We start from the raw sequence: 230686 nt of genomic DNA on the forward strand, positions 1-230686 counted from the left end.
TATCCTTATTGCTCTCTTTCTCATTGGTCTAGCCGTCCCATCCTATAGTTGGACTAGGAAAAATGTCAAGGAAATAGAGACTTTCTATAATTCAAAATTGTCTCCCATTATCATGATTCCAGGGAGCTCTGCTACGGAAAATAGATTTGATGGCCTAGTCCGTAAGCTTAATCAAGACCGTCGTGGTACCAAGCATAGCCTCCTCAAGGTTAAGGTTTGGAATAATGGGCGTATCACCTTTGAGGGTAAAATCAGGAAAAATGACAGTGAACCTATTATTGTTATCGGATTTGAAAATAATAAGGATGGCTATAGCAATATTAAGAAACAATCCAAGATGATGAATCAGGCCTTTGAAGCCTTGCAGAATAAATACAATTTCAATAATTTTAAAGGGTTGGCACATTCAAATGGTGGCTTGATTTATACGGCTTTTATTGAAAATTATCTTAGCGACTACGATGTCAAGATAAATTCTTTGATGACTATCGGAACGCCCTATAATTTCACTGAAACCAATATTAAAAATAAATCGGTCATGCTAGCAGACTTTATAGCTGCTAAAGAGAATATTCCGTCTACCCTGCATGTCTATTCGGTAGCGGGAACCATTACCTATGATTCGGACGAGCTGGTTCCTGATGCTAGTGTGTCCGCTGGGAAATATATCTATCAGAATCAGGCAAAAAGTTACACTGAAATCACTGTTACAGGTGAAGATGCCCAACACTCGGATTTACCAACCAATGATGAGGTAGTGGACCTGATCAAACAACATATCGAAGGACAAGGTCTTCGCAAGAAGCAAAAGACCAAGTTAGAGCCTCAATAGACTATAATACTATGTATTATTAGTCTAGTTACTTATTTTCAAATACAAAAGGATAGAGTTTATGATGGCTCTATTTTTTTAGTGTAAGAGGAACTCTTTCAGTTGTTGTAACTCCTTGTTTTACAACGTTGGTTTTGTTATAATTGATTGAAAAGAAAAAGATTAACGAGAGGTTCTTGATATGCAAATTCCAAGTCGCTTTACCATTGCTGTCCATATTTTGACCCTCATAGCACAAAATAAGGGAAATGAAACTAAGCTAACCAGTGATTTAATGGCGAGTAGTGTGGGTGTCAATCCAGTTATTATCCGCAAAACCTTGTCACAACTGAAGAAAGCAGACTTGATTTTTGTTCAAAGGGGAAGTGGAGGATCGACATTAGCCATGGCACCAGAGGAGATTAACCTTTTACAGGTTTATCGTGCGGTGGATAGCATCGGTCCAAGTGGGCAACTCTTTAGTTTTCATGACAATCCTAATCCAGCGTGTCCAGTAGGACGTAATATTCATGGTATTTTGGATCAGAGCCTAGAAGATGTTCAAATGGCAATGGAAAAAGAACTCGAAAAGAAAACTTTAGCTGGTATTTTAAAGGATGCTAAGGCTAACTGGAAAGAAACTGGAGCTTGATTTTTAGATCTTAAATGATAAGAAATCGAAAATTATTCGGTTTCTTTTTTGATTCTAGGTTGTAATAATTGACATTACAATAAAACCAAGTGTAATAATGTCATATAAATGATTACAACACAGGAGAAAATCATATGACATATGACTACAATAGTAAGATTTACCTCGCAGAGGCGGTACTCAATGTAAAGGACTTAGCTGGTCAGACGGAGACGGCCTTTTACACACAGATTGTTGGACTTGGAATCCTAACCAAAACGGAAAGGGAAGTTGTTTTAGGAGCTGGAAACAAGCCTTTGGTCCATCTGATTCAGACCAATCGTGAGGAAGCGGTCAAGTCCAGTTATGGTATCTACCATATGGCGATTTTGTTACCGTCTCGCGAAGATTTAGCAGATGTTTTCAAACATATTGCTGATCTGGATTATCCATTTGTCGGTGCAGCTGACCATGGTTATAGTGAAGCCCTTTATTTGGAAGACCTTGAAGGCAATGGTATTGAGCTTTATAGAGACAAGCCGGTTGCTGAATGGGATATTCGTGAGGATGGTCGCATCGTTGGTGTCACAGAAGAGTTATCAGCTCAAGAAATTTACGATATGGGACGGAAGGTTGAGCCTTTTGTGATAGCTAAGGATACTCGCATGGGGCATATTCATTTATCAGTCAAAGATAGTCAGCTAGCAAGCACTTTCTATCAGGATGTTTTAGAGCTAGCGGATAAGTTTACCATTCCAAGCGCTAGTTGGATTGCTTCAGGTGATTACCACCGTCACCTTGCGGTCAACGAGTGGGGCGGAAAAAACTTGTCCAAACGTGACAAAGATATGCCTGGTCTTGCTTACTACGTCATTGAAGTGACAAACAAGGACGACTTGGTTGGCATAGCAGAACGTGCTAACAATCGTGGAGGCAAGGTCAAATGGTCATCTTCTAATGAGTTAACAGTTGAGGATAAGGATGGTATTTTGACACGCGTAAGAAAGAAATATTAATAATTAGTGATTTTTTAAGTCGTAACTATTGACGTTACATTTTAAACGGCTATAATGGTTATTTTAATCAAAGTTATTACAAAATAGCTTAACAATTTTAACAATTAACATTTATCATAAAGGAAGAGGGAATACCTATGACCTACTTTACAGACTTACAAATAAAACGCCGTTCAATCTATGCTTTGGGAAAAGACCTTGAGCTCTCTAACCAAGAATTGATTGAAACCATTCAAGGAGCTGTCCTTAACACACCAACAGCCTTCAACTCACAAACATCACGTGTGGTGATCTTGCTGAATGAAGAATCAGATGCTTTCTGGAATGAAATCGCTTATTCAGAGCTTGAAAAAGTAACGCCAGCAGAAGCTTTTGAGGCAACAAAAGAACGTTTGGCAGGTTTTGCTCAAGCTAAGGGAACAATCCTCTTCTATGAAGATCAAGATGTAGTGAAAGGCCTTCAAGAGCAATTCCCACTTTACGCTGAAAACTTCCCAATTTGGTCAGAGCAAGGTCATGGAATCGCCCTTTATGCGACATGGTTGGCTTTGGCTGAGAAGAATATCGGTGTGAACGTACAACACTACAATCCACTTGTTGATGCTCAATTGGCTGAAAAATACGACATCCCAGCTAACTGGAAACTCCGTGCCCAAGCACCATTTGGTCAAATCGTTGCACCAGCAGGAGATAAAGACGTCCAAACAGAAGGTCGTTTCAAAGTTTTTGGCGACAAATAATCACTTTAACTTAGTCAGTCAGCTTGGCAGTAGGCTACATACTGACTGAACAAAATCATAATGATAAGACAAAAGACTAGCAGGATTGAGAAATCTTGTTATTTTTTTGTATCCTAAGACCAGTTAGTAGATTAATTATAAATGAAAGCTATAACTTGAGATTTAAAACCTTTTTCAGTTTCATAGTGTTTTCTAATTTAAATGATCCCAATTTACTAAAACTGCAGAATAATGGACAACTAAAGCAAAGTTTTGAGCAGTCGGTTTTTGATAGATATAGGGCACACGTTAGAAAATACTTGTTACGAAATCTTAATCTTGATATGCTTTTTATTAATAGAGGTATAAAAACACAGAAATAGCTCTATTTTTGTCTTGCAGTATGGTATAATAGTGCGGTATTTCTCAGAAAATGGAGTATAAAAATGAGTATTTTTCGTAAAAAGGATGTTGGTTTGTCTCAAACCGAGATGAAACGGCATCTGACCCTTAGGGATGTAGTCCTTCTGGGAATCGGTGCCATGGTTGGGACAGGAATCTTTACGATTACTGGTACCGCGGCATCAACCTTGGCAGGTCCAGCCCTGATTATTTCGGTTTTGATTTCAGCCGTTTGTGTGGGTATGTCGGCGATTTTCTTTGCTGAGTTTGCCTCACGCTATCCATCCGCTGGTGGCGTTTATGGTTATCTCTATGCTTCTTGGGGTGAGTACCCTGCTTGGATGGGCGGATGGCTTACAATGATCGTTTTCATGAACGCCGTGTCTAGTGTCGCCTCTGGTTGGGGAGCCTACCTCAAGGGGCTCTTGGCAAGCTTTGGTCTACAGCTCCCCAAGGCTATCAGTGGCCCTTTTAATCCGAGTCAGGGGACCTATATTGACCTATTGCCAGTCTTGGTTTTGGTGCTTGTGACGGCTCTTCTCCTCATGGATTCCAAACAAGTCCTTCGTTTGAACTCACTCCTAGTAGTGCTTAAGTTCTCTGCCTTGGCGGTTTTCATCCTAGTTGGTCTTTTCCATCTGAATCCGGACAACTGGGCTAACTTTGCACCATTTGGCTTCGGCCAAATTTATGGTGGGAAGACGGGGATTATGGCAGGTGCTTCTCTCATGTTCTTTGGTTTTCTTGGATTTGAATCCATTTCTATGACAGTAGATGAGATTAAGGAACCACAAAAGAATGTTCCTCGAGGTATAGTTCTCGCTTTGATTATCGTCGCTTCACTTTATGCAGTGGTTTCATTAGTCTTGACGGGAGTTGTCCACTATACCAAGTTAAATGTCGACGATGCCGTAGCTTATGCCCTTCGTTATATTGGTGTGTCTTGGGCAGCCAATTATGTATCGGTAGTTGCCATTATGACCTTGATTACCGTATGTATTTCCATGGCCTATGCCCTTAGTCGCATGGTTTATAGCTTGGCGCGTGATGGATTTCTTCCACAAACTTTTCAAAAGGTTTCAAAGACCCATAAGGTTCCACATTATGCGACACTTTTGACTGGAATCCTTTCTGCCATCTCATCAGGCATCTTTTCTTTGGCTAATATGGCATCCTTGGTTAATATTTCGACTTTGGCTTATTTGGTCCTCTTGGCTATTGCTCTTATCATTCTTCGTAAAGACAAGGGCTTGCCACAGAAGGATGAGTTTAAGGTCCCATTTGTTCCTGTCTTACCAATCCTTTCCATCATCGTCTGTCTCTCATTTATGAGTCAGTACAGTTGGCAAACCTGGTCAGCCTTTGGCATAGCAGTGCTAATTGGTTCGGCTATTTATGCCTTTTACGGTTACAAACATTCTAAGTATTAAGATGAGAATGGTAGAGCCCTTTTGGCCTACCATTTTTGATATTTGAAGTAGAGACAGACTAGCTCACAATTTGGTTTTGATGGGACAAAAGACAGTAATTAGCTCACCTTTCGACTTGTTTGCAGTTAGCTAGGCCCCATTGCCCAAGTAAAATGCCGTTTGTATTATTGAAACAACTAAAATTGTGGTTCTTCTTTTTAAACAAGTTAGCGTTGACCATACAAAGAAGGTGAAGGAGATTGAAGCCTAGCTTACTGGCAAAAGATTCATGAGGACCTCTTTAGCAAATGGTTGCATGAGGCCGGATTGAATTTTAGTTAGAAAAGCCAAGTTGTTTTGGAAAAATTTAGACTGGTCTATCCTAGAGATTGAAAGTTCTCAATATTTTGGGGACTTTTTTACTTTAAGTAAAGATTAACGTTTCTTTAGGCCTTGTTCTAGTTTTCTAGTGTTTAATAGAGTCATCGCAAAAGTAAGTAGAAGGTTTAATAGATGACATACAAACATACCAAACAAACACAAGAACGTTATGCCATTAAGAAATCATCAAAACGGGAAAAAAGTTGGGGCAGTCCTAGTCGCTAGCTTAATTTTGGGTAGCTCAGTTGTACAAACTAATCTTGTTCAAAAATAAAATAAAAGCTCTAAGGCTAACCAGTCTGCTAAAAGTTCACAAAGTAGCCAAGTAAATAAATCAACTTTACCAGATACTGGTGATGTGAGTAGCTTGGGATTAGGTGCATTAGGAGCTGTACTTATGAAACATCATTTGCACTTAAAGGAAGCAAGCGTTCTCGTAAGTAATTTCAGTTTAGAAAAAAATAAAAAAGAAGTTCTCTTGCCAAATGGCTTGAAAACTTCTTTTTTGTCTTATTTTTTAAAGCTATTTTTAAGGACTTCAACCGCATCATCAACGCCTTCTTTAACATATTTGATACCGTCTTTTGCTTTTTCTACAACTTTTTCAACCGCACCTTCGATTTCAGTCTTTTTATCGCCAGTCAGTTTACCAGCACCCTCTTTAAGAGCTCCTTTAGCTTGATTCAATTTATCTTCGATACCCATGATAGTACCTCCTTTTTTATGATGAGACCATTGTAGAAAATCTTAGACCGTAATGCAAGTGATTTGTCTAATAAGTCACGACATTAATGTTTCCTTTATCATATTCAGTGATGAAGATATCTAAAATGTTGTCATATCCCATTTTTGACGAAGATTTTGGATGCCAATGATTGGCTTTCAGTTCAGGTCCACCCAGATGATGCTTATGGACTTGAACATGAAGGTGAGCTTGGTAAAATAGAGTGTTGGTATATCATTCCCGCTGAACCAGGTGCAGAAATCATTTATGGTCACAATGCTAAATCAAAAGAAGAATTGCGCCAGCAAATTGAAAGTAAGGATTGGGAAAATTTCTTGACCAAGGTTCCAGTTAAAGCAGGAGATTTCTTCTATGTACCAAGTGGTACCATGCATGCTATTGGTGCAGGTATCATGGTTCTTGAAACACAACAATCTAGTGATACGACTTTATCGTGTTTATGATTTTGACCGTAAGGATGACCAAGGCAATTTGCGTGATCTCCATCTAGAAAAATCTATCGACGCGCTTACTATCGGTGAACCTGCCAACAGTCGCCCAGTTACAACAAAAGTAGATGATCTCAAATCAACGCTCTTAGTGGCAAGTGATTTCTTTGCTGTTTACAAATGGGAAATTTCAGGTAAGGCTGATTTTGAAAAGACTGCTGATTACAGTTTGTTTAGTGTGCTTGATGGTCAAGGAAGCCTTAACGTAGACGGGCAAGATTACGACATTGCCAAAGGAGGTTATTTCATTCTACCAAGCGATGTTCAAGCTTGGGAAATCGAGGGAAATCTTGAACTAATTGTTAGTCACCCATAATTTAAGTCGTTAAACGAGACGAGATAGGAATCTTGTCTAGTTTTTTCATCCAATCAGGCAGAATATTTGAAATTTTAAAAACCTTTGTGGATAAGTTTCAATAGCTTGAAATTCCAAATTAATCATGTCATACTAATTAAGTTAACTAAAAGTATTAATGAACAAGCCGTTTCCTTTTGAAACGTCATGTTTTGTTTTAGATTGGAGTAACTTATGTTAAAAAAAGGAGGCCTTACAGCCCTTTTGCTGTTTGGTATGTTCTTCGGAGCGGGAAACCTAACTTTCCCACCTCAGCTAGGCTTTGAATCTGGAGGTCATTTCTGGCTAGCTATTGCCGGTTTTGTTCTATCTGGTGTCGGAATTGCAATTCTAACACTTATTATTGGGACTCTGAATCCGAAGGGATATATTCATGAGATTTCTCAAAAAATCTCACCTAAGTTTGCCTTGCTATACTTGTCGGTGCTTTACTTGTCTATTGGACCATTCTTTGCCATTCCAAGGACAGCAGCAACAGCTTTTTCAATTGGTATTGAACCAATGCTTGGTAATAGTCATACTAGTCTATGGTTACTTGCCTTCACAGCCGTTTATTTTGCCTTGGCTTTATGGATTGCAATGAATCCTTCTAAGATTTTAGATAGTATTGGTCGAATCCTGACTCCTATTTTTGCCCTATTAATCGTTATTTTGATTGTAGTTGGTGCCTTTAAATATGGTGGTCATAGCACACATACTGCAACAGAAGCTTATAAAGCCTCAGCTTTTGGTAATGGTTTCTTGGAAGGGTACAATACTTTAGATGCCTTGGCTTCGGTAGCCTTTAGTGTGGTGGCAGTAGTAACCCTCAATCAATTAGGCTTTAAATCTAAAAAAGAGTACATCTCAACCATTTGGATTGTAGGTATTCTGGTTGGATTGATGTTCTCAGGTTTATACTTAGGTCTAGCATTCTTGGGTAACCATTTCCCACTTGATACATCAACTTTGGGAGAAGGTGCTAACCTTGGAGCAGCAGTTCTATCGAGTGCAACACAGGCTATCTTTGGTCCGATTTCACAGATTTTCCTAGCAGTTATGGTAACAGTGACGTGCTTTACGACAACAGCAGGCTTGATTGTGGCGACCGGTGAGTTCTTTAATAAGGCCTTCCCACAAGTCTCATACAAAACCTATGCTATTGTCTTTACTCTTATTGGATTTGCGATTGCCAATTTGGGACTTAATAATATCATTGCTTTCTCAGTACCAGTACTTTTGATTCTTTACCCAATTACAATCACAATTGTTATGATTGTAATTGCTAATAAGTTTGTAGCCTTGTCTAAACCTGGTATGCAAATTACAGTTACTGTAGTGACACTTATCGCTTTGCTTAGTGTAATTGGCAGTCAGTTCAAACTTGCAGGACTTAATGCCATCATTAACTTCCTTCCATTATCGGGAGCATCACTGCCATGGTTGATTCCAGCTATCTTGTTCATTCTCCTCTCCCTTGTTTTACCAGATAAGATTAAGAGCGAAAGCTTCGAAATGGAATAAAATGGAATAAAAATGAATCCTATCACAATTGTGATGGATTTTTTTTGTGTGGGTGATAGATTTTATTTATGGGTAGATAGGTTTTAGTAATGTCATCTCTCATTTTTCTTTTTATAAGAGTATTTAGAAATGTATAAAACCATTATTCTATAAGGAAATATAGATAGATTAAAAATTTGCAATAAATATTTTTTATAGCTAGCCATAATTTATGACAATTATGCAAGTTTAGAATGCAATGTTATGATATGTACTATGAAATTTTCGAGAGAGGTAACCCGATGACTGATACTTTTTATAGTAAATTAGCTAAAGTGAGACACTATATTCATGAACATCCAGAGATTTCTGAGCAAGAATATGAAACAACAAAATATATAAAAAACTATTTATCTGAGCTTGAAATCAAACCTTTGGATTATCCATTGGAGACAGGTGTGATTGCTGAGATTGGATCTGGGTTACCAATTATAGCTTTACGTGCTGATATTGATGCACTTCCAATTGTTGAGAGGACGAATCTTGACTATGCTAGTTCAAATGGTGCTATGCATGCGTGTGGTCATGATTTTCACCAAACAAGTTTGCTTGGTGCAGCAGAAATACTGAAAGAGCGTGAAGCTGAATTAAATGGGACAGTTAGGTTGATATTCCAACCAGCTGAGGAGAACTTTCAAGGTGGTTATAAGGTTATTGAAGCTGGTGGACTTGAAAATGTTTCAGCTATTATTGGTTACCATAATAACCCGCATCTAAAACCAGGTCAAATTGGATTACGCTCAGGTGCAATTATGGCAGGGGTTGAACAGTTTAAAGTAATAGTAAATGGAGTGAGTGCTCACGCAGCTCGTCCAGACCTTGGTGTTGATACTGTTTTGGTTATTACGACAATCATTAATAATTTGCAAAATATCGTGTCTCGTACGGTATCACCTTTTGAATCAGCTGTTTTATCAGTTACTCATATTGATGTAGGTACAACTTGGAATGTCCTTCCAGCAAATGGTTATTTTGAAGGAACCATTCGTTCCTTTGATCCAGAGGTAAGACTTTCTGTAATTGAAAGATTTGAGAAAGTCGTAAAAGCTGTTTCGCAACAATTTGATGCAAGAGTTGAGATCAATTGGGGAAATGCTCCAAATGTAACATTTAACGATAGAGACTTGACACCAATCATTTTTGAAAATAGCAAAAAGTTTGCTGAAGTGATTGAAACACTTCCTTCAACAGGAGGAGAGGATTTTGCTGCTTATCAGGAAAAGATTCCTGGGGTCTTTGCTTTTGTAGGTTCAAATGGTGAAGAGAATGCTCCTGATTGGCACCATGATGATTTTATTGTTAGAGATGAAGCTTTACCAGTTGCAGTGAATTATTTCGTTGAAAGTGCATTTGCGCTACTGAATCATTTTAAAAAGGAGTAACGATGGTAAAACGCATTATTAGAATGAGACTATCAGAATATATAAATAAGGCCGGTATTTTGAATCAACTCCCATCTTTATTGAAGGATAGAGGAATTGATCGATCTATTATTCTGACAGACGAGATAGTACTGGAAGTTATCAAACCATTTCTCCCAGAAAGCTTTTTAGTTGAAAATCTATAATATTGTTCACGGGATATTGCACATTCCAAGAAGTTGAAAGAATAGAAAAAATTATCACTGATGCGGATGCTTTAATTGCTTTTGGTGATGGTCAGTTGGTAGACACAGCAAAACTTGTAACTGATAACTTATCGATAAAATCAGTTATCGTCCAAACAGTTCCTTCAAACTGTGCCGCCCTTATAACAAAGAGTATTGTCTATTCTGAGGCTCACGAAAAAATAGCTAATGTGAGACATAAAAAAGCGGTGGATTTAGTCTTGTTGGAACCAGATATTCTAAAGACAGCACCACGAAAATATCTTTTATGGGGCATTGGGGATACACTTGCTAAATTTTATGAAATAAGACGACAAATTACCAAGGAAAATGAGAACCTTGTCTCTGCACAAATAGGAAAAGAGTATATTACAATCTGTAGGCGTGAAGTGTTGAAGGTGACTGACATTGAAGCCCTAGACGATTTAGCATTGACCAATTTATTTGATACGATTTTCTTAGTTGCTGCATCTGTAGATGGGATATTGGATCAAGATGGTAGAAGTGTTATAGCTCATGCATTTTATAATGGCTATGTCAAAGTAAAACCGGATTATATAAAAACACACGGAGAAGCTGTTGCTTTAGGAAGTCTTCTACAGACAATCATTGAAAGGGAGCCTTCGGCAGTTTATCGTAAGGAGATTGAGGACTACCACGCTAAGATTGGTTTACCTTTGACATTAAAAGAACTGGGCTTGGATACAGACGAAGAGCTTGATGAATTATCTAACTATATATCTAAATCAAATGATAGCCGAGTTCAATCAGTATTCCCAGGTTTGGAAGCACACATTGTCAGGGAAGCTTTAGAAGAAATTAGAGGATAGATATGGAAATAATAGCGCCCTATCGAGTGTCTCAGAGACAGAATCATTTTACATCTCATCAACAGGGAGAAATAAAAAAATTAAACAAAGAGGGAAAAAGGGTCATTAACTTAGGACGAGGTAATCCTGATCAACCGACCTTTCAACCCATCGTTGAAGAATTTTTAAAGGCTTCAGTTAAGGTGAAAAATCAGGGCTATCCTCCATATGGAGGTAAGGACAGTTTAAAAGAAGCAATTATTTCTTTTTATAAATCTGAGTATGATGTTGAACTTAGTAATGACGAAGTGATGATATTTAGTGGTTTGCTTGTGGCATTAACTGCTTTACCAATGGTTCTGGCGAATCCTGAAGATATCGTTTTAACACCGAATCCAGCATTTTTTGGATATGATGCGGGAATTAAGATGGCTGGAGCCGTTAATTATCCTCTCCCTTTAACTATTGAAAATAATTTTCTACCTCAATATTCATCTATTCCTAAAGAAATCCTAGAGAAATCAAAATTACTTTTTTTAAATTATCCCAATAACCCAACTGGTGCTGGAGCAAATGACGAATTCTTTAAGGAAACTGTAGCCTTTGCTAAAGAGAATAATCTTGTTGTTTCTCATGATTTTGCTTATTCGGATATTAGCTTTTCAGGAAAATCTCCTAGTTTTCTGCAGGCTCCCGGAGCTAAAGAAGTAGGAATAGAAATCTATACACTTTCTAAGACCTTTAACATGGCGGGCTTTGGGATTGCTTTTGCAGTCGGAAACAAAGAGGTTATTTCTCTTCTAAAAGGCTATATTAGGGCTTCTGTTGGAGGAACGTTTGGATCGGTTCAGGATGCTTCGACATATGCACTTTTATATTCAGAGAAGGAACGTGGGCAACTTCAAAAGTTGTATAAGGAAAGACGAGATCTTGTTTTAAGTCTGTTGGAAGAACATAATATTGATGTTATAAAATCAGAAGGAACTTTTTTCATTTGGATTAAACTACCTAAAACAATAGATGATATTACTTTTGTGGAAGAGTTTCTTACAAAGGAACAAGTAGCTTTGATTCCGGGTTCTACTTTTGGAGAATTTGGTAAGGGATACATCCGATTAAGTTTAGTATCAGATTTAAAAACGATTCAATTAGGAATTGAGAAGCTAATTGCTTTTCTAGAAAAGAAGAGAGTTATATGACAGTAACTGAAGATTTAGTTTTTCATCTCTTGAAAAGATATAAACCTTCCACTCATAATCAAAAACAACTTGAGATAGCCTACCTAGCATTTATTGATTATCTTGCTTGTTTATCAAAGGGCTTGGAAACTACAAAGAACCAAGCGTTTATTAAATCATTCGGTTTGCTAGGAGAGAAAAAAATCTGGTTTTCATCGTATTCAACGACTCCTGAGAGATTAGCTCTATTACAAGGTTATCTAGCACATTACGAAGACTTAGATGATGTTTTAGTAACTTATAGAGGACATCCAAGTGCAGTCATTTTCTCAGCTTTGCTTGCAGTTTCTGAGAATGATGTTCAGCTAAAAGATTTTCTCTGGTCCTATGTTCAAGGAGTTGAATTAGCTGGTAGACTGGGGCAACAATTTCAACCACAACATGTCAAAGATGGTTGGCATGCGACAGCAACAATTGGGACTTTGGCAGCAACAGCAGCAATCGGAAGCTTAAAACAGTTATCGAGCGATTGTTTTTCGCAATTATTATCATTGGCCACAAGTCAAGCATCTGGTTTTCTATATCAAGAAGGAACTGATGGTAAACCATTGAATGCGGGTTTTGCAGCGAGAAATGCAGTGGTTGCTTATCAAATAATAAGGTCAGGCTTAAGTGCGTATGCGGATCCTTTTTCGTCTAAAAGAGGATGGAGTCAAACTATAATTGGTAAGGCATTAGATAGTAAGCAACTTCTAGAGAATTGGTTGCAACCTAGCCAGTTAGAAAAAGTGGGTCTTTGGTTTAAGAATTATCCTATCTGCTCAGCAGCAACAGCAGGTTTAGAAGCGGCTCAGAAAGCTTTTGAACTAAACCTATCTCTATCAGAAATTGAAAGTCTTGTTATTCATTTTACCGAGGATGGTGACAGAGCTTTAACACATCGTACTCCTCAAAATGGTATCGAGGGAAAATTTTCAATCGAGTATATTACTTGGTTGGGTTTGATAAAAGGTAAGGTTGACTATTCTGATTTCTCTGAAAACACTGTTGACCAAGCATTTCATCAGTTTCGAAATCTGATTACACGAAAAAATGATTTAAAAGCAAGCTCAGAAAAAAGGACTATTTGTTTAGAAATCATTACTAAAGAGGAGACTTACTCATTCTTAGTTGAGGATCCTAAAGGTTCACCAGCTAATCCTTTATTAGAAGATGACATTTTTGAGAAGGCTTCTCAGCTAAGTCATGGAAAATTAGATGTTCTATTTAAGATAAAAGAAAGAGAAACTTTAACACTGGGTGAAATCAAGAAATTACTTTCAGAAAGGTAAGATATGGAGAAAGTTAGTATAAAAGAGATTGAACAGCTCACAGAACTCTTTCACACAGCATATAGTAATAATGAAAAGCTAGGAATTCATTTCAAAGCTGCTACCATTAGTTCTGAGGAAGTTGAAGACCATTGGCTAGGGCAACCCATGTTTACTGAAAAGGCCGATGGAAAGATAGTGACAACAGCATCTCTAAGATTACCATGGTCTAAAAATCCTTCTCCCTTTGCTTTACCTCATCTTGGTTGGGTTGCGACCCATCCTGATTATCAAGGGAGGTCTTTGGCTAGGATGCTTATAGAAGAAGTAATTGACGAATTTGTTATTAAGAAATTGAGAGCACCTGCTATAACTTTGGGAACTGCACTTGAACACCCATGGCTTATCAAAGCTTATGAGAAGTTGGGCTTTGTTTACTTATCGGAAAAACAACTTTTTTCGGATCATAAGACTATATATATGATTAAGATATTGGATAAAAAAGCTCTTTTGAATGTTAATGATAAAGAATTACAAGATCTAATAAAGGAGAATGTTAATGAATTTTAGTTGGGAATATTTTTTTGAATTATTTGTAAAGTTACCAGCCTATATTCCAGTAACTATTTTTATAGCTCTTATTTCTATGATTTTAGCTATTCTAATTGGACTATTTATTACATGGTTGCAATTGTCTAAAAATAAGGTTTTGATATTTATCTCACAAGTTTATATTTCTCTCTTTAGGGGAATGCCAACGCTTGTTCAATTGTTCCTTATTTTTTATGGTTTGCCTCAACTATTTCCTGCTTTCAAAGGGATGTCGGCATTAACTGCTGCTTTAATTGGACTTGGGTTAAAAGAGGCTGCTTACTTGTCAGAAATATTTAGGGCGGCAATTAACTCTATTGATAAGGGACAAATCGAAGCTGGGGAAGCATTGAACATTCCTGCCTGGAAGGTGTTTCTCCATGTCATTCTTCCCCAAGCTACCCTAAATGCTCTTCCTGCAACAGGAAATACCTTTATTAGTTTGTTGAAAGAAACATCTTTGGCTTTTACATTAGGGATAACAGAGCTTTTTGGTAATGCTAAGATGATTGCTGGCGAATCATTTCGTTATTTTGAAACCTATTTAGCAGTTGGTCTACTATATTGGATAATGATTGTAGTGTATACATGGGTTCAAAAACAATTTGAAAAAGAATTAGAAATTCCGTATAGGAGGGATTTACATGACTCTTATTAGTTTGAAAAATCTAGATGTAACAATTGGTAACAAACAAATTTTGAAAAATATTGACTTGGAAGTTGAAAAAGGTTCAGTTACTGTTTTTATCGGACCGAGTGGTTCTGGTAAAACAACCCTACTAAGAACTATTAATTTACTTCAAAAGCCCAGTCAAGGTATATTACGGATTTCTAATACAGAAGTTGATACTTCAAAATTGTCTAAGAATGCTATTCGAGAGATAAGACAATACTCAACAATGATCTTTCAGAGTTTTAACTTATTTAAAAATTTTACCGTACTAGAAAATGTGTATCGTCCTCTTATTCTAAACGGAAAATATAGTAAGTCAGAAGCTAAAGAAATTGCGCTACAAGCTTTAAAAGACGTTGGTCTTGAGAAATTTGCTTCACAATACCCTGCTACCCTATCTGGGGGTCAGCAGCAACGGGTGGCAATTGCGCGTGCGGTTGCTTTTCATCCAGAAGTTATTCTATTTGATGAACCTACGTCTTCACTAGATCCTGAGATGATTGAAAGTGTTCTTCAAGTTATTGTAAATCTTGCGAAGAAGAATATTACAATGATCTTGGTAACACATGAAATGGAGTTTGCAAGAAAAATTGCAGATAAGGCTGTCTTTATAGAAGATGGTGAAATCCTAACTCAAGGAGATGCTAAGATTTTACTATCTAATGAGGGTAGTCATGATAGGGTACGTTCTTTTGTAAACTCACTGTACAGAGGCACACCAGAAAGTGCAGAATTGTAAGGAGATTCTATGACGAGTGTTTTAGATTCCATATTATTGCAAAATAATTTTTCAACTCCAGCTATACGTTCTATATGGAGTGATGATAATAAAATTTCAAAACAATTGGCTGTTGAAGCTGCTTTAGCGAAGATTGAAGGTGATTTAGGCATCATTCCAAAATCAGCAGCTGATAAAATTGTGGAAAAAGCCAAGGTAGATAACTTTGATTTTCTTTCTCTACAAAAAGAAAGTGCTGAGAAACGTCATTCATTGATTGCTCTCATTCATGCTTTGCAAGAAGAGGTTGGAGGAAAAGAAGGTGAGTTTGTTCATTATGGTGTCACTACCCAAGATATAGTGGATACTGGTATAATGTTGCAAACTAAAGAAGCCTATAATATCATTTTGGATCATACAAAAGACCTTATTTCTACTCTAGCAAAATTAACCAAAGAACATCGTTCGACACTTATGATAGGTCGGACACATGGTATACATGCTATTCCAATCACTTTTGGCTTCAAATTGTCAATCTGGTTGGATGAACTCTTACGAAGTCAACGAAGGTTGAAGCAATTGCTTGAGAATGATGTTTTCGTAGGTAGTATCAGTGGTGCGGTTGGTTCTTATGCCTCATTTTTCGGTAGAGGAAGAGAAGTTGAGAAGGCAGTCTTAAAAGAGTTAGGCTTAGCTGTTCCTAACATCTCTTGGCAACCTTCTCGAGATCGTTTTTCTGAATTTGCAAGTGTTTTAGGTATTTTCTCAGGTACACTTGGGAAAATCGGTCGTGAGCTTTTTACATTGATGAAAACAGAAATTGATGAGGTACATGAGCCTTTTAAAAAAGGTGAAGTAGGATCATCAACCATGCCTCAAAAACGTAATCCTGCTCTTATTGAAGGGTTAGCGAGCCTGACACAACCGGTCTTTAAAGATGTTGATTTGATGTTTCAATCGCTTCTAATTGATGGTGAGCGGGATGCTATTCATTGGCGTAATGAATGGGTAGCTTTACCAGAAATTACAAGCTATCTTGATGCTCAAATCGTCAACGCAACTTATATTTTATCTGGATTGAAAGTTAATAAAGATAAGATGCTTGATAATTTAAATAAACAAGGAGCTCTCCCATATTCTGAGCGTATCATGTTTGAAGTGGGACTAAAACTCGGCAAACAGACTGCCCACGAAATTGTCTATCAGGCAGCAATGACTGCACTTGAAGAAAACAAAGACTTCATTGACTTGGTTTACTCAGATGAGAGGGTAAGGTTAAACTTCACAAAAGAAGATATATTATCTTGGGTAGATCCTAAAAATAATATTGGTGAATGTCTAGAAAAAGTGGATGAAGTTTTATCACAAGTAACTATTTAATTTATAAAGGAGATTATTATGAAAAAGAAATCAATTTTTGCTATTGTAGGTATTATTTTTATTGCTGTAATTGCATATTTTGGCTATCAAACTGCATCAGGTTCGAAAACGACCCAAACAGTCTCAAAATCTAGTTCAAATGAAAAGGTTCTACGTGTTGCCACAACAGGTGTAAGTTTCCCTGGTTCTTATAAAGATTCGAATGGTGATTTGACAGGTTTTGATGTAGAAATTGCTAGAGCAGTTGGCAAGAAAATCGGCTATAAAGTGGAGTTTATAACAACAAGTTTTGATGGACTGTTTGGTCTTTTGCAAAGTGGTAAAGTTGATGCGGTCGCAAGTAGTATCGCAATTACGGATGAACGCCAAAAATCTTACGATTTCACAACACCGTATGCAACCTTCCAATATGGTGTTGTCGTTAAAAAAGATTCTTCACTAACAAATATTAATGAGCTTGGGGGTCATACATTAGCAGCAACCGTTGGTTCAAACCAAATTAAAGTTGTTAATGCTTATGATCCATCTATTCAAATTCAAACCTTCGATGACCGTGAAGCAGCTTTGACAGGGGTAACGAATGGTCAAGTTGATGGTTACTCAAACTCTAAGACAATCTTATCAGCTATTATTAAACAAAAAAATCTAGATCTGAAGATTTTGGATGGTGAATTAGGACAAGAAAACATTGCCATTGCTTTCAATAAAGGAAAAAATAAAGACTTACGAGAAAAAGCGGATAAATCTGTGGAAGAGTTAATTAAAGATGGAACAGTCTCAAAACTTTCTAAAAAATACTTCTCAGGTATTGATGCCACTTATAAAAAATAACCCTCATCAAACAACGACCCAATGTCGTTGTTTTTTTCTCTCCAAGTCACTATAATTGCGAAATCTCCCAAAAAGAGTTACACTTAAAGCGTGGAGATGCAAGTATCTAGTGAAGGGAGTGCTAAAAATGTCAAATCCAAATAATCATGTGATCTATCTTGCTGGTGGCTGTTTCTGGGGTGTGGAAGAGTACTTCTCTCGTGTGCCTGGTGTGTTAGATGCGGTTTCGGGTTATGCTAATGGTAGTAGTGAGACGACTCGTTATGAGCTCATCAGTCAGACGGGACATGCTGAGACTGTTCAGGTGACCTATGATGCTGGCAAGGTGACATTGCGAGAGATTCTGCTACATTTTTTCCGTATCATCAATCCTCTAAGCAAAAACAAACAGGGGAATGATGTGGGAACCCAGTACCGTACGGGTGTTTACTATACTGATGTAAATGACCTTCCAATCATCGAGAAAGTTTTCCAAGAAATGTCTGAGCAATACGGTCAGCCTTTGGCGGTTGAGTTGTTGCCACTTCAGCACTTTATTCCTGCTGAGGAATACCATCAGGACTATCTCAAGAAGAATCCTAATGGCTATTGCCATATTAATGTTAATCAAGCCGTTAACCCTGTTATTGATTCAAGTTCTTATCACAAGCCAAGTCAGGAGGAACTTAAAGTAAGTCTGAGTCCAGAAGCCTATGCTGTGACCCAAGAAAATAGAACAGAACGAGCCTTTACAAGCCCACTTTGGAATCATTTTGAACCAGGGATTTATGTTGATGTAGTGACCGGTGAGCCTCTCTTTTCATCTAGGGACAAGTTTTATTCAGCCTGTGGCTGGCCAAGTTTCTCTCGTCCTATTAGTCCCGAGGTTGCCAACTACAAAGAAGACCATTCTCACAATATGGATCGTATTGAGGTTCGTAGTCGTGTAGGAGATTCTCATCTTGGGCATGTCTTTCCAGATGGGCCAAGTGACAAGGGGGGGTTACGCTACTGTATCAATGGTGTAGCAACGCGATTTGTGCCTAAAGCTGATATGGAAAAAGAAGGCTATGCCTACTTACTTGACCAAGTAGATTGACTAGTCACGAGTTTTAAGAGATGTTTTTAGCAGAATCATGTCATAACTAAAGAGGTTGGAGTCCCTTGCTACCAACCTCTTTTGCATGTAAAAGAAATTAAGGAAAGCCTTTTAAATCTAACATAAAATATCACCTAACCTTTCAGGACAAAAATTGACCTTTTTCAATATTAAACATCTATGCTTTCATTAATGGATCCAGTTTGGCAATAAGCAGGAAAATCTGAATATAACTAATCACTCATAAAAGAAACTTTCTGTACATTGACAACAGTTTATTTGTTTTCAATATGAAGGAGGCTTTTTCTTTATTATCAAGTTTTGAGCAGAGAAAAAGCAGTCTAACTAGACTGTTTAAGGTATATTAATGATGTGATTCGTAGCGTTTGACGATTCTATTTAGGCGCCATTGGTAACAAAGACCACTGACGATAAGACTGGCAATCAGGCCAATCCAGTAACTATATGGACCCAGTCCAGCAACTTTTTCAAGAAGATAACCAACAGGAAAGGTCAAGCCCCAGTAGGACAAGACACCGAGATAGAAAGGGACCTTGGTGTCCTTATAGCCACGCAGAATTCCTTGAAGTGGAGCCGCAAAGGCATCCGATACTTGAAAGAAGAGGCTATAGGTCATGAAAACGGTTGTCATTCTCAAAAACTCAGGTTCATGTCCATAGAGTTCAGCTAAATCATATCTCAAGAAATAGAGAAAGAACAAGGTAAAGCCAGCAAAAACTAAGGCAGTTAGACGTCCTAGTTTGCTATAGCTCTTAACCGCATCCATGCGTTTAGCTCCAAATTCATAAGAAATAATGATAGCCATTGCACTGGAAACACTGAGAGGAAAGGCATACGTGAGGTTTGAGAAATTCATGGCCGCCTGATGACTGGCAATGACTAGGGATGGATACTTAGCCATAACTAGACCAACGCCTGAGAAGATGGAGACCTCCGCAAAGACCGTTCCACCAATGGGGAGGCCTAGTTTCAGTGCATCAAGCAGAGCCGTCTTATCAAGGGGTTGGATTTTTTCAATCTGGTAGGGTTTAACTTTCTTATGCTTTCTGATAACTGCGATGGAAATAAGGAAAAGAGCCCAGTAAGCCAATGAAGTTCCCAGACCTGCTCCGGATCCCCCCAACTCTGGTAGACCAGCGATGCCATAGATGAGGAGAAAATTGAAGAAACCATTTAGTGGTAGAAGCAAAAGCATGAGGTACATGGAAAGGCGCGTGAGGCCAAGCGCATCAAGAAAGGAGCGAACCACGCTAAAGAGCAGAAGGGGAATAATTCCAAGGCTCAAAAAGCGTAGGTAACCAAGGGCTACCTTTCTGACCACAGGTTCCAAACCTAAGTGTCCCAGAACTAAGGGTGCCCCCAGAAAAACGAGGGCAAAGAGGATCAGTGATAGACCTAAAGCCATATAGAGAAATTGATAGAAATCTGGAGCTACTCGATCCTTGCGACCTGCCCCTAGATGGTGCCCGATAATCGGAACCAAGGCAGAGACGATACCTGTTAAGAAGGTAAAAAAAGGACTCCATAAACTCGTTGCCATGGCTACACCCGCCAAGTGTAGGGCATCGTATTGACCAGTCATGGTAGTGTCCACAAAGGCTGCCGAGAAGTTGGCGAACTGATAGATTAGTATGGGCACAAAAATCTTGAAGAAAACAAGAAATCGCTCACGGAGAGAATGTGTTTCGTGCATTCTATTCTCCTTTCTAAATTAATTTTTCAAACATTTATATTTTCATTGTACTATAGATATGACTTGGATTCAATATGTTTTATTGCATGATAAAACACCTAAGTAAAGCGACTCAGGTGTTCTTGTGTTATTTTTCTTTTTTATTATGGTTCAAAATGGCATTGAGGACGATGGCAAGTAAGCTTGCGACCACGATACCGTTTGAAAAGAACATTTGGAAAGCTGTTGGTAAACTGTTGAAGAGGTTGCTATTGTTAAGACCAACCCCTGCAGCGATTGATACCGCAGCAATCAAGAAGTTGTGTTCGTTGTTAGCAAAATCAACACGTGCCAAGATTTGCATCCCTTGAATAGAAACAAAACCGAACATGACTAGCATAGCACCACCAAGTACTGGGCTTGGGATGATTTGAGCCAAGGCACCAAACTTAGGAAGGAGTCCGAGAAGAACAAGGAAGCCAGCTGTGTAGTAGATTGGCAAGCGTTTCTTAATGCCTGATAACTTCACAAGACCAACGTTTTGAGAGAAACCTGTGTATGGGAAGGTATTGAAGAGTCCACCAAGGAGAACAGCCATACCCTCAGCTCGGTAGCCGTTACGGAGGAGAGTGCTATCAATTGGGTCTTTGGTAATGTCAGAAAGCGCCAAGTAAACCCCGGTTGATTCAACCATTGACACAGTAGCGATGATACACATCATGATGATTGATGACAACTCAAATTTAGGCATTCCGAAGTAGAATGGTGTTGGCACATGGACAACAGGTGCCGCAGCTACCGGTGAGAAGTCAACTAAGCCCATGCTTGCTGCGATAACAGTACCTATAACCAAATCAATTAAGATTGAGATTGATTAGATAAATCCTTTGGTAAAAATATTAACCAAAAGGATGATAAGAATCGTGATAGCTGCAAGGAAGAGGCTTTGACCAGTTGGTTTGTCAACGTTGTTCCCCATATTTCCGATAGCGACAGGGATAAGGGTCAAACCAATAGTTGTGATGACCGATCCCGTAACGATGGAAGGGAAGAGGTTGGCAAATTTTGAAAAGACACCAGAAACAAAGATAACATAAATCCCTGAAATGATAAGGGCACCAAACATGGCACCGCTACCATGACTCTTACCAATCATAATGAGTGGAGCCACTGATTGGAAGGCAACTCCAAGCATAACTGGAAGACCAATACCGAAGTGTTTATTGAGTTGAAGTTGGAGGAAAGTTGCCACACCACACATGAAGATGTCAGTTGAAATCAAGTAGGTTAATTGATGAGCTGAGTAGCCCAAAGCTCCAGCAATCATGATTGGAACCAGATTGAGCCTGAGTATATGGCGAGTAAGTGTTGCAGTCCTAAGATTGCCACTTGTGAGTGTTTCTCTTTATTTTGCATTAGATGTCTGCCTCCTTAAATACGACCTGACCATTTTCGAAACGCTCCAAACGAGCAAGTGAAACAACTGGGTAGCTGGCTTCTTCCAAAAGAGCACGACCATCTTGGAAGGATTTCTCGATAACGATTCCGACAGCTTCGACGTGTGCGCCAGCCTCTTCAATGATTTGAATCAAGCCTTTGGCAGCTTGGCCGTTAGCTAGGAAATCATCAATGATGAGAACCTTATCTTCAGGAGTGAGAAACTTGCTTGCGATAGAGACAGTACTAGTCACCTGTTTAGTGAAAGAGTAAACCTCAGCAGTGAGGATACCCTCATTCATGGTGATATTTTTAGCCTTCTTAGCAAAAATCATAGGGACATCTAAGGCTTCAGTTGCATAGAGGGCTGGTGCAATACCAGATGCTTCGATAGTCACCACCTTGGTGATGCCAGTATCCTTGAACTTTTCAGCAAATACCTTTCCAATTTCACGCATGAGCTCAAAGTCAACTTGGTGAGTTAAAAAGAGTCAACTTTGAGGATATTTTCCCCAAGAACATTCCCATCATTGAGAATGCGGTCTTCCAGTAATTTCATATTACCTCCTATAAATTGAATAACAATGCTGTGCTTTGATTTATTTCAGAATCTATTGAGACTCTGACAAAAACCAAAACAATCGAATAATATAAAAAAGGCCTGCAAAGCAAGCCTTTAAAATCACAAAAAGACAGTGAAATCTTTCTATGACTAAATTAGCTTACTTATTGTTAGGTGTTACGGCACCTTGTAGAAACGTCACGCCCATTCGTGACATAAATAAGTAATGTTCTCATTGTTTGATGAAGCTTTCGAAGGTTGATGATAAACCAACATCAACACTATTATAATACTATATTTTCTTTGAAGACTAAAATAATTTTTCCATAAAAATGCACTCTTTAAAAAGTTGCAAAATTCAATCTAACATTATTGTAAGATTTGCTGAGAAAGGGCGATTCTTAGGTCATTTTTGTTATAATAGTGAGAAATGAAAGAGGTTGAGTTATGCATAAGATTTTATTAGTTGAGGACGACGAGGTTATCCGTCAACAAGTCAAGAAAATACTAGAACAGTGGGAGTACGAAGTTGTTCTTGTTGAAGATTTCATGGAAGTATTATCTCTTTTTGTAAAAGAAGAACCCCACTTGGTTCTTATGGATATTGGTTTACCTCTATTCAACGGTTATCACTGGTGTCAGGAAATTCGGAAGGTCTCCAAGGTGCCTATTATGTTCTTGTCTTCCAGAGATCAGGCCATGGATATCGTTATGGCAATCAATATGGGTGGGGACGACTTTGTGACTAAACCCTTTGACCAAAATGTTCTCTTGGCAAAAATTCAAGGGCTTTTGCGCCGATCTTATGAGTTTGGAAAGGATCAGAGTCTTTTGGAATATATGGGTGTGATTCTGAACCTTAAGGCCATGGATCTGGTTTATCAGGGAGAAGTCGTTTCTTTGACTAAGAATGAATTTCAGATTTTACAAGTTCTCTTTGAGCGTTCTGGTAATATCGTTAGTCGTGAAGACCTCATGAAGGAGCTTTGGAATAGTGACTTCTTTATTGATGATAACACTCTCTCTGTAAATGTGGCACGTTTACGTAAGAAGTTAGAGGCAGTTGGTTTGAAGGACTTTATTGAAACCAAGAAAGGTGTCGGTTACGGGTTGCGTCATGATGGATAAGCGTCAATTTATCACATATCAGATTAGGTCTCGTCTACCTTTCTATCTTTTGCTTATTTTTAATGGAATCATCTTGGTTTTGTTTGCTTTTTTATTTGAAGAGGCAGCAGATATTCTTCATTATGCCTTGACCATACTGACATTTGTGGCTATCATCATAGTTATTTGGGACTTGGTTAGCTCTTATCAGTCTTATAACTTAGCCTATCTCTATGAGAAAATGACACCATCAAGTCCTTTAGAGTTTTATCTAGCTCAGGCCTTGGAAAATGCTAAGGAGAGTCAAATGGTTCAGACTGAGGAGGAGCGCAAGCGCTATACAGATTTGATGGACTACTATACCCTTTGGGTGCATCAAATCAAGACGCCAATAGCAGCCAGTCAATTATTGTTAGGGGATGTTACAGATAGTAAAACGAGGGCTCTCTTGGAGCAAGAGGTCTTCAAGATTGATGCCTACACCAATCTGGTCTTGCAGTATTTACGTTTGGAAAACTTTCATTATGATTTGCAGTTGAGGCAGGTTGCATTAGACCCCTTGGTTAAAGAAGTTATTCGAAAGCATAGTCTTTTCTTTATTCAAAAAGGGTTGACTATTAACCTAGATGACCTGGATGTTAAGGTTATTTCAGATGAAAAATGGCTCTTAGTCATCATTGAGCAGGTCTTGTCAAATAGTTTGAAGTACACAAAGAGTGGTGGCATTGACATTTACTTTAAAGATAATACGCTTTATCTTAAAGATTCTGGGATTGGTATCAAGGATAGTGATATTTTACGGGTTTTTGAGCGTGGTTTTTCAGGTTACAATGGCCGCTTAACTCAGCAGTCGTCTGGACTGGGTCTCTATCTTTCAAAGAAAATAGCTGATCAGCTTGGACATGATATTAGTATTAGCTCCCAAGTAGGTCAAGGAACCACAGTTTCCATTCATTTTCAAAAGCAGAAGTTGGCTATTGATTAATAACTTACAAAAGTGTAAGAAATAAGGCTAGAAATGAAAGCAAGGGTTATGGTTGAGACCTTGCTTTTTCTATAAAATGGTATCAGAAGTTAAGTAAGAGGTTCCTAGAATCTCTTCTAAATCTATAAAATAAAGGAGCTTATTATGACATTACTAGATGTTCAACATGTTAAAAAAATTTATAAAACGCGTTTCAAAGGAAATCAAGTTGAAGCCCTTAAAGATATCCATTTTACGGTTGATAAAGGTGACTATGTTGCAATCATGGGTGAGTCCGGGTCAGGAAAATCAACCTTGCTTAATATCCTTGCCATGCTTGATAAACCAACAGCAGGGCGTGTCTATCTGAATGGTATGGACACAGCAAGAATTAAAAATAAGGATGCTTCCAGTTTCCGTCGTGAAAGATTAGGATTTGTTTTCCAGGATTTCAATCTTTTAGATACCCTATCTGTTAAAGATAATATCTTGCTACCTTTGGTCCTTTCTCGATGCTCAGTTAAGCAAATGATGACACAAGTTGAAGCTATCAGTCGTCAACTGGGAATTCACTCTTTGCTAGAGAAGTACCCTTATGAAATTTCAGGTGGCCAAAAACAAAGGGTTGCAGTTGCGCGTGCGATCATCACTAAACCAGAAATCCTCTTAGCAGATGAGCCAACAGGCGCCTTGGATTCCAAATCTTCAGCGGCACTCTTGGATGTCTTTGATACTATTAATGCCAGCGGTCAGACCATTCTTATGGTAACTCACTCAACATCGGCCGCCAGTCGAGCGCAGCGTGTTTTGTTTATCAAGGATGGTATTCTTTATAATCAAATCTTCAAAGGGGATAAGTCTGAACATCAAATGTTCCAAGAAATTTCCGATACACTTACAGTAATGGCAAGTGAGGTGAACTAATATGTTTCGTCTAACCAATAGACTGGCTTTGTCCAATCTCATAAAAAATCGTAAGCTTTATTATCCGTATACATTGGCAACTATTCTGGTTATTGCTATTACCTATATTTTTACATCTTTAACGCTTAATTCGCATCTGGATGACTTAACTGGGGCAGATGCTATCAAGATGGTTTTGGGGTTGGGACTTGGAATTGTCGCCCTATCCTCTGGGATTATTGTTCTTTATGCTAACAGCTTTGTTATGAAAAATCGTTCAAAGGAGCTTGGTCTCTATAGTGTGCTAGGCTTAGAGAAACGTCACCTCTTTAGCATGATTTTAAAAGAAACGATGATTATGGGTTTTGTGACTTTGCTTCTAGGTATAGGTGTAGGGGCGCTATTCGATAAACTCATTTATGCTTTTCTTCAAAGGATTATCGGTGAAGGTACTGGTTTGGTTTCGACCTTTCAAGTAATGACGATCCCTATTGTTCTTGTCATCTTTGCTTGTATTTTTAGTTTGTTGGTTTTGGTAAATGGTTTCCGATTACTACGGCTTAATCCTTTACAATTAACTAAAGATGGCCTTAAGGGTGAGAAAAAAGGACGTTTCCTAGTTATTCAAACCCTTTTAGGACTTGGGACTATGGGATATGGTTACTATCTTGCTCTCTCTGTTCAGAATCCAGTAACGGCTATTATCAGTTTTTTCCTAGCTGTTTTACTGGTCATTTTAGGGACTTATCTTCTCTTCAACGCTGGGACAACAGTAGTTCTGCAACTCTTGAAAAAGAAGAAAAGCTACTATTACAAGCCTAATAATATGATTTCCATTTCCAACCTTGTCTTTCGGATGAAGAAAAATGCAGTTGGGCTTGCAACCATTGCTATCCTCTCAAGTATGGTTCTCGTGACGCTTGTAGGTGCTGCAAGTATCTATGCTGGAAAAAAAGACTATCTGGCGAGTGCTGCTCCACATGATTACACAGTTACCGGAACGAATGTAGATGTAACAAGTACACAAAAGGTTATGGATGATTTCTTATCACAGTCGGGAAATCAGGTCAATAGAAAAACAGAAGTAACTTACCTCTACTTTGGTATCAAAGAACAAGAAAAAAACAAGCTAACCATCTTTTCTGAGAATGAAAGAAAAGTTCTACCAAAGTCAGTTTTTCTTGTCTTCTCACAAGCAACTTATAAGCAATTAACAGGTAAAGACCTCAATCTGACTTCAAATCAAGTTAGCTTATTTACTAAAAATAAAATATTGAAAGATCAAAAGAGTGTCTCTATTAATGGTCAAAACTACCAGATTCAGGAAAGCCTTAATGACTTTATTAAAGGTAAAGTACCTAATATCTTTACAACCATAGTTTCTGATTATAGCTACCTTGTCGTTCCTGATATGGATATTTTTAAAGAAAGTATCAAAGGAACAGCAACCACTCAATCTACTTATGTTGGTGTTAACGTCAAAGACCCTACACATGAAGCCAAGAAAGATTCAGATTTGTTAGACAAACTCACGGATAAAGAAATGCAACAGTTAGCTGGACAAACTACTGGTGTCCCTGGGCCTAACCTCACTGCTAATAGCCGATATGATGTAGAAGGGATGCTAAATGGCTTTGTTGGCGGAACCTTATTTATCGGTATTTTCTTATCCATTATCTTTATGCTTGGCACAGTTCTCGTGATTTACTATAAACAGATTTCTGAAGGTTATGAGGATCGTGAGCGCTTTGTTATTCTTCAAAAGATTGGGTTGGACGACCTTCAAGTCAAGCAAACCATTCGTAAGCAAGTTCTTACCGTCTTCTTCCTCCCTTTGATTTTTGCCTTTATTCACTTGGCCTTTGCTTATCATATGATCAGTTTGATTGTGCGTATCATTGGAGTTCTCAATCCAGATCTTATGTTAGTGGTTACAATTATTGTTTGTGGCGTTTTCTTCTTAGCTTATGTCTTGGTTTTCGTCCTAACGTCGCGTTCTTATCGTAGAATCGTATCAATGTAACTGACATAGAGTCTAGTTCAAGCTAGGCTCTATTTCTTTTATGCTATAATAGATGAAAGAATTATAAATCATCGGAGAAAACACATGTCACAGACTATTGATGTCAAACGTTATGAGGAATTGGCACGTCAAAAGCAGGGGGAGCACCGTAAGTTTCTAGCACAACTTAAGAAGAAGGCTCCTAAAAATTTAGATAAGATTGTTCAGGAGGTGCACAATGAAGTCTTTCAGGAGATTGATTGTACCCAGTGTGCTAATTGTTGTAAGACGCTTGGTCCCGACTTCACAGAGCAGGACATTACTCGCATTGCCAAGCATTTTCGAATGAAATTACCTGCCTTCGAAGAGATGTACCTGCAGGTAGATGAGGATGGCGACAAGGTCTTCAAGTCTATGCCTTGTCCTTTTTTAGGGCCTGATAATCTCTGTGATATTTATGATGTCCGTCCTAAGGCTTGTGCAGCCTTTCCTCACACGGATCGTAAGAAAATCTATCAGATCAATCATCTGACTATAAAAAATACGCTTTTCTGTCCAGCAGCCTACCTTTTTGTGGAAAAACTCAAGGACAGGATTTTAGGGAGGACTTGTTATGAAACGCTTTAATTCAGGTGTTATTACCTTACTTATCATTGCAGCCTATTTTATCGCAACAGCTTTTATTCCAGATTTGTATTTGGCTTTTAATTATAAGTTGATTTTAGCCTTGCTTTTTGTGCTTTTGAGCTGGCAATCTAAGGGAAAATTTCTCTTTTTCTTGGGGATGGCCTTTCTATCAACCTACATACATGACCTTTTTCGCTTGGACTATTCGGAATGGACTCTCTTTGTAGGGATTCTTATCTTGGGGATTGCAGTGGACCGTTTGAGCAAGCCAAGTTATAAGAAAAAATTCTCTTACAAGGTGTCTAAAGAACATGAGCGAGAAATTTTTGCTAAGACTCTTTTTTCAGAGTCTGTGCAAGTGGTGACTTCTCAGAATCTTGAAACTGTCTATGCCAATGCTGATTTTGGGCGTTTGACCTTGGATTTGCGTCAGGCTCAGTTTATGACGGACCGACCTCAGATTGTGGTTCAGGCAAATTTTTCTCAGGTTATCATTCGAGTGCCCAAGGATTGGCAAGTGGATACACATGGGCTTCATACAAGCCTAGCAGGAGTGAAAGGCTACGATAGTCTAGGAGAGCGAGAGTTATCAAGCACTACAGTTTCTCTAACAGGCTCAGTATCCTTTGGACAAATAACTGTCAAACATTGAAAATGATGAAAGAGCGAAAGCTCTTTTTTTCTTGCAAATCCTTTTAATATAACATTGAATACGTTTACAAATAGTGCTATACTGATAGTGAAAATAATTGGAAAATTGCAATCATTTCTTTAGAAAGGAGTTTTCTTATGGAACGATTTAATCTTCGGTCCTTCTTGTTGCTTTTACTAGCAGCTTGTTTTATCGCTAGTGCCTTTATTCCAGATTTTTGGATCATGGTCAACTATAATCTGGTCTTCTTCTTGGCCTTCTTTTGTTTTGGTATCTTGAATAGGCGACCTCTCCTTATTTTTCTTGGTTTGGCCTTCTTATCACCCTATGTTCATGACTTGTTAAACCTTGACTTTGCACAGTGGAATCTCTTTAGCGGTATCTTTCTAATAGGTTTGGCTTTAGAGTTGCTATATGGCCGTAGTCAAAAGAAAGATCTCACTAAAGACTATAAGGTCAATAAGAACGACCAAGAAGGACCACATATTTCTGTTAAGACATATATGGCTGAGGATAGGTATCGCATCTATTCTCAAGAAGTCGAAACGGTTGATATGAATATGGCTTTCGGTGAGCTGTGGCTGGATTTGAGTCAAGCCAGCTTTGCATCAAGTCAGGTAGCAGTTCATCTTGATGCTAAGTTTGGTGAAGTTCATATTCGACTTCCTCATGGTTGTGTCATGGACACCACTGGAATCTCACATCCCCTATCATCTGTAAAGGTGGATCGTTTTGAATCTGATTTAGAACAAGTTGAAACGAGACTTCATCTGAGCGGAAGTCTCTTCTGCACTGAGCTAGAAGTGGAGTATTAAGGGAGTCCAATGATATCAGCTCTTTTGTCAATTAGGATGGTTCCTATACAAAAGAAAGGAAATCACAGGTATGAGTGAAACGGTTATTCAAGTCACGTCTCTTGGAAAAAGAATCAAGGGGAAGACAATTTTAGAGGATATTAGTTTTGAGATTAAACAGGGAGATTGTGTCGCCTTGATTGGACCTAATGGGGCGGGTAAGACTGTCTTGATGTCCTGTATTCTTGGCGATAAAAAACACAGTAGTGGGCAAGTCCTCATCGAAGGCAAGTGGAATTCTGTCAATATTTTGGACACATTTTGGGAGAATTCTAAGATATTTGGTAGAAGACAAAGGATATAAGAATGGAATCAATTTATGTAAGTCAAAAAGACATGTTGGAAATCTGTCAAGATGGGGATAAGTATTTCTTGCGTTATCCAACTTTTAATATTACCTGCCCAGAAGTGATTAGAGAAATTCCCAAAGAAGCTGCTGACAGCTATATGTCGGGAGAACATACTGGTAAAGAGTTGATGAATTATGCGCAATATGGTTTTTGGAAATCTAAAAAAGAGTATACACAAGATGAATCCGATAAGCTCTTCATCGAAGATCATCCTTCCTTTATTTTGAAAAATCCTGAAAATAGCCGTTGTCTTTTTACAGCAGAGGAATTTAGACAAATTGTCACCCAAGCCATCTCTTCAGAACTTAAGCCAACTGAACTTGACGCTATTGGTACAGTTGATAATCATTTGGAACTTCTTCTGGTGGATTCAGTCGACTGGGAGGAAGAAATAGAAGCCGTCCATCTTGAAATTCTGCAAGAAAAAATTAACAATTATATTCACTTCCTCGAAAGCAAGCAGTATGTGGAGCGATATGGCGATAGCTTTGACAAAAAAGTCATCCATATTACATTCCAGTACTCTCCGTCTGATAATGGTTTAGCTTTTTTAGCTGCTGTTCAGAAGGTATTGCAACCAACGGATATGAGTTTGAAGCTAGAATTGCCGGAGTGATAAAGAGAGCGAAAGACGCTTTCTTTTTAAAATAAAACAGAGTGGGAATTCTATGTATGTTTCAAGTATCGAAATGTCAAAAAAATAAATTTTCTTCCTATGCACATAAAAAATAGCTTTCTAATCAAACAATTTGATAATGTTCCAAAAAAAATATAATGGCTTATTATTTGAGAAAATTGGATTATTAGTTACAGAACGGTATTCAATAATTATAAAAGGGATTATCATCTATTTGGATAAAAATTATTATAACGGACAAATTGACTATGAAATTGAAATAGAGTTTACAACAAATACTCTACCATATGCTATAGATGTAATAGACACTTTACAATTAAAAGATAAAAAGTCTAATTATGGAAAGAAAAAACGATTATTAAGAAGTATCAATTACAGAACAAGAGAAAGGAAAGAAAATTAATGGAAAATAAATTAATAGCACATAGTTTGATAATGTTTAAAAATAAATATCTTGTAATAAAACGTAGTGATATTAAACGAGGAGAAAAAAATTATTATCCCTCTTATTGGGATATTCCAGGTGGGAGTGTAGAAGATGGGGAGCTTCCTAGACAAGCTGCAATCAGAGAGTGTCAAGAGGAAGTTGGCCTAGTTATTTCATTAGAAAACATTATTCATGAAGATAGTAATATAGATAATAATAAGATATTTACAAGACTTGTCTATAGTGCCAACTTACTTCAAAATGAAAATATCAATATTAAATTAGATCCAGAAGAACATGTGGAGTATAAGTGGATAAAAAAATTTAGCTGATTTAGACGGGGAAAGTATAGTACCATACTTATATGATATTATGAAATAGTCATTTAGAAACGAAAAAAATTGAAAGTAATTAAAGCAATGAATAAATGGTATGATCACTAATAATAGACTTTTTAGGAATGATAATAATATTTTGTGAGATGGAGTTTGCTAAGGAGGAATAATGACATGGATTCTAATGAATTATTAAAATTAGGTGAATTCTATAAAGAGTTGAGAATTGCTAGAAAAGTTAAACAAAAGGATGTTGCAAAAAATAAATTATCAGTTTCTCAATTATCAAAATTTGAATCTGGCCAAACTATGCTTTCTGCTGATAAGATGTTAGAAGTAATTGAAGGTATTAATTTAACATTTTCAGAATTTGGATTTGCTCTTAGAGATTATAAACCTACTCAACATCAGTTACTTATGAATAAAATTTCGAAGCTATCAGCAGAAAACGATAAACAATCATTGCTTAAGCTACTTGACAAATACAAAGAAAGTCAATTGTTATATGATAAATTAAATACTTTGGTGATAAAAAATGCTATTCATCTAATTGATAGAGATTTCACTTTATCTCTAGATGATAGCAAATTTTTATCGAATTATTTATTTGATATTGAAGATTGGACTGCTTATGAAATCCATCTTTTTGGGAATACTATGCCTTTCCTATCTGACACAGATTTGTTATTTTTAGGAAAAGAACTGGTATCACGCTCAGAAATTTATAGTCCCTTGTTAGATTTTAGAAAGGCTTTAAAGTATACATATTTAAATTTAATTTCTGAGTTAGTAGAACGGAGATTAACAACTCATTTCAACTTTTTTGTCAATCAGTTAAGAATGATTCTTGATGTATTTGATACGTTTGAAATAATTTTATTAAATTTTTTAGTCCTAGTATACTCCTACTTAATAGAAAATAGTGTTAATCTTGAAGAAGTTGAGCAATATATTTTAAAAGTTTCTGAAATAGAACAATTAGGTCTCTCTAAGATATTAGAACAGAGACTATCCCAATATCTAAGAACTAACCAAAAGGGGGAAAGATAATAATATCTATTACCACAACAGTTTGTATAAAGAGAAAAATGGCTATTACTTTTTTCATGCTGTATCCTCCTAATCAATAGTTTGACTGTTATACTAACATAAAATTTATCAATTCAGCAAAATTGAAGATATGAAATAAATTTATTAAAAAATTTCATATCTTCAATTTTTTAATTTTGTGACATAAATAAGTTATAATTGGGATATCATAACGAAAGGAGAACAGGCATATGTTTATCGAAGATATCGAAGTAGAAGAACAAGTATGTAATGGCGGTTGCTTTATTGCTTGTTAATCTAAGAACAAGAAAAAGTGGTATATAGCTATCACCACTTTTTCTTAATTTTTGCATATGTGTTCAGTAGATTTAAAATGAAATATATACTAAAATCCGGAAGAGGTTTTGTCAAGAGAGAAAAAGATATAATTATGTATCCTGCATGTAAAGGGGGAGAGAAAGTGATTCATTCTCCTTGTATAAAAGAACTGTGGGAGGAAATGAAATATTTAGATAAAAATTTTTCATATAATAACATTGATATATATAACCTTCTGAAAGAAAATTCTCTTGTTTTTGAAATTAATGAAGATGAATGGGATGATTATCAACGATTATCTAGGAATATACAATTTTTATCATTACATAACGATATTGAACCTAATTTACAGTATAAATCTATAATTGATAAGAAAATATTAATAATTGGTCTTGGAACTGTCGGGGCACCTCTTGTTTATGAATTAGATAAATTTGGTTTTAAAAATATTGTAGTTATTGATGGCGATAGTGTTGAATTAAAAAATATTACTGCACAACTAGGGTATTCTATATCTGATGTTGGACAATTAAAAACTAAGACACTTCGAGAAAAAATCAGTAGTATAAAAGAAACGATCGATGATTATCTTTCGGTTGATAATATTGAAAAGAATCTGTATGATATAAAACCAGATATTATATTTTGTTGTGCTGATGATTCAACTGGGTAGTGTAAAATAAGTTGTGTAAACACAAAAAGGAATAAATCCGTTATAGTAGAGTTGCAAAACATTACTAGAAAGAGATTTATTCCTATGACTCAGTTTACCACAGAACTACTTAACTTCCTAGCCCAAAAGCAAGATATTGATGAATTTTTCCGTACTTCTCTTGAAACAGCAATGAATGATCTGCTTCAAGCAGAGTTATCAGCCTTTTTAGGGTATGAACCTTACGATAAATTAGGCTATAATTCTGGGAATAGTCGTAACGGAAGCTATGCACGGAAATTCGAAACCAAATATGGGACTGTTCAGTTGAGTATTCCTAGAGATCGTAATGGGAACTTTAGTCCAGCTTTGCTTCCCGCTTATGGACGTCGAGATGACCACTTGGAAGAGATGGTTATCAAACTCTATCAAACCGGTGTAACGACTCGAGAAATTAGTGATATCATCGAGCGAATGTATGGTCATCACTATAGTCCTGCCACAATTTCTAATATCTCAAAAGCAACTCAGGAGAATGTCGCTACTTTTCATGAGCGAAGCTTAGAAGCCAATTACTCTGTTTTATTTCTTGACGGAACCTATCTCCCCTTAAGACGTGGAACCGTTAGTAAAGAATGTATTCATATCGCACTTGGCATTACACCAGAAGGACAGAAGGCTGTTCTTGGATATGAAATCGCCCCAAATGAAAACAATGCTTCTTGGTCCACCCTGTTAGACAAGCTTCAAAACCAAGGAATCCAACAGGTTTCTCTTGTAGTGACCGATGGCTTCAAGGGGCTTGAACAGATTATCAATCAGGCTTACCCATTAGCTAAACAACAACGTTGCTTAATTCATATTAGTCGAAATCTAGCTAGTAAAGTGAAACGAGCAGATAGAGCGGTTATTCTGGAGCAATTTAAAACGATTTATCGTGCTGAAAATTTAGAAATGGCAGTGCAAATTTTAGAGAACTTTATCGCCGAATGGAAACCAAAGTATAGGAAAGTCATGGAAAGTCTGGAGAATACGGATAATCTTTTAACTTTTTATCAGTTTCCCTACCAGATTTGGCATAGCATTTATTCGACAAACCTCATTGAGTCTCTTAACAAAGAAATCAAACGTCAAACGAAAAAGAAGGTTCTTTTTCCTAACGAGGAGGCTCTGGAACGTTATTTAGTTACCCTGTTTGAAGATTATAATTTCAAGCAAAATCAACGCATCCATAAAGGGTTTGGCCAATGTGCTGACACACTTGAAAGCTTATTTGATTAACATTCTTCAACTCTACTTGAGTGTTTACACATAATTATTGACAGTATCTTCAACTGGTAATTTAATAAAATTATTAATCTCTAAAATGTCTAAATATAATTATACTCTGTTTTTGACAGGATATTCTCAAGAAGAATTAATTGTATATCATATGACTAAAGAGAATCAACAAGTCTTTTTGAATTATTTTAATGAACAACCTTATCTCTTGAAAACACAGTTTATATCCCATAATACAGGAACGATAGCAAAAGGGCTCATGAGTGCATCTTTAGCCTTTAATACCCTCATTAAAAGTTTTTATCTTAAAGTTGATGACATATTATTTTTTAATTTTAGATTGAACACTATCTATACTCAAAATTTGAGATATTTAAATCTTAATGAATTTGAAAAAAGATATATATTTAGGAATATAGAACAAGAAATATTGAAGATAGAGTATATTTTACAGCATACAACAGATTTCGATAAAGAAGAAATAATAAAAAAAGTCTTCGAGTTTAATTACTATACATATCTGACTTTCTGTACAGATATTACTAATCAAAATTATAAATATCTCAATAACCATCTAGATTTTCTTTTTAATAGAATTTATGGAGATTCTATTGAAGACCACTTTAGATCGGAAATTTTGCAACTAGAAACATTAAAGGCTGATTACTATAAGAAAAATGGGATTCCAATTGTAAATTACTCTAAGTTTAGACGTAATATCCCTATATTCGATGATATTTTATTGGATTATAAAAATTTTGTCTTCTCTCCTAAATTCAAAGATGTATATAACAGTCTCTTAAATAAGAGAAAAAAATTTATAGAAAATATATCACGGCAATTAAAAACACGATATGGCTTCGACTTTATTGAGTTGATTTCTAAAAATCTTAGAGTTTCTATTAATACTAAGAATCTTGATAAATATGATTTTTTGGAATTTGAATTTTTAGAATCGGAAAAGATAGTAGCTACTGATGCTTTCGAGATGATTTTAAGAGCTATAGACGATAAAGAATTTTTCAATTTTGTTGAAAATTATCGTAACAATGGATTTATCGATTGTGAAAAAAGAGCAGGTAAAACTCATAAGAATTTTACTCTCTATAACCCATATACAAAGACATCGAAAATAATAATGACATATCAAGAAAATTTTATGGGGGTAATGAGATTATCCCATGAGCTGATGCATGCATATTCTTATGATCTGTTTAAGGAACGATTACATTTAAATGAATTATATAAAATTCCTAAAAGCTTTTGGGAAATTTTTGCAAAATTAGGTGAGTTATTTGTTGCCGATAGTCAGGAAAAATTATCTGTATTTTTTAGAAAATCTTTTTACCAATATGTATTTTGTCAAATTGATTATAATGTTTTGAATTTAAGTAAAAATTCTTCTATAGAGGATATTTTGAAGATTAAGTCAGAGTTTTTTAACTCAATTGGTTTACTTCCAGAATTACTAGAATACACACAGTACAACTTCATTGACTATAGCATGCTGTATTCAAAGCATTTTTATGCTTATGATGCAGTGTTTTCAGATATTATTGCTTTAGGTATTTATAAATATTCTAAAAAACTTAATTATTCATTTGGAGAAATAATTTCTATTATAGCGTCCATTTCAACATTTACTATTGACTCAATAAAAAACGAATTTAATATAGAAATTGAGAGTTTAATAGAATCCTATGTATCTGAAATAAATAATTTTTTAAATAATTTTTTTTTGGAGGAAATGAAAGATGAATATTTTAAGGGAAAATAAATCTTTTAGAGCTTTAGCTATATCTGCATTTTTTAATAAATTGGGTTCATCTATGTATAATCTAGTTTTTGTATCTTTTGCTGCTACTATGCCTAATAACAAATTAGCTGTAGGTATTGCTAATATTATTGTCTTAATTCCTGTATTTTTTACATTATATATAGGAATAAAGGCTGATGAGACAAAATTAAAAAGGAGGTGGTTGATTTTACTGGGATTCGTTCAATCTATTTTGTTCATATTAGTTGGATTATTGACTCAGACTACAACTTGGTTGGCATTTTCTATAATATGTTTAATTAATATAGTCTCAGATATTATTAGTGACTATAGAGGTGGGCTAGAGCTCCCTATTTTTCAACATACAGTTAAACAAGAAAATCTAATAGAAGCACATTCTGTAAATCAATTTATTTCATATGTTTGTAATTTTTCTGGTCAAGCCTTAGGCGTATATGTGTTGACAATTTCAAATGATAATTTTGGCCTTGTCGCAGTTTTTAATGCTTTATCGTTCTTTGCATCGTCATTTATACTAATTAAATACAAAAAGTTTTTATTGCATACTAATGTGGAGATATATCAAAAATCATTTGTTTTAAAAATTAAAGAAACTTATTTAGGTTTAAAAGAAGTTTTTCAAAAGTCTGAAAAGACAAATTTCACATTAATGTTACTATCTATTTTACTTATTAATGCTTTAGGTAGTGGTTTTTCAGCTATATATAATATATCTTTTTTAAAAGTACCTCTTTTTGGATTAACATTTAGTCAGTCAGTATTTATATTGCAGATTATAATGATACTTTTTAGTATTATAGGAACCATAAGTCCTCATGATTATTTTTCAAAATTACGTCTCATTTCAATAATATTTTTAGATTCAATTATCATTTTTGCTATATCTCTGAATAATAGTCTTGGTGGGCCCCAAGTTTTATCTATGTTTGGACTAGCGTTTTTATTTTACTTGAGCGGTAAAATTAATCCCAAAATAAATAGTCTCTTGATGTCTTCACTTCCTAGCGAGCTTTTAGCAAGAAGTGGTGCATTGTTATCTTTGCTTTTCATGTTGGCTATGCCAATTGGAAATATCATTTTTACTATTTTTAGTTTGTTTGCTATTCAATCAGCTTGGCTTTTATACTCAATCTGCGCTTTTATAGTTTTATTATTAACACTTAAATTGACCAATGAGAAAGAATAGATTTACTCCTTACCATTTTGATATTTGGGCTCCATTTCCAAGTAGTAGATATTACCAGAAGATTGGACTGCCTTTGCTCTAGCTGTTGCACTTATTCTTGCAATTTATCATGTTAAAATCTCCCATCATGATTGAAGGATGAAAGATTCGACTTGCGGCCGACATTATTTGTGGTAGAAAGCAGATTGCCGATTTTCATAACAATGATTATGAAAAGTGGAGAAAAGATTATGAGCTTGTTCGTTCTAATTTAAACCTTCATTTTTTGTAGCCTAAACACAAGGCGCCAACGATTAATACTTATCGCTACACTAAATATTTAGATAGGATTGATTATCTACTTTTTGTCTTAACCAAGATGGGTTATTATAGCGAGGATCGGTCTAAGGTTGTTGGCGTCATCATTGGAAAGAGAATTACCAAAGCACCAAGAACAAGGGCTAATCATTTCCTAGTCGTTAAGGTTGGTGACACTAAACGTAACTTTTTCGTCAGCCAATCTAACTTTAATATTCTTGAAAAGGGTGATAGCCTTTGGCTACGGAAAGTCAGAGTGCATTATAAAGGACGTGTCGTCCGCACTTTTTACGAACTCGCTGATCGATATTAGACAGTAAGAAGCTGACCTTGGGTCGGCTTTTTTTACGTCACATGACAAATGTCATATCATGTCATGACATTTGGTGCTAAAAAGAGAGTGACCAAAAAGATATACTTTAGTCATAACTTAGAAATAATAAAAACGAAAGAGGTCATCTCATGAAAATCAAAACATCTTACCTTGTCTACGCTGTTATCGCAACTGTCTTTGCTGGACTTAGCATGTTTACTGATATCTTTGAAAAAGGCAACTTTGAAGCTATTTTCTCAAATCTTGGCATGATTATTGGCTTGTCTATCTCAGCCTACATTCTCATCACTATGGCTAAAAGTTTTATCGACCTTGTCATTAATGAATTGAAAAACTAGGAGATCTAGCATGAAACTATTGAAACTACTGAGCATCATACTCCTAGCTACAATTTGGATCACCCTCTTTGTCTATGTCGTACTTCATGGTAGTAGTGGTATTCTCTACAGTGTTATGGGTGTCTCAGTTGCAGCTTGTTATGTCTTTTTAGCCTTCTACCAAAAGAAAGGAAATCACAAACATGAGTGAAGCAGTCCTTCAAGTCACAAATCTTGTCAAAAAGATCAAAGGGAAAACGATTTTAGACCATATTAGCTTTGAGGTGGGGCAAGGCGACTGTCTTGCTTTAATTGGGCCAAATGGTGCTGGTAAAACGACCTTGATGTCCTGTATTCTTGGTGATAAGAAAGCCAGTAGCGGTCAAGTCTTTATCAAGGGTAAAAAGGGAAAAGCTCAAGATCAAATTGCGGTCCTTCTCCAAGAAAATACCATTCCCTCGCAATTGAAAGTCAAGGAACTGATTGCTTTTTTCCAAGATATTTCTGATAATGGATTATCTAAAGTAGAGATTCAAGCACTCTTACAATTCAAAGACGACCAGTATCAGCAGTTTGCGGACAAACTTTCAGGGGGACAAAAACGTCTTCTTGCTTTTGTTCTATGTCTAATTGGCAAGCCTGACATTCTCTTTTTAGATGAGCCGACAGCAGGGATGGACACTACGACACGCCAACGTTTCTGGGAAATCATTAATGACCTGAAAAAGTCAGGTGTAACCATTCTTTATTCATCCCACTACATCGAAGAAGTCGAACACACAGCTGACCGTATCTTGGTCCTTCATCAAGGGAAACTCATCAGGGATACTACGCCACATGCCATGCGTAGCGAGGAAAAGGAAAAACAAGTCACTTTAGCAAGTCGCTTTGCACCAAGTCTTGACAAACTGGCAGCCATTTATGATGTGACTGAAAAACGTGATGTTGTAACCTTTATGACTAAAGATATTGAAAGTGTATGGAGTAGTTTACAAGCTCACGGCTGTCGCATTTCTGACATTGAAATTCAAAACAAAACACTTTTAGATAGCTTATTTGATAGCACAAGGGAGGACAAGTCATGAAAGCACTACTTAAAATCGAATGGATAAAAACATGGCGCAGTTGGCCCGTCTTTATCATGTCTATCGGAATGCCCGTCGGATTTTTCCTCTTGTATTCAGGTATGGAAATGAGTCCTGACCCAGAGTCACAAAAAGCCTTTATTTTGTCCTATATGCTGACCATGACAGGATTCTCTATGTCCAGCTTTGGTTTCTTTACCTTTCCCTACATGCTTAGAGAGGATCAAACGGAGCATTGGCTAACCTATATCGAACATTCAAAAATCAGTATTCAGGCCTACTACCTCTCTAAAATCTTCCGAGTTCTTATGAACTTTATGGTTGCTATCATCGTAACTTTCTGTGTAGGAGCTTTTGTGCGTGATGTTAAGATGCCATTATCACATTGGCTTGGTTCAGGGGCTCTTTTACTCTTGTCAAGCCTAGTCTTCCTATCCTTTGGCTTGCTCCTAGCCCAAATTAAGTCTCAACAAATCATGGCTATTGTCGGAAATATCGTCTTTCTTGGACTTGCTATTATCGGTGGTTCTTGGATGCCAGTTACCATGTTTCCAAAATGGGTTCAGCACATTTCGGAGTGGACACCCATCTATCATATTAATCAGTTGGTAGTCAATTTTGCGAAAAAAGGGGAATTTTCATGGAAATCACTCATTTTTATCCTGGTCTATGCTACAATAGCTACAGGCTTAGCCCTTTTTATTAAATCTTACAGAGAAAGTGACCATGTTTAGAACTTACCAGAAAAATGATTTCGCTTATTTTGTTAGTCTGATTTTCCTTGTCTTTCCAGTATTGGGAGTCTTTGGTGGGTATTTTCCAGTTTGGACCCTAGTTTTGACTGGACTGTTTACCATCGCTTATCTCCTGATGGTGTATTTGAAAAAAGCTTATAGTAAGTGGATTCCCTTTCTGTGGTTTTACACTCTAGCTTACATTATCTTTATGACCCTGACCTTCCAGGGGGGGATGATGTGGTTTATTTTTTTCAACGTCAATCTTCTCGTTTGGCGCTTTGAGGATAGCATATCATCTTATCGCTTCTTATCCTTTCTAGCGACACTCTTGATTTTGACGTCATCATCCTTCCTATTGACAGACGATTTGAGTACCCACCTGCTGTCTATGGTTATTCCCCTCTTTTCTTTGGGAATGTACTATTTTCAAAACCGTATGCGTCAGGAGAGAAAGATGGAAGAAGCCAACCGTACCATCAATATCCTATCAGCTGAAAATGAACGTAATCGTATTGGTCGTGACTTGCACGATACCTTGGGACACACCTTTGCCATGATGAGTCTCAAAACCGAGTTGGCTCTAAAACAGATGGACAAGGAGCAGTATGAAGCTGCTAGAAAGAATCTGGAAGAATTGAATCAGATAAGTCGTGACTCCATGTATGAGGTGCGTGAGATTGTCAATAAGCTTAAGTACCGAACGGTGGCAGAGGAGTTACTGGAACTTGAGCGACTCTTTGACCTATCTGATATCGTCCTGACCGTGGATAGTAGCCTTGACTTAGACAGCCTGTCACCAGTTACTCAGTCTACCTTATCTATGGTACTTCGTGAACTGGCCAATAATGTCATCAAACATAGCCAGGCTGATAGCTGTCAGATTCGTCTAAGACGTGATCAAGGTATTATCCTTGAGTTTGAGGATGATGGTTGTGGCTTTGAGGAAGTCACTGGACAAGAACTACACAGTATCAGAGAGCGCCTCAGTTTGGTAGATGGAGACTTGGAAATTCTGTCTCAATCGCATCCAACCATGATTCGTGTGCATTTGAAAGAGGGAGGAAAAGCATGAAATTATTAGTCGCCGAAGACCAGTCAATGTTGAGGGATGCCCTCTGCCAACTCCTCATGTTGGAAGACGATGTCGAAGATGTCCATGCGGCCAGTGATGGTCAAGAAGCCATTGCTCTCTTGAAAAAAGAAGAGGTCGACGTAGCAATTTTAGACATTGAAATGCCAGTTAAGACAGGTCTTGATGTCCTAGAGTGGATCCGTGCCAACCAAAGAGAAACGAAGGTCGTTATTGTGACCACCTTCAAACGTAAAGGCTATTTTAAACGAGCCCTTGCAGCCCAGGTGGATGCTTATGTGCTCAAAGAGCGTTCCATCAGTGACCTTATGGCGACCATCCATACCGTCCTAGCAGGTCAAAAGGAGTACTCGCCAGAGCTAGTTGAAGGTGTCGCCTTTGACAATAATCCACTTAGCCAACGTGAACAAGAAGTCTTGGTCATGGTTGCCGAAGGTTCAACTAACCAAGAAATCGCAGAAAGCCTCTTCCTCTCAAATGGAACAGTTCGAAATTACATGACAGCCATCCTGACCAAACTCGATGCAGGCAATCGAACAGACGCCGTCCGCATTGCCAAAGAAAAAGACTGGTTGGGATGAGGAGAAGTAGGTAAATTTTCTATCATTATGATTAAATTAAAAATTGAAATTAGATTAATTAGTAAGAGTGAAGTATTTTTAAGTGAAACTTCCTTGGAAGAGTTCCAAAGCCAACTCTAATACTGACTTGTTGGCTAAAAGATTTGTTTTATATACCAATCCTTCAGTGCCATATACCGCCAAGGATGTTTTCCTATAAATGCTTTATATCCTACATTCTGAGTCTGTCTTTTTAGACAGACTTTTTTGTTTTTTCAAGTATCAAAACTATTTTCTCTTTTGTGAGAATAATACTTGGTTTCCTTCTTAACTGCTTTATAATAGAGTCACACTGAGGCCTTCTCTGTGAAAAAGAAGGCAGATTTTAGGAGATGAGGAATCGGCCTTTTGTGTTTAGATGACACGAAATGATAGAAGTGAAACATCTTCAGAAAAATTTTGTTAAGACTGTTAAGGAACCGGGCCTGAAGGGGGCTTTGCGTTCCTTTATTCATCCTAAAAAGCAGACTCTTTGAAGAGGTCAAGGAATTTGACCTTTTAGGTGCCAAAGGGGCAGATTCTAGGTTTTATCGGGGCAAATGGTGCTAGGAAGTCGACCACCATTAAAATGCTGACAGGAATTTTGAAACCCACATCTGGTTTTTGTCGGATTAATGGCAAGATTCCGCAGGACAATTGTCAAGATTATGTCAAGGACATTGGAGTTGTTTTTGGGAAACGAACCCAATTATGGTGGGATTTGGCATTGCAAGAGACTTACACGGTTTTGAAGAAGATTTACTATGTGCCAGACTAGCTCTTCCATAAGCGAATGGACTTTTTGAGTGAAGTCTTGGATTTGAGGGAATTTATCAAGGATCCTGTTCGGACTCTTTCACTGGGTCAACGGATGCGGGCGGATATTGCAGCTTCCTTGCTTCACACTCCCAAGGTGCTCTTTTTAGATGAGCCGACCATTGGTTTGGACGTTTCGGTCTAGGATAACATTCGTCCGGGCTATTACCCAGATCAATCAGGAGGAAAAAACAACCATTCTCTTGGCCACTCATGACCTGAGTGATATTGAGCAACTCTGTGATCGGATTTTTATGATTGACAAGGGTCAGGAGATTTTTGATGGAACGGTGAGCCAACTCAAGGAAACTTTTGGCAAGATGAAGACTCTCTCACTATGAAGGCCTGCCTGAAATCATTATGGATAGACAGGGGAATAGCCTCAACATTGAATTCGATAGTTAACGCTACCAGTCATCCGATATTATCAAGCAAGCCCTGTCTGATTTTGAAATCCTCGATTTGAGTATGGTAGATACGGATATCGAGGATATTATCCGCCACTTCTATCGAAAGGAGCTCTAAGATGATCAAATTGTGGCAACGTTATAAACCCTTTATTAATGCAGGTGTTCAGGAATTAATCACCTACCGAGTCAATTTTATTCTTTATCGGATTGGGTATGTCATGGGAGCCTTTGTGGCCTTTTATCTCTGGGAGGCAGTCTTTGATTCTTCCCATGAGCCTTTGATTCAGGGCTTCAGTATGGAAGATATTACCCTCTACATCATCATGAGTTTTGTGACCAATCTGTTGACCAGGTCTGACAGCTCCTTTATGATTGGGGAGGGGGTAAAGGATGGTTCCATTATCATGCGCTTATTAAGACCAGTGCATTTTTCTGCCTCTTATCTTTTTACCGAGCTTGGTTCCAAATGGTTGATTTTTATCTCTGTTGGCCTGCCATTTTTGAATGTGATTATTTTGATGAAAATCTTGTCTGGACAAGGCATTGTAGAAGTGCTGGGATTGACGATTCTTTATCTCTTTAGCTTAACGCTCGCCTATCTGATTAACTTTTTCTTTAATATCTGCTTTGGTTTTACAGCCTTTGTGTTTAAAAATCTTTGGGGTTCAATCTACTCAAGACTTCCATAGTGGCCTTTATGTCAGGAAGTCTGATTCCCTTGGCTTTCTTTCCAAAGGTTGTTTCAGCTATTCTGCCACTCTTGCCTTTTTCATCCTTGATTTACACTCCGGTAATGATTATTGTTGGGAAATACGATGCCAGTCAGATGCTTCAGGCGCTTTTTCTCCAGTTTTTTTGGCTCTTAGTGATGGTGGGGCTTGTCTCAGTTGATTTGGAAACGAGTCCAGTCATTTATCACCATTTAAGGAGGTTAGTATGAAAAAATATCAACGCATGCATCTGATTTTTATCAGACAATACATCATGCAAATCATGGAGTACAAGGTCGATTTTGTGGTTGGTGTCTTAGAAGTCTTTCTGACTCAAGGCTTGAACCTCTTATTTCTTAATGTCATCTTTCAACACATTCCATCCCTAGAAGGATGGACTTTTCAAGAAATTGCTTTTATCTATGGATTTTCCTTGATTCCCAAGGGACTGGATCATCTCTTTTTTGACAATCTATGGGCACTAGGACAATGTTTAGTGCGAAAAGGGGAGTTTGACAAGTATCTGACTCGTCCTATCAATCCTCTCTTCCACATCCTAGTTGAAACCTTTCAGATTGATGCCTTGGGTGAACTCTTGGTCGGTGGTGTTTTACTAGCGACAACATTATCAAGCATTGCTTGGACTCTTCCAAAATTCCTGATTTTCCTAGTCTGTATTCCCTTTGCGACCTTGATTTATACTTCCTTGAAAATTGCAACAGCCAGCATTGCTTTTTGGACCAAGCAGTCAGGTGCCATGATTTATATTTTTTATATGTTCAATGATTTTGCCAAGTACCCGATATCAATTTGCAATTCGCTCCTTCGTTGGTTGATCAGTTTTATCGTGCCTTTCGCCTTTACGGATTATTATCCAGCTAGATATTTCTTGCAAGATAAGAATGGGCTCTTTAACATCGGTGGTTTGATTTTGATTTCCCTTGTTTTCTTTTTTATTTCCTTGAAACTCTGGGATAGGGATTGGATGCCTATAAAAGTGCTGGTTCGTAAGAGGTAAAGATGAATTGACCATCACAGAATCTACACTGGCCAAGAAAACAAAAAGGTCTGTCTCGCTCTTTATGAAATAATCATTGCGCACAAAAGAAATGATTATTTCGAAGGGTTAAGCAATGACTTAAAGTACCATCAGTTGGAAGTTATCTACTACCAATCCTTGAATGTCACTCTTAAAGGAGATGTACATAAAGCAAGTGAGCCCTTTCGCAAGTTAGTCTTAGAAGATGACAGGCTTGTTCAGTATCAAAATAAAGATGTTTTCTATAGGGTGGAAGCCTACTATAAACAAGGAGAACCCACTATAAAATTACGTCTTCAAAGCCTTTTTCTGACTTTGGTTGGCCTTATATTTATCAATTTCATGATTCTAGTTGCCTCTCTATCCTTTCATGACTCTGATCCTAACGATCTAAGCTTACCCGTTTCTAAATATCCGCTTTTAACAGCGGATGTCTATTTAGTCTATTTCTTAATATGGATTTCCATCATACTGGTTGTCAAATGTATTAAACGAGCCTATTTACTGCCTTTTAAAGTGTTTACTTATAACGTTTTCAACCTTGGTGGAGGGAGTATAATTCTTAGGAATGTGAATTGTAATGAATCTGATAATGATGGATTTTCTTATTTTTATGGAATTTCCATGCCTACTGCAAATGGAAATATCCTGAAGAATACTGTGACTGGGAGGGCGAGTCAGTAGAAGACTGGTATGGTAAGAAGTATTTGAAGAAGCATAAGGGGATGTATAAGTGAAAAAGTTGAAATAATAAAATAAAGAAGCATCTGAGTCTGACTTCAGATGCTTCTTTGATGGTTATTGTATTTAGAATGAATCAAATTAAAGATGTTACTGATATTTTTTCTATTATATGTGATAAATTGCAAGAATAAGTGCAACGTTTACTCTGACTCATCCTCTAGATCTTCACAAGCAGTTCTGAAGGCTAAACATTTTCATGGTCGGTGATTGATATCGTATAAAGCCCTGTTAAAAGCCTCATCAGGGATAGCGGTCACAAATCCATTCAGGCGACCAGGAGGATTTTAAACCGTTCTCAATCTCTATTTTCAACTTTGATATCGAACGAGACTTCCGACTTTTTACTTAGCTATGTGGTCGTGCAGTTCCTGTGCTAAGGCTGCGGAATAATCATTTTGTCATCATCTTAACTCTCTTGAAATAGTAGACTTATGGACACTAAGTTTATTTGCAATTTAGCAAGGTTTCAAACCTATTATGGATTGTAACTTTTCTTATTAATATCGTATCTTTAACTTTAAGCCCTCTTTTTACTTTTGGACGTTATTATTAACTGAAGAGTATCATTTAATTGATGATCTCAGAATGAAAGCAAACATCTTAATAGTAGATGTTTGCCTTTTATAGTTTTGAATTCGTAATTTATGGACGTTGACTGATTCTCAACCAAAGATTTCTTTTGCTAGTGCTTTTCCTTTTGGAGTTGCTGCTAAGCCACCTTCGGCAGTTTCACGAAAGGCAGTTGGCATAGCTGAACCGACCTGATACATAGCGTCAACAACTTGGTCTACTGGAATGGCAGATGTGATACCTGCCAAAGCCATGTCGGCAGCTACTAGGGCAAAGCTTGCTCCCATAGCATTACGTTTGACACAAGGGACTTCGACTAATCCAGCTACAGGGTCGCAAATGAGTCCCAACATATTTTTTAGTACGAAGCAAATGGCTTGGCTAGCTTGAAAAGGTGTTCCACCAGCAGCCATTGTAATAGCCGCTGCAGCCATAGCAGAGGCAGACCCAACTTCGGCTTGACATCCTCCCTCTGCTCCAGAAATTGAGGCCTTATTGGCGATGACTAGACCAAATGCTCCAGCAGTGAAGAGAAAATCCAGTTGCTGTGATTCGTTCAAGCCTAATTTTTCGATAGCAACAGTTAGAACAGCAGGCAAACAACCTGCTGAACCAGCCGTTGGAGTAGCACAAACTAATCCCATTTTGGCGTTAGATTCATTGACGGCCATAGCATTTCTTGCAGCCCCTAAGACAGCAGAGTCAGCCAAAGTCTTCCCTCTTTTGATGTAGGCATCCAGTTTGGCAGCGTCCCCCCCAGTTAAGCCTGTCGGTGATTTCTCTGGGGACAAACCAGTCTGAACAGAATCTTTCATCACTTCGAGATTTCGTGTCATGAGCTCTAAGATTTCAGAACGGTCACGTCCAGATAGCTCTGTTTCTGTGGCAATCATGAGTTCAGCAATATTACCTTGGTAATCACGGTCAGCTTGTTGAACCAATTCTTCAATAGTGTAAAACATGGAAATCTCCTCTTAACTGAAAAAATTCACATTATGCAAATTTGGAATTCTTGCGATATCAGCGACAGCTTCATCACACTGGTGAGAGTCAACTTCTATAATCATGATGGCCTTCTCACCAGCATTTTCTCGAGTGACAGTCATCTGAGCAATATTGATACCATAACGAGATAAAATATCAGTCACAAGAGCAACCATTCCTGGAACATCTTGGTGAACAATGATAAGTGTAGGTGTATTCATTTTGAGGTTGACCGCAAAACCATTGAGTTCAGTCACTTGGATATTCCCTCCACCGATGGAAATACCAGTGGCAGAGATAGTTTTTGTAGCATTTTTTAGTGTAATACGAGTGGTGTTAGGATGCGGTGCCTTGCTGTCTTTGTTGATCTTCCAGTAGACCTTAATACCTTTTTCGTGTGCAATATCAAGCGCATGCGGAATATCAGGATTATCAGTTTCCATACCTAAAATACCAGCCACAAGAGCCACATCTGTCCCATGACCTCGATAGGTTTTTGCAAAGGAATTAAAAAGTTGAAATTCTACTTCAGTGGGTGCATCACCAAAGATTGCCGAAACAATTTTTCCGATACGAACAGCTCCTGCAGTATGGCTTGAGGAAGGCCCTACCATGACAGGACCGATGATGTCAAAAACGGATTGAAATTTTAAATTTTTCATAACACGCCTCGTCTGATTAATCTTGTATTCCCAGTATACCATGAATTAGTGATATTAGCTGCTTAAGCAAAATTGTATTTTAAAATAAAAAACATCCTATTTTAATGTTTCTTTAAGCTTTAACAGATATAATGGTAGTCTATTAAGTAAGCAATACTTATTTTTCATAAATCAGAGAGGATGGCCTATGGGTCGTCCTTTTGTGTTGCTTTGTTTGTATAGAGCTAGATTATGGTATAATAAACATTGATGTTTTAACTGTCAGAAAGGATCTGTTATGACCTACACCCATTTACTTTTTGACCTCGACCACACTCTCCTAGATTTTGACCGTGCTGAAGATTTGGCCTTAACTTTCCTACTAGAAGAGGCTGGTGTGGCTTCCCAAGAAATCAAGGTTTATAAAGACCACTATATTCCCATGAATCGTGCCATGTGGGAGGGCCTCAACCATGGTTTGATTACAAAACCTGAATTACTTCGTACGCGCTTTTCACGTCTCTTTGAGCACTTTGGAAAAGAAGTAGATGGTAGTTTCTTAGCTGGCCGTTATCAACATTTTTTGAGTCAACAGGGGCAGGAACTTCCTCAGGCTCATGCTTTTTTAGCGGATGTCAAAGACCGTGGTCACAAGATTTATGCAGCAACTAATGGTGTTAGTTTTATCCAACGTGGTCGCCTGCAGGCTTCAAGTATTTTACCTTTCTTCGACGATGTCTTCATCTCTGATGAGGTGGGTGCCCACAAACCGTCTACAGACTTTTTTGATAAAATTGCCAATCAGGTCCATGATTTTCACCCAAGCTCAGCTCTCATGATTGGTGATAGTCTAACTGCTGATATCCAGGGTGGTAATAATGCGGGTATTGATAGTGTCTGGTTTAATCCAAGTAACATAGTCAATGAGACTCCAGCTGTTCCAACCTATCAAGTCAAAAGTTATGAGGAAATCCTGAAGATTTTGTCCAAGTAAAGCTATGATAGCCATGATTCCGAAGAGCTTTTTAGCTCTTTTTTTGCTAAAATGAAAGCATGAATGGTCTGATTAAACATAAGTTGGAACTGCTCCCAAGCAACCCAGGGTGTTATCTCCACAAGGACAAATTCGGCAATATTATTTATGTCGGTAAGGCTAAAAATCTAAAAAATCGTGTGCGTAGCTATTTTCGTGGAAGCCATGATACCAAGACGGAGCTTTTGGTATCTGAGATTGCAGACTTTGAATTTATCGTAACCGAGTCTAATATCGAGGCCCTGCTTTTGGAAATTAACCTCATTCAAGAGAATATGCCCAAATTTAACATTCGCCTCAAGGATGGCAAGTCTTATCCATTTATCAAGATTACTAAGGAACTCTATCCAAGGCTCTTGATTACCCGCCAGGTTAAGAAGGATGGTGGTCTCTATTTTGGTCCTTACCCAGACTCTGGTGCAGCCAATGAAATCAAGAAGCTGTTGGACCGTATTTTCCCCTTTAAGAAATGTAAAAATCCTGCTAACAAGGTCTGTTTCTATTACCATATTGGCCAATGTAATGCCCACACCATCTGTCACACCACTGAGGACTATTGGCAAGGTTTGGTTGAGGATGTCAAGAATTTTCTAAACGGTCATGATGATAAAATCGTTAACCAGCTTAAGGCCAAGATGAAGGACATGTCTGATCAGATGGCGTTTGAGCGGGCAGCAGAATATCGAGATCTGATTGAGGCAGTGTCGACGCTCAGGACCAAACAAAGGGTTATCCGTCAAGATATGCAGGACCGCGATATTTTTGGCTACTACGTGGACAAGGGCTGGATGTGTGTTCAAGTTTTCTTTGTTCGCCAAGGAAAACTCATCCAGCGTGATGTCAATATGTTCCCTTACTATAATGATGCTGAGGAAGATTTTCTAACCTATATGGGTCAATTTTACTTGGATAGCCGTCATCTCAAGCCTAAGGAGATTTTCATTCCAGGGGACATTGATCAAGAGTCTGTCGAAGCTCTGGTCGGAGATGAAGTCAAGGTTTTTAAACCGAAAAGAGGCGAGAAAAAGCAGTTGGTTAATCTGGCAACGAAAAATGCCCGTGTCAGCCTGACTCAAAAATTTGATCTTCTTGAAAAAGATATAGCCAAGACCCAAGGAGCCATTGAAAATCTAGGCAAACTCATGGGAATTCCGACACCGGTTCGCATCGAGTCCTTCGATAACTCTAACATCATGGGAACGAGCCCTGTATCTGCCATGGTCGTTTTTGAGAACGGCAAACCTAATAAAAAAGAGTACCGCAAATACAAGATTAAGACGGTTGAAGGTCCTGACGATTATGCCAGCATGCGTGAGGTCATTCGTCGCCGTTATAGTCGTGTCAAACGTGATGGTCTAACCCCACCAGACCTCATTATCATGGATGGTGGTCAAGGTCAGGTCAATGTCGCTAAGGACGTGCTTCGTAATGAGCTGAATCTATCTATCCCGGTTGCAGGTCTTCAGAAAAATGACAAGCACCAAACCAATGAATTGCTCTTTGGAGATCCTTTGCGAGTCATTGATTTGCCACGTCAATCCGAGGAGTTTTTCCTCCTTCACCGTATTCAGGATGAAGTACACCGCTTTGCCATCACCTTCCATCGACAAGTCCGTAGTAAGAATAGTTTCAGTTCCAAACTTGATGGCGTGGAGGGGTTGGGACCTAAACGCAAACAAAAACTCCTCAAAAACTTCAAATCAATGACAGCTATCCAACAAGCCAGTGTCGAAGACATCCAAGCTCTTGGAATTCCTAAAAAAGTAGCTCAAGCTTTATTAGATAAGTTGAGCCAAGATAGTCATTAAAGAAAATTTAAATTAATTAAGTCATTTTTTGTTATAATAAGATGATTTAAAAAGGGAAAGGAGTCATGCTATCAAAAACGAAGCTAAAATTGAACGTCTTTATGATAAGAGTCGTCGAGGCTTTCTTCGTGGAATATTTAGTCGTGCTACGATTATCTTCTTAATCATTATACTGCAGCTTGTTGTTGTGGCCATGTCTTACCTCTGGTTGTATCAATATAGGATACACCTGCAAGTAACAGAAGTAGTCCTTTGTATTCTGGCCATTATCTATCTCTTCCAAAGTGATATGGAACCAACAGCCATCAACACTTGGCTCCTGATTGTATTGCCTTTTCCAATTATCGGAGCCCTGCTCTTGGCTTACACGAAACTTGATATAGGTTACACAGGGATGAAGCGTGCTATTCAGAGCAATATTGACCGCAGTTCTGGTATTCTGAAACAGGATAATCAGGCCCTCGAAGAGCTTAAGCAGTGTCACACGAGCAACTATAACTTGGTCCAATATCTTGAAAATGTGAATGGTTCTTTTCCAGTTTATCGTCACACGAAGACGACCTATTTCCCAAGTGGTGAAGACAAGTTTGAAGAAATGAAGAAACAGCTCCTTAAAGCAGAGAAGTATATTTTCTTAGAATATTTCATCATTAGTGAAGGTGAGATGTGGGGTGAAATCCTAGCAATCTTGAAACAGAAGGTTCAAGAAGGGGTGGAAGTTCGAGTACTGTATGATGGCATGAATGAATTCTCAACCTTAAGTTTCGACTATAAGAAACGTTTGCAAAATATAGGCATTCAGTCTCGTGTTTTTGCATCAGTGACGCCATTCTTGTCGACCTATTATAATTACCGTGACCATAGAAAAATTTTGCTGATTGATGGTAAGGTTGCTTTCACAGGTGGGGTTAATTTAGCTGACGAGTATATTAACAAGATTGAGCGTTTTGGTTATTGGAAAGATACTGCCCTTATGCTGGAGGGGCCAGCGGTTGATACTTTCATAGTCCTATTTCTGCAGATGTGGACCTACTCTCATGAACTGCTAGATGTGACACCGTATATGGTTGAACATGAGTGCTTTGACACTCTTGGCTTTGTTGTTCCTTATGGAGATATTCCATTAGACAAGGATAAAGTTGGTAAGAATGTCTATATTGATATTCTTAACCATGCCCGTGATTTTGTTCATATCATGACACCTTATCTTATTTTAGATGGTGAGTTATTACATGCATTGAAATTTGCGGCTGAGCGTGGGGTAGACGTTATTATCATCATGCCTGGCATTCCTGATAAAAAGTCAGCTTACTACCTAGCTAAGACCTACTACCCAACACTGCTGGCCTCTGGCGTTAAAATCTATGAGTACACCCCTGGATTTATTCATGCTAAGGTCTTTGTAAGTGATAATAGTAGGGCTGTTGTAGGAACGATTAATTTAGATTACCGAAGTCTATATCATCATTTTGAGTGTGCGACCTATCTTTATGGGACTTCTTCGGTTCTTGATATTGAGGAAGATTTCCAAGCGACAAAAGACCAGTGTCACCGAGTCAGCACGACTGATGTTAAAAATCTTCCATTCTATCAAAAGACCCTAGGTTTATTGGCCAGACTAGTTGCGCCATTGATGTAATGTCAATTTTTGTAAGAAGAGGGTTGAGCCCTCTTTTTTTAAAAGTTTAAAAGGCTCCTTGTCAACTGTAGTGGGTGACGAAAATCTAACATCTAGAGAGGACCGGATAGGTTTTCTCTTTTTGTATGTTCAGAGTGATGAAGACACGCTTCCTAAAGTTGATGAAGTTTCTAAAACCAAAGCCCAACCGTTTGATGTCTTTAATCAACTTGTTAGTCGCTTCGAGTTTTGCGTTTGAATAGTCTGTTTCTAGCACATTCTTGATGGATTTCTTGTGTCTAAGAAAAGTCCTAAAGACCGTTTGAAAGTAGTGGTTGACCTTGCTTATGTTCTCCTCTATTAACTCAAAGAACTAATCTACTCTCTTCTCCTGAAAGTGAAAAAGTAAAAGCTGATAAAGTTTGTAGGCATTAGCGATCTCTTCTGAAAATACCAATGTCTTCTCAATGATTTCATGTGGTACTAAAGTTTGTCTGAAGGTCTTTGAATAGAAGGAGTTGAGAGATAGCTTACGACTGTCCTTTTGAAAAAGTCGCCAGTGATTTTTTAAATCTCAATAAGGTAGTAAATTCTTATTAAACTGGTTCATAATGGCAATTCTTGTCTTTAAAAAGGCACGTCCAAGGTGCTGGATAATGTGAAATCGATCAGGAACGATTTTGGTGTTAGGAAAGAGTTTGCGAGCCAGTGGAATATAAGCTCCAGACATATCCATCGTGATAAATTGTACCTGTTGTCGGATTTCCAATGGATACTTCAAAAAGTAGTTTCGTATACAGGATAATCCAGTTTTGCTTGAACCTCGATATGAGTATCCGTTTCAAAAACAAGAGAAATAATGATGTTAGGGTCTTTAATTCCGATCAATTCTGTGGTATTCTTAATAAGTCTCATAAGTTCTTCCTAATGATGGTTTTGTCGCTCTTCATTATAGTTCTTATGGGACTTTTTGTGTACACTCAAAAAGATCTATAATCCCTACAGTAGTTTTACCCACTACAGAAATTATAGAGCCGTTTAAAATAAAGATAATGAAGTCCGAAGGAGAAATTGATGATAACCATTCGTCCAGCCAACTTGGCTGATGCACAAGCTATTCAGGCCATATATGCACCCTATGTTGAGAAGACGGCGATTACCTTTGAATATGAGGTTCCTAGTGTTCAAGAGTTTGAAAAACGCATCAGCAATACGATTGAAAGATACCCCTATCTAGTAGCAGAAGAGGATGGACAAGTTCTCGGTTATGCTTATGCCTCACCCTACTATGCTCGAACAGCCTATGATTGGACGACAGAATTGTCTATCTATCTGAATGAAGATGCGCGTGGTCGGGGTTTGGGGAGCCAGCTCTATGGTGCTCTCGAAGAGGAACTTGAAAAACGAGGCTTTTTGCGATTCTTAGCCTGTATTGCTGTTCCGAACGAGGCTAGTATTGCCATGCATGAAAAACGCGGTTATATCCAAGTGGCTCATTTTCCAAAAGTTGGTTACAAGTTTGAACAATGGCATGATATCGTCTGGATGCAAAAGACCATAGATGGTCCTGTCAGAAAAATACGGTAGAAGTCTGGAAATCTCTAGTCAAAGTTGACAAATTAATTATGCAATCTGACAATGATAGATTGATACTAATATTTGAGAAACTGTAGAAAAAGCTCTAAACTGTGAACCAATTTCTTTGTAGTAAAGGAGCCTATACGTCCCAAACAACAAGTGCCCGACTATTGCCTCAGAAACCTTCTAAATGGGTAAAAATCCTTTTAAAACTGTAAGAGGACCAAGTTGACTCAGCTAAAGTACACACATGGAAGCCTATATGAAAAATAAATTCAGGTTTCTTGGCGTTCAAAAAAACAATTCTCAGAAAGATTGAAAGAGAGTTTTTTAAGCCTTTTATTAAGGATCCAATTGACTGGACTTTTATGGAAGAGTGTTGGCAGCACCCCTACCGTGAGTTTCAATATATTGCTATGGGTTATCTGGACAAAAAGAAGAAGGAGTTTAGACATGAAGATTTTTCAAAGCTAAAGGAATTAGCTCAAACCAAATCATGGTGGGATAGTATAGATCAATTAGACCGTATTATCGGGGAGATTACTTTTCACTATCCAGAAACCAAGGACTTCATGCGCCAATGGAGTCTGGATGAGGATTTTTGGTTGAGACGTATTGCCATTGACCACCAGCTTATACGTAAAGAATTGACAGATACAGACCTTTTAGCTGAGGTTATTTGTAATAACTTTGGACAGACTGAGTTTTTCATTAACAAGGCTTTCGGTTGGAGATTGCGCAATTATTCAAAGGTAAATCCTGATTGGGTCCGTGATTTATTGATCACCATGCTAGTCAAATGACATCTCTTAGTATTAGGGAAGCAAGAAAGTATTTGTAGAACTCAACCGCTTGACTCTGTTACCTATTATGTTAGAATAGGAGTATGCGATGAGTCGATTGGCTCTTTAGAGCCTTTTGCGCTGAGGAGGTCAACATTAAATTGTAACGCAGGAGCGGACCTTGAGTAGTTGTGTGAACCTGCTACTCTCATCGAAAGATGCCTCTTATCCCTTGCCGTTTGGTAGGGGATTTTTCTGTTATTCTTGCTCTTTTAACCCTTTTCAACTGGGCTTAAACATAGTATAATAGATTTATTAAACTAAATTGATAGAAAATTCCAAAAGAGGTTTTACTATGGGATACACAGTTGCTGTTGTCGGTGCTACAGGTGCCGTTGGTGCTCAAATGATCAAAATGTTGGAAGAATCACCACTTCCAATCGATAAAATTCGCTACCTTGCGTCTGCTCGTTCTGCAGGAAAAGTCTTGCAGTTTAAAGGTCAAGACGTGACCATCGAAGAAACGACGGAAGACGCATTTGAAGGTGTAGACATTGCACTTTTCTCAGCTGGTGGATCTACCTCTGCTAAATATGCACCATACGCTGTTAAAGCCGGTGCAGTAGTCGTTGATAACACATCTTACTTCCGTCAAAATCCAGATGTGCCATTGGTTGTACCTGAGGTCAATGCACATGCGCTTGATGCTCACAACGGTATTATCGCTTGTCCTAACTGTTCAACTATCCAAATGATGGTGGCACTTGAGCCAGTTCGTCAAAAATGGGGCTTGGACCGTATCATCGTGTCAACTTATCAAGCTGTATCAGGTGCTGGTATGGGAGCAATCCTTGAAACACAACGTGAGTTGAAAGAAGTTTTGAATGACGGCGTTAACCCACGTGATGTTAAAGCTGAAATCTTGCCATGTGGTGGCGATAAGAAGCATTACCCAATCGCCTTTAACGCCTTGGCTCAAATAGATGTCTTCACTGAAAATGACTATACTTACGAAGAAATGAAGATGACAAACGAAACTAAGAAAATCATGGAAGACGATAGCATTGCCGTATCAGCAACATGTGTACGTATTCCAGTCTTGTCAGCTCACTCAGAGTCTGTCTACATTGAAACAAAAGAAGTGGCACCAATTGATGAAGTGAAAGCCGCTATTGCAGCATTCCCAGGTGCGGTCCTTGAAGATGACGTTGCAAACCAAGTCTACCCACAAGCCGTTAATGCTGTTGGATCACGTGATACCTTTGTCGGACGTATCCGTAAAGACTTGGATGCTGAAAAAGGTATACACATGTGGGTTGTTTCAGATAACCTCCTCAAAGGTGCTGCTTGGAACTCAGTCCAAATTGCAGAAACTCTACACGAACGTGGACTTGTACGCCCAACATCAGAATTAAAATTTGAATTGAAATAGGGAGCGAAACAGAAATCAGTAACTCGAAGAGTTTGATTTCGTAGTTTCGCCCCCGAACAGTTGATTAGGAAGTACGAATGTTGTAAACATGAATGTTTCCAATTAACCACTGCGCCATGGCTTAGGGACTAGTAAGGTTTTAGTGTTGTATGTTAATACTAACTTAAAGCTGATTGCAATGAAACAGGTAGACATATCTCTCTATTTTTTTGTGTAAATCACCAAAAATTGGAAACAATGTGACATCACGTTTTCAGAAAATTGTCAACTTATCTGTCTGTCTGGTCAAAATTATGGTAAAATGGAAAGGATTAGAAAACGGTTGAAGGAGAATAATATGTCAATTGATCAATTAAGAGATGTCAAACTGATCACAGCCCTAATTACACCTTTCCATGAGGATGGATCTATCAACTATGATGCTCTTCCAGACTTGATTGAGCATCTATTGGCTCACCATACGGAAGCTCTTCTTTTGGCAGGAACAACTGCTGAAAGCCCAACGCTTACTCATGATGAGGAGTTGGAACTCTTTGCGGCTGTTCAAAAGATTGTCAATGGTCGTGTGCCACTGATTGCTGGTGTCGGTACCAACGATACGCGTGACTCTATCGAGTTTGCTAAAGAAGTTGCTAAATTTGGTGGTTTCGCAGCAGGTCTTGCTATCGTGCCTTACTACAACAAGCCATCACAAGAAGGTATGTACCAACATTTCAAAGCTATTGCAGATGCTTCTGATTTGCCAATTATCATCTACAACATTCCTGGTCGTGTAGTTGTTGAAATGACTCCAGATACCATGCTTCGTTTGGCTGAACATCCAAATATCATTGGTGTTAAAGAATGTACCAGTCTTGCCAACATGGCCTACCTTATTGAGCACAAACCTGAAGATTTCTTAGTTTATACTGGTGAAGATGGAGATGCCTTCCACGCAATGAACCTTGGAGCTAATGGTGTTATCTCAGTAGCCTCTCATACAAATGGTGATGAGATGCATGCCATGCTTAAAGCTATTGAAAATAGTGACCTCAAGACGGCAGCAGCTATCCAACGTAAATTCATTCCTAAAGTTAACGCTCTCTTCTCAGTACCAAGTCCTGCACCTGTCAAGGCTGTTCTCAACCATCTTGGTTTGGAAGTTGGACCACTTCGTTTGCCATTGGTTGCATGTACTTCAGAAGAAGCTAAACGTATCATCAAGGTTGTCCTTGAAGAAGATGTCGAAGCAACACGTGAAACCGTTACAGGTGTTGTTCGTCCAGATTATTAAGAAAATGAAGTTGAGCATTGCTTAGCTTTTTTTAGTGCAATTGGTTACCTCTCACTAAATCCGCAGATATAGCTACTAAAAGCAGTTTTTCATCATGAAAATCTGCTTTTTTTGATATAATTATAGTTAGTGTGTTTAAAAAGAAAGGATGTTTTATGAATCAACTTGAACAAAAACTTGAACAGGACTTTGGTATTGTTTTTAGCCAAAAGGACCTTTTAGAAACTGCATTTACACATACCTCATATGCCAATGAGCACCGCCTCCTAAACATTTCACATAATGAACGTTTGGAATTTTTAGGAGACGCGGCTCTGCAATTAGTCATTTCTGTTTACCTTTACAATCGTTACCCTAACAAACCGGAGGGGGAAATGTCTAAGATGCGTAGTACTATCGTTCGTGAAGAGAGCTTAGCCGGATTTACAAAGGCTTGCGGATTTGAGCAGTATATTCGTCTTGGTAAAGGTGAAGAAAAATCTGGTGGTCGTGAGCGTGCCACCATTCTCGGTGATCTCTGGGAAGCCTTCCTTGGAGCTCTCTATCTGGATCAAGGTTTGCCTGCTGTTGAGAAATTTTTGAATCAGGTCATGATTCCTCAGGTTGAAAAGGGGAACTTTGACCGAGTAATAGACTATAAGACGGCGCTTCAAGAGCGTCTCCAGGTCAATGGTAAGGTTGATATTACTTATACTGTTATCGATGAGTCTGGACCTGCTCATGCTAAGGAATTTACTATGCAGGTAGCTGTTGATGGTAAGGAACTCAGCACTGGTTTCGGAAAATCAAAGAAATTAGCTGAACAGGCAGCAGCGAAGTCTGCCCTTGAACAACTAGGTAATTAAGCATGTACTTGAAATCAATTGAAATGCAGGGCTTTAAGTCCTTTGCGGATAAGACGAAGGTCGTATTTGACAAAGGAGTAACAGCGGTTGTAGGTCCAAATGGATCGGGAAAATCAAATATTACAGAGAGTCTGCGTTGGGCACTGGGCGAATCCTCTGCAAAGAGTTTGCGTGGGGGTAAGATGCCAGATGTTATTTTCGCAGGTACAGAGGTCCGTAAAGCTCTTAACTACGCGGAAGTAGCGGTCACTCTTGATAACAGTGACGGCTTTATCGCAGGTGTTGGTGAAACCATTCGTGTGGAACGTCATATTTATCGAAATGGTGACAATGACTACTTGATCAATGGTAGGAAGGTTCGTCTGCGTGATATTCGTGACCTCTTCATGGATACTGGTCTTGGGCGTGATTCTTTTTCTATTATTTCTCAAGGTCGTGTTGAGGCTATTTTTAATGCCAAACCTGAGGATCGCCGTGCTATTTTCGAGGAAGCTGCAGGTATTCTTAAATATAAGATACGTAAGAAAGAAACCGAAAGCAAGCTTAATCAAACTCAGGATAATCTTGATCGATTGGAAGATATCATCTATGAGCTAGATGGTCAGGTTAAACCACTTGAAAAGCAAGCAGCGACAGCAAAATGCTACTTAGAACTCGATGGAGAGCGTAGACAGACCCTGCTTAACCTTTTAGTGCATGACATTGAAGTTGGAAAATCTGACTTAACCCAAACACAAGAAGATTTGGCAGAGGTCAAGGACAAATTAACCAGCTATTATGAGGAACGTCATCGTTTAGAGACGGAGAACCAAGAACTCAAGCAAAAACGTCACCAAATTTCAGAACAAATTTCTTCTGACCAACAAACCTTAGTAGATGTCACACGACTTATTAGTGACTTTGAGCGTCAAATTGATCTCTATACCATGGAGAGTCAGCAGCGTTCCGAGAGAAAAGAAGAGACAGCAGCTCGTCTCAGCGAGCTAGAGAGTTTGAAAGCAGAAGCACAGGCTTCGCTTGATAAGGTTAACCAACGTCAAGTTAAATTGAATGCTGAATTGAATACTATTGCTCAGGAGCTGACTGCCATTCAAAAAGATCTGGAGCAATTTTCTGATGACCCAGATACGCTTATTGAACATTTGCGAGAAGACTATGTCAGTCTTATGCAGGAGGAAGCTAAGGTTTCCAACAGTCTAACTCAGGTCACTCACGACATGGAAAGTCAGACACAAGCACTTGAGGCACAGGCTGAAGAATATAAACAGGCTCAAGCTGATTTGCTCTCTGCTCAGGAAGTAGCTAGCGAAGCTCAAAAGGCTTATCAAGCAGCTCAAGCGAGTCTTCAAAATCTCTTGGATAGCTACAAAGAGAAGGATCAGTCTTATCAAGTCATCGATAAGGACTATCAAGAAGCTCAAACGAAGATGTTTGACCTCATGGATCACCTTAAGAGTAAAGAAGCTCGCCGTCAAAGTCTAGAGTCTATTCAAAAAAATCATAGTAATTTCTATGCAGGGGTTAAGTCCGTTCTTCAAAATGCCCAATCCATTCAGGGAATTATTGGCGCTGTTAGTGAACACTTGACCTTTGATACGCGCTATCAGACGGCTCTTGAAATTGCAATGGGAACTAGTGGGCAAAACATCATTGTTGAGGATGAAGCAGCAGCTAAGCGTTCGATTGATTACTTGAAACGTAGTCGTCAGGGTCGTGCGACTTTCTTACCATTGACAACCATCAAACCACGTCAACTGAATGGGCAATTTGCTCAAATTCTTGCCAATGCACCTGGTTTCATTGGTATGGCTTCCGATTTGGTCACTTACGAGGAACGTTTGGCTAATATTTTTCAAAACATCTTAGGTGTAACGGCAATCTTTAATACCATCGACAATGCCAATAAGGCTGCTCGAGCTGTTCGTTTTCAAGTACGTATGGTTACTCTTGATGGCTCTGAAATCCGCCCTGGTGGAGCCTTTGCCGGTGGTGCCAATAAGCAAAATAATAGTCTCTTTATTAAGCCCGAACTAGATGCATTAACTACTGAAATTAGCCAAATTAAGGCTCAATTAAGTGATAGTGAGGCTAAGGTTGAAGCCCTTAAGACAAAGCGTAAGGCTTTACAGAAAGCGCTAGAAGATCTCAAAGTTGATGGTGAAAATGCTCGTCTGCAGGAGCAAAGGCTAGGCTTGGAGTATCAGCAAGCCTTATCAGATGTAGAGAAAAATCAAGTCTTGGTAGATAGTTTCAAGCAGGGTTCTCAGGGATCTGAAGGGGCAAATCTTCAAACTAAGTCTGAGCAACTTAAGGCAGAGTTAGCGCAAATTGCATCTAAGCGTGAGGCCATCAATGACCGTATCGAAGCAATTAAGGAAGATAAGGATGCCCTTGGCCAACAAAAACAAGCTCTCTTAGACAGGCAATCTGAACTCCAGTTGAAGGAGCGCGACTTGCAAGCGGAATTGCGTTTTGCTAAGACAGAAAGTAATCGTCTTCAAGCAGACTTGTCTGAATTAACGAAGGAATCTGACAGTCTCAAGGCTCTCCTCAATAACCAAGTCGATGAGGATCAAACTGATCGTCTGCCGCAGTTACAAGCACAGCATAAAGAAGCTGTTCAACGTAAAGACGATTTGGAACAAGAACTTGTTCGTGCCAAGATTCAAGTGCAAGACTACGAAGGTCAGTTGGAGGACTTGGAGGAGCGTTTGGCTAAAGCGGGGAACCGCAATGAAGATTTGATTCGTCAACAGACTCGATTGGAAGAGCGTGAAAGTCAAATTAGTCAGTCGCTTCGTAAGTTTGCGACTCAGTTGGCTGAAGATTACCAGATGACGCTTGAAGCAGCCAAAGGTCAGGTTACCCCTCTTGAGAATGTTGAGCAAACTCGCCAGAATCTTCAAAGTCTTGAGCGTTCGATTAAGGCTTTGGGCCCTGTCAATGTAGAGGCTATTGCTCAATTTGAAGAAGTTAAGCAACGTCTCGATTTCTTGAATGGTCAAAAGGATGATTTACTTGAAGCTAAGGGTCTCCTTCTGAATACCATCAATGATTTGGATGGTGAGGTGAAATCTCGCTTTAAAGCAACCTTCGAGACTATCCGTGAAAGCTTTAAACAGACCTTTACCCAGATGTTTGGTGGTGGATCAGCAGATTTGATTTTGACCTCAGATAATCTCCTAGAGGCCGGTGTAGAAATTTCTGTTCAGCCACCAGGTAAGAAAATTCAATCACTTAACCTTATGTCAGGTGGTGAGAAGGCCTTGTCAGCTTTGGCTCTTCTCTTTGCCATCATTCGTGTTAAGACTATACCTTTTGTTATCCTAGACGAAGTAGAAGCGGCTTTGGATGAAGCCAATGTTAAACGCTTCGGTGACTACCTCAATCGTTTTGACAAGTCTAGTCAATTTATCGTAGTTACCCACCGTAAGGGAACCATGTCAGCAGCAGACTCTATTTATGGGGTGACAATGCAGGAATCTGGTGTCTCAAAAATTGTTTCAGTTAAACTAAAAGACCTCGATTTTGACTAAAAATAGAGTATATTTTCATGAAAGATAGTTGATAGTTTTATCGCTATCTTTTTTATAGTTTCAAAAAAATTTGAAATGACTTTCAAAAAAAAACGCAATCGACTGCGTAAAATGCTCTAACAGTGGCTATGATCAGGATTTTTGCCACTATGAGAAAGCGGTCAGCTGGTCTTTTTCGATTGAAATATTACAATTCTAAGAAGTTTTTTCTTTGTTTATTTTACCACTCATCTTTTTCAGTTTGAGACTAGGCTTGTCTGATACGGGCATTGAGCATTACCTGAATGATTTCTCCAAAAAGAATAGTTTCCAAAAAAACTTATTGAATTGACGTAACTGTAGGCACTTGAAAGCACAACTAATTTTTGATAGAATGGTGGTAATTAAATAGAAGTCGTAGAGACTAGTAACCTTATGGAAATTGACAGGGATTGGGGGTCATGGACTGGAAGCCTCCTCAAGGGAAGTTTGGCGAATTCACTCATGAAAACGGCTGACGAATCAAGGTCTGGGAAACCAGATAAAAAACGGATGGTACCGCGTGTCAACGCTCCGGGTTGGAGTTTTGGCGTGTGTTTTTTTGTTTGCGATTCGAAATTGTCATATCAGAAAGGAATATCATGGATTTACAAACACAATTACAAGAGTTGAAAACCTCAACGCAGGCTAAATTGGCTGAAATGCGTGGTGAACACTCTAAGGAATTACAAGAATTGCGTGTTGCAGTTTTAGGTAAAAAAGGTTCTTTGACGGAACTTTTGAAGGGACTTAAAGACCTTCCTAGTGAAGAACGCCCTACAGTTGGTAAAATGGTCAACGAAGTTCGTGACGTTTTGACTGAAGCTTTTGACGAAGCAGCTAAAGTTGTTGAAGCAGCTAAAATTCAAGCCCAACTTGACTCTGAAAGTCTTGACGTAACCCTTCCAGGTCGCCAAGTAAACCTTGGTAACCGTCATATTCTTAGCCAAATAGCTGAAGAAATCGAAGATATTTTCTTGGGGATGGGCTTCCAAATTGTTGATGGTTTTGAAGTTGAAACAGACTACTATAACTTTGAACGTATGAATTTGCCTAAGGATCACCCAGCACGTGACATGCAAGATACTTTCTACATTACCGAAGAAATCTTGCTTCGCACTCATACAAGTCCTGTCCAAGCTCGTACACTTGATAAACATGATTTTTCTAAAGGTCCTCTTAAGATGATCTCACCAGGACGTGTTTTCCGTCGTGATACCGATGATGCGACTCACAGCCACCAGTTTCACCAAATCGAAGGTTTGGTCGTTGGTAAAAACATCTCAATGGGTGATCTGAAGGGAACGCTTGAGATGATTATTCAAAAAATGTTTGGTGCAGAACGTCGAATCCGTTTGCGTCCTTCTTACTTCCCATTCACTGAACCTTCCGTTGAGGTTGACGTGTCATGCTTCAAGTGTGGTGGTAAAGGATGTAACGTATGCAAGAATACAGGTTGGATTGAGATCCTTGGTGCTGGTATGGTTCACCCACAAGTGCTTGAGATGTCAGGTGTTGATTCTGAAGAATATTCAGGTTTCGCCTTTGGTCTTGGTCAAGAACGTATTGCCATGCTTCGCTATGGTATCAACGACATCCGTGGTTTCTATCAAGGAGACGTTCGATTCTCAGAACAGTTTAAATAAGGTTTAGGAGGTTGTCATGACGGTTGTTATTCGAAAGGTTCTTCCCGAAGAAGTTGAAGAATTAAAAGTTATTTCGGAAGATACTTTTAGGGAGACATTTGCTCATGATAATACAGAATCCCAGTTGCAAGCTTACTTTGATACTGCACTGTCTGAGGAAGTTCTGCTCGATGAAATTACTCATGAAGAATCGCGTTACTTTTTCATTATAGTTGATGATGTAAAGGCAGGTTTTCTAAAAACTAATGTCGGATCTGCCCAAACAGAGCAGCACCTAGACAATGCCTTTCAAATTCAGCGTATTTATATCAGTCAGGCCTTTCAAGGCATGGGCTTGGGTAAGCGATTATTTGAGTTTGCTTTGCAAGAAGCTCGTGACCTGGGTTGTGATTGGGCTTGGTTAGGTGTTTGGGAAAGGAATTTCAAGGCACAGATTTTTTACGATAAATATGGCTTTGAAAAATTCGCAGAACACGATTTTCTTGTCGGTGATGGTAAAGTGGATCGCGATTGGTTGTTAAAATTGAAACTATAAACCTAATTGAAGTTGATAGAGAGGTTTTAAAAAGACAATAAAACGCATAAATTTGTCTTCCTCATAGATCAAATACAGATATTCCTAAATTACAGAAAGGATTTGAACCCGTCTTAAGAGTGGTTGAAGTTCTTCTTACATTTATCAGTTGAACTGATAGTTTTACAGAAAGGATTTGAATACGACCTCAAAGTTCGAGATTTAGATAAGTCGCTACTGAAATCAGGATTTCAGGCGACTTCCTAAAATCTTGTCACTTTGGTCCTTGCTCTGCAAGGACACGGTCTTAATATCATTATTATGCTAGTTAGTTATAAATGGTTAAAAGAGTTGGTTGATGTGGATGTTACCACGGCCGAACTTGCTGAAAAAATGTCGACGACAGGTATTGAAGTGGAAGGTGTTAAGACACCTGCTGAAGGCTTGTCAAAATTGGTTGTTGGTCATGTCTTGTCATGTGAAGATGTGCCTGAAACACACTTGCACTTGTGTCAAGTAGATACAGGTGATGCTGAAGGTCCACGTCAAATTGTATGTGGCGCTCCAAATGTCACTGCTGGAATCAAGGTAATTGTTGCCATTCCTGGTGCCCGAATTGCAGATAATTACAAGATCAAAAAAGGTAAGATTCGTGGTATGGAATCTCTTGGTATGATCTGTTCTTTGGCTGAACTTGGTCTTCCAGATAGCATTATTCCTAAAGAATTTGCAGATGGTATCCAAATTTTGCCAGAAGATGCTGTTCCTGGAGATAGCATTTTCCCATATCTAGACCTTGATGACGAAATTATCGAATTGTCAATCACACCTAACCGTGCTGATGCCCTTTCTATGCGTGGTGTGGCTCATGAAGTTGCTGCAATCTATGGTAAATCCGTTCATTTCCCAGAAAAAACAGTTACTGAAGACAGCAAACCAGCTTCTGATAAAATTTCAGTAGCTATCGAAAGTGATAAAGTGACTACTTATGCTAGTCGAGTGGTTGAGAATGTCACGGTTCAACCAAGTCCACAATGGCTACAAAACCTTCTCATGAATGCTGGTATTCGTCCAATTAACAATGTAGTAGATGTGACAAACTATGTTCTTCTATACTTTGGACAACCAATGCATGCCTTCGATTTGGATAAGCTTGAAGAATCACACATTGTTGCCCGTGATGCACGCGAGGGTGAAAAACTGGTTACTCTTGATGGTGAAGAGCGTGAATTGACTGCTGAAGATATTGTTATTACAGTTGCTGACAAACCTGTTTCTCTTGGTGGTATCATGGGTGGTGCATCAACTGAAATTGATAACAACTCTAAAAATGTTGTCCTCGAAGCTGCTGTTTTTGATGGAAAATCTGTTCGTAAGACAAGTAGCCGTCTTAACCTTCGTTCAGAATCGTCATCACGCTTTGAAAAAGGTGTTAATAACGATACTGTCCTTGAAGCTCTTGATTTTGCAGCAGCAATGTTGCAAGAATTGGCAAATGGATCTGTTCTTGCAGGCCGTGTTCAAGCAGGTTCAGTCGACACAGAACCAGTCCAAGTTTCTACAAGTCTTGACTATGTGAATGTCCGTCTAGGTACAGAATTGACTTTTGCGGATATTGAAGATGTGTTTGCAAAACTTGGTTTCGGTTTGACAGGTGATGCTGATAGATTCACTGTATCTGTACCACGTCGTCGTTGGGATATCAGTATCCAAGCAGACTTGGTAGAGGAAATTGCACGTATCTATGGCTATGAGAAATTGCCTACGACACTTCCAGAGGCAGCAGGAACATCCGGTGAATTGACTAAAACACAAACACTTCGCCGTAAGGTTCGTACCATTGCTGAAGGTGCTGGATTGACTGAGATTATTTCATACACCTTGACAACACCTGAAAAAGCCGTAGAATTTGCTGCGACACCAAGTAACTTGACTGAGTTAATGTGGCCTATGACTGTTGATCGCTCTGCCCTCCGTCAAAACTTGGTTTCTGGTATGCTTGATACCGTTGCTTACAATGTCAACCGTAAGAATAGCAACGTAGCTATCTACGAAATCGGTAAGGTCTTTGAGCAAAATGGTAATCCGAAAGAAGAGTTACCAAACGAAATCAATACCTTTGCCTTCGCAATTTCTGGTCTTGTAGCGGAAAAAGATTTCCAAACCAAAGCAACGCCAGTTGATTTCTTCTATGCTAAAGGTATCATTGAGGCTCTCTTCAAAAAACTTGAAGTTTCGGTTGACTATGTAGCGACAAAAGACCTAGCAAGCATGCACCCAGGTCGTACTGCTGCTATTGTGCTTGATGGTCAAACTATTGGATTCCTTGGTCAAGTTCACCCACAAACAGCTAAAAACTACGGTATTCCAGAAACTTATGTGGCTGAAATTAATCTTAGTGCTGTCGAAGACGCCTTGAAACCAGCTCAACCATTTGTTGAAATCACAAAATTCCCTGCAGTATCACGTGATATCGCCCTTCTTCTTAAGGCAGACATCACTCATCAAGAAGTTCTTGATGCCATCTATTCAGCAGGAGTGAAACACTTGATTGCTGTTAAACTCTTTGACGTTTATGCAGGTGAAAAACTTGGTGCTGGTATGAAATCAATGGCCTATAGCCTCACCTTCCAAAATCCAAATGACAACCTCACAGACGAAGAAGTTGCCAAATACATGGAAAAAATTACCAAAGCTCTCACTGAAAAGGTCGAAGCAGAAGTACGTTAATAGTTAAAAATCCATCTGATAAGATGGATTTTTAAGATAGTAGATATAAGGCTAAAAGGAGATAACTTGTTTTTAGAGTTTTTTGATGGGATTTGGGGACATTACACCTTTGAATCTGATAAAGTCAATACACTTATTGATGCCTTACCCAGTTTTGCTTATCCTTTGGGTCAACTGGTATTTTTAATACTAGTCTATAGGTTACTCGTTCATCAATATATTAAGAGGTTTTTAACCATGTACCTCAGTATATATGTAATTGGCATAAAGAAACATTTCGAAAAAGTAAATTATCTTTACTAGTCCTACCAATAGTTTATCTCTTTGTTTTCGGAATGACCTATGTTTTGGGTGGGAATGTTTTGGCTACCGTCACTGTTTACAAAGATTATAGAGGACTTAAAACTATTTATAGTTAAGTGGACAAAATAGATATTCGTTATCTTGGGTCAAAATCGAGTAGTACTAGAATTGATGCTGTCTTTATTGATTCTGACGGACAGATTTATGACATGCATCTGATAAACGGTGACAAGAGAATTGCTAATCATATTCGACATAATCAGTCAATGTCCTATTCCTCAACTCTATCCTTTGATAAACATGGCAAACCACTTTACATTTCTAAATTCTTGGAATAAGCAGTCCGAATAGCTCTTTCAGTGATTGACACTTGACAAATATGTAAATTCTCTGCATAATAAAAGAAAAAACCTGAAAAGAGGCTAGCCATGCAAATTATTAAACGTAATGGTCAAGTTGCTGAATTTGATCCTGATAAAATCTACCAAGCCATCTTAAAAGCAGCACAGACTGTGTATGTTCTTGATGATTCTTGGCGACAAAACCTTGCTCAAGTCACTAAAAAAGTAGCACTTGATCTACAAGATGCTCAAGTGGAACGTCCAACCATTAACATGATTCAATCATTGGTTGAAAATCGTCTTATGGAAGCTGGTTTCATCAATATCGCCGAGCATTATATTTCATACCGTTTACAACGAGATTTGGAGCGTAACGGTTATGGTGACAAAGTAATCGTACACCTACGCTTTGAACAGACTAAATAATAAAAAGCCATTGCTTTGATGGCTTTTTTGTATGTTTGAGTTTTTAGTCTATCATTTTCAAAAGTTTTAAAAAAGTCTTCAGTTCTTTTCCATGTCCTATTTGCATATAAGTCTCAGAAGTTGGTCTTATAAAGGATGTTTCTAAAAAGCGAATTTGTTTCTGAGCTTTGAAATTCTCTAATGAGACCCCTTTTGGAAGCTTCCAGGTAATGTGTCTAGGAGAAATCTGATAGGGAATGGAAACCTTAGCTTTCTCGATAGTTTCCTGACTTTTAGCCATGTTTTGTTGAAAAAGGTCTTTAAGTTTTTTAATATTTTTTTTGAACATACCATTATCAAGATAAATTGAAAGTGCTTTTTGCATGATGAGGTTGGTATCATAGTCAATAAGTCCTTTGTGGGACAAAAAGGTAGTCTTAAGGTTTGGTGGTAAGACGAGGCTACCTAGTCGTAAACCTGGAAAAAGTGCCATGGAAAAAGATTTGATATAGATGGTCTGATTTTGGGTATCATAGTAGTGAATTGGTAGATTTTTACTATCGCTAAAGTCACCCATATAATCGTCCTCGACGATATAGACATTATACTGTTTGGCAAGTTGAGCCACCTTTTCTTTTTCACTAGCAGTGTAGCTCAATCCAAGAGGATTTGAGTAACGACTAATGGTATAGAAAAACTTAATCTGACCAGTTTTAAAGTGTTCCTCTAATAGATTAAAGTCAATACCATCAAGATTGCGATTGATAGTTTCGTAGGATAGATTTTGACGCTTGACTAAATGGTTCATACGGTGGTAGGTAGGTTGTTCCAAAAGAATTTTGTGAGCACCATTACCGAAATCCATCTGTGATAGGATATAGAGAGCCTGTTGGCTTCCTGAAGTAATGACAATTTGATTTGAATTGACATAAATGTCGTCAGATGCAAGGCGATTTTTTAATGCTTCAACCAGTTCTTTTAGTCCAGCTTGCTCATGATAATAGTTGAAGAGGTAGTCTTGGTGTTCTGCCAAACTTTCATCTAAGCAAAGACGAAAATCCTCGTAAGCTAATTGATTATAGTCATTAAGGTTGAGTAGAACCGTATCATTGGATTTAGAGGGGCCCTCTAGAACATAATAGCCACTTTTGGGGACGGCATAAATATAGTTTTGATACTTAAGTTCCAAGAGCGCTCTTTGAGCAGTATCTTTACTGCAACCATAAGTCTGACTAATCTGACGAATAGATGGTAATTTACTTCCTTTCTCCAAATTACCATTTTGGATATCTTTTGCGATAGTCTTAACAATTTCTTGATAGATGCTCATAACTACCCCCTTACAGATTTTTTTATTCTACCTTATTTATTCTCTGAGAGCAAGATGTCTGGAGGCATTTGACAGTATTATTAGATTTTGACATAATAAAAAGGTTATTAGGAAATACTAAATTCCTATTTTAAACAAGTTTAAGGAGATTGTAATAATGACATTTAAGAAAGTCTTAGGACTTATCGCTCTTGCTTGCTTAACCATTATTGGTTTGTCAGCCTGTACACCGGATAAAGAGCCTACTTGGACATACGATAAAAACAAAATGCAATTTGTGGGACAAGATGCTAGCGTACAAGTTCTTTCTGCCACTAAAATCGAATCCCCTGAAGGTCAAAAAGCTATTCGTGTTCACTATAAACTTAGCAACACAAGTAAAGAAACCATGAATGCCTACGCTCTTTTGATGAAAGTGGTTCTCGATGTTAAACAGGAGAAGGAAGAATTGAAGGTTGCGACAATGGTCTTCTCTAAAGACGATGACAGAGACAAGATTGCTAATAAGACAAAGATTGGCCCTAAGGAAGTTAAGGAAATTGTTGTTGACTATGCCGTGTCTGATTTTGATCATGACTTGATAATTGAATTCTCAGACTATGGTACAGAAGCAGATGCGACTGCTCATATTTCATTGAAAAATCTTGAAAATGCACCCGTCAAATACTTTGATAATAAATCTCAATAAGCTTTATCGCCACATGGATGTGTGGTGATTTTTTATAGCCTCACATCTGTACCCGGTCAGATAGAGAAATCTCTACTTGTTTAATCGTCAGAATTTTCATAAACTTGTACTATATTTATTTCTAAGGAGTTTTAGATATGTCAGCAAAACGTTTAACCCTCTCTGCATTTTTCATGGCACTTGTTGTCATTTTGAGTTCAAGTCTCTTGTCAATTCCTGTTCCAGGAGGTCACTTCTATTTTAACGGTATTATCATTTTCTTGGTTGGTTTGATATTTCCACCTATGGATGCAGTCATAATTGCTGGTGTGGGCTCATTTATTGGAGATTTTCTTTTTTATCCTCTTCCTATGTGGGTAACACTAGCAACACACAGCCTTCAAGTTCTTGCTATCTCACTTGTTGTAGGTGGGCGATTAGGAAAATTGAGTAAACCTAGGGCTGTTTTAGGTCTCTTGCTTGGGGTAATTATCAACCTACTTGGTTATGGTTTTGGAAGAGCCTTTATCTATGGCACACCAGCCTATGCTATGATGAAAATTCCTTTTGATCTAGTTGCCGCAATTCTTGGTTCAGCTTTTGCCTACTATATTTACTTCCATACAGGATTTATTAAACAGTTTAAAAAAGTTTGGGAAGGAAAATAGATGACCACAGTGATTGTTGTCAATGATCTCGTTGGTTTTGGGAAGGTTGCTTTGACCAGTAGTCTTCCTATCATGTCATCTTGTCAGACTGAAGTTCTTCCCTTACCAACGGTTCTTTTGTCTTCTCATACTGGTGAGTTTGACAATATCTATGTACGATACCTTACAGTTGATATGCAAGGTTTTTGTGGGCAGTGGAAGCGATTGGATTTTAGAGTGTATGGCTTAGTCGGTGGTTATTTCAAGTCAGAAGAAGAACTAGGCCTTGTCAGTCAATTGTCTTACGAAAAAAAGATTCCTCTTTTTGTTGGATCCTATTATGGGTGATAATGGCCGTCTCTATCAAGGTTTTGATAGAGACTATGTAGAAGCTATGAAAGATTTCTGTCAACAGGCTGATGTCATAATTCCCAATCTGACAGAAGCTGCCTTATTGACGGGTTCTCCTTATCTTGAGGAAGGTTCCTATGATATGACTACTATTGAGAATCTTCTGAGAAATTTGAGCAGGCTTGGACCTCGAAAAGTTATTTTAACAGGTATTTCATTTGAGACTGAAAAGATCGGATTGGCTTATTTCGATAAGGAGACCAATCAAGTAATTTATCGAATGAGGAAACGGTATCAATCACATTTTTATGGGAGCGGGGACTTACTGATGGCCATTTTATCAGCCGGATATTTTCATAACCTTGATTTTCTTAAGGTTTGTGATTTGGCTTTGGATTTCCTGAATAAAGTCCTATTGTTTACACTTTCAAGTGGTCGCCCTTTAAAATATGGTCTCTGTTATGAGCCCTATATCGGTTATTTATTTAATGGCATTAATGAGCTATTGGAGGAGAAAAATGAAAAATGATAATACTCGTGAATTAGTTGAATTGAGTTTGTATGCAGCCTTGATTATTGTTACTGTACAGTTTATTCGTATTCCTTTTGGACCACAATTTGTCCATTTGGGAAATGCTTTGGTTGTAATTGCTATCTTAATTTTTGGTGCTAGAAAAGGTGCGTTAGTTGCAACGGTAGCATTAGGGCTATTTGATATTTTTAATGGCTATGCTGCTGAGGTTTGGATTACTATTTTAGAATCTTTGATTGTCTGTTTGGTGCTCTATCTTGTTTTTGAAAAGCTCCTAAAATCAAATGATAAAATAGTTAACGTCATTATCGCTGGAGTGATCGCTGCATTGACCAAAATTATTTTGAATTTCCTTAAGTATACGATTATTAATACCATCGTTGCGTCCCTCCCCTTAAAAGCTGCCATGCTAGCTTCAGTGATCAAGATTGGTGGAACTTTTGGAACATCAGTTGTTACAATCATTGCGGTTCCTCTTTTATATCCTGTCTTCAAACGCATTTTTAAAAAAGACTAAAGATTGAGCAGGCGGGTCCTGCTTTTTCTTTTCGATTTTACATAAGCAAAGGTCCAAATTTACACTAAAAAATGGTAAAATAATTAAGTTAATGTCAAGAAAGGAAAGGGCTAAAGACTGTTTTAGCCCAGATATGTTATGTCTATTTTAGAAGTCAAAAATCTTAGTCACGGATTTGGGGACCGTGCCATTTTTGAAAATGTCTCATTCCGTTTGCTCAAAGGTGAGCATATCGGTCTTGTCGGTGCTAATGGTGAAGGAAAGTCAACCTTTATGTCTATCGTTACTGGGAAATTGCAGCCAGATGAAGGTAAGGTAGAGTGGTCTAAGTATGTGACGGCGGGTTATTTAGATCAGCACGCTGTCCTTGAAAAGGGTATGACCGTACGCGATGTCCTTCGTACGGCTTTCGATGAGCTTTTTAAAACTGAGGAACGTATCAACAAGATTTATATGTCTATGGCAGAAGAAGGTGCCGATGTTGATGCTTTGATGGAAGAAGTAGGTGAGCTTCAGGATCGGTTGGAAACTCGTGATTTCTATACTCTTGATGCCAAGATAGATGAGGTTGCTCGTGCCTTGGGTGTCATGGATTTTGGTATGGATACCGATGTGACGGATCTTTCAGGCGGTCAACGTACCAAAATTCTCTTAGCTAAGTTATTGCTTGAAAAACCCGATATCTTGCTCCTCGATGAGCCAACCAACTATTTGGATGCTGAACACATCGCCTGGCTTAAGCGCTATCTCCAAGAGTATGAGAATGCTTTTGTTCTCATTTCGCATGATATTCCATTCTTAAACGATGTTATTAACATTGTCTACCATGTTGAAAATCAAGATTTGGTTCGCTATGCAGGCGATTATGATAATTTCCAATCTGTCTATGCTATGAAAAAAGCACAATTAGAAGCTGCCTATGAACGTCAGCAAAAGGAAATTGCCGATCTTCAAGATTTTGTTAACCGTAATAAAGCTCGTGTTGCTACTCGAAATATGGCCATGTCTCGCCAGAAAAAATTGGATAAGATGGAAATCATCGAGTTGCAAGCAGAAAAACCAAAACCTGAATTCCATTTCAAGGAAAGCCGTACGCCTGGACGTTTTATATTCCAAACTAAGGATCTCGTAATTGGATACGACAGTCCTTTGACTAAGTCGCCTTTGAATCTCACTTTCGAACGTAATCAAAAGGTAGCTATCGTCGGTGCCAATGGTATTGGTAAGACCACTTTGCTGAAAAGTTTACTTGGGATTATTCAACCTCTTGAAGGAGAAGTTGAAACAGGTGATTTTATTGACCTAGGTTATTTTGAGCAAGAAGCAGAAGGTTCACGTCAGACCCCACTTGAAGCGGTTTGGGATGCTTTCCCAGCTCTAAATCAAGCTGAGGTTCGTGCAGCCCTAGCTAAATGTGGTTTAACTTCTAAACATATTGAAAGTCAAATTCAGGTCTTGTCAGGAGGAGAGCAGGCAAAAGTTCGTTTCTGTCTCCTTATGAATCGTGAAAATAATGTCCTTGTTCTGGACGAGCCAACTAATCACTTGGATGTTGATGCAAAGGACGAATTGAAGCGTGCCCTTCAGGCCTTTAAAGGTAGTGTCCTAATGGTATGTCACGAACCTGAATTTTATGAAGGTTGGACAGATATTTGGGATTTTAATGAGTTAGTTTAATCAAAAATAGTGTTGACATCTTCTCAATGAGTTGGAGTGTCACTCACTCTATTTTTGAGTGGGCAAAGAGCCAAGTAGTAGTCATTAGGATTTGATAATAGCTTAATGATAGAGACTCTAGGGTCAGTCAGTGATAAGAATATTTCACATGGCACACTAGTTAATATGTATTGAGCTAATAAAATGACGATTTTAAATCAAAATATCTTATTTTGTTCAAAAAGTAATAAAGTTTGAGCATAAAACGTGTAACCGTTTTCTAATTGTGGTAAAATTGTATAGTAATCTATTATCAAAAGAAAGTTGGATAAATTTATGTCAAAAATCGTAGTTGTCGGTGCTAACCATGCTGGTACTTATAGTATTAATACTATTCTTGATAATTACGGAGACCAAAATGAAGTAGTTGTTTTCGATCAAAACTCTAACATTTCATTCTTGGGTTGTGGTATGGCTCTTTGGATTGGTAATCAAATCTCAGGTCCTGATGGCCTTTTCTATGCCAACAAAGAAGTCCTTGAAAGCAAGGGTGCAAAAGTTTATATAAACTCACCAGTTGAGTCTATTGACTTTGACGGTAAAACTGTTACAGCTCTTGTTGATGGTAAAGAACATGTTGAATCATATGACAAATTGATTTTAGCTACTGGTTCACAACCAATCTTACCTCCAATCGATGGTGCTGAGATTAAAGAAGGTAGCCGTACTTTCGAAGCGACTCTTGAAAACCTTCAATTCGTTAAACTTTTCCAAAACGCTCAAGAAGTTATTGATAAGTTGAACGATAAATCACAAGACATCAAACGTGTAGCAGTCGTTGGTGCAGGTTACATTGGTGTTGAATTGGCTGAAGCCTTCCAACGTCATGGTAAAGAAGTTATCCTTATTGATGTTGTTGACACATGTTTGGCAGGATACTATGACCGCGATTTTACAGACCGTATGGCTAAAAATTTGGAAGACCACGGTATCCAATTGGCCTTTGGCGAAACTGTTAAAGCAGTAGAAGGTGAAACTAAGGTAGAACGCATCGTAACAGATAAAAATGCGTACGATGTAGATATGGTTGTTCTTGCTGTTGGTTTCCGTCCTAATACAGCCCTTGGAGCTGGTAAATTGGAAACATTCCGAAATGGTGCTTACCTTGTTAATAAGAAACAAGAAACATCAGTTAAGGATGTTTACGCTGTTGGTGATTGTGCTACGGTTTATGACAATGCTCTTGACGATGTCAACTACATTGCCTTAGCTTCAAATGCTATTCGTTCAGGTATTGTTGCTGGACACAATGCCGGTGGTGGTGATGTTGAATCAAACGGTGTTCAAGGATCAAATGGTATCTCTATCTATGGTTTGAACATGGTTTCTACTGGTTTGACTGAAGAGAAGGCAAAACGCTTTGGTTTCAATCCAGCAGTAGTAGAATCAACGGATCTTCAAAAACCTCCCTTCATGAAGTATGAAAATGAAGATGTAACTATCAAGATTGTTTATGATAAAGATACTCGTAAAGTTTTGGGTGCTCAAATGGTTTCACTCATGGATATCTCAATGGGAATCCACATGTTCTCATTGGCAATTCAAGAAGGAGTAACAATTGACCGTCTACAATTGCTTGATTTGTTCTTCTTGCCACACTTTAACCAACCACTTAGCTATATTGCTAAAGCAGCTATCTCCGCTGAATAATATTAAACAGCTAATTCATATGAATTAGCTGTTTTTCTTTTTAAAATACTAAAAAACCTCCAACTGGAGGCTCTTATTTAACTAAAGTAAGATTAGTTTTTTGAAGCTTCTTGGAATTCAGGGTTTTTCCATGCTTCATCAATGATAGCTTGCAATTCATCGGCAGAAGCCTTCATCTTTTGTTGTTCAGCATCGTTCAATGGGATGTTTACTGGACGTACGATACCGTGTGCACCTACAATAGCAGGTTGACCGATAAAGATGTTGTTTACACCATATTGACCTTCTTGGAATACAGACAATGGAAGTACTGCATTTTCATCGTCAAGGATAGCTTTAGTGATACGAGCAAGGGCTACTGCGATACCGTAGTATGTAGCACCTTTTTTGTTGATAATTGTGTAAGCTGCATCACGAACACCTTCGAACAATTCAACTAATTCAGCTTCTTGAACGTTTTCTTCGTCTTTAAGGAACTCTTCAAGGTTTACACCGGCGATGTTAGCGTGTGACCAAACCGCAAACTCTGAGTCGCCGTGTTCACCCATGATGTAAGCGTGAACTGAACGAGCATCGACATTAAGTTTTTCAGCAAGTGCTTGACGGAAACGAGCTGAGTCAAGTGAAGTACCTGAACCGATAACGCGTTCTTTAGGGAATCCTGAGAACTTCCATGTAGAGTAAGTCAATACGTCTACTGGGTTAGCAGCTACAAGGAAAATACCGTTGAATCCTGATTCAACAACTTGAGTAACGATTGATTTGTTGATTGCAAGGTTTTTACCAACAAGATCAAGACGAGTCTCACCTGGTTTTTGAGGAGCACCAGCAGTGATAACTACAAGGTCAGCATCCGCACAGTCTTCATATTTAGCTGCATAGATTTTTTTAGGTGAAGTGAAAGGAAGTGCGTGGCTAAGGTCAAGCGCATCACCAACGGCTTTTTCAAATAATTGTGGAATTTCGATGATACCTAGTTCTTGAGCGATACCTTGGTTTACAAGTGCGAAAGCGTAAGATGAACCTACGGCACCGTCACCAACAAGGATGACTTTTTTGTGTAGTTTAGTTGCAGTCATGGTCTAAACATCTCCTTAATTTTTTATTGGGTTACCCCATACAATGCTTATTCTACCATTTTAAGTGATGAATGTCACGAAATAATAAGGAATTATTAAGTGAAAGCGTTTTAAACAACTGAAATATAACGCTTTTTATGGTATAATATTATAGAAATTTTCCATTATTTTATGAGAATTTGGAATAATTTGATTGAAAGAAAAGAGGCATTTTTAGAGTGCAAGATAATAATTTAATTGACGTTAATTTAACGTCTGAGATGAAAACGAGTTTTATCGATTATGCCATGAGTGTTATCGTATCTCGTGCACTCCCAGATGTTCGTGACGGTTTAAAACCGGTACAACGTCGTATTCTTTATGGAATGAATGAGCTTGGGGTGACACCTGATAAGCCTCATAAAAAATCTGCCCGTATTACCGGGGATGTTATGGGTAAATATCACCCACACGGTGACTCATCTATCTATGAAGCTATGGTTCGTATGGCTCAATGGTGGAGTTACCGTTACATGTTGGTTGACGGCCACGGAAACTTTGGTTCTATGGATGGTGATGGCGCAGCCGCTCAACGTTACACTGAGGCTCGTATGTCTAAAATCGCCCTGGAGATGCTCCGTGATCTCAATAAGAATACCGTAGATTTTCAAGATAACTACGATGGTTCTGAACGTGAGCCAATTGTTCTTCCATCCCGTATTCCAAATCTTCTTGTTAATGGTGCTACAGGGATCGCGGTTGGTATGGCGACCAACATTCCACCACACAATTTGGCTGAAACTATAGATGCCGTTAAATTGATGATGGACAATCCTGAAGTCACAACCCGTGAACTGATGGAAGTTCTTCCCGGTCCAGACTTTCCAACTGGTGGTTTGGTCATGGGAAAATCTGGTATTCACCGTGCTTACGAAACTGGTAAAGGCTCTATTGTTCTTCGTTCGCGTACCGAAATTGAAACAACCAAATCAGGTCGTGAGCGCATTGTAGTTACTGAGTTTCCTTATATGGTCAATAAGACTAAAGTCCATGAACACATCGTTCGTTTGGCTCAGGAAAAACGTATTGAGGGGATTACAGCAGTTCGTGACGAGTCTTCTCGTGAGGGGGTACGTTTTGTCATCGAAGTGCGTCGTGATGCATCTGCCAATGTGATCTTGAACAATTTGTTCAAATTAACTCAACTTCAGACAAACTTCAGCTTCAATATGTTGGCCATTGAAAAGGGTGTGCCCAAAATCCTTTCCTTGCGTCAAATTTTGGCTGACTATATTGCTCACCAAAAAGAGGTTGTGGTCCGTCGTACACAGTTTGATAAGGATAAGGCTGAAGCACGTGCCCATATTTTAGAAGGCCTATTAATTGCGCTTGATCATCTGGATGAAGTGATTACGATTATTCGTAACAGTCAAACTGATGCAGAGGCTCAAGCCGAGTTGATGGCTCGCTTTGAACTCACTGAACGTCAAAGCCAAGCCATTCTTGATATGCGTTTGCGTCGTTTGACCGGTTTGGAACGTGATAAGATTCAAAATGAGTACGATGATCTCCTTGCCTTGATTACTGATTTGGCTGATATTTTGGCAAAACCAGAACGTGTTATTGCTATCATCAAGGAAGAGTTGGATGAAAGTAAGCGTAAATTTGCGGACGCCCGTCGTACAGAGCTGATGGTCGGCGAAGTTGTTTCACTTGAAGATGAAGACCTAATCGAAGAAGAAGATATCGTTATCACTCTTTCTAACAAGGGATATATCAAACGTTTGGCTCAAGACGAATTCCGTTCTCAGAAACGTGGAGGTCGTGGAGTTCAAGGGACAGGTGTGAACGATGACGACTTTGTTCGTGATATCGTTTCAACAAGCACTCATGATCATCTTTACTTTATGACCAACAAAGGTCGTGTATACCGTCTCAAGGGTTACGAAATTCCTGAGTATGGCCGTACAGCTAAGGGATTACCAATTGTTAATCTCTTGAAGTTGGATGAAGGTGAGACAATTCAAACAGTGATTAATGCTAAGAGCGACGAAGCATCAGATAACAATCACCTTGTCTTTGTAACTCGCCAAGGTTTAGTGAAACGAACTAAAGAAGCAGAATTTAAAAATATCCGTCAAAATGGTTTGATTGCCTTGAAACTTAGAGAAGGTGATGAACTTATCAATGTCTTCTTGACTAATGGTAATGAAGAAATTATTATTGGTACTAAATTTGGTTACAGTGTGCGTTTCAAAGAGGATACTATTCGCAGTATGAGTCGTATGGCTGCTGGTGTTAAAGGGGTAACCCTTCGTGACGGTGACCAAGTCGTTGGTGCAGCAGCTATTACTGAAGACCAAGAAGTCTTGATTATCACGGAAAAAGGTTACGGTAAGCGTACTTCAGCTACTGAATACCCAACTAAGGGGCGTGGTGGTAAAGGTATTAAGACAGCTAATATCACAGATAAAAATGGTAACCTTGCAGGCATTGTGACAGTTTCTGGTGATGAGGATATTATGGTCATAACTGATACGGGTGTTATTATCCGTACTGCAGTTGCTAATATCTCTCAAACTGGTCGTGTAACTCAAGGGGTTAAGGTCATGCGTTTAGATGATACTGCTCGTATTGTCACCTTTGCTTTGGTTGAACCTGAAGAAATTGATCAAGTTACTGAAGATCAATAAAGTGGTGATAACTAATGAGAAAAGATAACAAAAATAAGACTCCTAAAAAGCATCGTAAATGGCTTGAGGTCCTTCGTTGGATCTTGATTGTTGTTCTCTTGGTTGTTGGTTTAGCTTTAATTTTTAATAAATCAATTCGAAACACTATAATTGCTTGGAATACTAATAAATATCAAGTAAGTAAGGTCTCTAAAAAGACCATAAAGAAAAACAAGGAAGCTAAGGCAAGTTATGACTTTGATACGGTTAAATCTGTTAGTACAGAGTCAGTCTTGCAAGCCCAGATGGGTTCTCAAAAACTTCCAGTTGTTGGTGGAATTGCTATCCCTGAGGTTGGTATTAATCTCCCTATTTTCAAAGGACTTGGTAATACAGAGCTTACCTATGGTGCTGGAACTATGAAGGAAAATCAAGTCATGGGTGGAGAAAATAATTATTCATTGGCTAGTCACCATATTTTCGGTATCGCTGGGGCTTCTGATATGCTCTTCTCACCATTAGACAGAGCAAAAAATGGCATGAAGATTTATCTTACGGATAAAAATAAGATCTACACCTATGTTATCAGTGAGGTAAAAATTGTCCAACCAACTGAAGTAGCAGTGGTTGATGACACTCCTGGTAAATCTGAAGTGACTTTGGTAACTTGTACAGATGCTGAAGCAACTCAGCGTACAATTGTCAAAGGGAACTTAGAATCGCAGGTAGACTTTGACAAGGCAAGTTCAGATATTCTTGAAGCCTTCAATAAGTCATACAATCAATTTCAAAGTTAAGAAAAGGCCGTAAGGTCTTTTCTATGGAGGGAAAAAATATTTTTGAAAACAATACATCATGTCGCTATCATTGTTTCTGATTATGATCTATCTCGAGATTTTTATGTTAATAAATTAGGTTTTGAAATCATACGTGAAAATCACCGTCCGGAACGTAACGATTATAAATTAGATCTACGTTGTGGTGATATAGAACTGGAAATCTTTGGAAATAAGACTAGTGATCTAGCCTATGTGGAGCCACCAAAGCGTCTGTCTTATCCTGAGGCGTGTGGACTACGTCATTTAGCTTTTAAAGTGGCTAATATTGAAGAGGTTGTCGAGTCTTTGGAACAAAAAGGTATTTCATGCCAACCTATTCGCAAGGACAGTTTTACTGGGGAAAAGATGACTTTCTTTGCTGATCCAGACGGGCTCCCTTTGGAATTACATGAGTAGTTTTTTTGACCCTATTTTTTTAAGTCATGGTATAATGAATTCACGGCTGAGCTCACACTCGGTCATCTTTTAGGAGATTATGGATACTATTCTATTTTCGAAAGGAAACATACATGAAATTGAAAAAGCTTTTCGTTGCTGGGATGGCTTTCCTAACTTTGGTGACAACCTTTGCCTCAGCTGCTCAAGCAGCCACATCGTCAGATGTCCAAAAGGTTATTGATGAATCTTACGTTCAACCTGACTATGTTATGGGTTATTCTTTGTCAGAGGAAGAGCGTAATCAGACCCTGAACTTGCTAAGTTATGATAGTAGCAAGGATACCAATGTCAAGACATTAACGACTACGGCCTATGCAAATATCATGAATGTTGCAGATGATTCTAGTCTTCAGTTATATTCTTCAGTTAAGATTGCTAAACTAGGTGCTAAGGAAACCTTGAGTGTAGAAATTGTGACACCACAAAATATCACAAAAATCACTCCAGATATGTATCGTAATGCTGCAACGACACTTGGTATTGAACATGCTAAGATTACAGTAGCAGCACCTATTCCAGTAACTGGGGAAAGTGCCTTGGCTGGTATTTATTATTCTCTAGAGCAGAATGGAGCAAAAGTCTCAGATGAAAGCAAAGAGCTTGCTCAGGAAGAGCTTAAAACCCTTTCCCAAATCAATGATGAGAATTCAGGTAAGAGTAACTATGATGCGGATAAGCTTAATGTAGCCATGACTGATATCAAGACGGCAGTTGCTGATAAAGGAAATAAGTTGACTGATGATCAAGCTAAAACGATTGTTCAGCGAACCATCAATAACTACAACCTGAATCTTTCTGATACTCAAATCAATCTTTTGGTGAACTTTGCTTTAAATTTATCTAAGTCATCAATCATTGATAGTGCTAGCTTCAAGTCAAGTCTGAGTTCACTTAAAGCTTCTATCGTTTCAAAAGCGGGCGATACTTTCTCTGGCATCAACTTAAACTTTGATGCTAACCAAACACTTGAGAATAGCAAAAATATTTTTGCACAAATCTGGCAAGATATCGTAGATTTCTTTACTGGACTTTTTAGGTAGTGAAAGAGCTGTCCATTTGGATGGCTTTTCCTATTTTTTGGCTCTTTGTCAACTGTAGTGTGTTGAAGAAAAGCTAAGATCGAGAAAGGACAAATTTCGTCCTTTCTTTTTATTATGTGACTTTCAGTCCGTCTCTTTCCGTTAGGTGCGAGACAAAACATGACCTCCTGTCTAACGGGGGAGTCATGATTTGAAAAAAGACAGTAAAAAGTGCAAAAATCACTTCCTGTGCTATACGGTAATTGAAATTTTTTTAGTTTGGAGTTAGAACTGTTTCCTCAGTTCTAGCACTTTTTCTTTTTCGTATTCTTGATGTGTTGCGAGAATTTTGTAAAAGATACGAAGCAGCTTATGTGCACAAGCAATGCCGGTTTTCATTTTACTTCCTCTTTGGGAAATTTTGATATAAAAAGATAAAAACGCATTATCTTTAGAATGAGCCTCAATCAATACCGACATGGTCAAAGCCTGCTTGTGATATATCGATTTCCTTGTGTGATGTGTGAGGATTTTTTTAATGTCAGCACTTTCATAGGATTCTGGGCAGAGCCCAGCCCAAGAAGCTAAGTCTGCATCCGATTGAAAAGCCTTCACATCTGGTTCAATCTCAGCTAAATAGTGGCTGCACAAGTTTCACTCACACTAGGAATCGTTTGAAGTAATCTATTTTCTTCAGGGAACTCCTTTTCGATATAAGCTATTATTTCACTCGTTAATTTATTCATGAGTTTTTGATACAATTGATATTCTTCTAGGCTTTGGTCCAAGAGAAATCGATCCTCCAGAGACAACTTCCCATTCATGGCCTATATTAAATTCTTCGGGACTTGCTTTGACATGCTTGTGAATACAAGCTGTCACATTGTCATAATCAATGAGTTCCCCATTGATAAAGAGCATTAAAAGAGATTGTCCTGTCTTAGAGAAGATAACAGAAAGATAGCTGGTTAGTTTGATATTAGTAGGTTGTAAGAGGTTATGAATCTTATTCTTTATTTGAGTTTGACGTTGTTTGTAAGAACGTAATCTACGAGTGAGTAAACGTAACTGCATTACTTCAGGGTTAGGAATATAAGATGGCTCAATAAGTCCACAACGTCCGAGCTGTGCAATCCATTCGTCATCCTTCATGTCTGTTTTTCGACCAGGTACATTCTTAATATGTTGAGCGTTAGCTAATATCAGATTGAGCTCTGAGTCTGAGAATATATTAAAGCTTTGTTAGTCTCATAGTTCTGAGCGACAAAAGTCAATTCCCCTTTCTTGAACCCAAACTAATCCCAGGACATAACCCTTGGGAGTTTATCAAAATGTTCCTTGAAAGTAAACTGATCAAGCTTACGATAGACAGTGGATGTCGACATACGAAGTCTTCTGGCAATATCCGTTAGTGACATCTTCTCAGTTAGGAGTTGTGAGACCTTTTGGCGGACTAGATTTGAAATTTGGTGGTTTTTCTCAACGATTAATGTCTCAGCCCCCGTGACTTTTCTACAATCTTTACACTGGAAGCGACATTTCTTCAGACGTAGTAGTGTTGGAGTTCTAGTTTTGCTTGAACCTCGATATGAGTATCCATTTTAAAAACAAGAGTAATGATGTTAGGATCTATCATTCCGATTAATCCTGTGGTATTCTTAATAGATTTCATGAGTTCTTCCTAATGATGGTTTGGTTACTTCTCATTATAGTTTTTATGGGACTTTTTGTCTGCATTCAAAAAGCTCTATAATCTCTACAGTAGTTTTACCCACTACAGAAATTATAGAGCCATTAAAGCTAGCCTAGGCTGGCTTTTATTTTAGTCCGTAGTTATAATCATCATCTTGCATAGCTTCAACAGTACCTAGAAGGTAACCATTACCGACTTGAGAAAAGAAATCGTGGTTTGATGTTCCTGTAGAAATACCATTCATAACGATTGGGTTAACATCGTTAGCAGAATCTGGGAAAAGAGGATCTTGTCCTAAATTCATCAATGCTTTATTGGCGTTATAGCGAAGAAAGGTCATTACTTCTTCGGTCCATCCAACACCGTCATAAAGAGATTTAGTGTAGAGTTCTTCATTTTCATATAATTGATAGAGGAGATCATACATCCATTCACGGAAACTCTCCTGCTCTTTTTCAGGTAATTCGTTGAATCCTAGTTGGAACTTATAGCCAATATAGGTACCGTGAACAGATTCGTCACGGATAATGAGTTTGATAATTTCAGCGACATTAGCTAGCTTATTATTACCAAGATAATAGAGTGGAGTGAAGAAGCCTGAATAGAAAAGGAAGGTTTCAAGATAAGTTGAAGCAACTTTTTTCTGAAGTGCCGTTCCGTTTTCATAGATATCATTAATGATTTTTGCTTTAGTTTGCAAGTACTTGTTGCTGTTTGTCCACTCAAAAATTTCCTCAATTTCTGATTTAGTATTCAAAGTTGAGAAAATAGAAGAGTAAGATTTTGCGTGAACAGATTCCATAAACTGAATGTTGTTCAAGACAGCTTCTTCATGAGGTGTACGAACGTCTGCTCGAATGGCTTCAACACCCGTTTGAGATTGCATGGTATCTAGCAAGGTCAAGCCGCCGAAAACTTTTCCAACTAAATCTTTTTCTTCAGCTGAAAGTTTACGCCAGTCATCAAGGTCATTTGAAAGGGGAATTCGAGTATCTAACCAAAATTGTTCAGTTAATTTTTCCCAGGTAGATTTATCAATCGCATCTTCGATTTCATTCCAGTTAATGGCTTTATAGTAAGTTTCCATTAGAAACCTCTTTCTTTATTGATATCATTTCTATTTTATCATAATTAAAAATCATGATATAGTTTTTTTGAGTTTATCTATTAAAAAAGTCGGCGAACCGACCCATTTTATGCTTTTTATAAATAAGAGTAGTGAAGTTGTTAGCCTCAAATCACTATCTTAGATGACACAGCTTTCACACTGGTTAGAGCCAACTTCTTCGCCGTCATCTGTGTAAGTACGGATGTAGTAGATTGACTTGATTCCTTTGTTAAAGGCGTAGTTACGAAGGATAGAAAGATCGCGAGTTGTTAGTTTATTTTCTGTTTTCCATTCGTAAATTTCTTTAGGCAACTCACTACGCAAGAATAGGGTTAATGACAAACCTTGATCAACGTGTTCAGTCGCAGCGGCATAAACGTCGATAACTTTACGCATGTCCATGTCGTAGGCTGAAGTGTAGAAAGGAATAGTGTCTGTTGAAAGACCGTTGGCTGGATAGTAAATTTTTCCGATTTTCTTCTCTTGACGTTCTTCAATACGTTGTGTGATTGGATGAATAGAAGCAGAACAGTCGTTAATGTAAGAGATTGAGCCATTTGGCGCAACAGCCAAACGGTTTTGATGGTAGAGACCATCTTTTTTAACGAGTTCACGTAGTTCCTCCCAATCCTTGGCTTGTGGGATGAAGTGGCCTTCGAAAAGTTCTTTAACACGGTCAGATTTAGGAACGTATTGCCCTGTAACGTATTTATCAAAGTAAGAACCGTCAGCATATTTTGAATTCTCAAAGCCGACAAAGGTTTCTTGACGTTCACGGGCGATATTGTTAGATTCAACTAAAGTCCAGTAGTTCATAAGCATGAAGTAGATATTAGTGAATTCAATAGATTCTGGGCTACCATACTCAATATGGTGTTTAGCAAGGTAAGAGTGAAGCCCCATAGCTCCTAAACCAAAGGTATGAGCTTGTTGGTTCCCATTTTTGATTGATGGAACGGCATCGATACTTGAGCTGTCTGTAACAAAGGTAAGCGCACGTGTCATAGTCTTAATGGAACGACCAAAGTCAGGTGAAGTCATCATGTTCAGGATATTAGTAGATCCAAGGTTACATGAGATATCTGTACCGAGTTTAACAAATTCTTGAGAATCGTTAAGTTCACTTGGTGTTTGAACTTGGAGAATCTCAGAACAGAGGTTGGACATAACAATTTTACCATCAATTGGGTTATGTCTGTTAGCTGTATCAATGTTGATGATATATGGGTAACCAGATTCTTGTTGGAGTTTAGAAATTTCAGTTTCTAACTCACGCGCATTAATCTTAGTTTTGGTGATATTAGGATTGGCAACCAATTCATCATACATAGCTGTAATATCAATGTAGTTATATGGTTTACCGTATTCTTTTTCGATAGAGTAGGGGCTGAAGAGATACATATCTTCATTATTACGTGCTAACTCGTAGAATTTATCTGGTACTGTAACACCTAGTGACAATGTCTTAACACGTACCTTTTCATCAGCGTTCTCTTTCTTAGTTGAAAGGAAGGCAAGGATATCTGGGTGGAAAACATCCAGATAAACAACACCAGCACCTTGACGTTGACCAAGTTGATTTGAGTAAGAGAAGCTGTCTTCAAAAAGCTTCATAACTGGGACAACTCCAGAAGCAGCACCAGCATATCCCTTGATAGGAGCACCAGCTTCACGTAGGTTAGATAGGCTAATACCAACCCCTCCACCAATACGTGATAATTGGAGAGCTGAGTTAATAGAACGACCGATGGAATTCATATCGTCCGTTACTTGGATAAGGAAACATGAAACGAGTTCTCCACGACGACTACGTCCAGCATTTAAAAATGAAGGAGTAGCAGGTTGATAACGTTGGTGAATCATTTCGTTAGCAAGGTCACTAGCCAGGTTTTCATCACCATCAGCGAAGTAAAGAGCATTAAAAAGAACACGATCTTCAAAACTTTCAAGGTATGTCTCGCCATCGTTTGTTTTGAGAGCATATTGTTGGTAGAACTTGTAGGCTGCCATGAAAGATTGAAAGCGGAATTTTTGAGCATGAATTTCTGCAGACAATTTTTCGATGAAAGCAGGTTCATATTTACCGATGAATTCAGACTCAATATAGTCGTTTTCAATCAAATAATTAATTTTATCTGTGATGCTGTTGAATGCCATTGAATTTGGCTTAACATTTTCAAGGAAAAAGGCACGAAGCGCTTCTTTATCCTTATGCAAAGGAATCTGACCGTTTACAGGACGGTTAATTTCGTTGTTGAGGCGGAAGTAAGAAACATCGCCAAGATTTTTTAAAGACATAATACAGATACCAGGCCTAGTTTAAAGGTTAAAGTTAACATATTAAACTAAGCAAACAAGTTCCTTTCTATATAAAAACTTGATAATTAAAGGATTTCTTTAAGTTTAGCCGGTTGAAAACCTGAAAAGACGATATCGCCTGCTTCAATCACTGGAGCAGCAGTAAAGCCTAGGCTTTTGACGTAATCAATTTTTTCTGGTTGTTCATCGATATTGATTTCTTCGAAATCAGCACCTTCTTTTTCCAAAAATTTTTTTGTCATTTTGCATTGCATACAGTTGTTTTTTGAAAACAATGTAATCTTTGCCATTGCAAATACTCCTTTTTTTAAAGATTTTAAGTGACTAGGTGTCATTTTTTTGACTTTAATAGAATACCCAAAATATTGGGAAAAATCAAGCTAAATATTTTAAGGAATACAATATTTTGTGTTTAGTATTGAAACACAACCCTATATCTTGTGTTTTGAAGGCTTTTTAAGTTTTCTTAAATTAAATAGAATTTATTTATGGAAATGGCTAAAATTCCAATAACTGACTGAAGATGTAATAAAACATCACACAAGAATGCCAATTTTATTTGTTTTTTTTAAAAAAACAGTGTAGAATAGAGGAAATTTTTTAACTAATGGAGGTTCAAGTATGCAAGAATACTGTTCAAATCTAACTGTAAATGGTAAGATATTCTCTTTTTATGATCTCGAAAAAGCAGCAAAATCCTATGATGTTAAGGTCGAAGAACTACCTTATAGCATTCGAATACTACTTGAAAGTCTCCTCCGAAAAAAAGATGGCATTGATGTTAAGGAATCTCACATTTCTGATCTGATAAAATTTCCGAATTTTCCAACAATTTCTGAGATACCATTTAAACCAAGTCGCGTCATTTTACAAGATTTCACAGGGGTTCCTGTTGTCGTTGACTTGGCCTCAATGCGGGATGCTATAGTGGCTAATGGTGGTAAAGCAGAACTTATTAATCCAGAGATTCCAGTAGATTTAGTCATTGACCACTCTGTTCAAGTCGATTCATATGGATGTGATACAGCGCTTGAAGATAATATCAATCTAGAATTTAAACGTAACAATGAGCGCTACGAATTTCTTAAATGGGCCGAACAATCTTTTGAAAATTACCGTGCGGTTCCACCAGCTACAGGTATTATCCATCAGGTTAATATTGAATTTCTAAGTGATGTCATTATTGAAAAAGATGGGCTACTATATCCCGACTCTATGTTTGGTACAGATAGTCACACAACGATGATTAATGGTATTGGTGTTCTGGGCTGGGGTGTCGGCGGAATTGAAGCTGAAGCAGCTATGCTAGGTGAAGCTTCCTATTTCCCAATTCCAGAGGTTATTGGTGTACATTTAACAGGTGAACTTCCTAAAATTGCTACGGCAACAGACTTGGCTCTCAAGATTACTCAAGTACTTCGTTCTGAAAATGTTGTTGGTAAATTTGTAGAGTATTTTGGTTCTGGCTTAAAGAGCCTATCTCTAGCTGATCGTGCTACAATCGCTAATATGGCACCAGAGTATGGGGCAACTTGTGGTTATTTTCCTATTGATGACGAAACTCTTAACTACATGCGTTTAACTAATCGTGATGAGGAACATATCCAGGTCACTGAAGCCTACACAAAAGCCAATCATCTGTTTTATGACCCAAGTAAAGAAGCCAAGTATACTAAGGTTGTTGAAATTGATTTGTCAACCATTAAACCTTCTATCTCGGGTCCCAAACGTCCACAGGATTTGATTCTCTTGTCCGATGCTAAGCAAGAATTTCAGGATGCAGTGGTACGAGAAGCAGGTGTGCGTGGCTTTGGATTGGACAAGAAGGAGTTAGAAAAAACGGCAAAAGTTGATTTTGAGGATCATTCAGAAACAATTCAAATGGGGCATGTGGCCATTGCAGCGATCACATCATGTACCAATACCTCAAATCCTTACGTTCTTATGGCGGCTGGTCTTTTAGCTAAAAAAGCAGTTGAGAAAGGGTTAAAGGTATCTCCAACGGTGAAGACATCTTTGGCACCAGGTTCTAAAGTTGTTACTGGTTATCTTAAAGCTTCAGGCTTGCAAAGCTACTTAGACAAGCTTGGCTTCAATTTGGTAGGTTACGGTTGTACGACGTGTATTGGTAACTCGGGAGATCTACGTCCTGAGGTAGCTAAAGCTATTGTAGACACGGACTTACTAGCGAGTGCCGTTCTGTCAGGAAATCGTAACTTTGAAGGACGTATTAATCCTCTCGTAAAAGCAAATTTCTTAGCTAGCCCACCATTGGTTGTTGCCTACGCTTTGGCTGGTAACACTAATATTGATTTGACAAGGGAGCCTTTAGGTTTTGACGACAATGGGCGAGCCGTCTATCTAGAAGATATTATGCCATCACGTGATGAAATTGAAGCTTATGTTGATAAATACGTAACCCGTCAACTTTTCCGAGACGAATACGCTAGTGTCTTCTCAGACAGTGAGAAGTGGAATGCCATTCCTACTGAACAGAGCCAAAATTATAAATGGAATGAGAAGTCTACCTATATTCAAAATCCACCTTACTTTGATGCTTTAGGAGATGATTTGACCATTAAACCATTGAATAATTTGAAGGTATTGGCTAAATTTGGAGATACGGTTACAACAGACCATATTTCTCCAGCTGGTAATATTGCTAGAAACAGTCCAGCAGCACGCTATTTGTCTGAAAATGGTGTAGATTATCAAGAATTTAATTCTTATGGTAGTCGTCGTGGAAACCATGAAGTCATGATGCGAGGAACTTTTGCTAATATTCGTATCAAAAATGAGTTGGCAGAAGGAAAAATTGGTGGATATACTAAATATGAAGGTGACATTCTACCCATATACGATGCTGCCATGAAATATAAAGAAGCTAATCGAGATACACTTGTAATTGCTGGTAAGGATTATGGTATGGGCTCAAGTCGTGACTGGGCAGCTAAAGGGGCAAATCTCCTTGGTGTGAAAGTAGTACTTGCTGAGAGTTTTGAGCGTATTCACCGTTCAAATCTAGTCATGATGGGAATTTTGCCGGTACAATTTATGGAAGGAGAAAATGCTGAAACTCTTGGATTGACAGGACATGAGATTTTTAGCTTTGATCTTTCAGAAAATCCAGGTGTTCATGATGCTATTACTGTTACAGCTTCAACACCTGAACAAACCAAAACTTTCAAAGTACTGGTTCGTTTTGATGCAGATGCTGATATTCGCTACTATAAAAATGGTGGTATCTTGCCAATGGTTGTAAGAAAAAAATTGAAGGGAGCCTAAAATGACAACAGTTGAAATTGATGGACTTAAGGATATGATTGCCTGTAATACTAGGATTTCATCTATTATTGATGACCATTTATCCTATGCAGGATATGATATTTCCGAGTTTATGAATAATAAGGCGTCTTTTGAGGAAGTAATTTATCTGCTGTGGAATGGTCATCTTCCAACGCAAATGGAACTCAAGTATTTTGAGGCCGAATTACGTAAGAACTATGATATTTCAGATGCTGTAGAACAATGTATTCTTATCCAATCTCGCCCCCATTTACACCCGATGAGTGTTCTTCGTTCAACAGTTTCCCTACTTGGTGTATATAATGTGGATGCTGAGGAAAGATCCATGGAAGCTGTTTATCAGCAAAGCATCGAATTAATGGCTAAATTGCCAACTATCATCACGACTTTTGCACGTTTACGTACTGGTAAAATGCCTCTTAAACCACGGAAGGATTTAGGATTTGCAGCGAATTTTCTTTACATGTTGAATGGTGTTGAACCTTCTGAAATTGAAATCGAAGCTATGAATAAGACTTTAATCCTTCATGCTGACCATGAATTGAATGCCTCAACATTTGCTGCGCGAGTTTGTGCTTCAACCCTAACAGATATTTATTCTTGTGTCACGACAGCTATTGGTGCCCTGAAAGGTCCACTTCACGGTGGGGCTAATGAACGTGTCTTTGATATGCTAAAAGAAGTTCGTGAATCTGGTGATGTCAATGCATACTTGCAGGAAAAACTTGATTCTAAAGAAAAAATCATGGGATTTGGGCACCGTGTTTACAAGAAGAAAGATCCTCGTGAGATTTTCTTAAGGGATATGGCCAAGAAGTTGACAGAGGGTACAGAGAATGAAGAATTCTTTAATAAGTCTCAAGAAATCGAAGAGTTCATGAGAGATAAGAAAGGATTGATTCCTAATGTGGACTTCTATTCAGCCACTGTATATCATACTCTAGGAATTGACAGCGATATTTTTACACTCATCTTTGCTATGAGTCGAGTTGCCGGTTGGATTGCACATATTCACGAGCAACAAAAAAATAACAAATTGATTCGTCCACGTTCACAGTATATTGGACAAGAAAATATGACTTATATTGCTTTAGAAAAACGCTAGGGAGGAAAAAATATATGGCAGAAAGAATCCTTATGACTAATGGCAAGCTCAAAGTTACTGATAATCCGATTATTCCTTTCATTGAAGGAGATGGTGTTGGACGTGATATTTGGAAGAATGCTCAAGCAATTTTTGATAAAGCGGTAGAAGCAGCCTATGAAGGACAGCGTCGTATTGAGTGGCAAGAGTTTTTGGCAGGTAAAAAGGCTTTTGATAAAACAGGTGAGTGGTTGCCGCAAGAAACTTTAGAGGCTATTCGAGAAAGCCTGGTAGCTATTAAGGGGCCACTTGAAACACCTGTCGGAGGAGGAATTCGTTCTTTAAATGTAGCTTTACGTCAAGAACTTGATCTCTACGCTTGTGTTCGACCGGTTCGGTATTTTGAAGGAGTAGCAAGTCCACTTAAGGAACCAGAAAAAACAGACATTACTATTTTTCGTGAGAATACTGAGGATATTTATGCAGGAATTGAATGGGAAGCAGGAACGGTAGATGTAGAGCGCGTTATTGCTTTTTTTCAAACAGAAATGAATGTCGATAAAATTCGCTTTCCCAAGTCAAGTAGTATTGGAATTAAGCCTATTTCAATAGAAGGAAGTAAACGATTGATTCGTTCAGCTATTGACTATGCTCTTAAGAACAATCTAAAGAAAGTAACATTGGTGCATAAAGGGAATATTCAAAAATTCACAGAAGGTGGCTTTCGTAAATGGGGCTATGAAGTGGCTGAGGAAGAATATAAGGAAGAAATGCTTGCTGGCCGTCTAGAAGTTAATGATATAATCGCTGATAATTTTCTACAACAGATTCTTTTGAATCCCGAAAAATTTGATGTTGTTGCATTAACCAACTTGAATGGCGATTATGCAAGTGATGCTCTAGCTGCCCAGGTTGGTGGTATCGGAATCTCCCCTGGAGCTAATATTAACTATCAAACAGGCCATGCTATCTTTGAAGCTACTCATGGAACGGCTCCAGATATTGCGGATCAAGATAGGGCTAATCCTTGCTCTATTCTCTTATCTGGCTGTATGCTTTTAGAATATATCGGTTGGTCTGAAGCAGCTGAACTCATTATAAGTGCTATTGAAAAAAACTTTAAATCAGGGATTTTTACAGTTGACCTAGCCTTTGGAAAACGAGCCTATTCAACCAGTGGTTTCAGCAATCAAATTCTCTCAATTATATGATTGTTTTTGCACAAAAATGAAAATTAATGATTGAAAACAATATGAAAGAAGTTTTCTGAGAATATTGTGAATAGATAAAGACTGGTGTTTGATTATGGTTTGAAAAATGAAAATTGGAAATAAAATGAGAGATTAGCTTATGAAAAACTTTTATAAAGTGCGTCTTAACCTTGATAATATCAAACAGTTATGTTATAATACTAGATTGTAAGGGTTATCATTGATAACTCAAATATTCCAAATTAAGAAGGAGAGTCCATTATGGCTTCTAAAGATTTCCACATTGTTGCAGAAACTGGTATTCACGCACGACCAGCTACTTTGCTTGTTCAAACAGCAAGTAAATTTGCTTCAGATATCACTCTTGAATACAAAGGTAAAGCAGTTAACCTTAAATCTATCATGGGTGTTATGAGTCTTGGTGTTGGTCAAGGTGCTGACGTAACTATTTCTGCAGAAGGTCCTGACGCTGATGATGCAATTGCAGCAATCGCAGAAACAATGACAAAAGAAGGATTGGCATAAAAATATGACAAAAATGCTTAAAGGAATCGCGGCATCTGATGGTGTTGCAGTTGCTAAGGCATATCTACTTGTTCAACCAGACTTGTCATTTGAAACTGTTACAGTTGAAGATACAAGTGCAGAAGAGGCTCGTCTAGATGCTGCTCTAGCGGCGTCGCAAGACGAGCTTTCTGTTATCCGTGAAAAAGCAGTTGAAAGCCTTGGTGAAGAAGCAGCAGCCGTTTTTGATGCTCATTTGATGGTTCTTGCTGATCCAGAAATGACTGGTCAAATCAAAGAAACTATCCGTGCTAAACAAGTTAATGCCGAAGCTGCTTTGACGGAAGTAACTAACATGTTTATCGCGATCTTTGAAGGTATGGATGATAACCCGTACATGCAAGAACGTGCAGCGGATATTCGTGACGTTACTAAACGTGTGCTTGCAAACTTGCTTGGTAAGAAATTGCCAAACCCAGCAACAATCGATGAAGAATCAATCATTGTTGCTCATGACTTGACTCCATCTGATACAGCTCAGTTGAATAAAAAATTTGTAAAAGCTTTTGTTACTGATATTGGTGGACGTACTAGTCACTCTGCAATTATGGCTCGTACACTTGAAATCCCAGCAGTCCTTGGAACAAACAACATAACTGAACTTGTTAAAGATGGTGACATTTTAGCGGTTTCAGGTATTACCGGTGAAGTTGTTATTAATCCAACTGAAGAACAAATTGCTGAGTTTAAAGCAGCTGGTGAAGATTACGCCAAACAAAAGGCAGAATGGGCTCAACTTAAAGATGCTCCAACAGTTACTGCTGATGGAAAACACTTCGAGTTAGCAGCAAATATCGGTACACCTAAAGACGTTGAAGGAGTTAACGATAATGGTGCAGAAGCAGTTGGTCTTTATCGTACAGAATTCTTGTATATGGATTCTCAAGATTTCCCAACCGAAGAAGACCAATATGAAGCATATAAAGCAGTTCTTGAAGGAATGAATGGTAAACCTGTTGTTGTTCGTACAATGGATATCGGTGGGGATAAAGAACTTCCTTACTTTGACCTTCCTAAAGAAATGAATCCATTCTTGGGTTACCGTGCATTACGTATTTCTATCTCTGAAACTGGTAACCAAATGTTCCGTACTCAATTACGTGCCTTGCTTCGTGCATCTGTTCACGGTAAATTGCGTATCATGTTCCCAATGGTTGCTTTGTTGACTGAGTTCCGTACTGCTAAAGGTATTCTTGAAGAAGAAAAAGCTAAATTGGTTGCTGAAGGTGTTGCCGTTGCAAACGACATCGAAGTAGGTATCATGATTGAAATCCCAGCTGCAGCAATGCTTGCTGACCAATTTGCTAAAGAAGTTGATTTCTTCTCAATTGGTACAAACGACCTTATCCAATACACAATGGCTGCTGACCGTATGAATGAACAAGTTTCATACCTTTACCAACCATATAACCCATCAATCCTTCGCTTGATTAACAACGTTATTAAGGCAGCTCACGCTGAAGGTAAATGGGCTGGTATGTGTGGTGAAATGGCTGGTGATCAAACTGCTGTTCCACTCCTTGTCGGAATGGGCTTGGATGAGTTCTCAATGTCAGCTACATCAATACTTCGTACACGTAGCTTAATGAAGAAACTTGACACAGCTAAAATGGAAGAATATGCTAACCGTGCACTTACTGAATGTTCAACAATGGAAGAAGTTCTTGAACTTTCAAAAAAATATGTTAACGTAGATTAATCAAAAAAAGTGGAGGCTTGAGCTTTCACTTTTTTATATCTAAGCAGAGAGAAGAGATTTAACTCGTCCTTTGGTTAGGAGTAAAATACGTCTAACCTTGGTTAATAATTTTTTAGTATTTTTTTGTCAAAATTTTCTGAATACTACTCATTTAAATGTTGGAATATTGCTAAAAAAGTGATAAAATAGATTTTATAATAGATAAAAGGAGTTACTATCTTGGCTAAACAATACAAAAACTATGTCAATGGTGAGTGGAAAACATCTGAAAATTCAATTACTATTTACGCACCTGCAAACGGTGAGGAACTTGGGTCAGTTCCAGCTATGAGCCAAGCTGAAGTAGATGAAGTCTACGCAGCAGCTAAAGCAGCACTCCCAGCATGGCGTGCACTTTCATATGCTGAACGTGCAGCTTATCTTCATAAAGCAGCTGATATCTTGGAACGTGATGCAGAAAAAATCGGACAAGTTCTTTCTAAAGAAATTTCAAAAGGTTTGAAATCTGCAATTGGTGAAGTTGTTCGTACTGCTGAAATTATCCACTATGCTGCTGAAGAAGGTTTGCGTTTGGAAGGTGAAGTACTCGAAGGTGGTGCTTTTGATGCTGGTAGCAAGAAAAAAATTGCTGTTGTTCGTCGGGAACCAGTAGGTCTTGTCCTTGCTATCTCACCATTTAACTACCCAGTAAACTTGGCTGGTTCTAAAATTGCTCCTGCCTTGATCGCTGGTGACGTTGTTGCCTTCAAACCACCAACACAAGGTTCTATCTCAGGTCTTCTTTTGGTAGAAGCGTTTGTTGAAGCTGGTATCCCTGCTGGTGTCTTGAACTCTATCACAGGACGTGGTTCAGTTATTGGTGACTACATCGTTGAACACAAAGCAGTTGACTTTATCAACTTTACAGGTTCGACTCCAGTTGGTGAAAATATCGGTCGTTTGGCAGCAATGCGTCCAGTAATGCTTGAACTTGGTGGTAAAGATGCTGCTATCGTTCTTGAAGATGCTGATCTTGACTTGACTGCTAAAAACATTGTGGCTGGTGCCTTTGACTATTCAGGACAACGTTGTACGGCTATCAAACGTGTTCTTGTAATGGATAGTGTTGCAGATGAATTGGTAGAAAAAGTAACAGCTTTGGTCGGTAATATTACTGTTGGTATGCCTGAAGAAAGTGCAAGTGTTACACCACTTATCGATACGAAAGCTGCTGATTTTGTTCAAGGTTTAATTGATGACGCAGTTGAGCAAGGTGCTACTGCTAAAACTGAATTGAAACGTGAAGGAAACCTTATCTACCCAGCTGTCTTTGACCATGTAACTACTGACATGCGTCTTGCTTGGGAAGAGCCATTTGGTCCAGTGTTGCCATTCATCCGTGTATCTTCAGTTGAAGAAGCAATCAAGATTTCTAACGAATCTGAATTTGGACTTCAAGGTGCTGTCTTCACACAAGACTACCCACGTGCATTTGCAATTGCTGAGCAACTTGAAGTTGGTACAGTTCACATCAACAACAAAACACAACGTGGTACAGATAACTTCCCATTCCTTGGTGTTAAAGGATCTGGTGCCGGAACTCAGGGTGTGAAGTACTCTATCGAAGCTATGACTCGTGTGAAATCAACAGTATTTGATATTTCAGACTACTAAGTGTTAAGCCAGTCAATAATTATAAAAAGTAAAGAGGGCCTTAGTTATAAGGCTCTTTTTCTGTAAGAATCTGGTATAGAGGAAGAACTTTTCGACAAGTATCGTAACAACTCAAAAATAAGAAAATCATGCCAGCTGCCTTTGCAGAGTTGCAAGGTGACTTCCTCTATATGTTGACAACACCAAGTCGTGAGGAAATGGAACAAATGATTGAGAACTTTGGTAAAAAGCTTAATTTGTATATGTTAAAAGCACTTCAGTTGATTCTGAAGTGCTTTTGTCATATTTTATTTTTCGTGAATTTCTTGATTTTTAAGAACTATTTCTGAAACTTTAGCGAATTTTTTAAGCTTTTTGAGATCTTCTGGATGTGATACCAAGCTAATCACCCTACCTTCATTTCCCATACGGCCAGTACGTCCTGAACGGTGAGTGTAGGCTTCACGGTCTCGAGGAATATCAAAGTTGATGACTACTTCAAGGTTTTCAATATCAATACCTCGTGCTAAGAGATCAGTCCCTAATAAGAGTGAGATCTCGTGATTTTTAAATTTTTCTAGAATAACCTTACGGAATTTGACGTTAATGTCACTAGCTAGGGATACAGCTGAAGCTTCGTTAAATTGGAGACGTTCTTCAGTAGCACCAAGATCAGAAAGGCTATTGAAAAAGACAAGACCACGGAAATTAGGGATATTGGAGAACTTACGAAGAAGTTCGACACGATTACGTTTATCAACGCTGATGTAATAATGTTTGATGGTGTCTAGTTCCTGATTAGATAGGTCATAAACGATAGTATTTTCGAAAAAATCTTGACTATCAATTTTGTTGGTTGCTGAAATGTAAATCATTTGGTGGTTACGAGGGACATGGTGGCTGATTTTTGTTACGAAGTGATATTGGCTATCACTGAGAAGATCGTCAAATTCATCGAGAACAATGGTATTGACGTTCATCATTTTGATTTTTTTGAGTTTAATCAACTCAAAGACACGACCTGGAGTTCCAATAAGAATCTCTGGTCCTTTTTTCAGACGTTCAATTTGGCGTTTTTGACTAGAGCCAGAAAGGAAGAGTTGGGCAGTGATTCCTAGAGGTTCAGCCCATTGTTTGGTTACATCAAAAATTTGTCCAGCAAGTTCAGAGTTAGGTGCTAGGATAAGCAGTTGCTGAGCTTTTTTGGGCTTAAGAGAGAGAAGAAGTGGGAAAAGGTAGGCTAGGGTCTTACCTGTCCCAGTTGGACTGATACCTAAGATATTCTCCCCTTCAGTAATTGGTGTAAATAGTTCTTTTTGAATGGCAGTTTCTGTCGTGATTCCTTTTTCTTTAAGGAGGTTTTGCCATTGTTCAGGAAAGTTTTTAAACATAAATATAAAAGTCTCATTTTCTATATGGATTTGCTTTTATTATATCATGATTTAGTGTAGAATAGATACGAAAGACTATATTAGATAGGAATCTATCATGCCTAAAAAACCGATTATTATTGGGGTTACGGGTGGCTCTGGTGGTGGTAAGACCAGTGTTTCTCGTGCCATTCTATCCAATTTTCCAGATGAGAAAATTGCCATGATTGAGCATGATTCTTATTATAAGGATCAGTCACATTTGACTTTCGAAGAGCGTGTATCAACTAACTATGACCATCCTTTTGCCTTTGATACAGATCTTATGATTGAGCATATCAATGAGCTGATTGCTGGGCGTCCAGTAGATATTCCGATTTATGATTACACGCAACACACTCGTAGTAACAAGACCTATCGTCAGGAACCTCAGGATGTTTTTATCGTTGAAGGGATTTTGGTACTTGAAGATAAACGTTTGCGTGATTTGATGGATATAAAGCTCTTTGTAGATACTGATGATGACATCCGTATTATCCGCCGTATTAAGCGTGATATGGAAGAACGTGGTCGTAGCTTAGATAGTATTATCGATCAGTATAACAGTGTGGTCAAACCTATGTATCATCAGTTTATTGAGCCAACCAAACGCTATGCGGATGTGGTGATTCCTGAAGGTGTTTCAAATACTGTTGCTATAGATTTGATTAATACTAAGGTAGCTAGCATTTTAGAAGAAAGTAAGAAAGCCTAAGCAGGAGCTTGGCTTTTTTGGTATAATTAAAGCGTTATGATTATTTTACAAGGAAATAAAATTGAGCGCTCTTTCTCAGGAGATGTGCTCTTTGATAATATTAATATTCAGGTGGATGAACGTGATCGTATTGCTTTGGTTGGGCGCAACGGTGCTGGAAAATCAACCTTGTTGAAAATTTTGATTGGAGAGGAAGCACCGACAAGTGGTGAAATCAACACAAAACGTGATTTGAACCTTTCTTACTTAGCTCAGGACAGTCGTTTTGAGTCTAGTAATACCATCTATGAGGAAATGTTGAATGTCTTTTCAGACCTACGTGCAGATGAAAAACGTCTGCGTGACATGGAAATGAAGATGGCTGAGTTAACTGGGGAAGACTTGAATAAGCTAATGATAGACTATGATAGACTTTCCGAGGATTTCAGACAGCGCGGTGGTTTTACCTATGAATCTGACATCAGAGCTATTCTCAATGGTTTTAAGTTTGATGAAAGCATGTGGGGGATGCCTATTTCAGATCTCTCTGGTGGCCAAAATACCCGTTTGGCCTTGGCTAAAATGCTTCTAGAGAAGCCTGAGCTTTTGGTACTGGACGAACCGACCAACCACTTGGATATTGAGACTATCACTTGGTTGGAGAATTACTTAGTCAATTATCAGGGAGCTCTAATCATTGTCAGTCACGACCGTTATTTCTTGGATAAGGTGGCGACAGTAACCCTAGATTTGACCAAACATAGTTTAGATCGTTATATCGGGAACTATTCAAAATTCATGGACTTAAAAGCTGAGAAGTTGGCCACCGAAGCCAAGAATTTCGAAAAGCAACAAAAGGAAATTGCTAAGCTGGAGGACTTTGTTAATCGTAATATTGTTCGTGCCTCTACAACCAAACGTGCTCAGGCCCGTCGCAAACAGCTGGAGAAAATTGAACGCCTAGATAAGCCAACAGAAGGCCAGAAGTCTGCTAATATGACTTTTCATGTGGACAAGGTATCTGGGAATGTGGTCTTGACAGTTAGGAATGCTGCTATTGGTTACGATAATGAGATTCTCTCGGAGCCTATTTCTCTGGATGTTAAAAAAATGGATGCTATCGCCATTGTGGGTCCAAATGGAATCGGGAAAACAACCTTTATTAAGTCGGTAGTAGGTAAATTGCCATTTATCAAGGGATCATCAACCTACGGTGCGAATGTTGAAGTGGGTTATTATGACCAAACACAATCAGCCTTGACACCATCAAACACTGTACTTGATGAGTTGTGGAATGATTTTCCGACAACTCCTGAAGTTAAGATTCGTAACCGTCTGGGAGCTTTTCTCTTCTCAGGTGATGATGTCAAAAAGTCAGTTTCCATGCTTTCTGGTGGTGAGAAAGCTCGTCTGCTCCTAGCCAAATTGTCAATGGAAAATAATAACTTTCTAATCCTGGATGAGCCAACCAACCACTTGGATATTGATAGTAAGGAAGTATTGGAAAATGCTCTTATTGACTTTGATGGAACACTTCTCTTTGTCAGCCACGATCGTTACTTTATCAACCGTGTGGCAACAAAAGTGATGGAAATCTCTGAGGATGGAGCAACTATTTATCTTGGAGATTACGATTACTATCTTGAAAAGAAGGCGGAGCTTGAAGAATTAGCACGACTTGAAGCGGAAGAAAATCAAGGTCCAGAGGAGACCCAAGTAGCTTCAGCGGGTGCTAGTGATTATCAAGCTCAAAAAGCTAGTCAAAAAGAGATCCGTAAACTGAGCCGACGTATTGAGCAAATCGAAAATGAATTAGAAACCGTCGAAGAACGCTTGGGAAAAATCTCTATTGCCATGCTTGAAACCAATGATGTGGTGGAATTGTCTGACTTGCAGAAAGAACTAGACGACTTATCAGTCAATCAAGAGGCTCTGATGGAAGAGTGGAGTGATCTTTCGGAACAGTTGGAAAGTTAAACAAACATGGAAACCTTTTCGTATTTCAATTTGTACAAGTATTTTATTGTTGTCATACTAGTCTTAGTATATAAAAGGAGACTAGATTTATGAACAAAGTGTATCGTAATACGAGATCTTTCAAGATGATGACACGGGGATCATTTGCCCTCTTTGTAATCTCGATGTTGGTAAGCCTCTATACTATTAAAGAGTAAAGAGCCGTTGATGGTTAAGAGGTACTATCTTATGGGATGTGTTGGTTTGATTTTATCTTCATTTATGGTATCTAAGCTTGTCCGTGATAACCAAAAGATGGGGAAAACTATAACAAACTCATTGCCCCAAAAACTTATTAATAATAGGAGAAGTCTGAAAAGGCTTTTTCTTTTTTGCAGAAAATGTACTAATATTCTGAGTTTTGCTAAATAGAAGTGTTATAATGGAATGAGAGGGTCTGAGCACTTTGTTTTATGGTATCGGACCTAATGCCTTATAAGACTAATCATCGTATAAGAATACGTTAGTGAAAAGGTAGGTAATATTATGGAATTTAAAGTGAAAGATGGTCAAATCATCTATTATCGTGACCTCGGTAAAGGATTTCCAATTGTCTTCTTGCATGGCAATAATTCATCAGGAAACTACTTTGGTAAGCAAGGAATTCTATATCGAGACTATCGTTTAATTTTCATTGATAGTCGTAATCAGGGCAGATCCAGTCGTCAGAGTGCTAAGATGACCTTTGAACAGATGGCTGCCGATTTGGAGGAGATTTTGCAATTTTTAAATATCAAAAAGGCTCTGTTTGTTGGTCACAGTGATGGGGCTAATCTAGCTATGGTTTATGCCAGTCGCTTTCCTGACCGGATTGCAGGGCTCTTGCTTAATGCGGGGAATATGACTTTTAAAGGATTGACCAGACGTTCAAGATGTCTGGTTTATATAAAGTATTATTGCCTAAAAGCCTTATCACCATTTTCATCTAAAATGGACATCTTGGCTCAGGTAACGGAGCTCATGCTACATGATTTGCCGCTGGATAGGGAACGACTACATCAGGCATCCTATCCTGTTTGGGTAGTTATGGGACAAAGAGATGTCATTAGTATTAGTCATTCAAGGGAGATTTCGGACCTCTTTCCAATTCATAAGCTCTATGTCGAGCGTCGACAAGGACACCGTTTAGCCCAAGAAAAATACAAGGTTTTTAATCAAATGATCCGTGAGTTAGTTAGAATTAGTCAAAAAGAGGTGGTGGCATGAAGCGACTTATAGAGAGACTTCAACCTTTAAAAACTGCCGTTAAATCTGTCTTCTTTATTTCTATTGCGGTTCTTGTTGTTGTAGAGTTGATTCGTTTAAAACGAACGATCACTTTAGAATCGCTGGAGTCAGCTTTATCAGGTCTGTCAATTTGGCATCTTGCTTTGATGGTAGTGATAGGCTTAGTTGCTGTGTTACCCATGCTCTTTTATGACCTTATTTTGAATAAGGAGCTAGAGACGGATTATTCCAAATCCTATATACTAGAAACGAGTTGGGCTGTCAATACCATTAATAACTTGGCTGGTTTTGCCGGTTTAGTTGACGTGGGATTGAGGTATTCCTTTTATTCTGAAGATGGGCATGAAAAGTCTGGTGTTAAGGCACTATCACGTTTATTGCCTTACTTCATGTCGGGCTTGTCGCTCCTAAGTGGCTTGGTGTTTGCCACCTTTTGGTTTTTCCCTCTAAGTCCTGACTTGAGAAAATATTGGTTACTTTTACTAGGAATCTTTTTATACCTACCTTTTATTTTCTTTGTCTCAAGTTGCGAAAAATTGCCTTATTTTGGGCAAGTCCCTTTGAAAACGAGACTAAGCCTTATTTTAGTATCGACTGCTGAATGGGGCACAGCTCTTGTGAGTTTTCTGAGTGTGGCTTATTTAATGGGTCTACATGTTCCTCTTTATAATCTGATTCCCCTATATTTTCTAGCGGTTATCATTGGTATCTTTTCCATGATTCCAGGTGGGATTGGTAGTTTTGATTTGATTGTGATTAGTGGTCTGACGTCTATGGGTGTCAGCAATGCTCTTGCGGTCAGTCTACTTTTGCTCTTTCGTCTAACCTACTACATCATTCCATTTTTATTAGGTGTTGTCTTCTTTTTCAAACACATGGGAGGTCACATCAATGATAAATACTTCAATATTCCTTCACGAGTATTTGGTGGAAGTTTCCATCTTATCCTTGTTTATTTGTTACGTTTTTTAGGAATCTTCTTGATTTTATCTGCCCTAATCCCAGAAAGCTTGGCAAATGTTTACTTTATTAGCCGTTTCGATCCTATTCAGGAACAGTTGATCTGGCAGTTTCCAAGTATTTTATTTGGAACCCTCTTTGTTTTCATGGCTCGCCTCATCAGGCGACGCGTTAAGGGAGCTTTTATTGTATCCTTGCTTACCTTCGTCTTGACTTTGATTTACGTCAATCTCAATGGTACTTCCTGGACCATGTCTTTCATGATTGTGCTTTCCATGATACTTATGTTACTTATAAGGAAAAGATTGAATCGTCACTACTTTGTTTATAGCTGGGAAGACAAAACCAAGGATTTCCTTTTTTTAGCCTTTACCATTTTGGTTCTCCTTGTTCTGGGTGGTAGTGGTTTTTGGTCTCATTTGTTACCACCTAGGAACCGAGATATTCTTGGACATTTTGTTCATATTTGGTTTGATATTTTACTGGCATCGGTAATCATTGCAACCATTGTTTGGCTTGTACTGAGAGTTTTGGCACCTCGTAAGCATTTTGGTCAAAGCATGGATAATGAGCGTTTTACAGCACTTCTTGAGAAATATGGGGGCGCATCAGAAAGTGCTCTAGCTTATTTACATGATAAACGCCTCTTTTGGTATCGTGTCGATGGACAAGATCAGGTAGTTTTTCAATTTGCACAAATCAGTAACAAGTGTGTGATTATGGGCAATCCTATTGGTAATGAAAAATATTATCGTCCGGCTTGGGAAGCTTTCTTGAAAAACTTATCTGATTGGAATTTACAGGCTTTATTTTATGAGGCGGATGAGAGAGTGACCCTTATGCTTCATGATTATGGCTTTGACTTCATGAAATTTGGAGAAAATGCCATGGTTGATTTGACGACATATTCTATTGATGGTAAGCATGGTAAGAAGTTCCGTAAACCAACCAATCGTGTGGAAAAAGCAGGCTTCCAGTTTAAATTACTTAATCCTCCATTTTCGGAGACTCAGATGCAGGAAATGAAGGCAGTCTCAGATATATGGCTTAACGGTCGTAAGGAGAAAGGTTTCTCTCTTGGTTTCTTTGATGAAGCCTATTTACAACAAGCACCGATTGCTATCGTTGAGAGTAAAGAAGGAGAAATTGTGGCCTTCGCTAATATCATGCCAACCCAAAATAAACGGGTGGCAACCATTGATCTTATGCGTTATGACTTTAAAAAGGCTCCTGAAGGCGTCATGGACTACCTTTTTGTCAAACTCTTCCAATACTTCAAAGCAGAAGGCAAGCAATACTTTGATATGGGGATGGCTCCCCTAGCTAACGTAGGTACTGAAGAAGATAGTTTCATGGAGGAAAAGGTTGCCAATTTAGTTTATGTTTTTGCTCAGCGTTTTTACTCTTTTAGTGGATTGCAACGTTACAAAGAAAAATTCTCTCCAATTTGGTCTCCAAAATACATTGTCTATCCAAAAAGAACCTGGCTTTTGTTTGATATGATTGCTATTTTCAGGATTGATAATCGTAAAATTGAAGATAAAATGAAGAAAAGACGTCTTTGGAAGTAAATACGACAAAAAAAGTGACCCTCCAGGGTTCACTTTTTTGTTTAAAAGAATTATTTCTCGAATTCAGCTTTTGATTTAGTATCTGCATACTCTTCAGCTATCTCGCTTGAGAGTATGTCATCATAACTTGGTAATTGAATATCCTGACCATATTTGTTACGAAGGGCAGTTGTTACTAAGCGGTAAGCAAGGTTAGCATTACGAGAAAGAATCGGACCATGGAAGTAGCTACCATAAACGTTTTTATAGTGGACACCTTCAGTACCATCTTCCTTGTTATTACCATTACCGTAGACCACTTTACCAAGTGGTTTTTGATCATCGGAAAGGAAGGTGCGACCTTGGTGATTTTCAAAACCATAATAGGTTTCATTGAATTCTTCGTTATGAATCTTGATGTCACCGATGTAGCGGTTATTTTCCTGATTAAGGGTATAGTGGCCCATAACACCGATACCATCAATGCGGACACCGTTGGCTTGGATGTAATATTGTCCGAGAAGTTGGAAACCACCACAAATCGCTAAGATGACTTTGTTATCTTGAATGTATTGATCAATAGCGTCACGTTTTGACGGGAGATCTTTGGCAACGATGGATTGTTCGTAGTCTTGACCACCTCCAAAGAAGACTATGTCGTAGAGCTCCTTGTCGAAGTCGTCGCCAACTGAAACGATATCGAAGGTCATCTTAGCACCAAGCTTTTCCCCCACGTATTTCATCATAAGGACATTGCCATTGTCACCATAAGTATTGAGAAGATTACCGTAAAGGTGGGCAACATTTAGGATATAGGTGTAGTCACGATTTTCTGGCGATTTGAGAGAAGTATAAGTCATTAGTTCATCCCCTTTCCGACAGCATGACGTTGGGCCAGAATATCACGGAATTCAAGCATGGCAGTATAGGTCGCTAAGATATAGGCGTGGTCGCAGTCTTGCTTTTCAATTAGGGTCATAATATCTTCGAGTTTTTCTGCTTGTGTAATTTTGTCCTCTGGATAGCCAGTTACACGCAGACGACGGGCAATTTCAGAGTGACGGACACCACCAGCATTAATTTCAGGAATATCCATATCGAGAATGCTTTCAAAGTTGGCATCCCAAATCCAGCTGGTGTCAATACTATCAGCATAGTTGGCATTAAGAAGGACTGACAAGCTAAATGGATAGTCTGCAAGTTTAATCATATCCAGAGCTTGGCTAGCTCCAACTGGATTCTTAATCAGTACGAGAGTACATGATTTATCACCAATTTTAAAGGTTTCTTGGCGTCCAAAGACAGCACGACTCTTATCAAAACCAGCTTTGATTTGCTCTGGCACAACGCCGAAGAATTCAGCGACAGAAACGGCAGCAAGGGCATTATAGATGTTGTAGAGCCCCCCAACGTTAATCTTGTAATCTTGACCGTCAATGATAAATTCAGAAGTGGTGTTGGTGATTTTTGTCAGCTGCGTTAGCTTATAATCTAATTCTGGACGGTGGAAGTCACAGTTAAGGCACACATAGTCACCCAAGTTAGCGTAAGTATTAAGGTGATACTGAAGAATGCTCTCGCACTTAGGACACACAATTCCTTCAGTATTATAGTGTGTAAGCTCTGGCGCATGTTTTTCAGTGTCAAAACCGTAGAAACGTACGGGATTGACTAGCTCTTTAGAATTAAAAAGAGGACTGTCCCCGTTAGCCAAAATAGTTGCCGCTGGCGCCTTAGCAGCACCATCTAAAATCATCTGATAAGTGGTGTAAATTTCACCGTAACGGTCCATTTGGTCACGGAAAATATTTGTGAAGACAAAAAGACTTGGAGTGATATACTCAGTGATTTTTGGAAGGCTAGCTTCATCAATCTCTAAGACAGCGATTTTCTTACCAGATTTAGCTCTTTTAGCAGTTAGAAAGGTGGAAGTAATCCCAGTGATCATGTTGGCTCCACTAGGATTAGTTACAATTTCACCGTAAGCTTCTTTTAGAATACCGACTGTCAAAGCGGTTGTCAGAGTCTTACCGTTGGTACCAGTGACAACGACGATTTCATAATCTTTAGCTAGTGTGTCTAAAATATCTTTATCAAATTTAAGGGCGATTTTTCCTGGGAGGGTTGAGCCACGTCCCAATTTTGAGAGAACAAAGTGACTAGCTTTACCTGCCAAGATACCCATAGTAGTTTTTATAGTCATGGTTTTATTTTATCATAAAAAGTAGTGATTGTAGCCTCAAAATAGTTTGAATTCATGGTATAATAGAAACTGTTAAAAAATTAAAAGAAAGTGTGATGAGTATGGGATTACTTTCGTCCATTGACGTTGATTTTTGGCGGTCACTTTTTGATAGTCCGCTGAGGGTTCTTGTCAATAGTTTGGACATATTGATTGTTGCTTTTTTAATTTATCGGTTTATTAGGGCTCTGAGAGGAACAAAAATCATGACCCTAGTCCAAGGGGTAGTCTTATTTATTTTTGTAAAGATTATCTCTGATTTTATTGGATTCACGACGATTTCTTATTTGATGAATCAAGTCATCAATTATGGTGCTATTGCAGCAGTCGTTATTTTTGCGCCAGAGCTTCGTTCGGCACTTGAGACATTTGGACGGACACCTCAGCATTTTTTGCAAAATAAAGAGGTCAGTTCAGATGAGAAATTGGTTCAGGCTTTTGTCAAGGCCGTCAAGTATATGAGCCCGCGTAAGATTGGAGCCTTGGTTTCTATTGAACAAACTCAGACTTTACAAGAACAGATTGCGACAGGGATTCCGCTAGATGCAGTGGTGACTGGGGAACTTCTAATAAATATCTTCATACCAAATACGCCGCTTCATGATGGTGCAGTAATTATAAGAGATAATAAGGTTACAACAGCTTGTTCTTATCTGCCATTATCAGAGTCTAATAAGATTTCCAAAGAATTTGGGACAAGACACAGGGCTGCTATTGGTCTTTCGGAACAAACAGATGCACTAACCTTTGTTGTCTCTGAGGAAACGGGTGCGATTTCCATTGCGTACAAGGGCAATTTTTTGCACGACCTCTCAGTTCAAGAATTTGAACATGAGTTAAGTCTTATCTTGTTGAAAGAGCAGGAACCACGTCAGTTATTCTTTCAACGTTGGATTGGAGGTGGTGAAAAATGAAGCGTCTAGTAAGATTTTTCACAAATGATCGCTTGTGGCAGATGGTAGTTGCCCTCTTCCTTGCTGTCACACTCTTTTTCACAGCATGGTCGGGGAATACGCAAAATAAAAATAATAGCTCAATTGCATCCAATACTTTCACGAAAACCGTTGAGTCGGTACCTGTGGATATCAAATACGATAGTGATAAGTACTTTATCAGTGGCTATTCCTATGATGCTGAGGTCTATCTAACAGCGACGACACAATTAGCCTTGACAACTGAAACAACAAGTGACACACGTCATTTTAAGTTGGTTGCAGATTTATCAAATTTTGGCCCAGGGACAAGTCATGTTCCTATTCAGGTTAAGAATTTACCGGATGGAATGTCTGCCCAAGTATCACCATCGACCTTGACAGCAACCATAGGTAAAAAAGCTAGTAAGACATTTGATGTAGTTGCAAATATCACACCGGATAAGTTGGCTAATGGCTATGAAGTGAAAAAGGTTAGCTTGGATGAAACCAAGGTAGAGGTGACCTCAAGTGAGGATATCATCAATCAAATTGATCACGTTCAAGCAGTCTTGGAAGGCGATGACAACTTGTCTGATGATTATGATGGTAACTTGGTTCTTCAAGCAGTTTCGTCTAATGGAACGATTTTAGCTAGTTCAATTTCCCCAGCTAAGGTTCATGCCAAGATTAGTTTGAGAAAATTGAGTAAATCAGTTCCAGTTAAGCTAGAGTTGACTGGCGATAAGGCTAGCAATGTGTCTAGTATCAGTTATAGTTTTGATCGTGGTCATGTGACCATTGTTGGTAGTCAAGAAGCCATGGATAAAATTGATAGCATCACAGTCCCTGTAGACATTAGCCAAGTAACTAAAGATACATCGAAAACCTTAGAGCTAAAAGCAGAAGGTGTTACAGTGCAGCCAAGTACTGTGAAGGTTAACTTGAAAGTCACGCAAAAGTGAGGGAGTTACATTTTCATCAAATTGAGATATAATAGATTGGGTTGAGAGGAATAGTCTCATAATAATGTAACCAATTAATAATATTTTAAAACAAGGGTTGAACATATTGGTGCAATCTTATACAGCTAGATTATCTAGATAGGTTCACTAGATTAGATTGACTCTTGCTAATGGCATCAAAGTTTAAGGAGGATTTAGTGCACAGGCACTAATAGTAAATTTATGGGTAAATATTTTGGAACAGACGGTGTTCGTGGAGAAGCAAACGTTGAGCTTACGCCTGAATTGGCTTTTAAATTAGGTCGTTTTGGTGGTTATGTGCTTAGTCAACATGAAACTGGCCGTCCTAAAGTTTTTGTGGCTCGTGATACACGTATTTCTGGTGAGATGTTAGAATCTGCTTTGGTAGCGGGACTTCTCTCAGTAGGTATCGAAGTCTATAAACTTGGGGTACTTGCGACACCAGGTGTATCATACTTGGTACGTACAGAAAATGCTAGTGCTGGTGTAATGATTTCAGCTAGTCACAATCCAGCACTTGATAATGGAATCAAGTTCTTTGGTGGAGATGGCTTTAAATTAGATGATGCACGTGAAGCGGAAATTGAAGCTCTCCTAGATGCCGCAGAAGATACTCTTCCACGCCCATCAGCTGAAGGACTTGGAACGCTTGTCGATTATCCAGAAGGTCTTCGTAAATACGAAAAATTCTTGGTGACTACTGGTCTTGACCTCGGTGGTATGAAGGTTGCCTTGGATGCTGCTAACGGTGCGGCTGCGGTATCTGCTCGTAATATTTTCCTTGACTTGAATGCAGAAATCGCTGTTATTGGTGATCAACCTGATGGCCTTAATATCAATGCTGGTGTAGGTTCTACACATCCAGAGCAATTGCAGGCCTTAGTTAGAGAATCTGGTTCAGCAATCGGTCTTGCCTTTGATGGTGACAGTGACCGTCTCATTGCCGTTGATGAAAATGGCGATATTGTCGATGGTGACAAGGTGATGTATATCATTGGTAAATACTTGTCTCAAAAAGGTGAGTTAGCTAAAAACACCATTGTTACAACAGTTATGTCAAACCTTGGTTTCCACAAGGCTCTCGACCGTGAAGGTATTAACAAGGCTGTGACTGCTGTTGGTGACCGTTACGTTGTTGAAGAAATGCGTAAAAACGGTTATAATCTTGGTGGCGAACAGTCTGGTCACGTTATTATCATGGATTACAATACAACTGGTGATGGTCAATTGACAGCTATCCAATTGACTAAAGTAATGGTTGAAACAGGTAAGAGCTTGTCTGAATTGGCAGCAGAAGTAACCATTTACCCTCAAAAATTAGTTAATATCCGTGTGGAAAATAGCATGAAAGATAAAGCTATGGACGTTCCTGCAATTGCCGCTATCATTGAAAAAATGGAAGCTGAGATGGCTGGTAATGGACGTATCTTGGTTCGTCCAAGTGGTACAGAGCCTCTCCTTCGTGTTATGGCAGAAGCACCAACAGATGATGAAGTGAACTACTATGTCGATACTATTGCCGATGTTGTTCGTGCAGAAATTGGTTTGGACTAAGTATGCTAGCTAAACTCAGAGGCTTTATGGCTACCGAAGTTTTCAAATATCTCTTCTTTGGGATTTTGGCAACTTTGGTTTACATGGTTAGTCGTACCTTGATTTTTCAGTTGACCAAACAAGGGACCCTCTCGGCTGTCCTGGCCAATGCGATTGCCATTATCTTTGCCTTTTTTACAAATGACATCTTTGTCTTTAATCAGGAAACGGCAGGTATGGCCACGCGCTTTGTTAAGTTCGTAGGAGCCCGCCTTTTGACCTTGGTCTTGGATTTGGCATTAGCCTATTTCTTGGTAGATACTTATCCAGAGATTATTGGTCAATTTGTTGGCCATAGTCAGGCATGGGTAAATGGTATCGAGAGTCTATTTGCTCAGGTCCTTATCATTGTGTTGAACTATATTATTTCAAAATTCTTCGTCTTTACGGACGAAAAAGTATAAACAAAAAGGAAGTTGTTAGGAAATGTGTTAAAAGCGTTTCTTACCGACCTCCTTTTTTGATATAATTGAAGAGACTTAAAAAATAGAAAGATGAAACATGTACGTACAATTATCTCAACGTCTCAAGGACGTAGCAACCTACGTTCCTAAAGGCGCAAAACTCTTGGATGTAGGAAGTGATCATGCCTATCTTCCAATTTATCTACTTGAAAAGGGCTTGATTACTTCAGCCATTGCTGGCGAAGTGGTAAAGGGTCCTTATGAATCAGCTCTCGCAAATGTCTCAGCTTCTGGTTTCAATGATAAAATCGACGTGCGCTTGGCGAATGGCTTAGCTGCCTTTGAGCCTTATGATGCCGTTACAACTATCACGATTTGTGGTATGGGGGGACGTCTTATTGCGGATATTCTTGATGCTGGAAAGGACAAACTTAAGGACGTAGACCGTCTGATTTTGCAACCAAATAATCGGGAAGATGATCTCCGTATCTGGTTGATGGAAAATGGTTTTACTATTGTTGCAGAAGCCATTATGACTGAAAATGGCAAATATTACGAAATCATAGTGGCAGAAGCTGGTCAAATGAACCTTTCAGAGAGGGAGATTCGCTTTGGCCCTCATCTTATGAAAGAGCAGTCTCAGGTTTTCCAGCTCAAATGGCAACGTGAAATTAATAAATTAGAGATTGCCTTGGGGTCTATTCCCCTTGCCAATCAGGATGACCGTGCAATTCTTGAAGAAAAAATTCAAACCATTAAGGAGGTTTTGGACCATGTTAGCTAGTGATCTTATCAAGTCTTATGAAAGCTTTTGTCCACCGGAACTTTCCATGGAAGGTGATGTGGTTGGCTTACAAATTGGCAGTCTGGATAAGGAGATTCAGAAGGTCATGGTTACTTTGGATGTTCGTGAGAATACAGTAGCTGAAGTCATTGAAAAAGGTGTGGACCTTATCATTGCTAAGCATGCACCTATTTTCCGTCCTGTAAAGGATTTGGTGTCGTCACCGGACCGTGATATTTTGCTTGATCTAGTTAAGCACGACATTGCTGTCTATGTCAGTCATACCAATATTGATGTCGTTGATGAAGGTCTTAATGATTGGTTCTGCGAGTTACTTGACATTAAGGATACCACTTATTTAACAGAGACTGCTGAAAATCAAGGAATCGGTCGAGTGGGTGATATTGTGCCACAGACCATTGAAGATCTTGCTCTTAAAGTCAAGTCTGCTTTTGGTTTAGATAGTGTTCGACTGGTTCGTTATAATCATGACAATCCTCTTGTTAACCGTGTGGCTATTTGCGGTGGTAGTGGTCAAGGATTTTACAAGGATGCTCTGAAAAAGGGAGCACAGGTTTTTATCACGGGAGATATTTATTACCATACGGGTCAAGAGATGATTACTAATGGCCTCTTGGCTATTGACCCCGGTCACCATATCGAAGCCCTCTTTGTCTCAAAGATTGCTGAGAAACTTGAGGTCTGGAAACGTGAGCATAATTGGCATGTGACGATACTTGAAAGTCAGTCGTCAACAAATCCTTTTGATCATTTGTAGGTGGATTTGTTTATGACTTGGTTTTTACATCAAAATGTTGTTTTCTTAGCTTTTCTTGCCGGTCTCTTTACCTGGGGATGTACTATTGTTGGCTCAGCCATAGTTTTCTTCTTCAAGAATATTAGCCGTAAATTGCAAGACATCATGATGGGCTTTGCGGTTGGTGTCATGATTGCAGCCTCTTTTTGGTCCGCTACTGGCTCCTTCTTTGGCTTATGCTAGTCAAAATGGATATGGTAAATTGTCATGGTTTCCCGCAGCAGCTGGATTCTTACTTGGTGGTGTTGCCCTTCGTTTGATTGATGCTGTCGTCCCTCACTTGCATTTGGAAAATGATATTTCAAAAGCGGAAGGAATTCAGCCTCGTAAGAAAAAATTATCAAAAACTGCCCTACTTTTTTTGGCTATTACCATTCATAACTTTCCAGAAGGATTGGCAGTCGGGGTTACCTTTGGTGCCTTGGCAGGTGGTAATATGACACTCGCTGGTCTTATGGGAGCTATTGGTCTGGCTATCGGGATTGGTTTGCAAAATGTTCCTGAAGGTGCAGCCCTTTCTATTCCTATTAGAGCAGATGCTAAATCTCGAATCAAGGCTTTCTATGTGGGTTCTATGTCAGCTATCGTGGAGCCTATCGGAGCTATCATGGGAGCTGCTCTTGTTATGTGGATGATGGCTATTATTCCTTATGCCTTGGCCTTTGCAGCAGGTGCCATGATTTTTGTGGTAACAGAGGAATTGATTCCTGAATCACAGGCAAATGGTAATACTGACATGGCAACTTTGGGACTTATGGTTGGCTTTGTAGTCATGATGGTTATGGATGTGGCCTTGGGATAAATGATTAATGATGAGCTGTTCCTGTATGTATAGGTCTCAGCTCTTTTCAAATAGATGGAGTTAGAGATGAAAATTGCAATTGTTGGAGCTGGTATTGTCGGTTCAACGGCTGCCTATTACTTATCAAAAGAAAAAGACGTAGAGGTTACTGTTTTTGACCATGGTCCTGGACAAGCAACCAAGGCAGCTGCGGGGATTATCAGCCCCTGGTTTTCTAAACGCCGAAATAAAGCTTGGTATCGCATGGCTCGTTTGGGAGCTGATTTTTACCAAGAGTTAACTTCAAATCTTGAAAATGATGGTTATGACACGAGTTTTTATGATCAGTCTGGTGTGGTCCTTCTCAAGAAAGACGATGGTAAATTGGACGGTTTGTATCAGTATGCTGAAACTAGGTTAGAAGAGTCACCTATTATTGGTGAACTCTCTATAAAAAACGCCGATGAACTCCCTAAATTCACTGGATTTGACCGTTGTCTCTATGCTTCTGGTGGAGCCAGAGTTGAGGGGGCAGAACTGACAGCTACTTTGATTGAGGCCTCTGGTTTTGAAAAGCTAGAGGGGCTAGTTACACTCTCTTCTCTTGATAATGAGACTTATGAGATTAATGCTCAAACTTTTGATAAAGTCATTCTTGCTTGTGGTGCCTGGCTAGGTCAAACGCTTGAACCCCTTGGTTTTGAAGTGGGTGTTCGACCCCAAAAGGGTCAATTACGAGATTATTTCTTTGAGGGTTTAGATACTGGTAAGTTGCCTGTTCTGATGCCAGAGGGTGAGTTAGATATCATACCTTTTGCGGGTGGAAAGATCTCGGTAGGGGCCAGTCACGAAAATGATAAAGGTTTTGATTTGACGGTTGATGAAGCTGTTTTAGAAGGTCTGGAGGAGGAGGCTAAGATCTATTTTCCTGACTTAAGTACTGCTAAGTCCTTCTCTGAACGTGTGGGAACTAGAGCATATACCAGTGACTTTTCTCCTTTCTTTGGAGAAGTTCCAGAGCTTAAAAACGTCTTCGTTGCTTCAGGTCTAGGCTCCTCTGGTCTTACAACTGGCCCACTTATTGGAAAAAATCTAGTTGATTTGGTTATGAATCGCTCTGGTAGCTTGGACAGTACTGATTATCCAGTGACTCAGTACGTTAAGAAGAAAGATCAATAGTTGTAAAGCCCCTCAACATATTAAAATTTAAGAAAAGGATGACAATCACTATTTTCAATAGAAATAGTGCAAAAAAAGGATTTCATTCGAAATTCTTATTCCATTTGATTAAGAAAATGGACAGCCTTGATTTTCTTAATGAAAGCTTAAGAGGATAGGATTTATCGTGACAAGGAGCCTAAAAAATGCTAAAATAATAGTAATATATTAAGGAAAAAAAGGAGCCTTCCTATGAAAGGTATTATTCTTGCAGGCGGTTCAGGGACACGTTTGTATCCACTGACACGTGCTGCATCCAAACAACTGATGCCGATTTACGATAAACCAATGATTTACTACCCATTGTCAACGCTTATGTTGGCTGGAATCAAGGAAATCCTCATCATTTCAACATCACAGGACCTTCCACGTTTTGAAGAACTCCTTGGCGATGGTTCAGAGTTTGGTATTTCCCTTTCCTACGCTGTACAACCAAGTCCAGATGGCTTGGCTCAAGCCTTTATCATAGGCGAAGACTTCATCGGTGATGACAGTGTTGCTCTTGTACTCGGGGACAACATTTTCCATGGCAATGGTCTTTCTGCAATGCTTCAACGTGCTGAAGCTAAGGAAAAAGGCGCAACAGTCTTTGGCTACCAAGTTAAAGACCCAGAACGTTTTGGTGTTGTTGAGTTTGATGATGATATGAATGCCATCTCAATCGAAGAAAAACCAGAACATCCAAAATCAAACTTTGCTGTAACAGGCCTTTATTTTTATGATAATGATGTCGTGGAAATTGCTAAAAATATCAAACCAAGCCCTCGTGGAGAGCTTGAAATCACTGATGTTAACAAGGCCTACTTAGATCGTGGAGATCTTTCTGTTGAGTTGATGGGGCGTGGCTTTGCTTGGTTGGATACAGGCACTCACGAAAGCCTCCTGCAAGCTGCTCAATACATTGAAACGGTTCAACGTTTGCAAAATGTCCAAGTGGCTAACCTTGAGGAAATTGCCTATCGTATGGGCTACATAACTAAAGAAAAGGTCCTCGAATTGTCACAACCGTTTAAGAAGAATGAATACGGACAATATTTGCTCCGTTTGATTGGAGAAGCATAATGACTGAACAATTTTTTGGAAAAGAACTAGCTGTACGTAAGAGTGAAGCCATTCCAGGCTTGCTTGAATTTGATATTCCAGTACATGGAGACAACCGAGGTTGGTTTAAGGAAAACTTCCAAAAAGAAAAAATGTTGCCACTTGGTTTTCCAGAATCATTCTTTGCAGAAGGAAAATTGCAAAACAACGTTTCTTTTTCACGTAAAAATGTTTTGCGTGGTTTGCACGCTGAGCCTTGGGATAAATACATCTCAGTAGCAGATGAAGGAAAGGTTCTTGGAGCATGGGTTGACCTTCGTGAAGGCGAAACTTTTGGGAATACTTACCAAACAGTTATTGATGCCTCGAAAGGAATCTTTGTTCCTCGTGGTGTTGCTAACGGTTTCCAAGTTTTGTCAGATAAGGTTGCATACAGCTATCTTGTGAACGACTACTGGGCACTTGAACTCAAACCAAAATATGCCTTTGTCAACTACGCAGACCCAAGCCTTGATATCAAGTGGGAAAACTTGGAGGAAGCAGAAGTCTCAGAAGCAGATAAAAATCACCCATTTCTCAAAGACGTCAACCCACTAAAATCAGAAGATTTGTAAAAATATAGCTGTTAAAACAATCAAGAAAATTATTATACAGTTTTAAGCCTTGCTATAAACGAGCGAATCGAGCTATATGCTTAGCTTCCCGCCGTGAGAAAAGCACCTGAACTATTTTGTTTCAGGTGTTCGGAAGTTTTGAGAGTAAAACAGTTTGGGGAACTGTTTTAGCCTGAGCCCGGAAATTAAAGGGCGAAAGGGCTCAAAACTAATTGAACATGGGCTGAGGATCGTGTCAAAAAGATAAGTTCTCCTAGAATCGAAAGATTCAGCGTTAAACTTCCTATTTTGACTTTATCCGCAGACGCCCTTTATATCTTGATTTAGTCATGGAACTTCGCAGAAGTTCGTTTACGTCCGTAATCACCTAAGGAAAGCTAAAAAATTGATTTAAGGAACAATCAAAAGTAAAAACTATTTGGAGAAAAAATGACTGAATATAAAAACATCGTCGTAACTGGTGGTGCAGGTTTCATTGGTTCAAACTTCGTACACTATGTCTACAATAATCATCCGGACGTTCATGTGACTGTCCTTGACAAACTCACATACGCTGGTAACCGTGCCAACATTGAAGAAATCCTTGGTGACCGTGTTGAATTAGTTGTTGGTGATATTGCTGATGCTGAATTGGTAGACAAATTGGCTGCTAAAGCGGATGCCATCGTTCACTATGCGGCTGAAAGCCACAATGACAATTCATTGAACGACCCATCGCCATTTATCCACACTAACTTCATTGGTACATACACACTCTTGGAGGCTGCTCGTAAATACGATATTCGTTTCCACCATGTATCAACAGATGAAGTCTATGGTGACCTTCCATTGCGTGAAGATCTCCCTGGACATGGTGAAGGTCCTGGAGAAAAATTCACAGCAGAAACAAAATATAACCCATCATCACCTTACTCATCAACTAAGGCTGCTTCAGACCTTATTGTTAAAGCATGGGTTCGTTCATTTGGTGTTAAAGCAACAATCTCAAACTGCTCAAACAACTATGGACCATACCAACATATTGAAAAATTCATCCCACGCCAAATTACCAATATCTTGTCAGGAATTAAACCAAAACTGTATGGTGATGGTAGAAACGTCCGTGACTGGATTCACACTAATGACCACTCAACCGGTGTTTGGGCCATCCTTACTAAGGGGCGTATCGGTGAAACTTACTTGATTGGTGCTGATGGTGAAAAGAACAACAAGGAAGTTCTTGAGCTCATCCTTGAAAAAATGGGTCAACCAAAAGATGCTTACGACCGTGTGACAGACCGTGCTGGTCACGATTTGCGTTACGCTATTGATTCAACAAAATTGCGTGAAGAACTTGGTTGGGAACCACAATTCACAAACTTCGAATCAGGTTTGGAAGAAACAATTAAGTGGTACACAGATCACCAAGACTGGTGGAAAGCTGAAAAAGAAGCTGTTGAAGTTAACTACGCTAAGACACAAGAAGTACTTAAATAATTGGAAAATCTATCACTTATAAACTAGTGATAGATTTTTCTATTAAGAATTGTTAGGAGAGATGTTGAATAGAAAAGAATTGATTGAATATTTTGAAGTGATTAATAATCGTAAGCCACTATTCAGGAGTGTCAGCAGGCCCTTTTAAATGGTGAATTTGTTATGGAAGGAAGACAAGCTAATTTTACCAACAACGGTAAGAATATGACTGAAGAAGCCATGCCTTTATCAAATCAAATGACTGGTCAAATGGTCAATCACCCCTCTGCAAAGCAGCTTGTCTTTGTTAAACAGAAAAAAGTTTAGAAAGAAGACGTTTATAGGTCTTGCCATTGCTTTACTTCTTGTTCTAACAACAAGTCTTGGATTATTTTTATTTTCTTCCAAAGGAACAAACTTGGGTGGTTTGTGGGTAAATAGTAATAATACTGCTTTGGTTTATGACTTAAATGGGAAGAAGTCAAAACTCGTTGTAGGCTATAGGGAAGAAGAAATCAAAGAAATCTCTATTGGTCAGAAAGTTAGACAGAAGTTTGAAACAAGCTTAGAAGACGTCAGTGATTCAAAACTAAAAACGATTGCTGATTTTGACAAGAAATACCAATTACAGACAAAAGAGGTTGTATTGGTAAAGACGGAAAGGGGTTGGCTTCTATAATCTGATTCAGAAGGATGGGGCAAACTTTGTTCTAGATTTAACCTTATCAGACCTAGATTACTACGGTTCCAACACCAAAAATTTCAAAAAGAAATGTCTTTTTCACAAGGAAGAGGTTTCAAAAGTTTTTGTTGGAAAATGGAAGACATTTAATTATGAAGATGAATCAAAAGGAGAAGTTACTATCTCTGAAAATGGAGTAATGACTACAGATTCTGATGATATAAATATCTTAATTCTTACACCTTTAAAAGAATATCTGATGAATCAATCAGGCGGAGGTGATAATAGTAAGGTACAAAAAGAGTTTGCTGAAATACAGAAGTCCCTTAAGTCACACGGTTATCAGGCTAAGAGTGTTAACGATATCTACCACGTCGAGAAAGGTTTATACTATTTTGTAGTTGTGAATGGTAGTAAACGCATTATTGTCTCGGAAGATGCTACGATCATCCCTATTCAGGTTATCTTGAAAAAGAAGGTACTCGCTAATATCAGATAAGATAAGGAGTACTTAAATAATAGTCAAGAGTCTATCATTCCTGTGGGAGTGATAGGCTTTTTTGGTTAAAAGGACCTATTAACTTATAACAGAAAGACAAAACATTACAAAAAGTTACAAAATTACAAGGTAGTGTAAAATAAGTTGTGTAAACACAAAAAAGGAATAAATCCGTTATAGTAGAGTTGCAAAACATTACTAGAAAGAGATTTATTCCTATGACTCAGTTTACCACAGAACTACTTAACTTCCTAGCCCAAAAGCAAGATATTGATGAATTTTTCCGTACTTCTCTTGAAACAGCAATGAATGATCTGCTTCAAGCAGAGTTATCAGCCTTTTTAGGGTATGAACCTTACGATAAATTAGGCTATAATTCTGGGAATAGTCGTAACGGAAGCTATGCACGGAAATTCGAAACCAAATATGGGACTGTTCAGTTGAGTATTCCTAGAGATCGTAATGGGAACTTTAGTCCAGCTTTGCTTCCCGCTTATGGACGTCGAGATGACCACTTGGAAGAGATGGTTATCAAACTCTATCAAACCGGTGTAACGACTCGAGAAATTAGTGATATCATCGAGCGAATGTATGGTCATCACTATAGTCCTGCCACAATTTCTAATATCTCAAAAGCAACTCAGGAGAATGTCGCTACTTTTCATGAGCGAAGCTTAGAAGCCAATTACTCTGTTTTATTTCTTGACGGAACCTATCTCCCCTTAAGACGTGGAACCGTTAGTAAAGAATGTATTCATATCGCACTTGGCATTACACCAGAAGGACAGAAGGCTGTTCTTGGATATGAAATCGCCCCAAATGAAAACAATGCTTCTTGGTCCACCCTGTTAGACAAGCTTCAAAACCAAGGAATCCAACAGGTTTCTCTTGTAGTGACCGATGGCTTCAAGGGGCTTGAACAGATTATCAATCAGGCTTACCCATTAGCTAAACAACAACGTTGCTTAATTCATATTAGTCGAAATCTAGCTAGTAAAGTGAAACGAGCAGATAGAGCGGTTATTCTGGAGCAATTTAAAACGATTTATCGTGCTGAAAATTTAGAAATGGCAGTGCAAATTTTAGAGAACTTTATCGCCGAATGGAAACCAAAGTATAGGAAAGTCATGGAAAGTCTGGAGAATACGGATAATCTTTTAACTTTTTATCAGTTTCCCTACCAGATTTGGCATAGCATTTATTCGACAAACCTCATTGAGTCTCTTAACAAAGAAATCAAACGTCAAACGAAAAAGAAGGTTCTTTTTCCTAACGAGGAGGCTCTGGAACGTTATTTAGTTACCCTGTTTGAAGATTATAATTTCAAGCAAAATCAACGCATCCATAAAGGGTTTGGCCAATGTGCTGACACACTTGAAAGCTTATTTGATTAACATTCTTCAACTCTACTTGAGTGTTTACACATAATTATTGACAGTATCAATTACAAACAACGCTTGAATTTTATAATATAATATACATACAGAAAAAAGGTTTATGAAAATAAAAAGTATAGTTATCCATGTTTGTTTACTTGTTTTGTTATCTGTAGCTTTTTCTGGGGCTCTTATCGGATGTGGCTTCAAGTCAGAAAAAAGGCACTACATCATCATCTACAACTTCAACTTCTAAAGTAGTAAAGTCATCAGCAAAGACAAAAACTACTGAAAGGAAATCTGCTAAAAAGGCCAAGACCTAGCAAGTGATTCTGAATCTAGCTCAGTAAAAGAAATCAAGCTACAGCTGTAACTGATACTCAATCAGGAACAAGTAGTAGTGCTACTACTGAGTCAAATAAGTCTGGCCAAGTAACACCTGATACCCAAAGTGACTCTCATGTTCCATCAGCCTTGGTTGGAACCTGGACTGGTATGAGTCCTCAAGCAACAGATATTAGTTTTACAGTTGATGCTGATGAAAACATTACTTCAAAGGAAAATTTTAATGTCGCTTACGAACCCTATTGTCAAAGTTTTATAACTGCAAAAGCTGTACAGATTTCTGGTAATTTCTACGTTTAGTAAGGTGGCAATTACTCTCTGGCCTTACTGGAATAGGGGGATCTGGTTTCCAAGTTAAGCCTAGTTTTATTCTTGAAAATATCACATACACACCAGTTCAAGTTATCTCTGATTTGGGACCAACCTTTGATTATAGCCACTACAATGCTTTTCCATTTTCATTAACAAAATGAAGTAAAGAAGCTATCTGGAGAGATGGCTTCTTTTTTGCGTCAAACTCTTCTTTTTCAAGGTCTCATTTCTGCTAAAAAAATGGTAGAATAGTTACATGCAAACAAAACCAACATCAGCTTATGTGCACATCCCATTTTGCACACAAATTTGTTATTATTGTGACTTTTCCAAGGTATTTATTAAAAATCAGCCCGTTGATGACTACCTACGGGCTTTGATTCGTGAGTGGGAGCTTTCAGATATCAAGGAGCTTCGTACCCTTTATATTGGTGGGGGGACACCCACAGCTATTTCTGCTGAGCAATTGGACTACCTTTTAAGTCATCTTCAGAAGAACTTGGATTTATCAAAGCTGGAGGAGTTTACCATTGAGGCCAATCCTGGTGATTTGACGGTTGATAAAATTGAAGTACTAAAAAAATCTGCTGTTAATCGGGTATCTCTAGGGGTTCAGACTTTTGATGACAAACACTTGCGTCAAATTGGTCGCAGTCACAATCAAGCACAGATTTATGAAAGCATTGATAGCTTGAAGTCTGCTGGTTTCCATAATATTTCCATTGACCTCATTTATGCTCTGCCTGGTCAAACTATGGACCAAGTCAAGGAAAATGTGAGAAAGGCACTGGAACTGGATATTCCACATCTAAGTCTCTACAGTTTGATATTGGAACATCACACGGTCTTTATGAATAAGATGCGTCGGGGTAAGCTCAATCTACCCACTGAGGACTTGGAAGTAGAGATGTTTGACTATATTATCCAAGAGTTGGAAAAAAATGGTTTTGAGCACTACGAGATTTCTAACTTTACCAAACCCGGGATGGAGAGCCGACATAATCTCATGTATTGGAATAATGATGAATACTATGGAGTGGGTGCTGGGGCCTCTGGTTATGTGAATGGTGTTCGTTACCGTAATCGAGGACCGATCCAACATTACCTAAAGGCTATAGCTGAGGATGGTCATGCTAGACTCAATGAAGAACATCTGACTAAGGTAGAGATGATGGAGGAGGAGTTTTTCCTTGGTTTACGTAAAAAGTCGGGTGTGTCTATCAAACGGTTTGAAGAGAAGTTTGGTATGTCATTTGCGGATACTTATGGAGACATTGTGGAAAAACTACAGGCAGATGGTCTCTTGGTCAAGGATCCAGAGGTTGTTCGTATGACGAAACGTGGACTCTTTCTGGGGGATAGTGTCGCTGAGCAATTTATCTTGGAGGATTAGATGGGATTAAAATTTAGCATTCCTTATCAGATTCCGTTTTATGAGACGGACATCACACATCATGTGAAATTGCCACACTTATTGGCTTTTTCACTGCAAGTCTCTGGCATGCAGTCAGAATCTCTGGGTAATACGGATAAGGACGTTTTTGATAATTACGGTCTTGTTTGGATTGTGACAGACTATGCTATTGAGATTGACCGTTTGCCTCGCTACAATGAAAAAGTAACCATTACAACGGAAGCCATTTCCTATAATAAGATTTTCTGTTACCGTAATTTTTATATCACAGATGAGGCTGGTCAGCAAATCATGCTCTTTAAGACTACCTTTGCCCTCATGGATTATGAAACGCGTAAGGTAGCGGAGGTGCCAGATGAGGTGGTAGCACCTTATGGAGCAGATAAGATTAAAAAGTTGCTTCGAGGTCCTCACTATAAGACTTTGGAAAATCCGCTTGAGATCTTATACCGTGTACGCTATTTTGACCTGGACATGAATGGACACGTTAATAATAGTAAGTACTTAGAGTGGATGTTGGATGTTTTCGATTTGGACTTTTTGACCGAGTACACACCAGCCCATATTGATCTCAAGTACGTTAAAGAAATCCATCATGGCTCAAAAATTTATTCTGGCTATGAGTTTGACCAAGGCAGTTTGAGCAGTCAACACCAGATTTGTGTTGATGGTAATGTTCATGCCCAGGCCATTATTCAATGGAAAGAAATAGGAGACGAGTAAGATGACATATAAAGGTTATTTGATTGATTTAGATGGAACCATTTATAAGGGGAAGGATCGTATTCCTGAAGGGGAGGCCTTTGTTAAGGAGTTGCAGAAGCGCCAGATTCCCTATCTTTTTGTGACTAATAACAGTACGCGTACACCAGAGATGGTCCAAGAGCTTTTGTGTAATCAGTGCGAGTTGGAAACGCCTCTTGAAACTATTTATACAGCAACCCTGGCGACAGTTGACTACATGAATGATATGAATCGTGGTAAGGCAGTTTATGTTATTGGTGAGACTGGGCTTAAATCTGCTATTGCGGATGCTGGTTATACGGTAGATGAGGAAAATCCTGATTATGTGGTAGTGGGATTGGACCGTGATGTCACTTATGAAATGCTGGTTAAAGCAACCCTTGCTATCCATAAAGGGGCTATGTTTATTGGGACAAACCCAGATTTGAATATCCCAACAGAACGAGGTCTGCTTCCAGGTGCTGGTTCCCTCTTGGCCCTTATTGAGGCAGCGACGCGTGTGAAACCAATCATTATTGGTAAGCCTAAAGCTATTATCATGAACAAGGCTCTTGAAATCCTTGGAACAGAACGTAGCCAAACTATTGTGGTTGGTGATAATTACTTGACTGATATTACAGCTGGTATTAAAAATGACTTTCCAACACTTCTTGTGACGACTGGTTTCACCAAGGCGGAAGAAGTTGTGGATTTACCAGTAAAACCAGACCATGTACTTGCTAGTCTAGCGGAGTGGGATTTTGATGCGAACTAATATTGAAGCAGTGTTGACTCCTATTTGGCTCCTGGCCTTGTCTATTCTGGTCACGATTTACCTAGCATGGGACTTCTATTATTTTGATGTTGACTGGATGCATCTTTTGAACTATGTCGTTATCGGCAAAAGTGATCTTTGGCATAACTTCAATGTCCTCATGCGGTATCTGACCTTTCCTTGGGTGGGCCGTTTGGCCATGCCTGATTTTCCGTCGTCGGAGAGTGGTCTTAAGCATTTTCATGATGTCAAGTGGCTCTTTCATCTGGTTCAGATCCTTGTTGTCCTACTGGCTTATCCAGCTGTGAGCTTTCTTTGGCGAAATGTGAAGAAGGGGACTTTTGGTCTCTATCGTAAACTTTATCTGAGTCTAGCTGTTTTACCAATCCTTATTGGAGTAGTGGGATTTTTCCTAGGATTTGATCATTTCTTCATTCTCTTTCATGAGGCTCTCTTTCCTGGAGATAGTAGTTGGCTTTTTAATCCAATGCTTGACCCGATTATTAATGTTTTGCCAGAAGAGTATTTCCTTCAATGTTTTGTGATTTTCTTTATAATGTACGAGGGAATCATGATGGGATTGACCTGGCTAGCCCATAAACAGGTGAGAAGCTATTTAAAAAATAAGGAGTAATGATGTTTATTCGTGATAACCATTTGCATACCCATCATTCCTATGATTCGGATGCGAATTTTACTGATTATTTAACCCATTTTGATGGCGAGATTGTAACAACTGAGCATTATGATCTCTCTAATCCCTATACGAAACAGGACGATGTGCCAGATTACGAGTCTTATAGTCATGAGGTTGAAAAACTCAACCTCAAGTATGGCAATCGTATTAAACGAGGCATCGAGATTGGCTATTACCAGCCTAGAGAAAGCGATATTTTAGACTTTTTGGATGGTAAGGACTATGATCTCAAACTGCTTTCTGTTCACCATAATGGGGTTAATGATTATCTTGATGATGAGGTGGCTGAAATGGACAAGGCTAACATTATTCAAGAATATCTGGATAAGTTGGAGTATGCTGTTGGTCGTGTGGACGCAGATGTTCTGGCCCACTTTGACTATGGTTTCCGTCTTTTTGATATGACTGTTGATGAGCTAAAAGCTTATGAGAATCAGCTTAAACGTATTTTTAAGAAAATGATTGCTAATGATTTGGCTTTTGAGCTGAATTCAAAGAGCATGTACCTTTATCATCATGAAGGTCTTTATCGTTATGTCTTGGCCCTTGTCAAGGATTTGGGATGTCGCAAGTATTCTATTGGCTCTGATGGGCATAAATTGGAGCATTTTCGTCTGAACTTTGATAAGATTCAGGAGCTCTTGAGAGAATTCGAAATTACAGAAGATATGATTATATAGAGCAGACAGCTTCAGTTGAGGCTGTCTTTTCTTAAGGGAAACTTAAAGGAAAGACGCTATTATGGGATTTATAGAAGATTTTAAGATTTGCTTGTTATGCTAATTTCAAGCAATTCGTCGACAGCATCTACCAGCACTGGTGATGTCACTAAGACGGATACGACTTATAAAGATGACAATATGGAAATTGAAATCACGACGGGTAAAGCTAGTGATTCCACTTACTATGTTGCTGATATCAAGCTTTCAAGTGCGGACTACCTTAAAATAGCTTTGGACAAAACACCTATGGTACCAATATAACTGATGTCACTTCAAGTATTGTCCAGCAACATAATGCTATCTTTGCCATCAATGATGACTATTATGGGGATAACTAGTCAGGCTATGTGATTAAAAATGGTCAAGTCTATCGTGATACTGATCGAAACAGTGACTATGAAGACCCCTGCAGTCTACTCAGACGGTAGCTTCAAGACCTTTAACGATAGTGAGACAACTGCTCAAAAACTGGTCGATTCAGGTGTGGTGAATACCTTTGCCTTCGGTCCAACCCTGGTTGAAAATGGTAAGGTAGCTGTCTCAGAAAATGAAGAGGTTGGTCAAGACATGTCCGACAATCCACGTACAGCTATCGTAGTTAATGAAGAAAGTGATGGAAGTGTACACTACATTGTCATTGTCTCTGATGGTCGTACCAGTGAGTCGTCAGGATTGACTCTTTATGAAATGGCAGAGTTGATGAAATCTTATGGCGTGATGACTGGTTACAAGCTTAATGGTGGTGACTCATCAACCATGTATTCTAATGGTCAAGTCATTAATAAGCCAACCCACAAACGGAAACAAAATCTCAGAAAGGGCGGTGAGCGATATCGTTTACATCGGTTACTAAAAAATCTGCTAGCGAGCACTTTTTCACCACCTATATTGGTTTAACTATTTTTAGCCTGGTCTTTACCTTTGTCTATGAACTCTTTTCTTATGGTGAATCATCCACGTTTATGCGCCTGATGTTCTTTGCACCATTGGCTGGAGCTATGATTTATCTGCTAACAGGACTGGGAATGTCTTGGGTGAGAAATCGTGTCTCGAAATTCTTATTAAATTCAGCAATCGCGGTTGTATCAAGTGCCTGTTTAGTTAAAGGCATTGTTGAAGTTTCAGGACGTACAACTAGTGTGGATATGCCCTATTGGTATGTGGAAGCTGGACTACTTTGTTTGAGTCTTCTAATAGGATTTATCAGATCTAGAAAACTGGCTTAAAAATGAAAGCTTGGAGTAATTGAACTGCACCCCAAAAGTTAGACAGAAAAAATCTAACTTTTGGGGTGTTTTTATTATGAAACTAACTTATGAAGATAAAGTTCAAATATATGAATTGAGAAAGCAAGGAGAAAGCTTTAAACGACTTTCAAATCAATTTGGGGTGAACGTTTCTTGTCTAAAATATATGGTGAAATTAATTGACCGTTATGGAATAAACATCATCAAAAAAGGAAAGAATCGTTATTATTCTCCTAAATTAAAACAAGAAATGATTGATAAGGTGCTACTTGAAGGTCGTTCACAAAAAAGTGTAAGTCTTGATTATTGTCCTCCAAGTGGTGGAATGTTGCCTAACTAGATAGCACAATATAAAAAAATGGGTATACAATTCTTGAGAAAAGAAGAGGCAGAGTACCTAAAATGGAGCGTAAACGTAAGAAAACTTGGGAAGAAATGACAGAACTAGAGCGACTCCAAGAGGAGAATGAACGCTTACGTACCGAGGTGGCCTACCTAAAAAAGTTAAAAGAGTTAGAGGAAAGGGACGAAGCCTTACATCGAGAAAGGCAGAAACAGTTAGAGAAATGGTTTCAGGAGGATTTCGACTAGATTTACTTCTTGAAACAGCACGTTTAGCTCGCTCGACTTACTATTATCAGTTGAAACAACTAGATGGGCACGACAAAGATAAAGAGACTAAAGGCGAAATTCAAGAAATTTATTATGAGTATAAAGGAAATTATGGCTATCGCCGAATAACTCTGGAATTGAGGAATCGTGGTTTTGTAGTGAACCAGAAGAAGGTCCAACGTCTGATGAAGCTCCTTGGTTTAAGTTCCCAAATTTGTCGTAAACGCAAGTATTCTTCATACCAAGGAGAAGTTGGCAAGAAAGCAGATAACCTTAGTGATCAAGGTTGGCAATACCAACATCAGTATTAACATCAATTTTTAGAGGATAAGGGGATCCAACCGTCCATGTCACGTAAGGGGAAAAATAGTCCAGATAATGGTATGATGGAATCCTTCTTTGGCATTCTTAAGTCTGAGATGTTTTATGGTTACGAGAAGACGTTTCACTCACTTGAGCAATTGGAACAAGCTATTGTAGACTATATTGATTATTACAACAACAAACACATTAAGGTAAAACTAAAAGGACTTGGTCCTGTGCAATACTGAACTAAATCCTTTGGATAAATTAGTTGTCTAACTTTATGGGGTCAGTACACATACTTCAGGCTTTTTACCTTGCTTTGAAATTTTATTTAGGATAAATATACACCTTATAAGTGGAAAAATTATTTTGAATCAGGAAATAGACTAAAGAGATTTTTATGAAAATAACAGAGATTTATTTTTGTGACAGCAATATAAATAAAAGGAGACTTTTTCTAGCGATGGAAGCAGCTGAAACTGCATGCATTGCTGAAATTATCCACAGGGAAATATCACCTGACGACCATTAACTCCTTAGGAAATCTCAAAAAGACTATGTGTTTTTTTTATTAAATATACAAAAAAGGCTTGCATTGTTTTAAATTTTCATGTAGAATAATTTCAAATTAAATCGTTGAGAGAAAAAAGTCAGATCGTTTTACAGAGAATGCGGGAAGCTGAGAACGCATGAGATCAAAGACGACACATTCTTGAGAGCGTATGCGAACTCTGGATGACAGTAGTGTACGACGGGTGGTTCCGTTAGAGACTGGGAGTTACAAGTGAAACTTTGTGACTTCATGAGGAAGAGGGGGTGACCCCTGTTCGAATTAAGGTGGAACCACGTGCCAACGTCCTTGCAAAAGTTATTTTTGCGAGGACGTTTTTTGTTACACTTTTTAGAGTCTGTAACGAGAAGTACACTTGGTTAGAGTCAAAGAGAAAGGATAAACTATGGAAATCAAAGGATTACGAAAGATTGAACCCTATGTAGCGGGTAGTCAGCCTGCTGAGAAAAATATCATTAAGTTGAATACTAATGAAAATGCTTATGGACCAAGTCCAGCAGTTCATCAATCTTTAGCATCCTTTGATGCCCATCAGTTACGCAAGTATTCGACTTTGGATCAAACGGCTTTGCGTCAAGCTTTGTCTGATCAATTGGGTGTGCCTGCCGATCAGTTTATTATTGGAAATGGGTCAGATGACATCTTATCAATGGCTTTTCTAGCTTTCTTTAACAGTGAGGAAAAAATCATATTTCCAGATTTGACTTATGGTTTTTACAAGGTATGGGCAGATTTGTATCGCATCCCCTTTAGAGAAGTGCCTTTGACCTCCTCATTTGAGATTGATACTCAAGATTATTTGGTCGAAAATGGTGGAATTATCCTTACTAATCCGAACGCTCCAACAGGTATTTATAAACCTTTAGATCAAGTCGAGGAGATTGTAAAGGCCAACCAGTCGGTAGTTGTGATTATTGACGAATCCTATATCAACTTTGGTGGGGGGACGGCCTTACCACTCCTAGAAAAATATGACAATGTGTTTATCACCAGGACCTTTTCTAAGGATGCCTCCCTTGCTGGTCTGCGTGTCGGTTACGGCATAGGAAGTCCAAAACTAATGGCTGTCATCAATGCCGTTAAGAATTCAGTCAACCCCTATAATGTGGATAGCATTGCTGAAGCCTTGGGGACTGCAGCGGTTAGATCTTGGGACTATTATGAGGACATTTGCGCTAAGATTATGGCAACACGTGACTGGTTTAGCCAAGAATTGCAGGCGATTGGCTTTGATGTCCTACCTTCAAAAACTAATTTTGTTTTGGTCAAGCCATACGGAGTGACTGCAGGCCAATTGTTTGCCTATCTCCAAAGTAAGAAAATTTATGTCCGTTATTTTCCAAAAGTGGAGCGTATTTCTGACAGACTACGCATTTCTATTGGAACTCAGGATGAGATGGAGCGTGTATTAATGACCATACAGGAGTTACAAGCATGAAAAAAACGACCTTAGCCTTAGGAATGCACGATAAACTTTTCAAACGTGCCCGTACCATGTATCAGATTGAGCATTGCATTTGTGATTTGTTGATGACAAAGGGTTTTCTTCGTATTGAGACACCAACCTTAGAGCATTTTGAAGTCTTCAGTGATGTGGTGGACAATGGTAACTATAATTTCTTTGATAAAAATGGAGATCTTATTAGCCTACGTCCTGATATTACCAGTCAAATCGGGCGCGTAATTGCTTCCACACAAGTTCATACACCGATTAAATTTTCCTACTCTGGAAAGGTCTTTAACTACAACGAAGAGATGCGTGGCTTGTCCAATGAGCATACGCAGGCTGGTGTGGAAATCATTGGTTTTCCAGTTCATCAGGCATTGGAAGAAGCTGTGATATCTGCTAAAGAGGCCTTGGATGTGGCAGGTGTCAGAAATTACAAGTTTGAATTTTCACATGCCCAGCTCCTGCAACTCATTTTTGAAGAATTAAACCTTCCAGCAGTAAAAGAAGCAGAGTTGGCCACCTATATCCGTGATAAATCAATCACAGGTCTCAAGGAGTTCACTAAAGAAAATCCAAGTCAATATGACAAGGTTTTGGAGCAGTTGCCATTCCTCTTTGGTGAGACAACTGCTGTCTTGACCGAGGCGAGACAGTTAACCGACAATGAATCCTTTTTGACAGCTTTGGATAGTTTGGAAGTCTTAACCAGTCGCCTAGCTGATAATCTCCCAGAGACGACGCTCGATTTGGCTCAATTACCAGCAGTGCCTTACTACACGGGCATAATGTTTAAGGTCTTCGGTGATAAGGTACCGGATGCTTTTGTATCAGGTGGCCGCTACGATAAACTATTTGAACGTTTTGGGGCTACCGAGTTAACAGCGGTTGGTTGGGCTATTGATATCGACTCAGTTTATCAAGCAGTACATGACGATGTGGAATTTGGAGGTGACATGGATGACTAGCAATCAAATCACAATTGCCTTGACCAAGGGGCGTATTGAAAAAGATGCGGTTACATTGCTGGAAAAAGCTGGCTTTAATATGTCTTTCATGGCTGATAAGGGACGTAATTTGATTTTCGAGAGTCCTGACAACCGTTTCCGTTTTCTCTTGGTTAAAGCTCCAGATGTGACAACCTGTGTTAGACACGGTGTCGCAGATATTGGAATTGTTGGGAAGGATGTTCTGGTTGAACATCCGACAGGCTATTTGGAAATGTTAGACCTTAATTTTGGCCTTTGTAAATTCTGCGTGGCTTCAACAGAAGACTATAATCCTAATGACCATAAACGTAAACGTATTGCTACCAAGTATCCAACCATTGCAACTGATTATTTTAATCAAAAGGGTGAGGATGTCGAGATTATTTCGATTCAAGGGAGCGTTGAGATTGCCCCCGTTATTGGTCTGGCGGATGCCATTGTCGATATTGTAGAAACAGGGAATACCCTTGTTGCAAATGGCCTAAAAGTTTATGAAGATATTTGTCGGATTTCAGCACGAATGATTGTTAATAAGGCTTCTTTGAAAAATAATAAGGAAGTCCTGCAATTCATTCGTAAGATTGAATCACTTGTTGGAAACGAGGAGGTACCGTTCGAATGAAACGATTAACTGGAACTAATAAAGAAATTGCTGAGCTTCTTTATCAGGAGCAATTGGAACTTTCAAAAGAAAATAGAGACGTTGAAAGAACGATTCAAGCTATTATCGAAGACGTTAAAGAACGTGGAGACGAGGCCCTTCGTGATTATTCAGCGAAGTTCGATAAGGTTGATTTGACTGATATTGAAGTTGGACAAGATCTTATTGATAAAGCCTTTAAGGAAATTGATCCAGAGGTTTATCAAGCCCTAGTCAATGCTAAAGAAAACATTGAATCTTACCACAAACATCAGTTGGAGGCTGGTTTTGAGGACCAACCAAGTGAGGGAGTTATTCGTGGTCAATTGATTCGTCCCATCAATCGTGTTGGTGTTTATGTGCCTGGAGGAACAGCGGCTTATCCGTCATCAGTTCTTATGAATGTCATCCCTGCTAAAATTGCTGGGGTTAAAGAGATTATTATGATTACGCCGCCACAAGAACACTTTGTTCCTGCAATTCTAGTAGCCGCAAAATTGGCTGGTGTGGACACCATTTACCAAGTCGGTGGAGCTCAAGGAATTGCGGCCTTGGCTTTTGGTACAGAAACGATTCCAAAGGTTGACAAGATTACAGGTCCCGGAAATATTTTCGTGGCGACTGCTAAGAAGCAAGTTTACGGCATTGTCGGTATTGATATGATTGCAGGACCATCAGAAATCGGTGTTATTGCTGATAGTAGCGCTAATCCAAGCTATGTAGCAGCTGATCTTTTGTCTCAAGCAGAGCACGACAAGCGAGCACGTGCCATTTTGGTAACAGATTCTGAAGTCTTGGCCGATGCGGTTGAAAGCGAGATTGAACGTCAACTCAAGCTTTTACCACGAGAAGCGATTGCTCGTCCTTCCATTGAAAATAACGGCCGTATTATTATCACTAAGGACACAGATGCCATGTTTGAGCTCATGAACTCGGTTGCGCCAGAGCATTTGGAAATTGCTATGGACAAGGCCTATGATTATCTAGAAAAAGTGGAAAATGCTGGTTCCGTCTTTCTTGGTCACTTTACGAGTGAACCAATTGGTGACTACTATGCCGGTGCTAATCACATTCTTCCAACGACAGCAACCAGCCGCTTTTCATCAGCTTTAGGTGTACATGATTTTGTCAAACGTATCCAATATACGCAATACGACAAGGCAGCAGTCAATAAGGCAAAACACGATATTACAACCTTGGCTTATGCGGAAGGCTTGCAGGCCCACGCCAAGGCTATTGAAGTCAGAAATGACAATAATTGAGAGAGTAGAGGAAGCAGTTATGAGACAAGCAGAAATTGAACGTAATACCTTTGAAACCAAAATTAAGTTAAGTCTCAATTTGGATGCTCAAGAACCAGTAGACATTCAAACAGGTGTCGGATTTTTTGACCATATGTTGACCTTGTTTGCCCGTCACGGTCGTATGTCTTTGGTGGTAAAGGCTGATGGTGACCTTTGGGTTGATAGTCACCACACTGTTGAAGATGTCGGTATCGTACTTGGTCAAGCTCTTAAAGAGGCTTTGGGTGATAAAGCAGGTATCAACCGTTATGGAACGTCTTTCGTACCTATGGATGAAACCCTCGGAATGGCAAGCTTAGATTTGTCTGGACGTAGCTTCTTGGTCTTTGATGCTAGTTTTGATAATCCTAAATTGGGTAATTTTGACACAGAATTGATTGAAGAGTTTTTCCAAGCTTTAGCCTTTAATGTTCAAATGAATCTTCATCTCAAGATTCTCCACGGAAAAAACAATCACCACAAGTCAGAAAGTCTTTTCAAGGCAACAGGTCGTGCCTTGCGTGAAGCCATTACAGTCAATCCTGACATTCACGGCGTAAATTCGACAAAGGGGATGCTATGATTATCGTCATTGATTACGATGCGGGGAATATCGCAAATGTTCTGCGTGCCCTTGAAAAAATCGGTGTGACTGCAGAATTGTCTGCTGACAAAGAGAAAATTCTAGCTGCAGATGGTTTGATTTTACCTGGTGTAGGTGCCTATCCAACAGCCATGGCAGAGTTGGAGCGAAGAGGTTTGGTAGTTGTAATCAAAGAGGCCGTAGCAAAAGGAGTTCCACTTTTAGGAATTTGCTTAGGTATGCAGATTTTAACAGAAAAAGGACTGGAGCATGAAGAAACAGATGGTCTTGGCTTTATTCCTGGTGTTTGCCGTGCCATTCCTGCTAATAAGGAGCGGCCTGTCCCACATATAGGATGGAATGATTTGACTGTTAAGCAAGCTAGCCCTTTGACAGATGGTTTAGATGGCCAATCTGTCTACTTCGTTCACAGTTATTTTACGGATGTACCTATCCAATATATTGATGTTACTGCAGATTATAGTATCGAGGTTCCAACCATGATCCATAAAGACAATGTTTATGGTGCCCAATTCCATCCCGAAAAATCAGGTGATATTGGTTTAGGTATTATTAAACGGTTTGTGGGATTATGTAAAACCTAGAATCTCGTGAGAACAAAGATTTTTTAGTTAGAAAGGATGGTAGGGGAGATGCAAATTCTACCAGCAATTGATATTAAGGATGGACAGGCTGTTCGTCTCTTCAAAGGAGATTTCAACCAAAAAACCGTCGTCAATCCAGATGTTATTGAGCAAGCAAAAACCCTTAAGAATGCGGGCATCCAATTCATTCACCTTGTTGACTTGGATGGTGCTCTTGATGGTCGTGCCACTAACCGTGACTTGATTGCGGAGGTCAAGAAGATTTCTGGACTTGGCATCGAAATGGGTGGCGGTATCCGCACATTGGAGCAGATTCGTGACTATTTGGCAGTTGGCATCGACCGTATCATTATCGGTTCAATGGCCGTCAAAGATCCTGACTTCGTTAGAGCAGCTTTGGAGGAATTTGGTGCCGATAAGATTGTCGTGGGTATAGATGCAAAGGCAGGTCTTGTCGCTACAGAAGGTTGGTTGGAAACCAGCAATGTGGACTACATCACCTTGGCCAAGGAAATGGAAAAAATGGGCGTAACCCTCATTGTTTATACAGACGTTGATCGAGATGGCACACTGACAGGACCCAATCTTGATCACTACAAATGTTTGGTATCTGAACTCACAACCGCTAAAGTCATCGCTTCAGGTGGGATTGCAGAGCTATCCGACTTAAATCACCTACAAGAGATTGGTGTAGCAGGAACCATTGTCGGTAAGGCCTACTATAACGGCAATATCACTTTAGACCAGCTCAAGTCTTTCGGAGGTTAATATGCTTAAAAAACGTATTATTCCTTGTCTGGATGTCAAGGATGGTCGTGTCGTCAAGGGAGTTAACTTTGTGAATCTAACAGATGTTGGTGATCCTGTTGATTCTGCCCGTGCCTATTATGAGGCTGGTTGTGACGAACTTGTTTTTTTGGACATCACGGCGACTTCAGATAATCGTGAAACAACGGTTGACATGGTGCGACGCGTTGCCGATCAGGTCTTTATCCCTTTCACAGTTGGTGGTGGTATCCGTTCGGTTGAAGACATGAACAAGATGCTCAAAGCCGGTGCAGATAAGGTTGCTGTTAATTCCTCAGCCCATGCCAACCCGCAACTAATCGCTGATTGTGCCCAAAAATTTGGCAATCAGTGTGTCGTGGCTGCGATTGATGCTAAAAAGATGGCTGATGGGAGCTGGCATGTTTTTGTGGCAGGTGGCCGTAAGAATACCGGTAGGGATCTCATCCAATGGGCTCAAGAAGTCGTCGCCTTGGGGGCTGGAGAAATTCTCTTAACCAGTATGGACAAGGACGGCACCAAGTCTGGTTTTGATTTGGAAATGCTTAATCGTGTGGCAGAAGTCGTCGATGTTCCGATCATTGCTTCTGGTGGTGCAGGAAATATTGAGGACATTGTAGAAGTCTTTGAAAAGACAACAGCGACTGGTGCACTGGCAGCCTCTATCTTCCACTTCGGTGAGGTAAATATAGGTGAAACCAAACAAGTCTTGGCAAAAACAGGAATTGAGGTGAGACAATGACAGAGGTTAAACTTGATTTTGACAAACAAGGAGGACTGGTACCAGTTATTGTGACCGATTACAAGACAGGACAGGTGCTTATGTTGGCCTATATGAATGAGGTGTCCTATCAGTTGACCCTTGAGACTAAACAAATGCATTACTGGAGCCGTTCCAGAAATGAGCTTTGGCATAAGGGCGCCATATCTGGTCATTTCCAACATGTCAAAAGCATCAAGACTGACTGTGATTGGGACACCCTACTTATTGCCGTTGAACAAGAAGGAGCAGCCTGTCATACAGGAGCTTACAGCTGTTTCATCACGGATATATATGATGACAATCAAGATAGATAGGAGTAGCTATGTTAGAAACACTTTATAAGGAAGCCTTGGATCGTAAAAAGAATCCTAAAGAAGGGTCTTATACCAATTACCTTTTTGACAAGGGTCTAGACAAGATTCTTAAAAAGGTTGGCGAAGAAGCGACAGAAGTTGTAATTGGAGCTAAGAATGCTGATAAAACGGAAATTGCCAACGAGACAGCAGACATCCTCTATCATTTAGCCGTCATGCTAGTTGAAACAGGGGTTAGCCCTGAAGACGTTGAAGCCGTACTTAAGGCACGACAAGGCAAGCAAAGCAATGTTCATGACCGAAAAGAAGTAACAGATTATTGAGGATTATCTCAACAGATTGAGACTAAGAATAAAAGTTTGAAGTGACGCCTCAGTTTTTTGCTAGAGAAATCCCATGAAGAAAAATACTCCTAATATCTCAATGCTTTCTAGCTTAGCTGTTTTCTTCCTCTGTAATCTAGCGTGTCATATTAGGATATTAGAAGTGTGGGTTGTGGGTTACAAACTCAGTGAAAACGAAAACTTCAAAATACACAAAAACATCTCCGAAAATCAGTCGGAGATACCTTTTTGTTTTACAGAAACGATAGGGGTTACCTTGTGACAGGACTGTTGATCGCTAGGTCCAAATTCCTTCAGCGCAACGTGTATGCTTCAATGCTCAAGGAAAAGGATACATGTCAAATTAAGACTGATGAAAGAAGTCAATCACTTTTGTGGTTGCTTTTTTTGTTAAAATTAACAACTTTTTACACATTCAGCTCATTTGTCTGGCCGAAAAAGTGGTATAATAACTCTTGCTAAATCTTTATTTTGGAGTACATATGGCTAAGTCAAAAAATACTATTGAAAGTCGGATAGATTACTCGATTCTCTTGCCAGTCCTTATCTTACTGCTGGTTGGTATGGTCTCAATTTTTATCGCGACAAATTTTGATTATCCAAAGAATCTCGTTCATGTCATGTCTCAGCAATTACTATGGATTTTTCTTGGTTCAGTACTTGCTTTTGTTGTCATGTTATTTAATACAGAGTTTCTTTGGAAGGTCACTCCCTGGCTTTATATTTTTGGCTTGGGACTTATGGTTTTGCCTCTTATTTTTTATTCACCTTCTTTGGTTGCCTCGACAGGAGCAAAAAACTGGGTCAGTATTGGATCAGTCACCCTTTTTCAACCATCAGAATTTATGAAGATATCCTACATCCTTTTTCTTTCGAGAATAGGTGTTCGGGCTAAACAAGGAAAAGAAGTAACTGAGCTTCAAGATGACTGGTTGCTACTTTTCCAATATGTAGCGGTCACGCTTCCTGTCTTAGGCTTACTGGTTCTTCAAGGTGATATGGGAACGGCCTTAGTCTTCCTCGCTATTTTAGCGGGTATAATAGTGGTTTCGGGAATATCCTGGCGTATCATCTTACCGGTAGTGCTAGCCTTTGCAGCAAGTATAGCTCTGTTTATAATGGTGTTTATCACAGATTGGGGAAAGGAAATCTTGCTCAAGTTAGGGGTTCAGACTTATCAGATTAACCGTATCTCAGCTTGGTTGGACCCCTTCACTTATGCGGATGGCATCGCCTTTCAACAGACACAAGGGATGATATCGATAGGTACTGGTGGTATCTATGGAAAAGGTTTTAATCACCTTGATTTGAATGTACCAGTTCGTGAGAGTGATATGATTTTCACGGTTATTGCAGAAGACTTTGGTTTAGTAGGCGGTGGATTGGTTCTGTTGACCTATCTCTTCCTCATTTATCGCATGTTGCGAGTGACTTTCAAGTCTAATAACCGCTTCTATACCTTTATTTCTACTGGTCTTATTATGATGATTGTCTTCCATATTTTTGAAAATATTGGGGCGGCAGTAGGAATTCTTCCTCTGACAGGTATTCCTTTGCCTTTTATTTCTCAAGGTGGATCTTCACTCATCTCAAACTTGATTGGTGTTGGCTTAGTGCTTTCCATGGCCTACCATACCAACCTCAACGAAGAAAATAAAATTCTTCTGGCTATGTCTCGTCGTATGCGTGCATCTGGGACTAGTAAAGTAAAGGCAGTGTCTAAGACCAAAACTAAGAAAAACAAACCTTCGAAGAGTGCAATCAAGGCCTCACAAGAATTGGTCAAGGCTAAAGATAAGGTTGATAAGGCTACTGTGAAATTACCTCAAACTATTTCTCAAATTAAGCCTAGCCTTCACCAAGGCAAGCGTCGTAAGGGGTCTAAAAAGAAACCAACACGTAAACACTAATTAGAAGCAAGTTGGACAATCCAACTTGTTTTTCTTTATAAAAAATTAAGGTCTGTCCCCTTCTCTTTAGGTCTCCCTGTGGTATAATAGAAGGCGACTATTTCGAAAAGGGGTTTGCTATGATAGAGACAGCCAAGCAGCAAGAACGTGCTATTTTAGTAGGTGTTGAATTGCAAGAGACAGAGAATTTTGACATGTCCATGGAGGAACTTGCTAGTCTTGCCAAAACAGCAGGAGCAGAGGTTGTAGCTAGCTATACTCAAAAACGTGAACGCTATGATAGTAAGTCCTTCGTAGGTTCAGGAAAATTAGAGGAAATCAAGGCTATGGTGGACGCGGATGAGATTACTACGGTCATTGTCAATAACCGTTTAACCCCACGTCAAAATACCAATCTTGAAGCAGCATTTGGCGTAAAAGTCATTGATCGCATGCAATTGATTTTGGATATCTTTGCCATGAGAGCTAGAAGTCATGAAGGAAAACTTCAAGTTCATCTAGCTCAGCTCAAATACATGTTGCCCCGTTTATCTGGTCAGGGAATTATGCTCAATCGTCAAGCAGGGGGCATTGGTAGCCGTGGTCCTGGTGAAAGTCAGCTGGAACTCAATCGTCGTTCTATCCGTAACCAGATTGCGGATATTGAACGCCAATTAAAGATTGTTGAGAAGAACCGAGAGACCATTCGTGAAAAGCGTGTCGACTCAACTACCTTTAAAATCGGCTTGATAGGTTATACCAATGCTGGGAAATCAACTATTATGAACCTTATGACGGATGATAAGCAGTATGAGGCCAATGAACTTTTTGCGACTCTGGATGCAACGACTAAGAAAATATACTTAAAAGATCAGTTTCAAGTGACCTTGACAGATACGGTTGGTTTTATTCAGGATTTGCCAACAGAATTGGTGGCTGCCTTTAAGTCGACGCTTGAAGAAAGTCGTAATGTGGACCTCCTTTTGCATGTCATCGATGCTAGTGATCCGAATCACGAAGAACATGAAAACGTGGTTTTAGATATCCTTAAAGAACTGGACATGACTGATATTCCTCGCCTAGCTATCTACAATAAGATGGACGTGGCGAATAACTTAGTAGCAACAGTCTTTCCTAATGTTCGTCTCTCAGCGCGTGACAAGGGAAGTCGTGAGGCTTTGCGAAGACTCTTGATTGATGAAATTCAACAGAATTTTGAACACTTTAGTATTAAGGTTAATCAGGACCAAGCTTATAAACTTTATCAGTTGAGTCAATTAGCCTTGTTAGATAGCTATAGTTTTGAGACAGAAGTGGAAGAAATTACAGGCTATATTTCACCGAAAAATAAATGGAAATTGGAAGAGTTTTATGACTGATTATATGGATTTAGCTTTAAAATATGGTGGTTTTACAAGTTTAGATAAGGTATATCTTCAAAATACCTTGTCAGACCTTTCAGACAATCAAAAACTGGCCTTTATTACGCCACCACCAAGTGTTATTAATGCTTATTTTGCAGAGATTTACCAGAAACAGTCTCCAGAAGCAGCAACGGATTACTATTTGGAGCTTTCGAAAGAACTTAACCTCTTTAATCCAGTACCATCTTTTGATGAACACAAGCCCTTTATTCGTCTCAATCTGTCAGGAAAATCTTATGGTTTTTGCTATGAAAATGCTGATGAAGTGGCCCTAGTCTTTGCTGAGCATTTAGAGGTTCCAACGACTGATATTTTGTTTGAGCTTGCTCAAGTTTTCCCACAATATAAGGTTTATCTTGAAGGGACTCAAGTTAAAATGGCCAAGGTTGACTTTGATGAAGAAGTATTGGAAGAGTTGACACCAGAGACTCAGTTACTTAGTCGTGTCACTAAACTGAAGGGAAATGTCATTAAGTTAGCTAGCTTCAATCAAGATGAATTAGTGGAACTTTTGTCTCAATATAAAGATAAAGGGCAAACTGTTTATTATGGATTTGCTCAGCGTGAATGCCTGGCTTATATTGTCCAAAAATAAGAAAAACGATAGATAGAAAGTATAGAAAGTCATGGAATTACAATTTTTAGGGACGGGCGCCGGACAGCCATCCAAGGCTCGTAATGTATCGAGTCTGGTTTTGAAGCTCCTCGATGAAATCAACGAAGTCTGGATGTTTGACTGTGGGGAAGGAACCCAACGTCAGATTTTAGAAACAACAATCAAACCCCGTAAAGTTAAAAAAATCTTTATTACACATATGCACGGGGACCATATCTTCGGTTTACCAGGTTTCCTGGCGAGTCGTTCCTTCCAATCTAGCGAAGAACAAACTGACCTTGAAGTTTATGGACCAGTTGGTATTAAGCAATACGTCATGACCAGCATTCGTACCTCAGGGACACGCTTATCTTATCATGTGCATTTTAAGGAAATTGATGAAAATAGTCTAGGTTTGGTTATGGAAGATGACAAGTTCGCTGTTTATGCAGATAAGTTGGATCACACCATTTTTTGTGTTGGTTACCGTGTGGTTCAAAAGGATCTCGAAGGCACCTTGGATGCTGAGGCCCTTAAGGCAGCAGGCGTACCATTTGGTCCGCTTTTTGGACAAATTAAGAATGGACAAGATGTGGTTCTTGAAGATGGAACGAAAATCATTGCCAAAGACTTTATTTCCGCACCTAAGAAAGGTAAGGTTATCACTATCTTAGGTGATACCCGTAAGACAAATGCCAGTGTTCGACTTGGATTGGGGGCAGATGTCCTGGTCCACGAGTCTACTTATGGTAAGGGTGATGAAAAAATTGCCAAGAGCCATGGTCATTCAACGAATATGCAAGCAGCCCAAGTAGCTAGGGATGCGTCAGCTAAACGCCTTCTTCTAAATCACGTATCAGCACGTTTTTTGGGGCGTGATATCGGTAAGATGGCAGCAGATGCTAAAACGATTTTTGAAAACACTCACATCGTTCGTGACTTGGAAGAGGTAGAAATCTAATGGCTAAACAACGAATTATCGCTATTACTGGTGCCTCAGGAGGTCTTGCTCAAGAAATTGTCAAGCAGCTCTCCCTCAGTGACGGCATTATCCTCTTGGGACGAGACAAGGACAAACTTGAGAAATGCTATCGCCATGTGAAAAATAAAACCTGTCTTGCTATTGACCTCAGAGACGACAATGCCATTAAAGAAATGGTCGATTATCTCTATCAACGCTTTGGCCGTATTGATGTTTTTATCAATAATGCTGGCTTCGGTGAATTTAAGTCTTATGATAATTACACTAGTCAAGAAGTTCGTGATATGTTTGACATCAATACCTTGGCGACAATGACTTTTTCACGCTTAATTGCAGAGAAAATGGTAGAGCAAGGCTATGGCCATATCATCAATATCGCCAGCATGGCAGGAAAAATTGCGACAGCCAACTCAAGTGTCTATGCGGCAACAAAGTTTGCGGTAATTGGCTTTTCAGATGCCTTGCGTATAGAGCTGGCTGATAAGGGAGTCTATGTGACTACGGTCAATCCAGGTCCAATTGAGACATCTTTCTTCGATCAAGCTGATCCCTCTGGAGCTTATCTTGAGAGTGTTAAGAAGTTTATCCTCAGTCCTAAATATGTGGCTAAAAAGATTGTCCGTATTCTGGGCAAAAATAAACGTGAAGTTAATCTACCACGACTCTTAGCAGTTGCTTACAAAGGCTATACACTCTTTCCCACGATAGCTGATTACCTTGCACGAACAAGCTTTAATTATAAATAAAGAAAGAAGAACATGATTACATCAACGTATGATTGGAAAATAAACACAAAAGAGCCAGATGCTGGCTTTTTTAAACTTGCTAAAGAACATGGACTGGTAAAAACAGCAGCCAAGATTGCCTATGAACGTGGCATTAGGACAGAAGAGGCACTTGAAGACTTTCTAAAGGCAGATTTATCGCACCTTCATGATCCTTATCTGCTTCATGATATGGATAAGGCAGTGGCTAGAATCCGTCAGGCTATTGAAAATTATGAACAAATCTTAGTATATGGAGATTACGATGCGGATGGTATGACGTCAGCCTCGATTGTCAAAGAAGCCCTTGAAATGATGGGAGCTGAAGCTCGAGTATACTTGCCAAACCGTTTTACAGATGGTTATGGACCAAACGAAAGTGTCTATAAGTATTTCATTGAGCAGGAAGGTATTTCACTCATCATTACAGTGGATAATGGGGTAGCTGGGAATGAGGCTATCGCTTATGCGCAAGAGCAAGGTGTGGATGTTATCGTCACAGACCACCATAGCATGCCGTCACAGCTTCCAGAAGCTTATGCCATTGTTCATCCAGAACATCCAGGTGCTGATTATCCCTTTAAGTATTTGGCAGGTTGTGGAGTAGCTTTCAAAATAGCAACGGCCCTCCTCGAGACCATACCAACAGAGATGTTGGATTTGGTAGCTATAGGGACTATTGCTGATATGGTTAGCCTGACCGATGAAAATCGTATTATGGTTAAGGTTGGACTTGAAATTCTCAAGACTACTGAGCGTATTGGGCTTCAAGAATTGCTCCGTATTTCCGAAGTAGACCTAACAACAATTTCTGAAGAAACAGTGGCTTTCAAACTAGCCCCTCAACTCAATGCCTTAGGACGTTTAGACGATCCAAACCCAGCTATTGAACTATTAACCGGATTTGACGATGAGGAAGCGCAAGCCATTGCTCTGGAAATCAATGCCAAAAATGAAAAACGTAAGGAAGTTGTTCAAAACATCTTTGATGAAGCCATGAGCATGGTAGACTTGGATAAACCAGTTCAGGTTTTGGCTAAGGAAGGCTGGCATCCTGGTGTACTCGGCATTGTTGCTGGCCGCATCATGGAGCAGATCAGTCAGACAGTAGTAGTTTTAAATATTGAAGATGGCTTGGCTAAGGGATCAGCTCGTAGTTTGGAATCTATCAATATCTTCCAAGCACTTGATGACCACAGAGACATCTTTACTGCATTTGGAGGGCACGCTGGAGCAGCTGGTATGACCCTTCCAGAGGAAAATCTTACTCAACTCTCAGATATTTTATGTAGTTATGTCTACGATAATGACATTGATACGAGTGCCAAAAATACGCTTAATTTAGACGAGGAGCTACAACTCGGTGAGCTTGGCTTGGATACCATAAGGAGCCTCGAAAAACTAGCACCTTTTGGTATGGATAATAAAAAGCCAGTCTTTTGGCTACATGATATTACCGTTACTCAAGCTAGAACTATGGGGCAAAATGGAGCTCATCTTAAGTTTAAGGTTAAGCAAGGCAAGGCTAGTTTTGATGTTGTCGCCTTTAACAAAGGGCATCTGCTTCAAGAATTTCAGCAAGCTCAGGGGTTGGAATTAGCAGTGACGCTGTCCGTTAATGTATGGAATGGCCAGACAACACTACAGCTCATGTTGGCAGATGTGCGCGTGGACAATGTTCAGTTATTTGATTTTCGCTCAAAAAATATGATACTACCTGAGGGCCTACCAACTGTAGAAGAGGCCTCAGACGAAGCAACTGCAGTTGTCCTCGACACCCTACCGAATTCAGAGACGGAATTAAAAGAGTGGTTTGACGGTAAGGAATTCCAGGCCATTTATTTTAAGAATCGCATTAAGGAAGCCTATTATCTGACAGGCTATGGAACTAGAGAGCAATTTGCAAGGCTCTATAAAACCATTTATCAATTCCCAGAATTTGATGTGCGCTATAAATTAGATGACCTCAGTCATTATCTTAAGATTGATAAAATTCTTCTCATCAAGATGATTCAAATTTTTGATGAATTGGGCTTTGTCACTATTGATAATGGTGTCATGACAGTTAATAAAGAGGCTGGAAAACGTGATATTGAGGAAAGCAAGATTTTCCAGGACCTTAAACGTCTTGTCAAGTTCCAAGAACTCATGGCTTTGGGAACACCACAGGAAATTTATGATTGGCTCTACAAGCAGGAGCAGTAGTGCCTAACTAAGATAATTGGTTTAGAATCTAGAGGTTAGTATTTTCTAAATCCATGGATTCATGCTATAATAATATGTAAATATTTTTTGGCAAAATGCCCATAGGAAGAACAAATGAAATTAGAAGATTATATTGCAACTATTGAAAACTACCCTAAAGAAGGGGTTACTTTCCGCGATATTAGCCCGTTGATGGCTGATGGAAACGCTTATAGCTATGCTATTCGTGAAATCGTTCAGTATGCGACTGACAAGAAGATTGACATGATTGTTGGTCCCGAAGCACGTGGTTTCATTGTTGGATGCCCAGTTGCCTTTGAACTTGGTATTGGATTTGCGCCAGTTCGTAAACCTGGTAAATTGCCACGTAAAGTGATTTCGGTCGATTATGAAAAAGAGTATGGTGTCGATACTCTTTGCATGCATGCCGATGCAATCAAACCAGGCCAACGTGTACTTATCGTTGACGATCTCTTGGCTACTGGTGGTACCGTCAAAGCAACAATTGAAATGATTGAACGCCTAGGTGGTGTCGTTGCTGGATGTGCCTTCTTGATTGAGCTTGACGGACTTAATGGTCGTGAAGCAATCGAAGGTTATGACGCTAAAGTATTGATGAACTTCCCAGGATAAAACTATCTATGTTTTACAAAAGGCCTCAGGGCCTTTTTAACTCTTTTAAAAAATAAGTGTGTCATCATATAGTTTAAAGTTATAACTAACTAGAGAAAATATATATTTGATAACAATATTTACCCGGTTTATAATATGAAGATAGAATAAACAAGGATGGAGATGTTGTTATGCCTATAAAACTTGATAATAAGTTACCAGCTCTTGATGTATTGCGTTCGGAAAATGTCTTCATCATGGATGAGAATAGAGCTAGTAGCCAGGATATTAGACCAATGGAGGTCCTGATCCTTAACCTAATGCCAACTAAAGAAGTGACAGAAACTCAGTTGCTACGTCTTTTAGCAAATACACCACTCCAAATTAACGTAGAGTTTCTGTATATGGCTAGTCATAAATCAAAAAATACCCACGCTGAACATATGAAAACCTTCTATAAGACTTTTGATGAAATCAAGGACAAGTATTACGATGGTCTTATCGTAACAGGGGCTCCTATTGAACAAATGCCTTTTGAGGAAGTTGATTATTGGCATGAATTAACACGAGTTTTTGACTGGTCTAAAAAGCATGTTTATTCAACTCTTCACTTGTGTTGGGGAGCTCAAGCAGGTCTCTATTACAAACATGGGGTTGATAAGGTTCCCTTGTCAGAGAAATTATCAGGTATCTATAAGCAAACTGTTGACATGCCAGAAAATTTCCTCATGAATGGCTTTGATGATAGCTTTGTGTCACCGCACTCACGCTATACAGAGGTGACTCTGGAAGATATCAAGAATAAAACAGATTTAGACGTTGTTGCATCAGGTCAAGAGGTAGGTCTGTCCATTCTGGCAAGCAAGGATCTTCGTGAAGTTTACAGTTTTGGTCATTTCGAATATGATCGTGATACTCTTGCTAGAGAATATCGAAGGGATTTGGAAGTAGGCATCAATCCAGATGTGCCAGCAAACTATTTTCCTGGGGATGATCCAAGTCAGGAACCAAAACTTCGTTGGAACCTTGCGGCATCAACATTCTTTAGTAATTGGATTAACTACGCTGTATATCAAGAAACACCCTATCGTTTAGAAGAGTTGGAAGACGATTTTTCATTCTACGGTTATTTGTAGTAGGTTTCTCAAAAGACTTATGTTAAAACATAAAATTTTTTGAATTGACCTATCTACTCTGAAAGGTAAATATGAGTTTTTTTGAACAGTATCGAACAGGAAATCTAGTCCTTCCAAATGCCTTATTTTTTCACTTTAAGGATATTTTTCCATCAGCGGATGACTTTTTAGTTTGGCAGTTTCTCTATCTACAAACGACTACTCAGATTGGAGAAGTGGCCTCTAGCCAGATAGCGCAGGCAACTGGAAAGACCCCCACTGAGGTTAATAAAAGTATTACGACATTAACTGAGGCCGGACTCCTTGATTTTACGACTGTTAAAGTTAATAATGAAATTAAGATGGTTGTTGATGCTTCACCTGCCCTAGCAGTGTTAGACAAGCTAGTGAGTAGTGAAAATTCAACGACAGGTCCTGTTGCTGGCCAACCAACAAATACACAGCTTATTAAACAATTGACAGATGAGTTGGAACAGGCTTTGGGAATCTTGAATCCTATGGTAATAGAAGATTTAAATAAGGAAATTCAGGAAGAACACACTGACCCGGAATTAATCCGTGAAGCTCTGAAAGAGGCAGTATTTAACCGAAAAACCAACTGGAATTATATCAAAGGGGTTCTTCGTAACTGGAAATTAAGTGGTATTACTACTAAAATTCAAGTTGAAGAACGTCGTTTGGAGTATCAAGGAAAGAAACAACATCATCAGGTTTCGGATGAGTTCAAAACTGGTATGGACGCGGCCCGTCAATTGTGGGGTGGTCAATAATGTTGGGTAGAAAACGTGTTAATGAAGCTCTGGCCTTAATGGGAAAGATGTTTCCAGATGCACATGGTGAGCTGGAGTGGGAGACTCCCTTTCAACTACTAGTTGCTGTTATTTTATCTGCTCAAACAACTGACAAAGCTGTTAATAAGGTAACACCGGGTTTGTGGGCCCGTTATCCAGAAATTGAAGATTTAGCATCTGCTAATCTTGATGATGTTGAAATGTGCTTAAGAACCATTGGGCTATATAAGAATAAGGCAAAGAATATCATCAAAACTGCTAGAGCTATTTTAATGAATTTCGACGGACAAGTTCCCAAAACTCACAAGGAATTAGAGAGTCTACCTGGTGTTGGACGAAAAACAGCTAACGTCGTATTGGCTGAAGTCTATGGTATTCCGTCTATTGCTGTAGATACACATGTCTCTCGCGTTTCTAAACGACTGAATATAGCTCCAGAAAATGCTAGTGTAGAGGAAATCGAAGCAGAATTGATGAAGAAAATACCAAAGAAAGATTGGATTATCAGTCATCACCGCATGATTTTCTTTGGACGCTATCATTGTTTAGCAAAGAATCCTAAATGCCAGACTTGTCCTCTTCAAAGTTACTGTAAGTATTATCGAGAAACAACTAAGAAATAAGCTGAGGATGTGATTTTCGTCAGCTTTTTACAGTTGTAAGATTTTATTACAAACTAGTAACTTGACAAAAATCCCAGGCTTTAAGAAAATAGAAGAAACGATTTAGAAGCTGGAGCGAAATAGTGAATGGCTGAATTCAGTGATGAAGAGTATTTGAGAGTCTTAGCTGACAATGGTGATAGAGAAGCAGTCAAAGAATATGAGCAAGCTTTGGATAATCTTATTTTTTAGTTGCAAATTTCATTGGCTCAAACTAGTGATTCGCGGTGGCGTAAGGAAGTGCAAAAACTCTTGGAACAAGAGGAAAAGAAAAAAGGAACTACTTTCAAGAAAAAGAGGATAAAGCTGTGAGCGAATTTAGACGTCGTAAAACTGAAAGAACCAGGGGAAGGAAGGTTTCGAGTTTTAATAAACTCAAAGACCTAAAAAAATTCGATGGGTAATTGGAGGAATTGCTTTAATTGCAGTGCTCATCCCTTTACTTACTTTAGTGTGGTATAGTAATAACCAAAACGAAAATGTCACTAACCCATGGAAAAATGGCCAATTGGCTAAAAGTAAGGAAGGGTCATCATCAGATAGTAAGTCATCGTCAGATAGTAAATCATCTCAAGTTGATACGTCATCTTTGTCTGATCAGCAGTTAGGAGATTGTTTTTTTCTACCTATGCTGAAGAACGAGGCTCAACTGGTGATAATTATAAAAATTTAGGTTGGAGTGTCTATTCTTGGAAAGATGATGACGATGGTTTGGTTTATGCACAACTTTATGATGCGTATGGTAATGATGTCCTCCTTTTCCGAGTAAACACTAAGGAACAACTCGAAGCCTATGGAGGTATTGACGGTTCAAGTGGTTCATGGGACGTTGTTTCAAAAACTTATAAAACAAGCTAATTTAATCATGTTAAAGCACTAGCCAATAGTGGTTGAGACTGTCTTTTGACAGTCTTTTTTGGTATAATCTAAGATAATCGTATAAACAATTAAAAAGCTGATTGATAGTATTGGAGAATCATGGTTCTACAGAGCTTTTTTAGTGTCTTTAGATTTTTCCAGAGTCAAGTTAATAAAGGAGAGTTGTCGTGTCAGACTATTTATCGGTCACATCCTTAACCAAATATTTGAAAATGAAATTTGACCGTGACCCTTATTTAGAGAGGGTATATTTGACAGGCCAGGTTTCCAATTATCGCCGACGCCCGAGTCATCAGTACTTTTCTCTTAAGGATGAAGGGGCAGTCATTCAGGCAACGATTTGGGCTGGGGTCTTCAAAAAAATTGGTTTTGATCTTGAAGAGGGAATGAAGATTAATGTTGTTGGTCGGGTGCAGATTTATGAGCCTAGTGGTTCATATTCCCTTATTATTGAGAAGGCTGAGCCGGATGGTATTGGTGCACTCGCCCTCCAGTTTGAGCAGCTTCGTAAAAAACTTACTGCTGAAGGCTACTTTGATGATCGTCATAAGCAACCTCTTCCTAATTTTGTCAAGAAAATTGGGGTTATCACTAGTCCTAGTGGTGCGGTTATTCGGGACATTATTACAACGGTTAGTCGTCGTTTTCCAGGTGTAGAGATTCTGCTTTTCCCTACCAAGGTTCAAGGTGACGGAGCGGCGCAAGAGATTGTTGAAAATATTCAAAAAGCCAATCAGAGGGAAGATCTGGATCTTCTTATCGTCGGCCGTGGTGGAGGTTCAATTGAGGACCTATGGGCCTTTAATGAGGAAATTGTAGTTCAGTCCATTTTTGAGAGTCGTCTACCTGTGATTTCAAGTGTTGGTCACGAAACAGATACGACTCTGGCGGATTTTGTAGCGGATCGCAGGGCTGCTACACCTACAGCAGCAGCTGAACTTGCTACTCCGATATCAAAGGCTGATACTTTGGCTTGGATTCGCGAAAGACAAAACAGAGCCTACCAAGCTTGTTTGAGGCGCATACAGTATAATCAGGAACGTTTAGCCAAATTATCACAATCGGTTGTCTTTAGGCAACCTGAACGTCTTTATGATGGATATTTACAAAAGTTAGATCGCCTAACAACAAGGCTCGAAACCTTCATGAGTCAAGATTTTGAGCGCAAACAAAAATCAGCTGAATTTTTGAGACAGCGATTACACGGTCTAAATCTCTCGACTCGTGTTAAGAACTATCAAGATCGTCGAGAGTCCTTACAGCGACTTTTAGTGACCACAACTAAGAATACTATCAATGGTAACCGCGTTAGACTAGAGAAGGCTCAAGATGCCCTATTGTCTCTAGATACTAGCCGTATTGTTGCCAGGGGCTATGCTATTGTCAATAAAAATGATAAGCCCCTAACAACTATCAAAGATATTACTGAAGGCGAGCAATTAACAATCCAAATGAGAGATGGACAACTAGAAGTAGAGGTGAAAAATGTCAACGAAAAAAACATTTGAAGAAAATTTACAGGACTTAGAAGCTATCGTCACAAAACTTGAAACAGGTGATGTTGCTCTTGAGGATGCGATTGCTGAATTCCAAAAAGGTATGGTATTGTCTAAAGATTTGCAGAAGACCTTGGAAGATGCTGAAAAAACACTTGTTAAGGTTATGCAAGCAGATGGTACAGAAATGGAAATGGATGCCTAATGACCAAGCTAAAAAAAATTGATGCTGCTATACGGGATTTTTATCAAAAGAAAACCCCACCAGTATCAAGCGATTTAATCTCTGCTATTCTTTATTCAGTTGATAGTGGCGGTAAGCGTATCCGTCCACTGATTTTCTTGGATTTACTTGAAGGATTTGGTTTAGAGTTAACTCCCAGTCATTTTGATATTGCAGCAAGTCTTGAAATGATTCATACCGGGAGTCTGATTCACGACGATTTACCGGCAATGGACGATGATGATTACCGTCGAGGACGTCTAACAAACCATAAAAAATTTGATGAAGCAACGGCAATTTTAGCTGGTGATTCTCTCTTTTTAGATCCCTTTGCACTTGTAGCTCAAACAGAGCTTTCTGCAGAGATTCGTGTTCAATTGATTCACGCTCTATCTCATGCGTCAGGGACCTTCGGTATGGTTGGTGGTCAGATGTTGGATATGAAAGGTGAAGGTCTGGAACTTGATTTATCGCAACTGGCTAAGATTCACGAGAATAAGACTGGTAAGCTTCTAACCTTTCCTTTTGTAGCGGCTGGTATTGTGGCCCAACAAGAAGATCGAGTCATGGAAAATCTTCAAGAAGCTGGTCGCTTGATTGGTCTTGCCTTTCAAGTTCGTGATGACATTTTAGATGTGACTGCTGACTTTGAATCCTTAGGAAAAACGCCTGGAAAAGATGTGGTCGCTGGGAAATCAACCTACCCTGCTCTTCTTGGTTTGGAAAAATCATATGCCATTCTCGAGGAATCACTAAATAAGGCTGAGGCCATTTTCAAAGACTTGGCTGAGTACCAAGGTTTCAAGCAAGACAATATTATGAAAATCATAGAAAGGTTAAGATTCCATGCCTAAGGAAAGAGTAGATGTCTTGGCTTATAAACAAGGCCTATTTGAAACGCGAGAACAAGCTAAACGCGGTGTTATGGCTGGTTTAGTTGTTAATGTTATCAATGGTGAGCGTTACGATAAACCTGGTGAAAAAATTGATGATGGAACAGAGTTGAAGCTCAAAGGTGAAAAGCTTAGGTATGTGAGTCGTGGAGGACTCAAACTTGAAAAAGCTTTAGCTGTTTTCAATCTATCAGTTGAAGATATGATAACCATTGATATCGGTGCCTCAACAGGTGGATTTACCGATGTCATGCTTCAAAATGGTGCTAAACTGGTTTATGCAGTAGATGTTGGTACCAATCAGTTAGTTTGGAAATTGCGTCAAGATGATCGAGTGCGTTCTATGGAGCAATATAATTTTCGATATGCTGAACCAGTCGATTTCACAGAGGGATTACCATCATTTGCATCTATTGATGTTAGTTTCATCTCTCTTAATTTGATTCTACCAGCTTTGGCTAAGATATTGGTTGATGGAGGGCAAGTTGTTGCTCTTGTGAAACCTCAATTTGAGGCAGGCCGTGAACAAATTGGAAAAAATGGGATTGTACGTGAGAGCAGTATCCATGAAAAAGTATTAGAAACCGTAACAGCTTTTGCAGTTGACTATGGCTTTTCAGTTAAAGGACTGGATTTTTCTCCTATTCAAGGTGGTCATGGTAACATTGAATTTCTCGCACACTTGGAGAAGACAGATTCTCCTCAAAATGATGTTCCAACTTCAATCAAAGAAGTTGTAGCACAAGCACATAAGGAGTTTAAGAAGAATGAAGAAGAAAGATCGTTTGGAGTTAATCCGAAAGATTGTCCAAGAAAATAAAATTACGACCCAGAAAGAATTGGTAAGATTACTCCAGGCTGAGGGGTTGAAGGCTACTCAGGCTACGGTATCACGTGATATCAATGAAATTGGTATTACCAAAGTGCCAACCGAAGATGGTTCGTACATCTATGGGCTCTCAACTGCTCCTAGACGAGTAGGTAGATCTTCTGTTGCTTGTCGCCGCTTGTTGCGTATTGATAGACAACATGCCTTTATGAATATCTTAGTTCAGCCAGGGACTAGTCGTCTCATCAAAAAGATTCTTTTGGATGAATACAAGCATTTGATTTTTAGCTTGATTGCTGATGATGACACGCTCTTTTTGGTTGCTCAGTCAGAATTAGCAGCTATCGAATTACATGGACAAATCGTCAAGTGGGTTGAAGAATAGGAGGAAGCATGCTTCTCGAAATTACGATAAAGAATTTCGCAATTATTGAAGAAATTTCTCTTAACTTTGAAAATGGGATGACTGTTCTTACCGGAGAGACTGGGGCAGGAAAATCCATTATCATTGATGCCATGAATCTTATGTTGGGGGCACGGGCATCTAGCGAAGTTGTCCGTCATTCAGCCCCCAAGGCGGAGATTCAGGGCTTCTTTTCAATTGAACAAAATCCTGCTTTAGTTAGTCTCTTGGAAGACAATGGGATTCCTGTTGAAGATGAGTTAATTATCCGCCGTGAAATTTTCCAAAATGGTCGAAGTGTTAGCCGTATCAACGGTCAAATGGTCAATTTAACGATTCTTAAAGCTGTCGGCAACTTTTTGGTAGATATCCATGGACAGCATGATCAAGAAGAACTTATGAGACCTGCTCTTCACATAAGCATGCTTGATGCCTTTGGTGACAAGGATTTTTTTCAGGCAAAAAAAGAATATCAGGAATACTTTGATCGTTACCGTGAGCTAAGAAAAGCTGTTCTTGAAAAACAGAAAAACGAGAAAGAGCATAAGGCTAGAATTGAAATGCTAGCTTTTCAGATTGCAGAAATTGAAGCAGCCTCTCTAAAAATAGGTGAGGATCTAGCTTTGATGAAGGAGCGAGATAAACTCCTCAATCATAAGCAGATTGCTGATACCTTAACGAATGCTTATGTTATGCTGGATAATGAAGATTTTTCAAGCTTATCAAATGTCCGTTCTGCCATGAATGATCTCCAATCTCTTGAAGAGTATGATTCTGATTATAAAGAACTCTCTAATAATTTGTCAGAAGCCTACTATGTCCTTGAGGATGTCACTAAACAGTTAGGAGATCTTGTAGATAATTTAGATTTTGATGCTGGGCGTTTGCAAGAGATTGAATACCGTTTAGATACGATTAATGCCATTACCCGTAAATATGGTGGAACTGTTGATGATGTCTTAGATTATCTCGAAAATTCAAGTAAAGAATATAACCTATTGACTGGAAATTCTAGCTCTTCTGATGCTATGGAACAAGAGCTTAAGCAACTTGAAAAAGACTTACTCGCGTCTGCAGAAACCTTGCAAAGGGAACGACATCAGATTGCAAACGCTCTTGAGTCAGAGATAAAGACTGAGTTATGTGATCTGTATATGGATAAGGCTGATTTTAAAGTTGTCTTTACTAAGGGGAAATTTAACCGTGATGGTAATGAGCAAGTTGAGTTTTATATTTCAACCAATCCAGGTGAAGGATTTAAACCGCTTGTTAAGGTTGCATCTGGTGGCGAACTGTCTCGACTTATGCTAGCCATTAAGTCAGCCTTTGCTCGAAAAGAAGATAAAACTAGTATTGTCTTTGATGAGGTTGATACTGGAGTGTCGGGCCGTGTAGCCCAGGCTATCGCACAAAAGATTCATAAGATTGGAAGTCATGGTCAGGTATTGGCTATCAGTCACCTTCCTCAAGTAATCGCTATTGCAGATTATCAATTCTTTATTTCTAAAGAAAGTGATAACGAGACAACTGTATCTCGTGTTCGTCTCCTAACACCTGAAGAAAGAGTTGAGGAAATCGCCAAGATGCTTGCAGGTGATAATTTGACTGATGCTGCCTTGAGTCAAGCTAGAGCTTTATTAAAAGTGGATGAACCTGTTTAAGAAAAGAGTTGGGCAAACCTCTCTAGTCATGCTATAATAGAATAAAAAAATTGTTTTAAGCGAGAGAAATATGAGTAAAATCAGAATTGTAACCGATTCGTCAATCACGATTGAACCGGAATTGGTTGAAAAGTACAATATCACTATTGTTCCATTGTCAGTTATGATGGATGGTGTCATCTATTCAGATAGTGACCTTCGTGAAGAAGGTCGTTTCCTGGAAATGATGAAGAATAGTAAAGAGTTACCAAAGACAAGTCAACCACCAGTAGGGTTGTTTGCTGAGACATTTGAAAAATTGATTAAAGATGGTGCAGAGCAAATTATAGCTATCCATCTTATGCATACTCTTTCTGGGACATGTGAGGCTTCACGTCAAGGAGCTATCCTTTCAGGAGCTGATGTAACAGTTATAGACTCAGGTTTTATAGATCAGTGCCTAAAATTCCAAGTAGTTGAGGCTGCTAAACTCGCGCAAGCAGGGGCTAGTCTTGAGGACATTGTGGCACATGTAGAAGAAGTGAAAAGTAAATCTGAACTTCATATTGGTGTCTCTACCCTTGAAAATCTTGTTAAAGGTGGTCGTATTGGTCATGTTACAGGGCTTTTATCATCATTGCTCAATATTCGTGTTATTATGGAATTGAAGGACTATCAGTTAAATACTGTTGCCAAAGGTCGTGGTGCAAAAACGTTCACGAGATGGTTGGATTCTTACATTGATGCTATCAAGGATCGCAAGGTTGCTGAGATAGGTGTCTCCTATGCTGGAACACCTGTGCTGGCACATGAACTTGCTTCGAAACTTAAAGTATTGGGTGCACCAATTTCAATTCTTGAGACTGGTTCCATCATTCAAACACATACTGGTGAAGACGCCTTTGCCGTAATGGTTCGCTATGAATAAATTGAAAGAATCAGAATTACTTAGAAGCTTTGCAGGCTTCTTCTTGTTTTTTCTATTATTTGTGGGGCTACTCATTTTTATTGTACCAAGCAGCCATCAGTCATCAAAGATTTCTGACAAGATAAGGTCTGTGAAAAAAGAAAAGGTAACTTATGTGGCCATTGGAGACTCACTTACTCAAGGTGTGGGTGATAGCAGCAATCAAGGGGGCTTCGTTCCTGTTTTATCACAGGCCTTAGAGTCAGATTTTAATTGGCAAGTGACTCCTCGTAATTATGGTATCGCAGGAAACACTAGCAATCAAATCCTCAAAAGGATGCAGGAGAAGAAGGATATCAAAAGGGATCTCAAAAAGGCAAAATTGATGACTTTGACTGTTGGTGGAAATGATGTGATTCATGTCATTAAGGATAATATCACCAATCTTAATGTGAATACCTTTAGCAGAGCTGCTGTGGGCTATCAAAAGAGATTGCGACAGATTATTGAGCTGGCTCGTAAGGAAAATAAAACATTACCGATTTATATTACTGGTATTTACAATCCGTTTTATCTTAATTTTCCAGAGATGACAGAAATGCAAACCATTGTTGATAATTGGAACCGGTCTACCGAAGAAGTGTCTAAGGAGTACGACAATGTCTACTTTGTTCCAGTTAACGATCTGCTCTATAAGGGAATTAATGGTAAGGGTGGAGTGACGAGCTCTGATGAAACATCACAGTCTACCAAATCATCCCAAGATAGTTTAAACGATGCTCTATTTGAGAAAGATCATTTTCATCCCAACAACACAGGTTATCAAATTATGTCAGATGCGATTTTGAAACGTATAAACCAAACAAAGAAGGAGTGGTCAGGTGAGTAAGGTATGGAAATGGTTATTTTTGGGACTTTTAGCCTTAAATCTAGCCCTAATTAGTGTCGTGACGGTTAGAATAATGACACCAGTCGAAATGAGCCCAGTATCCTTACCTAAAGGAGCTGCTAAAATTGGAAAGTATAGTATGAGTAAAGAGGAGCTTGATGCGTCGCTTAGAGGGTTTGCTCAAGATTATTCTACTGATAAGATGCGTTTCAAGGTCAAAGTGACTAATTCTAAAATTGTTTTTGAGAGTAGTTACAAGGTCTTAGGTCACGCAGTCCCCCTCTATGTTTACTTTACGCCTCTTGTAAGTGAGTCGGGTGCTGTCGTTCTTCAAGTGTCTGAGCTCTCGGCAGGAACCTTGAAGCTCCCTATTTTAGATGCTCTTAATATGATCAAACGTTCAACAAAACTTCCTGATTACATTGTAATTGACAGCAAGAAGGGTAAGGTTATCCTAAATATTCAGTCTATGAAGAATGATAAGGGAATAACAGCACGTGCTCAGAGTTTCGATTTAGTTAATGATCGTATCGAATTTGACATCTATAAGACAATAAATTAAAAACGCTTTACTTTTTACAAAAAAGCGATGAAATTAGCATTTATTACTTGACCTCATAAGGCTTTTAGGATAAGATAATACTTGTTAAAGCGCTAGAAATATCATTCGCTTATGAATAAATTGGAGGATTGTTACAATGGCTAACAAACAAGATTTGATCGCTAAAGTTGCAGAAGCAACTGAGCTTACAAAAAAAGATTCAGCAGCAGCTGTAGATGCGGTTTTTGCTTCTATCGAAGAATTCCTTGCTGCAGGTGAAAAAGTACAATTGATTGGTTTCGGTAACTTTGAAGTACGTGAACGTGCTGCTCGTCAAGGTCGTAACCCACAAACTGGTGAAACTATCTCAATCGCAGCTTCTAAAGTTCCTGCATTTAAAGCTGGTAAAGCTCTTAAAGACGCAGTCAAATAATGTTAATCCCCCTAAGCTTTTAGGGGTTTTGATTTATACAAAAAATATAAGGAAAATTATGAAAACTATAACAGTGGTATTGATCTTTCTTTTGGTTTTTACTGTTATTAAGTTATCAGCTATTGTTGAAATTAGTAAACTGATGAAGCCAAGTGAAAAACAGATCGAAGAAGCTCGTCAAAAGCGTATTCAAGCCCAAAAAGAGGGGAAGGATACTTTTGAAGTCTGGGATGAACGAGACGATGATAGTCTCGTATAAGAAGAGAAACTCATCCTCAAATAAAGATAAAAAGAGTTTGGAAAAAAATCCAAGCTCTTTTTGGTTATCTGTCAATATAGTGCAGTTTTCCACGAAAGTCTTCAAGAGTTTCATAACCTTTTTTTGCCATGATTTCTTTAAGTTCTTTAGTGATGCGATCAAAGATAGTAACACCTTCTTTTTGAAGTGCAGTACCTACTTGCACCATACTTGCGCCACAAAGGATGTGTTCAAAAGCATCACGACCAGATTTTACACCACCAGTACCAATAATTTGGATCTCAGGTTTCAAACGTTGGTAGAAGGCATGGACGTTTGCCAAAGCAGTAGGTTTAATATAATCACCACCAATACCACCGAAGCCATTTTTTGGTTTGATGACAACAGATTCATCTTCAATGTAAAGTCCATTACCAATAGAGTTCACACAGTTAACGAAGACAAGAGGGAATTGGTTGAAAACAGCAGCTGCTTGATCAAAGTGAACAATATCAAAGTATGGTGGTAATTTCACGCCAAGAGGTTTCGTAAAGTAAGAGAAGACTTCAGTAAGGATATCGGTTGTGGTTTCAAAATCGTAAGCAATTTGAGGTTTGCCTGGAACGTTAGGACATGAGAGGTTGAGTTCAACGAGTCCCTCATAGTCACTTTTTTGAACTTTTTTAAGAATAGTGTGTGTTTCTTCTGGTGAGAGTCCCACTAGTGAGAGGAAATGGTTTTTTGTATTGGGTTGATTTTGCAATTCAATGACATAGTCAAGATAATATTCAAAACCGTTATTTGGCAAACCCATTGAGTTGATTGAACCAAGGGGTACATTGACATAACGAGGTTCTGGATTACCAGGACGGGCCTCAAGTGTCCCTGTTTTTGTGACGAATGAACCAGCAGCTGAAGCTTCAACCTCTGCCAGCTCTTCTTTGGTCATGCAGTAAACACCAGCAGCATTCATAAGACAGTTATCAAACGTAAAGTTACCAACTTTTGTAGCAGTAGAAACCATAAGATCCTCCTTAAGTATCACAAAGTAAAATGTTACTATTTTCATTTCATTCTAGCATGAAAGAAGGCTTAAAACAAGGAAATAATGGATAGGTATAAGCTTCTGACTTAAAAATCTGATTAGTTTTAATTTGCAAAGGAAAGGAACAGTAGAATTTTACAGAATTTTGATATTTTGCTAGCTTTTTCAATGTTTTTTGGGTAGAATATATAGAGTAGATGGGTTTAACCCGAAATAAAAAGGAGACATAACTAATGGTAAAATTGGTTTTCGCTCGCCACGGTGAGTCTGAATGGAACAAAGCTAATCTTTTCACAGGTTGGGCTGACGTAGATCTTTCTGAAAAAGGTACTCAACAAGCTATTGACGCTGGTAAATTGATTAAAGAAGCTGGTATTGAATTTGACAAAGCTTACACTTCAGTATTGAAACGTGCGATCAAAACAACTAACCTTGCGCTTGAAGCCTCTGACCAACTTTGGGTTCCAGTTGAAAAATCATGGCGCTTGAACGAACGTCACTACGGTGGTTTGACTGGTAAAAATAAAGCAGAAGCTGCTGAACAATTTGGTGATGAGCAAGTTCACATCTGGCGTCGTTCATACGATGTATTGCCTCCAAAAATGGACCGTGATGATGAGTACTCAGCACACAAAGACCGTCGTTACGCTTCACTTGACGATTCAGTAATTCCAGATGCTGAAAACTTGAAAGTAACTTTGGAACGTGCCCTTCCATTCTGGGAAGATAAAATTGCTCCAGCTCTTAAAGATGGTAAAAACGTATTCGTAGGTGCACATGGTAACTCAATCCGTGCCCTTGTAAAACACATCAAAAAATTGTCAGATGACGAAATCATGGATGTTGAAATTCCAAACTTCCCACCATTGGTATTTGAATTTGACGAAAAATTGAACGTTGTTTCTGAATATTACCTCGGAAAATAAGCTAAGAAAAGTAGATATTAAGAACAATTAGAAAAGTTGACTTTGGTCAGCTTTTTTGTTTTTCTGAAAAAAATATAAAAATCGGTCAGAAAAGTCAGTCAATTCAGTATTTTTTTCCTTGACTTTCGAGATTGAAAGATGTATCATATAAAACAAGATACATCGAAAGGAAATAAATCAGATGACATTCGCAACTACAACTATCTTGCTATTGCGTAATGAGGGCTAGTGCAAAAGCATTAGTCCTGTTTGGTTTACCAAGCGGGAGTTCAAAACATCTCGCTTGGGTTTCCGAGTGAGATGTTTTTTTACTACTATTGTTTTTACTTTTAGAAAGAGGATTGTCTATGCGTAAAGTGGAGTTTCTTGATACAAGCCTTCGAGATGGGGAACAAACACCAGGTGTTAACTTCTCAATCAAAGAAAAAGTTGCTATTGCAAAGCAACTTGAAAAATGGGGAATTTCTTCAATCGAAGCTGGTTTCCCTGCAGCTAGTCCAGATTCATTTGAGGCTGTAAAACAAATTTCAGCTGCTATGACTACTACAGCAGTTTCTGGTTTGGCTCGTTCTGTAAAGTCTGATATTGATGCTTGTTATGAAGCTATTAAGGATGCAAAATTCCCACAATGTCATGTCTTTATTGCAACAAGTCCTATTCATCGTGAATTTAAGTTGAAGAAATCAAAAGAAGAAATTCTTGAGATTATCAAAGAACATGTGACTTATGCGCGTGAACGTTTTGATGTTGTTGAGTTTTCACCTGAAGATGCTACTCGTACAGAGCTCGATTATCTCTTGGAAGTTGTTCAAACAGCAGTTGATGCCGGTGCGACTTATATTAATATTCCGGATACAGTGGGTTTTACAACTCCTGAAGAGTTCGGTCATATTTTCAAATATCTCATTGAAAATGTTAAATCAGATCGTGAAATTATCTTTAGTCCTCACTGTCACAATGACCTTGGTATGGCTGTAGCTAACACACTTGCAGCTATTAAAAATGGTGCTGGCCGTGTTGAAGGAACTGTGAATGGTATCGGTGAACGTGCCGGAAATGCAGCGCTTGAAGAAGTGGCAGTGGCACTTAATATCCGTGAAGACTACTATCAAGCAACAAGTGATATTGTGCTTAATGAGACAGTCAACACTGCTGAACTTGTATCTCGATATTCAGGTATCGCTATTCCTAAGAATAAAGCTGTTGTTGGTGGGAATGCCTTTTCTCATGAATCTGGTATCCACCAAGATGGTTTCCTTAAAAATCCTCTTACTTATGAAATCATTACACCCGAGTTGGTTGGGGTTAAGAAAAGCTCACTTCCACTTGGTAAATTGTCAGGTCGCCATGCCTTTATTGAAAAATTGAAAGAACTTGAGCTTGACTTTGTTGAAGAAGATATCAAACCACTCTTTGCTAAATTCAAGCGCTTGGCTGATAAAAAACATGACATTACTGATGCTGATATTCGTGCACTTGTTGCTGGGACTAATGTTGAAAATCCAGAAGGCTTCCATTTCCAAGATCTTCGCTTGACAACTAATCCTGATGAAACAATTACTGCTGCAGTTAGCTTGGTAAATGAAGACGGGGAAGCTGTAGAATTTTTGGCAAATGGCCAAGGATCAGTTGAAGCTATCTTCAATGCTATCGATAAGTTCTTCAATCAAACAGTCCGCTTGATTTCTTATAATATCGATGCCATAACTGATGGTATTGATGCCCAAGCACGTGTACTTGTATCTGTAGAAAATGTGGACACAGATACAATCTTCAACGCTTCAGGTTTGGATTTTGACGTCTTGAAAGCTTCAGCAATTGCATATATTAATGCGAATACGCTGGTTCAAAAAGAAAATGCTGGTGAGATGGCACGAAAAGTTTCTTACCGTGACCTTCCACAAACTTAAGAGGTGTTAAACATGACAAAAAAAATTGTAACACTTTCTGGTGATGGTATTGGACCTGAAATCATGGCAGCAGGTCTTGGAGTTCTGGATAAAGTAGCTTCAAAAATTGAATTTGATTATGATGTTGATGCTAAACCTTTTGGTGGTGCTGGTATTGATGCTGAGGGTCATCCACTTCCTAAAGCTACTCTAGAAGCTGCTAAATCGGCAGATGCTATCCTTTTGGCTGCTATTGGCGGACCTAAATATGATAATGCACCAGTTCGTCCCGAACAAGGGCTTTTGGCCATTCGTAAGGAGTTGAATCTCTTTGCTAATATCCGTCCTGTTCGTATCTTTGATGCTTTGAAACACTTGTCACCTCTTAAACCGGAGCGTATTGAAGGCGTAGATTTTGTCGTTGTTCGTGAGCTTACAGGTGGTATTTACTTTGGTGAGCACATTTTAGAGGAAGATAAGGCTCGTGATATAAATGATTATTCAGCTGATGAGATTCGTCGCATCATGCGTCGTGCCTTCAAGATTGCCCAAGGTCGTGGCAAAAAGGTTACTAGCATTGATAAACAAAATGTTTTGGCGACCTCTAAATTGTGGCGTAAGGTTGCTGATGAAGTTTCTTTGGAGTTTCCAGATGTAACTCTTGAACACCAGCTCGTTGATAGTGCAGCAATGATTATGATTACCAACCCAGCTCGCTTTGATGTTGTTGTGACTGAAAACCTCTTTGGTGATATCTTATCTGATGAGTCAAGTGTTCTTCCAGGTACCCTAGGTGTTATGCCGTCTGCTAGTCATTCTGAAAACGGTCCAAGTCTTTATGAACCGATTCATGGTTCAGCACCAGATATCGCTGGTCAAGGTATTGCCAATCCAATTTCAATGATTTTGTCAGTAGCTATGATGTTACGTGAAAGTTTTAATGAAACTGAAGGGGCAGAATTGATTGAAAATGCTGTTGATAAGACCTTGAATCAAGGCATCTTGACACGTGATTTGGGTGGTCAGGCTTCGACTGCTGAAATGACAGCAGCTATTATTAGCAATCTCTAAAATCATGACACTGAAATTAGTGTTACTAAGTGTTTTGTTGGTGTGGAATCTAGTCATCTTATCCGTTTATGGACTTGATAAACATAAGGCTATTCAACATAAGAGACGGATTTCTGAGAAGTCATTATTATTGCAGACTATTATCTTTGGTGGTATTGGTGCCTTTCTAGGTGGGAGACTATTTAGACATAAAATTAACAAATGGTACTTTAAGTTCTGCTGGCTTTCAGGGATTGTTATAGATGTCGTTCTTTTATACCTTATCCTAACGAAGCTTTCGGATTAACCAATCCTTAGATTATAATTGGAGTATTTTATGAGCGGAAAATCAATTTTCGATAAACTTTGGGACCGCCACGTAATTACGGGTGATGAGGGGCAACCCCAACTTATGTACGTGGACCAACATTATATTCATGAAGTGACTAGTCCTCAAGCTTTTCAAGGTCTTCGTGATGCTGGACGTAAAGTAAGGCGTCCAGATCTGACTTTTGGGACCTTTGACCATAATGTTCCAACTGTGAATATCTTTGATATTAGAGATGCTATTTCTAAGGCACAAATTGATAAACTTGCTGAAAATGTCATTGAGTTTGGTATTGACAATGCGTCACATGGTTCGGATAAGCAAGGAATTGTACATATGGTTGGTCCAGAAACAGGACGTACGCAACCAGGTAAGTTTATTGTTTGTGGGGATAGTCACACAGCTACCCACGGTGCCTTTGGAGCTATAGCCTTTGGTATTGGAACGAGTGAGGTTGAGCATGTCTTTGCTACACAGACACTTTGGCAAGTCAAACCTAAAAAGATGTTGGTAGAATTCACTGGGAAGCCTCAGAAAGGCATTTATTCAAAAGATTACATTCTCGCCTTGATTGCTAAATATGGGGTTGCTTGTGGAGTGGGTTATGTTGTAGAGTACCGCGGTGAGGCAATTGACCGTTTGACTATGGAAGAACGTATGACAATCTGTAATATGTCAATTGAATTTGGTTCGAAAATGGGAATTATGAATCCAGACCAAACAACATATGATTATATGCGTGGTCGAGAATGTGTTCCTGAGGATTTTGATGCAGCAGTAGCTGACTGGAAGACACTAGTTAGTGATGATGATGCAGAATACGATAAAGTCATTCGAATGGATGTTTCTGAGTTGGCACCAATGGTCACATGGGGAACTAATCCATCTATGGGGGTAGATTTTGATACGCCTTTCCCTGAAGTTCGAGATATGAATGATGAGCGTGCATACCATTATATGGGTCTTCGTCCGGGTCAAAAAGCAGAAGACATTAATCTTGGGTATATCTTTATTGGGTCTTGTACTAATGCTCGCTTGAGTGACTTGCAGTTGGCAGCCAGAATTGTTAAAGGTAAGAAGATTTCCCCTAATTTGACAGCTATTGTGGTTCCAGGTTCTAGACCTGTTAAACGAGCTGCAGAGAAAATTGGGTTGGATAAGATATTTAAAGATGCTGGTTTTGAATGGAGAGAGCCAGGATGCTCAATGTGTCTTGGAATGAATCCAGATAAAGTGCCTGATGGGGTCCATTGTGCTTCAACAAGTAATCGAAATTTTGAGGATCGACAAGGGTTTGGAGCAAAAACACACCTTTGTAGTCCTGCAATGGCAGCGGCAGCAGCTATCGCCGGACATTTCGTTGATGTTCGCCGAATGCCAGAAGTACAATAAGGAGGAAACATGGAAAAATTTACCATTTATACCGGTACGACAGTTCCATTGATGAATGATAACATCGATACCGACCAGATTCTTCCCAAACAGTTTCTCAAACTGATTGACAAAAAAGGTTTTGGAAAATATTTGATGTATTCTTGGCGTTATAAAGATAACAAATACACTGAGGATCCTGATTTTGTTTTTAACCGACCTGAATATCGTAAAGCAACTATTTTAATAACAGGCGATAATTTCGGTGCAGGTTCATCTCGTGAACATGCTGCGTGGGCCCTAGCTGACTACGGATTTAAAGTTGTTATTGCAGGTTCCTTCGGAGACATTCACTATAATAATGAACTTAATAATGGGATGTTACCAATTGTTCAACCGATAGAAGTACGTCGAAAATTGGAACAATTAAAACCTACTGATGAAGTGACGGTAGACTTAGAACAACAAAAAATTATTTCACCGGTTGGTGAGTTCACTTTTGAAATTGATGGTGAATGGAAACATAAACTTTTAAATGGATTAGATGATATAGGGATTACCATGCAGTATGAGGATTTGATAACCGAGTACGAAAAACATCGTCCAAGCTATTGGCAGTAATAGTCTTATATTTTCGAATATTCCGAAAATTACTTGCCTGATAGCTATGAACATGGTAAAATATATGTATTATAAATTAAATGGAGAACACACATTATGACTAAACATGTCCAATGGGATGGTAACCTTAACCAAGAAGGTTTTGAAATTCTTAAAGGTGAAGGTGGATGTATCGTTACACCAACTAAAGTTGGTTATATTATTATGACTAGCGATAAAGCTGGTTTGGAACGTAAATTCGAAGCTAAAGAACGTAACCGTAACAAACCAGGTGTTGTTCTTTGCGGAAGCATGGATGAGTTGCGTGCATTGGCACAATTGACTCCTGAAATTGATGCTTTCTATCAAAAGCACTGGGATGAAGACATTCTTCTTGGATGTATTCTTCCGTGGCGTGAGGATGCTTACGCAAAACTCCAAGCATTTGGTGATGGCCGTGAAGAGCTTATGACTGATGCACGTGGAACATCATGTTTCGTTATTAAATTTGGTAAACCTGGTGAGCAAATTGCTAAAGAAATGTGGGAAAAAGAAGGTAAAATGGTTTATGCTTCATCAGCAAACCCTTCAGGTAAAGGTAACCGTGGTAAGGTTGAAGGTATTGGTGAACGTATTGAAAATGCTGTTGACCTTGTCATTGAAGCTGATGAATACGTTGCGTCAATTCAGCCTGATAAAACTGTTGAAACACGTTATGAACAAGGTGTTATGGTATCAATGGTTGATGCAGGCGGTAAATTAATTCCTGAACAAGGTGAGGGAAGCCGTTCAGTAGAACCATGTCCAGTAGTTATCCGTAAAGGTCTTGATATAGATAAAATTATGATGAACCTTTCAGACCACTTTAATTCTTGGAACTACCGTCAAGGTGAGTATTATTAAGAAAATAATGCCTTCAAGAAAGCAGAACCCTTGGTTCTGCTTTTAATATGCTTAAAAACTTGTGATATAATACTATTTGAATAGGTTTCTTTAATTTTTTCTAGAAACCTAAATTATTATTTGACAAAAAATAATGTTGAAAGGAGCCCTTCATGTTTGCACAATTGGATACAAAATCAGTATATAGCTTCATGGACAGTGTTGTAGATTTAAACACCTATGTAAAACGTGCCAAAGAGCTTGGTTATCAAAGCATTGGTTTGATGGATCGTGATAATCTCTATGCGGCCTATCATTTTGCCCAGCTTGCAATCAGAAATGGTTTACGTCCTTTAATTGGAACAGAAGCTAATTTATTCTATGAAGGGAGAAAAATTCCCTTTCGCCTATTAGCTAAAAATAATCAGGGCTATAAAAACTTGATGAAGTTGGCAACAGAGCTGTCTTCAGGACAGCGGGAGTTTACATATTTTTCAGACTATCTGAATGACATTGCCCTAATTCTTCCAAGTGAGGACTGGGAGCCTGGGATGAGTCTTGGCTCAGAAGTTTTCATTGGGGTAAGACCTGAGGATGCTGGTAAAGAGTTTGATTATCCTGTGGTTCCTTTACATACAGTGCGTTACTTTGAAAATGCAGATCGCTCGACTATCCAGACGTTACATGCTATCTCACAAAATGTGTCCTTGTCTGAGGTATCCATCTGTCCTATGAATCAGCTCCTTTTCTCGGCCAAAGAAATGGAAGAAGCTTATAGTAAGCTTCCAGAGGCTTTAAACAATTTGAATCAGCTTGTTTCAGACGTCTCTTATCAATTTGATACAAATCTCAAGCTTCCTCGTTTTAATCGTGAAATGCCAGCAGTTGATCAATTGCGTCAGTTAGCTCAATCTGGATTAGATAGTAAAGCGTTAAGAGAACCAGCTTATCAGGAACGTTTAGACAAGGAATTGTCAATAATACATCAAATGGGTTTTGATGACTATTTCTTGATTGTTTGGGATTTGTTACGTTTTGGTCGTAGTCGAGGTTATTATATGGGAATGGGACGTGGGTCTGCTGCAGGGAGTTTGGTAGCTTATGTCCTTGATATTACTGGAATTGATCCAGTTAAAAATGATTTACTTTTCGAGCGTTTCTTAAATGAGGAACGTTATAGTATGCCTGATATCGATATAGACTTACCTGATATTTATCGAAGTGAGTTTCTTCATTACGTTAGAGACCGTTATGGTAGTAAGCACTCTGCACAGATTGTTACTTTTTCAACTTTTGGGGCTAAACAGGCTATCCGAGATGTTTTTAAACGTTTTGGAGCTAAGGAATTTGAATTATCCCAACTCAGTAAAAAAATATCTTTTCGAGATACTTTGACAACTGTCTATGAGAAAAATATGTCATTCAGACAGCTAATTAATCAGAGGCAGGAATTTCAGAGAGCTTTTGAAATTGCTAAGGCTATTGAAGGCCAGCCAAGACAAACCTCCATACATGCTGCAGGCATCGTGATGAGCGATGATGACCTGACCAATCATATTCCTCTTAAGGCAGGTGAGGACATGATGGTTACACAGTACGATGCTTCCGCAGTCGAGGCCAATGGTTTGCTTAAGATGGATTTCTTGGGGCTTCGAAATTTGACCTTTGTTCAAAAAATGAAGGAGAAGCTTGAAGAAGAACAGGGAATTGCTATCGATATCAAATCCATTGACTTGGAAGATTCACAAACCCTAGCGCTTTTTGCCAGTGGTAAGACAAAGGGAATTTTTCAATTCGAGCAGGCAGGTGCTATAAATCTCCTTAAACGGATTAAACCTGCTAAGTTCGAAGAAGTAGTAGCGACAACCTCTCTCAACCGTCCAGGAGCTAGCGATTATACAGATAATTTCGTTGCTCGTAAATATGGTAAGGAGAAAGTAGATCTCATTGACCCAGTGGTTGCTCCAATTCTTGAACCTACCTATGGTATCATGCTTTATCAGGAGCAGGTTATGCAGATTGCCCAAGTATTTGCTGGCTTTAGCCTTGGAAAAGCCGATTTGCTTCGTCGGGCAATGTCTAAAAAAGATGCCAATGAAATGTCCAAGATGTCCGAACAATTCATGGAAGGAAGTCGTCAGTTAGGGCGTGACCCACAGGTTGCTAAACGTCTCTTTAGTATGATAACTAAGTTTGCAGGATATGGTTTTAATAAAAGTCATGCCTATGCTTATTCAGCCCTAGCCTTCCAATTAGCTTATTTTAAAACGCATTATCCTCAGATATTCTATGACGTCATGTTAAATTATTCGTCAAGTGATTACATTAGGGATGCAATTGAAAATGGCTTTTCCTTAGCTAGCCTGGATATTAATAGAATTCCTTATATGGACAAGATTTCTGATGGAAAGATTGTACTAGGTCTAAAAACCATAAAAGGTTTGCCCAGAGATTTTGCACTTTGGATTATTGAGGATCGCCAACAAAATGGTAAATACATTTCTATAGAGGATTTTTTGACACGTATTCCTAGTAAATATCAAAAAGTAGATATTTTGACACCTTTGATCCAAATAGGATTATTTGATTGTTTTGAGCCTAATAGACGGAAAATCATCGGAAACTTAAGCAACCTCTTTACTTTTGTTAATGAATTAGGGAGTTTGTTTGCAGAGTCGTCTTATTCTTGGGTGGAGTATGAAGACTATAGTCAGACAGAACGCTATAGTATAGAGCAGGATTTACTAGGAGTTGGACTTAGTACACATCCATTACATTTAGCTCAAAAAATGGCATCACGGCCCTACCAACCAATTTCTGAGTTGACTTTAAACAGTAAGGCTACAGTTTTGGTCCAGCTTGAATCAGTTCGCATTATCAGAACGAAAAAGGGAGACCAGATGGCTTTCCTAAGTGTTTTTGATGGGGTGAATAAACTGGATGTCACTCTTTTTCCAGAAACTTATTTCTATCACAAAGATAAGTTAAGTGAAGGTAGTCTCTTTTATCTAGAAGGACGAACTCAAGAGCGCGACGGACGTCTTCAATTAATTTTGTCAAATATAGAGGAGGCTAGCACTGAGCGTTTCTGGATTTTACTAGAGAATCATAATAAAGATTTAGAAGTTTCTCACATTTTAGCCAAGTATCCTGGACATATTCCTGTGGTTATTCGTTATCAGGAAAGCAAGGAAACAATAGTTAGTCAACGATATAAAGTGTCTAAGAACGAAGAACTCAGTAGGGAATTAGCACCTTTTGTGTTGAAAACGGTTTTACGTTAAAAAAAACCGATAAAACTTTTCAAATTTAAAGCCATTTATAATTCTTTGTGTTATAATGAAAATGTTAAATATATAAAAGGAGTATCAGGAATAATGAAACGTATTGCTGTTTTGACCAGTGGTGGAGATGCCCCTGGTATGAACGCTGCCGTTCGTGCAGTTGTTCTCAAAGCAATTTCTGAAGGAATTGAAGTGTTCGGCATTAACCGTGGATACGCCGGTATGGTTGAAGGAGATATCTTCAAACTTGATGCCAAACGCGTAGAAAACATCCTTAGCCGTGGTGGCACTTTCCTTCAGTCTGCTCGCTATCCCGAGTTTGCCCAACTTGAAGGTCAACTTAAAGGTATTGAGCAACTTAAAAAATATGGAATCGAAGGTGTAGTTGTTATTGGTGGAGATGGTTCTTACCATGGTGCTATGCGTTTGACTGAACATGGTTTCCCAGCAGTTGGTCTCCCAGGAACTATCGATAACGATATCGTTGGTACAGACTATACAATTGGATTTGATACAGCCGTTGCAACTGCAACAGAAGCTTTGGATAAAATCCAAGATACAGCTTTCAGTCATGGACGTACTTTTGTCGTTGAGGTAATGGGACGTAACGCTGGTGATATCGCTCTTTGGGCTGGTATTGCTTCAGGTGCTGACCAAATTATTGTGCCAGAAGAAGAATATGACATCAACGAAGTGGTTCGTAAAGTTAAAGAAGGTTATGAATCTGGCGAAAAATCTCACCACATTATTGTGCTTGCTGAGGGCGTTATGGGTGCTGAAGAGTTTGCAGCTAAAATGAAAGAAGCTGGAGATACATCAGACCTTCGTGCTACAAATCTTGGACACGTAATTCGTGGTGGTTCACCAACTGCACGTGACCGTGTTCTTGCTTCATGGATGGGTGCACATGCCGTTGATCTTCTTAAAGAAGGAATTGGTGGTGTTGCTGTGGGTATCCATAATGAACAGCTTGTTGAAAGTCCAATCCTTGGTACAGCAGAAGAAGGTGCTTTGTTCAGTCTTACTGAAGACGGTAAAATTATCGTAAACAATCCACACAAAGCTCGTCTTGATTTTGCAGAGCTTAACCGTTCTTTAGCTAACTTGAAATAATAGCGGTTCTACTAATTATTGTTAATCCGTCGCAAAAGCGACAATAAATATAAGGGAGTTTTATATATCATGAATAAACGCGTAAAAATAGTTGCTACACTTGGTCCTGCGGTTGAAATCCGTGGTGGCAAGAAATTTGGTGAAGATGGTTACTGGAGTGAAAAACTTGACCCTGATGCATCTGCTAAAAACATTGCTCAATTGATCGAGGAAGGTGCTAACGTTTTCCGTTTCAACTTCTCACATGGTAACCACGCTGAGCAAGGTGAACGTATGGATGTCGTACGTATGGCTGAATCTATTGCTGGTCAAAAAGTAGGTTTCCTTCTTGACACTAAGGGACCTGAAATCCGTACTGAATTGTTTGAAGGTGATGCTAAAGAGTATGCATACAAAACTGGTGAACAAATCCGTATTGCTACTAAACAAGGTCTCAAATCAACTCGCGACGTTATTGCTTTGAACGTTGCTGGTGCACTTGACATTTTCGACGATGTAGAAGTTGGTAAACAAGTTCTTGTGGATGATGGTAAACTTGGTCTTCGTGTTGTAGACAAGGATGCTGAAAAACGTGAATTCATCGTTGAGGTTGAAAATGATGGTATTATTGCTAAACAAAAAGGTGTAAACATCCCTTACACTAAAATTCCTTTCCCAGCACTTGCTGAACGTGATAATGCTGATATTCGTTTTGGTCTCGAACAAGGTATTAACTTTATCGCAATCTCATTTGTACGTACTGCGAAAGACGTACAAGAAGTACGTGCTATCTGTGAAGAAACTGGAAACGGCCACGTTAAATTGTTGGCTAAAATCGAAAACCAACAAGGTATCGATAATATCGATGAAATCATTGAAGCTGCTGATGGTATCATGATCGCTCGTGGTGACATGGGTATCGAAGTACCATTCGAAATGGTTCCAGTTTACCAAAAAATGATTATCACTAAAGTAAATGCTGCTGGTAAATTTGTTGTTACAGCTACAAACATGCTTGAAACAATGACAGAAAAACCACGTGCAACTCGTGCTGAAGTATCTGACGTGTTTAATGCTGTTATCGATGGTACTGATGCGACAATGCTTTCTGGTGAGTCTGCAAACGGTAAATATCCAGTTGAATCAGTTCATACAATGGCTACAATTAATAAAAACGCTCAAGCTCTTCTTAAAGAGTATGGTCGTCTTGATCCATCAACATTTGATCGCTCAAGTAAAACTGAAGTTGTTGCATCTGCAGTTAAAGAAGCTACCAACTCAATGGATATCAAACTTATTGTTGCACTTACTGAATCTGGTAACACAGCTCGTTTGATTTCTAAATACCGTCCAGAAGCTGACATCTTGGCAGTAACATTCGATGAACTTACTCAAAAATCATTGATGCTTAACTGGGGTGTTATTCCAATTGTTACTGAAATACCTTCATCTACTGATGATATGTTTGAAATTGCTGAGCGTGTTGCTCTTGAATCAGGTCTTGTCGAATCAGGTGATAACATTGTTATTGTTGCTGGTGTTCCAGTTGGTTCTGGTAATACAAATACTATGCGTATCCGCACAGTTAAATAATATAAGTTATACTTAAATATAAAGAAGGGCCGTGAGGATCTTCTTTTTTTAGTTTTATATTCTATTTAACTATAAAATTTATCTAGTGGAAAATACTATATAGATTATATTTGAGGAAGTGGATTAATGGGGCTATATAAAATAGCTGAGTTGGTTATAAATGAGTATTATGATAAATTAGATGATTTTTTTTGAATCTTAGCTTTTATTTTGATTGTAAATTCCTAAAAGATTCAGGTATAGCTGTAATAGTTTACGCTCTACACTCCTATTTTAAATCGCCAGCTAAATTCAATTGCTTAAGATAATTTGCCTAGAAATATATTGTCTTAGCTACACTTATTTTAAGAGTGCTTTCAAAATTTGTTAAAGTTCCTAAAAAACTTTCAAAAAGATAATGAAGAGACGTTTTATGGAGTTAACCATAATCATTAAGATTTAGAAATTTAAACATTTCCTTTGAATTCATTTTTTAAAAATTAATTAATATAATCGCTTTCTTTAAAATAATGAAATCTTAAAATTATCTTTTTGAACAATTTTAAATACTGCTAAACATACGCATATATTTTATATAGACTTGGATAAAGTTATATTTATATAAAAAATAAATTAACTTTCCTGATCGTGTTAGAATGTTAAACGATTAATATTTTAAAATACTCTTAATCTCATTGAGGGGTAAGATACTTTAATGTTAGGTGTGGAGGATTCCCAAAGTGGGTAAAGATTTATTAAATAATTGTATAAGTCGATTTTCAATTCGTAAACTCAATGTAGCCGTGTGCTCTGTCTTACTTGGAACTCTTGTAATGCTTGGTACTGATAACAAAGTTTTAGCAGACGAGTTAACTACAGAAGTTCAAACAGTGCCGCTACACCACTAGTCAAGATGTAAAACTATAATAGTACATTGGTATCAATTATTACGAGCGAATCAACAAGTGAAACTGCAACATCAGTTACAGATAGCTAAGCAAGGGCTAAAACTGAAGCTTCTCAATCTACAGATAACGGTAGTAGAACTGCTAAATCGATGGATTCATCAAGTCAAACATCAGAAGCCAAGAATCAAGAATTATGAATCATCTTTCACAGCTCAATCCTCCTTAGAGAATTTGGTAGTTGCTAACGGTTAGACAAATACTTCAGCATTTGCTGTAAATAATGAATTAGAGGCAACTGAGGTAGCCATAATGAATACTGAATCAGATTACTGATAACAACGGCTATACAACTGATTGAGTTTCTAAAGACAAAGAAGCACATTCTTCTATAAATGAATTCTGGGATAGCATGGATGGACTATATATTCCATATTCCAACTGTTACTCCAAAAGAACTTGAAGGGGAAGACAAGACCTCTATGGATGTTCAAGGAGTTAGTTAAACTGCTACTCCAGAATTCACTATTGAAGGAACAAATAATAATAATGAGAAAGTTAAAATCACACTTGTTTTTGATTATCTGTTCAAGCTTGTCGATTCAACAACTGGAAATGTAATCAATGATCTTGTTTTGACTGTAGAAGGAAAAGGAATCTACTTAGATGAGATGACTGTAAAGGTTACCTTTGTACCAATCCCAGGATTTAGTGGGACTGCCAAGGGTGTAACAGTTTCTCCTATGGCTTCAGTTGGTCGTGATAGAGATGGTAAAATGTCAGATAATGCTCTTAAAACTGCAACTGATAAGTATAGACCAACTGTCACACCAGTTACTTCAGTTGGTAATAAGATTGCAATTCAAACAGGATTTACAGAAGGTGACATCCGAGTATCAATAAATGATGCCGTTACAGTTACATTTGAAGATAGCACCACTCCCAAGACATGAAATAGTCTTGGGAGTTACAAGGTAGCTTGCAGATGGTACAGTAACATTCACACCAGAAGCTTAATTTACAGGACCTGTCCCAGCACTTACAGTGGTTCATGAAGATGTGAACGGTACTAAGGCTTCAGTGACCTACCCACCTACTGTATTGCCAGTTAGGTCATTTGTAGATAAGAATGGTAAGGAAATTCCAGGAAATCCTACAGTTGATGGTGAACAAGCAAAAGCTGAAATTTCTTGTTCCCCAACAGAAGATGGCGAACAAGAGAAGAAAGAAATCCCGAGTTATTAATTTGAAAAGAGTAGTAGATGAAAATGGTAATACTCAGCACATCTACAAACATACTATGACTCCAACTCCAGAGTCACAGATAACTCCACAATCACAACCAGAACCTGAAGATACTAAGGATTTTGTCCATCCAGAAACTGGTAGTGAGAGTTCAGATCTTGTATTTGTTGGTCTGGCAATTCTTCTAGCAGAAATGGGATTCTATACTTGAAAACGACGCAAATGTTGAAATCAATTAGCAGTCGTTTAGGACAGTAGAATTCTGATTCCAATCAATATAGACCTCACAGCATTTGTTATGGGGTCTATTTGTATACCCATGCGTGATACTTTCCTAAGTCGTCAGAGTTGACTTTGCCTTTTAGGAAGTGTAAGCTATATTTCAGTTAAAGGATTATAAGGAGGTCCTACCATGATTGAAATTTCTTATCTAAATGCAGCTAAGCAAGAATGCCATATCTCATTTGAAGATTACAATGAATTCGTTAGAGCTCAGCAAGCCTGTTGGATTGCCATACCAGACTCAACGCCAGTAACTAAGGTAACCATCAACGGCCATGATATTGAATACAAAGGACAATTTGGTGACCTTTACTTCCATATTATGAAGTTAGACTTAGCTCAATATCAGTAAGAAAAAAAGAGAAAAAAACCAGAAGCTATCTTCTGGTTTTTTTCTTCTTTAAAAGTTTTTTTATAAATTAAGAATATTGCTAGTTAACTGAAAATGACTTACAATAGAGAGTAAGAATTTATATAAGGAGACAGATATGAAAAACAAGCGTTTAATTTGGACTTTGGTTTTCTTAGCTATCTTGACGCTCGGCTCTATTGGTACAGATCTGTTCAAAAAAGAACAGCAAAGTACCCATAAGGTTGCTAAAGTTGGAATCCTCCAGTTCGTCACTCATGATGCCCTGGATCAAATCGAGAAAGGTATTGAGGATGGACTTAAGGAAGCTGGCTACAAAGGGGACAAGGTTCAAATTACCCTCCTAAATGCCGAAGGGGACCAATCGAAGATTCAAACCATGTCTAAACAATTGGTCAACGATAAAAATGATGTTGTTATCGGTATTGCAACGCCAGCAGCTCAAGGACTAGCGGCAGCTACCAAGGATATTCCAGTCATTATGGGAGCTATCTCAGATCCTGTTGGGGCTAAATTAGTTAAGGATCTCAAGCATCCGGAAGGTAATGTCACAGGAACTTCCAATCAAGTACCTATTAAGCAGACAGTAGAATTGGTCAAATCACTGACACCAAATGCCAAAACAATTGGTATTCTCTACGCTTCAAGTGAAGACAATTCCAAATCACAGGTTGAAAGCTTTAAAAAATACGCTGAACAAGACGGTTTAAATGTGGTTGAATACGCTGTACCATCAACCAATGAAATCAACACAACTATGTCAGTAATGACTGGTAAGGTTGACGCCATCTGGACACCTCAGGATAATACCATTGCATCATCTTTTTCAACAGTAATCTCTTTAGCCAATCAAGCTAAGATTCCCGTTTATACAACTGTTGATACCATGGTTAAAGAAGGCGGTTTGGCCTCAGTTGCTCAAAACCAATATGAGCTTGGAAAAGCTACAGCCCGTAGTGCTATTAAAGTTCTTAAAGGTAAAAAAGTTAAGGATATCCCAGTTGATGTGATTGATGATGGGACTCCAACGCTAAACCTTAAAGTTGCTCGAGATCTTAACATCACCATACCTGACGATGTGCTTAAGCAGTCAGACATTGCTGTTAAAGCTGATAAATAAGGAGGACTTATGATTATTTCATCCATTTATCAGGGTCTTCTATACGGAATCTTAGGTCTTGGGATTTACATGACTTTCCGTATCTTAGATTTTCCTGATTTAACGACAGAAGGTTCCTTCCCTTTAGGGGGGGCAGTAGCAGTAACCCTCATGAATTTTGGTTGGAACCCTATCTTGGCGACCTTGGTTGCTGTAATAGCCGGCTGTCTTGCTGGTCTAGTGACTGGTCTCCTTTATACGAAAGGAGAAATTCCAACGATATTGGCAGGAATTCTGGTCATGACTTCCCTTAACTCAGTCATGCTTATGATAATGGGAAGAGCCAATCTAGGTCTCCTTGATATTAAGACAATTCAAGATCTGTTTCCTTTTAGTAAGGATTACAACCTCTTAATCGTTGGTCTCTTAGCTGTAACTATTGTTATTACTTCCTTGATTGCCTTTCTTAACACGCGCCTAGGCCAAGCCTACATTGCTACTGGTGATAACCGCGATATGGCCAAATCTTTCGGTATCAATACGGATTCAATGGAAGTGATGGGACTTGTTATCTCAAATGGTATTATTGCCCTCTCAGGAGCCTTGATTAGTCAACAGGACGGTTATGCCGACGTTTCAAAAGGGATTGGGGTTATAGTCATCGGACTTGCCAGCATTATCATTGGTGAAGTCTTGTACGAGACTAACTTGACCTTGTTGGAACGATTGATTGCCATCTGTGTAGGTTCAATCCTTTATCAGTTCCTTTTAACAGCTGTAATCGCTTTTGGCTTTAACACTAACTACCTAAAACTCTTTAGTGCGATTGTTCTAGCCCTTTGCTTGATTTCGCCTGTCCTGCGCCGAAAATTCTATAAGGGGGTAAGCTTTTCACGATGACAGCTATTGTAGAACTCAAAGATGCAACTGTTAAGGTTAATAACGGTTTTGACACCGAAAAAATCATTTTGGATCATGTCAATCTTACCATTAGGGAAGGTGATTTTATTACCATCCTTGGTGGAAATGGTGCCGGAAAATCAACCCTCTTCAACGTCATTGCAGGAACCCTTATGTTGACTAGTGGTCAGATTTTTATCATGGGTGAGGAGGTTACGGCTCTACCTGCTGAGAAGCGTGCCAAACACCTCTCACGTGTTTTCCAAGATCCTAAAATGGGAACTGCTCCTCGAATGACTGTTGCGGAAAACCTTTTGATTGCCAAATACCGTGGCGAAAAACGAGGCCTTAAATCACGTCATCTTCACCTATATACCGAGGAGTTTCAAGGTTTGATTGAACGGATTAGTAACGGTCTGGAAAAACACCTGGAAACACCAGCAGGTCTTCTATCAGGTGGTCAGCGTCAAGCCCTTAGCCTCTTAATGGCGACACTTAAACGTCCTGAGCTCTTGCTCTTAGATGAGCACACCGCAGCCTTGGATCCTAAGACAAGTGTGGCTCTTATGAAGTTGACTGATGAGTTTGTGACGAGAGACCATCTTACAGCCTTGATGATTACCCATCACATGGAAGATGCTCTAAAATATGGGAACCGTCTTATCGTTATGAAGGATGGACAAATCATTAAAGATCTTACCAAGGAAGAAAAGGATCAATTGGATATCACAGACTACTACGCTATGTTCGAGTAGGCCCAGATTGACTCTAAATTGTAAAATAAGTCAAAAAGTTGTATACTTAAAGAGTATGCAACTTTTTTTGTTGTGGCCTGTAAATCGACAAGGAGACTGTTCGCATGAACGTTCAGCTTCTTGGACCGTCTGTATAAATAGGCTCTAGAAGAGAGTCAAACTAAAAAGGAGAAAAACAAGCATGAGCGATATTAAAATTATTGCCCTAGGTGGAGTGCGTGAAAATGCTAAGAACCTCTATATTGTTGAAATTAACGACTCCATCTTTATCTTGGATGCTGGTCTAAGGTATCCTGAAAATGAACAATTAGGTGTTGACTTTGTTATCCCTAATTTAGATTATTTGGTTGAAAATAAAGACCGTATCCAGGGAATTTTCTTGACGCATGGGCACGCTGACGCCATTGGTGCCCTACCTTATATCTTGCAAGACGCCAAAGTACCAGTCTTTGGGTCATCACTTACTATTGAGTTAGCTAAGCTTTTTGTAAAAAATGCTGGCGTTAATAAATTCAATAATTTCCATGTCATTGACTCAGAAACTGAAATTGAATTCGATGATGCAGTGGTCTCATTCTTTAAGACAACTCACTCTATCCCAGAATCAATGGGGATTGTTCTTGGGACGGACCGAGGCAATATTGTCTATACTGGTGATTTCAAGTTTGACCAAGCTGCTCGCCCTTACTACAAAACTGATTTAGGTCGCTTGGCTGAAATCGGTCGAGAAGGTGTCTTGGCCCTCTTGTCAGACTCAGCAAATGCGACAAGTACTGAACAAACAGCTTCAGAAGCAGAAGTTGGCCAAGAGATTGACCAAGTTATTGCCGATGCAGATGGACGTGTTATTATTGCAGCAGTTGCCTCAAACTTGGTTCGTATTCAACAAGTCTTTGATTCAGCTGCCGAACATGGACGTCGCGTTGTTCTTACAGGTTTTGACGTTGAAAATATTGTTCGTACAGCTATCCGTCTTAAGAAATTGACTGTGGAGCATGAGAAGCTCATTGTTAAACCAAAGGATATGAACAAGTTCGAAGACCACGAGTTGATTATTCTCGAAAATGGACGTATGGGAGAGCCAATCGACGGTCTTCAAAAAATGGCAGTTGGCCGTCACCGTTATGTTCAAATCAAAGATGGGGACTTAGTTTATATCGTAACCACACCAAGTATTGCTAAAGAAGCAGCGGTCGCACGCGTAAACAATGCTATCTATAAGGCTGGTGGGGCTGTTAAGATGATTACACAGAATCTTCGTGTATCTGGACATGCCAATGCTCGTGAGCTTCAATTGATGCTGAATCTTCTTCGTCCACAGTATCTTTTCCCAGTCCAAGGGGAGTACCGTGAACTTCAAGCTCATGCTGAGCTAGCCCTTGAAGTTGGGATCCTTCCAGAAAACATCTACATTGTTAAGCGTGGAGATATCATGCACTTATCAGAGGACCAAGGTTTCCTTCTTGAAGGTACTGTCCCAGCTGGTGATGTTATGATTGATGGTAATGCTATCGGTGATGTTGGAAATATCGTGCTTCGTGACCGTAAGGTCTTGTCTGAAGACGGTATCTTTATCGTTGCTATTACAGTCAATAAAAAGGAGCGTAAGATTGTCTCTAAAGCGCGTGTCAATACGCGTGGCTTCGTCTATGTTAAAAAGAGCCGTGATATCCTAAGTGAGTCTGCTGATATTGTCAATGCAACTGTTGAAAATTACTTGGCAGGAGATAGTTTTGATTGGGGAGAACTTAAAGGTGCGGTTCGCGATGATGTGGCTAAGTTCCTCTTTGACCAAACCAAACGTCGCCCAGCAATTCTTCCAGTTGTTATGGAAGTACGTTAATTAATTATTAGAGTGTGAGTATGTTACTTACATTCATTGATATTAGAAAGTCTCATAAGACTATTTTGAAAAAGAAAAAGCTGGGCTATCCCAGCTTTTCTATCATTAAGAAAGGAAAAGACAAATGGCTTTTTTTCAAATTGAATACTCATCAGTTGTTCTAGGACAATACCGTCAAGTAGATGTTATCTATCCGGATCGTGATCAGATTTCTGAAACGGAAAGTGATACGGACATTCCAGTCCTTTATCTTCTTCATGGTATGGGGGGAAATCATAATTCTTGGGCCTTCCGTACCAATATTCAGCGTCTCCTTCGTAAGACCAACCTCATTGTCATTATGCCTAATTCTGAAAATGGATGGTATACAAATACTAAATATGGCGTAAGATATTACGATGCCATTGCCAAGGAGCTTCCTCAAGTCATGCAACGTTTTTTCCCAAGTATGACAAAGAAGCGTAAAAAGACTTTTATTGCTGGACTTTCTATGGGGGGCTATGGTTCCTTTAAAATTGCCTTAACCACGAATAACTTTGCTTGCGCAGGTTCCTTCTCTGGTGCCCTTGGTTTATCTACAGAGATGATTAGAGATGAGACCATTGAGTCCAAGGAATACTGGCAGGGTGTCTTTGGTGATTTGGAAGGAAAAGATATTGAGCAGCATAAATTGGTTAATTTAGCCAAGCAACATGACAAGAAAACTAAATTTTTTGCTTGGTGTGGTCTGGAAGATTTCCTTTTTGACACTCAAGATCAAGCAGTTGCTGATTTGAAGGCTCTTGGCCTAGATATTGACTACAGTACAGACCATGGAAGACACGAGTGGTATTATTGGGAAAAACAACTAGAGGCCTATTTAGAATGGTTACCTATTGATTACATTAAAGAAGAACGCTTATCCTAATTGGTCAAGTATGTAACATCTTATTAAAGAGATGATAAAAGCTTAAAGTGATATTTTTTACTTTCTAGAATGATTAGAGCATGATATACTAGGGGAAATTTCGAAAAGGAGGCTCTGTATTGAAAAAATTATTGAGAGTAATCTTCTATATCCCCAAACTTCTCTTACGATTTATATGGAATCTTATTTGGGCTATTTTTAAACTTGCCCTTATCCTAGCCATAGTTGGTTATGGACTTATCTATTATGCTAACAACTCTTCAAGTACCTTAGCTACAAACATTAACCGTGCCTTTCGACAAGTTGAGCTAGGTTTTAGTGGGACCAATACAAGTGATGTTGAAAAGATCGTTTCAAACCTATCGACGACAGATACAATTCCTGAGTCTAATGGTGCCAGATGGGCACAAAATACAGCTAGCATCTATATTCAATCTACAGATGAAACCTTGGTAGCTGCTTATAAGGAAGCTATCACAAATTGGAACAAAACGGGTGCTTTCATCTTTACTCTGACAGATGATGCGTCAACAGCTGATATTGTTGCGACAGACTATTCCGATGCTAATTCACAAGCAGCTGGTCTAGCGGATAGTCAGACTAATGTTTTAACAAATCGTATCACTCATGTGGATGTTAAGTTGAATCGTTATTTCCTCTTGAATAGTGATTTTGGTTATACCCACAAACGTATTGTTAATACGGCCGAGCACGAATTGGGGCATGCCATTGGCTTGGATCACGATGACTCTAAGACATCAGTTATGCAATCAGCGGGTTCTTATTACGGTATTCAACAGGTGGATATTGATACGGTTCATGCCCTTTATGCCAATTAAGGAGGACTGTCATGCGTTATATTAAACACCTTGTTAGGCGTTACCCTATGCAAAGCTTTCTCATTCTTTTCAATGCTGGGGTATTTACCTGGTTGCAAACAACGGGAACCATGATTGCCTACCGTTTGGATTTATCAGGTGATGATATTTGGATCTATGTTCCCACTTGGGTAAACACCTTAACTAGCCACTCCCTTGAGAGTATTCGAACCCTATATGGTGCCTCAGGTTTGACTTAGCTAATGACATCTATGATTATAACCTGGTTCGTGACTTTTCTTAAAGGTCTTATGAGAGCCGTAGTTCTTGTACTTGTCATTGCTATTGGTTTATGGCTTGTCTATCGACATTTCGAACTCTTGCAAAATTTAAAACTGTCCTAAGGGGTAGTTTTTTAGGATATTACGGCGTTTATTTTCTGAAAAAGTATGATATAATATAGCTAATTTATTATTTTGGAGGACATTATGGCTTTAGCAAAAATCGTTTATGCCAGTATGACCGGTAATACGGAAGAAATCGCAGATATTGTTGCCAAAAAATTGGAAGAATTGGGTCACACTGTGGATGTAGACGAGTGTACAACGGTTGATTCCGCTGATTTTGAAGATGCGGACATCTGTATTGTAGCAACTTACACTTATGGTGATGGAGAGTTGCCAGATGAAATCGTTGACTTTTACGAAGATTTGGCCGACCTTGACTTGTCAGGTAAAATCTTTGGTGTTGTAGGTTCAGGAGATACCTTCTACGATTATTTCTGTAAATCAGTGGATGAGTTTGAAAATCAATTCACATTCACAGGGGCGACTAAGGGTGCTGATAGCGTCAAGGTTGACCTTTCTGCTGAAGATGAAGATATCGAAAACCTTGAAGCTTTCGCTGAAAAAATTTCAGAAGCATTAGCATAAGAAAAAAGCAGAGTAAAGTCTGCTTTTATTGTAGTTAAAATGGAGTTTTTATGAATGAAATAGAAAGAGATTTTAGGACGCAATCTCAACATCTCCTTTGGTCCGTTTGGAGAGGGCTCTTAGTGGGGGTGACGGCAGGAGCAGTGGTCAGTCTTTTTCGCTGGTTAATTGCCAAAGGGGCCGCGTTTTCTGTAGCTATATACAAAGACGCCCTTCATAATCCACTTCTGATTTTGGGAATTGTCCTGGTTAATCTCTTGATTGCACTTTTTATTGGTTTCCTTATTAAGCAGGAAAAAGACATCAAGGGCTCAGGAATTCCCCATGTTGAAGGGGAACTGATGGGGCTCTTACATCCGTCTTGGTGGTCAGTATTATGGCGTAAGTTCGTGGGCGGTGTCCTTGGGATTTCAATGGGACTGATGTTGGGACGTGAGGGCCCTAGTATTCAACTAGGTGCCATGACTGCTAAGGGATTAGCCGAGGGACTTAAGCTCTCTGCACGTGAGAAACGTGTCTTGATTGCTGCAGGAGCAGCAGCAGGATTATCGGCTGCCTTCAATGCCCCGATTGCTGGTCTCTTGTTTGTCGTTGAAGAAGTCTATCATCATTTCTCTCGTCCTGTTTGGGTGACAGCTTTAACGGCATCTTTAGTGGCCAATGCTGTTTCCCTACGCATCTTTGGTCAGGTATCAGTCCTTGCTATGACAGAAAAATTACCAGTATTTCCTTTGAAAGATTATTGGATTCTTATTCTCTTGGGGACTTTTCTAGGTGTGCTTGGATACGGTTATGAGTGGGTTGTCTTACGTATTGGTAAGGTCTACCAAGGGTTAGGGAAAATCTTCCACTTGCCATCTCATTTTTATGGCCTTTTGGCAGTTCTGTTTATCATTCCTATTGGTCTTTATTTTCCACATCTTTTAGGTGGTGGGAATGAATTGATTCTTGCTTTAAATGGTTTACATCCTGCTCTAACTGTGGCTATCCTCTATTTGGCTATTCGCTTTGTTTGGAGTATGTTGTCCTTTGGTTCAGGATTTCCTGGTGGGATTTTCCTTCCAATTTTAACTCTAGGTGCTCTTTCTGGTAGCGTTTTTGCGGCAGCTTTTGAAAATCTAGGATTCTTACAAGTCAGTCAGTTCCCTATTTTTATCATTCTTGGTATGGCTGGTTATTTCGGCGCGGTATCTAAGGCACCGCTAACTGCTATGATTTTAGTGACTGAGATGGTGGGGAACCTTCACCAATTGATGACAATTGGAGTCGTGACCCTGATTGCCTATCTCGTCATGGATTTCATGGGAGGAGAACCTGTCTATGAAGCCATGCTTCACAATCTAATCGCTCACGAACCAAAACAAGTTGATAATATACCGACGATGATTGATTTACCAGTTACAGATAGTTTAGCTGGTCGATTGGTTAAGGATTTAACTTTACCTGACGGAGTTTTGATTTCCACTCAGATTTTTCAAGACCAGTCTGAAGTTGTTCATGGAGACACACGTCTAAAAGCAGGAGCAACCCTGTATCTGGTTGTTAATGAAAGTAATATCAGTCAGGTAAGAAAACTCTTTTTATAATCAATTCAATGGCTTGAGGCTCTTTTGTCCTCAGGTCATTTTTGTTATAATGGAGAGAAAAAAAGGAGGTCAGTATGGACTTAAATGAGATTCGCCAACAGATTGACTCCGTTGATAATGAGATTGTGGCTTTGTTGGAAGAACGTATGAAATTGGTAACTCGAGTAAGTGCTTATAAACAACGCACTGGAAAGGCGATTTATGATCCCGAACGAGAGCAAGCCCTGCTAGACAAGGTAGGCGCTAGTGTTCTTAATCCTGAATATAAAGAAGCTATCGTCGCAAGTTTTGCGGATATTATGAAGCATTCACGTACTTATCAAGCAAGTAAGCTAGAAGAAAAGTAGGCCCCTAGGATGAAAGTAAGACAATTAAGTGATAGTAAAGGTCTTTCTTACTTACATTTAGTAATGTTAAGTCTTTATGCAATTTTGTTAGGGGTACTGGTTGGACTGATTGATGCTGTTTTTGGGCGCGTGCTTATAGGACTCTCGGAATTTCGTGACCACCATCTCTTTTATCTAGTCCCGGCACTTCCTTTAGCAGGTCTTTTGATAGTTTACCTCTACCAAAAGTTTGCTGGTAAGGCAGCGCAGGGAATGGGCTTGATTTTCAAGGTTGGACATAATGAGGAGGATCAAGTTCCCCTAAGGTTAATTCCACTGGTGACTGTAACCACATGGCTGACCCACCTTTTCGGGGGATCCGCAGGTCGTGAGGGAGTTGCTGTACAACTAGGGGCCACAGTTTCTCATGCTTTTAGTCGCTATTTTAAGCTCCCTAATGCTTCATGCATTTTCTTGACCATGGGAATGGCCGCTGGTTTTGGAGGACTCTTCCAAACACCAATCGCTGCGACCTTCTTTGCACTTGAGGTCTTGACCTTAGGACAGTTAAGCCTGCCAATCTTAGTACCGACTCTTATTGCATCTTTTATGGCTAGTACAACAAGCCATCTCTTAGGTCTTGAAAAATTTAGCCACTTTGTATCCAAAAGTTTGACTATTGACCTTGAGACGTTTATGAAATTAGCTCTTTTAGGTTTGGCCTTTGGTCTAGCAGGAAACCTCTTTGCTTATCTCTTGTCACTAGCTAAAAAGAAAGTAGCAAGTTTGCTCCCCAATCCCTATTATCGTGTTCTCTTAGGAGGTGTCGTCTTAACCTGTCTTCTTTTGATTTTGTGTAAGGGACGCTATACAGGGCTTGGAACGAATTTGATTGCTTTAAGTGTTGATGGTGGGACCATTTATCCATTGGATTGGCTCTTTAAACTTCTCTTGACTGTCTTTACCTTATCTCTTGGATTCCAAGGAGGAGAAGTAACCCCTTTGTTTGCCATCGGAGCAAGTCTTGGTGCTGTGCTAGCACCCATTCTTGGTCTTCCTATCTCTCTTGTAGCAGGTCTTGGTTATTTGTCGGTCTTTGGTAGTAGCACCAATACTCTATTAGCACCGATTTTTATTGGTATTGAGGTCTTTGGCCCCGCTAATGCAATCCCTTATGCGATTGTCATGGCTTTTGCTTATATTATCAATCATAAGACAAGTATTTATGGTCAACAAAAAATGCTAGAAATGCAATAAGATACTAGACATCCTGATAATTTTTTGATAAGATACTAAGAGTGTGTAATGGACACACAAAAATAACGGCTAATCCGCTGGGACACAGAGGTTGCTCTTAAGATTAGTAAGATAGGAGTATATAAAAATGAATCCATTGATCCAAAGTTTGACAGAAGGTCAACTTCGTACTGACATCCCATCATTCCGTCCTGGTGACACTGTTCGCGTTCACGCAAAAGTTGTCGAAGGAACTCGCGAACGTATCCAGATCTTTGAAGGTGTAGTTATTTCACGCAAAGGTCAAGGGATCTCAGAAATGTACACAGTTCGTAAAATCTCAAGCGGTATCGGTGTAGAACGTACTTTCCCAATCCACACTCCACGTGTTGATAAGATTGAAGTTGTACGCTACGGTAAAGTCCGCCGTGCTAAACTTTACTACTTGCGTGCTTTGCAAGGTAAAGCTGCACGTATCAAAGAAATCCGTAAATAATTTACAGATTTCACTGAAAAAATCTGTCCTCGTGGCAGATTTTTTAATAAGTCCTCTTAGTTAAATGGATATAACAACTCCCTCCTAAGGAGTCGTTGCTGGTTCGATTCCGGCAGGGGACATCAAAAATAGTTTGAATGGTTTTGGAATCATTTTGAATTTCTGAACTAACTTTTTAGTAAGGTCTTGACAATATATATATATATATATATATATATATAATAGTCTCGTGATTTTTTATAGAAAAAGGAGATTATTGTGAAACAAACCTTCATCACTTCGTATCTAACATTTTATCTAAAAGCATCTGTAGCACTTGAAGGAGATTTTATCAAGACTTCAAACCCTAACACTATTTTGAAGGTTATTCCTCTTGGAGCACAGAATAAAACGATTCCAGTGGATCATATCTCAAGTGTTGATGATTCATTCAGATTAGATTTTAAATCTTTCGCATGGGGAATTATCTTTGCTCTAGTTGGCTTTAATATGATGGGTTCATCTATCTTAGGAGGATTGATCTTAGCTGCTTATGGTATTTTGACGGTATTAAGTGCATTCCAGACTCTTTTGATTTTAAATCTAACTTCTGGAGGTGCACATGTATTGAGTGTTGTTGTATTTGAAAAGTCCAATCTTTTGACTTGCAAAGAAACAATCGAAAGTCTAATTCAACATCGTTACAATAATACAAATGTGACAGCTAATACTGACCGAGTTATTGAAGCTTTAAATAATAAGTAAACTGGTTTCATAAGTCTCTTTAAAAGAGGCTTTTTTATTGTGTTATAAATAAAAGATGATAGGTAAAGAATATGAAATAATCATTTTTGATGTACCAAATAAACTTTTCTGAGGACATTATATTGTGATAAAAAGGTCTGAGATTTTTAATAACAGGCGATTGGAAGTTTGGAGATTGAACAAAAGGGTCCAAAACAAATTGCGAATTATGTTTTTATTTCATTCTGGAGCTATAATAACTATTGAGATTACCTTTAGATTTTTCCCTTTGCTGTGATTATCAGACCAGTTAACTAACGTAAAAGAAATCTATCTCTTCAATCAAAAAACCAGGTTTCCCTGGTTATAACTATTAGCGGCTTACACGACGGCGAGCTGCTTTTTTACGGTTTTCTTCGATGAAAGCCAATTTTTTTTCTTCTGGTTCGATAATTGTCTTTTTAACTGCGAAAACGGCACCTGCAACAGTAGCAGCAGTTCCGAGAACGCCAGTAGCGACACCTTTAGCAAATGAATGTTTTTTAGCCATGAGACTATCCTCCGTATATGTTATAATATACTTACATTATCTAAAAAAATATCTAGAATAGCAAGTGAAATGATTATGAAAACCAAACTTATTGTAGTAGCTGGACCTACTGCTGTGGGAAAAACGGCGCTTGGAATCGAATTGGCTGAGCGTTTTAATGGAGAGATAATCTCGGGAGATAGCCAGCAGGTTTATCGACAACTGAATATAGGAACTGCAAAGGCCACTCCTGAAGAACAAGCAGCAGCTGTACATCATTTAATCGATGTCCGTGATGTAGATGAGTCCTATTCAGCCTATGATTTTGTGACAGAGGCGCAGGCTGCCATCACTGATATTGTTAGTCGTGGCAAGTTGCCTATCATTGTAGGGGGAACAGGTCTTTACTTACAGAGCCTTTTAGAAGGTTATCATCTAGGGGGGCAAGTTGACCAAAATCAGGTTTTAGCCTACCGTTCAGAACTAGAGCAATTGTCTGATCAGCAGCTTTTCGAAAAGATTGATAGCTTAGGTATAGAGATCAAAGAGATAAATCGTCGTCGCGCCATTAGAGCACTTGAGCTTTATCGTTTTTCGGACAATCTTGAAAATACTGAGACCTGTTATGAACCCTTTATAATTGGCTTGGATGACGAGCGTTCCCTGATTTATGACCGTATTAATACACGAGTTGACAAGATGGTTGAACTTGGGCTCTTAGAAGAAGCTAAGTGGCTTTACGATAATTTTTCGGAGGCCCAGTCGGCTCGTGGAATTGGCTACAAGGAATTATTTCCTTATTTTTCTGGGGAACAAACTTTAGATGAGGCCTTAGAAAAACTCAAGCAAAATACCCGTCGATTTGCTAAACGTCAATTAACCTGGTTTAGAAATCGGATGACGGTTAGCTTCTATCAAATTTCTAGTCCAGAATATCCTGAAAATGTTATACAAGATCTTGCTATATTTTTAAACGAAGAGGAAGGAGAAAAGTAGGTCGATCTTAGTGTCCAGGACCTATCTTTGCTATAATGGTAGTTATGACTAACGAAGAAAAAAAAATAGCTTATGAATTAATGCTTGCTCAGGCTAAGGTGCTATTTGCTAATGAAGACAACGCATTGGCTAATTTTGCCAATGCCTCAGCTCTTTTAAATACAACTTTGCCAAACTCTGTGTTTACAGGTTTCTATCTGATGGATAATATCAAAAATGAGCTAATCCTTGGTCCTTTTCAAGGTAATGTCTCTTGTGTTCGAATTGCCTTAGGTAAGGGTGTTTGTGGCCAATCTGCTGCAGAAAATAGAACCTTGATTGTCCAAGATGTCACTAAACATGCCAACTATATTGCCTGTGATTCTGCTGCTCGGAGTGAAATTGTTGTCCCTATGGAAAAGGGTGGTAAATTAGTTGGTGTTCTTGATTTGGATTCTCACCAAGTAGAAGACTATAACCAGGTGGATCAAGATTATCTGGAAGCATTTGTCAAAATATTACTTGAGAAAACTGATTTTACATTTGGAATGTTTGAGGTAAACTAATGTACCAAGCCCTATACCGAAAATACCGTAGTCAAACCTTTGGCGAAATGGTTGGTCAAAAAGTGATTTCAACCACGCTAAGACAGGCGGTAGAGTCAGGCAAAATCAGCCATGCCTATCTCTTTTCTGGCCCACGTGGTACTGGTAAGACCAGTGCAGCAAAAATTTTTGCCAAAGCAATGAATTGTCCTAATCAGGTCGATGGTGAGCCATGTAACCACTGTGATATCTGTCGTGATATTACTAATGGCAGTCTTGAAGATGTTATTGAGATCGATGCGGCTTCCAATAACGGTGTTGATGAGATTCGTGAAATCCGTGATAAATCAACCTATGCACCAAGTCGTGCCACATACAAGGTCTATATTATTGACGAGGTGCACATGCTGTCGACAGGTGCCTTCAATGCTCTCTTGAAGACTTTGGAAGAACCAACTGAAAATGTTGTTTTTATCCTCGCGACTACAGAGTTACATAAAATCCCAGCAACCATCTTATCCCGTGTTCAACGTTTTGAATTTAAATCGATTAAGCAGGGGGCTATTAAAGAGCATTTAGCTTCAATTCTCGAAAAAGAAGGATTGACTTTTGATGATGAAGCCTTAACCATTATTTCACGTCGTGCAGAAGGTGGTATGCGTGATGCCTTGTCAATCTTAGACCAAGCACTGAGTCTTTCTGCTGACAACAATGTCAGTCAATCCGTTGCCGAAGAAATCACAGGCTCTATTGGTCTTACTGCCTTGGATAGTTTTGTAGCTAGTGTTCGCAATCAGGATACCACAAAAGCCTTATCAAATCTTGAAACGCTCTTTGATAATGGGAAGTCTATGAGTCGGTTTGCGACTGACCTTTTGGAGTATTTCCGTGATCTTTTGATAGTAAAAGCGGGTGGTGAAAATAGTCACCATAGTCCCCTTTTTGAAGAAAACTTATCTTTGGAACAAGACCGACTTTTCCAATTGATTGACTTGGTAACAAGTGCTCTGCCCGAGATTAAAACTGGGACACATCCTAAAATCTATGCTGAGATGTTGACGATTAAACTAACTGAGACAAGTGCTCAAGTAAGACAAGACATCCCGGCTAATTTGCAAGAAGAACTTGACAGTCTTCGTCGTGAGGTAGATAGTCTACGTAAAGCTCTTAAAGAGGGCCCATCTCAAGGAAAAGTAGCACCTACTCGAAAATCAAAAGCTTCTTATCAGTATAAGGTGGATCGTGAGAAAATCCTTACTATTATGCGAGAAACTATGGAGAATCCCCAAAAATCACGCCAGTGTCTGGATGCTCTAAAAGCAACATGGCCTGAGATTTTGGATTCTATCAGCCCTCAAAATAGGGCGCTTTTGAACGGATCAGAACCTGTGTTAGCCAATCAAGAAAATGCTATCCTAGCTTTTAACGCTGCTTTTAATGCTGAACTGGTCATGAAACGAAGTGATCTCAATGATATGTTTGGCAACATCATGAGTTCAGCTGCTGGTTTTTCACCTAATATTATGGCTGTTCCGAAAGCAGAGTTTGAAAAACTCCGAACAGAATTTGCACGAAGCCTCAAATCTAAAGAAGAGCTGGAAAAAGAGGATCGTGAAGAGTACATCCCTCAAGAACTCGAGTTTCTCTCTGATGTAGTAGAAATAGAGGACTAAAAAGGTCCAGTGGACCTTTTTAGGTCCGAGCCAAGAAATGCAAAATCGAGGAGGTCCAGTGGACCTTTTTAGGTCCGGTCCAAGAAATGTATAAGCTAGGGAGAGTTAGTTCTTCTGCCTGAGGTATCTTGTGAGTGTGTTTATCTATCTTAATGGATAATCTTTCTATCATCTAAAAGAGCCTAGACTGCTTGTCCTAGGCTCTAACTATTGCTATAATAATCTTATGATTCAACAAATTTTGTTTATTACAGTGGAAACTATTTTTGAAACGGTTTGTTTTAATTACAGTTTACAGCAAGGCTATTACTTTTTTACAGCCTTTTTTGGTTACTTACTCTTACGTCGTCTTTGGACCACTTATATTATTTCTCGAATTGCGAGTGCAGCCGATAAGTCTACCAAGAAGTAAGGCTGACTTCACCAGCGCTCAGCCATTTTTCCTGACCGTCATCAGTGAGAACGAGGAGTTGCCCCTTGTCTCCAATTTCTTTAGCAATACCACTGTAAGCCTTTCCAGATTGTTCAAAGGTCACTTGTTTATCTAAAACGAGGGACTTTTCTTTATAAACTTTGACCAAATCAGTAGTAGGAATGGTTAAAAAGAGCTTCCAAATTTCTGAAATGAGCTGATTCCGAGTGATTGTGGGACGCTCATTTTGGAAAAGGCTGGTTGCTTTAGTAGCTATTTCTTCAGGAAAATCGCTAATTGAAAAATTAAGTCCTACACCGATAATGACATCTGTGATACATCCAGATTCGATAGAACTGATGGCTTCGGTAAGAATACCAGCTATTTTTTTGTTGTTCAGATAGATATCGTTGACCCATTTGATGTCTGTATCTATGCCTGTAAGGCGCTGAATAGCCTTGACAATGGAAGCAGCTACCATCATGGTATAAGGCGGTAACTCACTAAAGTGACAGTTTGGCTTAAGGTGAATACTCATATAGATACCACCGTGAGGACTTGTATGAAAGTGACGTTCAAAGCGTCCCTTAGCTGATCCTTGATTAGACGCAAGATAAAGGCTAGGGGCAGGATCTTGTCTTTCCATACCATGTTTAGCATCAAGTTGTGTAGAGGTGGAGTCGGGATTAAAGTAGACAGGAAAGTTGAGTTGCTTAGAAATCTCTTGAGAAAGAAGAATATCTCCCTTTTCTAAATGGTATCCTTTTTTTCGGACACTTGTAATAACAACACCTTGGTCCTGAAGTGACTGAATGGCTTTCCAAATGGCTGTTCGTGAGATACCAAGCTCTTTGGCGAGGCTTTCTCCAGTAACAAAATCAGGACTCTTTGCTAATATTTCATAAACACGTTCATAGGTTTTCATATTCTAAGTATAATACAAAAACCAGTAAATTGCTCGCCATAAAATATTGATAAGATTTGATAATTAATAACTATGTGACTAGACAAGAAAAAAGTGATATAATGAAATTTAGTTATTAAGTCCCGATAAGGCAGCAGTCATCCTAGCATGGTTGCTGGTTCTTTGTAACTTTTTAACGGCGCCGAGCTCTTTGTGGAGTATAGCGTTTTATCTATTAGGAGGCGGTTAAATCTCGTGCTATCTAATACTATTTTTCATATTAAAAGGGGGACATTTTATATGTCAGAACGTAAACTTTTCACGTCTGAATCAGTATCTGAGGGACATCCAGATAAAATTGCAGACCAAATTTCAGATGCCATTCTCGATGCGATTTTAGCAGAAGATCCAGACGCCCATGTAGCAGCAGAAACAGCTGTTTACACTGGTTCTGTCCATATTTTTGGTGAGGTTTCTACAACAGCTTATGTGGACATTAACCGTGTAGTTCGTGATACTATCGCTGAAATTGGTTATAATAATGCAGAATACGGTTTTGCAGCAGAATCTGTTGGGGTTCACCCATCATTGATCGAACAATCTCCAGATATTGCTCAAGGTGTTAATGAATCACTTGAAGTTCGTGGAACTGGTGACCAAGATTCACTTGATCTTATCGGAGCAGGTGACCAGGGTCTTATGTTTGGTTTCGCTATTGATGAAACTCCAGAATTTATGCCGCTTCCAGTTAGTCTTTCACATAAATTGGTAAAAAAATTGGCAGATTTGCGTAAATCTGGTGAGATTTCCTACCTTCGTCCAGATGCTAAATCTCAAGTTACCGTTGAGTATGATGAAAATGATCAACCTGTCCGTGTCGATACAGTTGTTATTTCAACACAACATGATCCTGAAGCGACTAACGACCAAATTCGTCAGGATGTCATTGAAAAAGTCATTAAGGCAGTTATTCCTGCAGAATACTTGGATGAAGATACCAAGTTCTTCATCAATCCAACAGGTCGTTTTGTAATCGGTGGTCCTCAAGGGGATTCTGGTTTGACTGGTCGTAAGATTATTGTTGATACTTATGGTGGTTACTCAAGGCACGGTGGTGGTGCCTTCTCTGGTAAGGATGCAACTAAGGTCGACCGATCAGCTTCGTATGCCGCTCGTTATATTGCCAAAAACATTGTAGCTGCTGGTCTTGCTAAGAAAGCAGAAGTACAATTGGCTTATGCTATTGGTGTTGCTAACCCAGTATCTGTCCGTGTTGATACCTTCGGAACGGCAACAGTTGCTGAGAGAAAACTTGAATCTGCTGTCCGTGATCTCTTTGACTTGCGTCCAGCTGGTATCATTCAAATGCTTGATCTTAAACGTCCTATCTACCGTCAAACAGCGGCTTACGGTCATATGGGACGTACAGATGTTGATCTTCCATGGGAAAAATTGGACAAGGTAGATGCACTGAAAGCAGCTGTAGAAGCTTAAAATAATCTAATATTATATGAAATTTAATAATTTCAAAGCAACAGAATTTAATTTTTTTGAATTCTGTTTTTTGTTTTGAAAATGAATAATATGAATTTTCTGACTTCAGACACATGTAAACCCAAAGGATTGAGTGATTAAAGGGTAAAAACTACTAGCTAAAAATAATTTCTTTAGTTGAAAAACTTTGAAAGGAGTTGAAAAATAAGAATAAATTGCTATAATAAGAGTGACGATGTAAATATGAAACTAGAGTCATTTTAGATTGATAGAGTAAGAGAAACACCTATATATAGTTTTACAGGTGTTAGATAATCTAAAACACTTTGGTGAGTTTGTGATTTTTTGGGGAAACTAATCAACAAAACAGGATATTTAGTTAGTCAATTTAATGTATTTTCAATAATATTAATTTCAGTTAATGTTTGCTTAGAATAATCATGTTCTTTCTTATTTTTTTTAAATGTTTATGACTCCAGAGCTAGGAGTCTGGTGGAGGTTGTGTCTTTTCTCATTGGGGAGAGAGATTTGGTTTCTACAGAGCTTGCTCAAGAAAGACATTACATTGTAGTCCTAATGTTATAGGGAAATACCGAGGGCTAATGATTAGAATGGGTAAAAAGTGTAGTTAAGGGGACACTTTTAAATGTGGGTAGAAGTTTATGAACATATTGATAGTTGGTAATACTGCTTGATTAAGAAGCGATTTCGTTTTGAAACCGCTTCTTAATCAAGCAGTTTTTATTTTAGGTCATACAGGTGTAAAGTGTTCTCGTAAAAATAAAATTAACAGTTTATACCAAACATTATGAAAATGATCAGCTAGAAGATGTTTTTGAATTTCATGATTATGATTAAATCATCTATCTTTCAGAGTACCTCAATTATGAACATGAAAGTTCAGAGGAGATTGAGGATTTAATCAGATTACTAAAGTGTTTTCAAGAGAAAATAAATACAAGGTCTAACCTACTTGTAAATAATCTATCAGAGCTTCAAGAAGAGGCTAAAGCATCGCATTTGACATTTTTAGGGCAAAAGGTGGCTGAAGATATCTGTGACGGACAAGCAGCTTACAAGGAACTTTTGAAGAATATGGGGTATCGCCTATGGGTATCACGCTTGACAATCTCCAAAGGAGAAAACAAGCATGATATTACCCTTAATTTGGAAAATTCAGGGGTAGCCCCTTTATATGGCGATTGGACTGTGGTATTATATTTGTGTGATACTAGTGGTAAGGTTGTTCAATCGCAAGATCTTGACTGCCGTTTGTCAGAATTACTTCCAAATCAAACCGCTGAGCTGAAGGCAAGTTTTGCTTATTCAAAAAATCAGAAGTATCAAGTGAAGTTCGGAATTATTTCTCCAATGACACAAGTGCCTTCTGTTCATTTTGCCATGAATGGTTTCGAAGGAGAAGTTATGCCTAAATTAGCAACGATTCAAAAGGATCAAAAAGGCACTGACAAGTAAGAAAGGAATAATAAATGTCTATTTTAATTACAGGAGGAGCTGGCTATATCGGTAGCCACACAACCGTCGAACTCCTTAATGCAGGTTTCGATGTAGTCTTAGCTGACGACTTTTCAAATAGTTCGCCAGCGGTACTTGAACGTTTGGAAAAGATTACGGGTAAAAAGTTTCCATTTTATCAAGGTTCCATTTTAGATACTGATTTTTTGGATAAGGTTTTTACAAATGAAGATATTGAGTTAGTTATTCACTTTGCAGCCTTTAAAGCAGTGGGTGAATCTGTTCAAAAACCTTTGAAATATTATAAGAACAACATCAATGGTACCATTACTCTCCTTGAAAAAATGAAGGAATACGATGTGAAAAACATTGTCTTCAGTTCAAGTGCAACAGTTTACGGTACCAATAATCCTTCCCCAATGACCGAAGATATGCCAACGTCAGCGATTAATCCATACGGTTATACAAAGTTGATGATGGAACAAATTCTTACAGACGTAGCTGCCTCAGACCCTTCATGGTCTGTCACAAATCTTCGTTATTTCAATCCTATCGGAGCTCATGAGAGTGGTTTGATTGGTGAATTGCCAAACGGTATTCCAAACAATCTTATGCCATATATTACACAAGTTGCTATCGGTAAACTTCCTGAGCTTAATGTCTTTGGTGATGATTATCCGACTCCGGATGGTACAGGTGTCCGTGACTACATTCACGTTCTTGACTTGGCATCAGGTCACTTGGCTGCCGTCAAATATAATTTGAGCCACAAAGGTGCTGAGATTTTTAACTTGGGTACTGGACACGGTTATAGTGTTTTGGATCTCGTTAAGACATTCGAAGCTGAAAATAAGGTTGCTATCCCTTACCGTATTCAAGGGCGTCGCGCTGGTGATATTGCGACTTGCTATGCGTCTCCTGAAAAGGCCAAAGAAGTTCTCGGCTGGGAAGCTAAGAAGACTTTGAAAGATATGGTCAGAGATTCTTGGCGTTGGCAAACAACAAACCCAAATGGTTATGAAGACTAAACTTAGTCTAGGAAATCATAGCCTATAGAGAGTAGGACAAGCACTAGATTTTTTTAAGCAACCCTAATCTAGTCGCCTCAGAAATAAAGAGAAGAGGTGTGAAAACAGTCACTAAATGATTATAGGTTTAGAACTGTCTCACCCTCTTTTTATGTTTTAGACTAGCTTTCTATGGTATAATGAAATCATGACTATTATTAATCAATTCGTCACTTTGACGAGTCACCTAGTATTTATTGGATTGAGCTACCATATGCTGATTAGCCTCTTTGATTGGGCAAAATTGATCAAAAATCCTATCGAGAATACTGGTAAGTTGAAACTTTTCTTGCTTTTTATTAGCATTGCCTTAGGCTATCTTGTCAGCTCCTTTATTCTGTCAGTTTTAGCTTTTGGACAGAATATGGCTAGCTCGATTTCTTAAATTAGTGATTTTAATTGTGTTTTGATATAATACAAAAAAATACGAAATTAATCCTTGAAAGGAATCCTTATGGATAAAATTATTGTGAAGGGTGGCAACACTCGATTAAGTGGTGAGGTTGTCATTGAAGGTGCTAAAAACTCTGTCCTTCCTTTGTTGGCGGCGACTATCTTGGCCTCAGAAGGTCAAACAACCTTAACTAATGTTCCAATCTTGTCAGATGTTTATACGATGAATAATGTTGTCCGTGGTTTAGATATTGCTGTAGACTTTGACGAGGAAAACAATACCGTTGTAGTTGATGCTAGTGGAGAAATTCTCGATCAAGCACCATATGAGTATGTGAGTAAGATGCGTGCGTCAATCGTAGTTCTTGGGCCTATTCTTGCTCGTAATGGTCATGCTAAGGTCTCAATGCCTGGCGGTTGTACGATTGGTAGTCGTCCTATTGACCTCCACCTTAAAGGTTTGGAAGCGATGGGTGCTAAAATTATCCAAGTTGGTGGTGATATCACCGCGACAGCAGAAAAACTTAAAGGTGCAACTATTTATATGGACTTCCCATCAGTTGGTGCTACTCAGAACATTATGATGGCAGCCACTTTAGCTGATGGAGTCACTACCATTGAAAATGCTGCGCGTGAACCGGAAATCGTTGACTTGGCTATTCTTCTTAACGAGATGGGGGCAAATGTCAAAGGTGCTGGAACTGAAAAACTCGTGATTAAAGGTGTTAAATCTCTTCATGGTACGCAACATGCGGTTGTTCAGGACCGTATTGAAGCAGGTACTTTTATGGTAGCAGCAGCCATGACTTCTGGCAATGTTCTTATTAAGGATGCTATCTGGGAACATAACCGTCCTTTGATTTCTAAATTATTGGAAATGGGTGTCGACGTTAAGGAAGAGGACAGAGGCATTCGTGTTAAATCTGATGTTTCGAAATTGAAACCTGTAGCTGTTAAAACCCTACCTCACCCAGGTTTTCCAACTGACATGCAGGCTCAATTTACGGCTCTTATGGCAGTTGTGAAAGGTAAATCAAGCATAAGTGAAACAGTCTTCGAGAATCGTTTCCAACATTTAGAGGAAATGCGTCGTATGGGGCTTCATTCTGAAATCCTTCGTGATACTGCAATGATTCACGGTGGTTTGCCACTTCAAGGAGCGCGAGTTATGTCTACTGACCTTCGAGCTTCTGCAGCCCTTATCCTCACAGGGATGGTTGCTGAAGGAACAACAACTGTTGGGAAATTGACACACTTGGATCGTGGTTACTATAAATTCCATGAGAAACTAGCTAAACTAGGAGCCCAAATTTCACGTGTAAGTGAGGCATAGTATGGAAACTGGTAAAGGCTATGTTTTTCGTCAATTATTACTTGTTTTGATTGTATGTTTAATTAGCCTTGCTTCTCTAGCTATCGGTTTAATGATTGGCTATTCCGTATTGGGTGAAGGCAAGGATCCTATTAGCATCTTAAAACCAGAATCCTGGCAGGCAATTATTGCTAAATTTACAGGAAAATAAGAGGGAGTGGGCAGTCGTACCACTCCTTTCGTCATGACATTTATATCAAAGAAAGAGAACAATGGTAGAAAGAAAGACATCTTTGACAAATAAACAGAAACGTCAGTTAGTCACATTAATAATAGCAGCTTTAATAGCTGTTTTAGGTTACCTAGGAACCAGTAACAAGCTCTCGCCTGATAATCCTATCAGACAAGTAGCAAGCCTAGTTTCAGGGAAATCTAACAAATCCATTAAATCTAATGGTTCAACAAATAGTCAGTCTACACCACAAGAGCAGCTTTCTGAGACAGTAATGACTAGTTCAGTCAAAAGCCAACTGGGTAATTCCTTGGAATGGAATGGAGCTGGGGCCTACATTATTAATAGAAATAAGACGAATCTAAATGCTAAGGTATCAAGCCAACCCTATGCTAATAACCAAGTCAAAACGGTTCAAGGACAAACTGTTCCTACAGTTGCTAATGCCTTATTAAGTAAAGCAACTAGACAGTACAAAAATCGTCAAGAAACAGGGAATGGTTCAACCTCTTGGACACCAGCTGGATGGCACCAGGTTCAAAATTTATCAGGAGAGTATAGCCATGCCGTAGATAGAGGCCATTTGCTAGGTTATGCACTGATAGGTGGTTTGAAAGGATTTGACGCCTCGACTTCAAATCCAGAGAATATTGCTGTTCAAACTGCTTGGGCAAATCAAGCATATAGCGATAGTTCTACAGGCCAAAACTATTATGAAAGCCTAGTACGAAAAGCTCTGGATAAAAATAAACGTGTTCGTTATCGTGTGACCCTGATTTATGAAGGAGAGAATCTCATTCCATCAGGAACACATCTTGAAGCTAAGTCAGCAGACGGCTCACTTGAGTTTAATGTCTTTGTTCCAAATGTACAAGAGGGAATTACACTAGATTACTATTCAGGAAAAGTAACGGTGAATTGAAGAAAAACGACTCCGAGTGGAGTCGTTTTTAGTATCTAGACAAATAAAAAACCACCCCAAGGTGAGTTTTTTATTCACTAGCTTGCTCCCAATGTTTAGAGAGGTAGCGAGAGTAGCTAGAGATAGCAAAGTTAACCACGAAATAGGCTAAAGCCAGAATACCGTATAAAGTAAAGATTTGGCTTGGTTCGTAGTAACCACCCATCAGAATCTGGCTCTTACCAAACAATTCTTGCAAGGCGATAACAGAGTAAAGGAAAGAAGTATCCTTGACAACCGTTACGAATTGAGAAATGATAGATGGTAACATTTTACGAATAGCTTGTGGGAAGATAATATAAATAAAGATTTGTCTGTTGTTAAATCCTTGAGACAAGCCGGCTTCCGTTTGTCCAGGGTCGATAGAGTTAAGTCCTCCACGAATGATTTCCGCCAAGGCAGCTGATGTGAAGACCGTGAACGAGGTAATACCTGCCGCTGTAGACTTGAGTTGGAAGACCAAGAAGATAATGAAAATCCAAAGCAAGTTAGGAACGTTACGAACGAACTCAATGTAGATAGAAGCAATCCAACGAAGAATAGGATTCTTTCCGTTACGCATGACCGCGAGAATAGTTCCAAATAAGGTAGACAGCACAATGATGAAGAAAGACAAGTAAAGGGTTGTCCACATTCCTTGTGCCAAGAATTTAAGGTTAGTAGCTGATAAAACTTCTGACATAATGGACCTCCTTAGTAAGCTTTCTTATTTTGTTCTTCTTTACGACGTGCCCATGTGGCTAGAGGGAAACACATGATAAAGTAGAGGAAAGCAGCCCCAGCAAAGGCGGGCACGTAGTTAGTTGTATCATAAGCCCAAGCCTTAGCAGTGAACATGATATCTGCTCCAGAAATAATGGCAACCGTAGAAGTGTTTTTAATCAAGTTAACCACTTGATTGGTCAATGGTGGCAAGATAGTACGGGCAGCTTGAGGTAAGATAATGATACGCATGGTATCAGCGTAGGTGAACCCTTGAGATAAAGCTGCTTCTGTTTGACCTTTAGGAACTGCCTCGATACCTGTACGAATAATTTCAGAAATATAAGCTCCTGTGTAGACTCCTACACAAAGGATAGCCGTCAAGGAAGTTGGAATCATGACATTACCGTCAGTCAAAATCGAAATGCCATAAAAGACAACTACGAATTGTACTAGCAAAGGGGTATTTTGGAAGATTTCGACATAAACACGTGAAATACCACGAAGTACCTTGTTGCGAGTCGAACTCATAGCACCAAAAATCAATCCAAGTAGAAGTGCTACAATCAAGGCACCAATAGAAATGCCAAGGGTATATAAGAATCCTTTGGCAAATTGGCCAAAGTTAGCAAAGAAAGCAGCCCAACGTTCGAGAGCGAAAGGACTAACCGTTTCAGTTAAAAGATACATAAATTCAGGACTCCTTTCTATTTATTTTCAGCCTTAGCAGGTTTCAAATTATATTTATCGTAGAGTTTTTGAAGACTTCCATCTTTTTGCCATTTAGCTATCAAATCGTTGGTATAGTCAATCAACTCTTGGTTAGACTTGCTTGAAGCAATACCATAATCTTGTGTTTTGAAACCTTCGTTCAATATTTTAGTTTTCTTACTTTCATATCCAGAGAGGATAGATTTATCCACTGAGAAAGCATCCACACGGTGGGCGTAAAGAGATACAGCCAATTCCGGGTAAGAACCAAGTTGAACGTAGTTGAACTTAAGATTATGGGCTGAGGCATATTCTTGCAAGGCGGCTTTAGTTGATGCCCCTTGAGCAACCCCGATAGTCTTACCATTCAAATCAGAGATTTTGTTAATACCTGAATCCTTTAGGACTAAGAAACCAATTTGATCATGGTAGTAAGGATTTGAGATGGCATAAGAAGCCTTACGTTCATCATTGATAGTATAAGTACCGATAAGTAAGTCAATAGTACCGTTATCCATAAGAGGTTCACGGGTTTGTGTCGTTACTGGAATGTAATTCACTTTTACTTTCAACTCATCAGCAATCTTTTTAGCAAGGTCAACTTCCATACCTTCGTATCTATTGGTCTTAGCAGAATAGTAACCAAAGTTAGGGACATCTTGTTTAACACCAACATTAAGTGTTCCTCGATTAACGATCTTTTGGACGGCCTTACTATCTAGGAGATTGCTAGTATCTTCTGCCTCAGTTTTGTGATTTGTGATCAGAAAAACAGTAGCAATCACCAAGCTTACGGCTGTTAGGTAACGTAAGATTTTTTTGAAAATCATAGGCCACCTCCTTAGGCATCCACTGAGACTTTATCAGAGTGGTGGTTGATAATATTAGAGAGGAACTTAGCTGCACGAGGTTCAGTTGGATTGTCGAAGAAGCCATCGACATCCGTAGTGTCTACAAGGACCTGACCTTCAGCCATGAAAATGATACGGTCAGCCACACTACGAGCAAAGCCCATTTCGTGGGTAACAACTACCATGTTCATACCACCTTTGGCAAGTTTTTGCATAACAGCAAGAACATCACCGATAGCCTCTGGGTCAAGAGCTGATGTCGGTTCGTCAAAAAGCAAAAGTTCAGGTTTCATGGCAAGACCACGAGCGATGGCGACACGTTGTTTTTGCCCACCAGAAAGCATACTAGGATAAGAATCTTTCTTGTCCCACATGTTAACGTAGCGAAGGAATTTTTCAGCTGTCTTCTCCGCCTCTGCCTTACTAATTCCGAGAACCTTGATTGGTGCTAAGGTTACATTTTCAAGAACGGTTTTGTGAGGGTAGAGGTTGAAGTGTTGGAAGACCATACCTACTTCCTTACGCAATTCTACCAAGTCCTTAGCAGATGCCTCAGTAACATTATGTCCGTTAACGATCAGGGTACCCTCGTCGATTGGTTCCAAAGCATTGATAGTACGGATAAGGGTTGATTTCCCAGAACCAGAAGGTCCCAAGATAACCACAACCTGTCCTTTTTCAATTTCTAAATTGATATCACGAAGAGCATGATAGTCTCCGTAATATTTATTGACATTTTTAAATTCGATAAGTGCCATAAGAGCCTCCTATAATGGATTTGCTTGTTAGATTTTCTAACATGTTCATAATTTTAGTTTAGCATAAGATGAGTTTAAAGTCAAAAAAATACGAATATTTTTGCGAAATGCTCGTTTTTTATGATATGGTTAACCAATTTTACGATATAGATATAGAAAAAAATCGGCATTAGGATGAGTACTGCCTTCACTAGCTTGTTACCATTGTTTGCTGGGGTAACGAGAGTTGTTAGAGGTGGTAAAGTTAAGTACGAAACAAGTTAAAACGATGGTTAATTTCATATTTTGTAACTAAATGTACTAGAACTATTTATTCTACTGTAGGTGTTGTAAAAGTCAGAAATATTTAGTCTAAGGAAGGTTGGTGATTGCTCATTAATAAAAATGTAAAGAAAGCTTATATATCAGCCACAAAGGCATACTCGAAACTTGGTCCTTGACCTATTTTTTGGTATAATATGTTTGATATGTAAAGTTTTTGGCTTTACTAAATTGAATGACTTAAGAAAACCGATGAGGTGTTTATATGAAAAAAATTCTAGTTGTTGATGATGAAAGACCAATCTCCGATATCATCAAGTTTAACCTTACTAAGGAGGGTTATGAAGTGGTTACGGCCTTTGATGGGCGAGAAGCTTTGGAACAATTTGAAGCTAAAAAACCAGACTTGGTTATTCTGGACTTGATGTTGCCTGAACTGGATGGTTTGGAAGTTGCCAAGGAAATCCGTAAAACGAGCCACACACCGATTATCATGCTTTCAGCTAAAGATAGTGAGTTTGATAAGGTTATCGGATTAGAAATTGGGGCAGACGACTATGTGACTAAGCCATTTTCTAACCGTGAATTGTTGGCACGTATTAAAGCCCACTTGCGTCGTACAGAAACGATTGAAACCGCAGTAGAAGAGAGCTCTAACTCTGGCAAACAAGAAATTTCAATTGGTGAGTTGGTTATTGTTCCGGATGCCTTTGTTGCTAAAAAACGTGGAAACGAAGTTGAGTTGACCCACCGTGAATTTGAGTTACTCTTCCATTTGGCAACTCATATGGGACAAGTTATGACGCGTGAACATTTGCTTGAAACCGTTTGGGGCTATGACTATTTTGGGGATGTTCGTACTGTGGACGTAACGATTCGTCGTCTGCGTGAAAAAATTGAAGATACACCTAGCCGTCCTGAATATATCTTGACGCGTCGTGGTGTCGGTTATTACATGAAGAATTATGACTAGTATTGGCTTAAATATTACAAGCTTTGAACTAGCCTTACTCTTTACGCTCCTCTTTGTTGCTTTCTATTTCATTTTTCTAGCTTATCGTGATTATCAACAGGTCAAAAATATCCGAAAGTTGACTAAGAGAGTCAAATCCCTTATGGCAGGTAATTATAATGAAAAATTACGCATAAAGGGAGATTCAGAGCTTTTAGAGCTAGCTAATAGCTTGAATGATTTGTCGGACGTCTTTCGTTTGACACATGAAAATCTAATCCAGGAAAAAAACCGCTTATCATCTGTCCTTTCGTACATGAGTGACGGGGTTATTGCGACCAATCGCCTTGGTCAGATTACTATGATTAATAGTACTGCCCAACGCTTGTTGAATTTAGATCGCGAAACTGCGACTCAGATGTCTATTTTGGATATATTAGATGGTGAGAATCCCTATACCTATAGTGAATTGTTGTCTAAGACACCCGAAATCCATCTGTCGCGTCGAGATGCTAACGATGAATTTGTGACGCTACGTGTTAATTTTGCATTAATTCGTAAGGAATCTGGTTTTATTTCAGGTCTGGTAGCCGTTCTTCATGATGCCACTGAGCAGGAAAAAGAAGAGCGCGAACGCCGTCTCTTCGTATCAAATGTTAGTCACGAATTGCGGACGCCTTTAACTTCTGTGAAATCCTATCTTGAAGCGCTTGATGATGGTGCTCTCAACGAAGAGATTGCTCCAAACTTTATCAAAGTTTCTTTAGATGAAACCAACCGCATGATGCGTATGATTTCTGACCTCTTGGCATTATCTCGAATTGACAATAAAAGCACACAGCTTAATGTTGAAATGACAAACTTTACAGCCTTTATGACCTATATCTTGAATCGGTTTGGTCAAATTAAGAGTCAAGAAACTAATCCAGGTAAGTCTTATGAAATCATTCGAGATTACCCAGTAAACTCTATTTGGGTGGAAATTGATACTGATAAGATGACCCAGGTCATAGATAATATACTTAATAATGCCATCAAGTATTCTCCTGATGGTGGGAAAATTACAGTATCTATGAAAACGACAGACACTCAGTTGATTGTTTCTATTTCTGACCAAGGTTTAGGAATTCCTAAAAAAGATTTACCTCTGATTTTTGACCGTTTTTACCGTGTTGATAAGGCCAGAAGTCGTGCTCAGGGTGGAACAGGACTTGGCTTATCCATTGCAAAAGAAATTGTTAAACAACATAATGGCTTCATTTGGGCTAAGAGTGAGTATGGTAAGGGATCAACTTTTACAATTGTGCTTCCATATGACCAGGACGCAATGATGGTCGATGAATGGGAGATGTAGTAGAAATGACCTCAGAATTAGGGTTTAAATATAGTATTTTGGCTTCAGGGTCAACCGGGAATTCCTTTTATTTGGAAACTCCAGAAAAGAAGATTCTAGTGGATGCTGGTTTATCAGGAAAAAAAATTACAAGTTTGCTAGCGGAGATTGACCGTGATCCAAGTGATCTTGATGCTATCTTAGTAACACATGAACACAAGGACCATATCCATGGTGTAGGTGTTTTAGCTCGTAAATACGGCATGGATATATACGCCAATGAGAAAACCTGGCAAATTATGGATAGTAAGAATATGCTAGGTAAGGTTGATAATAGTCAGAAACATATTTTTTCTCGCGGTAAGCTTCTAACCTTTGGTGATATCGACATTGAATCTTTCGGAGTTAGTCATGATGCCATTGATCCACAATTTTACCGCTTTATGAAAGACGGAAAGAGCTTTGTCATGTTGACGGATACAGGCTATGTTTCAGACCGTATGGCTGGTCTTATTGAAAATGCTGATGGCTATCTGATTGAATCTAATCATGATATTGAAATCTTGAGAGCAGGTTCTTATCCTTGGTCAACCAAGCAACGTATCCTCTCTGATCAGGGTCACTTGTGTAATGAGGATGGAGCCGATGCTATGATTCGTACCATCGGTAATAAAACTAAAAAGATTTATCTGGGTCACCTTTCTAAAGAAAATAATATCAAGGAATTGGCCTACATGACGATGGAAAATCAGTTGGCTCGCGCTGACTTTGGTGTTGGAACTGACTTTAAGATTTTTGGTACCTCACCAGATACGGCGACCCCACTAACAGATATTTAGAACAATAGCAGAAGAGCTGCACTAATAGTTTAGTGTGGCTTTTTAAAAGGATAGTATATGTGAAAATAATGTATCTCTCGCTAGGGATGGTGTCGCTTGGTTTGGGAATTCTTGGAATTCCTCTACCTATCTTACCCACAACACTTTTTCTACTTTTAGCCATCGCTTGTTTTACTAGAAGTTCCAAACGTTTTGAGAAATGGTTATATAATACCAAACTTTACCAAACTTATGTCGCCGATTTTCGAGAAACAAAATCGATTGCCAAAGAACGAAAGAAAAAATCATTATCCAAATCTATGTTTTGATGGGAATATCGATAGTTTTCGCGCCTATTATAGTTAATTGAAACAAGGACAGGACAAAAGTGCCTCAAGAAAAGTATCGCAATTTGGCAATACTTTTCTGAGGTGTTTTTTAATTTGAGCCCATGTTTTCTCAATGGGATTATACTCAGGTGAGTAAGGAGGAAGTGGTAAAAGTCTATGACCCTGCTCCTTGCATAACTCTTTTAGCTTATTCATCCTATGAAACCTTGCATTGTCCATAATGATAACAGATGGTTTATCTAAAGTGGGTAGTAAGAATGTTTTAAACCAAGCTTCGAAAAAGTCACTAGTCATGGTTTCTTTGTAGGTCATTGGGGCTATAATCTCACCGTTTATAAGACCTGCGACTAAAGATAGCCGCTGGAATCTTCTTCCAGAGACCTGACCAGTGATCAACTGACCTTTCAAAGATCGACCATATTCTCGATGAAAATATGTCTCAAACCCTGTCTCGTCAATATAAACAGGTGTCAAGTGACTTAAGTTATTAAATTCTTTAAGGAACTGATTTACTTTCTCAGGGTCTTGTTCATAGTAGGTACAGCTCTTTTTTTTCGAGTATATCCCATAGCTTTGAGAGCGTAATGAATAGCTGTTGGATGACAGCCAAATTCAGAAGCTATTTCAGTCAAAAAAGCATCTGGATGAGCATCAAGATAGTTCTTTAATTTTTCTCTATCAACTTTTCTCGGTTTGGTTCCCTTAACTTGGTGATGAAGCTCGCCTGTAGTCTCCTTTAATTTTAGCCATTGATAGATGGTGTTGCGGGAAATATCGAAAACAACAGATGCTTCAGTAATACTGCCGGTTTTCTCACAGTATGCGAGAACTTTTTTACGAAAATCTAATGAATATGCCATAAGTACATTATACCACAAATGTACTATTTTTGTTTCATTTTACTATATTTGGGTGAAAATTGTGCTCTTTTTCCTAACGCTCTTTATCACTTATTGCTTGTTTAAGGTTATTCCTGATAAAGACGGATAAAAGATAAAAAATGAGGCTTCCAAAAGGAAGTCTCATTTTAACTACTATCCATTAATGTTTGCTGCGTAATTTTTTACGGACTTTATAGGCAAAGTTGGCTAGGCCATAGAATGGGCTAACAGGAAGGTTGAATTCCCCAATGAATTGTTCAATGCGTGGGTTAAATTTTGACTTGAAATTGTACAAGCCGCCATCTAGAGAATTTTCAATTCCTCCCATGTTTTGCCACTCGGCACCGCGTTCGAAAGCGTGATTCGCAGTTTCAAACCATGTCAAAATGGCAGGTTGGTAACGACGATAGTCTTCGTCCATTCCCGCATATATATTCTCAGCTGTATTTCCAAATTCCAGAACTAAGGTACCTGAGAGTGGAACAATCTTGTTACCAGCATCAACCTTTTCTTGAAGGAAGGCGATTTCTTCTGAAAGTCTCTTGTACTCTTGTTTATTGTTCTCAATTTTTCCAGGTTTGGTTTTTTCTGTAAACTTGGCAGCGTCGGCAATATTCTTTTCAAGTTGTTTATTAAGATCTTTGAGGCGAGCTGGCAAATCTAGTGTTGAGAGTGTAATGTAAGAAGATTCTGGGTAAGTAGTTAACAACTTTTCATAGTAATCAATCCCACGAAGATGAATGTTCTTACGAGCCTCTGTTTTTTTCATCAGATCTGCAAATTGGTCTAGCAGCTCAGTACCACCAAATTGAACTGAAATGCCTTTGTTTCGAGCAGTGCGAATAGCTTGCTTAGTACTCTTAGATAGCTGTTCCTCAGTAAAATCTTCCTTATAAATATTTGCCTGGAAGCGTGGTTGAATATTTTCAGCCATATCTTCGGTGAGGCCAGTCCATTCAACGCCCAGAGCTTGGATATCTTTGGCAATTGACAAAGTATCTTCATTGATGTTAACTTCTTGAGAAATCAAATTTTTAGTGACAAAGAGACTTGGATCAAATTTAACAAAGAGAGCACGTTTTGTTTTGGCATATTTTTTAAGTGAAGTTATGACAAAAGCTAACAACTCTTTATCCTGGTAGTCCATGATAGGACCGCGTGGAATGTAAATCATAGAGAATCCAAGAGGTAGTGGTTGAATAAGAACACTAGCGACGGCAACAAGTTTGTCATCTTGATAGAAACCTAGACGATCATTGCCCCAACTATCCTTGATTTTTGCCCATGAGCTACTTTGTAATAAGTTGGTTTGAGGACTATCAATAACAAAGCGGTCATGCTCAGAAGTGCTGAGTCCAATTTTATAGGTAAACATATTAGTCTAGAACCCACTTTCTAATAGCGTAAGCGACACCGGATTCATCATTTGATTTTGTGATGTATTTAGCAATTTTCTTGATTTCTGGATTTCCATTTTCCATAACGACAGGAGAACCGACGACCTCCAGCATGGCACGGTCATTTTCTTCGTCTCCAATAGCCATTGTTTCTTCTTTAGTGAGACTAAGTTTTTCAGCAAGGTGTGTAACCGCGATCCCTTTGTTGGCTGTTTTCTTGAGAATTTCTAGGTAAAATGGCGTTGATTTTACGATTGTAAAGCGATCATAAAATTCCTGTGGAAGTTTGGCAATGGCTGCATCAAGAATTTCAGGTTCGTCAATATACATGGCCTTAACAAACTCCTTGTCAGCCACCTCTTCAGGTGTACGATAGTAAATCGGCATATGAACAAGGGTAGACTCATGAACAGTGTAGCGACCAATGTTTCGATTACTTGTGTAGATACCATCTTTAGTAATAGCATGAGAATGAACGCCAAGCTTGTTAGCCAAAACCTCAATATCAAGGTAGTCTTCGTATGAAAGCGTCTCGCGAATCAATTCATTACCAGTAGAAGTCTCTTGAACGAGCCCTCCGTTAAAGGTGATGACATAGTCGCCATCTTGGTTAAGATTAAGTTCCTCAAGAAGTGGAAGTACGCCAGGAATAGGACGGCCAGTCGCAATAACGACCTTTACCCCAGCAGCCTTGGCATCTTGAATTGCTTGAAAGACTTCAGGTGTGACTTGACGTTGGCTATTCAAAAGAGTTCCATCAATATCAACTGCAATTAGTTTAATAGACATAATAAGTACCTGTTCCGTTTAGTTAATTTCCCTTCTATTTTACTAAAATTTAGCCGCTTTGTCATAGTTCTTCCTAAGAAAAATAATAGTGATGAGTCATCAGTAACAGATCAAAGCTCAATCTTAAAGAAAAACCACCTTAACTAAGAATTGCTCAAATGATTTTTAATTGGTAAAATAAGGTCAGACAAATAAAGGAGAGCTAAAATGATTCGAGCAACCAATCAATTGACAGAAAAAGAACGGAAGGATGCAAAAAAAATTGATTGTCAGCTGCCAAGCCTAGGACCGAACCTATCGAGAACCTTATCTCTCCAATATGCTTAATTTCGATTTCAACACGCCAGCCTTTTTCTTTTATTATCAAAATGGAGGTTGCTTGGTTTATTAACGGTTTATGCGGATAATGAAGATGTTGAACTAAGCATCCTAGTTCATCCCAATAATCGTCGTTAGGGCATTGCGCGTGCCTTGTTTAAGAGTTTCGAAGAAGAAACGGCATCTTATCCTATTTAATCAGTGACTTTTCAGATAGAGCGTGTTTTTCTAAATCGTCATCCTAGTCTGGCAAGCCATTGGGGGGTGATTGAGGATGAAGAGACGGAAACTTGGCTAGGGAGAGGTAGATTACCATGTGCTCTGAATTCCCGTTTAGATGTTAAGGTGCTCTTAGCAGAACCCTCTTATCTTGAAGAAATTACTCAACATGACTGTTGAAAAAGTCTATTTCACCACCAAGCCTTTTCTGATGCGGAAGAAACTCTTGAGGTGACTCACAGATATATCGCTGAGGCCTTGAAAGATTCCGATAGCTTGCTTTACATCCTGCTCAAAGAAGGTAAAATCACTGGAGTTTGTACTGTCGATGTATCTGGGAATAGCAACTACCTCTACGGGCTTGCGATTGCTGAAGCTTATCGTGGACAGGGCTATGGAAGCTATCTGGTAAAATCAGTCGTTAACCAACTCATTGCGCAAAATGACGAGGCTTTTCAAATTGTAGTAGAAGATAGCAATATTGGAGCCAAACGTTTGTATGAAAATATCGGCTTTGTCAAACAAACCCAGGTGGTTTACTTGAAATAGAAATGGTAGACGCAATACTGATACTCTCTTTTAGTATAGAGTTGCTATTATCTTAAGTAGAAAAATAGTTTTAGAATAGAAGGAATACTTAATGGAAATTAAAATTAAAAACAAAATAAAAGTAGGCGATCAAACGGAGATTATCGAAGAAATCCACACTTGTGAGGTTATGGAAAAAGGAGATTATACCTATCTTGTTCACCATAATTCGGAGAAAGAAAAAGTGGTTATTAAGTTGAACAAGGAAGAGCTGGTGATGACACGCTTTTCTAATCCAAAATCCATTATGCGTTTTTCTGCTAAAGCACCTACCTTGCTCCAAATTCCGACACCGCTTGGTGTCCAGCATTTTCTGACAGATACTAGTCTATTTGCTCATGACCCAAATGGACAAACAGTTGATGTTCATTATCAATTGAAGCATCCAGAAACAGAAGATGTTTTTGCCGATTATGAATTAGAAGTTTCATGGTTTTAATTTGTTTAGAAATAGAATCATTTTGCTTGAAATAATGTTGAATTATGTTAGAATGTAAAGGAAAAATCAAGGGAGTAGCAGGCGACTTTAATCATGAGATTTGATTAAAGATTGCGATTATGTCGTCATTACGAAATTTTACATTTCCGGCATATTCTTAAACAGCGAGACTTGTTTTTAATTAAACAGGTCTCTTTTGGTATGATTTTTTATATAAAAAGAGTCTTGTTAGCCATATTTCCCTATTTAAAAGGAGGAGACCATTTTGTCGAAAGAACAAAGTAAAGCCTTGTTTTACACGCAAGGAGTGGAAGAAGTCCTAAAAAGCTTGGACACTTCCATTGATGGTTTGTCTACTGCACAAGCCAAGGAACGTTTAGATGCCTATGGCTATAATGAGTTGGATGAAGGTGAAAAACGTAGCCTTTTATCAAAATTCATCGACCAGTTTAAAGATTTGATGATCATCATCTTGCTTGTCGCTGCTGCCCTTTCTATCATTACAGAAGGCAGGCATGGTTTGACGGATGCCTGTATTATTTTTGCCGTTGTTGTTTTGAATGCAGCCTTTGGTGTTTATCAAGAGGGGCAAGCAGAAGCGGCTATTGAAGCTCTTAAAAACATGTCAAGTCCAATGGCTCGTGTGCGCCGTGATGGTAATGTAGTTGAAATTGATTCACGTGAATTGGTTCCAGGAGACATTGTTTTGCTTGAAGCAGGTGATGTTGTTCCGGCAGATATGCGTTTGATCGAAGCTGCCTCACTTAAGATTGAAGAAGCTGCCCTTACTGGTGAATCCGTTCCAGTTGAAAAAGATATTACCGAGACGGTTGAAGCAGAAGCCGGAATTGGTGACCGTGTGAATATGTGTTACCAAAACTCAAACGTTACTTACGGTCGTGGTACTGGTGTAGTAACCAATACTGGTATGTATACTGAAGTTGGTAAGATTGCTGATATGCTAGCTAATGCGGACGAATCACAAACGCCGTTGAAGCAAAGCTTGGAGCAATTGTCTAAGACTTTGACTTACCTTATTATTGCTATTGCCTTGGTGACATTCTTGGTTAGTGTATTTATTCGTGGCGAACAGCCCCTTGAAGGTTTGATGGTTGCAGTTGCTCTTGCCGTTGCAGCTATTCCTGAAGGATTGCCTGCCATTGTAACGATTCTCTTGTCACTTGGAACAACGACTCTTGCCAAACGCAATGCGATTGTTCGTAAATTGCCAGCAGTTGAAACCCTAGGTTCAACTGAAATTATCGCATCTGATAAGACTGGTACCTTAACGATGAACCAGATGACTGTTGAAAAAGTCTATACAAACGGTCAATTGCAAAATGCTGATACAGAACTTGGTGCTGACAATACGACCCTTCGTATTATGACCTTTGCTAATGATACAAAGGTGGATCCAGATGGTAAATTAATCGGAGACCCAACAGAAACAGCACTTGTACAGTTTGGTTTAGATCACAATTTTGATGTTCGTGAAGTCTTGAAATCAGAGCCTCGTGTGGCAGAGTTGCCATTTGACTCTGACCGTAAGCTCATGTCTACTATCCATAAGGAACCAGATGGTTCTTACTTTGTAGCCGTCAAGGGTGCACCTGACCAATTGATCAAGCGTGTTACTCGAATTGAAATCAATGGGGAAGTTCGCCCAATTACGGATGAAGACAAACAAGCTATTCTTGCTATCAACAAAGACTTAGCAAAACAAGCCCTTCGTGTCTTGATGATGGCTTATAAGACAACAAGTGAAATTCCTACTTTGGAATCTGAAGTTGTTGAGTCTGATTTGATTTTCTCTGGTTTGGTTGGGATGATTGACCCAGAACGTCCTGAAGCAGCAGAAGCTGTCCGTGTCGCTAAAGAGGCGGGAATCCGTCCAATTATGATTACAGGTGACCACCAAGATACAGCGGAAGCAATCGCTAAGCGTCTCGGTATCATTGATCCAAATGATACGGAAGATCGTGTCATTACTGGGGCTGAGCTTAATGAGCTTTCTGATGAGGAATTCCAGAAAGTCTTCAAACAGTACTCAGTTTATGCGCGTGTGTCTCCTGAACACAAGGTTCGTATCGTTAAGGCTTGGCAAAATGAGGGCAAGGTTGTTGCTATGACAGGTGACGGGGTCAATGATGCGCCATCACTTAAGACAGCTGATATTGGTATCGGTATGGGGATTACAGGTACAGAGGTTTCTAAGGGAGCTTCTGATATGGTTCTTGCCGATGATAACTTTGCGACAATTATCGTTGCTGTAGAAGAAGGTCGAAAGGTCTTCTCCAATATTCAAAAATCAATCCAGTACCTCTTGTCAGCTAACATGGCCGAAGTCTTTATTATATTCTTTGCTACATTATTTGGATGGGATGTGCTTCAACCAGTGCACCTTCTCTGGATTAACTTAGTAACGGATACCCTTCCAGCCATCGCTCTTGGTGTTGAGCCAGCTGAACCAGGTATTATGACTCACAAACCTCGTGGACGTCAATCAAACTTCTTTGATGGTGGGGTCTTTGGTGCTATCATGTATCAAGGTGTTTTCCAAACTATCCTGGTTCTTGCAGTATATGGTTGGGGTCTTGTTTTCCCAGAACATCATACACAAGCAGAAATTCATGCAGATGCCCTTACAATGGCCTATGCAACACTTGGATTGATTCAGTTGCTTCATGCCTTTAACGTTAAGTCTGTTTATCAATCAGTCTTTAAAGTTGGTCTCTTTAGAAACAAGACATTTAACTGGGCAATTCCAGTTGCCTTCATCCTCTTGATGGCAACTATCGTGGTTCCTGGGTTTAATAATCTCTTCCATGTGTCACATCTAAGTTTTACACAATGGCTTGCGGTTATTGTAGGTTCATTCTTGATTGTGGTTTTGGTTGAAATAGTCAAAGCTATTCAACGTGCCCTTGGTAAGGATAAAGACGCTATTTAAGATATAAAGTCAGAGACAATGGTCTTTGGCTTTTTCCTATCACATCTTGAATTCATTAGCTGTCTTGTTTATAATGAAAGGAACTAATCATAAGTTAAGGAGAAGGTCATGAACGAAACTATTAAGACACAACTCAATCACCGCAGTATTCGTCAGTTTAAACCTGTGGCTTTGGCACAAGAAGAGGTTAACCTCCTGGTTGATGTTGCCAGACATGCACCAACAAGTAATTTTAGACAGGCTTATTCGATTATCAGTATTACTGATGAAAAATTGAAGGAACAAATTGCAGAAATTGCCAACCAACCCTATATTCCTAATACTGGGCACCTCTTTGTATTTGTTGTGGACCAAAGACGTAATACCTTGATTGCAGAAGCTAAGGGAGCCAAGGCTTTGGTACAAGGTAGTCCTGAACGCTTTATTTCAGCTTTTTCAGATGCTATGATTGCTGCGCAAAATATGGTGGTAGCTGCTGAGAGTTTAGGTGTGGGAACAGTTTATTTGGGCAGTATTTTAAATGATAATGCTAAACTTTCAGAGCTCCTCAAACTTCCAAAGTATGTCTATCCAGCAGTTGGTTTAGCAGTTGGTTGGCCAGACCAGGAACCGCAGCTTAAACCTCGTTTGCCACGTCATGTCATCCATATGGAAAATTACTATAAAGATTTGGAAAATCCCTTGGCGGAGCTAAAAGACTACGACGCTGAAGTCCATGAGTATTATGATCTTCGCGATCTCAATAACAGAGTTGATGAATTTACGACTCAAATTGCCAAGACCATGGACAAATCCGTTGCCAATCGTGCTAACACCTTGAAGGATCTACAAAAGCAGGGATTTTTCATCGACTAAAAAACGACTCTCAAAGAGTCGTTCTATAAATCGAATAATGTCATAGATGAAAGGAACTCATTTGCTAGTTCCTTTTTTTCGTAATCTAAAAACTCTGGCCGTTTCTTGACTAGGTTGTAACGTTTGGAGAGGTTCCATGTTCCAGTAGGATTGAGTTCAGGGTGATTGGAAACAAAGTCAATGGTTAAATCCCATTCACGTCGGTATCCAAGAGGACGCGAGTGATAGGTTACACCGTCAATCGTTACCGTCCCATAACTTCGGTGGGCATGACCGAAAACAACATCTTTAACGCTGTGCTTGACGAAAATCTTATGGAATTGTTCAGATCCTAAAAAAGCGTTAAAAGGTTTAAAACGCTCGTGAGTCATGGTGAAACGATTGTGAGGAACAAAATGCATGGCAACTATAAGTTTGCTAGTGTCCAAATCATTTAGAATATCGTCTAGCCTCTTGAGACCATTGTGACAGATTTCTGGATCGTTACCCAATCGCTTGAGGCGTCTGTCGAACCAGAGTTGCTTCTTACGTTTGAGAATCTTATCCAACTTTTCACCAGAATAGGAATAATCATACCATCCATGAAAGGCCAATAATGTCATACTTCCTAAATCAATTACCTGAAAATCCAGATTATCAATAAGGTCATCCTCTAAATCAAGCATATCATGATTGCCTAAATTAGAGGTAACCTTGACCTCCTTAGAAAGTTTGTGTAGAAAAGGTTTCGTGTCGATAAAATAATGGTTAGAAATATCACCAGCGATATGGAGGTGGGTGACCTTTTGATCTTTTAGACACTTTATAAGAGTATCAATTTCATATGTCTCAAAATGATTTAAATCAATATGTAAATCACTCATTACTGCAAGTCTTGTCATAGAAACATTGTAACAAAAAGGTCGTACCTTGTCCTTAGACGAAGATGATAAAAAATACTTGCCCTTGGGCTCTGTTTTCATTATGATAAGAATATGAATATCAAGTTAGAAATACAAAAGATGGCCAAGGAAATTGGCATTTCAAAAATTGGTTTTACAACCGCCGATGATTTCGACTATCTGGAAAAATCCCTTCGTCTTGGTGTCGAAGAAGGGCGAACAACAGGATTTGAACATAAAAATATTGAAGAGCGTATTTACCCCAAATTGAGCTTGGAATCAGCTAAAACCATCATATCTATTGCTGTGGCCTATCCGCATAAGTTGCCGCAACAACCCCAAAAAACAGAATTTAAGCGTGGCAAAATCACTCCAAATTCATGGGGCCTAGATTATCACTATGTTTTGCAGGATAAACTGAAACGTCTGGCAAAAGGTATTGAAAAACTAACGGAAAACTTCGAATATAAAGGTATGGTGGACACTGGAGCCTTGGTTGATACAGCAGTGGCTAAGCGAGCTGGAATAGGCTTTATCGGAAAGAATGGACTCGTTATCTCGAAAGAATACGGGTCTTACATGTATCTTGGCGAGCTTATCACTAATCTAGAGATTGAACCAGACCAAGAAGTTGACTATGGTTGTGGGGATTGCCGTCGTTGTCTGGATGCCTGTCCGACATCTTGTCTCATTGGTGATGGTACGATGAATGCTCGTCGTTGCCTATCCTTTCAAACCCAAGATAAGGGGATGATGGATATGGAGTTTCGAAAGAAGATAAAGACTGTTATCTATGGTTGTGACATCTGTCAGATTTCCTGTCCATATAACAGAGGTATCGACAATCCCTTGGCTTCAGACATTGATCCTGAGCTTGCCATGCCTGAATTGCTCCCATTTCTAGAGCTGACTAATAAGTCCTTTAAGGAGACATTTGGGATGATTGCCGGTTCCTGGCGAGGGAAGAATATTCTTCAACGTAATGCCATTATTGCCTTGGCTAACCTACATGATCGCAATGCTATTGTCAAACTGATGGAGATAATTGATAAGAATAATAATCCTATTCATACGGCAACGGCTATTTGGGCTCTAGGTGAGATTGTTAAGAAGCCCGATGAGGCTATGTTAGACTATATGAGGGGACTCTCACCAAAGGATGAGCACTCCCAAGCAGAGTGGGAGCTTGTGTGTGCAAAATGGCAAATTTAAGTGATTTATGCTAGAATTAAGCATAATACTATAAAATGGAGGAAACCTATCCATGGAAGTGGCAGAAATTCGCCAAAAAATCTCTGAAAATCAAGAGAAGCTCGTGAGCTTCGGGAGGTCTCTTTGACTTAGATCGTTTGGAAGAGGACATTGCGCTCCTTGAAAACCGAATGACTGAGCCAGATTTTTGGAATGATAATATTGCGGCTCAAAAGACCTCTCAAGAGTTAAATGAGCTCAAAATAAAATATGAAACTTTCAACAACATGAAAGAGCTCTCTGACGAGACAGAGCTTTATTTGGAAATGTTGGAAGAAGATGATAGCGTTCAAGAGGAACTCGAAGAAACACTTGAAAAACTTGATAAGATTATGACAAGTTACGAGATGACGTTGCTTTTGTCTGAGCCATATGACCATAACAATGCCATTCTTGAAATTCATCCAGGATCTGGTGGAACTGAAGCTCAGGACTGGGCAGAAATGTTACTCCGTATGTACCAGCGTTATGGAAATGCCAAAGGTTTCAAAGTTGAGACTTTGGATTATCAGGCTGGTGATGAGGCTGGAATCAAATCTGTAACTCTTGCTTTTGAGGGACCTAATGCATATGGATTCCTCAAGTCAGAAATGGGTGTTCACCGTTTGGTTCGTATCTCACCATTTGACTCTGCTAAGCGTCGTCACACTTCATTTACATCAGTGGAAGTCATGCCTGAATTAGATGATACCATTGAAGTCGAAATCCGTGATGACGATATCAAGATGGATACTTTCCGATCAGGTGGTGCAGGTGGTCAGAACGTCAATAAGGTTTCTACCGGTGTGCGTTTGACTCACATTCCAACAGGTATTGTTGTAGCTTCTACGGTTGACCGTACACAATACGGAAACAGAGACCGTGCTATGAAGATGCTTCAAGCTAAGCTCTATCAAATGGAGCAAGAAAAAAAAGCAGAAGAAGTGAATGCCTTGAAAGGTGATAAGAAAGAAATCACTTGGGGAAGTCAAATTCGCTCATATGTTTTCACCCCATATACCATGGTTAAAGATCACCGTACAGGCTATGAAGTTGCCCAGGTTGATAAAGTAATGGATGGGGATATTGAAGGTTTCATCGATGCCTACCTCAAGTGGCGTATGGAAGAATAGTAAGGATATACTGTTTTAAAGTATTAAGATACTCTATCTCAACGAAAGGAAGACTTTCAGCTATTTTAGTAGTTGAATACTGATATTATGGCTCTTATTGAATTAAAAGACGTTACTAAGAAGTATGATAAGTCAACAACAGCCCTCAGACACATTGATTTATCTATCAATTCAGGGGAGTTTGTTTACTTGGTCGGTCCTTCTGGTGCAGGTAAATCAAGTCTAATTCGCTTGTTCTACCAAGAAGAAAAATTGACGAGTGGTTCTATGAAGGTTGGGGAGTTTGATTTAACTCGTCTTCGTAAGAAAGATGTACCACTCTTGCGACGTTCTATTGGAGTTGTTTTCCAGGATTATAAACTTCTTCCAAAGAAAACAGCTTTTGAAAATGTTGCCTATGCCATGGAAGTTATTGGTGAGAAACCTCGTCATATCAAGAAACGTGTGACAGAAGTCCTCGAGTTGGTTGGTCTCAAACACAAGATGCGTTCATTCCCAAATCAATTGTCTGGTGGTGAGCAACAACGTGTCGCTATTGCGCGTGCCATTGTTAATAATCCCAAGGTTTTGATTGCAGATGAACCAACAGGAAACTTGGACCCAGAGATTTCTTGGGAAATTATGCAGGTCCTTGAACGTATTAACTTACAAGGGACTACCATTATAATGGCAACCCATAACTCAACTATCGTTAATAATCTTCGACATCGTGTCGTAGCGATTGAGGAAGGTCGTATTGTTCGTGATGAAGAGGAAGGAGAGTACGGTTACCATGATTAGACGCTTTTTCCGTCACTTAGGAGAATCTATTAAGAACCTCAAACGTAATTTATTGTCGACACTTACGGCAGTATTTTCGGTTATGATTGTCCTTTCGCTTTTAGGTGTATTTGGTTCTGTTATTCTTAACACGCAAAAATTGGCTTCAGATATTGAAAAGAATATTCAGGTCAATGTTTACTTAGATCCAGATTCAACAGATGCTTCAGAAACAGTCAAGGAACTTTCTGGACAAATCGTTGCCAATAAGGACTACCATAAAATTTATAATGCTTTGACTAAAATCAAAGGTGTAGATAAGGTTACTTTCTCTAGCAAAGAAGAACAAAAGAAACAACTCATTGAAACAATGGGGTCAAGTTTCGAGACTGCTACTGGCGATGCCAACCCTCTGTCAGATGTTTACATAGTTCAAACTAAATCACCAGATGATGTTAGTCGTGTTGCCAAGGAAGCAAAAGCTATTCAGGGCGTTGATAATGCTAACTTTGGTGGATCAGATACCGAAATTTTGATGGCTACTATGAAACGTGTTCAATTTTGGGGAATCATTGCTACAGCTCTCTTAACTATTGTAGCTGTCCTATTGATTTCAAATACCATCCGTATTACCATTATGTCACGTGCGACTGAAATTCAAATCATGCGTTTGGTCGGTGCGAAAAACTCATACATTCGTCGTCCTTACTTGATGGAGGGAGCTTGGATTGGAGCACTTGGTGCCATCATTCCTTCTGTCCTTATTTATGTTTTGTATCACATGGTTTACTCAACCTTAAACCCTGATTTTGTTAAAGGTGGTATTTCTATGTATGATGCAGACTGGTTTGTCTATGCAGTCATTGGCACCCTCTTCGCAGTCGGTATTATTATCGGTTCGATCGGGTCACGTATGGCCATGCGTCGTTATTTGAAATATTAAAGAAGTCTAGAGAGAACTAATTTGGTTCTCTTTTTGTTTTGTCAAGAGAATCAGAAAAAGCAGATTTCCACTTATATCTCAAAATCATGGCTCAAAGCCCAAAATCAATCCTAGATTTGGTATAATGTTTAAAAACATTGGAAAAGAGATGCATTATGACAAAGTTAGCTACCATTTGTTATATTGACAATGGGAAGGAGCTTCTGCTCCTACATCGTAATAAAAAGCCTAATGATGTTCATGAAGGAAAGTGGATTTCTGTCGGGGGAAAACTAGAAGCGGGAGAAACGCCTGACGAATGTGCTCGTCGTGAAATTTTTGAGGAAACTCATTTGACAGTGAAAAAGATGGACTTCAAAGGTATGATTACCTTCCCAGAATTTACTCCGGGCCACGATTGGTATACCTATGTCTTTAAGGTGACTGATTTTGAAGGAAAACTCATTTCTGATGAGGAATCTCGTGAAGGGACACTTGAATGGGTACCATATGATCAGGTTTTAACTAAACAAACCTGGGAAGGTGACTATGAGATTTTTAAGTGGATTCTAGAAGATAAACCTTTCTTCTCTGCAAAATTTAGCTACGATTGTAACCAAAACTTGATAGATAAAACTGTAACATTTTATGATAAATAAAGGAGTAACTATGAGCTGTAAAAAGACGGAAAAATTTTCAGAAACATGGTTTTTTAAGTGGATTTTGAATAATCAGGCGGTAGTGTCCTTTCTAATCTTACTCTTGATTGGTTTGACGGTCTTGATTTTTACCAAAATTAGTCCAATTTTTTCACCAGTTATTCAATTTCTGACCATTATTATGTTGCCTCTGGTTATTTCAATGCTTCTTTATTATTTGATAAAACCTTTGGTGCTATTAGTCGAAAAAATTGGTTTAGATCGAACCATGGCTATCTTGGTTATCTATGCTATTCTTGCCTTACTCTTAGTTTGGGGAATTTCGACAGCTATTCCTAACTTACAAGATCAAATTTTGATTTTGCTTAGAAATGCCCCATCATACATTTCTCGTGCGAACAGTGAAACGGAACGTTGGTTGAAACTTCCTATTCTTTCCAATTTTCATGGTAATTTAGAGGTCATGCTTAGCGATTTTTCAGCGAGAATGGTCAATTATGCCGAGAACTTTTCTACTTCAGCTCTTAGTTGGATTGGGACCTTTGCTAGCACAGTTGCAAGAGTAACAGTTGCTATCATTTTGACACCATTCATTCTTTTTTATCTCTTAAGAGATAGTCAAAAGCTGAAACATAGCTTTGTCTCAGCTTTACCGACGCGCTTTCGGGAAACGACTGTCCGTATGCTTTCAGATATCAATAATCAGCTTGAATGTTATGTTCGAGGTCAAGTGACAGTAGCGATTGTCATAGCAATTATGTTCTGTATCATGTTCAAGATTGTTGGGCTTCGTTATGGCATGACTTTTGGTATTTTAGCAGGATTTCTAAACATGATTCCTTATCTTGGAAGTTTTATAGCTATGGTACCGGTTGTTATTATGGGATTGGTTCAAGGCCCTACTATGCTAATCAAGGTTCTCATCATTTTTGTTATCGAGCAAACTATTGAAGGACGTTTTGTTTCTCCACTTGTTCTGGGAAATAAACTAAGTATTCACCCTATTACCATTATGTTCATTCTTTTGACAGCAGGTTCTCTTTACGGTGTTTGGGGAGTACTGTTGGGTATTCCAATTTACGCTTCTGTCAAGGTTATTGTTAAGGATATTTTTGATTGGTACCGTTCTGTAAGTAATCTTTACCAAGATGACATTGAAATTAAAGGACAAAAATACGATGTTAAATAGTGAAAAAATGATTGCTTCTATTGAGAAGCAAGATTTACACCATGCGGATAAATATTTAAAAAAAGCTTTAAATGAGGATCCAGCAGAGGTTCTTGTTGAGTTGGCCGAATATTTAGAGTCTATTGGCTTTTTACCACAGGCACAGGAAATTTACGAAAAAGTTCGTTTTGATTTTCCAGAGGTCAATGTTAACTTAGCACAAATTGCAGCCGAAGATGGTAATATTGAAGAAGCGTTTCTCTATTTAGATGCTATTCCTGAGGAGTCTGAGGACTATTTGTCTGCGTTGATTGTAAAGGCAGACCTTTACCAAATGGAGGGCTTAACGGATGTAGCCCGTGACAAGTTGTTGGAAGCAAGTCAACTATCAGATGACTCATTGATTATTTTTGGTTTGGCTGAGATGGAGTTTGAACTCGGAAACTTTGAGCAAGCCATTCAATACTATGCCAAACTGGATAATCGTGATCTTCTTGCAACAACTGGCGTTTCTACTTATGAGCGTATCGGTAAGTCTTATGCCAGTCTTGGTAAATTTGAAGCTGCTCGTGAATTTTTGGAAAAAGCCATTGAAATTGAATACAATGACACCATTGCTTTTGAATTAGCCACTCTACTATATGATCAAGAAGAGTATCAAAAAGCTAATTTCTACTTTAAGCAGATAGAAACCATGTCTTCCGATTTTGAGGGTTATGAGTATAATTACGCTCTATCGCTTCACGCTGAACATCGAACAGAAGAAGCTTTACGTATGACGCAGCAAGGCATTTCGAAGAATGCTTTTGATGTTCAATTACTTTTGTTAGCATCACAGTTATCCTATGAATTACATGACACCCAGTCGGCTGAATCCTATTTGAAGCAGGCTTTACCGCTAGCGGAAGATAATGATGAAATCGTCTTACGTTTAAGTGCTCTTTATTTGGAAGAAGAACGTTTCGATGATCTTGTAGCTTTAGCTGATTACGAGGTTGATTCTGTTTTGGCTCGTTGGAATATCGCCAGGGCTTATCAAGCACTTGATGATGAAGAAGAAGCCTTTCAAATCTATCAAGATTTGTCTAAAGATTTGGCTGATAATCCTGAATTCTTACAGGATTATGCATATATTCTAAGAGAATTTGGTTACAGAGACCAGGCGCGTGTAACAGCAGAAAAATACCTTGCCTTGGTGCCAGACGATGTCAATATGCAAACGTTTCTTGAAGATTATTAAGCTTTAAAATGCTATAATTAGTGGTTTATAGAGAAAAAGGGGAGCGCGAATCTTACTCAACCTCCTCTTTTTTTATTTGTCTATTTATGTTATAATTTTATTGGAACCCATAAGGAGTAAATATGGTTAAGAGAGATTTAATTCGAAATATTATCATAGCAGTTCTTGCCATTGTAGTGATTTCATTGTTAAGAGTTTTTGTGTTATCAACACACCGTGTAACCAAAAGTCAGGCAAATGACTATATTCATGCAGGTGATTATGTTACTTTCAATAAAAAGGTTGAACCGCATAATAAGGACTTTATCCTGTATACGGTTAATGGTAAGGAATATACCGGCCGTGTCATTGCAGATGAAGGTAAGAGTGTAACAGCTATGGATGATTTTCTTTATGTTAATGATAAACCAGTTGAAGAAACCTATATCAGCAAAGATAAGTCAGCTTATTTAGCAACCGTTTCACCTGGGAATTTTTTCACAGATGATTTTTCAATTGGAACATTGACTGATAATAAGCAAACTAAAATCAAGAAGGGGCAGTACCTTGTATTGAACGATAATCGTCGTGATACTGAAGATAGTCGTAAGTTTGGTCTTATTGAAAAAGACCAAATCAAGGGAGTTATCTCTTTCAGAGTGTATCCTCTATCTCGCTTCGGTTTTGTTGATGTGGATTAATATTTCAATACCACTAAAAAAGCTGGAAACTTATCAAAAGTCTCCAGCTTTTTTAGTGGTATTGGTTTTAGCGAATGCTATTGTGGAAGAAATTAAGGCTTACTACGAAAAAGAATCTAAAGTTTAAGTTATACGGTTAACCCATCATATTGATGGGTTTTTATGCTATAATCGAGGTAAATAGTAAATACAATAAAAGGAGCACTTATGGCCTACGACCTACTCTTAGAGCATTTTCTACGCTATGCCAAAATTAATACACGTAGTGATGAAAATGCAACAAGGACGCCAACAACACAAAGCCAGGTAGATTTTGCTTTGAATATTCTAAAACCAGAATTGGAAGAACTAGGGTTAAGTAACATCCATTATTTGGAAAGTAATGGTTACCTAGTGGCAACCCTGCCGGCTAACGATGACCGATTAACACGTAAGATTGGTTTCATCTCTCATATGGATACTGCAGATTTTAACGCAGAAGGAGTATCACCCCAAGTTATTGAATCCTATGATGGGGGTATTATTCCTCTTGGAACTTCAGGTTATAACCTAGATCCAGCTGATTTCCCTAATCTCCAGAATTACATCGGTCAGACACTTATTACGACAGATGGCACCACTCTTCTTGGAGCTGATGATAAATCCGGTATTGCTGAGATTATGACAGCATTGGCTCATTTGAAGGCAAATCCTGAAATCAAACATTGTGAAATTCGTGTAGGCTTTGGTCCTGATGAAGAAATTGGAATTGGCGCAGATAAATTTGATGTTGAAGATTTTGATGTCGATTTTGCCTACACTGTTGACGGTGGTCCATTGGGTGAATTGCAGTATGAAACCTTTTCTGCCGCGGGTGCAGAGCTAATATTTCATGGCCGTAATGTTCATCCTGGAACAGCAAAAGGTCAGATGGTCAATGCTTTGCAATTAGCAATTGATTTTCATAATCAGTTACCAGCAGAAGATCGTCCAGAGTTGACGGATGGTTATCAAGGTTTCAACCATCTTCAAACAATGACAGGTACTGTGGAAGAAGCAAATTCATCATATATCATTCGTGATTTTGAGACAGAGTCTTTTGAAAATCGAAAAGCAACTTTCCAAGAAATTGCCGATAAAATGAATCAAGCCTACGGTCAAACGCGAGTTGATTTGGTAATCAAGGATCAATACTATAACATGCGTCAAGTCATTGAAAAAGATATGATGCCTGTTGAGTTGGCTAAGGAGGTTATGGAGGACCTAGGAATTGTTCCAGTGATTGAGCCAATACGCGGTGGAACAGATGGTTCAAAGATATCCTTCAAGGGCATTCCAACACCAAACATTTTTGCAGGAGGAGAAAATATGCATGGTCGATATGAGTTTGTTTCCTTGCAGACAATGGAAAAAGCCGTAGATGTTATTCTTGGAATTGTCAGTAAACCTTAATTGAGCTTGCTAAATACTGATTTTATGGTAGAATTAGAGGTAATGGAGGTGCTGAGATGATTAAAATTTTCGGCAAGTATCGTTACCATTGGCAACCCGAATTATCTTGGCTTATCATTTATTGGTCTTTAGCCATCACGCCAATCTTTATTGCAGGAGTCCTTCTGTTCGAGTTGTACTCGGTGCCCTCACATATTTTGATGCTTTTCACTATTTTTGTTGCTTTATTTGGTCTAGGGTTTCATCGTTACTTTATTATTGAAGATTATGGAATATTGCGTATTGTTTCTTTCAATATTTTTAAACCGCGTAAGGTGCAGATTAGTGATATTGAAAAAGTGGAAGTTATCAAAACCGGCTTGTGCCTCATTTTTAAAAATGGAAAGAAACGTCAGTTTTATATGAGAAAGTGGCCTAAGAAATATTTCTTAGATGCTTTAGCGCTTCATCCTAATTTCAAAGGTGAGGTAGAACTAATGGATCATATGACTAATTTTGATTATTTTGCATTTTATGAGGAACCAAAAAAAGCCCTCAAGATTAAACTTCGCAAATAAGGGCTTTAGTAGGACAAGATTTGACAGCTGTCAAAGTCTCGGGGCTATTTTCAATCGTTCTACTAAGTTGGTCGCTATCTTTAAACCTAACGATTCCTTCGTCATCATAATCAAAGACGGGAGAGTAGGTTTGGCACAAACCACAAGCGATACATTTTTCTGGAATTAATGATACTTTCATAGTATTATTTTAAAATAGATTTATTGTTTTTACAAGGAGAAAATCATGAGTAAAAAACCATGGGAAGATAAGGTTTCTGAAGAAGAGTCGGAAGAAGTAGTTGATGCTGATTTTCTAGATGATGAAGATGAGTTTGAGGATTTTGAAGAAGAGGGAAACACTTCTTCAGATGAGGATCAAGAAAAAAGTGGCTTCATTAATTCGTCATTCTTGACAGTCTTGCTTAGCTTGTTCTTTATTATTGTTGTATGTATTTTGTTCTTTGTTTTCTATACATCAAATATTGGAGGAAGTAAAACTGCGGCGTCTAAGGAATCTTTAGGTTTCTCTTCAACTTCAACTAGCAAAGTCGTTAAATCTTCATCAAGCAAAAAAGATTCAAGTATGGGTGAAGATAGTGAGAAGTCAACTAAAGAGAAATCATCATCAACGAAAGCATCCAGCTCTTCTAAACATGTTGAAAAAGGCTATGCAACTGACTCAGCTGCAACAACACCATCAAGTGCTACAGCAGCAACTGACGGTTCATCAATCGTTGTTCAACCTGGCGAAGGTGCAGCTTCTATCGCAGCTCGTGCAGGTATCTCTGTAGATGAGTTGCAACGTCTGAACCCAGACCACATGACAAATGGATACTGGTTTGCTAACCCAGGAGATGTTGTTAAGGTTCAATAATTTAAAAGCAAAGGAACATCATGAAAGATATTAGAATTGCTATTGATGGTCCTGCGTCAAGTGGAAAAAGTACAGTAGCCAAGATTATCGCAAAAAATCTTGGCTATACTTATCTTGATACAGGAGCTATGTATCGTTCTGCAACTTATCTAGCTTTGCAGAATGGTTTGACTGAGGAAAATGTACCAGAAATTTTAGATCAACTCTCGCAACACCCTATTTCATTTGGGAAAGCGGCAGATGGTAGTCCAAAAGTTTATGTTGGTGATGTTGATATTACACATCCAATTCGTGATAATCAAGTTACAAATAACGTCTCTTGGGTAGCGGCTATTCCAGAAGTACGTCAAGAACTCGTTTCACAACAACAGCGTATTGCTCAGGAAGGTGGTATCATCATGGATGGTCGTGATATTGGTACAGTGGTTTTACCTGATGCAGAACTCAAGATTTTCATGATTGCTTCTGTTGATGAACGTGCAGAACGTCGTTATAAGGAAAATATTGAAAAAGGTATTCCTGCTGATCTCGAGACACTTAAAAAAGAAATTGCTGAACGTGACTATAAAGATAGTCACCGTGAGGTATCACCTCTTAGACCAGCTGAAGATGCCATCACTTTTGATACTACAGGTGTGTCTATTGATGGTGTTGTGGAATTTATTCAAGAAAAAGCAAAAAAAATTATTGACAAAGGATGACTCACTTGTTATACTAATAGCAATGAGAAAAGCAGAAGTGAGAACTTCTCGCCTTGCGACTTAGGTTGTCTGGCCCAACATGTCAAATCCTTAAAGGGATATTATGTGTGCGGGCTTGTATATCAAGTCCGCTTTGTTTTTCTCTAAAAAAATAAAGAGGTGAAGATCATAGCTAAGAAAGATCTATTTATTAATGATGAAATTCGCGTTCGTGAAGTTCGTCTTGTTGGTCTTGATGGTGAACAATTGGGCATTAAACCATTGTCAGAAGCACAGGCTATTGCAGATGATGCAAATGTTGACCTGGTTCTTATCCAACCACAAGCTACGCCACCTGTTGCGAAGATTATGAACTATGGTAAGTTCAAATTTGAGTATCAAAAGAAACAAAAAGAACAACGTAAGAAACAAAGCGTTGTTACTGTTAAGGAAGTTCGTTTGAGTCCAGTTATCGATAAAGGTGACTTTGAAACAAAACTTCGTAACGGCCGTAAATTCCTTGAAAAGGGAAACAAGGTAAAAGTTTCTATCCGATTCAGAGGCCGTATGATTACTCATAAAGAAATCGGAGCTAAGGTATTGGCGGAATTTGCTGAAAAAACACAAGATATTGCGATCATTGAGCAAAGAGCTAAGATGGATGGACGTCAAATGTTCATGCAACTTGCACCAATTCCTGACAAAAAATAATTGTCAAATTAACACTATTTTAAGAGGAGAATTTTAAAATGCCAAAACAAAAAACACACCGCGCATCAGCTAAACGTTTCAAACGTACAGGTTCAGGTGGATTGAAACGCTTCCGTGCCTTCACATCTCACCGTTTCCACGGTAAAACTAAAAAACAACGTCGTCACCTTCGTAAAGCGTCAATGGTACATCCAGGTGACTTTAAACGTATTAAATCAATGGTTTCACAAATGCGTTAATCCGCTAGAAGCATTTCAAATTAACTAAACTAGAACTAATTCGGAGGAATATATAAATGGCTCGTGTTAAAGGTGGCGTTGTATCACGCAAACGTCGTAAACGTGTATTGAAACTTGCTAAAGGTTACTATGGTGCAAAACACATCTTGTTCCGTACTGCAAAAGAACAAGTAATGAACTCTTACTACTATGCATACCGTGACCGTCGTCAAAAGAAACGTGATTTCCGTAAACTTTGGATCACACGTATCAATGCGGCAGCTCGTTTGAACGGTTTGTCATACTCACAATTGATGCACGGTTTGAAATTGGCTGAAATTGAAGTTAACCGTAAAATGCTTGCTGATTTGGCAGTTAACGATGCAGCAGCTTTCACAGCTCTTGCAGATGCAGCTAAAGCAAAACTTGGTAAATAGTGATTAAGATGGGTAAAACCCATCTTTTTTTGTCTCACGAAAACCATTAGCTGTGCTAGTGGTTTTCGAAAAGCTTTTAGCGATGTATCAAATAATCCTCCAACTAAAGTGTTTCATTAGATAAGGTTTTCCGACCATTAATTAGTATATTAAAGGAGGATTCTTGATAAGACAGAATAATAGTTTAGCACATACTACATGGAATTGTAAGTATCATATTGTATTCGCCCCGAAATATAGACGTCAAATAATCTATGGGAAATACAAAGCAAGTATTGGTCAAATCTTCCGATTATTATGTGAAAGAAAAGGCATTGAAATTCATGAAGCAGAAGCTTGCCCAGATCATATTTACATGTTGGTGAGTATACCACTGAAGCTAAGTATCTCCTCATTTATGGGATATTTAAAGGGTAAAGTAGCTTAATGATATTCGACCGACACGCTAATTTAAAGTATAAATATGGGAATCGCAAATTTTGGTGTCGAGGGCTTTATGTTGATACGGTTGGGCGAAATCAGAAGCGAATTGAAGCATATTATTCGTAATCAATTACAAGAAGACGTGATAGCAGATCAGCTCAGTCTTTTCGAGGAATATGATCCGTTTACAGGTGAGAAGAATAAAAGAAAGTAGTCTAAAATAGACCCGCTAGTCGGGTCAGCTAGCAAAGGTGGTTCTGAAGGGAAACCATTCGGTAGGCCTTTAGACCTCGGCTGGTAGCAGAGGCTTTCAGCCAAAGAGCAAACCACCCGTTCTCACGGGTGGTTTTGATTAAAAGGAGTTAAATATGATTTGTTTGGAAAAGATAGAAGATATTCCAAGACTACAGGAACTTTTCGCGCAAATCCTAATCGTTCATCATCAAGCTCGTTCTGATATCCTTAAAGTAAAAGGAAGTAAGTTTACGGATAAAGAGTTAGAAGGAGTAATAGGGGATGCAAATAAACCTGTATTTGTCTATGAAGATGAGGCTGGAACGATCTTGTGTCATCTCTTCTTGATAATTAAAGAAGTATCTGAAAATGATGGTCCTCAAAAACCTATTAAGACTCTCTTTATTGATGATCTTTGTGTTGAAGAAAAAGCTCGTGGACAAAAATTAGGAGAGAAGCTTTATCAATTTGCTTTGGACTATGCTACGGAGCAAGAATGCTATAATGCAACACTTCACGTATGGAATGATAACCAAGGTGCTCTAGATTTTTATGAGCATTTGGGAGTGAAACCGAGATATACAGAAATGAAAACTATCCTAAAATAGTAGTTTTTCACGAGATGAATTCAACTTATTTTTTATATCAAAAAGCAGCCCATAGATGTGACTGCTTCTTGATGATTAGTTTTTCTTTTTCATTTCACCATGTGGGTAGTAAGTCCCTTCTGGCATATCGTTAATGAAAACGTGGATAGCTTCCTTGGGAGCTTTTGCAACACGTGATACAACTTCAGTAACTTCGCGAGCAAGTTCAATTTTTTGTTCTTCTGAACGACCTTCAAAGAGATCAATTTTTACAAATGGCATAATGCATCTCCTTAGTTTTGATAGTCCTATTATAGCACTAATTAAGAGAAGATTCTAAAGTTTTTGGAAATTCTCGAAATAATGCTAGACTATGAATTAATTTGAAAGTAGTAGGTGCCTTATGATCTTAAAAACCTGTTTGCATTTTAAATTTAGCATATTGAAAGAGTTGAAAACCCTTACTAAAAATGCTAAAATAGTGCTAACTAGAGACAGTAAGGAGTAAACTATGACAATTGATTTTCACGCCGAAGTTGATAAACGTAAAGAAGCTTTGATGGAGGACCTTTTTGGTCTTTTGCGTATTAATTCAGAGCGTGATGATAGTAAGGCTGATGAAAAGCACCCATTTGGTCCTGGACCAGTGAAAGCTCTAGAACATTTTCTTGCTTTAGCTGAACGTGATGGTTATAAGACTCGTAATATTGATAATTACGCTGGTGACTTTGAATTTGGTCAAGGTGATGAAGTCTTGGGTATTTTTGCACACTTGGATGTGGTTCCAGCGGGTAGCGGATGGGACACTGATCCTTATGAACCAGTAATCAAAGAAGGAAAGCTTTATGCCCGTGGTTCATCAGATGATAAAGGGCCAACAATGGCTTGTTATTATGCTTTGAAAATTATCAAAGAGCTTGAGCTTCCAGTATCTAAGCGTGTTCGCTTTATTGTTGGTACAGATGAAGAATCTGGTTGGGGTGATATGGATTATTACTTCGCTCATAATGGATTGAAAGATCCTGATTTTGGCTTTTCTCCTGATGCAGAATTTCCAATTATCAATGGGGAAAAAGGAAATATTACTGCCTATCTTCATTTTGAAGGACAAAACGATGGTGACTTTAGCCTCGTAAGCTTTAATGGTGGCTTGCGTGAAAATATGGTCCCTGAATCTGCAAGTGCAGAGTTTACGGCACCTATCACTTTACAGGAACTTGAGTCTAAACTTAATGACTTTGTTGCTGATCAAGCAGTAACCGGTCAAGTGACTGAAGAAGCAGGTGTTTTCCATGTGACTATTCATGGTAAATCAGCTCATGGTATGATGCCTCAAAATGGTATCAATGGGGCAACATACTTAGCACTCTTCCTTAGCCAATTTGACTTCAAAGCTAATGCTAAGACTTATTTGGATTTAATTGCTGAAACACTTCATCAAGATTTCTTTTCTGAAAAGACAGGTCTTGCCTATACAGATTCTAAAATGGGTGAGTTAACTATGAATGCAGGTGTCTTTACCTTTAACAAGGAATCTGAAGATAATACCATTGCTTTGAACTTCCGCTACCCTCAAGGGGTTAATGTAGATGGTATTAAGGCTGGCCTTGAAAAACTTGAAGGACCTAAGGCGGTCAGTCTTTCAGAACATGGTCATGTGCCGCATTACGTACCAGTTAGTGATCCTATGGTACAGACACTTCTTTCGGTTTATGAGAAACAGACAGGTCTTAAAGGTCATGAACAAATCATTGGTGGTGGGACCTTTGGACGTCTCCTTAAACGTGGTGTTGCTTATGGTGCTATGTTCCCTGGTTATGTCAATACCATGCACCAAGCAAATGAATTTACTGAAGTTGAGGACTTATACCGTGCAGCTGCCATTTATGCAGAAGCTATCTATGAGTTGATCAAGTAAAAAAGAGACATTTTGTCTCTTTTTTTGGAGGAAAATATGGAAACACTTGAAGAATTGACACAAGCTATTATGGCTGACGAACAAAATAAAACGTATACTGAACAAGGTATCAAACCCTTGTTTAGTATTCCAAAAACTGCGAGGATTAATATCGTAGGACAAGCTCCTGGTATCCGAGCTCAAGAGTCTGGACTTTACTGGAATGACCCTAGTGGAGATAATCTACGGGATTGGATGGGTGTGTCGCGAGAAGAATTTTATGAATCAGGTCTGTTTGCCATTGTACCAATGGATTTTTATTTCCCGGGGCAGGGAAAATCTGGAGATTTAGGGCCCCGCAAAGGTTTTGCTGATAAATGGCATGAGAGAGTTCTAGATTTAGCTCCAAATATTCAATTAACTATACTTGTGGGAAACTATGCTCAGCATTACTATTTGCATCAAAAATCATCAACTAAATTAACAGATACAGTTAAACATTACAGAGATTATCTTCCAGACTATTTTCCTTTAGTGCATCCGTCACCACGAAATAATATCTGGCAAGCGAAAAATCCATGGTTTATGAAAGAAGTGCTTCCAGATTTAAAAGAATTGGTTCAAAAAATCTTGAGTCAATGAATTCAGATATTTGACCTTGAATAGTCACTAGTGATTCGTAATAGGTCAATGAGGAACCATGGGGATACTCGAATATTGTTAAGATTTTTGCCCTTTGGGGCTTTTTTGATGTTATAACAAAATCTTTTGAAAAATACAATTAACAATATCTTAAGTCTAAACTTATTCATTGCAATCTATTTCTAATTTTAAGAGGGGTAACATATAAAATTAAAATAGCTATTTTTAGACTAAATAAATTATTATACTATGATTAGAAACAAGATGACAAATGAAAAGTTTCGAAAACATTAATACAATTACTATTGGCAGAAAATTTAACGGTGTTAGGCTTTAGTTGTTAAGAAAATTTGTGATATGGGAAGAAGAGATTTGCAATGTTTTTCAATCAGAAAGTATAGCTTTGGAGATGCCTATGTTCTTTTGGGTACAACCATTCTTGTGATGGAAGCGGTTGGTGTACAGCATTTTAAGGTTTCAACTTCAGCTGTCACTGATACGCCACTCAGTGTTTCTGTGCTAACAGATACCGCTGTCAATTCATCAACTGTTAATCATTCAGAGAAGCAAGTTGTTTCTGTCAAAGAAGACGGAAATATCACTTTCCCAACAAGTGTTGTTACAACTGATATTTTTGAAGATGCTAAAGCCTCTGCGATAAAAAAAGGTAGAAGTCGAAGAAACTACATTTCAATCACATACATTTTTAGAGAGTGCTATTGCTGACAATCATGCACAATCAAAAGAGATTAATACAGTTGGTTATGATTAACAGAAAGCAAAAGAAGACCACAAAAAAAGATTTAGCTGAGTATGATAAAGCAAAGGCTAAGTATGATGCTAAAGTGGCTGAAAAGCAGCAGCGGATAAAGTAAACTCTGCTTCTAAAGCATAGTATGATACTGATTAAGCTACTATGAAAAAGATATAGCTAAATATCAAGCTGATAAAAAAACTTATGATGCAGTATTGTAAGAATGTAATAATCAAATATTGACTTATGGTTCTAAAGTATTCGAAAAAGCATCAGCAGATAAGACGACGGCTGAAACTAAAGGTAAGTATTATGCAGAAATATCTGTTTATAATATATCTAGAGTGCTATACGATAAAGATTTACAATAAAACTAAGCTAAGAAAGTACAGTATGATAAAGATAAAGTAGCCTATGACAAGCTTTTGATATTAAGGATGAAGAAGACGATGCTAAAGCTCAGTATGAAGTTTATCTTATGAAATACAATATAGACCTAGAGCAATACGCTAAAGAAGCTTATGATAAGTACATGAATGATAATGGTTTCCAAGATCTAAAAGATGTAGAAACTGTTCAAAATTTGACCTTTCAACGTGAAGGTGGGGCTTCTGATATTGTAGCAACCAGTCTTTAGTCTAATAATGAGACTGAATTCTTTCAAATTACATAGGTGACAAATTTGTTGTCACCTATGTAATTTGAATCAGTCAAGCATGCGTGAATATACGGATATGCATTTAATTAAGCATGTGATTAACTGTTATGAGATTTTGAGCCTTTCATCAAATGATGGCAAATGGGTTGTTGCAGTAGGTACGGACCTAACTACTCCAACACCAAAAGTGGTTGAAGTTCCAGCTAGACCGGTTGAACCAAAAACACCAGAAAAACTAACTGTTGTATGGCATAAGAATTATGTTATTGAGAGGGTATCATTTTTTACCACCTACACCACCGACTCCAGATACTGAAGTTCCTCAAGCTGAGTTGCCACAAACTGGTGAGCACACAAGAAATGCAGAATTACTTTGATTTATTTCGATGATTTTTTCAGCTTTCGTAGTATTCTTCAAGCATCGTAAAGAAGACTAAGTGATGCTACTATATTATTTCTACCTTCAAATTTGATTCTAATTTTAGGGTCTAGTTTTATTGTTTTAAAGTTTTTGATAGCCTTTTCATACTTATCGTTGCAATTTAAAGAACACTCATGTTATAATAAATTTGACTGACTATATAGAAAGATGTAAGGAAATCTGCATGGATGAATTAAAAAAGCTCGCCGGTGTATACGCTGCTGGATTTGTTGAAGATGGCATGGTTGTTGGACTAGGTACTGGCTCAACAGCTTATTTCTTTGTAGAGGAGATTGGTCGTCGAATAAAGGAGGAAGGTCTCAGTGTAGTAGGTGTAACGACGTCTAGTCAAACAACGAAGCAAGCTGAAGGTCTAGGTATTCCTTTGAAATCAGTGGATGATATTGATAGTATTGATGTTACCGTTGATGGCGCCGACGAAGTAGATCCTCAACTCAACGGCATTAAAGGTGGCGGTGGTGCCCTCTTGATGGAAAAAATCGTTGCCACACCTACGAAAAAGTACATCTGGGTAGTTGATGAGTCTAAGATGGTTGATCAACTTGGTGCTTTTAAATTACCAGTCGAAGTTGTTCAATATGGCGCTGATCGCTTGTATCTCGACTTTGAATCTAAGGGCTATAAGCCATCATTCCGAGTAACTGAACAAGGTGATCGCTTTGTTACAGATATGAAGAACTTTATTATTGATTTGGATCTCGGCAAAATTAATAACCCAGTTGCTTTAGGTGACGAACTAAAAGCTATGACTGGTGTTGTTGAACATGGCTTATTCAATGGAATGGTTAATAAGGTTATCGTCGCTGGAAAAGATGGTGTTAAGATTGTTGAGGTTAAGGATTAGTCCTGTTTAATTTTTCTTTTAAATTGTAAATGAATAAAGTAACCTAATAGTGATGTTATCACTAGATAATTAT

The 230686-nt window shown here is 38.8% G+C and carries 217 protein-coding genes, 1 tRNA gene, 25 pseudogenes, 1 riboswitch and 1 other annotated feature (1 of these 245 running past the window's edge); of the genes and pseudogenes, 209 read left to right on the top strand and 34 right to left on the bottom strand.

Going from position 1 to position 230686, the window contains the following annotated elements; translation table 11 throughout:
* From MHH90_RS03370 to MHH90_RS03390, 5 genes are all read left to right on the top strand, one after another.
* Positions 1 to 832 carry the 3' portion of an alpha/beta hydrolase gene (locus tag MHH90_RS03370; protein WP_113870330.1) on the top strand. It extends 32 nt beyond the left edge of the window, so the window shows 832 of its 864 coding nt (coding positions 33-864); its start codon lies off the left edge, out of view; it ends in the stop codon at positions 830 to 832.
* Between the two features lie 181 nt (positions 833 to 1013).
* On the top strand, positions 1014 to 1463 hold the full coding sequence (locus MHH90_RS03375) for an Rrf2 family transcriptional regulator (RefSeq protein ID WP_011226239.1): 450 nt from the start codon (positions 1014 to 1016) through the stop codon (positions 1461 to 1463).
* A gap of 134 nt (positions 1464 to 1597) precedes the next feature.
* Complete coding sequence (locus MHH90_RS03380) at positions 1598 to 2458, top strand: VOC family protein (protein ID WP_014608494.1); 861 nt, start codon at positions 1598 to 1600, stop codon at positions 2456 to 2458.
* A gap of 137 nt (positions 2459 to 2595) precedes the next feature.
* Positions 2596 to 3198: a nitroreductase family protein gene (locus MHH90_RS03385; protein ID WP_084830726.1), complete on the top strand. Its 603-nt coding sequence runs from the start codon at positions 2596 to 2598 to the stop codon at positions 3196 to 3198.
* Positions 3199 to 3623: 425 nt separating this feature from the next.
* Complete coding sequence (locus MHH90_RS03390) at positions 3624 to 5009, top strand: amino acid permease (protein WP_002951311.1); 1386 nt, start codon at positions 3624 to 3626, stop codon at positions 5007 to 5009.
* A gap of 870 nt (positions 5010 to 5879) precedes the next feature.
* Here the strand turns inward: MHH90_RS03390 and MHH90_RS03395 are convergent.
* Together MHH90_RS03395 and MHH90_RS03400 are read right to left on the bottom strand one after the other, a co-directional pair.
* Positions 5880 to 6074, bottom strand: a complete 195-nt coding sequence (locus MHH90_RS03395) for a CsbD family protein (RefSeq protein ID WP_014608492.1) — start codon at positions 6072 to 6074, stop codon at positions 5880 to 5882.
* 67 nt (positions 6075 to 6141) lie between these two features.
* Positions 6142 to 6219: pseudogene (locus MHH90_RS03400) on the bottom strand (DUF421 domain-containing protein); the annotation flags it as partial.
* Between MHH90_RS03400 and manA the strand changes: the two are divergent.
* The 13 genes and pseudogenes from manA to msrB all read left to right on the top strand — a co-directional run.
* Positions 6213 to 6918, top strand: a pseudogene (gene manA, locus MHH90_RS03405) (mannose-6-phosphate isomerase, class I); the annotation flags it as partial. The pseudogenes MHH90_RS03400 and manA sit on opposite strands and share 7 nt — an antisense overlap.
* Positions 6919 to 7131: 213 nt before the next feature.
* Entirely contained in the window at positions 7132 to 8460 is a 1329-nt protein-coding gene (gene brnQ, locus MHH90_RS03410) for a branched-chain amino acid transport system II carrier protein (RefSeq protein ID WP_011227371.1), read from the top strand.
* Positions 8461 to 8741: 281 nt separating this feature from the next.
* On the top strand, positions 8742 to 9881 hold the full coding sequence (locus MHH90_RS03415) for a M20 peptidase aminoacylase family protein (protein ID WP_271298265.1): 1140 nt from the start codon (positions 8742 to 8744) through the stop codon (positions 9879 to 9881).
* A 2-nt stretch (positions 9882 to 9883) separates the two neighbouring features.
* A complete protein-coding gene (locus MHH90_RS03420; RefSeq protein ID WP_002953250.1) occupies positions 9884 to 10066 on the top strand; it encodes a hypothetical protein in 183 nt (60 codons plus the stop codon).
* 2 nt (positions 10067 to 10068) lie between these two features.
* Positions 10069 to 10935: an iron-containing alcohol dehydrogenase gene (locus tag MHH90_RS03425; protein ID WP_252989140.1), complete on the top strand. Its 867-nt coding sequence runs from the start codon at positions 10069 to 10071 to the stop codon at positions 10933 to 10935.
* A 2-nt stretch (positions 10936 to 10937) separates the two neighbouring features.
* Positions 10938 to 12113: an aminotransferase class I/II-fold pyridoxal phosphate-dependent enzyme gene (locus MHH90_RS03430; protein WP_023909783.1), complete on the top strand. Its 1176-nt coding sequence runs from the start codon at positions 10938 to 10940 to the stop codon at positions 12111 to 12113.
* Complete coding sequence (locus MHH90_RS03435) at positions 12110 to 13423, top strand: MmgE/PrpD family protein (protein ID WP_023909781.1); 1314 nt, start codon at positions 12110 to 12112, stop codon at positions 13421 to 13423. The genes MHH90_RS03430 and MHH90_RS03435 overlap by 4 nt, the downstream gene beginning before the upstream one ends.
* 3 nt (positions 13424 to 13426) lie before the next feature.
* Positions 13427 to 13972, top strand: coding sequence for a GNAT family N-acetyltransferase (locus MHH90_RS03440; RefSeq protein WP_002953238.1), 546 nt, complete (start codon positions 13427 to 13429; stop codon positions 13970 to 13972).
* Positions 13962 to 14651, top strand: a complete 690-nt coding sequence (locus tag MHH90_RS03445) for an amino acid ABC transporter permease (RefSeq protein ID WP_002953237.1) — start codon at positions 13962 to 13964, stop codon at positions 14649 to 14651. The genes MHH90_RS03440 and MHH90_RS03445 overlap by 11 nt, the downstream gene beginning before the upstream one ends.
* Positions 14638 to 15405 (top strand): amino acid ABC transporter ATP-binding protein, encoded by a 768-nt coding sequence (locus tag MHH90_RS03450; protein ID WP_023909780.1) that lies wholly within the window; start codon positions 14638 to 14640, stop codon positions 15403 to 15405. The genes MHH90_RS03445 and MHH90_RS03450 overlap by 14 nt, the downstream gene beginning before the upstream one ends.
* A 9-nt stretch (positions 15406 to 15414) precedes the next feature.
* On the top strand, positions 15415 to 16764 hold the full coding sequence (gene purB, locus MHH90_RS03455; RefSeq protein WP_002953235.1) for an adenylosuccinate lyase: 1350 nt from the start codon (positions 15415 to 15417) through the stop codon (positions 16762 to 16764).
* 18 nt (positions 16765 to 16782) lie between these two features.
* Entirely contained in the window at positions 16783 to 17595 is an 813-nt protein-coding gene (locus MHH90_RS03460) for an amino acid ABC transporter substrate-binding protein (RefSeq protein ID WP_002953233.1), read from the top strand.
* 127 nt (positions 17596 to 17722) lie between these two features.
* Positions 17723 to 18673, top strand: coding sequence for a peptide-methionine (R)-S-oxide reductase MsrB (msrB, locus tag MHH90_RS03465; protein WP_041827064.1), 951 nt, complete (start codon positions 17723 to 17725; stop codon positions 18671 to 18673).
* Between the two features lie 364 nt (positions 18674 to 19037).
* Here msrB and MHH90_RS03470 read toward each other — a convergent pair whose 3' ends face one another.
* From MHH90_RS03470 to MHH90_RS03480, 3 genes and pseudogenes are all read right to left on the bottom strand, one after another.
* Positions 19038 to 20387: an MATE family efflux transporter gene (locus MHH90_RS03470; protein WP_014608488.1), complete on the bottom strand. Its 1350-nt coding sequence runs from the start codon at positions 20385 to 20387 to the stop codon at positions 19038 to 19040.
* A 127-nt stretch (positions 20388 to 20514) separates the two neighbouring features.
* A pseudogene (locus MHH90_RS03475) lies at positions 20515 to 21782 on the bottom strand (nucleobase:cation symporter-2 family protein).
* Positions 21782 to 22362: pseudogene (locus MHH90_RS03480) on the bottom strand (xanthine phosphoribosyltransferase). Before MHH90_RS03480 ends, MHH90_RS03475 begins: the two co-directional pseudogenes overlap by 1 nt.
* A gap of 150 nt (positions 22363 to 22512) precedes the next feature.
* Positions 22513 to 22608: riboswitch (purine riboswitch) on the bottom strand.
* Positions 22609 to 22812: 204 nt separating this feature from the next.
* Between MHH90_RS03480 and MHH90_RS03485 the strand changes: the two are divergent.
* The 27 genes and pseudogenes from MHH90_RS03485 (at position 22813) to MHH90_RS03615 (ending at position 45626) form a co-directional block, all read left to right on the top strand.
* Positions 22813 to 23493 carry a response regulator transcription factor gene (locus MHH90_RS03485; RefSeq protein WP_011681349.1) on the top strand — a complete coding sequence of 227 codons (681 nt, stop codon included), beginning with the start codon at positions 22813 to 22815 and terminating at the stop codon, positions 23491 to 23493.
* The gene (locus MHH90_RS03490) at positions 23483 to 24457 is read left to right on the top strand and encodes a sensor histidine kinase (protein WP_167401542.1); all 975 of its coding nucleotides are present in this window, start codon (positions 23483 to 23485) and stop codon (positions 24455 to 24457) included. The genes MHH90_RS03485 and MHH90_RS03490 overlap by 11 nt, the downstream gene beginning before the upstream one ends.
* Positions 24458 to 24601: 144 nt before the next feature.
* Complete coding sequence (locus MHH90_RS03495) at positions 24602 to 25360, top strand: ABC transporter ATP-binding protein (protein ID WP_014608483.1); 759 nt, start codon at positions 24602 to 24604, stop codon at positions 25358 to 25360.
* A 1-nt stretch (position 25361) separates the two neighbouring features.
* Positions 25362 to 27362, top strand: coding sequence for an ABC transporter permease (locus tag MHH90_RS03500; protein WP_014608482.1), 2001 nt, complete (start codon positions 25362 to 25364; stop codon positions 27360 to 27362).
* 84 nt (positions 27363 to 27446) lie between these two features.
* The gene (locus tag MHH90_RS03505; RefSeq protein WP_011681345.1) at positions 27447 to 27968 is read left to right on the top strand and encodes a YkgJ family cysteine cluster protein; all 522 of its coding nucleotides are present in this window, start codon (positions 27447 to 27449) and stop codon (positions 27966 to 27968) included.
* A complete protein-coding gene (locus MHH90_RS03510; protein ID WP_011681344.1) occupies positions 27955 to 28620 on the top strand; it encodes a hypothetical protein in 666 nt (221 codons plus the stop codon). Before MHH90_RS03505 ends, MHH90_RS03510 begins: the two co-directional genes overlap by 14 nt.
* 137 nt (positions 28621 to 28757) lie before the next feature.
* Positions 28758 to 29435 carry a hypothetical protein gene (locus MHH90_RS03515; protein WP_014621751.1) on the top strand — a complete coding sequence of 226 codons (678 nt, stop codon included), beginning with the start codon at positions 28758 to 28760 and terminating at the stop codon, positions 29433 to 29435.
* Between the two features lie 70 nt (positions 29436 to 29505).
* A pseudogene (locus tag MHH90_RS03520) lies at positions 29506 to 29706 on the top strand (ATP-binding cassette domain-containing protein); the annotation flags it as partial.
* Positions 29707 to 29780: 74 nt separating this feature from the next.
* The gene (locus MHH90_RS03525) at positions 29781 to 30440 is read left to right on the top strand and encodes a DUF6572 domain-containing protein (protein ID WP_011681342.1); all 660 of its coding nucleotides are present in this window, start codon (positions 29781 to 29783) and stop codon (positions 30438 to 30440) included.
* Between the two features lie 139 nt (positions 30441 to 30579).
* Entirely contained in the window at positions 30580 to 30864 is a 285-nt protein-coding gene (locus MHH90_RS03530) for a hypothetical protein (protein WP_011681341.1), read from the top strand.
* Entirely contained in the window at positions 30864 to 31220 is a 357-nt protein-coding gene (locus MHH90_RS03535; protein ID WP_014621749.1) for an NUDIX hydrolase, read from the top strand. Before MHH90_RS03530 ends, MHH90_RS03535 begins: the two co-directional genes overlap by 1 nt.
* Before the next feature lie 177 nt (positions 31221 to 31397).
* Entirely contained in the window at positions 31398 to 32273 is an 876-nt protein-coding gene (locus MHH90_RS03540; RefSeq protein ID WP_011681339.1) for an Rgg/GadR/MutR family transcriptional regulator, read from the top strand.
* Between the two features lie 373 nt (positions 32274 to 32646).
* Complete coding sequence (locus MHH90_RS03545) at positions 32647 to 33264, top strand: ThiF family adenylyltransferase (protein WP_220016815.1); 618 nt, start codon at positions 32647 to 32649, stop codon at positions 33262 to 33264.
* Positions 33265 to 33348: 84 nt separating this feature from the next.
* On the top strand, positions 33349 to 34524 hold the full coding sequence (locus tag MHH90_RS03550; RefSeq protein WP_340725732.1) for an IS256-like element IS1191 family transposase: 1176 nt from the start codon (positions 33349 to 33351) through the stop codon (positions 34522 to 34524).
* Between the two features lie 37 nt (positions 34525 to 34561).
* Positions 34562 to 36301 (top strand): oligoendopeptidase F, encoded by a 1740-nt coding sequence (locus MHH90_RS03555; protein WP_340725782.1) that lies wholly within the window; start codon positions 34562 to 34564, stop codon positions 36299 to 36301.
* Positions 36279 to 37508 carry an MFS transporter permease gene (locus tag MHH90_RS03560; RefSeq protein ID WP_023909775.1) on the top strand — a complete coding sequence of 410 codons (1230 nt, stop codon included), beginning with the start codon at positions 36279 to 36281 and terminating at the stop codon, positions 37506 to 37508. Before MHH90_RS03555 ends, MHH90_RS03560 begins: the two co-directional genes overlap by 23 nt.
* A gap of 358 nt (positions 37509 to 37866) precedes the next feature.
* Positions 37867 to 38118, top strand: coding sequence for a hypothetical protein (locus MHH90_RS03565; RefSeq protein ID WP_340725783.1), 252 nt, complete (start codon positions 37867 to 37869; stop codon positions 38116 to 38118).
* Positions 38119 to 38267: 149 nt separating this feature from the next.
* The gene (locus tag MHH90_RS03570) at positions 38268 to 38477 is read left to right on the top strand and encodes a hypothetical protein (RefSeq protein WP_011681335.1); all 210 of its coding nucleotides are present in this window, start codon (positions 38268 to 38270) and stop codon (positions 38475 to 38477) included.
* A gap of 10 nt (positions 38478 to 38487) precedes the next feature.
* Positions 38488 to 38667 carry a hypothetical protein gene (locus MHH90_RS03575; RefSeq protein WP_014608476.1) on the top strand — a complete coding sequence of 60 codons (180 nt, stop codon included), beginning with the start codon at positions 38488 to 38490 and terminating at the stop codon, positions 38665 to 38667.
* Complete coding sequence (locus MHH90_RS03580; protein ID WP_023909774.1) at positions 38660 to 39541, top strand: ABC transporter ATP-binding protein; 882 nt, start codon at positions 38660 to 38662, stop codon at positions 39539 to 39541. Before MHH90_RS03575 ends, MHH90_RS03580 begins: the two co-directional genes overlap by 8 nt.
* Positions 39538 to 40275 carry an ABC transporter permease gene (locus MHH90_RS03585; RefSeq protein ID WP_014621744.1) on the top strand — a complete coding sequence of 246 codons (738 nt, stop codon included), beginning with the start codon at positions 39538 to 39540 and terminating at the stop codon, positions 40273 to 40275. The genes MHH90_RS03580 and MHH90_RS03585 overlap by 4 nt, the downstream gene beginning before the upstream one ends.
* Positions 40268 to 41350: a sensor histidine kinase gene (locus MHH90_RS03590; protein WP_220016213.1), complete on the top strand. Its 1083-nt coding sequence runs from the start codon at positions 40268 to 40270 to the stop codon at positions 41348 to 41350. Before MHH90_RS03585 ends, MHH90_RS03590 begins: the two co-directional genes overlap by 8 nt.
* Entirely contained in the window at positions 41347 to 41949 is a 603-nt protein-coding gene (locus tag MHH90_RS03595; protein ID WP_113870333.1) for a response regulator transcription factor, read from the top strand. The genes MHH90_RS03590 and MHH90_RS03595 overlap by 4 nt, the downstream gene beginning before the upstream one ends.
* A 407-nt stretch (positions 41950 to 42356) precedes the next feature.
* Positions 42357 to 43308: pseudogene (locus MHH90_RS03600) on the top strand (ABC transporter ATP-binding protein).
* Between the two features lies 1 nt (position 43309).
* Positions 43310 to 44119, top strand: a pseudogene (locus MHH90_RS03605) (ABC transporter permease).
* A gap of 10 nt (positions 44120 to 44129) precedes the next feature.
* Positions 44130 to 44914, top strand: a pseudogene (locus MHH90_RS03610) (ABC transporter permease).
* A 142-nt stretch (positions 44915 to 45056) separates the two neighbouring features.
* Complete coding sequence (locus tag MHH90_RS03615; RefSeq protein WP_014727594.1) at positions 45057 to 45626, top strand: hypothetical protein; 570 nt, start codon at positions 45057 to 45059, stop codon at positions 45624 to 45626.
* A gap of 306 nt (positions 45627 to 45932) precedes the next feature.
* On the opposite strand, the pseudogene MHH90_RS03620 reads toward MHH90_RS03615, so the two are convergent.
* The 3 genes and pseudogenes from MHH90_RS03620 to sdaAB form a co-directional block, all read right to left on the bottom strand.
* Positions 45933 to 46165 (bottom strand): annotated as a pseudogene (locus tag MHH90_RS03620) (IS30 family transposase); the annotation flags it as partial.
* A gap of 183 nt (positions 46166 to 46348) precedes the next feature.
* Positions 46349 to 47218: an L-serine ammonia-lyase, iron-sulfur-dependent, subunit alpha gene (sdaAA, locus tag MHH90_RS03625; RefSeq protein ID WP_011226205.1), complete on the bottom strand. Its 870-nt coding sequence runs from the start codon at positions 47216 to 47218 to the stop codon at positions 46349 to 46351.
* A gap of 12 nt (positions 47219 to 47230) precedes the next feature.
* The gene (gene sdaAB, locus MHH90_RS03630) at positions 47231 to 47902 is read right to left on the bottom strand and encodes an L-serine ammonia-lyase, iron-sulfur-dependent subunit beta (protein WP_011681325.1); all 672 of its coding nucleotides are present in this window, start codon (positions 47900 to 47902) and stop codon (positions 47231 to 47233) included.
* Between the two features lie 277 nt (positions 47903 to 48179).
* On the opposite strand from sdaAB, the gene MHH90_RS03635 reads away from it, so the two are divergent.
* The 3 genes from MHH90_RS03635 to cls all read left to right on the top strand — a co-directional run bounded on the left by MHH90_RS03635 (position 48180) and on the right by cls (position 52361).
* The gene (locus tag MHH90_RS03635) at positions 48180 to 48875 is read left to right on the top strand and encodes a YjjG family noncanonical pyrimidine nucleotidase (RefSeq protein WP_340725784.1); all 696 of its coding nucleotides are present in this window, start codon (positions 48180 to 48182) and stop codon (positions 48873 to 48875) included.
* Between the two features lie 59 nt (positions 48876 to 48934).
* The gene (gene uvrC, locus MHH90_RS03640) at positions 48935 to 50722 is read left to right on the top strand and encodes an excinuclease ABC subunit UvrC (protein ID WP_011681323.1); all 1788 of its coding nucleotides are present in this window, start codon (positions 48935 to 48937) and stop codon (positions 50720 to 50722) included.
* Positions 50723 to 50810: 88 nt separating this feature from the next.
* Complete coding sequence (gene cls / locus MHH90_RS03645; protein ID WP_172642536.1) at positions 50811 to 52361, top strand: cardiolipin synthase; 1551 nt, start codon at positions 50811 to 50813, stop codon at positions 52359 to 52361.
* A 92-nt stretch (positions 52362 to 52453) separates the two neighbouring features.
* Here cls and MHH90_RS03650 read toward each other — a convergent pair.
* Positions 52454 to 53136, bottom strand: a pseudogene (locus tag MHH90_RS03650) (transposase); the annotation flags it as partial.
* Positions 53118 to 53255, bottom strand: coding sequence for a hypothetical protein (locus MHH90_RS10205; RefSeq protein WP_002948564.1), 138 nt, complete (start codon positions 53253 to 53255; stop codon positions 53118 to 53120). The pseudogene MHH90_RS03650 and the gene MHH90_RS10205, both read right to left, overlap by 19 nt.
* 159 nt (positions 53256 to 53414) lie before the next feature.
* Between MHH90_RS10205 and MHH90_RS03655 the strand changes: the two genes are divergently transcribed.
* From MHH90_RS03655 to MHH90_RS03705, 11 genes and pseudogenes are all read left to right on the top strand, one after another.
* A complete protein-coding gene (locus MHH90_RS03655) occupies positions 53415 to 53927 on the top strand; it encodes a GNAT family N-acetyltransferase (protein ID WP_011681320.1) in 513 nt (170 codons plus the stop codon).
* Between the two features lie 161 nt (positions 53928 to 54088).
* A pseudogene (locus tag MHH90_RS03660) lies at positions 54089 to 54759 on the top strand (DNA alkylation repair protein).
* A 296-nt stretch (positions 54760 to 55055) separates the two neighbouring features.
* Positions 55056 to 56132, top strand: coding sequence for an aspartate-semialdehyde dehydrogenase (locus tag MHH90_RS03665; RefSeq protein WP_011681318.1), 1077 nt, complete (start codon positions 55056 to 55058; stop codon positions 56130 to 56132).
* A 337-nt stretch (positions 56133 to 56469) separates the two neighbouring features.
* Positions 56470 to 57405, top strand: coding sequence for a 4-hydroxy-tetrahydrodipicolinate synthase (gene dapA / locus MHH90_RS03670; protein WP_014608458.1), 936 nt, complete (start codon positions 56470 to 56472; stop codon positions 57403 to 57405).
* A 155-nt stretch (positions 57406 to 57560) separates the two neighbouring features.
* Positions 57561 to 58250 (top strand): ribonuclease III, encoded by a 690-nt coding sequence (rnc, locus tag MHH90_RS03675; protein ID WP_011681316.1) that lies wholly within the window; start codon positions 57561 to 57563, stop codon positions 58248 to 58250.
* A gap of 2 nt (positions 58251 to 58252) precedes the next feature.
* On the top strand, positions 58253 to 61786 hold the full coding sequence (gene smc, locus MHH90_RS03680; protein WP_340725785.1) for a chromosome segregation protein SMC: 3534 nt from the start codon (positions 58253 to 58255) through the stop codon (positions 61784 to 61786).
* A 620-nt stretch (positions 61787 to 62406) separates the two neighbouring features.
* Positions 62407 to 63450 carry a phenylalanine--tRNA ligase subunit alpha gene (pheS, locus tag MHH90_RS03685; protein WP_011681314.1) on the top strand — a complete coding sequence of 348 codons (1044 nt, stop codon included), beginning with the start codon at positions 62407 to 62409 and terminating at the stop codon, positions 63448 to 63450.
* A 16-nt stretch (positions 63451 to 63466) separates the two neighbouring features.
* Positions 63467 to 63985 carry a GNAT family N-acetyltransferase gene (locus tag MHH90_RS03690; RefSeq protein ID WP_011226187.1) on the top strand — a complete coding sequence of 173 codons (519 nt, stop codon included), beginning with the start codon at positions 63467 to 63469 and terminating at the stop codon, positions 63983 to 63985.
* A gap of 300 nt (positions 63986 to 64285) precedes the next feature.
* Entirely contained in the window at positions 64286 to 66694 is a 2409-nt protein-coding gene (gene pheT, locus MHH90_RS03695; RefSeq protein ID WP_041827841.1) for a phenylalanine--tRNA ligase subunit beta, read from the top strand.
* Positions 66695 to 67113: 419 nt separating this feature from the next.
* Entirely contained in the window at positions 67114 to 67335 is a 222-nt protein-coding gene (locus MHH90_RS03700; protein ID WP_014621735.1) for a hypothetical protein, read from the top strand.
* 90 nt (positions 67336 to 67425) lie between these two features.
* Positions 67426 to 67764 (top strand): ATP cone domain-containing protein, encoded by a 339-nt coding sequence (locus tag MHH90_RS03705; protein ID WP_014608455.1) that lies wholly within the window; start codon positions 67426 to 67428, stop codon positions 67762 to 67764.
* Between the two features lie 43 nt (positions 67765 to 67807).
* On the opposite strand, the gene MHH90_RS03710 is transcribed toward MHH90_RS03705, so the two are convergent.
* Positions 67808 to 69073 (bottom strand): aminotransferase-like domain-containing protein, encoded by a 1266-nt coding sequence (locus tag MHH90_RS03710; RefSeq protein ID WP_011681310.1) that lies wholly within the window; start codon positions 69071 to 69073, stop codon positions 67808 to 67810.
* A 157-nt stretch (positions 69074 to 69230) separates the two neighbouring features.
* On the opposite strand from MHH90_RS03710, the gene MHH90_RS03715 reads away from it, so the two are divergent.
* From MHH90_RS03715 to nox, 6 genes and pseudogenes are all read left to right on the top strand, one after another.
* Positions 69231 to 69761, top strand: a complete 531-nt coding sequence (locus MHH90_RS03715) for a DUF5067 domain-containing protein (protein ID WP_011681309.1) — start codon at positions 69231 to 69233, stop codon at positions 69759 to 69761.
* A 137-nt stretch (positions 69762 to 69898) separates the two neighbouring features.
* Entirely contained in the window at positions 69899 to 70408 is a 510-nt protein-coding gene (locus MHH90_RS03720; RefSeq protein ID WP_011681308.1) for an ECF transporter S component, read from the top strand.
* Positions 70409 to 71267 (top strand): annotated as a pseudogene (locus MHH90_RS03725) (pyridoxamine kinase).
* A complete protein-coding gene (locus tag MHH90_RS03730) occupies positions 71257 to 71787 on the top strand; it encodes an ECF transporter S component (RefSeq protein WP_011681307.1) in 531 nt (176 codons plus the stop codon). The pseudogene MHH90_RS03725 and the gene MHH90_RS03730 overlap by 11 nt, the downstream one beginning before the upstream one ends.
* A 138-nt stretch (positions 71788 to 71925) precedes the next feature.
* Positions 71926 to 73464, top strand: coding sequence for an ABC-F family ATP-binding cassette domain-containing protein (locus MHH90_RS03735; RefSeq protein ID WP_011681306.1), 1539 nt, complete (start codon positions 71926 to 71928; stop codon positions 73462 to 73464).
* Positions 73465 to 73779: 315 nt separating this feature from the next.
* On the top strand, positions 73780 to 75153 hold the full coding sequence (gene nox / locus MHH90_RS03740) for a H2O-forming NADH oxidase (protein ID WP_113870334.1): 1374 nt from the start codon (positions 73780 to 73782) through the stop codon (positions 75151 to 75153).
* Positions 75154 to 75245: 92 nt separating this feature from the next.
* Here nox and MHH90_RS03745 read toward each other — a convergent pair whose 3' ends face one another.
* On the bottom strand, positions 75246 to 76232 hold the full coding sequence (locus tag MHH90_RS03745) for an L-lactate dehydrogenase (protein WP_011226177.1): 987 nt from the start codon (positions 76230 to 76232) through the stop codon (positions 75246 to 75248).
* A 218-nt stretch (positions 76233 to 76450) separates the two neighbouring features.
* Between MHH90_RS03745 and gyrA the strand changes: the two genes are divergently transcribed.
* From gyrA to MHH90_RS03765, 4 genes are all read left to right on the top strand, one after another.
* Positions 76451 to 78904 carry a DNA gyrase subunit A gene (gyrA, locus tag MHH90_RS03750; RefSeq protein WP_011681304.1) on the top strand — a complete coding sequence of 818 codons (2454 nt, stop codon included), beginning with the start codon at positions 76451 to 76453 and terminating at the stop codon, positions 78902 to 78904.
* A 14-nt stretch (positions 78905 to 78918) separates the two neighbouring features.
* Complete coding sequence (locus MHH90_RS03755; RefSeq protein WP_011681303.1) at positions 78919 to 79680, top strand: class A sortase; 762 nt, start codon at positions 78919 to 78921, stop codon at positions 79678 to 79680.
* Positions 79681 to 79716: 36 nt separating this feature from the next.
* Positions 79717 to 80118 (top strand): SMU1112c/YaeR family gloxylase I-like metalloprotein, encoded by a 402-nt coding sequence (gene gloA2 / locus MHH90_RS03760; RefSeq protein WP_041827731.1) that lies wholly within the window; start codon positions 79717 to 79719, stop codon positions 80116 to 80118.
* Positions 80119 to 80231: 113 nt separating this feature from the next.
* Positions 80232 to 81200: a DUF1002 domain-containing protein gene (locus tag MHH90_RS03765; RefSeq protein WP_011681301.1), complete on the top strand. Its 969-nt coding sequence runs from the start codon at positions 80232 to 80234 to the stop codon at positions 81198 to 81200.
* Positions 81201 to 81464: 264 nt separating this feature from the next.
* Here the strand turns inward: MHH90_RS03765 and MHH90_RS03770 are convergent, their stop codons facing one another.
* From MHH90_RS03770 to nrdH, 6 genes and pseudogenes are all read right to left on the bottom strand, one after another.
* Complete coding sequence (locus MHH90_RS03770; RefSeq protein WP_014621731.1) at positions 81465 to 81830, bottom strand: transposase; 366 nt, start codon at positions 81828 to 81830, stop codon at positions 81465 to 81467.
* Between the two features lie 87 nt (positions 81831 to 81917).
* Positions 81918 to 82409, bottom strand: a complete 492-nt coding sequence (locus MHH90_RS03775; protein WP_224103231.1) for an IS110 family transposase — start codon at positions 82407 to 82409, stop codon at positions 81918 to 81920.
* A gap of 2 nt (positions 82410 to 82411) precedes the next feature.
* Positions 82412 to 82851, bottom strand: a pseudogene (locus MHH90_RS03780) (helix-turn-helix domain-containing protein); the annotation flags it as partial.
* A gap of 145 nt (positions 82852 to 82996) precedes the next feature.
* Positions 82997 to 83959, bottom strand: coding sequence for a class 1b ribonucleoside-diphosphate reductase subunit beta (gene nrdF / locus MHH90_RS03785; protein ID WP_002946459.1), 963 nt, complete (start codon positions 83957 to 83959; stop codon positions 82997 to 82999).
* A 159-nt stretch (positions 83960 to 84118) separates the two neighbouring features.
* Complete coding sequence (gene nrdE, locus MHH90_RS03790; RefSeq protein ID WP_011226168.1) at positions 84119 to 86278, bottom strand: class 1b ribonucleoside-diphosphate reductase subunit alpha; 2160 nt, start codon at positions 86276 to 86278, stop codon at positions 84119 to 84121.
* A gap of 86 nt (positions 86279 to 86364) precedes the next feature.
* The gene (gene nrdH / locus MHH90_RS03795) at positions 86365 to 86589 is read right to left on the bottom strand and encodes a glutaredoxin-like protein NrdH (RefSeq protein ID WP_003096895.1); all 225 of its coding nucleotides are present in this window, start codon (positions 86587 to 86589) and stop codon (positions 86365 to 86367) included.
* Positions 86590 to 86920: 331 nt separating this feature from the next.
* Between nrdH and acnA the strand changes: the two genes are divergently transcribed.
* From acnA to MHH90_RS03830, 7 genes and pseudogenes are all read left to right on the top strand, one after another.
* Positions 86921 to 89584, top strand: a complete 2664-nt coding sequence (acnA, locus tag MHH90_RS03800; RefSeq protein ID WP_340725787.1) for an aconitate hydratase AcnA — start codon at positions 86921 to 86923, stop codon at positions 89582 to 89584.
* Position 89585: 1 nt separating this feature from the next.
* A complete protein-coding gene (locus tag MHH90_RS03805) occupies positions 89586 to 90710 on the top strand; it encodes a citrate synthase (RefSeq protein WP_011226166.1) in 1125 nt (374 codons plus the stop codon).
* 14 nt (positions 90711 to 90724) lie between these two features.
* Entirely contained in the window at positions 90725 to 91900 is a 1176-nt protein-coding gene (gene icd, locus MHH90_RS03810; RefSeq protein WP_084828901.1) for an NADP-dependent isocitrate dehydrogenase, read from the top strand.
* Between the two features lie 261 nt (positions 91901 to 92161).
* Entirely contained in the window at positions 92162 to 92425 is a 264-nt protein-coding gene (locus MHH90_RS03815) for a phosphocarrier protein HPr (protein ID WP_002946351.1), read from the top strand.
* A gap of 4 nt (positions 92426 to 92429) precedes the next feature.
* On the top strand, positions 92430 to 94163 hold the full coding sequence (gene ptsP / locus MHH90_RS03820; protein ID WP_084828900.1) for a phosphoenolpyruvate--protein phosphotransferase: 1734 nt from the start codon (positions 92430 to 92432) through the stop codon (positions 94161 to 94163).
* 219 nt (positions 94164 to 94382) lie between these two features.
* Positions 94383 to 95816 (top strand): NADP-dependent glyceraldehyde-3-phosphate dehydrogenase, encoded by a 1434-nt coding sequence (locus tag MHH90_RS03825; protein ID WP_002951091.1) that lies wholly within the window; start codon positions 94383 to 94385, stop codon positions 95814 to 95816.
* Between the two features lie 78 nt (positions 95817 to 95894).
* Positions 95895 to 96046 (top strand): annotated as a pseudogene (locus MHH90_RS03830) (ATP-grasp domain-containing protein); the annotation flags it as partial.
* Between the two features lie 57 nt (positions 96047 to 96103).
* Here the strand turns inward: MHH90_RS03830 and MHH90_RS03835 are convergent.
* Positions 96104 to 97186, bottom strand: coding sequence for a DEAD/DEAH box helicase (locus MHH90_RS03835; protein WP_084828899.1), 1083 nt, complete (start codon positions 97184 to 97186; stop codon positions 96104 to 96106).
* A gap of 97 nt (positions 97187 to 97283) precedes the next feature.
* Here MHH90_RS03835 and udk point away from each other — a divergent pair, with 97 nt between their 5' ends.
* From udk to mprF, 5 genes and pseudogenes are all read left to right on the top strand, one after another.
* The gene (gene udk / locus MHH90_RS03840; RefSeq protein ID WP_002946476.1) at positions 97284 to 97919 is read left to right on the top strand and encodes a uridine kinase; all 636 of its coding nucleotides are present in this window, start codon (positions 97284 to 97286) and stop codon (positions 97917 to 97919) included.
* Between the two features lie 36 nt (positions 97920 to 97955).
* On the top strand, positions 97956 to 99875 hold the full coding sequence (locus MHH90_RS03845) for an ABC-F family ATP-binding cassette domain-containing protein (protein ID WP_084826024.1): 1920 nt from the start codon (positions 97956 to 97958) through the stop codon (positions 99873 to 99875).
* An 89-nt stretch (positions 99876 to 99964) separates the two neighbouring features.
* A pseudogene (locus tag MHH90_RS10210) lies at positions 99965 to 100213 on the top strand (YiaA/YiaB family inner membrane protein).
* 187 nt (positions 100214 to 100400) lie between these two features.
* Positions 100401 to 101120, top strand: a complete 720-nt coding sequence (locus MHH90_RS03850) for an alpha/beta fold hydrolase (protein WP_064355969.1) — start codon at positions 100401 to 100403, stop codon at positions 101118 to 101120.
* The gene (mprF, locus tag MHH90_RS03855; RefSeq protein ID WP_084828898.1) at positions 101117 to 103672 is read left to right on the top strand and encodes a bifunctional lysylphosphatidylglycerol flippase/synthetase MprF; all 2556 of its coding nucleotides are present in this window, start codon (positions 101117 to 101119) and stop codon (positions 103670 to 103672) included. The genes MHH90_RS03850 and mprF overlap by 4 nt, the downstream gene beginning before the upstream one ends.
* Positions 103673 to 103722: 50 nt before the next feature.
* On the opposite strand, the gene gatD is transcribed toward mprF, so the two are convergent.
* Both gatD and murT read right to left on the bottom strand, forming a co-directional pair.
* Entirely contained in the window at positions 103723 to 104511 is a 789-nt protein-coding gene (gene gatD / locus MHH90_RS03860) for a lipid II isoglutaminyl synthase subunit GatD (protein WP_011226159.1), read from the bottom strand.
* Positions 104511 to 105854, bottom strand: coding sequence for a lipid II isoglutaminyl synthase subunit MurT (gene murT, locus MHH90_RS03865; RefSeq protein WP_064355965.1), 1344 nt, complete (start codon positions 105852 to 105854; stop codon positions 104511 to 104513). The genes gatD and murT overlap by 1 nt, the downstream gene beginning before the upstream one ends.
* A gap of 101 nt (positions 105855 to 105955) precedes the next feature.
* Here murT and cdaA point away from each other — a divergent pair, with 101 nt between their 5' ends.
* The 57 genes and pseudogenes from cdaA to MHH90_RS04145 all read left to right on the top strand — a co-directional run bounded on the left by cdaA (position 105956) and on the right by MHH90_RS04145 (position 154984).
* The gene (gene cdaA / locus MHH90_RS03870; protein WP_002951083.1) at positions 105956 to 106807 is read left to right on the top strand and encodes a diadenylate cyclase CdaA; all 852 of its coding nucleotides are present in this window, start codon (positions 105956 to 105958) and stop codon (positions 106805 to 106807) included.
* Positions 106804 to 107769: a CdaR family protein gene (locus tag MHH90_RS03875; protein ID WP_002951082.1), complete on the top strand. Its 966-nt coding sequence runs from the start codon at positions 106804 to 106806 to the stop codon at positions 107767 to 107769. Before cdaA ends, MHH90_RS03875 begins: the two co-directional genes overlap by 4 nt.
* Positions 107770 to 107991: 222 nt before the next feature.
* Positions 107992 to 109344 carry a phosphoglucosamine mutase gene (glmM, locus tag MHH90_RS03880; protein ID WP_011226155.1) on the top strand — a complete coding sequence of 451 codons (1353 nt, stop codon included), beginning with the start codon at positions 107992 to 107994 and terminating at the stop codon, positions 109342 to 109344.
* Positions 109345 to 109346: 2 nt separating this feature from the next.
* A complete protein-coding gene (locus MHH90_RS03885; protein WP_014608439.1) occupies positions 109347 to 109787 on the top strand; it encodes a GtrA family protein in 441 nt (146 codons plus the stop codon).
* Positions 109788 to 109884: 97 nt separating this feature from the next.
* Positions 109885 to 110571 (top strand): tRNA (adenine(22)-N(1))-methyltransferase, encoded by a 687-nt coding sequence (locus MHH90_RS03890; RefSeq protein WP_084828894.1) that lies wholly within the window; start codon positions 109885 to 109887, stop codon positions 110569 to 110571.
* Positions 110561 to 111349: a Nif3-like dinuclear metal center hexameric protein gene (locus tag MHH90_RS03895; protein ID WP_011226154.1), complete on the top strand. Its 789-nt coding sequence runs from the start codon at positions 110561 to 110563 to the stop codon at positions 111347 to 111349. The genes MHH90_RS03890 and MHH90_RS03895 overlap by 11 nt, the downstream gene beginning before the upstream one ends.
* 12 nt (positions 111350 to 111361) lie before the next feature.
* Positions 111362 to 112190 (top strand): annotated as a pseudogene (locus MHH90_RS03900) (ZIP family metal transporter).
* A 66-nt stretch (positions 112191 to 112256) separates the two neighbouring features.
* Positions 112257 to 113348, top strand: coding sequence for an NAD(P)/FAD-dependent oxidoreductase (locus tag MHH90_RS03905; protein ID WP_024704255.1), 1092 nt, complete (start codon positions 112257 to 112259; stop codon positions 113346 to 113348).
* Between the two features lie 231 nt (positions 113349 to 113579).
* A complete protein-coding gene (gene rfbA, locus MHH90_RS03910; protein WP_084828892.1) occupies positions 113580 to 114449 on the top strand; it encodes a glucose-1-phosphate thymidylyltransferase RfbA in 870 nt (289 codons plus the stop codon).
* Positions 114449 to 115042, top strand: coding sequence for a dTDP-4-dehydrorhamnose 3,5-epimerase family protein (locus tag MHH90_RS03915; protein ID WP_084828891.1), 594 nt, complete (start codon positions 114449 to 114451; stop codon positions 115040 to 115042). Before rfbA ends, MHH90_RS03915 begins: the two co-directional genes overlap by 1 nt.
* A 429-nt stretch (positions 115043 to 115471) precedes the next feature.
* Entirely contained in the window at positions 115472 to 116518 is a 1047-nt protein-coding gene (gene rfbB / locus MHH90_RS03920; protein ID WP_100273313.1) for a dTDP-glucose 4,6-dehydratase, read from the top strand.
* 162 nt (positions 116519 to 116680) lie between these two features.
* Positions 116681 to 116824 (top strand): hypothetical protein, encoded by a 144-nt coding sequence (locus MHH90_RS03925; RefSeq protein ID WP_223899688.1) that lies wholly within the window; start codon positions 116681 to 116683, stop codon positions 116822 to 116824.
* Positions 116802 to 117176, top strand: coding sequence for a hypothetical protein (locus MHH90_RS03930; RefSeq protein WP_223899687.1), 375 nt, complete (start codon positions 116802 to 116804; stop codon positions 117174 to 117176). Before MHH90_RS03925 ends, MHH90_RS03930 begins: the two co-directional genes overlap by 23 nt.
* Before the next feature lie 202 nt (positions 117177 to 117378).
* Positions 117379 to 117678 carry a hypothetical protein gene (locus MHH90_RS03935; protein ID WP_100262492.1) on the top strand — a complete coding sequence of 100 codons (300 nt, stop codon included), beginning with the start codon at positions 117379 to 117381 and terminating at the stop codon, positions 117676 to 117678.
* Between the two features lie 218 nt (positions 117679 to 117896).
* Positions 117897 to 119072, top strand: coding sequence for an IS256-like element IS1191 family transposase (locus tag MHH90_RS03940; protein ID WP_340725732.1), 1176 nt, complete (start codon positions 117897 to 117899; stop codon positions 119070 to 119072).
* Positions 119073 to 119175: 103 nt separating this feature from the next.
* Positions 119176 to 119872: pseudogene (locus MHH90_RS10215) on the top strand (hypothetical protein).
* Between the two features lie 95 nt (positions 119873 to 119967).
* On the top strand, positions 119968 to 121104 hold the full coding sequence (hemW, locus tag MHH90_RS03950) for a radical SAM family heme chaperone HemW (RefSeq protein ID WP_100262685.1): 1137 nt from the start codon (positions 119968 to 119970) through the stop codon (positions 121102 to 121104).
* A complete protein-coding gene (locus MHH90_RS03955) occupies positions 121105 to 121848 on the top strand; it encodes an acyl-ACP thioesterase domain-containing protein (RefSeq protein ID WP_084828886.1) in 744 nt (247 codons plus the stop codon).
* Position 121849: 1 nt separating this feature from the next.
* On the top strand, positions 121850 to 122623 hold the full coding sequence (locus MHH90_RS03960) for a TIGR01457 family HAD-type hydrolase (protein ID WP_084829677.1): 774 nt from the start codon (positions 121850 to 121852) through the stop codon (positions 122621 to 122623).
* The gene (locus MHH90_RS03965; protein WP_084829676.1) at positions 122613 to 123257 is read left to right on the top strand and encodes a TIGR01906 family membrane protein; all 645 of its coding nucleotides are present in this window, start codon (positions 122613 to 122615) and stop codon (positions 123255 to 123257) included. Before MHH90_RS03960 ends, MHH90_RS03965 begins: the two co-directional genes overlap by 11 nt.
* Positions 123258 to 123265: 8 nt before the next feature.
* Complete coding sequence (locus MHH90_RS03970) at positions 123266 to 124000, top strand: PHP domain-containing protein (protein WP_084829963.1); 735 nt, start codon at positions 123266 to 123268, stop codon at positions 123998 to 124000.
* A gap of 96 nt (positions 124001 to 124096) precedes the next feature.
* Positions 124097 to 124303 (top strand): exopolysaccharide biosynthesis protein, encoded by a 207-nt coding sequence (locus MHH90_RS10220; protein WP_087010261.1) that lies wholly within the window; start codon positions 124097 to 124099, stop codon positions 124301 to 124303.
* 153 nt (positions 124304 to 124456) lie between these two features.
* Positions 124457 to 124895: pseudogene (locus MHH90_RS10225) on the top strand (phosphodiester glycosidase family protein); the annotation flags it as partial.
* Positions 124873 to 125268 (top strand): hypothetical protein, encoded by a 396-nt coding sequence (locus tag MHH90_RS03980; RefSeq protein ID WP_318825064.1) that lies wholly within the window; start codon positions 124873 to 124875, stop codon positions 125266 to 125268. The pseudogene MHH90_RS10225 and the gene MHH90_RS03980, both read left to right, overlap by 23 nt.
* A 76-nt stretch (positions 125269 to 125344) precedes the next feature.
* Positions 125345 to 126452 (top strand): annotated as a pseudogene (locus MHH90_RS03985) (IS3 family transposase).
* A 711-nt stretch (positions 126453 to 127163) separates the two neighbouring features.
* The gene (gene hisC / locus MHH90_RS03990; RefSeq protein WP_084828882.1) at positions 127164 to 128216 is read left to right on the top strand and encodes a histidinol-phosphate transaminase; all 1053 of its coding nucleotides are present in this window, start codon (positions 127164 to 127166) and stop codon (positions 128214 to 128216) included.
* The gene (locus MHH90_RS03995; protein ID WP_014608424.1) at positions 128213 to 129193 is read left to right on the top strand and encodes an ATP phosphoribosyltransferase regulatory subunit; all 981 of its coding nucleotides are present in this window, start codon (positions 128213 to 128215) and stop codon (positions 129191 to 129193) included. The genes hisC and MHH90_RS03995 overlap by 4 nt, the downstream gene beginning before the upstream one ends.
* Positions 129186 to 129836 carry an ATP phosphoribosyltransferase gene (hisG, locus tag MHH90_RS04000; RefSeq protein WP_023909728.1) on the top strand — a complete coding sequence of 217 codons (651 nt, stop codon included), beginning with the start codon at positions 129186 to 129188 and terminating at the stop codon, positions 129834 to 129836. The genes MHH90_RS03995 and hisG overlap by 8 nt, the downstream gene beginning before the upstream one ends.
* Positions 129833 to 131116, top strand: coding sequence for a histidinol dehydrogenase (gene hisD, locus MHH90_RS04005; RefSeq protein WP_023909727.1), 1284 nt, complete (start codon positions 129833 to 129835; stop codon positions 131114 to 131116). The genes hisG and hisD overlap by 4 nt, the downstream gene beginning before the upstream one ends.
* A 19-nt stretch (positions 131117 to 131135) precedes the next feature.
* Positions 131136 to 131720 carry an imidazoleglycerol-phosphate dehydratase HisB gene (gene hisB, locus MHH90_RS04010; protein ID WP_014608422.1) on the top strand — a complete coding sequence of 195 codons (585 nt, stop codon included), beginning with the start codon at positions 131136 to 131138 and terminating at the stop codon, positions 131718 to 131720.
* Complete coding sequence (gene hisH, locus MHH90_RS04015; RefSeq protein WP_340725788.1) at positions 131717 to 132325, top strand: imidazole glycerol phosphate synthase subunit HisH; 609 nt, start codon at positions 131717 to 131719, stop codon at positions 132323 to 132325. The genes hisB and hisH overlap by 4 nt, the downstream gene beginning before the upstream one ends.
* Before the next feature lie 48 nt (positions 132326 to 132373).
* A complete protein-coding gene (hisA, locus tag MHH90_RS04020; protein ID WP_023909725.1) occupies positions 132374 to 133093 on the top strand; it encodes a 1-(5-phosphoribosyl)-5-[(5-phosphoribosylamino)methylideneamino]imidazole-4-carboxamide isomerase in 720 nt (239 codons plus the stop codon).
* A 1-nt stretch (position 133094) separates the two neighbouring features.
* Complete coding sequence (gene hisF, locus MHH90_RS04025; protein WP_084828880.1) at positions 133095 to 133853, top strand: imidazole glycerol phosphate synthase subunit HisF; 759 nt, start codon at positions 133095 to 133097, stop codon at positions 133851 to 133853.
* Positions 133850 to 134188 carry a phosphoribosyl-AMP cyclohydrolase gene (gene hisI, locus MHH90_RS04030; protein ID WP_023909722.1) on the top strand — a complete coding sequence of 113 codons (339 nt, stop codon included), beginning with the start codon at positions 133850 to 133852 and terminating at the stop codon, positions 134186 to 134188. The genes hisF and hisI overlap by 4 nt, the downstream gene beginning before the upstream one ends.
* Positions 134189 to 134196: 8 nt before the next feature.
* Positions 134197 to 134511, top strand: coding sequence for a phosphoribosyl-ATP diphosphatase (hisE, locus tag MHH90_RS04035; protein WP_084828879.1), 315 nt, complete (start codon positions 134197 to 134199; stop codon positions 134509 to 134511).
* 503 nt (positions 134512 to 135014) lie between these two features.
* Positions 135015 to 136184: pseudogene (locus tag MHH90_RS04040) on the top strand (FtsW/RodA/SpoVE family cell cycle protein); the annotation flags it as partial.
* A gap of 377 nt (positions 136185 to 136561) precedes the next feature.
* Positions 136562 to 137800 carry a GTPase HflX gene (gene hflX, locus MHH90_RS04045; RefSeq protein WP_084828878.1) on the top strand — a complete coding sequence of 413 codons (1239 nt, stop codon included), beginning with the start codon at positions 136562 to 136564 and terminating at the stop codon, positions 137798 to 137800.
* Positions 137793 to 138440 (top strand): cystathionine beta-lyase, encoded by a 648-nt coding sequence (locus MHH90_RS04050; RefSeq protein ID WP_011681259.1) that lies wholly within the window; start codon positions 137793 to 137795, stop codon positions 138438 to 138440. Before hflX ends, MHH90_RS04050 begins: the two co-directional genes overlap by 8 nt.
* A gap of 31 nt (positions 138441 to 138471) precedes the next feature.
* The gene (rnz, locus tag MHH90_RS04055) at positions 138472 to 139401 is read left to right on the top strand and encodes a ribonuclease Z (RefSeq protein WP_011226135.1); all 930 of its coding nucleotides are present in this window, start codon (positions 138472 to 138474) and stop codon (positions 139399 to 139401) included.
* Positions 139401 to 140168: an SDR family NAD(P)-dependent oxidoreductase gene (locus MHH90_RS04060; protein WP_011681258.1), complete on the top strand. Its 768-nt coding sequence runs from the start codon at positions 139401 to 139403 to the stop codon at positions 140166 to 140168. The genes rnz and MHH90_RS04060 overlap by 1 nt, the downstream gene beginning before the upstream one ends.
* Positions 140169 to 140180: 12 nt before the next feature.
* Entirely contained in the window at positions 140181 to 142391 is a 2211-nt protein-coding gene (recJ, locus tag MHH90_RS04065; RefSeq protein ID WP_340725789.1) for a single-stranded-DNA-specific exonuclease RecJ, read from the top strand.
* A gap of 114 nt (positions 142392 to 142505) precedes the next feature.
* Positions 142506 to 143024: an adenine phosphoribosyltransferase gene (locus MHH90_RS04070; protein WP_002947203.1), complete on the top strand. Its 519-nt coding sequence runs from the start codon at positions 142506 to 142508 to the stop codon at positions 143022 to 143024.
* Positions 143025 to 143194: 170 nt separating this feature from the next.
* Positions 143195 to 144139 carry a homoserine O-acetyltransferase MetA gene (gene metA / locus MHH90_RS04075; RefSeq protein WP_100262522.1) on the top strand — a complete coding sequence of 315 codons (945 nt, stop codon included), beginning with the start codon at positions 143195 to 143197 and terminating at the stop codon, positions 144137 to 144139.
* 71 nt (positions 144140 to 144210) lie between these two features.
* Complete coding sequence (locus tag MHH90_RS04080) at positions 144211 to 144909, top strand: DnaD domain-containing protein (protein WP_167401524.1); 699 nt, start codon at positions 144211 to 144213, stop codon at positions 144907 to 144909.
* Positions 144909 to 145553, top strand: coding sequence for an endonuclease III (gene nth, locus MHH90_RS04085; RefSeq protein ID WP_011681255.1), 645 nt, complete (start codon positions 144909 to 144911; stop codon positions 145551 to 145553). The genes MHH90_RS04080 and nth overlap by 1 nt, the downstream gene beginning before the upstream one ends.
* A gap of 651 nt (positions 145554 to 146204) precedes the next feature.
* Positions 146205 to 146450, top strand: coding sequence for a hypothetical protein (locus tag MHH90_RS04090; protein WP_011681254.1), 246 nt, complete (start codon positions 146205 to 146207; stop codon positions 146448 to 146450).
* A gap of 188 nt (positions 146451 to 146638) precedes the next feature.
* On the top strand, positions 146639 to 147979 hold the full coding sequence (gene xseA / locus MHH90_RS04095; protein ID WP_011226129.1) for an exodeoxyribonuclease VII large subunit: 1341 nt from the start codon (positions 146639 to 146641) through the stop codon (positions 147977 to 147979).
* Positions 147957 to 148172 carry an exodeoxyribonuclease VII small subunit gene (locus tag MHH90_RS04100; RefSeq protein ID WP_002951008.1) on the top strand — a complete coding sequence of 72 codons (216 nt, stop codon included), beginning with the start codon at positions 147957 to 147959 and terminating at the stop codon, positions 148170 to 148172. The genes xseA and MHH90_RS04100 overlap by 23 nt, the downstream gene beginning before the upstream one ends.
* On the top strand, positions 148172 to 149044 hold the full coding sequence (locus MHH90_RS04105) for a polyprenyl synthetase family protein (RefSeq protein ID WP_011681253.1): 873 nt from the start codon (positions 148172 to 148174) through the stop codon (positions 149042 to 149044). The genes MHH90_RS04100 and MHH90_RS04105 overlap by 1 nt, the downstream gene beginning before the upstream one ends.
* A complete protein-coding gene (locus MHH90_RS04110) occupies positions 149037 to 149903 on the top strand; it encodes a TlyA family RNA methyltransferase (protein ID WP_011226127.1) in 867 nt (288 codons plus the stop codon). Before MHH90_RS04105 ends, MHH90_RS04110 begins: the two co-directional genes overlap by 8 nt.
* Complete coding sequence (locus MHH90_RS04115) at positions 149851 to 150297, top strand: arginine repressor (RefSeq protein WP_011681252.1); 447 nt, start codon at positions 149851 to 149853, stop codon at positions 150295 to 150297. The genes MHH90_RS04110 and MHH90_RS04115 overlap by 53 nt, the downstream gene beginning before the upstream one ends.
* Before the next feature lie 8 nt (positions 150298 to 150305).
* A complete protein-coding gene (gene recN / locus MHH90_RS04120; RefSeq protein ID WP_340725791.1) occupies positions 150306 to 151976 on the top strand; it encodes a DNA repair protein RecN in 1671 nt (556 codons plus the stop codon).
* Between the two features lie 70 nt (positions 151977 to 152046).
* Positions 152047 to 152883, top strand: coding sequence for a DegV family protein (locus tag MHH90_RS04125; RefSeq protein ID WP_011681251.1), 837 nt, complete (start codon positions 152047 to 152049; stop codon positions 152881 to 152883).
* A complete protein-coding gene (locus MHH90_RS04130; RefSeq protein WP_340725792.1) occupies positions 152876 to 153751 on the top strand; it encodes an SGNH/GDSL hydrolase family protein in 876 nt (291 codons plus the stop codon). The genes MHH90_RS04125 and MHH90_RS04130 overlap by 8 nt, the downstream gene beginning before the upstream one ends.
* Positions 153744 to 154313: a YpmS family protein gene (locus MHH90_RS04135; RefSeq protein WP_011681250.1), complete on the top strand. Its 570-nt coding sequence runs from the start codon at positions 153744 to 153746 to the stop codon at positions 154311 to 154313. The genes MHH90_RS04130 and MHH90_RS04135 overlap by 8 nt, the downstream gene beginning before the upstream one ends.
* Positions 154314 to 154449: 136 nt before the next feature.
* Positions 154450 to 154725, top strand: a complete 276-nt coding sequence (locus tag MHH90_RS04140) for an HU family DNA-binding protein (protein ID WP_002950996.1) — start codon at positions 154450 to 154452, stop codon at positions 154723 to 154725.
* Between the two features lie 58 nt (positions 154726 to 154783).
* Complete coding sequence (locus tag MHH90_RS04145) at positions 154784 to 154984, top strand: hypothetical protein (RefSeq protein ID WP_002950995.1); 201 nt, start codon at positions 154784 to 154786, stop codon at positions 154982 to 154984.
* Between the two features lie 64 nt (positions 154985 to 155048).
* Here the strand turns inward: MHH90_RS04145 and MHH90_RS04150 are convergent, their stop codons facing one another.
* Positions 155049 to 155987 (bottom strand): dihydroorotate oxidase, encoded by a 939-nt coding sequence (locus MHH90_RS04150; RefSeq protein ID WP_002950994.1) that lies wholly within the window; start codon positions 155985 to 155987, stop codon positions 155049 to 155051.
* A 254-nt stretch (positions 155988 to 156241) separates the two neighbouring features.
* Here MHH90_RS04150 and MHH90_RS04155 point away from each other — a divergent pair, with 254 nt between their 5' ends.
* The 29 genes and pseudogenes from MHH90_RS04155 to MHH90_RS04295 all read left to right on the top strand — a co-directional run bounded on the left by MHH90_RS04155 (position 156242) and on the right by MHH90_RS04295 (position 183446).
* The gene (locus tag MHH90_RS04155; protein WP_011226119.1) at positions 156242 to 156934 is read left to right on the top strand and encodes a phosphoglycerate mutase; all 693 of its coding nucleotides are present in this window, start codon (positions 156242 to 156244) and stop codon (positions 156932 to 156934) included.
* A gap of 347 nt (positions 156935 to 157281) precedes the next feature.
* Positions 157282 to 158844 (top strand): 2-isopropylmalate synthase, encoded by a 1563-nt coding sequence (locus tag MHH90_RS04160; RefSeq protein WP_064355864.1) that lies wholly within the window; start codon positions 157282 to 157284, stop codon positions 158842 to 158844.
* Positions 158845 to 158856: 12 nt separating this feature from the next.
* Complete coding sequence (gene leuB / locus MHH90_RS04165; RefSeq protein WP_011681247.1) at positions 158857 to 159894, top strand: 3-isopropylmalate dehydrogenase; 1038 nt, start codon at positions 158857 to 158859, stop codon at positions 159892 to 159894.
* 4 nt (positions 159895 to 159898) lie between these two features.
* Positions 159899 to 160180, top strand: a complete 282-nt coding sequence (locus MHH90_RS04170; RefSeq protein WP_011681246.1) for a DUF1294 domain-containing protein — start codon at positions 159899 to 159901, stop codon at positions 160178 to 160180.
* Positions 160181 to 160210: 30 nt separating this feature from the next.
* The gene (gene leuC, locus MHH90_RS04175; RefSeq protein WP_011681245.1) at positions 160211 to 161593 is read left to right on the top strand and encodes a 3-isopropylmalate dehydratase large subunit; all 1383 of its coding nucleotides are present in this window, start codon (positions 160211 to 160213) and stop codon (positions 161591 to 161593) included.
* 9 nt (positions 161594 to 161602) lie between these two features.
* Positions 161603 to 162193 carry a 3-isopropylmalate dehydratase small subunit gene (leuD, locus tag MHH90_RS04180; protein ID WP_011226115.1) on the top strand — a complete coding sequence of 197 codons (591 nt, stop codon included), beginning with the start codon at positions 161603 to 161605 and terminating at the stop codon, positions 162191 to 162193.
* A gap of 96 nt (positions 162194 to 162289) precedes the next feature.
* Positions 162290 to 163075: an L-threonylcarbamoyladenylate synthase gene (locus MHH90_RS04185; RefSeq protein WP_002950974.1), complete on the top strand. Its 786-nt coding sequence runs from the start codon at positions 162290 to 162292 to the stop codon at positions 163073 to 163075.
* Between the two features lie 152 nt (positions 163076 to 163227).
* Positions 163228 to 166338, top strand: coding sequence for a DNA polymerase III subunit alpha (locus MHH90_RS04190; protein ID WP_023909707.1), 3111 nt, complete (start codon positions 163228 to 163230; stop codon positions 166336 to 166338).
* Positions 166339 to 166431: 93 nt separating this feature from the next.
* Positions 166432 to 167451 carry a 6-phosphofructokinase gene (gene pfkA / locus MHH90_RS04195; protein ID WP_011681243.1) on the top strand — a complete coding sequence of 340 codons (1020 nt, stop codon included), beginning with the start codon at positions 166432 to 166434 and terminating at the stop codon, positions 167449 to 167451.
* Positions 167452 to 167520: 69 nt separating this feature from the next.
* Entirely contained in the window at positions 167521 to 169023 is a 1503-nt protein-coding gene (gene pyk / locus MHH90_RS04200) for a pyruvate kinase (RefSeq protein ID WP_023909705.1), read from the top strand.
* Between the two features lie 719 nt (positions 169024 to 169742).
* The gene (locus tag MHH90_RS04205) at positions 169743 to 169910 is read left to right on the top strand and encodes a YSIRK-type signal peptide-containing protein (RefSeq protein ID WP_157795604.1); all 168 of its coding nucleotides are present in this window, start codon (positions 169743 to 169745) and stop codon (positions 169908 to 169910) included.
* A 560-nt stretch (positions 169911 to 170470) separates the two neighbouring features.
* Complete coding sequence (locus MHH90_RS04210) at positions 170471 to 170860, top strand: hypothetical protein (RefSeq protein WP_300972686.1); 390 nt, start codon at positions 170471 to 170473, stop codon at positions 170858 to 170860.
* A gap of 106 nt (positions 170861 to 170966) precedes the next feature.
* Positions 170967 to 171152 carry a hypothetical protein gene (locus tag MHH90_RS04215; protein ID WP_144239055.1) on the top strand — a complete coding sequence of 62 codons (186 nt, stop codon included), beginning with the start codon at positions 170967 to 170969 and terminating at the stop codon, positions 171150 to 171152.
* A gap of 1 nt (position 171153) precedes the next feature.
* Entirely contained in the window at positions 171154 to 171363 is a 210-nt protein-coding gene (locus MHH90_RS04220; RefSeq protein WP_064355875.1) for a hypothetical protein, read from the top strand.
* A gap of 201 nt (positions 171364 to 171564) precedes the next feature.
* Positions 171565 to 171786 carry a DUF4649 family protein gene (locus MHH90_RS04225; protein WP_002950961.1) on the top strand — a complete coding sequence of 74 codons (222 nt, stop codon included), beginning with the start codon at positions 171565 to 171567 and terminating at the stop codon, positions 171784 to 171786.
* A gap of 136 nt (positions 171787 to 171922) precedes the next feature.
* Positions 171923 to 172924, top strand: a complete 1002-nt coding sequence (trpX, locus tag MHH90_RS04230) for a tryptophan ABC transporter substrate-binding protein (RefSeq protein WP_011681237.1) — start codon at positions 171923 to 171925, stop codon at positions 172922 to 172924.
* Between the two features lie 9 nt (positions 172925 to 172933).
* Entirely contained in the window at positions 172934 to 173803 is an 870-nt protein-coding gene (locus MHH90_RS04235) for an ABC transporter permease (protein WP_340725793.1), read from the top strand.
* Positions 173800 to 174558 carry an ABC transporter ATP-binding protein gene (locus tag MHH90_RS04240; RefSeq protein WP_002946104.1) on the top strand — a complete coding sequence of 253 codons (759 nt, stop codon included), beginning with the start codon at positions 173800 to 173802 and terminating at the stop codon, positions 174556 to 174558. Before MHH90_RS04235 ends, MHH90_RS04240 begins: the two co-directional genes overlap by 4 nt.
* A gap of 181 nt (positions 174559 to 174739) precedes the next feature.
* Positions 174740 to 176401 (top strand): ribonuclease J, encoded by a 1662-nt coding sequence (locus MHH90_RS04245; RefSeq protein WP_011681235.1) that lies wholly within the window; start codon positions 174740 to 174742, stop codon positions 176399 to 176401.
* Between the two features lie 124 nt (positions 176402 to 176525).
* Positions 176526 to 177308, top strand: coding sequence for an alpha/beta hydrolase (locus MHH90_RS04250; RefSeq protein WP_014608401.1), 783 nt, complete (start codon positions 176526 to 176528; stop codon positions 177306 to 177308).
* Between the two features lie 119 nt (positions 177309 to 177427).
* Positions 177428 to 178147 (top strand): matrixin family metalloprotease, encoded by a 720-nt coding sequence (locus MHH90_RS04255; RefSeq protein ID WP_014608400.1) that lies wholly within the window; start codon positions 177428 to 177430, stop codon positions 178145 to 178147.
* Positions 178148 to 178158: 11 nt separating this feature from the next.
* Positions 178159 to 178530, top strand: a pseudogene (locus tag MHH90_RS04260) (hypothetical protein).
* A gap of 84 nt (positions 178531 to 178614) precedes the next feature.
* On the top strand, positions 178615 to 179058 hold the full coding sequence (locus tag MHH90_RS04265; RefSeq protein WP_340725794.1) for a flavodoxin: 444 nt from the start codon (positions 178615 to 178617) through the stop codon (positions 179056 to 179058).
* A 50-nt stretch (positions 179059 to 179108) separates the two neighbouring features.
* A complete protein-coding gene (locus MHH90_RS04270) occupies positions 179109 to 180644 on the top strand; it encodes a ClC family H(+)/Cl(-) exchange transporter (RefSeq protein WP_023909698.1) in 1536 nt (511 codons plus the stop codon).
* 74 nt (positions 180645 to 180718) lie between these two features.
* Positions 180719 to 180991: a chorismate mutase gene (locus MHH90_RS04275; RefSeq protein WP_011226101.1), complete on the top strand. Its 273-nt coding sequence runs from the start codon at positions 180719 to 180721 to the stop codon at positions 180989 to 180991.
* Between the two features lie 9 nt (positions 180992 to 181000).
* Positions 181001 to 182227 (top strand): voltage-gated chloride channel family protein, encoded by a 1227-nt coding sequence (locus tag MHH90_RS04280; RefSeq protein WP_014621688.1) that lies wholly within the window; start codon positions 181001 to 181003, stop codon positions 182225 to 182227.
* Positions 182228 to 182354: 127 nt separating this feature from the next.
* The gene (gene rplS / locus MHH90_RS04285) at positions 182355 to 182702 is read left to right on the top strand and encodes a 50S ribosomal protein L19 (RefSeq protein ID WP_002950935.1); all 348 of its coding nucleotides are present in this window, start codon (positions 182355 to 182357) and stop codon (positions 182700 to 182702) included.
* A 50-nt stretch (positions 182703 to 182752) separates the two neighbouring features.
* Positions 182753 to 182824: transfer RNA gene (locus MHH90_RS04290), tRNA-Arg, on the top strand.
* Positions 182825 to 182960: 136 nt separating this feature from the next.
* On the top strand, positions 182961 to 183446 hold the full coding sequence (locus MHH90_RS04295; RefSeq protein ID WP_003092689.1) for a hypothetical protein: 486 nt from the start codon (positions 182961 to 182963) through the stop codon (positions 183444 to 183446).
* A 352-nt stretch (positions 183447 to 183798) separates the two neighbouring features.
* On the opposite strand, the gene MHH90_RS04300 is transcribed toward MHH90_RS04295, so the two are convergent.
* On the bottom strand, positions 183799 to 183975 hold the full coding sequence (locus tag MHH90_RS04300; protein WP_024009934.1) for a DUF3042 family protein: 177 nt from the start codon (positions 183973 to 183975) through the stop codon (positions 183799 to 183801).
* Between the two features lie 75 nt (positions 183976 to 184050).
* Between MHH90_RS04300 and miaA the strand changes: the two genes are divergently transcribed.
* The 4 genes from miaA (at position 184051) to MHH90_RS04320 (ending at position 187559) form a co-directional block, all read left to right on the top strand.
* A complete protein-coding gene (gene miaA, locus MHH90_RS04305; protein ID WP_011681226.1) occupies positions 184051 to 184950 on the top strand; it encodes a tRNA (adenosine(37)-N6)-dimethylallyltransferase MiaA in 900 nt (299 codons plus the stop codon).
* Positions 184951 to 184994: 44 nt separating this feature from the next.
* Positions 184995 to 185495 carry a GAF domain-containing protein gene (locus MHH90_RS04310; RefSeq protein WP_282570761.1) on the top strand — a complete coding sequence of 167 codons (501 nt, stop codon included), beginning with the start codon at positions 184995 to 184997 and terminating at the stop codon, positions 185493 to 185495.
* Positions 185495 to 187147 (top strand): DNA polymerase III subunit gamma/tau, encoded by a 1653-nt coding sequence (gene dnaX, locus MHH90_RS04315; RefSeq protein WP_002950915.1) that lies wholly within the window; start codon positions 185495 to 185497, stop codon positions 187145 to 187147. The genes MHH90_RS04310 and dnaX overlap by 1 nt, the downstream gene beginning before the upstream one ends.
* A gap of 226 nt (positions 187148 to 187373) precedes the next feature.
* Positions 187374 to 187559 carry a DUF3272 family protein gene (locus MHH90_RS04320; protein WP_011681224.1) on the top strand — a complete coding sequence of 62 codons (186 nt, stop codon included), beginning with the start codon at positions 187374 to 187376 and terminating at the stop codon, positions 187557 to 187559.
* Here MHH90_RS04320 and birA read toward each other — a convergent pair.
* The gene (birA, locus tag MHH90_RS04325) at positions 187546 to 188484 is read right to left on the bottom strand and encodes a bifunctional biotin--[acetyl-CoA-carboxylase] ligase/biotin operon repressor BirA (RefSeq protein ID WP_011681223.1); all 939 of its coding nucleotides are present in this window, start codon (positions 188482 to 188484) and stop codon (positions 187546 to 187548) included. The genes MHH90_RS04320 and birA overlap by 14 nt on opposite strands.
* A gap of 279 nt (positions 188485 to 188763) precedes the next feature.
* Between birA and metK the strand changes: the two genes are divergently transcribed.
* From metK to MHH90_RS04360, 7 genes are all read left to right on the top strand, one after another.
* Complete coding sequence (gene metK, locus MHH90_RS04330; protein ID WP_011681222.1) at positions 188764 to 189957, top strand: methionine adenosyltransferase; 1194 nt, start codon at positions 188764 to 188766, stop codon at positions 189955 to 189957.
* Between the two features lie 1020 nt (positions 189958 to 190977).
* Positions 190978 to 191433 (top strand): DUF4832 domain-containing protein, encoded by a 456-nt coding sequence (locus MHH90_RS04335; RefSeq protein WP_260223972.1) that lies wholly within the window; start codon positions 190978 to 190980, stop codon positions 191431 to 191433.
* A gap of 14 nt (positions 191434 to 191447) precedes the next feature.
* The gene (gene galE, locus MHH90_RS04340; protein ID WP_011681212.1) at positions 191448 to 192461 is read left to right on the top strand and encodes a UDP-glucose 4-epimerase GalE; all 1014 of its coding nucleotides are present in this window, start codon (positions 191448 to 191450) and stop codon (positions 192459 to 192461) included.
* Positions 192462 to 192648: 187 nt separating this feature from the next.
* On the top strand, positions 192649 to 192885 hold the full coding sequence (locus tag MHH90_RS04345; protein ID WP_002946959.1) for a DUF1146 family protein: 237 nt from the start codon (positions 192649 to 192651) through the stop codon (positions 192883 to 192885).
* 69 nt (positions 192886 to 192954) lie between these two features.
* The gene (gene murA / locus MHH90_RS04350) at positions 192955 to 194226 is read left to right on the top strand and encodes a UDP-N-acetylglucosamine 1-carboxyvinyltransferase (RefSeq protein ID WP_024704149.1); all 1272 of its coding nucleotides are present in this window, start codon (positions 192955 to 192957) and stop codon (positions 194224 to 194226) included.
* A gap of 1 nt (position 194227) precedes the next feature.
* Positions 194228 to 194416 (top strand): DNA-directed RNA polymerase subunit beta, encoded by a 189-nt coding sequence (locus MHH90_RS04355; RefSeq protein WP_011226090.1) that lies wholly within the window; start codon positions 194228 to 194230, stop codon positions 194414 to 194416.
* Positions 194417 to 194477: 61 nt separating this feature from the next.
* The gene (locus tag MHH90_RS04360) at positions 194478 to 195359 is read left to right on the top strand and encodes a DNA/RNA non-specific endonuclease (protein WP_014621666.1); all 882 of its coding nucleotides are present in this window, start codon (positions 194478 to 194480) and stop codon (positions 195357 to 195359) included.
* A gap of 70 nt (positions 195360 to 195429) precedes the next feature.
* Here MHH90_RS04360 and MHH90_RS04365 read toward each other — a convergent pair whose 3' ends face one another.
* Genes MHH90_RS04365 through MHH90_RS04380 form a run of 4 tightly spaced genes read right to left on the bottom strand, consistent with a single transcriptional unit; the run spans position 195430 to position 198420 of the window.
* Positions 195430 to 196080 carry an amino acid ABC transporter permease gene (locus MHH90_RS04365; protein ID WP_014608375.1) on the bottom strand — a complete coding sequence of 217 codons (651 nt, stop codon included), beginning with the start codon at positions 196078 to 196080 and terminating at the stop codon, positions 195430 to 195432.
* An 11-nt stretch (positions 196081 to 196091) separates the two neighbouring features.
* On the bottom strand, positions 196092 to 196790 hold the full coding sequence (locus tag MHH90_RS04370) for an amino acid ABC transporter permease (RefSeq protein ID WP_340725795.1): 699 nt from the start codon (positions 196788 to 196790) through the stop codon (positions 196092 to 196094).
* 17 nt (positions 196791 to 196807) lie between these two features.
* The gene (locus MHH90_RS04375) at positions 196808 to 197641 is read right to left on the bottom strand and encodes a transporter substrate-binding domain-containing protein (RefSeq protein ID WP_134973271.1); all 834 of its coding nucleotides are present in this window, start codon (positions 197639 to 197641) and stop codon (positions 196808 to 196810) included.
* 11 nt (positions 197642 to 197652) lie between these two features.
* Complete coding sequence (locus MHH90_RS04380) at positions 197653 to 198420, bottom strand: amino acid ABC transporter ATP-binding protein (RefSeq protein WP_011681207.1); 768 nt, start codon at positions 198418 to 198420, stop codon at positions 197653 to 197655.
* A gap of 526 nt (positions 198421 to 198946) precedes the next feature.
* On the opposite strand from MHH90_RS04380, the gene yycF reads away from it, so the two are divergent.
* The 4 genes and pseudogenes from yycF to MHH90_RS04400 form a co-directional block, all read left to right on the top strand.
* Positions 198947 to 199654, top strand: a complete 708-nt coding sequence (gene yycF, locus MHH90_RS04385) for a response regulator YycF (RefSeq protein ID WP_011681206.1) — start codon at positions 198947 to 198949, stop codon at positions 199652 to 199654.
* On the top strand, positions 199647 to 200987 hold the full coding sequence (vicK, locus tag MHH90_RS04390; protein WP_011681205.1) for a cell wall metabolism sensor histidine kinase VicK: 1341 nt from the start codon (positions 199647 to 199649) through the stop codon (positions 200985 to 200987). Before yycF ends, vicK begins: the two co-directional genes overlap by 8 nt.
* A gap of 5 nt (positions 200988 to 200992) precedes the next feature.
* The gene (locus MHH90_RS04395; RefSeq protein ID WP_011681204.1) at positions 200993 to 201805 is read left to right on the top strand and encodes an MBL fold metallo-hydrolase; all 813 of its coding nucleotides are present in this window, start codon (positions 200993 to 200995) and stop codon (positions 201803 to 201805) included.
* 68 nt (positions 201806 to 201873) lie between these two features.
* Positions 201874 to 202145 (top strand): annotated as a pseudogene (locus tag MHH90_RS04400) (YbaN family protein); the annotation flags it as partial.
* 1 nt (position 202146) lies between these two features.
* Here MHH90_RS04400 and MHH90_RS04405 read toward each other — a convergent pair.
* The 3 genes from MHH90_RS04405 to yidA all read right to left on the bottom strand — a co-directional run bounded on the left by MHH90_RS04405 (position 202147) and on the right by yidA (position 205201).
* Positions 202147 to 202994, bottom strand: a protein-coding gene (locus MHH90_RS04405) for an IS630 family transposase (protein WP_340725797.1) whose coding sequence is annotated in 2 segments (ribosomal slippage) — positions 202147 to 202691 and positions 202691 to 202994 — 849 coding nt in all. Because the reading frame shifts where the segments join, the coding sequence is not laid out codon by codon here.
* A 181-nt stretch (positions 202995 to 203175) separates the two neighbouring features.
* Positions 203176 to 204390, bottom strand: coding sequence for an aminoacyltransferase (locus tag MHH90_RS04410; RefSeq protein ID WP_004197368.1), 1215 nt, complete (start codon positions 204388 to 204390; stop codon positions 203176 to 203178).
* 1 nt (position 204391) lies between these two features.
* Positions 204392 to 205201, bottom strand: coding sequence for a sugar-phosphatase (gene yidA, locus MHH90_RS04415; RefSeq protein ID WP_011226081.1), 810 nt, complete (start codon positions 205199 to 205201; stop codon positions 204392 to 204394).
* A gap of 207 nt (positions 205202 to 205408) precedes the next feature.
* Here yidA and MHH90_RS04420 point away from each other — a divergent pair.
* The 4 genes and pseudogenes from MHH90_RS04420 (at position 205409) to MHH90_RS04435 (ending at position 210570) form a co-directional block, all read left to right on the top strand.
* Positions 205409 to 206287, top strand: a pseudogene (locus tag MHH90_RS04420) (GNAT family N-acetyltransferase).
* A 91-nt stretch (positions 206288 to 206378) separates the two neighbouring features.
* Positions 206379 to 206765, top strand: a complete 387-nt coding sequence (locus MHH90_RS04425; RefSeq protein ID WP_002953113.1) for a DUF1934 domain-containing protein — start codon at positions 206379 to 206381, stop codon at positions 206763 to 206765.
* 265 nt (positions 206766 to 207030) lie between these two features.
* Positions 207031 to 209715: a cation-translocating P-type ATPase gene (locus tag MHH90_RS04430; RefSeq protein ID WP_340725798.1), complete on the top strand. Its 2685-nt coding sequence runs from the start codon at positions 207031 to 207033 to the stop codon at positions 209713 to 209715.
* A gap of 108 nt (positions 209716 to 209823) precedes the next feature.
* Complete coding sequence (locus MHH90_RS04435) at positions 209824 to 210570, top strand: NADPH-dependent oxidoreductase (RefSeq protein WP_064355898.1); 747 nt, start codon at positions 209824 to 209826, stop codon at positions 210568 to 210570.
* A gap of 23 nt (positions 210571 to 210593) precedes the next feature.
* On the opposite strand, the gene MHH90_RS04440 is transcribed toward MHH90_RS04435, so the two are convergent.
* The gene (locus tag MHH90_RS04440) at positions 210594 to 211451 is read right to left on the bottom strand and encodes a metallophosphoesterase (protein WP_023909690.1); all 858 of its coding nucleotides are present in this window, start codon (positions 211449 to 211451) and stop codon (positions 210594 to 210596) included.
* A 93-nt stretch (positions 211452 to 211544) separates the two neighbouring features.
* Between MHH90_RS04440 and queG the strand changes: the two genes are divergently transcribed.
* From queG to MHH90_RS04490, 10 genes are all read left to right on the top strand, one after another.
* Positions 211545 to 212663 carry a tRNA epoxyqueuosine(34) reductase QueG gene (gene queG, locus MHH90_RS04445; protein WP_002953100.1) on the top strand — a complete coding sequence of 373 codons (1119 nt, stop codon included), beginning with the start codon at positions 211545 to 211547 and terminating at the stop codon, positions 212661 to 212663.
* 52 nt (positions 212664 to 212715) lie between these two features.
* Positions 212716 to 213814, top strand: a protein-coding gene (gene prfB, locus MHH90_RS04450) for a peptide chain release factor 2 (RefSeq protein ID WP_116920253.1) whose coding sequence is annotated in 2 segments (ribosomal slippage) — positions 212716 to 212787 and positions 212789 to 213814 — 1098 coding nt in all. Because the reading frame shifts where the segments join, the coding sequence is not laid out codon by codon here.
* 87 nt (positions 213815 to 213901) lie between these two features.
* The gene (gene ftsE / locus MHH90_RS04455; RefSeq protein WP_002953094.1) at positions 213902 to 214594 is read left to right on the top strand and encodes a cell division ATP-binding protein FtsE; all 693 of its coding nucleotides are present in this window, start codon (positions 213902 to 213904) and stop codon (positions 214592 to 214594) included.
* The gene (gene ftsX, locus MHH90_RS04460) at positions 214587 to 215516 is read left to right on the top strand and encodes a permease-like cell division protein FtsX (RefSeq protein WP_011681194.1); all 930 of its coding nucleotides are present in this window, start codon (positions 214587 to 214589) and stop codon (positions 215514 to 215516) included. Before ftsE ends, ftsX begins: the two co-directional genes overlap by 8 nt.
* A 155-nt stretch (positions 215517 to 215671) precedes the next feature.
* On the top strand, positions 215672 to 216154 hold the full coding sequence (locus tag MHH90_RS04465) for an NUDIX hydrolase (protein WP_011226072.1): 483 nt from the start codon (positions 215672 to 215674) through the stop codon (positions 216152 to 216154).
* 10 nt (positions 216155 to 216164) lie between these two features.
* A complete protein-coding gene (locus MHH90_RS04470; protein ID WP_232981883.1) occupies positions 216165 to 217343 on the top strand; it encodes an AI-2E family transporter in 1179 nt (392 codons plus the stop codon).
* Entirely contained in the window at positions 217333 to 218562 is a 1230-nt protein-coding gene (locus MHH90_RS04475) for a tetratricopeptide repeat protein (protein WP_002953086.1), read from the top strand. The genes MHH90_RS04470 and MHH90_RS04475 overlap by 11 nt, the downstream gene beginning before the upstream one ends.
* 122 nt (positions 218563 to 218684) lie before the next feature.
* Positions 218685 to 219242 carry a signal peptidase I gene (gene lepB / locus MHH90_RS04480; protein WP_065973243.1) on the top strand — a complete coding sequence of 186 codons (558 nt, stop codon included), beginning with the start codon at positions 218685 to 218687 and terminating at the stop codon, positions 219240 to 219242.
* A 207-nt stretch (positions 219243 to 219449) separates the two neighbouring features.
* The gene (gene pepT, locus MHH90_RS04485; protein WP_014727440.1) at positions 219450 to 220673 is read left to right on the top strand and encodes a peptidase T; all 1224 of its coding nucleotides are present in this window, start codon (positions 219450 to 219452) and stop codon (positions 220671 to 220673) included.
* Positions 220674 to 220729: 56 nt separating this feature from the next.
* Positions 220730 to 221230 (top strand): EbsA family protein, encoded by a 501-nt coding sequence (locus MHH90_RS04490; protein ID WP_002945978.1) that lies wholly within the window; start codon positions 220730 to 220732, stop codon positions 221228 to 221230.
* On the opposite strand, the gene MHH90_RS04495 is transcribed toward MHH90_RS04490, so the two are convergent.
* On the bottom strand, positions 221214 to 221411 hold the full coding sequence (locus tag MHH90_RS04495; RefSeq protein WP_011681189.1) for a ferredoxin: 198 nt from the start codon (positions 221409 to 221411) through the stop codon (positions 221214 to 221216). The genes MHH90_RS04490 and MHH90_RS04495 overlap by 17 nt on opposite strands.
* 45 nt (positions 221412 to 221456) lie before the next feature.
* On the opposite strand from MHH90_RS04495, the gene MHH90_RS04500 reads away from it, so the two are divergent.
* From MHH90_RS04500 to MHH90_RS04530, 7 genes and pseudogenes are all read left to right on the top strand, one after another.
* A complete protein-coding gene (locus tag MHH90_RS04500) occupies positions 221457 to 222086 on the top strand; it encodes an SAG1386/EF1546 family surface-associated protein (protein WP_084825994.1) in 630 nt (209 codons plus the stop codon).
* Between the two features lie 20 nt (positions 222087 to 222106).
* On the top strand, positions 222107 to 222787 hold the full coding sequence (gene cmk, locus MHH90_RS04505; RefSeq protein WP_014621653.1) for a (d)CMP kinase: 681 nt from the start codon (positions 222107 to 222109) through the stop codon (positions 222785 to 222787).
* A gap of 23 nt (positions 222788 to 222810) precedes the next feature.
* Positions 222811 to 222933, top strand: a sequence feature (ribosomal protein L20 leader region).
* A 13-nt stretch (positions 222934 to 222946) separates the two neighbouring features.
* On the top strand, positions 222947 to 223477 hold the full coding sequence (gene infC / locus MHH90_RS04510) for a translation initiation factor IF-3 (protein ID WP_011681186.1): 531 nt from the start codon (positions 222947 to 222949) through the stop codon (positions 223475 to 223477).
* A gap of 38 nt (positions 223478 to 223515) precedes the next feature.
* Positions 223516 to 223716 (top strand): 50S ribosomal protein L35, encoded by a 201-nt coding sequence (gene rpmI / locus MHH90_RS04515; protein ID WP_002950904.1) that lies wholly within the window; start codon positions 223516 to 223518, stop codon positions 223714 to 223716.
* Between the two features lie 56 nt (positions 223717 to 223772).
* Entirely contained in the window at positions 223773 to 224132 is a 360-nt protein-coding gene (gene rplT, locus MHH90_RS04520) for a 50S ribosomal protein L20 (RefSeq protein ID WP_002885090.1), read from the top strand.
* A 166-nt stretch (positions 224133 to 224298) separates the two neighbouring features.
* Positions 224299 to 224769 (top strand): annotated as a pseudogene (tnpA, locus tag MHH90_RS04525) (IS200/IS605 family transposase).
* 154 nt (positions 224770 to 224923) lie between these two features.
* Entirely contained in the window at positions 224924 to 225397 is a 474-nt protein-coding gene (locus MHH90_RS04530) for a GNAT family N-acetyltransferase (protein ID WP_014608363.1), read from the top strand.
* A gap of 75 nt (positions 225398 to 225472) precedes the next feature.
* On the opposite strand, the gene MHH90_RS04535 is transcribed toward MHH90_RS04530, so the two are convergent.
* Complete coding sequence (locus tag MHH90_RS04535; protein WP_002950885.1) at positions 225473 to 225658, bottom strand: 4-oxalocrotonate tautomerase; 186 nt, start codon at positions 225656 to 225658, stop codon at positions 225473 to 225475.
* 229 nt (positions 225659 to 225887) lie between these two features.
* Here MHH90_RS04535 and pepV point away from each other — a divergent pair, with 229 nt between their 5' ends.
* From pepV to rpiA, 6 genes and pseudogenes are all read left to right on the top strand, one after another.
* Positions 225888 to 227294, top strand: coding sequence for a dipeptidase PepV (gene pepV / locus MHH90_RS04540; RefSeq protein ID WP_011227258.1), 1407 nt, complete (start codon positions 225888 to 225890; stop codon positions 227292 to 227294).
* A 36-nt stretch (positions 227295 to 227330) separates the two neighbouring features.
* Positions 227331 to 227915, top strand: a complete 585-nt coding sequence (locus tag MHH90_RS04545) for a uracil-DNA glycosylase family protein (RefSeq protein WP_011681184.1) — start codon at positions 227331 to 227333, stop codon at positions 227913 to 227915.
* 357 nt (positions 227916 to 228272) lie between these two features.
* Positions 228273 to 228641, top strand: coding sequence for a YSIRK-type signal peptide-containing protein (locus MHH90_RS04550; RefSeq protein WP_340725799.1), 369 nt, complete (start codon positions 228273 to 228275; stop codon positions 228639 to 228641).
* 506 nt (positions 228642 to 229147) lie between these two features.
* On the top strand, positions 229148 to 229306 hold the full coding sequence (locus MHH90_RS04555; RefSeq protein ID WP_157795367.1) for a hypothetical protein: 159 nt from the start codon (positions 229148 to 229150) through the stop codon (positions 229304 to 229306).
* Between the two features lie 190 nt (positions 229307 to 229496).
* Positions 229497 to 229704: pseudogene (locus MHH90_RS10230) on the top strand (hypothetical protein); the annotation flags it as partial.
* Between the two features lie 228 nt (positions 229705 to 229932).
* On the top strand, positions 229933 to 230613 hold the full coding sequence (rpiA, locus tag MHH90_RS04565) for a ribose-5-phosphate isomerase RpiA (RefSeq protein ID WP_011227255.1): 681 nt from the start codon (positions 229933 to 229935) through the stop codon (positions 230611 to 230613).
* The last annotated feature ends 73 nt before the right edge of the window (positions 230614 to 230686 follow it).

Source organism: Streptococcus sp. FSL E2-3488 (genome assembly GCF_038003585.1).
Classification (GTDB): domain Bacteria; phylum Bacillota; class Bacilli; order Lactobacillales; family Streptococcaceae; genus Streptococcus; species Streptococcus thermophilus.

Excerpts from the sequence above, each read along its gene's own strand:
- MHH90_RS03505 (WP_011681345.1), top strand. The coding sequence starts at position 27,447 with ATGTCACAGACTATTGATGTCAAACGTTATGAGGAATTGGCACGTCAA.
- MHH90_RS04495 (WP_011681189.1), bottom strand. The coding sequence starts at position 221,411 with ATGAAAGTATCATTAATTCCAGAAAAATGTATCGCTTGTGGTTTGTGC.
- MHH90_RS04245 (WP_011681235.1), top strand. The coding sequence starts at position 174,740 with ATGAGCGATATTAAAATTATTGCCCTAGGTGGAGTGCGTGAAAATGCT.
- MHH90_RS04555 (WP_157795367.1), top strand. The coding sequence starts at position 229,148 with ATGAAATACAATATAGACCTAGAGCAATACGCTAAAGAAGCTTATGAT.
- MHH90_RS04235 (WP_340725793.1), top strand. The coding sequence starts at position 172,934 with ATGATTATTTCATCCATTTATCAGGGTCTTCTATACGGAATCTTAGGT.
- MHH90_RS03500 (WP_014608482.1), top strand. The coding sequence starts at position 25,362 with ATGTTTCGTCTAACCAATAGACTGGCTTTGTCCAATCTCATAAAAAAT.
- metK (WP_011681222.1), top strand. The coding sequence starts at position 188,764 with ATGTCAGAACGTAAACTTTTCACGTCTGAATCAGTATCTGAGGGACAT.
- MHH90_RS03705 (WP_014608455.1), top strand. The coding sequence starts at position 67,426 with ATGCAAATTATTAAACGTAATGGTCAAGTTGCTGAATTTGATCCTGAT.
- MHH90_RS03995 (WP_014608424.1), top strand. The coding sequence starts at position 128,213 with ATGAAAAAAACGACCTTAGCCTTAGGAATGCACGATAAACTTTTCAAA.
- MHH90_RS03545 (WP_220016815.1), top strand. The coding sequence starts at position 32,647 with ATGAAATATATACTAAAATCCGGAAGAGGTTTTGTCAAGAGAGAAAAA.
- MHH90_RS04185 (WP_002950974.1), top strand. The coding sequence starts at position 162,290 with ATGACTAAACATGTCCAATGGGATGGTAACCTTAACCAAGAAGGTTTT.
- MHH90_RS04070 (WP_002947203.1), top strand. The coding sequence starts at position 142,506 with ATGAAATTAGAAGATTATATTGCAACTATTGAAAACTACCCTAAAGAA.
- dapA (WP_014608458.1), top strand. The coding sequence starts at position 56,470 with ATGTCAATTGATCAATTAAGAGATGTCAAACTGATCACAGCCCTAATT.
- MHH90_RS04470 (WP_232981883.1), top strand. The coding sequence starts at position 216,165 with ATGAGCTGTAAAAAGACGGAAAAATTTTCAGAAACATGGTTTTTTAAG.
- icd (WP_084828901.1), top strand. The coding sequence starts at position 90,725 with ATGGCAGAAAGAATCCTTATGACTAATGGCAAGCTCAAAGTTACTGAT.
- MHH90_RS03595 (WP_113870333.1), top strand. The coding sequence starts at position 41,347 with ATGAAATTATTAGTCGCCGAAGACCAGTCAATGTTGAGGGATGCCCTC.
- MHH90_RS03575 (WP_014608476.1), top strand. The coding sequence starts at position 38,488 with ATGAAACTATTGAAACTACTGAGCATCATACTCCTAGCTACAATTTGG.
- hflX (WP_084828878.1), top strand. The coding sequence starts at position 136,562 with ATGATAGAGACAGCCAAGCAGCAAGAACGTGCTATTTTAGTAGGTGTT.
- MHH90_RS10220 (WP_087010261.1), top strand. The coding sequence starts at position 124,097 with ATGCTAATTTCAAGCAATTCGTCGACAGCATCTACCAGCACTGGTGAT.
- MHH90_RS04275 (WP_011226101.1), top strand. The coding sequence starts at position 180,719 with ATGGACTTAAATGAGATTCGCCAACAGATTGACTCCGTTGATAATGAG.
- MHH90_RS03815 (WP_002946351.1), top strand. The coding sequence starts at position 92,162 with ATGGCTTCTAAAGATTTCCACATTGTTGCAGAAACTGGTATTCACGCA.
- MHH90_RS03895 (WP_011226154.1), top strand. The coding sequence starts at position 110,561 with ATGTTAGCTAGTGATCTTATCAAGTCTTATGAAAGCTTTTGTCCACCG.
- MHH90_RS04465 (WP_011226072.1), top strand. The coding sequence starts at position 215,672 with ATGACAAAGTTAGCTACCATTTGTTATATTGACAATGGGAAGGAGCTT.
- MHH90_RS04110 (WP_011226127.1), top strand. The coding sequence starts at position 149,037 with ATGCCTAAGGAAAGAGTAGATGTCTTGGCTTATAAACAAGGCCTATTT.
- MHH90_RS03525 (WP_011681342.1), top strand. The coding sequence starts at position 29,781 with ATGGAATCAATTTATGTAAGTCAAAAAGACATGTTGGAAATCTGTCAA.
- pfkA (WP_011681243.1), top strand. The coding sequence starts at position 166,432 with ATGAAACGTATTGCTGTTTTGACCAGTGGTGGAGATGCCCCTGGTATG.
- MHH90_RS03485 (WP_011681349.1), top strand. The coding sequence starts at position 22,813 with ATGCATAAGATTTTATTAGTTGAGGACGACGAGGTTATCCGTCAACAA.
- MHH90_RS04370 (WP_340725795.1), bottom strand. The coding sequence starts at position 196,790 with ATGTATCTTTTAACTGAAACGGTTAGTCCTTTCGCTCTCGAACGTTGG.
- rplT (WP_002885090.1), top strand. The coding sequence starts at position 223,773 with ATGGCTCGTGTTAAAGGTGGCGTTGTATCACGCAAACGTCGTAAACGT.
- MHH90_RS04105 (WP_011681253.1), top strand. The coding sequence starts at position 148,172 with ATGACCAAGCTAAAAAAAATTGATGCTGCTATACGGGATTTTTATCAA.
- MHH90_RS04150 (WP_002950994.1), bottom strand. The coding sequence starts at position 155,987 with ATGGTTTCTACTGCTACAAAAGTTGGTAACTTTACGTTTGATAACTGT.
- trpX (WP_011681237.1), top strand. The coding sequence starts at position 171,923 with ATGAAAAACAAGCGTTTAATTTGGACTTTGGTTTTCTTAGCTATCTTG.
- MHH90_RS04280 (WP_014621688.1), top strand. The coding sequence starts at position 181,001 with ATGAAAGTAAGACAATTAAGTGATAGTAAAGGTCTTTCTTACTTACAT.
- MHH90_RS03965 (WP_084829676.1), top strand. The coding sequence starts at position 122,613 with ATGCGAACTAATATTGAAGCAGTGTTGACTCCTATTTGGCTCCTGGCC.
- MHH90_RS04190 (WP_023909707.1), top strand. The coding sequence starts at position 163,228 with ATGTTTGCACAATTGGATACAAAATCAGTATATAGCTTCATGGACAGT.
- MHH90_RS04115 (WP_011681252.1), top strand. The coding sequence starts at position 149,851 with ATGAAGAAGAAAGATCGTTTGGAGTTAATCCGAAAGATTGTCCAAGAA.
- MHH90_RS03715 (WP_011681309.1), top strand. The coding sequence starts at position 69,231 with ATGACATTTAAGAAAGTCTTAGGACTTATCGCTCTTGCTTGCTTAACC.
- MHH90_RS03590 (WP_220016213.1), top strand. The coding sequence starts at position 40,268 with ATGTTTAGAACTTACCAGAAAAATGATTTCGCTTATTTTGTTAGTCTG.
- MHH90_RS03460 (WP_002953233.1), top strand. The coding sequence starts at position 16,783 with ATGAAAAAGAAATCAATTTTTGCTATTGTAGGTATTATTTTTATTGCT.
- MHH90_RS04490 (WP_002945978.1), top strand. The coding sequence starts at position 220,730 with ATGATTAAAATTTTCGGCAAGTATCGTTACCATTGGCAACCCGAATTA.
- MHH90_RS04310 (WP_282570761.1), top strand. The coding sequence starts at position 184,995 with ATGACTAACGAAGAAAAAAAAATAGCTTATGAATTAATGCTTGCTCAG.
- MHH90_RS04530 (WP_014608363.1), top strand. The coding sequence starts at position 224,924 with ATGATTTGTTTGGAAAAGATAGAAGATATTCCAAGACTACAGGAACTT.
- yidA (WP_011226081.1), bottom strand. The coding sequence starts at position 205,201 with ATGTCTATTAAACTAATTGCAGTTGATATTGATGGAACTCTTTTGAAT.
- MHH90_RS03585 (WP_014621744.1), top strand. The coding sequence starts at position 39,538 with ATGAAAGCACTACTTAAAATCGAATGGATAAAAACATGGCGCAGTTGG.
- MHH90_RS03570 (WP_011681335.1), top strand. The coding sequence starts at position 38,268 with ATGAAAATCAAAACATCTTACCTTGTCTACGCTGTTATCGCAACTGTC.
- MHH90_RS04300 (WP_024009934.1), bottom strand. The coding sequence starts at position 183,975 with ATGGCTAAAAAACATTCATTTGCTAAAGGTGTCGCTACTGGCGTTCTC.
- ftsX (WP_011681194.1), top strand. The coding sequence starts at position 214,587 with ATGATTAGACGCTTTTTCCGTCACTTAGGAGAATCTATTAAGAACCTC.
- dnaX (WP_002950915.1), top strand. The coding sequence starts at position 185,495 with ATGTACCAAGCCCTATACCGAAAATACCGTAGTCAAACCTTTGGCGAA.
- MHH90_RS03835 (WP_084828899.1), bottom strand. The coding sequence starts at position 97,186 with ATGTTTAAAAACTTTCCTGAACAATGGCAAAACCTCCTTAAAGAAAAA.
- MHH90_RS03915 (WP_084828891.1), top strand. The coding sequence starts at position 114,449 with ATGACTGAACAATTTTTTGGAAAAGAACTAGCTGTACGTAAGAGTGAA.
- MHH90_RS03565 (WP_340725783.1), top strand. The coding sequence starts at position 37,867 with ATGGGTTATTATAGCGAGGATCGGTCTAAGGTTGTTGGCGTCATCATT.
- nrdF (WP_002946459.1), bottom strand. The coding sequence starts at position 83,959 with ATGGAAACTTACTATAAAGCCATTAACTGGAATGAAATCGAAGATGCG.
- MHH90_RS03805 (WP_011226166.1), top strand. The coding sequence starts at position 89,586 with ATGACAACAGTTGAAATTGATGGACTTAAGGATATGATTGCCTGTAAT.
- ptsP (WP_084828900.1), top strand. The coding sequence starts at position 92,430 with ATGACAAAAATGCTTAAAGGAATCGCGGCATCTGATGGTGTTGCAGTT.
- MHH90_RS03655 (WP_011681320.1), top strand. The coding sequence starts at position 53,415 with ATGATAACCATTCGTCCAGCCAACTTGGCTGATGCACAAGCTATTCAG.
- MHH90_RS03885 (WP_014608439.1), top strand. The coding sequence starts at position 109,347 with ATGCTAGCTAAACTCAGAGGCTTTATGGCTACCGAAGTTTTCAAATAT.
- MHH90_RS04250 (WP_014608401.1), top strand. The coding sequence starts at position 176,526 with ATGGCTTTTTTTCAAATTGAATACTCATCAGTTGTTCTAGGACAATAC.
- nth (WP_011681255.1), top strand. The coding sequence starts at position 144,909 with ATGTTGGGTAGAAAACGTGTTAATGAAGCTCTGGCCTTAATGGGAAAG.
- MHH90_RS03495 (WP_014608483.1), top strand. The coding sequence starts at position 24,602 with ATGACATTACTAGATGTTCAACATGTTAAAAAAATTTATAAAACGCGT.
- hemW (WP_100262685.1), top strand. The coding sequence starts at position 119,968 with ATGCAAACAAAACCAACATCAGCTTATGTGCACATCCCATTTTGCACA.
- MHH90_RS03665 (WP_011681318.1), top strand. The coding sequence starts at position 55,056 with ATGGGATACACAGTTGCTGTTGTCGGTGCTACAGGTGCCGTTGGTGCT.
- nrdH (WP_003096895.1), bottom strand. The coding sequence starts at position 86,589 with ATGGCAAAGATTACATTGTTTTCAAAAAACAACTGTATGCAATGCAAA.
- pyk (WP_023909705.1), top strand. The coding sequence starts at position 167,521 with ATGAATAAACGCGTAAAAATAGTTGCTACACTTGGTCCTGCGGTTGAA.
- MHH90_RS04435 (WP_064355898.1), top strand. The coding sequence starts at position 209,824 with ATGAACGAAACTATTAAGACACAACTCAATCACCGCAGTATTCGTCAG.
- MHH90_RS03395 (WP_014608492.1), bottom strand. The coding sequence starts at position 6,074 with ATGGGTATCGAAGATAAATTGAATCAAGCTAAAGGAGCTCTTAAAGAG.
- MHH90_RS03745 (WP_011226177.1), bottom strand. The coding sequence starts at position 76,232 with ATGACTGCAACTAAACTACACAAAAAAGTCATCCTTGTTGGTGACGGT.
- hisB (WP_014608422.1), top strand. The coding sequence starts at position 131,136 with ATGAGACAAGCAGAAATTGAACGTAATACCTTTGAAACCAAAATTAAG.
- MHH90_RS04050 (WP_011681259.1), top strand. The coding sequence starts at position 137,793 with ATGACTGATTATATGGATTTAGCTTTAAAATATGGTGGTTTTACAAGT.
- MHH90_RS03890 (WP_084828894.1), top strand. The coding sequence starts at position 109,885 with ATGTACGTACAATTATCTCAACGTCTCAAGGACGTAGCAACCTACGTT.
- MHH90_RS03845 (WP_084826024.1), top strand. The coding sequence starts at position 97,956 with ATGATTATTTTACAAGGAAATAAAATTGAGCGCTCTTTCTCAGGAGAT.
- MHH90_RS03580 (WP_023909774.1), top strand. The coding sequence starts at position 38,660 with ATGAGTGAAGCAGTCCTTCAAGTCACAAATCTTGTCAAAAAGATCAAA.
- hisG (WP_023909728.1), top strand. The coding sequence starts at position 129,186 with ATGACTAGCAATCAAATCACAATTGCCTTGACCAAGGGGCGTATTGAA.
- ftsE (WP_002953094.1), top strand. The coding sequence starts at position 213,902 with ATGGCTCTTATTGAATTAAAAGACGTTACTAAGAAGTATGATAAGTCA.
- MHH90_RS03940 (WP_340725732.1), top strand. The coding sequence starts at position 117,897 with ATGACTCAGTTTACCACAGAACTACTTAACTTCCTAGCCCAAAAGCAA.
- yycF (WP_011681206.1), top strand. The coding sequence starts at position 198,947 with ATGAAAAAAATTCTAGTTGTTGATGATGAAAGACCAATCTCCGATATC.
- MHH90_RS03905 (WP_024704255.1), top strand. The coding sequence starts at position 112,257 with ATGAAAATTGCAATTGTTGGAGCTGGTATTGTCGGTTCAACGGCTGCC.
- MHH90_RS03470 (WP_014608488.1), bottom strand. The coding sequence starts at position 20,387 with ATGCACGAAACACATTCTCTCCGTGAGCGATTTCTTGTTTTCTTCAAG.
- sdaAA (WP_011226205.1), bottom strand. The coding sequence starts at position 47,218 with ATGTTTTACACTATTGAAGAATTGGTTCAACAAGCTGACCGTGATTAC.
- MHH90_RS04080 (WP_167401524.1), top strand. The coding sequence starts at position 144,211 with ATGAGTTTTTTTGAACAGTATCGAACAGGAAATCTAGTCCTTCCAAAT.
- MHH90_RS03450 (WP_023909780.1), top strand. The coding sequence starts at position 14,638 with ATGACTCTTATTAGTTTGAAAAATCTAGATGTAACAATTGGTAACAAA.
- MHH90_RS04360 (WP_014621666.1), top strand. The coding sequence starts at position 194,478 with ATGGTAGAAAGAAAGACATCTTTGACAAATAAACAGAAACGTCAGTTA.
- MHH90_RS04365 (WP_014608375.1), bottom strand. The coding sequence starts at position 196,080 with ATGTCAGAAGTTTTATCAGCTACTAACCTTAAATTCTTGGCACAAGGA.
- uvrC (WP_011681323.1), top strand. The coding sequence starts at position 48,935 with ATGAATGGTCTGATTAAACATAAGTTGGAACTGCTCCCAAGCAACCCA.
- MHH90_RS03415 (WP_271298265.1), top strand. The coding sequence starts at position 8,742 with ATGACTGATACTTTTTATAGTAAATTAGCTAAAGTGAGACACTATATT.
- recN (WP_340725791.1), top strand. The coding sequence starts at position 150,306 with ATGCTTCTCGAAATTACGATAAAGAATTTCGCAATTATTGAAGAAATT.
- MHH90_RS03635 (WP_340725784.1), top strand. The coding sequence starts at position 48,180 with ATGACCTACACCCATTTACTTTTTGACCTCGACCACACTCTCCTAGAT.
- hisH (WP_340725788.1), top strand. The coding sequence starts at position 131,717 with ATGATTATCGTCATTGATTACGATGCGGGGAATATCGCAAATGTTCTG.
- murA (WP_024704149.1), top strand. The coding sequence starts at position 192,955 with ATGGATAAAATTATTGTGAAGGGTGGCAACACTCGATTAAGTGGTGAG.
- MHH90_RS03435 (WP_023909781.1), top strand. The coding sequence starts at position 12,110 with ATGACAGTAACTGAAGATTTAGTTTTTCATCTCTTGAAAAGATATAAA.
- rpiA (WP_011227255.1), top strand. The coding sequence starts at position 229,933 with ATGGATGAATTAAAAAAGCTCGCCGGTGTATACGCTGCTGGATTTGTT.
- murT (WP_064355965.1), bottom strand. The coding sequence starts at position 105,854 with ATGACTATAAAAACTACTATGGGTATCTTGGCAGGTAAAGCTAGTCAC.
- MHH90_RS10205 (WP_002948564.1), bottom strand. The coding sequence starts at position 53,255 with ATGAGACTTATTAAGAATACCACAGAATTGATCGGAATTAAAGACCCT.
- rnz (WP_011226135.1), top strand. The coding sequence starts at position 138,472 with ATGGAATTACAATTTTTAGGGACGGGCGCCGGACAGCCATCCAAGGCT.
- MHH90_RS04140 (WP_002950996.1), top strand. The coding sequence starts at position 154,450 with ATGGCTAACAAACAAGATTTGATCGCTAAAGTTGCAGAAGCAACTGAG.
- MHH90_RS03550 (WP_340725732.1), top strand. The coding sequence starts at position 33,349 with ATGACTCAGTTTACCACAGAACTACTTAACTTCCTAGCCCAAAAGCAA.
- MHH90_RS03375 (WP_011226239.1), top strand. The coding sequence starts at position 1,014 with ATGCAAATTCCAAGTCGCTTTACCATTGCTGTCCATATTTTGACCCTC.
- MHH90_RS04500 (WP_084825994.1), top strand. The coding sequence starts at position 221,457 with ATGAGTAAAAAACCATGGGAAGATAAGGTTTCTGAAGAAGAGTCGGAA.
- MHH90_RS04155 (WP_011226119.1), top strand. The coding sequence starts at position 156,242 with ATGGTAAAATTGGTTTTCGCTCGCCACGGTGAGTCTGAATGGAACAAA.
- MHH90_RS04130 (WP_340725792.1), top strand. The coding sequence starts at position 152,876 with ATGAATAAATTGAAAGAATCAGAATTACTTAGAAGCTTTGCAGGCTTC.
- sdaAB (WP_011681325.1), bottom strand. The coding sequence starts at position 47,902 with ATGAAAAATTTAAAATTTCAATCCGTTTTTGACATCATCGGTCCTGTC.
- MHH90_RS03755 (WP_011681303.1), top strand. The coding sequence starts at position 78,919 with ATGAGAAAAGATAACAAAAATAAGACTCCTAAAAAGCATCGTAAATGG.
- hisC (WP_084828882.1), top strand. The coding sequence starts at position 127,164 with ATGGAAATCAAAGGATTACGAAAGATTGAACCCTATGTAGCGGGTAGT.
- MHH90_RS04225 (WP_002950961.1), top strand. The coding sequence starts at position 171,565 with ATGATTGAAATTTCTTATCTAAATGCAGCTAAGCAAGAATGCCATATC.
- MHH90_RS03850 (WP_064355969.1), top strand. The coding sequence starts at position 100,401 with ATGGAATTTAAAGTGAAAGATGGTCAAATCATCTATTATCGTGACCTC.
- lepB (WP_065973243.1), top strand. The coding sequence starts at position 218,685 with ATGGTTAAGAGAGATTTAATTCGAAATATTATCATAGCAGTTCTTGCC.
- MHH90_RS03490 (WP_167401542.1), top strand. The coding sequence starts at position 23,483 with ATGATGGATAAGCGTCAATTTATCACATATCAGATTAGGTCTCGTCTA.
- MHH90_RS04375 (WP_134973271.1), bottom strand. The coding sequence starts at position 197,641 with ATGATTTTCAAAAAAATCTTACGTTACCTAACAGCCGTAAGCTTGGTG.
- MHH90_RS04145 (WP_002950995.1), top strand. The coding sequence starts at position 154,784 with ATGAAAACTATAACAGTGGTATTGATCTTTCTTTTGGTTTTTACTGTT.
- msrB (WP_041827064.1), top strand. The coding sequence starts at position 17,723 with ATGTCAAATCCAAATAATCATGTGATCTATCTTGCTGGTGGCTGTTTC.
- MHH90_RS03535 (WP_014621749.1), top strand. The coding sequence starts at position 30,864 with ATGGAAAATAAATTAATAGCACATAGTTTGATAATGTTTAAAAATAAA.
- galE (WP_011681212.1), top strand. The coding sequence starts at position 191,448 with ATGTCTATTTTAATTACAGGAGGAGCTGGCTATATCGGTAGCCACACA.
- cdaA (WP_002951083.1), top strand. The coding sequence starts at position 105,956 with ATGGGATTACTTTCGTCCATTGACGTTGATTTTTGGCGGTCACTTTTT.
- MHH90_RS03690 (WP_011226187.1), top strand. The coding sequence starts at position 63,467 with ATGACGGTTGTTATTCGAAAGGTTCTTCCCGAAGAAGTTGAAGAATTA.
- MHH90_RS04410 (WP_004197368.1), bottom strand. The coding sequence starts at position 204,390 with ATGTTTACCTATAAAATTGGACTCAGCACTTCTGAGCATGACCGCTTT.
- MHH90_RS03730 (WP_011681307.1), top strand. The coding sequence starts at position 71,257 with ATGAAAAATGATAATACTCGTGAATTAGTTGAATTGAGTTTGTATGCA.
- MHH90_RS03540 (WP_011681339.1), top strand. The coding sequence starts at position 31,398 with ATGGATTCTAATGAATTATTAAAATTAGGTGAATTCTATAAAGAGTTG.
- MHH90_RS03935 (WP_100262492.1), top strand. The coding sequence starts at position 117,379 with ATGACTACAGATTCTGATGATATAAATATCTTAATTCTTACACCTTTA.
- MHH90_RS03765 (WP_011681301.1), top strand. The coding sequence starts at position 80,232 with ATGAAATTGAAAAAGCTTTTCGTTGCTGGGATGGCTTTCCTAACTTTG.
- mprF (WP_084828898.1), top strand. The coding sequence starts at position 101,117 with ATGAAGCGACTTATAGAGAGACTTCAACCTTTAAAAACTGCCGTTAAA.
- gatD (WP_011226159.1), bottom strand. The coding sequence starts at position 104,511 with ATGACTTATACTTCTCTCAAATCGCCAGAAAATCGTGACTACACCTAT.
- brnQ (WP_011227371.1), top strand. The coding sequence starts at position 7,132 with ATGTTAAAAAAAGGAGGCCTTACAGCCCTTTTGCTGTTTGGTATGTTC.
- MHH90_RS03430 (WP_023909783.1), top strand. The coding sequence starts at position 10,938 with ATGGAAATAATAGCGCCCTATCGAGTGTCTCAGAGACAGAATCATTTT.
- MHH90_RS04545 (WP_011681184.1), top strand. The coding sequence starts at position 227,331 with ATGGAAACACTTGAAGAATTGACACAAGCTATTATGGCTGACGAACAA.
- smc (WP_340725785.1), top strand. The coding sequence starts at position 58,253 with ATGTACTTGAAATCAATTGAAATGCAGGGCTTTAAGTCCTTTGCGGAT.
- MHH90_RS03420 (WP_002953250.1), top strand. The coding sequence starts at position 9,884 with ATGGTAAAACGCATTATTAGAATGAGACTATCAGAATATATAAATAAG.
- pheS (WP_011681314.1), top strand. The coding sequence starts at position 62,407 with ATGGATTTACAAACACAATTACAAGAGTTGAAAACCTCAACGCAGGCT.
- leuD (WP_011226115.1), top strand. The coding sequence starts at position 161,603 with ATGGAAAAATTTACCATTTATACCGGTACGACAGTTCCATTGATGAAT.
- MHH90_RS04160 (WP_064355864.1), top strand. The coding sequence starts at position 157,282 with ATGCGTAAAGTGGAGTTTCTTGATACAAGCCTTCGAGATGGGGAACAA.
- hisI (WP_023909722.1), top strand. The coding sequence starts at position 133,850 with ATGACAGAGGTTAAACTTGATTTTGACAAACAAGGAGGACTGGTACCA.
- MHH90_RS03390 (WP_002951311.1), top strand. The coding sequence starts at position 3,624 with ATGAGTATTTTTCGTAAAAAGGATGTTGGTTTGTCTCAAACCGAGATG.
- rfbA (WP_084828892.1), top strand. The coding sequence starts at position 113,580 with ATGAAAGGTATTATTCTTGCAGGCGGTTCAGGGACACGTTTGTATCCA.
- MHH90_RS03955 (WP_084828886.1), top strand. The coding sequence starts at position 121,105 with ATGGGATTAAAATTTAGCATTCCTTATCAGATTCCGTTTTATGAGACG.
- udk (WP_002946476.1), top strand. The coding sequence starts at position 97,284 with ATGCCTAAAAAACCGATTATTATTGGGGTTACGGGTGGCTCTGGTGGT.
- MHH90_RS04320 (WP_011681224.1), top strand. The coding sequence starts at position 187,374 with ATGATTCAACAAATTTTGTTTATTACAGTGGAAACTATTTTTGAAACG.
- MHH90_RS03515 (WP_014621751.1), top strand. The coding sequence starts at position 28,758 with ATGGAACGATTTAATCTTCGGTCCTTCTTGTTGCTTTTACTAGCAGCT.
- miaA (WP_011681226.1), top strand. The coding sequence starts at position 184,051 with ATGAAAACCAAACTTATTGTAGTAGCTGGACCTACTGCTGTGGGAAAA.
- MHH90_RS03530 (WP_011681341.1), top strand. The coding sequence starts at position 30,580 with ATGTTCCAAAAAAAATATAATGGCTTATTATTTGAGAAAATTGGATTA.
- pepV (WP_011227258.1), top strand. The coding sequence starts at position 225,888 with ATGACAATTGATTTTCACGCCGAAGTTGATAAACGTAAAGAAGCTTTG.
- MHH90_RS04395 (WP_011681204.1), top strand. The coding sequence starts at position 200,993 with ATGACCTCAGAATTAGGGTTTAAATATAGTATTTTGGCTTCAGGGTCA.
- MHH90_RS04550 (WP_340725799.1), top strand. The coding sequence starts at position 228,273 with ATGGGAAGAAGAGATTTGCAATGTTTTTCAATCAGAAAGTATAGCTTT.
- MHH90_RS03720 (WP_011681308.1), top strand. The coding sequence starts at position 69,899 with ATGTCAGCAAAACGTTTAACCCTCTCTGCATTTTTCATGGCACTTGTT.
- MHH90_RS03710 (WP_011681310.1), bottom strand. The coding sequence starts at position 69,073 with ATGAGCATCTATCAAGAAATTGTTAAGACTATCGCAAAAGATATCCAA.
- MHH90_RS03445 (WP_002953237.1), top strand. The coding sequence starts at position 13,962 with ATGAATTTTAGTTGGGAATATTTTTTTGAATTATTTGTAAAGTTACCA.
- MHH90_RS04270 (WP_023909698.1), top strand. The coding sequence starts at position 179,109 with ATGAATGAAATAGAAAGAGATTTTAGGACGCAATCTCAACATCTCCTT.
- MHH90_RS03875 (WP_002951082.1), top strand. The coding sequence starts at position 106,804 with ATGAAGCGTCTAGTAAGATTTTTCACAAATGATCGCTTGTGGCAGATG.
- MHH90_RS04100 (WP_002951008.1), top strand. The coding sequence starts at position 147,957 with ATGTCAACGAAAAAAACATTTGAAGAAAATTTACAGGACTTAGAAGCT.
- hisD (WP_023909727.1), top strand. The coding sequence starts at position 129,833 with ATGAAACGATTAACTGGAACTAATAAAGAAATTGCTGAGCTTCTTTAT.
- acnA (WP_340725787.1), top strand. The coding sequence starts at position 86,921 with ATGCAAGAATACTGTTCAAATCTAACTGTAAATGGTAAGATATTCTCT.
- rpmI (WP_002950904.1), top strand. The coding sequence starts at position 223,516 with ATGCCAAAACAAAAAACACACCGCGCATCAGCTAAACGTTTCAAACGT.
- nrdE (WP_011226168.1), bottom strand. The coding sequence starts at position 86,278 with ATGTCTTTAAAAAATCTTGGCGATGTTTCTTACTTCCGCCTCAACAAC.
- MHH90_RS04060 (WP_011681258.1), top strand. The coding sequence starts at position 139,401 with ATGGCTAAACAACGAATTATCGCTATTACTGGTGCCTCAGGAGGTCTT.
- pepT (WP_014727440.1), top strand. The coding sequence starts at position 219,450 with ATGGCCTACGACCTACTCTTAGAGCATTTTCTACGCTATGCCAAAATT.
- rplS (WP_002950935.1), top strand. The coding sequence starts at position 182,355 with ATGAATCCATTGATCCAAAGTTTGACAGAAGGTCAACTTCGTACTGAC.
- MHH90_RS04125 (WP_011681251.1), top strand. The coding sequence starts at position 152,047 with ATGAGTAAAATCAGAATTGTAACCGATTCGTCAATCACGATTGAACCG.
- MHH90_RS03385 (WP_084830726.1), top strand. The coding sequence starts at position 2,596 with ATGACCTACTTTACAGACTTACAAATAAAACGCCGTTCAATCTATGCT.
- MHH90_RS03440 (WP_002953238.1), top strand. The coding sequence starts at position 13,427 with ATGGAGAAAGTTAGTATAAAAGAGATTGAACAGCTCACAGAACTCTTT.
- MHH90_RS04380 (WP_011681207.1), bottom strand. The coding sequence starts at position 198,420 with ATGGCACTTATCGAATTTAAAAATGTCAATAAATATTACGGAGACTAT.
- pheT (WP_041827841.1), top strand. The coding sequence starts at position 64,286 with ATGCTAGTTAGTTATAAATGGTTAAAAGAGTTGGTTGATGTGGATGTT.
- MHH90_RS04170 (WP_011681246.1), top strand. The coding sequence starts at position 159,899 with ATGACACTGAAATTAGTGTTACTAAGTGTTTTGTTGGTGTGGAATCTA.
- MHH90_RS04535 (WP_002950885.1), bottom strand. The coding sequence starts at position 225,658 with ATGCCATTTGTAAAAATTGATCTCTTTGAAGGTCGTTCAGAAGAACAA.
- MHH90_RS04355 (WP_011226090.1), top strand. The coding sequence starts at position 194,228 with ATGGAAACTGGTAAAGGCTATGTTTTTCGTCAATTATTACTTGTTTTG.
- hisA (WP_023909725.1), top strand. The coding sequence starts at position 132,374 with ATGCAAATTCTACCAGCAATTGATATTAAGGATGGACAGGCTGTTCGT.
- MHH90_RS03925 (WP_223899688.1), top strand. The coding sequence starts at position 116,681 with ATGGAAGGAAGACAAGCTAATTTTACCAACAACGGTAAGAATATGACT.
- MHH90_RS04475 (WP_002953086.1), top strand. The coding sequence starts at position 217,333 with ATGTTAAATAGTGAAAAAATGATTGCTTCTATTGAGAAGCAAGATTTA.
- MHH90_RS03735 (WP_011681306.1), top strand. The coding sequence starts at position 71,926 with ATGTCTATTTTAGAAGTCAAAAATCTTAGTCACGGATTTGGGGACCGT.
- rfbB (WP_100273313.1), top strand. The coding sequence starts at position 115,472 with ATGACTGAATATAAAAACATCGTCGTAACTGGTGGTGCAGGTTTCATT.
- vicK (WP_011681205.1), top strand. The coding sequence starts at position 199,647 with ATGACTAGTATTGGCTTAAATATTACAAGCTTTGAACTAGCCTTACTC.
- leuC (WP_011681245.1), top strand. The coding sequence starts at position 160,211 with ATGAGCGGAAAATCAATTTTCGATAAACTTTGGGACCGCCACGTAATT.
- MHH90_RS04440 (WP_023909690.1), bottom strand. The coding sequence starts at position 211,451 with ATGACAAGACTTGCAGTAATGAGTGATTTACATATTGATTTAAATCAT.
- birA (WP_011681223.1), bottom strand. The coding sequence starts at position 188,484 with ATGAAAACCTATGAACGTGTTTATGAAATATTAGCAAAGAGTCCTGAT.
- MHH90_RS04425 (WP_002953113.1), top strand. The coding sequence starts at position 206,379 with ATGGAAATTAAAATTAAAAACAAAATAAAAGTAGGCGATCAAACGGAG.
- glmM (WP_011226155.1), top strand. The coding sequence starts at position 107,992 with ATGGGTAAATATTTTGGAACAGACGGTGTTCGTGGAGAAGCAAACGTT.
- hisE (WP_084828879.1), top strand. The coding sequence starts at position 134,197 with ATGTTAGAAACACTTTATAAGGAAGCCTTGGATCGTAAAAAGAATCCT.
- MHH90_RS03380 (WP_014608494.1), top strand. The coding sequence starts at position 1,598 with ATGACATATGACTACAATAGTAAGATTTACCTCGCAGAGGCGGTACTC.
- queG (WP_002953100.1), top strand. The coding sequence starts at position 211,545 with ATGAATATCAAGTTAGAAATACAAAAGATGGCCAAGGAAATTGGCATT.
- leuB (WP_011681247.1), top strand. The coding sequence starts at position 158,857 with ATGACAAAAAAAATTGTAACACTTTCTGGTGATGGTATTGGACCTGAA.
- nox (WP_113870334.1), top strand. The coding sequence starts at position 73,780 with ATGTCAAAAATCGTAGTTGTCGGTGCTAACCATGCTGGTACTTATAGT.
- metA (WP_100262522.1), top strand. The coding sequence starts at position 143,195 with ATGCCTATAAAACTTGATAATAAGTTACCAGCTCTTGATGTATTGCGT.
- MHH90_RS03560 (WP_023909775.1), top strand. The coding sequence starts at position 36,279 with ATGAATATTTTAAGGGAAAATAAATCTTTTAGAGCTTTAGCTATATCT.
- MHH90_RS04240 (WP_002946104.1), top strand. The coding sequence starts at position 173,800 with ATGACAGCTATTGTAGAACTCAAAGATGCAACTGTTAAGGTTAATAAC.
- MHH90_RS03510 (WP_011681344.1), top strand. The coding sequence starts at position 27,955 with ATGAAACGCTTTAATTCAGGTGTTATTACCTTACTTATCATTGCAGCC.
- MHH90_RS04265 (WP_340725794.1), top strand. The coding sequence starts at position 178,615 with ATGGCTTTAGCAAAAATCGTTTATGCCAGTATGACCGGTAATACGGAA.
- MHH90_RS03960 (WP_084829677.1), top strand. The coding sequence starts at position 121,850 with ATGACATATAAAGGTTATTTGATTGATTTAGATGGAACCATTTATAAG.
- cmk (WP_014621653.1), top strand. The coding sequence starts at position 222,107 with ATGAAAGATATTAGAATTGCTATTGATGGTCCTGCGTCAAGTGGAAAA.
- recJ (WP_340725789.1), top strand. The coding sequence starts at position 140,181 with ATGATTACATCAACGTATGATTGGAAAATAAACACAAAAGAGCCAGAT.
- purB (WP_002953235.1), top strand. The coding sequence starts at position 15,415 with ATGACGAGTGTTTTAGATTCCATATTATTGCAAAATAATTTTTCAACT.
- MHH90_RS04345 (WP_002946959.1), top strand. The coding sequence starts at position 192,649 with ATGACTATTATTAATCAATTCGTCACTTTGACGAGTCACCTAGTATTT.
- rnc (WP_011681316.1), top strand. The coding sequence starts at position 57,561 with ATGAATCAACTTGAACAAAAACTTGAACAGGACTTTGGTATTGTTTTT.
- hisF (WP_084828880.1), top strand. The coding sequence starts at position 133,095 with ATGCTTAAAAAACGTATTATTCCTTGTCTGGATGTCAAGGATGGTCGT.